The 230,686-nt window shown below is 47.8% G+C and carries 211 protein-coding genes, 7 tRNA genes and 1 riboswitch (1 of these 219 cut by a window edge); of the genes, 143 read left to right on the top strand and 75 right to left on the bottom strand.

Annotation, left to right across the window (positions count from 1 at the left end; all coding sequences use genetic code 11):
- On the top strand, nucleotides 1-241 hold the 3' end of the coding sequence (locus ACN081_RS01090) for a metal ABC transporter ATP-binding protein (protein ID WP_419106680.1). Its footprint begins 488 nt before the window's first position; the window shows 241 of its 729 coding nt (coding positions 489-729); its start codon lies beyond the left edge, outside the window; the stop codon is at nucleotides 239-241.
- A 70-nt stretch (nucleotides 242-311) separates the two neighbouring features.
- Nucleotides 312-1,169: a metal ABC transporter permease gene (locus tag ACN081_RS01085; protein ID WP_419106679.1), complete on the top strand. Its 858-nt coding sequence runs from the start codon at nucleotides 312-314 to the stop codon at nucleotides 1,167-1,169.
- Here ACN081_RS01085 and ACN081_RS01080 read toward each other — a convergent pair.
- Entirely contained in the window at nucleotides 1,120-1,815 is a 696-nt protein-coding gene (locus tag ACN081_RS01080) for a metal-dependent transcriptional regulator (protein ID WP_419106678.1), read from the bottom strand. The two genes, ACN081_RS01085 and ACN081_RS01080, sit on opposite strands and share 50 nt — an antisense overlap.
- A gap of 129 nt (nucleotides 1,816-1,944) precedes the next feature.
- Between ACN081_RS01080 and ACN081_RS01075 the strand changes: the two genes are divergently transcribed.
- On the top strand, nucleotides 1,945-2,796 hold the full coding sequence (locus ACN081_RS01075; protein WP_419106677.1) for an HAD family hydrolase: 852 nt from the start codon (nucleotides 1,945-1,947) through the stop codon (nucleotides 2,794-2,796).
- Nucleotides 2,797-2,806: 10 nt separating this feature from the next.
- A complete protein-coding gene (locus ACN081_RS01070; RefSeq protein ID WP_419106676.1) occupies nucleotides 2,807-3,166 on the top strand; it encodes a thiol-disulfide oxidoreductase DCC family protein in 360 nt (119 codons plus the stop codon).
- 5 nt (nucleotides 3,167-3,171) lie between these two features.
- Here ACN081_RS01070 and ACN081_RS01065 read toward each other — a convergent pair whose 3' ends face one another.
- Both ACN081_RS01065 and ACN081_RS01060 read right to left on the bottom strand, forming a co-directional pair.
- Nucleotides 3,172-3,795: a recombinase RecJ gene (locus ACN081_RS01065; protein WP_419106675.1), complete on the bottom strand. Its 624-nt coding sequence runs from the start codon at nucleotides 3,793-3,795 to the stop codon at nucleotides 3,172-3,174.
- A 41-nt stretch (nucleotides 3,796-3,836) separates the two neighbouring features.
- Nucleotides 3,837-4,487 (bottom strand): hypothetical protein, encoded by a 651-nt coding sequence (locus ACN081_RS01060; RefSeq protein WP_419106674.1) that lies wholly within the window; start codon nucleotides 4,485-4,487, stop codon nucleotides 3,837-3,839.
- Nucleotides 4,488-5,201: 714 nt separating this feature from the next.
- Here ACN081_RS01060 and ACN081_RS01055 point away from each other — a divergent pair.
- Nucleotides 5,202-6,347: a CAP domain-containing protein gene (locus tag ACN081_RS01055; protein ID WP_419106673.1), complete on the top strand. Its 1,146-nt coding sequence runs from the start codon at nucleotides 5,202-5,204 to the stop codon at nucleotides 6,345-6,347.
- A gap of 85 nt (nucleotides 6,348-6,432) precedes the next feature.
- Here ACN081_RS01055 and dacB read toward each other — a convergent pair whose 3' ends face one another.
- Nucleotides 6,433-7,821 carry a D-alanyl-D-alanine carboxypeptidase/D-alanyl-D-alanine-endopeptidase gene (gene dacB, locus ACN081_RS01050; protein WP_419106672.1) on the bottom strand — a complete coding sequence of 463 codons (1,389 nt, stop codon included), beginning with the start codon at nucleotides 7,819-7,821 and terminating at the stop codon, nucleotides 6,433-6,435.
- 182 nt (nucleotides 7,822-8,003) lie between these two features.
- Here dacB and ACN081_RS01045 point away from each other — a divergent pair, with 182 nt between their 5' ends.
- From ACN081_RS01045 to ACN081_RS00960, 18 genes are all read left to right on the top strand, one after another.
- Nucleotides 8,004-8,480: an inorganic diphosphatase gene (locus ACN081_RS01045; RefSeq protein ID WP_419101111.1), complete on the top strand. Its 477-nt coding sequence runs from the start codon at nucleotides 8,004-8,006 to the stop codon at nucleotides 8,478-8,480.
- A gap of 282 nt (nucleotides 8,481-8,762) precedes the next feature.
- Nucleotides 8,763-9,881, top strand: coding sequence for a zinc-dependent metalloprotease (locus tag ACN081_RS01040; RefSeq protein ID WP_419106671.1), 1,119 nt, complete (start codon nucleotides 8,763-8,765; stop codon nucleotides 9,879-9,881).
- A 3-nt stretch (nucleotides 9,882-9,884) separates the two neighbouring features.
- Nucleotides 9,885-11,060, top strand: a complete 1,176-nt coding sequence (gene tilS, locus ACN081_RS01035; RefSeq protein WP_419106670.1) for a tRNA lysidine(34) synthetase TilS — start codon at nucleotides 9,885-9,887, stop codon at nucleotides 11,058-11,060.
- Between the two features lie 130 nt (nucleotides 11,061-11,190).
- Nucleotides 11,191-11,742: a hypoxanthine phosphoribosyltransferase gene (hpt, locus tag ACN081_RS01030; protein ID WP_419103153.1), complete on the top strand. Its 552-nt coding sequence runs from the start codon at nucleotides 11,191-11,193 to the stop codon at nucleotides 11,740-11,742.
- 218 nt (nucleotides 11,743-11,960) lie between these two features.
- A complete protein-coding gene (gene ftsH, locus ACN081_RS01025) occupies nucleotides 11,961-14,090 on the top strand; it encodes an ATP-dependent zinc metalloprotease FtsH (protein WP_419103152.1) in 2,130 nt (709 codons plus the stop codon).
- Nucleotides 14,090-14,662, top strand: coding sequence for a GTP cyclohydrolase I FolE (gene folE, locus ACN081_RS01020; protein ID WP_419103151.1), 573 nt, complete (start codon nucleotides 14,090-14,092; stop codon nucleotides 14,660-14,662). Before ftsH ends, folE begins: the two co-directional genes overlap by 1 nt.
- Nucleotides 14,663-14,824: 162 nt before the next feature.
- Nucleotides 14,825-15,697, top strand: coding sequence for a dihydropteroate synthase (folP, locus tag ACN081_RS01015; protein ID WP_419106669.1), 873 nt, complete (start codon nucleotides 14,825-14,827; stop codon nucleotides 15,695-15,697).
- Between the two features lie 240 nt (nucleotides 15,698-15,937).
- Nucleotides 15,938-16,351, top strand: coding sequence for a dihydroneopterin aldolase (gene folB / locus ACN081_RS01010; protein WP_419103149.1), 414 nt, complete (start codon nucleotides 15,938-15,940; stop codon nucleotides 16,349-16,351).
- A complete protein-coding gene (gene folK / locus ACN081_RS01005) occupies nucleotides 16,348-16,854 on the top strand; it encodes a 2-amino-4-hydroxy-6-hydroxymethyldihydropteridine diphosphokinase (RefSeq protein WP_419106668.1) in 507 nt (168 codons plus the stop codon). Before folB ends, folK begins: the two co-directional genes overlap by 4 nt.
- The gene (locus tag ACN081_RS01000; RefSeq protein WP_419106667.1) at nucleotides 16,851-17,378 is read left to right on the top strand and encodes a DUF3180 domain-containing protein; all 528 of its coding nucleotides are present in this window, start codon (nucleotides 16,851-16,853) and stop codon (nucleotides 17,376-17,378) included. The genes folK and ACN081_RS01000 overlap by 4 nt, the downstream gene beginning before the upstream one ends.
- Nucleotides 17,379-17,463: 85 nt before the next feature.
- The gene (locus tag ACN081_RS00995; RefSeq protein WP_419103146.1) at nucleotides 17,464-17,985 is read left to right on the top strand and encodes a PH domain-containing protein; all 522 of its coding nucleotides are present in this window, start codon (nucleotides 17,464-17,466) and stop codon (nucleotides 17,983-17,985) included.
- 2 nt (nucleotides 17,986-17,987) lie between these two features.
- Entirely contained in the window at nucleotides 17,988-19,565 is a 1,578-nt protein-coding gene (locus tag ACN081_RS00990; protein ID WP_419106666.1) for a PH domain-containing protein, read from the top strand.
- Between the two features lie 50 nt (nucleotides 19,566-19,615).
- Nucleotides 19,616-20,509, top strand: a complete 894-nt coding sequence (locus tag ACN081_RS00985; RefSeq protein ID WP_419106665.1) for a Rossmann-like and DUF2520 domain-containing protein — start codon at nucleotides 19,616-19,618, stop codon at nucleotides 20,507-20,509.
- 36 nt (nucleotides 20,510-20,545) lie between these two features.
- The gene (gene panC / locus ACN081_RS00980) at nucleotides 20,546-21,466 is read left to right on the top strand and encodes a pantoate--beta-alanine ligase (protein WP_419103143.1); all 921 of its coding nucleotides are present in this window, start codon (nucleotides 20,546-20,548) and stop codon (nucleotides 21,464-21,466) included.
- Between the two features lie 71 nt (nucleotides 21,467-21,537).
- Nucleotides 21,538-23,025, top strand: coding sequence for a lysine--tRNA ligase (gene lysS, locus ACN081_RS00975; RefSeq protein WP_419106779.1), 1,488 nt, complete (start codon nucleotides 21,538-21,540; stop codon nucleotides 23,023-23,025).
- 100 nt (nucleotides 23,026-23,125) lie between these two features.
- The gene (locus ACN081_RS00970) at nucleotides 23,126-23,338 is read left to right on the top strand and encodes a hypothetical protein (RefSeq protein ID WP_419103219.1); all 213 of its coding nucleotides are present in this window, start codon (nucleotides 23,126-23,128) and stop codon (nucleotides 23,336-23,338) included.
- A 175-nt stretch (nucleotides 23,339-23,513) separates the two neighbouring features.
- Nucleotides 23,514-23,873 carry a histone-like nucleoid-structuring protein Lsr2 gene (locus tag ACN081_RS00965; RefSeq protein WP_419103142.1) on the top strand — a complete coding sequence of 120 codons (360 nt, stop codon included), beginning with the start codon at nucleotides 23,514-23,516 and terminating at the stop codon, nucleotides 23,871-23,873.
- A gap of 459 nt (nucleotides 23,874-24,332) precedes the next feature.
- On the top strand, nucleotides 24,333-26,900 hold the full coding sequence (locus tag ACN081_RS00960; RefSeq protein WP_419103141.1) for an ATP-dependent Clp protease ATP-binding subunit: 2,568 nt from the start codon (nucleotides 24,333-24,335) through the stop codon (nucleotides 26,898-26,900).
- Between the two features lie 204 nt (nucleotides 26,901-27,104).
- On the opposite strand, the gene ACN081_RS00955 is transcribed toward ACN081_RS00960, so the two are convergent.
- Nucleotides 27,105-28,061, bottom strand: coding sequence for an A/G-specific adenine glycosylase (locus tag ACN081_RS00955; protein ID WP_419106664.1), 957 nt, complete (start codon nucleotides 28,059-28,061; stop codon nucleotides 27,105-27,107).
- 78 nt (nucleotides 28,062-28,139) lie between these two features.
- Here ACN081_RS00955 and ACN081_RS00950 point away from each other — a divergent pair, with 78 nt between their 5' ends.
- Nucleotides 28,140-29,018 carry a hypothetical protein gene (locus tag ACN081_RS00950; protein ID WP_419106663.1) on the top strand — a complete coding sequence of 293 codons (879 nt, stop codon included), beginning with the start codon at nucleotides 28,140-28,142 and terminating at the stop codon, nucleotides 29,016-29,018.
- Nucleotides 29,019-29,105: 87 nt separating this feature from the next.
- Here ACN081_RS00950 and disA read toward each other — a convergent pair whose 3' ends face one another.
- Genes disA through ACN081_RS00935 form a run of 3 tightly spaced genes read right to left on the bottom strand, consistent with a single transcriptional unit; the run spans nucleotide 29,106 to nucleotide 33,006 of the window.
- Nucleotides 29,106-30,182 (bottom strand): DNA integrity scanning diadenylate cyclase DisA, encoded by a 1,077-nt coding sequence (gene disA / locus ACN081_RS00945; protein WP_419103138.1) that lies wholly within the window; start codon nucleotides 30,180-30,182, stop codon nucleotides 29,106-29,108.
- 37 nt (nucleotides 30,183-30,219) lie between these two features.
- The gene (radA, locus tag ACN081_RS00940; RefSeq protein WP_419106662.1) at nucleotides 30,220-31,632 is read right to left on the bottom strand and encodes a DNA repair protein RadA; all 1,413 of its coding nucleotides are present in this window, start codon (nucleotides 31,630-31,632) and stop codon (nucleotides 30,220-30,222) included.
- 48 nt (nucleotides 31,633-31,680) lie between these two features.
- Nucleotides 31,681-33,006: an FUSC family protein gene (locus ACN081_RS00935; protein ID WP_419106661.1), complete on the bottom strand. Its 1,326-nt coding sequence runs from the start codon at nucleotides 33,004-33,006 to the stop codon at nucleotides 31,681-31,683.
- A 207-nt stretch (nucleotides 33,007-33,213) separates the two neighbouring features.
- On the opposite strand from ACN081_RS00935, the gene pstS reads away from it, so the two are divergent.
- The 4 genes from pstS to pstB are packed head-to-tail and all read left to right on the top strand — an operon-like array spanning nucleotide 33,214 to nucleotide 37,324.
- Entirely contained in the window at nucleotides 33,214-34,326 is a 1,113-nt protein-coding gene (gene pstS, locus ACN081_RS00930) for a phosphate ABC transporter substrate-binding protein PstS (RefSeq protein ID WP_419106660.1), read from the top strand.
- A gap of 39 nt (nucleotides 34,327-34,365) precedes the next feature.
- Nucleotides 34,366-35,397, top strand: a complete 1,032-nt coding sequence (gene pstC / locus ACN081_RS00925) for a phosphate ABC transporter permease subunit PstC (RefSeq protein WP_419103134.1) — start codon at nucleotides 34,366-34,368, stop codon at nucleotides 35,395-35,397.
- A 3-nt stretch (nucleotides 35,398-35,400) separates the two neighbouring features.
- Nucleotides 35,401-36,504, top strand: coding sequence for a phosphate ABC transporter permease PstA (gene pstA, locus ACN081_RS00920; RefSeq protein WP_419106659.1), 1,104 nt, complete (start codon nucleotides 35,401-35,403; stop codon nucleotides 36,502-36,504).
- Nucleotides 36,505-36,544: 40 nt separating this feature from the next.
- Complete coding sequence (gene pstB, locus ACN081_RS00915) at nucleotides 36,545-37,324, top strand: phosphate ABC transporter ATP-binding protein PstB (RefSeq protein WP_419103132.1); 780 nt, start codon at nucleotides 36,545-36,547, stop codon at nucleotides 37,322-37,324.
- 116 nt (nucleotides 37,325-37,440) lie between these two features.
- Here the strand turns inward: pstB and ACN081_RS00910 are convergent, their stop codons facing one another.
- From ACN081_RS00910 to ACN081_RS00900, 3 genes are all read right to left on the bottom strand, one after another.
- Nucleotides 37,441-38,454, bottom strand: coding sequence for an inorganic phosphate transporter (locus tag ACN081_RS00910; protein ID WP_419103131.1), 1,014 nt, complete (start codon nucleotides 38,452-38,454; stop codon nucleotides 37,441-37,443).
- Nucleotides 38,455-38,457: 3 nt separating this feature from the next.
- Nucleotides 38,458-39,078, bottom strand: coding sequence for a DUF47 family protein (locus ACN081_RS00905; protein ID WP_419103130.1), 621 nt, complete (start codon nucleotides 39,076-39,078; stop codon nucleotides 38,458-38,460).
- A gap of 263 nt (nucleotides 39,079-39,341) precedes the next feature.
- Complete coding sequence (locus ACN081_RS00900; protein WP_419106658.1) at nucleotides 39,342-40,061, bottom strand: histone acetyltransferase; 720 nt, start codon at nucleotides 40,059-40,061, stop codon at nucleotides 39,342-39,344.
- A 144-nt stretch (nucleotides 40,062-40,205) separates the two neighbouring features.
- Here ACN081_RS00900 and ACN081_RS00895 point away from each other — a divergent pair.
- A tRNA-Lys gene (locus tag ACN081_RS00895) sits at nucleotides 40,206-40,278 on the top strand.
- 92 nt (nucleotides 40,279-40,370) lie between these two features.
- Nucleotides 40,371-40,865 carry a GNAT family N-acetyltransferase gene (locus tag ACN081_RS00890; RefSeq protein ID WP_419106657.1) on the top strand — a complete coding sequence of 165 codons (495 nt, stop codon included), beginning with the start codon at nucleotides 40,371-40,373 and terminating at the stop codon, nucleotides 40,863-40,865.
- Nucleotides 40,866-40,966: 101 nt separating this feature from the next.
- On the opposite strand, the gene ACN081_RS00885 is transcribed toward ACN081_RS00890, so the two are convergent.
- The 6 genes from ACN081_RS00885 to ACN081_RS00860 form a co-directional block, all read right to left on the bottom strand.
- Nucleotides 40,967-43,039, bottom strand: a complete 2,073-nt coding sequence (locus tag ACN081_RS00885; protein ID WP_419106656.1) for a glucose PTS transporter subunit IIA — start codon at nucleotides 43,037-43,039, stop codon at nucleotides 40,967-40,969.
- A 433-nt stretch (nucleotides 43,040-43,472) separates the two neighbouring features.
- Nucleotides 43,473-45,968 (bottom strand): HAD-IC family P-type ATPase, encoded by a 2,496-nt coding sequence (locus ACN081_RS00880; RefSeq protein ID WP_419106655.1) that lies wholly within the window; start codon nucleotides 45,966-45,968, stop codon nucleotides 43,473-43,475.
- 144 nt (nucleotides 45,969-46,112) lie between these two features.
- Nucleotides 46,113-46,883: a heme ABC transporter ATP-binding protein gene (locus ACN081_RS00875; RefSeq protein WP_419103125.1), complete on the bottom strand. Its 771-nt coding sequence runs from the start codon at nucleotides 46,881-46,883 to the stop codon at nucleotides 46,113-46,115.
- 1 nt (nucleotide 46,884) lies between these two features.
- A complete protein-coding gene (locus ACN081_RS00870) occupies nucleotides 46,885-47,871 on the bottom strand; it encodes a FecCD family ABC transporter permease (protein WP_419106654.1) in 987 nt (328 codons plus the stop codon).
- 50 nt (nucleotides 47,872-47,921) lie between these two features.
- Nucleotides 47,922-49,106, bottom strand: coding sequence for a heme/hemin ABC transporter substrate-binding protein (locus ACN081_RS00865; RefSeq protein ID WP_419106653.1), 1,185 nt, complete (start codon nucleotides 49,104-49,106; stop codon nucleotides 47,922-47,924).
- A 104-nt stretch (nucleotides 49,107-49,210) separates the two neighbouring features.
- Nucleotides 49,211-51,496, bottom strand: coding sequence for an HtaA domain-containing protein (locus ACN081_RS00860; RefSeq protein ID WP_419106652.1), 2,286 nt, complete (start codon nucleotides 51,494-51,496; stop codon nucleotides 49,211-49,213).
- A gap of 197 nt (nucleotides 51,497-51,693) precedes the next feature.
- Here ACN081_RS00860 and ACN081_RS00855 point away from each other — a divergent pair, with 197 nt between their 5' ends.
- Nucleotides 51,694-52,353 (top strand): heme oxygenase (biliverdin-producing), encoded by a 660-nt coding sequence (locus tag ACN081_RS00855; protein ID WP_419106651.1) that lies wholly within the window; start codon nucleotides 51,694-51,696, stop codon nucleotides 52,351-52,353.
- A 71-nt stretch (nucleotides 52,354-52,424) separates the two neighbouring features.
- On the opposite strand, the gene ACN081_RS00850 is transcribed toward ACN081_RS00855, so the two are convergent.
- Complete coding sequence (locus ACN081_RS00850; protein ID WP_419106650.1) at nucleotides 52,425-53,090, bottom strand: VTT domain-containing protein; 666 nt, start codon at nucleotides 53,088-53,090, stop codon at nucleotides 52,425-52,427.
- A gap of 150 nt (nucleotides 53,091-53,240) precedes the next feature.
- On the opposite strand from ACN081_RS00850, the gene ACN081_RS00845 reads away from it, so the two are divergent.
- The 10 genes from ACN081_RS00845 to ACN081_RS00800 all read left to right on the top strand — a co-directional run bounded on the left by ACN081_RS00845 (nucleotide 53,241) and on the right by ACN081_RS00800 (nucleotide 64,350).
- Nucleotides 53,241-55,436: a RecQ family ATP-dependent DNA helicase gene (locus ACN081_RS00845; protein ID WP_419106649.1), complete on the top strand. Its 2,196-nt coding sequence runs from the start codon at nucleotides 53,241-53,243 to the stop codon at nucleotides 55,434-55,436.
- A gap of 25 nt (nucleotides 55,437-55,461) precedes the next feature.
- Nucleotides 55,462-55,983 (top strand): tRNA adenosine(34) deaminase TadA, encoded by a 522-nt coding sequence (tadA, locus tag ACN081_RS00840; protein ID WP_419103118.1) that lies wholly within the window; start codon nucleotides 55,462-55,464, stop codon nucleotides 55,981-55,983.
- Between the two features lie 149 nt (nucleotides 55,984-56,132).
- The gene (locus tag ACN081_RS00835) at nucleotides 56,133-56,933 is read left to right on the top strand and encodes a multidrug ABC transporter ATPase (protein WP_419106648.1); all 801 of its coding nucleotides are present in this window, start codon (nucleotides 56,133-56,135) and stop codon (nucleotides 56,931-56,933) included.
- Nucleotides 56,934-59,702 (top strand): YhgE/Pip family protein, encoded by a 2,769-nt coding sequence (locus tag ACN081_RS00830; protein ID WP_419106647.1) that lies wholly within the window; start codon nucleotides 56,934-56,936, stop codon nucleotides 59,700-59,702.
- A gap of 5 nt (nucleotides 59,703-59,707) precedes the next feature.
- Nucleotides 59,708-60,361, top strand: a complete 654-nt coding sequence (locus ACN081_RS00825) for a TetR/AcrR family transcriptional regulator (protein WP_419103115.1) — start codon at nucleotides 59,708-59,710, stop codon at nucleotides 60,359-60,361.
- A gap of 88 nt (nucleotides 60,362-60,449) precedes the next feature.
- Nucleotides 60,450-60,537 (top strand) — tRNA-Ser (locus tag ACN081_RS00820).
- Nucleotides 60,538-60,689: 152 nt separating this feature from the next.
- A complete protein-coding gene (gene upp / locus ACN081_RS00815) occupies nucleotides 60,690-61,328 on the top strand; it encodes a uracil phosphoribosyltransferase (RefSeq protein ID WP_419103114.1) in 639 nt (212 codons plus the stop codon).
- Between the two features lie 817 nt (nucleotides 61,329-62,145).
- Complete coding sequence (locus tag ACN081_RS00810; RefSeq protein ID WP_419103113.1) at nucleotides 62,146-62,922, top strand: winged helix-turn-helix domain-containing protein; 777 nt, start codon at nucleotides 62,146-62,148, stop codon at nucleotides 62,920-62,922.
- Between the two features lie 87 nt (nucleotides 62,923-63,009).
- Nucleotides 63,010-63,798: an alpha/beta fold hydrolase gene (locus ACN081_RS00805; protein ID WP_419106646.1), complete on the top strand. Its 789-nt coding sequence runs from the start codon at nucleotides 63,010-63,012 to the stop codon at nucleotides 63,796-63,798.
- Between the two features lie 21 nt (nucleotides 63,799-63,819).
- Nucleotides 63,820-64,350, top strand: coding sequence for a SixA phosphatase family protein (locus ACN081_RS00800; protein WP_419106645.1), 531 nt, complete (start codon nucleotides 63,820-63,822; stop codon nucleotides 64,348-64,350).
- A gap of 64 nt (nucleotides 64,351-64,414) precedes the next feature.
- On the opposite strand, the gene ACN081_RS00795 is transcribed toward ACN081_RS00800, so the two are convergent.
- A tRNA-Ser gene (locus tag ACN081_RS00795) sits at nucleotides 64,415-64,506 on the bottom strand.
- 168 nt (nucleotides 64,507-64,674) lie between these two features.
- Nucleotides 64,675-64,765 (bottom strand) — tRNA-Ser (locus tag ACN081_RS00790).
- Between the two features lie 221 nt (nucleotides 64,766-64,986).
- On the opposite strand from ACN081_RS00790, the gene ACN081_RS00785 reads away from it, so the two are divergent.
- The 3 genes from ACN081_RS00785 (at nucleotide 64,987) to ACN081_RS00775 (ending at nucleotide 68,055) form a co-directional block, all read left to right on the top strand.
- Nucleotides 64,987-65,505, top strand: coding sequence for a dehydrogenase (locus tag ACN081_RS00785; RefSeq protein ID WP_419101064.1), 519 nt, complete (start codon nucleotides 64,987-64,989; stop codon nucleotides 65,503-65,505).
- A gap of 49 nt (nucleotides 65,506-65,554) precedes the next feature.
- Nucleotides 65,555-66,805 carry a chloride channel protein gene (locus ACN081_RS00780; protein WP_419106644.1) on the top strand — a complete coding sequence of 417 codons (1,251 nt, stop codon included), beginning with the start codon at nucleotides 65,555-65,557 and terminating at the stop codon, nucleotides 66,803-66,805.
- A gap of 110 nt (nucleotides 66,806-66,915) precedes the next feature.
- Nucleotides 66,916-68,055 carry an acyltransferase family protein gene (locus ACN081_RS00775; protein WP_419103108.1) on the top strand — a complete coding sequence of 380 codons (1,140 nt, stop codon included), beginning with the start codon at nucleotides 66,916-66,918 and terminating at the stop codon, nucleotides 68,053-68,055.
- An 88-nt stretch (nucleotides 68,056-68,143) separates the two neighbouring features.
- On the opposite strand, the gene ACN081_RS00770 is transcribed toward ACN081_RS00775, so the two are convergent.
- Nucleotides 68,144-69,682, bottom strand: a complete 1,539-nt coding sequence (locus ACN081_RS00770; RefSeq protein WP_419103107.1) for an MDR family MFS transporter — start codon at nucleotides 69,680-69,682, stop codon at nucleotides 68,144-68,146.
- Nucleotides 69,683-69,926: 244 nt separating this feature from the next.
- On the opposite strand from ACN081_RS00770, the gene ACN081_RS00765 reads away from it, so the two are divergent.
- Nucleotides 69,927-70,778 (top strand): HpcH/HpaI aldolase/citrate lyase family protein, encoded by an 852-nt coding sequence (locus tag ACN081_RS00765; protein WP_419106643.1) that lies wholly within the window; start codon nucleotides 69,927-69,929, stop codon nucleotides 70,776-70,778.
- Nucleotides 70,779-70,786: 8 nt separating this feature from the next.
- On the opposite strand, the gene ACN081_RS00760 is transcribed toward ACN081_RS00765, so the two are convergent.
- Both ACN081_RS00760 and ACN081_RS00755 read right to left on the bottom strand, forming a co-directional pair.
- Nucleotides 70,787-71,020 carry a hypothetical protein gene (locus tag ACN081_RS00760; protein WP_419103105.1) on the bottom strand — a complete coding sequence of 78 codons (234 nt, stop codon included), beginning with the start codon at nucleotides 71,018-71,020 and terminating at the stop codon, nucleotides 70,787-70,789.
- 238 nt (nucleotides 71,021-71,258) lie between these two features.
- A tRNA-Thr gene (locus ACN081_RS00755) sits at nucleotides 71,259-71,330 on the bottom strand.
- Nucleotides 71,331-71,491: 161 nt separating this feature from the next.
- Here ACN081_RS00755 and ACN081_RS00750 point away from each other — a divergent pair.
- From ACN081_RS00750 to ACN081_RS00735, 4 genes are all read left to right on the top strand, one after another.
- Nucleotides 71,492-72,178 (top strand): DsbA family protein, encoded by a 687-nt coding sequence (locus tag ACN081_RS00750; protein WP_419106642.1) that lies wholly within the window; start codon nucleotides 71,492-71,494, stop codon nucleotides 72,176-72,178.
- Between the two features lie 26 nt (nucleotides 72,179-72,204).
- Nucleotides 72,205-73,041: a nitrilase-related carbon-nitrogen hydrolase gene (locus ACN081_RS00745; RefSeq protein WP_419106641.1), complete on the top strand. Its 837-nt coding sequence runs from the start codon at nucleotides 72,205-72,207 to the stop codon at nucleotides 73,039-73,041.
- 90 nt (nucleotides 73,042-73,131) lie between these two features.
- Complete coding sequence (locus ACN081_RS00740) at nucleotides 73,132-74,070, top strand: cation diffusion facilitator family transporter (RefSeq protein WP_419106640.1); 939 nt, start codon at nucleotides 73,132-73,134, stop codon at nucleotides 74,068-74,070.
- A 9-nt stretch (nucleotides 74,071-74,079) separates the two neighbouring features.
- Nucleotides 74,080-74,871: a spermidine synthase gene (locus ACN081_RS00735; RefSeq protein WP_419106639.1), complete on the top strand. Its 792-nt coding sequence runs from the start codon at nucleotides 74,080-74,082 to the stop codon at nucleotides 74,869-74,871.
- Here the strand turns inward: ACN081_RS00735 and ACN081_RS00730 are convergent.
- On the bottom strand, nucleotides 74,866-75,789 hold the full coding sequence (locus tag ACN081_RS00730) for an EamA family transporter (RefSeq protein ID WP_419106638.1): 924 nt from the start codon (nucleotides 75,787-75,789) through the stop codon (nucleotides 74,866-74,868). The two genes, ACN081_RS00735 and ACN081_RS00730, sit on opposite strands and share 6 nt — an antisense overlap.
- Nucleotides 75,790-76,045: 256 nt before the next feature.
- On the opposite strand from ACN081_RS00730, the gene ACN081_RS00725 reads away from it, so the two are divergent.
- Nucleotides 76,046-76,846 carry a di- and tripeptidase gene (locus ACN081_RS00725; RefSeq protein ID WP_419103099.1) on the top strand — a complete coding sequence of 267 codons (801 nt, stop codon included), beginning with the start codon at nucleotides 76,046-76,048 and terminating at the stop codon, nucleotides 76,844-76,846.
- Nucleotides 76,847-76,939: 93 nt separating this feature from the next.
- On the opposite strand, the gene purB is transcribed toward ACN081_RS00725, so the two are convergent.
- Nucleotides 76,940-78,379 carry an adenylosuccinate lyase gene (purB, locus tag ACN081_RS00720; protein ID WP_419106637.1) on the bottom strand — a complete coding sequence of 480 codons (1,440 nt, stop codon included), beginning with the start codon at nucleotides 78,377-78,379 and terminating at the stop codon, nucleotides 76,940-76,942.
- A gap of 250 nt (nucleotides 78,380-78,629) precedes the next feature.
- On the opposite strand from purB, the gene ACN081_RS00715 reads away from it, so the two are divergent.
- The 6 genes from ACN081_RS00715 to ACN081_RS00690 all read left to right on the top strand — a co-directional run bounded on the left by ACN081_RS00715 (nucleotide 78,630) and on the right by ACN081_RS00690 (nucleotide 86,029).
- Nucleotides 78,630-79,154 (top strand): hypothetical protein, encoded by a 525-nt coding sequence (locus ACN081_RS00715; protein WP_419102728.1) that lies wholly within the window; start codon nucleotides 78,630-78,632, stop codon nucleotides 79,152-79,154.
- Between the two features lie 57 nt (nucleotides 79,155-79,211).
- Nucleotides 79,212-80,972, top strand: coding sequence for a hypothetical protein (locus ACN081_RS00710; protein WP_419106636.1), 1,761 nt, complete (start codon nucleotides 79,212-79,214; stop codon nucleotides 80,970-80,972).
- 87 nt (nucleotides 80,973-81,059) lie between these two features.
- Nucleotides 81,060-82,220 (top strand): histidinol-phosphate transaminase, encoded by a 1,161-nt coding sequence (locus ACN081_RS00705; RefSeq protein ID WP_419106635.1) that lies wholly within the window; start codon nucleotides 81,060-81,062, stop codon nucleotides 82,218-82,220.
- Between the two features lie 185 nt (nucleotides 82,221-82,405).
- Nucleotides 82,406-83,527, top strand: a complete 1,122-nt coding sequence (locus tag ACN081_RS00700) for a thiamine pyrophosphate-dependent enzyme (RefSeq protein ID WP_419102725.1) — start codon at nucleotides 82,406-82,408, stop codon at nucleotides 83,525-83,527.
- Between the two features lie 4 nt (nucleotides 83,528-83,531).
- On the top strand, nucleotides 83,532-84,512 hold the full coding sequence (locus ACN081_RS00695; protein WP_419106634.1) for an alpha-ketoacid dehydrogenase subunit beta: 981 nt from the start codon (nucleotides 83,532-83,534) through the stop codon (nucleotides 84,510-84,512).
- 32 nt (nucleotides 84,513-84,544) lie between these two features.
- On the top strand, nucleotides 84,545-86,029 hold the full coding sequence (locus ACN081_RS00690) for a dihydrolipoamide acetyltransferase family protein (protein ID WP_419102723.1): 1,485 nt from the start codon (nucleotides 84,545-84,547) through the stop codon (nucleotides 86,027-86,029).
- A 554-nt stretch (nucleotides 86,030-86,583) separates the two neighbouring features.
- Here ACN081_RS00690 and ACN081_RS00685 read toward each other — a convergent pair.
- The 5 genes from ACN081_RS00685 to ACN081_RS00665 form a co-directional block, all read right to left on the bottom strand.
- Nucleotides 86,584-87,657, bottom strand: coding sequence for a hypothetical protein (locus ACN081_RS00685; RefSeq protein WP_419102722.1), 1,074 nt, complete (start codon nucleotides 87,655-87,657; stop codon nucleotides 86,584-86,586).
- Nucleotides 87,650-88,987: an ATP-binding protein gene (locus ACN081_RS00680; protein ID WP_419102721.1), complete on the bottom strand. Its 1,338-nt coding sequence runs from the start codon at nucleotides 88,985-88,987 to the stop codon at nucleotides 87,650-87,652. Before ACN081_RS00680 ends, ACN081_RS00685 begins: the two co-directional genes overlap by 8 nt.
- An 80-nt stretch (nucleotides 88,988-89,067) precedes the next feature.
- Nucleotides 89,068-89,781: a LuxR C-terminal-related transcriptional regulator gene (locus ACN081_RS00675; RefSeq protein WP_419101045.1), complete on the bottom strand. Its 714-nt coding sequence runs from the start codon at nucleotides 89,779-89,781 to the stop codon at nucleotides 89,068-89,070.
- A gap of 206 nt (nucleotides 89,782-89,987) precedes the next feature.
- Nucleotides 89,988-90,944 (bottom strand): hypothetical protein, encoded by a 957-nt coding sequence (locus ACN081_RS00670; RefSeq protein ID WP_419106633.1) that lies wholly within the window; start codon nucleotides 90,942-90,944, stop codon nucleotides 89,988-89,990.
- Nucleotides 90,945-91,006: 62 nt separating this feature from the next.
- Nucleotides 91,007-91,150, bottom strand: a complete 144-nt coding sequence (locus ACN081_RS00665; protein ID WP_419102719.1) for a hypothetical protein — start codon at nucleotides 91,148-91,150, stop codon at nucleotides 91,007-91,009.
- Between the two features lie 137 nt (nucleotides 91,151-91,287).
- Here ACN081_RS00665 and ACN081_RS00660 point away from each other — a divergent pair, with 137 nt between their 5' ends.
- The 4 genes from ACN081_RS00660 (at nucleotide 91,288) to ACN081_RS00645 (ending at nucleotide 95,991) form a co-directional block, all read left to right on the top strand.
- Complete coding sequence (locus tag ACN081_RS00660) at nucleotides 91,288-93,006, top strand: long-chain-fatty-acid--CoA ligase (protein WP_419102718.1); 1,719 nt, start codon at nucleotides 91,288-91,290, stop codon at nucleotides 93,004-93,006.
- Between the two features lie 224 nt (nucleotides 93,007-93,230).
- Nucleotides 93,231-94,097 (top strand): MetQ/NlpA family ABC transporter substrate-binding protein, encoded by an 867-nt coding sequence (locus ACN081_RS00655; protein ID WP_419106632.1) that lies wholly within the window; start codon nucleotides 93,231-93,233, stop codon nucleotides 94,095-94,097.
- Between the two features lie 133 nt (nucleotides 94,098-94,230).
- Nucleotides 94,231-95,280, top strand: coding sequence for a methionine ABC transporter ATP-binding protein (locus ACN081_RS00650; protein WP_419102716.1), 1,050 nt, complete (start codon nucleotides 94,231-94,233; stop codon nucleotides 95,278-95,280).
- Between the two features lie 3 nt (nucleotides 95,281-95,283).
- Nucleotides 95,284-95,991: a methionine ABC transporter permease gene (locus tag ACN081_RS00645; protein ID WP_419106631.1), complete on the top strand. Its 708-nt coding sequence runs from the start codon at nucleotides 95,284-95,286 to the stop codon at nucleotides 95,989-95,991.
- A gap of 78 nt (nucleotides 95,992-96,069) precedes the next feature.
- On the opposite strand, the gene ACN081_RS00640 is transcribed toward ACN081_RS00645, so the two are convergent.
- The gene (locus ACN081_RS00640; protein ID WP_419102714.1) at nucleotides 96,070-96,786 is read right to left on the bottom strand and encodes a hypothetical protein; all 717 of its coding nucleotides are present in this window, start codon (nucleotides 96,784-96,786) and stop codon (nucleotides 96,070-96,072) included.
- On the bottom strand, nucleotides 96,764-97,489 hold the full coding sequence (locus tag ACN081_RS00635; protein ID WP_419106630.1) for an HAD family hydrolase: 726 nt from the start codon (nucleotides 97,487-97,489) through the stop codon (nucleotides 96,764-96,766). Before ACN081_RS00635 ends, ACN081_RS00640 begins: the two co-directional genes overlap by 23 nt.
- Nucleotides 97,490-97,600: 111 nt before the next feature.
- Here ACN081_RS00635 and ACN081_RS00630 point away from each other — a divergent pair, with 111 nt between their 5' ends.
- The 9 genes from ACN081_RS00630 (at nucleotide 97,601) to ACN081_RS00590 (ending at nucleotide 106,962) form a co-directional block, all read left to right on the top strand.
- Complete coding sequence (locus ACN081_RS00630) at nucleotides 97,601-98,191, top strand: histidine phosphatase family protein (RefSeq protein WP_419106629.1); 591 nt, start codon at nucleotides 97,601-97,603, stop codon at nucleotides 98,189-98,191.
- Between the two features lie 32 nt (nucleotides 98,192-98,223).
- Nucleotides 98,224-98,820, top strand: coding sequence for a histidine phosphatase family protein (locus ACN081_RS00625; RefSeq protein ID WP_419102711.1), 597 nt, complete (start codon nucleotides 98,224-98,226; stop codon nucleotides 98,818-98,820).
- Nucleotides 98,821-98,842: 22 nt separating this feature from the next.
- Nucleotides 98,843-99,298, top strand: a complete 456-nt coding sequence (locus ACN081_RS00620; RefSeq protein WP_419102710.1) for a VanZ family protein — start codon at nucleotides 98,843-98,845, stop codon at nucleotides 99,296-99,298.
- A gap of 131 nt (nucleotides 99,299-99,429) precedes the next feature.
- Nucleotides 99,430-100,221, top strand: a complete 792-nt coding sequence (locus ACN081_RS00615) for a DeoR/GlpR family DNA-binding transcription regulator (protein ID WP_419102709.1) — start codon at nucleotides 99,430-99,432, stop codon at nucleotides 100,219-100,221.
- Nucleotides 100,218-101,180 carry a 1-phosphofructokinase family hexose kinase gene (locus tag ACN081_RS00610; RefSeq protein ID WP_419102708.1) on the top strand — a complete coding sequence of 321 codons (963 nt, stop codon included), beginning with the start codon at nucleotides 100,218-100,220 and terminating at the stop codon, nucleotides 101,178-101,180. Before ACN081_RS00615 ends, ACN081_RS00610 begins: the two co-directional genes overlap by 4 nt.
- Nucleotides 101,181-101,396: 216 nt before the next feature.
- On the top strand, nucleotides 101,397-103,097 hold the full coding sequence (gene ptsP / locus ACN081_RS00605) for a phosphoenolpyruvate--protein phosphotransferase (protein WP_419106628.1): 1,701 nt from the start codon (nucleotides 101,397-101,399) through the stop codon (nucleotides 103,095-103,097).
- Nucleotides 103,098-103,202: 105 nt separating this feature from the next.
- Nucleotides 103,203-103,481 carry an HPr family phosphocarrier protein gene (locus tag ACN081_RS00600; protein WP_419101031.1) on the top strand — a complete coding sequence of 93 codons (279 nt, stop codon included), beginning with the start codon at nucleotides 103,203-103,205 and terminating at the stop codon, nucleotides 103,479-103,481.
- Between the two features lie 219 nt (nucleotides 103,482-103,700).
- Nucleotides 103,701-104,801, top strand: a complete 1,101-nt coding sequence (locus ACN081_RS00595; RefSeq protein ID WP_419102706.1) for a lipid II:glycine glycyltransferase FemX — start codon at nucleotides 103,701-103,703, stop codon at nucleotides 104,799-104,801.
- A 106-nt stretch (nucleotides 104,802-104,907) separates the two neighbouring features.
- Entirely contained in the window at nucleotides 104,908-106,962 is a 2,055-nt protein-coding gene (locus tag ACN081_RS00590; RefSeq protein WP_419102705.1) for a threonine/serine exporter family protein, read from the top strand.
- 9 nt (nucleotides 106,963-106,971) lie between these two features.
- On the opposite strand, the gene ACN081_RS00585 is transcribed toward ACN081_RS00590, so the two are convergent.
- Nucleotides 106,972-107,670: a uracil-DNA glycosylase gene (locus ACN081_RS00585; RefSeq protein WP_419106627.1), complete on the bottom strand. Its 699-nt coding sequence runs from the start codon at nucleotides 107,668-107,670 to the stop codon at nucleotides 106,972-106,974.
- A 122-nt stretch (nucleotides 107,671-107,792) separates the two neighbouring features.
- Here ACN081_RS00585 and ACN081_RS00580 point away from each other — a divergent pair, with 122 nt between their 5' ends.
- The 5 genes from ACN081_RS00580 (at nucleotide 107,793) to rlmC (ending at nucleotide 112,852) form a co-directional block, all read left to right on the top strand.
- Nucleotides 107,793-108,059, top strand: a complete 267-nt coding sequence (locus tag ACN081_RS00580; protein WP_419102703.1) for a DUF3263 domain-containing protein — start codon at nucleotides 107,793-107,795, stop codon at nucleotides 108,057-108,059.
- 117 nt (nucleotides 108,060-108,176) lie between these two features.
- Nucleotides 108,177-108,725 carry a LytR C-terminal domain-containing protein gene (locus tag ACN081_RS00575; protein WP_419102702.1) on the top strand — a complete coding sequence of 183 codons (549 nt, stop codon included), beginning with the start codon at nucleotides 108,177-108,179 and terminating at the stop codon, nucleotides 108,723-108,725.
- A gap of 265 nt (nucleotides 108,726-108,990) precedes the next feature.
- Nucleotides 108,991-110,613 (top strand): chaperonin GroEL, encoded by a 1,623-nt coding sequence (gene groL / locus ACN081_RS00570; RefSeq protein ID WP_419101025.1) that lies wholly within the window; start codon nucleotides 108,991-108,993, stop codon nucleotides 110,611-110,613.
- A 192-nt stretch (nucleotides 110,614-110,805) separates the two neighbouring features.
- Nucleotides 110,806-111,615 carry an oxidoreductase gene (locus ACN081_RS00565; RefSeq protein ID WP_419102701.1) on the top strand — a complete coding sequence of 270 codons (810 nt, stop codon included), beginning with the start codon at nucleotides 110,806-110,808 and terminating at the stop codon, nucleotides 111,613-111,615.
- A 61-nt stretch (nucleotides 111,616-111,676) separates the two neighbouring features.
- Nucleotides 111,677-112,852 (top strand): 23S rRNA (uracil(747)-C(5))-methyltransferase RlmC, encoded by a 1,176-nt coding sequence (gene rlmC, locus ACN081_RS00560; protein ID WP_419106626.1) that lies wholly within the window; start codon nucleotides 111,677-111,679, stop codon nucleotides 112,850-112,852.
- Here rlmC and ACN081_RS00555 read toward each other — a convergent pair.
- Nucleotides 112,825-113,442 carry a GNAT family N-acetyltransferase gene (locus ACN081_RS00555; RefSeq protein WP_419106625.1) on the bottom strand — a complete coding sequence of 206 codons (618 nt, stop codon included), beginning with the start codon at nucleotides 113,440-113,442 and terminating at the stop codon, nucleotides 112,825-112,827. The genes rlmC and ACN081_RS00555 overlap by 28 nt on opposite strands.
- A 147-nt stretch (nucleotides 113,443-113,589) precedes the next feature.
- On the opposite strand from ACN081_RS00555, the gene ACN081_RS00550 reads away from it, so the two are divergent.
- The 4 genes from ACN081_RS00550 (at nucleotide 113,590) to ACN081_RS00535 (ending at nucleotide 117,048) form a co-directional block, all read left to right on the top strand.
- Nucleotides 113,590-114,186 (top strand): TetR/AcrR family transcriptional regulator, encoded by a 597-nt coding sequence (locus tag ACN081_RS00550; protein WP_419102697.1) that lies wholly within the window; start codon nucleotides 113,590-113,592, stop codon nucleotides 114,184-114,186.
- Nucleotides 114,187-114,476: 290 nt separating this feature from the next.
- The gene (locus ACN081_RS00545; RefSeq protein WP_419106624.1) at nucleotides 114,477-115,115 is read left to right on the top strand and encodes an isochorismatase family protein; all 639 of its coding nucleotides are present in this window, start codon (nucleotides 114,477-114,479) and stop codon (nucleotides 115,113-115,115) included.
- A gap of 5 nt (nucleotides 115,116-115,120) precedes the next feature.
- Nucleotides 115,121-115,897: an SDR family oxidoreductase gene (locus ACN081_RS00540; RefSeq protein WP_419106623.1), complete on the top strand. Its 777-nt coding sequence runs from the start codon at nucleotides 115,121-115,123 to the stop codon at nucleotides 115,895-115,897.
- A gap of 71 nt (nucleotides 115,898-115,968) precedes the next feature.
- Complete coding sequence (locus tag ACN081_RS00535; protein WP_419106622.1) at nucleotides 115,969-117,048, top strand: isochorismate synthase; 1,080 nt, start codon at nucleotides 115,969-115,971, stop codon at nucleotides 117,046-117,048.
- A gap of 18 nt (nucleotides 117,049-117,066) precedes the next feature.
- Here ACN081_RS00535 and ACN081_RS00530 read toward each other — a convergent pair whose 3' ends face one another.
- Nucleotides 117,067-117,891, bottom strand: a complete 825-nt coding sequence (locus tag ACN081_RS00530) for a 4'-phosphopantetheinyl transferase family protein (RefSeq protein ID WP_419102693.1) — start codon at nucleotides 117,889-117,891, stop codon at nucleotides 117,067-117,069.
- 111 nt (nucleotides 117,892-118,002) lie between these two features.
- Between ACN081_RS00530 and ACN081_RS00525 the strand changes: the two genes are divergently transcribed.
- Complete coding sequence (locus ACN081_RS00525) at nucleotides 118,003-118,929, top strand: RNase H family protein (protein ID WP_419106621.1); 927 nt, start codon at nucleotides 118,003-118,005, stop codon at nucleotides 118,927-118,929.
- Nucleotides 118,930-119,021: 92 nt separating this feature from the next.
- Here ACN081_RS00525 and ACN081_RS00520 read toward each other — a convergent pair whose 3' ends face one another.
- From ACN081_RS00520 to ACN081_RS00505, 4 genes are all read right to left on the bottom strand, one after another.
- Nucleotides 119,022-119,312 (bottom strand): WXG100 family type VII secretion target, encoded by a 291-nt coding sequence (locus ACN081_RS00520; protein WP_419102691.1) that lies wholly within the window; start codon nucleotides 119,310-119,312, stop codon nucleotides 119,022-119,024.
- A 162-nt stretch (nucleotides 119,313-119,474) separates the two neighbouring features.
- Nucleotides 119,475-120,950 (bottom strand): ATP-binding protein, encoded by a 1,476-nt coding sequence (locus ACN081_RS00515; protein WP_419106620.1) that lies wholly within the window; start codon nucleotides 120,948-120,950, stop codon nucleotides 119,475-119,477.
- 12 nt (nucleotides 120,951-120,962) lie between these two features.
- Entirely contained in the window at nucleotides 120,963-121,667 is a 705-nt protein-coding gene (locus tag ACN081_RS00510) for a response regulator transcription factor (RefSeq protein ID WP_419102689.1), read from the bottom strand.
- A gap of 66 nt (nucleotides 121,668-121,733) precedes the next feature.
- Nucleotides 121,734-121,988 (bottom strand): hypothetical protein, encoded by a 255-nt coding sequence (locus ACN081_RS00505; RefSeq protein WP_419102688.1) that lies wholly within the window; start codon nucleotides 121,986-121,988, stop codon nucleotides 121,734-121,736.
- A gap of 61 nt (nucleotides 121,989-122,049) precedes the next feature.
- Here ACN081_RS00505 and ACN081_RS00500 point away from each other — a divergent pair, with 61 nt between their 5' ends.
- Together ACN081_RS00500 and ACN081_RS00495 are read left to right on the top strand one after the other, a co-directional pair.
- A complete protein-coding gene (locus ACN081_RS00500) occupies nucleotides 122,050-122,586 on the top strand; it encodes a DUF3027 domain-containing protein (protein WP_419102687.1) in 537 nt (178 codons plus the stop codon).
- Nucleotides 122,587-122,747: 161 nt separating this feature from the next.
- Nucleotides 122,748-124,031: an MFS transporter gene (locus ACN081_RS00495; RefSeq protein WP_419102832.1), complete on the top strand. Its 1,284-nt coding sequence runs from the start codon at nucleotides 122,748-122,750 to the stop codon at nucleotides 124,029-124,031.
- Between the two features lie 116 nt (nucleotides 124,032-124,147).
- On the opposite strand, the gene serC is transcribed toward ACN081_RS00495, so the two are convergent.
- Entirely contained in the window at nucleotides 124,148-125,248 is a 1,101-nt protein-coding gene (gene serC / locus ACN081_RS00490) for a phosphoserine transaminase (protein WP_419106778.1), read from the bottom strand.
- Between the two features lie 342 nt (nucleotides 125,249-125,590).
- Here serC and ACN081_RS00485 point away from each other — a divergent pair, with 342 nt between their 5' ends.
- The 10 genes from ACN081_RS00485 to ACN081_RS00440 all read left to right on the top strand — a co-directional run bounded on the left by ACN081_RS00485 (nucleotide 125,591) and on the right by ACN081_RS00440 (nucleotide 136,748).
- Complete coding sequence (locus tag ACN081_RS00485; RefSeq protein WP_419102686.1) at nucleotides 125,591-126,283, top strand: metal-dependent transcriptional regulator; 693 nt, start codon at nucleotides 125,591-125,593, stop codon at nucleotides 126,281-126,283.
- Nucleotides 126,284-126,884: 601 nt separating this feature from the next.
- Nucleotides 126,885-127,042: riboswitch (cyclic di-AMP (ydaO/yuaA leader) on the top strand.
- A gap of 3 nt (nucleotides 127,043-127,045) precedes the next feature.
- Nucleotides 127,046-127,783 (top strand): C40 family peptidase, encoded by a 738-nt coding sequence (locus ACN081_RS00480; RefSeq protein WP_419106619.1) that lies wholly within the window; start codon nucleotides 127,046-127,048, stop codon nucleotides 127,781-127,783.
- Nucleotides 127,784-127,989: 206 nt separating this feature from the next.
- On the top strand, nucleotides 127,990-128,214 hold the full coding sequence (locus ACN081_RS00475) for a hypothetical protein (protein WP_419102684.1): 225 nt from the start codon (nucleotides 127,990-127,992) through the stop codon (nucleotides 128,212-128,214).
- Nucleotides 128,215-128,274: 60 nt separating this feature from the next.
- A tRNA-Arg gene (locus ACN081_RS00470) sits at nucleotides 128,275-128,347 on the top strand.
- Between the two features lie 155 nt (nucleotides 128,348-128,502).
- Nucleotides 128,503-131,085, top strand: coding sequence for a DNA helicase PcrA (pcrA, locus tag ACN081_RS00465; protein ID WP_419106618.1), 2,583 nt, complete (start codon nucleotides 128,503-128,505; stop codon nucleotides 131,083-131,085).
- Nucleotides 131,086-131,199: 114 nt separating this feature from the next.
- Nucleotides 131,200-131,817 carry a hypothetical protein gene (locus ACN081_RS00460; protein ID WP_419101007.1) on the top strand — a complete coding sequence of 206 codons (618 nt, stop codon included), beginning with the start codon at nucleotides 131,200-131,202 and terminating at the stop codon, nucleotides 131,815-131,817.
- A 203-nt stretch (nucleotides 131,818-132,020) separates the two neighbouring features.
- Nucleotides 132,021-133,205 carry an ADP-forming succinate--CoA ligase subunit beta gene (gene sucC / locus ACN081_RS00455; RefSeq protein WP_419102682.1) on the top strand — a complete coding sequence of 395 codons (1,185 nt, stop codon included), beginning with the start codon at nucleotides 132,021-132,023 and terminating at the stop codon, nucleotides 133,203-133,205.
- 14 nt (nucleotides 133,206-133,219) lie between these two features.
- The gene (sucD, locus tag ACN081_RS00450) at nucleotides 133,220-134,137 is read left to right on the top strand and encodes a succinate--CoA ligase subunit alpha (RefSeq protein ID WP_419106617.1); all 918 of its coding nucleotides are present in this window, start codon (nucleotides 133,220-133,222) and stop codon (nucleotides 134,135-134,137) included.
- Nucleotides 134,138-134,428: 291 nt separating this feature from the next.
- A complete protein-coding gene (locus ACN081_RS00445) occupies nucleotides 134,429-135,688 on the top strand; it encodes a dicarboxylate/amino acid:cation symporter (RefSeq protein WP_419106616.1) in 1,260 nt (419 codons plus the stop codon).
- Nucleotides 135,689-135,815: 127 nt separating this feature from the next.
- Nucleotides 135,816-136,748, top strand: coding sequence for a DUF389 domain-containing protein (locus ACN081_RS00440; RefSeq protein WP_419106615.1), 933 nt, complete (start codon nucleotides 135,816-135,818; stop codon nucleotides 136,746-136,748).
- Between the two features lie 28 nt (nucleotides 136,749-136,776).
- Here the strand turns inward: ACN081_RS00440 and ACN081_RS00435 are convergent, their stop codons facing one another.
- The 3 genes from ACN081_RS00435 to ACN081_RS00425 form a co-directional block, all read right to left on the bottom strand.
- Entirely contained in the window at nucleotides 136,777-137,880 is a 1,104-nt protein-coding gene (locus ACN081_RS00435) for a VIT1/CCC1 transporter family protein (protein WP_419106614.1), read from the bottom strand.
- A gap of 96 nt (nucleotides 137,881-137,976) precedes the next feature.
- A complete protein-coding gene (locus ACN081_RS00430) occupies nucleotides 137,977-138,480 on the bottom strand; it encodes a Dps family protein (protein ID WP_419101001.1) in 504 nt (167 codons plus the stop codon).
- 114 nt (nucleotides 138,481-138,594) lie between these two features.
- Nucleotides 138,595-139,260 (bottom strand): HAD family hydrolase, encoded by a 666-nt coding sequence (locus ACN081_RS00425; protein ID WP_419106613.1) that lies wholly within the window; start codon nucleotides 139,258-139,260, stop codon nucleotides 138,595-138,597.
- An 85-nt stretch (nucleotides 139,261-139,345) separates the two neighbouring features.
- Here ACN081_RS00425 and ACN081_RS00420 point away from each other — a divergent pair, with 85 nt between their 5' ends.
- From ACN081_RS00420 to ACN081_RS00405, 4 genes are all read left to right on the top strand, one after another.
- Complete coding sequence (locus tag ACN081_RS00420) at nucleotides 139,346-139,912, top strand: hypothetical protein (protein ID WP_419106612.1); 567 nt, start codon at nucleotides 139,346-139,348, stop codon at nucleotides 139,910-139,912.
- Nucleotides 139,913-140,065: 153 nt separating this feature from the next.
- On the top strand, nucleotides 140,066-142,654 hold the full coding sequence (gene clpB, locus ACN081_RS00415) for an ATP-dependent chaperone ClpB (protein WP_419106611.1): 2,589 nt from the start codon (nucleotides 140,066-140,068) through the stop codon (nucleotides 142,652-142,654).
- A 176-nt stretch (nucleotides 142,655-142,830) separates the two neighbouring features.
- The gene (locus tag ACN081_RS00410; protein WP_419106777.1) at nucleotides 142,831-143,766 is read left to right on the top strand and encodes a Sir2 family NAD-dependent protein deacetylase; all 936 of its coding nucleotides are present in this window, start codon (nucleotides 142,831-142,833) and stop codon (nucleotides 143,764-143,766) included.
- A gap of 270 nt (nucleotides 143,767-144,036) precedes the next feature.
- The gene (locus ACN081_RS00405) at nucleotides 144,037-144,246 is read left to right on the top strand and encodes a DUF3073 domain-containing protein (protein ID WP_419100997.1); all 210 of its coding nucleotides are present in this window, start codon (nucleotides 144,037-144,039) and stop codon (nucleotides 144,244-144,246) included.
- Between the two features lie 180 nt (nucleotides 144,247-144,426).
- On the opposite strand, the gene purM is transcribed toward ACN081_RS00405, so the two are convergent.
- From purM to ACN081_RS00380, 5 genes are all read right to left on the bottom strand, one after another.
- The gene (purM, locus tag ACN081_RS00400; RefSeq protein ID WP_419106610.1) at nucleotides 144,427-145,569 is read right to left on the bottom strand and encodes a phosphoribosylformylglycinamidine cyclo-ligase; all 1,143 of its coding nucleotides are present in this window, start codon (nucleotides 145,567-145,569) and stop codon (nucleotides 144,427-144,429) included.
- The gene (gene purF / locus ACN081_RS00395; protein ID WP_419102829.1) at nucleotides 145,559-147,286 is read right to left on the bottom strand and encodes an amidophosphoribosyltransferase; all 1,728 of its coding nucleotides are present in this window, start codon (nucleotides 147,284-147,286) and stop codon (nucleotides 145,559-145,561) included. The genes purM and purF overlap by 11 nt, the downstream gene beginning before the upstream one ends.
- A gap of 150 nt (nucleotides 147,287-147,436) precedes the next feature.
- Entirely contained in the window at nucleotides 147,437-147,751 is a 315-nt protein-coding gene (locus ACN081_RS00390) for a hypothetical protein (RefSeq protein ID WP_419102672.1), read from the bottom strand.
- Nucleotides 147,752-147,853: 102 nt separating this feature from the next.
- On the bottom strand, nucleotides 147,854-148,246 hold the full coding sequence (locus ACN081_RS00385) for a sterol carrier family protein (protein WP_419106609.1): 393 nt from the start codon (nucleotides 148,244-148,246) through the stop codon (nucleotides 147,854-147,856).
- Nucleotides 148,247-148,255: 9 nt separating this feature from the next.
- Nucleotides 148,256-149,254, bottom strand: coding sequence for an asparaginase (locus ACN081_RS00380; protein WP_419106608.1), 999 nt, complete (start codon nucleotides 149,252-149,254; stop codon nucleotides 148,256-148,258).
- A gap of 246 nt (nucleotides 149,255-149,500) precedes the next feature.
- Between ACN081_RS00380 and purD the strand changes: the two genes are divergently transcribed.
- Complete coding sequence (purD, locus tag ACN081_RS00375; protein ID WP_419106607.1) at nucleotides 149,501-150,784, top strand: phosphoribosylamine--glycine ligase; 1,284 nt, start codon at nucleotides 149,501-149,503, stop codon at nucleotides 150,782-150,784.
- Nucleotides 150,785-150,862: 78 nt separating this feature from the next.
- Nucleotides 150,863-151,795 (top strand): phosphoribosylaminoimidazolesuccinocarboxamide synthase, encoded by a 933-nt coding sequence (locus tag ACN081_RS00370; protein WP_419106606.1) that lies wholly within the window; start codon nucleotides 150,863-150,865, stop codon nucleotides 151,793-151,795.
- Nucleotides 151,796-151,904: 109 nt separating this feature from the next.
- Here ACN081_RS00370 and ACN081_RS00365 read toward each other — a convergent pair whose 3' ends face one another.
- Both ACN081_RS00365 and ACN081_RS00360 read right to left on the bottom strand, forming a co-directional pair.
- The gene (locus tag ACN081_RS00365; RefSeq protein WP_419102667.1) at nucleotides 151,905-152,663 is read right to left on the bottom strand and encodes a FadR/GntR family transcriptional regulator; all 759 of its coding nucleotides are present in this window, start codon (nucleotides 152,661-152,663) and stop codon (nucleotides 151,905-151,907) included.
- A gap of 111 nt (nucleotides 152,664-152,774) precedes the next feature.
- Nucleotides 152,775-154,460 (bottom strand): L-lactate permease, encoded by a 1,686-nt coding sequence (locus ACN081_RS00360; RefSeq protein WP_419102666.1) that lies wholly within the window; start codon nucleotides 154,458-154,460, stop codon nucleotides 152,775-152,777.
- Between the two features lie 487 nt (nucleotides 154,461-154,947).
- Between ACN081_RS00360 and ACN081_RS00355 the strand changes: the two genes are divergently transcribed.
- Genes ACN081_RS00355 through ACN081_RS00345 form a run of 3 tightly spaced genes read left to right on the top strand, consistent with a single transcriptional unit; the run spans nucleotide 154,948 to nucleotide 158,026 of the window.
- Complete coding sequence (locus ACN081_RS00355; protein WP_419102665.1) at nucleotides 154,948-155,748, top strand: (Fe-S)-binding protein; 801 nt, start codon at nucleotides 154,948-154,950, stop codon at nucleotides 155,746-155,748.
- 2 nt (nucleotides 155,749-155,750) lie between these two features.
- On the top strand, nucleotides 155,751-157,385 hold the full coding sequence (locus ACN081_RS00350) for a LutB/LldF family L-lactate oxidation iron-sulfur protein (protein ID WP_419102664.1): 1,635 nt from the start codon (nucleotides 155,751-155,753) through the stop codon (nucleotides 157,383-157,385).
- On the top strand, nucleotides 157,385-158,026 hold the full coding sequence (locus tag ACN081_RS00345) for a LutC/YkgG family protein (RefSeq protein WP_419100986.1): 642 nt from the start codon (nucleotides 157,385-157,387) through the stop codon (nucleotides 158,024-158,026). Before ACN081_RS00350 ends, ACN081_RS00345 begins: the two co-directional genes overlap by 1 nt.
- Before the next feature lie 89 nt (nucleotides 158,027-158,115).
- Here ACN081_RS00345 and ACN081_RS00340 read toward each other — a convergent pair whose 3' ends face one another.
- The gene (locus tag ACN081_RS00340) at nucleotides 158,116-159,504 is read right to left on the bottom strand and encodes a cation:proton antiporter (RefSeq protein WP_419102663.1); all 1,389 of its coding nucleotides are present in this window, start codon (nucleotides 159,502-159,504) and stop codon (nucleotides 158,116-158,118) included.
- A 233-nt stretch (nucleotides 159,505-159,737) separates the two neighbouring features.
- Here ACN081_RS00340 and ACN081_RS00335 point away from each other — a divergent pair, with 233 nt between their 5' ends.
- Nucleotides 159,738-161,885, top strand: a complete 2,148-nt coding sequence (locus ACN081_RS00335) for an MMPL family transporter (protein ID WP_419106605.1) — start codon at nucleotides 159,738-159,740, stop codon at nucleotides 161,883-161,885.
- A 150-nt stretch (nucleotides 161,886-162,035) separates the two neighbouring features.
- Here ACN081_RS00335 and ACN081_RS00330 read toward each other — a convergent pair.
- The 3 genes from ACN081_RS00330 to ACN081_RS00320 form a co-directional block, all read right to left on the bottom strand.
- Nucleotides 162,036-162,109 (bottom strand) — tRNA-Pro (locus ACN081_RS00330).
- A 102-nt stretch (nucleotides 162,110-162,211) separates the two neighbouring features.
- Nucleotides 162,212-163,162, bottom strand: coding sequence for a metallophosphoesterase (locus tag ACN081_RS00325; protein ID WP_419102661.1), 951 nt, complete (start codon nucleotides 163,160-163,162; stop codon nucleotides 162,212-162,214).
- Nucleotides 163,163-163,215: 53 nt separating this feature from the next.
- On the bottom strand, nucleotides 163,216-165,354 hold the full coding sequence (locus tag ACN081_RS00320) for a transglycosylase domain-containing protein (RefSeq protein WP_419102660.1): 2,139 nt from the start codon (nucleotides 165,352-165,354) through the stop codon (nucleotides 163,216-163,218).
- A gap of 208 nt (nucleotides 165,355-165,562) precedes the next feature.
- Here ACN081_RS00320 and ACN081_RS00315 point away from each other — a divergent pair, with 208 nt between their 5' ends.
- From ACN081_RS00315 to ACN081_RS00305, 3 genes are all read left to right on the top strand, one after another.
- A complete protein-coding gene (locus ACN081_RS00315) occupies nucleotides 165,563-165,766 on the top strand; it encodes a hypothetical protein (protein ID WP_419102659.1) in 204 nt (67 codons plus the stop codon).
- An 83-nt stretch (nucleotides 165,767-165,849) separates the two neighbouring features.
- Nucleotides 165,850-166,338 carry a RidA family protein gene (locus tag ACN081_RS00310; RefSeq protein WP_419106604.1) on the top strand — a complete coding sequence of 163 codons (489 nt, stop codon included), beginning with the start codon at nucleotides 165,850-165,852 and terminating at the stop codon, nucleotides 166,336-166,338.
- Nucleotides 166,331-167,314 carry an NUDIX hydrolase gene (locus ACN081_RS00305; RefSeq protein WP_419106603.1) on the top strand — a complete coding sequence of 328 codons (984 nt, stop codon included), beginning with the start codon at nucleotides 166,331-166,333 and terminating at the stop codon, nucleotides 167,312-167,314. The genes ACN081_RS00310 and ACN081_RS00305 overlap by 8 nt, the downstream gene beginning before the upstream one ends.
- A 119-nt stretch (nucleotides 167,315-167,433) precedes the next feature.
- On the opposite strand, the gene ACN081_RS00300 is transcribed toward ACN081_RS00305, so the two are convergent.
- The gene (locus ACN081_RS00300) at nucleotides 167,434-168,111 is read right to left on the bottom strand and encodes a Crp/Fnr family transcriptional regulator (protein WP_419100979.1); all 678 of its coding nucleotides are present in this window, start codon (nucleotides 168,109-168,111) and stop codon (nucleotides 167,434-167,436) included.
- 326 nt (nucleotides 168,112-168,437) lie between these two features.
- Between ACN081_RS00300 and ACN081_RS00295 the strand changes: the two genes are divergently transcribed.
- Nucleotides 168,438-169,694, top strand: a complete 1,257-nt coding sequence (locus ACN081_RS00295) for a MarP family serine protease (protein WP_419106602.1) — start codon at nucleotides 168,438-168,440, stop codon at nucleotides 169,692-169,694.
- Nucleotides 169,695-169,732: 38 nt separating this feature from the next.
- On the opposite strand, the gene aroQ is transcribed toward ACN081_RS00295, so the two are convergent.
- On the bottom strand, nucleotides 169,733-170,188 hold the full coding sequence (gene aroQ / locus ACN081_RS00290) for a type II 3-dehydroquinate dehydratase (RefSeq protein ID WP_419106601.1): 456 nt from the start codon (nucleotides 170,186-170,188) through the stop codon (nucleotides 169,733-169,735).
- Nucleotides 170,189-170,325: 137 nt separating this feature from the next.
- Here aroQ and nth point away from each other — a divergent pair, with 137 nt between their 5' ends.
- The 9 genes from nth to ACN081_RS00245 all read left to right on the top strand — a co-directional run bounded on the left by nth (nucleotide 170,326) and on the right by ACN081_RS00245 (nucleotide 176,759).
- Entirely contained in the window at nucleotides 170,326-171,216 is an 891-nt protein-coding gene (gene nth, locus ACN081_RS00285; RefSeq protein WP_419106600.1) for an endonuclease III, read from the top strand.
- 309 nt (nucleotides 171,217-171,525) lie between these two features.
- On the top strand, nucleotides 171,526-172,758 hold the full coding sequence (locus tag ACN081_RS00280) for a TadA family conjugal transfer-associated ATPase (protein ID WP_419106599.1): 1,233 nt from the start codon (nucleotides 171,526-171,528) through the stop codon (nucleotides 172,756-172,758).
- Nucleotides 172,743-173,471, top strand: coding sequence for a type II secretion system F family protein (locus ACN081_RS00275; protein ID WP_419106598.1), 729 nt, complete (start codon nucleotides 172,743-172,745; stop codon nucleotides 173,469-173,471). Before ACN081_RS00280 ends, ACN081_RS00275 begins: the two co-directional genes overlap by 16 nt.
- Nucleotides 173,450-174,007, top strand: a complete 558-nt coding sequence (locus ACN081_RS00270; RefSeq protein ID WP_419106597.1) for a type II secretion system F family protein — start codon at nucleotides 173,450-173,452, stop codon at nucleotides 174,005-174,007. The genes ACN081_RS00275 and ACN081_RS00270 overlap by 22 nt, the downstream gene beginning before the upstream one ends.
- A 42-nt stretch (nucleotides 174,008-174,049) precedes the next feature.
- Nucleotides 174,050-174,310, top strand: a complete 261-nt coding sequence (locus ACN081_RS00265) for a DUF4244 domain-containing protein (protein WP_419102650.1) — start codon at nucleotides 174,050-174,052, stop codon at nucleotides 174,308-174,310.
- A gap of 116 nt (nucleotides 174,311-174,426) precedes the next feature.
- Nucleotides 174,427-174,786 carry a TadE/TadG family type IV pilus assembly protein gene (locus ACN081_RS00260; protein ID WP_419102649.1) on the top strand — a complete coding sequence of 120 codons (360 nt, stop codon included), beginning with the start codon at nucleotides 174,427-174,429 and terminating at the stop codon, nucleotides 174,784-174,786.
- A complete protein-coding gene (locus ACN081_RS00255; RefSeq protein ID WP_419106596.1) occupies nucleotides 174,783-175,208 on the top strand; it encodes an Rv3654c family TadE-like protein in 426 nt (141 codons plus the stop codon). The genes ACN081_RS00260 and ACN081_RS00255 overlap by 4 nt, the downstream gene beginning before the upstream one ends.
- A gap of 65 nt (nucleotides 175,209-175,273) precedes the next feature.
- Entirely contained in the window at nucleotides 175,274-176,152 is an 879-nt protein-coding gene (locus ACN081_RS00250; protein ID WP_419102647.1) for a rhodanese-related sulfurtransferase, read from the top strand.
- Between the two features lie 109 nt (nucleotides 176,153-176,261).
- Nucleotides 176,262-176,759, top strand: a complete 498-nt coding sequence (locus ACN081_RS00245; protein ID WP_419106595.1) for a GyrI-like domain-containing protein — start codon at nucleotides 176,262-176,264, stop codon at nucleotides 176,757-176,759.
- 117 nt (nucleotides 176,760-176,876) lie between these two features.
- Here the strand turns inward: ACN081_RS00245 and ACN081_RS00240 are convergent, their stop codons facing one another.
- A complete protein-coding gene (locus ACN081_RS00240) occupies nucleotides 176,877-177,026 on the bottom strand; it encodes a hypothetical protein (protein WP_419102645.1) in 150 nt (49 codons plus the stop codon).
- Nucleotides 177,027-177,347: 321 nt separating this feature from the next.
- Here ACN081_RS00240 and ACN081_RS00235 point away from each other — a divergent pair, with 321 nt between their 5' ends.
- From ACN081_RS00235 to proC, 5 genes are all read left to right on the top strand, one after another.
- Nucleotides 177,348-178,967, top strand: coding sequence for a DUF7059 domain-containing protein (locus ACN081_RS00235; RefSeq protein WP_419106594.1), 1,620 nt, complete (start codon nucleotides 177,348-177,350; stop codon nucleotides 178,965-178,967).
- 9 nt (nucleotides 178,968-178,976) lie between these two features.
- Nucleotides 178,977-179,408, top strand: a complete 432-nt coding sequence (locus tag ACN081_RS00230; RefSeq protein WP_419106593.1) for a pyridoxamine 5'-phosphate oxidase family protein — start codon at nucleotides 178,977-178,979, stop codon at nucleotides 179,406-179,408.
- Nucleotides 179,409-179,539: 131 nt separating this feature from the next.
- Nucleotides 179,540-182,371, top strand: a complete 2,832-nt coding sequence (gene topA, locus ACN081_RS00225) for a type I DNA topoisomerase (protein WP_419106592.1) — start codon at nucleotides 179,540-179,542, stop codon at nucleotides 182,369-182,371.
- A 47-nt stretch (nucleotides 182,372-182,418) separates the two neighbouring features.
- Complete coding sequence (locus ACN081_RS00220; RefSeq protein WP_419106591.1) at nucleotides 182,419-183,219, top strand: sugar phosphate isomerase/epimerase family protein; 801 nt, start codon at nucleotides 182,419-182,421, stop codon at nucleotides 183,217-183,219.
- 157 nt (nucleotides 183,220-183,376) lie between these two features.
- Entirely contained in the window at nucleotides 183,377-184,222 is an 846-nt protein-coding gene (gene proC, locus ACN081_RS00215; RefSeq protein ID WP_419106590.1) for a pyrroline-5-carboxylate reductase, read from the top strand.
- 241 nt (nucleotides 184,223-184,463) lie between these two features.
- On the opposite strand, the gene ACN081_RS00210 is transcribed toward proC, so the two are convergent.
- Nucleotides 184,464-184,760, bottom strand: a complete 297-nt coding sequence (locus tag ACN081_RS00210; protein WP_419106589.1) for a hypothetical protein — start codon at nucleotides 184,758-184,760, stop codon at nucleotides 184,464-184,466.
- 20 nt (nucleotides 184,761-184,780) lie between these two features.
- Between ACN081_RS00210 and ACN081_RS00205 the strand changes: the two genes are divergently transcribed.
- Entirely contained in the window at nucleotides 184,781-185,059 is a 279-nt protein-coding gene (locus tag ACN081_RS00205; protein WP_419102638.1) for a hypothetical protein, read from the top strand.
- 305 nt (nucleotides 185,060-185,364) lie between these two features.
- On the opposite strand, the gene ACN081_RS00200 is transcribed toward ACN081_RS00205, so the two are convergent.
- Both ACN081_RS00200 and ACN081_RS00195 read right to left on the bottom strand, forming a co-directional pair.
- The gene (locus ACN081_RS00200; RefSeq protein WP_419102637.1) at nucleotides 185,365-186,033 is read right to left on the bottom strand and encodes a potassium channel family protein; all 669 of its coding nucleotides are present in this window, start codon (nucleotides 186,031-186,033) and stop codon (nucleotides 185,365-185,367) included.
- Nucleotides 186,026-187,381, bottom strand: a complete 1,356-nt coding sequence (locus ACN081_RS00195; protein WP_419102828.1) for a TrkH family potassium uptake protein — start codon at nucleotides 187,379-187,381, stop codon at nucleotides 186,026-186,028. The genes ACN081_RS00200 and ACN081_RS00195 overlap by 8 nt, the downstream gene beginning before the upstream one ends.
- A gap of 363 nt (nucleotides 187,382-187,744) precedes the next feature.
- On the opposite strand from ACN081_RS00195, the gene ACN081_RS00190 reads away from it, so the two are divergent.
- The 9 genes from ACN081_RS00190 (at nucleotide 187,745) to ccsB (ending at nucleotide 196,325) form a co-directional block, all read left to right on the top strand.
- Nucleotides 187,745-188,659, top strand: a complete 915-nt coding sequence (locus ACN081_RS00190; protein WP_419106588.1) for an ArsR/SmtB family transcription factor — start codon at nucleotides 187,745-187,747, stop codon at nucleotides 188,657-188,659.
- 33 nt (nucleotides 188,660-188,692) lie between these two features.
- Nucleotides 188,693-190,624 carry a FadR/GntR family transcriptional regulator gene (locus ACN081_RS00185; RefSeq protein WP_419106587.1) on the top strand — a complete coding sequence of 644 codons (1,932 nt, stop codon included), beginning with the start codon at nucleotides 188,693-188,695 and terminating at the stop codon, nucleotides 190,622-190,624.
- 290 nt (nucleotides 190,625-190,914) lie between these two features.
- Nucleotides 190,915-191,013: a 30S ribosomal protein bS22 gene (locus tag ACN081_RS00180; RefSeq protein WP_005504750.1), complete on the top strand. Its 99-nt coding sequence runs from the start codon at nucleotides 190,915-190,917 to the stop codon at nucleotides 191,011-191,013.
- A gap of 100 nt (nucleotides 191,014-191,113) precedes the next feature.
- The gene (locus ACN081_RS00175; protein ID WP_419106586.1) at nucleotides 191,114-191,401 is read left to right on the top strand and encodes a glutaredoxin family protein; all 288 of its coding nucleotides are present in this window, start codon (nucleotides 191,114-191,116) and stop codon (nucleotides 191,399-191,401) included.
- A 79-nt stretch (nucleotides 191,402-191,480) separates the two neighbouring features.
- Nucleotides 191,481-192,161, top strand: a complete 681-nt coding sequence (locus ACN081_RS00170) for a histidine phosphatase family protein (protein ID WP_419106585.1) — start codon at nucleotides 191,481-191,483, stop codon at nucleotides 192,159-192,161.
- Between the two features lie 65 nt (nucleotides 192,162-192,226).
- Complete coding sequence (locus ACN081_RS00165) at nucleotides 192,227-192,841, top strand: TlpA family protein disulfide reductase (RefSeq protein ID WP_419106584.1); 615 nt, start codon at nucleotides 192,227-192,229, stop codon at nucleotides 192,839-192,841.
- On the top strand, nucleotides 192,838-193,590 hold the full coding sequence (locus ACN081_RS00160; protein WP_419102826.1) for a cytochrome c biogenesis CcdA family protein: 753 nt from the start codon (nucleotides 192,838-192,840) through the stop codon (nucleotides 193,588-193,590). Before ACN081_RS00165 ends, ACN081_RS00160 begins: the two co-directional genes overlap by 4 nt.
- A 15-nt stretch (nucleotides 193,591-193,605) precedes the next feature.
- Entirely contained in the window at nucleotides 193,606-195,213 is a 1,608-nt protein-coding gene (resB, locus tag ACN081_RS00155; protein ID WP_419106583.1) for a cytochrome c biogenesis protein ResB, read from the top strand.
- Between the two features lie 41 nt (nucleotides 195,214-195,254).
- Complete coding sequence (gene ccsB / locus ACN081_RS00150) at nucleotides 195,255-196,325, top strand: c-type cytochrome biogenesis protein CcsB (RefSeq protein ID WP_419106582.1); 1,071 nt, start codon at nucleotides 195,255-195,257, stop codon at nucleotides 196,323-196,325.
- 95 nt (nucleotides 196,326-196,420) lie between these two features.
- On the opposite strand, the gene ACN081_RS00145 is transcribed toward ccsB, so the two are convergent.
- Nucleotides 196,421-196,783: a PLD nuclease N-terminal domain-containing protein gene (locus tag ACN081_RS00145; RefSeq protein WP_419102630.1), complete on the bottom strand. Its 363-nt coding sequence runs from the start codon at nucleotides 196,781-196,783 to the stop codon at nucleotides 196,421-196,423.
- A 193-nt stretch (nucleotides 196,784-196,976) separates the two neighbouring features.
- Here ACN081_RS00145 and ACN081_RS00140 point away from each other — a divergent pair, with 193 nt between their 5' ends.
- Nucleotides 196,977-197,264, top strand: a complete 288-nt coding sequence (locus ACN081_RS00140; RefSeq protein WP_419106581.1) for a DUF4229 domain-containing protein — start codon at nucleotides 196,977-196,979, stop codon at nucleotides 197,262-197,264.
- Between the two features lie 20 nt (nucleotides 197,265-197,284).
- On the opposite strand, the gene ACN081_RS00135 is transcribed toward ACN081_RS00140, so the two are convergent.
- The 6 genes from ACN081_RS00135 to gluQRS all read right to left on the bottom strand — a co-directional run bounded on the left by ACN081_RS00135 (nucleotide 197,285) and on the right by gluQRS (nucleotide 204,353).
- Nucleotides 197,285-198,202: a 1,4-dihydroxy-2-naphthoate polyprenyltransferase gene (locus ACN081_RS00135; protein WP_419102628.1), complete on the bottom strand. Its 918-nt coding sequence runs from the start codon at nucleotides 198,200-198,202 to the stop codon at nucleotides 197,285-197,287.
- Nucleotides 198,203-198,321: 119 nt separating this feature from the next.
- Nucleotides 198,322-199,521, bottom strand: coding sequence for an AMP-binding protein (locus ACN081_RS00130; RefSeq protein WP_419106580.1), 1,200 nt, complete (start codon nucleotides 199,519-199,521; stop codon nucleotides 198,322-198,324).
- Between the two features lie 104 nt (nucleotides 199,522-199,625).
- Entirely contained in the window at nucleotides 199,626-200,579 is a 954-nt protein-coding gene (locus ACN081_RS00125) for a 1,4-dihydroxy-2-naphthoyl-CoA synthase (RefSeq protein ID WP_419102626.1), read from the bottom strand.
- A 116-nt stretch (nucleotides 200,580-200,695) separates the two neighbouring features.
- The gene (putP, locus tag ACN081_RS00120; RefSeq protein ID WP_419106579.1) at nucleotides 200,696-202,183 is read right to left on the bottom strand and encodes a sodium/proline symporter PutP; all 1,488 of its coding nucleotides are present in this window, start codon (nucleotides 202,181-202,183) and stop codon (nucleotides 200,696-200,698) included.
- Between the two features lie 215 nt (nucleotides 202,184-202,398).
- Complete coding sequence (locus tag ACN081_RS00115; RefSeq protein ID WP_419102624.1) at nucleotides 202,399-203,379, bottom strand: EamA family transporter; 981 nt, start codon at nucleotides 203,377-203,379, stop codon at nucleotides 202,399-202,401.
- 5 nt (nucleotides 203,380-203,384) lie between these two features.
- Nucleotides 203,385-204,353 (bottom strand): tRNA glutamyl-Q(34) synthetase GluQRS, encoded by a 969-nt coding sequence (gluQRS, locus tag ACN081_RS00110; protein WP_419102623.1) that lies wholly within the window; start codon nucleotides 204,351-204,353, stop codon nucleotides 203,385-203,387.
- A 132-nt stretch (nucleotides 204,354-204,485) separates the two neighbouring features.
- On the opposite strand from gluQRS, the gene ACN081_RS00105 reads away from it, so the two are divergent.
- Nucleotides 204,486-205,400, top strand: coding sequence for an MBL fold metallo-hydrolase (locus ACN081_RS00105; protein ID WP_419102622.1), 915 nt, complete (start codon nucleotides 204,486-204,488; stop codon nucleotides 205,398-205,400).
- A gap of 69 nt (nucleotides 205,401-205,469) precedes the next feature.
- Here the strand turns inward: ACN081_RS00105 and ACN081_RS00100 are convergent, their stop codons facing one another.
- A complete protein-coding gene (locus tag ACN081_RS00100) occupies nucleotides 205,470-206,552 on the bottom strand; it encodes a phosphatase PAP2 family protein (protein WP_419106578.1) in 1,083 nt (360 codons plus the stop codon).
- A gap of 210 nt (nucleotides 206,553-206,762) precedes the next feature.
- On the opposite strand from ACN081_RS00100, the gene ACN081_RS00095 reads away from it, so the two are divergent.
- The 4 genes from ACN081_RS00095 to ACN081_RS00080 all read left to right on the top strand — a co-directional run bounded on the left by ACN081_RS00095 (nucleotide 206,763) and on the right by ACN081_RS00080 (nucleotide 210,699).
- Nucleotides 206,763-207,791, top strand: a complete 1,029-nt coding sequence (locus tag ACN081_RS00095; RefSeq protein ID WP_419106577.1) for an o-succinylbenzoate synthase — start codon at nucleotides 206,763-206,765, stop codon at nucleotides 207,789-207,791.
- A 447-nt stretch (nucleotides 207,792-208,238) separates the two neighbouring features.
- Complete coding sequence (locus ACN081_RS00090) at nucleotides 208,239-208,406, top strand: hypothetical protein (protein WP_419102619.1); 168 nt, start codon at nucleotides 208,239-208,241, stop codon at nucleotides 208,404-208,406.
- Between the two features lie 188 nt (nucleotides 208,407-208,594).
- A complete protein-coding gene (gene menD, locus ACN081_RS00085; RefSeq protein WP_419106576.1) occupies nucleotides 208,595-210,370 on the top strand; it encodes a 2-succinyl-5-enolpyruvyl-6-hydroxy-3-cyclohexene-1-carboxylic-acid synthase in 1,776 nt (591 codons plus the stop codon).
- Entirely contained in the window at nucleotides 210,325-210,699 is a 375-nt protein-coding gene (locus tag ACN081_RS00080) for a cupin domain-containing protein (protein WP_419102617.1), read from the top strand. Before menD ends, ACN081_RS00080 begins: the two co-directional genes overlap by 46 nt.
- Nucleotides 210,700-210,725: 26 nt before the next feature.
- On the opposite strand, the gene ACN081_RS00075 is transcribed toward ACN081_RS00080, so the two are convergent.
- The 3 genes from ACN081_RS00075 to ACN081_RS00065 form a co-directional block, all read right to left on the bottom strand.
- Nucleotides 210,726-211,496: an amino acid ABC transporter ATP-binding protein gene (locus ACN081_RS00075; protein ID WP_419102616.1), complete on the bottom strand. Its 771-nt coding sequence runs from the start codon at nucleotides 211,494-211,496 to the stop codon at nucleotides 210,726-210,728.
- A gap of 19 nt (nucleotides 211,497-211,515) precedes the next feature.
- A complete protein-coding gene (locus ACN081_RS00070; protein WP_419102615.1) occupies nucleotides 211,516-212,310 on the bottom strand; it encodes an amino acid ABC transporter permease in 795 nt (264 codons plus the stop codon).
- Between the two features lie 77 nt (nucleotides 212,311-212,387).
- Entirely contained in the window at nucleotides 212,388-213,173 is a 786-nt protein-coding gene (locus ACN081_RS00065; RefSeq protein WP_419106575.1) for a transporter substrate-binding domain-containing protein, read from the bottom strand.
- A gap of 187 nt (nucleotides 213,174-213,360) precedes the next feature.
- Between ACN081_RS00065 and ACN081_RS00060 the strand changes: the two genes are divergently transcribed.
- The 4 genes from ACN081_RS00060 to ACN081_RS00045 all read left to right on the top strand — a co-directional run bounded on the left by ACN081_RS00060 (nucleotide 213,361) and on the right by ACN081_RS00045 (nucleotide 217,173).
- Complete coding sequence (locus ACN081_RS00060; RefSeq protein ID WP_419102613.1) at nucleotides 213,361-214,113, top strand: demethylmenaquinone methyltransferase; 753 nt, start codon at nucleotides 213,361-213,363, stop codon at nucleotides 214,111-214,113.
- A 78-nt stretch (nucleotides 214,114-214,191) separates the two neighbouring features.
- Nucleotides 214,192-215,229 (top strand): polyprenyl synthetase family protein, encoded by a 1,038-nt coding sequence (locus tag ACN081_RS00055; RefSeq protein ID WP_419102825.1) that lies wholly within the window; start codon nucleotides 214,192-214,194, stop codon nucleotides 215,227-215,229.
- A 231-nt stretch (nucleotides 215,230-215,460) separates the two neighbouring features.
- Nucleotides 215,461-217,053 carry a sodium-dependent transporter gene (locus ACN081_RS00050; RefSeq protein ID WP_419106776.1) on the top strand — a complete coding sequence of 531 codons (1,593 nt, stop codon included), beginning with the start codon at nucleotides 215,461-215,463 and terminating at the stop codon, nucleotides 217,051-217,053.
- Between the two features lie 3 nt (nucleotides 217,054-217,056).
- Nucleotides 217,057-217,173, top strand: a complete 117-nt coding sequence (locus ACN081_RS00045; RefSeq protein ID WP_419102612.1) for a methionine/alanine import family NSS transporter small subunit — start codon at nucleotides 217,057-217,059, stop codon at nucleotides 217,171-217,173.
- 115 nt (nucleotides 217,174-217,288) lie between these two features.
- Here the strand turns inward: ACN081_RS00045 and rarD are convergent, their stop codons facing one another.
- Nucleotides 217,289-218,242 carry an EamA family transporter RarD gene (gene rarD / locus ACN081_RS00040; RefSeq protein WP_419102611.1) on the bottom strand — a complete coding sequence of 318 codons (954 nt, stop codon included), beginning with the start codon at nucleotides 218,240-218,242 and terminating at the stop codon, nucleotides 217,289-217,291.
- A 102-nt stretch (nucleotides 218,243-218,344) separates the two neighbouring features.
- The gene (locus ACN081_RS00035; protein ID WP_419102610.1) at nucleotides 218,345-219,607 is read right to left on the bottom strand and encodes a DUF6882 domain-containing protein; all 1,263 of its coding nucleotides are present in this window, start codon (nucleotides 219,605-219,607) and stop codon (nucleotides 218,345-218,347) included.
- Nucleotides 219,608-219,980: 373 nt separating this feature from the next.
- On the opposite strand from ACN081_RS00035, the gene ACN081_RS00030 reads away from it, so the two are divergent.
- Nucleotides 219,981-221,306 (top strand): SseB family protein, encoded by a 1,326-nt coding sequence (locus ACN081_RS00030; RefSeq protein WP_419106574.1) that lies wholly within the window; start codon nucleotides 219,981-219,983, stop codon nucleotides 221,304-221,306.
- 85 nt (nucleotides 221,307-221,391) lie between these two features.
- Nucleotides 221,392-223,869, top strand: coding sequence for an MMPL family transporter (locus ACN081_RS00025; protein ID WP_419106573.1), 2,478 nt, complete (start codon nucleotides 221,392-221,394; stop codon nucleotides 223,867-223,869).
- Nucleotides 223,870-224,088: 219 nt separating this feature from the next.
- Here the strand turns inward: ACN081_RS00025 and ACN081_RS00020 are convergent, their stop codons facing one another.
- The gene (locus ACN081_RS00020; RefSeq protein ID WP_419102607.1) at nucleotides 224,089-225,552 is read right to left on the bottom strand and encodes a catalase; all 1,464 of its coding nucleotides are present in this window, start codon (nucleotides 225,550-225,552) and stop codon (nucleotides 224,089-224,091) included.
- Nucleotides 225,553-225,629: 77 nt separating this feature from the next.
- On the bottom strand, nucleotides 225,630-226,139 hold the full coding sequence (locus ACN081_RS00015; RefSeq protein ID WP_419102606.1) for a Fur family transcriptional regulator: 510 nt from the start codon (nucleotides 226,137-226,139) through the stop codon (nucleotides 225,630-225,632).
- 822 nt (nucleotides 226,140-226,961) lie between these two features.
- On the opposite strand from ACN081_RS00015, the gene ACN081_RS00010 reads away from it, so the two are divergent.
- Both ACN081_RS00010 and htpX read left to right on the top strand, forming a co-directional pair.
- Nucleotides 226,962-229,610, top strand: coding sequence for a sigma-70 family RNA polymerase sigma factor (locus ACN081_RS00010; RefSeq protein ID WP_419106572.1), 2,649 nt, complete (start codon nucleotides 226,962-226,964; stop codon nucleotides 229,608-229,610).
- 128 nt (nucleotides 229,611-229,738) lie between these two features.
- Nucleotides 229,739-230,629: a zinc metalloprotease HtpX gene (htpX, locus tag ACN081_RS00005; protein WP_419102604.1), complete on the top strand. Its 891-nt coding sequence runs from the start codon at nucleotides 229,739-229,741 to the stop codon at nucleotides 230,627-230,629.
- Nucleotides 230,630-230,686: the final 57 nt, after the last annotated feature.

The following is a 230,686-nucleotide window of genomic DNA, read 5'->3' as shown; positions in this document are numbered from 1 at the left end:
CGAACCCTTTGCAGGGGTCGATAAGCGTTCTGAAAAGATGATTGTTAGTCTCCTCAATGAGTTAGCACAAGATGGGGCAACTATCCTCGTTTCTACCCACGACTTAAGCTCTTTGAGCCAGTTAGCAACCGAAGCAATTCTGTTGCGACGCACAGTGCTTGCTCATGCTGATGTCGAAACAGTTCTCCGCCCCGAAAACCTCATGAAGGTTTTTGGTACGGACGTTCTATCACCCCAGTAACTTTTCTTTTCCCCCTCATAAACCAGCCCGCATTAACTAACCAACAATGCGGACAGAAAGCGAAACTGTCATGCTTGATTTTCTTCTTTCCCCGCTTAGCCTAGGGCTGATGCAGCGCGCTTTTGCTGTAACTATCGTTGCAGCACTAGTCTGCTCAGTGCTTTCTTGTTGGTTGGTTCTTGTGGGTTGGTCTTTGATGGGGGACGCTATATCTCATGCTGTGCTACCTGGTGTTGTCTTTGCCTATATTCTTCAAATTCCTTTTGCGATTGGTGCACTTGTCACAGCATTAGTGGCGGTGATGCTCATCGGGGCTGTCGGTTCTCATCGAAAGATTCGTCAAGACTCTGCCATGGGTATTGTCTTCACGACACTCTTCGCTTTAGGTATTGTGATGGTTTCTGTAACACCTTCACACATTGACCTGAACGAAATCATCTACGGTAACGTTCTTGGTGTTAGTGTCGCTGCTCTTACTCAGGTGTGTGTGCTAGCTGCTCTTGTCACAGGCGTTTTACTTTACAAACGTAAAGATCTTACTCTCTACGCTTTTGATCCTTCATACGCTGCCGCTATTGGTCTATCTACTCGCTTGTTATCGGGTATTTTGTTGTTTTCGCTGGCGTTAACATCTGTTGTTGCGTTGCAAGTTGTTGGTGTTATTTTGGTGGTTGCAATGCTGATTATTCCAGGTTCTACCGCACGTCTTTTGACAAATAAATTCACAACAATGCTGTGCTACTCAGTGACTTTTGCATTAGTCGGCTCTATTAGCGGACTATACATTAGTTACTATATTGATATTTCTCCTGGTGGGGCAGTGGTGCTTACTCAAGGAGTCATGTTTGCGGTAGTCTTCATCTCAGAGCGTATCTATACTAAGATTCGCACTCAATCACAAAAATCTTCTTCCCTTGCTCAGAGTTAAGTTCAATACTTTTTGCTGAACCTTCATGGCGAACTTGTATATCTTCTAGGTTCCTGCTGCTACGTACAAGAATAGTCTTTCCTGGAACGAGTTGGTGTTGAATAAAAAAGCTGAGAATATTGGCATCTTTATCACTAACACGTTCTATTCTGAGGCGCTGTGGATCTTGGCAGCAATGTTCTAGAAGATAGTCTGTGAGGGTGCTCTGTTCTGGGTTATCTACCGTACCGTCTTCGGCAGGGATAGGATCTCCGTGAGGGTCACGGGTGGGATGTCCTAGTAGTGCATCGATGCGTTCAATCATGATATCTGAGACAGCATGTTCTAACACCTCTGCTTCATCATGAACTTTGTCAATAGGGTAGTTGAGAACCTGCACAAGAAACGTCTCTAAAAGGCGGTGTCGACGAACCATCGACACCGCATATTTTTTCCCTAGCTCTGTTAGCTCAATTGGAGCATATGGGCGATACGAAATGAGACCAGCATTCGCCAACCTTCTGAGCGCGTCAGAAACACTCGAAGGCCGATTACCTGTTTTTTGTGCAAGTAATGTTGTCGTTGCGACGTGCTGAGACCACTCCGATATTCCCCAGATTTCTTTAAGATAGTTTTGGGTGCTTTCAGATAAATCAGAAAGAGACATAGGAATATACTAACAGGAGAGAATACTCGCTAATACTCCAGTATGATGGGTAGCCTATTGAGCGGGTAGAGTCTTTGAACGACCGCTATTTTTACCTTGAACCCACCATAAGAAAAGACACCTGAAACTATGATGGAAAAACTACGAGTCCACCCGCCTGTCTCAAGTAGCTGGGTTCTTGAACCGAATACCCGCTACTTGATTGCCATAGACATTGACGGGACTCTGGTGCATCACGACGGGACCTTAAGCGATGCCGTTAAAAAAGCTGTTCAAGATGTTATCTCAGCTGGTCATGCCGTAATTATCGCGACGGGGCGTTCTCGTCAAGCAGCACTTCCCGTTGCACAACAGCTTGGTATCGCCGAAGGATATATGGTGACCTCTAACGGTGCGGTTACGCTCGAGCTCTCTGACAAAAATGGCGGCTACCACGTCATTGATAGTGTGGCATTTAACCCACAGCGCGCATTGAGCTTATTACAGGAGAAACTTCCTTATGCTCAGATGGCGTTGGAGACCATCTCTGGCGATATTTATGCAACAGACGATTTTGAAGACGGATCTTTTGGCGCATCATCGATTCCTGTAACAAAAACAGATCTTCTCGAACATCGTGAAGCCACCCGTGTTGTTGTCTTCGCCGAAGACGTCGACCCTCAAGACTTTAAAAAGGCCATCTATGCCGCAGGACTTCACGGAGTGAACTATGCAGTGGGATGGACCGCATGGTTAGATATCGCTGCACACGGTGTGTCAAAAGCATCATCTTTAGAACAACTACGACGTACCCTCGGCATTGATCCCGCCTATACGGTTGCTATTGGCGATGGGCATAACGATAAAGAGATGTTACGTTGGGCAGCTCGTGGAGTTGCCATGGGACAAGCCCCTGAGGAAGTGATTGCTGTTGCGGATGAGGTCACTACTAGTGTCTATGATGATGGCGTAGCACGTACTTTAGCGACGCTTCTTTCTTAGGCGATACTGTATGAGACTTTATTATGACCCCGATTGCGGTATTTGCACTCAAGCAGGCCATTGGCTTGCTCAGCAAGAGGTAGGTGCTGACATTCTTCCGGCCTGGAGCGATGAGGAGTTTTCTTCGAAGGTTGACCCTCAACGTTTTTCTCGAGCTATTCCCCTTGTGACAGATGACGGACATACCGTTTATGGTGTGGTTGCGGTAGGTCTTGTTCTGAAGACGAGTCAGCACCGTTCTTTGCGAGTTTTAGGGCGTTGCTTGTTGTCTTCTATGGGGCGTTTGCCTGCTGAAAAAGTGTACGCTCTCATCGCAGAGAATCGCTGGCGTCTTCCCGGATCTACCTGTTCTTTGCCACGACGTTCGTAAGAGTTCTAATGCTTTGGCGTCAGCCGATGGATAGAGCTGAGGAGCTCTTGAAGTACTGGTAACGCTGCTTCCTGCTCATGCCATTGTGCTCTAACTAGTGTTTTACTGACTGCTTGTGAACTGATACCGAGGGCTTGTGCTACTGCCTTTTGCTGCCCTCGCACACCTGGGATGAGTAAGGATATGACGCGGTTTTCGGCTTCTGAGCGTTCTGAGCAGACTCGATAAAGCAATCGTGCAATACCTGTGGCATGTTGTGAAAGTTTTTGGTCGTTACCAAGTACCACAACGTATTTTGAGGGTGCTCCGGTGGGTGCTTGTTCTACGGCAAGACGTGAGTAGCTGATAGCGTCTCCGGAACATTCTGGTGTGCCGATAGCGCCGAGAGCCATCGCAAATCGTGGGACGCGTAGCCCTCCCACCCCAATACCAATCCAGTACCCGTTGTAGAGGGACCCGAGTAGGAACGCTCGTGTTGCATGTTCTGGGTGATCGAACGCGCCTTGTACTTCGTCGGGGTAGGTTTTGGTGAATGGGACGAACGGTTCTAGAGCGTTGAGTTTTTCGCAGAGCTCTTCGAGGGGAAGAGCTTTTGCGCCTTTGCGGCGAATAAAGGTCAAAACATACACGAGTTAAGTATGCCAGTCTTTGCGCTTAAAAGAGGCGTAGCTTACTCCCAGAAAAAGGAGTCGTAGTGTTTTCCTTGGAGGGTGAGTTCGTCTTCGAGGATATTTCTACAGGTAATGGGTAGTGCTATGCACTGGTATTGTGCGTCATCGCCGAGATAGCCTGTGGCGTATTCGAAATGTTCTCTTATGGGTGCGATGTCTTTGCATAGTTGCAGTATGTGTTGGAGCGTTTTTGCTGAACTGAAAATCCAGAATGAGTTTTCGTCTGTGAGTTGGAAGAGGGCGAGTTGGTGGTTTGGCAGTGTGGGTCCTTTCAGATGTATCCAGCCTCCGAGGGCCCCCGGCCCGTCAGGTGGACAGATGGGGTCATATTCCCATGATGGTGCGTTGTTGAGCCATGGGGGCGTGGTGGGGTAGTAGAGGGTTCTCTCTGGATGTGTGGGCCAATGGGTTTGCAGAAGGAGCCCTTCTGTGATTGTCTCCCAGAAATTTTGGCTGGTCAGGGGTGTGGCGAGTGAGCTGATGAGTTCTTCTGATGCGTGTTGCCCCCAGTATGTTGTTGTGGTGGGTGTTTGGGTGGAGTGTATGAGTTCTTTAATGGTTGCTAGCTGTGCTGATTTTCCAAGGATTATGGTGAGGTTTTCTTGGTGAAATAGGTATGGGGTGTGTTCTTGGAACTCTTCTGAACTCATGGTGTCTTTCGTGCTATGAGGGTGCCTGTTCGTGGACGAGCTTGTGGTCTTGTTGTACTGATTTTAGCGGTCGTGGTTTGTGCTGTGGGGGTAGTGCCAAAACCTGTGTATTCGTCAGTGGGTGCAGGGAATTGTGTCGTTGCGTGGCAAAAATATTGTTGTTTTAAAGGTCGGTAAATAGGCGGTAAATGCTTAGGTAACAACGTCTTGTGGGAATGAGCTTGTCATGTCAAAGTCAAATTTTTAGGTGAGATATTAATAAAATACATATTTTTCATTTAATTGCTTTTATGTCGATTAAGAATGCAATGGTACGGATGAATATATCTAATGTTCGAATAAATAATCGAATATATCTCATATTCTGAATTGATTTTCGAAAAGCTGTGAATAGTGGTGAACGAAACGCCAAGAAAGCGCATCTAATTATCGAACAAAACCTGTGAATTTCTCTCAAATGTGCCCCTCGTTAGCCATAATGGCAAACTAAGCCATCTGTGTATTTGTGCAAGAAAACGCATATATAGCACAGATTTTTAATTGAAATATAGAGACGCTAAGCAGTGTTCGAATCCTGTGAATTATCGAAAATATGGACACAAAAATCACAAAAAACCATAAAATATCCATAGAATTTGATAACGATTCTATAAAGTTGTGTACGCACATTGTCCGTTATTACAGCATTCCAAAAGATCGCCATCGGAGAAAGACATGTCAAATACAGAACTCAGTTCTCTCAAGAGTCTTCTTCCTAACCGACGCCAGGTAGGAAAAATTGCTCTTGCGGGACTCGGCGCAACAGCGCTAGGTAGCACCGCTGCCCAAGCCGCTTATAGCGATATTCGACGAGTAAGTACCGCATACCGAAATGCAGATGCGCAGCGCTTACTCAACCTCATCAACCAATATCGCGCACAATACGGGCTCCAACCCCTGCAACATTCAGCAACCGTTGCATCCGTGATGGACATAGAAGCTCGGCGCCAATTTATTCAGGGCTACTTCTCGCATGGCACCCAATTCATGTACAACCCCAAAGTGCGCGGATACAGCTTTGTGCGCGAAGTCATCGCACTATCCTACAACGGGGATATCAGCCAACTTCTAGCATTCTGGAAGAGCTCACCGCCGCACCGCGCCGCAATTCTTGCTCCACAAGCAAACACCTGCGGAATCGGACTATGCTACGGTAACGGACGCGGACTCCCTTGGCGAGTCCTCGGAAACGTCGGAATCTACCGCTACGAACGTGGACGTGGACCATCAGACATTCAACCCACTATCGCTGGCGGAAGCCGTATCGCAACACAATCCACACAGCCAACCTACGCCATCAAAGGCGGAATCGGTGCAAGCTACCATAACGGCGGCGGCGAAGCTCGATTCGGCGTCCCCATCATGAACGAAAAAGGTGGACTCGTCGAAGGGGGCATTTACCAGAACTACAGTAAAAACGGCAACATCTCCCAATTCCTTTGGACCGCAGACACCGGCGCGTACCCAGTGCACTTTGAAGGTGATATTGGTCGGTACTGGGCACGACACGGTGAAGAAAATGTCCTAGGATACCCCCTCATGTACGAAACAGGCGGGCTCATCGGTGGTGGCGCATACCAGCGATTCAAACGAGGAAATCGCGTCACCAAAATTATGTGGCACCCACGCTACGGCGCGCACCCCATCCTCGAATACGGTGCAATCTCCGCAGAATGGAGCCGCAATGACTACGAACGCGGATACGGATACCCCATCACCGGAGAATATCGCCACGGTATTGAAGTGCACCAGCGTTTCAGCAAAGGCTACACCATCGCCTGGCATTCACGCACAGGACGTGTGCGCTCCTTCAAAAGCTAAGACACGGTACAAAACTTCATCCATATAAAGCTTTGGGTGTGAACCAATATTGGTTCACACCCAAAGCTTGATGTGTTTAATGCACCTAACGCTGGACTAAAACAGCTACCGCACGATCCAATGTTTCTTTAGCCCCACCAATATCGTTGATGTCATTAGTGATAAACGAATACACCAAAGTTTTATCGGAAGCAGAACGTGCATAACCCGATAAAGAAATCACAGAATACAAAGTTCCAGTCTTCGCACGCGCATATCCCTGTGCCTGCCTTGTATCAGCAGCACCAAAACGTGAAGCTAACGTACCCGAACCACCAGCAACCGGAAAACCGTCTAACGCCAATGTTGTGTGAGAAGACGAGTCAGCAATAGCTTCAAGTACCTGAACAATCATCTTATTGGTGACTTTGTTATCACCCGAAAGACCACAAATATCTACCGGATGAAACCCCGTCGTATCAATACCATTTTGTTCTAACGTCTCTTGAATTGAGGTACGTGCTTGCTCAAAGGAGCCTTCACGGCCTAAAGAAACCGCAAGATTACGTCCTAAAGTCTCTGCCAACATGTTATCTGAATGTTGCATCATATACGCTGCCTGCTCAGCAACCGTTGCCGAACTCACCTGAGCAAGAACCTCTGAATGTTCTGGTGCGTTTGTTTCCTCCCCCATAGAGAAACTTAGATTTTTCTGCGCACCTAACTCGTTGAGTAAAGACACAAAATAACGGTGTACTTCCTGTCCTGCTTGTGCCGGTCGGGAGCGAGAAGCCTTCCCCTGAGCATCAGGAGAATAATGAGAGTAGAACGCAATAGGGCTGACTGCAGAGACCTCCCCAGCATCAATATCTCCTTGCGCCCACGCCGGATTAACCGAAGGCCCCTGATAGATAGACGTATCAAGATTGACACGATAATGAGAAGACCCCTGTGATAGCCCCTGAATTACTTTCTGAGCAAGCGTCCTTAAACCTGCATGACCTACAACATCGTCAGGGCGCGATAAACCAGTTCCTAAAAGAGTGTCTCCGCCCGCTACAAGAGTCAATACATGGTCTTGACGACGGACACTTGTTTCATAACGTGCGGTCGGATCAACCCGCTGAAGAAGAGCATAATCGACAAGAATTTTCAGGTTAGATGCTGGAACCCTCTGCTGTTCAGCACCACGCTGATAGAGCACTTCACCCGAATCTTTATCAATCACTAATCCCGTCACGTTCCCGTCAGGTAAAGAGTCTAAAATCTGGTCAAGAGTTTGCGTAAGAGTCGCTGTTTGAGAGCTTACTGAAGAATGAACAGCAGAAGGAATCTGAACAGGCTGAGGGCTAACATACGAAGACGTTGCACCATCAGCTAAAGTATGGGCTGACTGTACGTGAGGAATTGCCCACGCCCCAACACTTAGCGTTGCAACACCTAAAACGCTAGGTAATATCCATTGACGTTTCTTTGATGTCTCTGACGAAGACATAGATTCCTCACCATTCATATATTCTCCCAACACTATTCACCAGCAAAAGTCACGAACGTTAGACTATAAGAGAATAGCCGTAAAAACTCAGGTATATCTCATGTCTAGGTTAGACTGTACACCGATATGCTAAACGTATCTGCAACAGGTACGCCCCAACTCACAACATATAAGGAGACCTCATGGAACTTGACGTCACCCTCGAAATCAATCGCGGTTCACGCGTAAAGTACGAAATCGATCACGAAACCGGACGTCTACGCCTTGACCGTGTTCTATTCACCTCAATGCAGTACCCCACCGCATACGGATACTTTGATAACACCCTTGGTGAAGACGGCGACCCACTGGACGCAATGGTCATCCTCGACGTTGACGTTATCCCCGGAGTTGTTGTTGAAGCTCGCCCCATCGCAGTCTTCAATATGACTGACGAAGCTGGCGGAGATGCAAAAGTTCTCTGCGTTCCTGCCGATAAACGCTATGACCACATCCAAGAACTTGAAGACGTTTCTGAACAGCTCAAAGCAGAAATTCAGCACTTCTTCGAACGCTACAAAGACCTCGAATCCGGTAAATGGGTTAAAGGTGAAGGCTGGGAAGGCCGCGAAGCTGCAGAAAAAATGGTTCAGGAAGCTATCGACCGCCACAACGCATAAATTCATGCGTTAGAGGTTAAGCACTTCTAACCAAAACCTATAAGGTGTCATGGGCAAGAACATGTATCTTGTCCATGACACCTCTTTATTTATAGACGATATAAAACGAGTAAAACTTTTCTAAGGTTCGCCTCTATTGCCAGAGATAAGCCGCCTTATGGAAAGAACTACAGCAAGCAGATACCTTGAACAATCAACATCTTTCTGAAACGTGCAACGTGTGTTGAGTGAAGAACTAAAGGATAAGAAAGATGAGAAAACTGTGGTATAGAGTAAAGAACAATGACTCAAAAAAATACTCTTTCTCACCTTGTAGCTTGGGATACAGCAGCCCAAGTTGCTGCTCAGCTTGTACCTGCTGGACCTCAAAAAACAGTTCAAGAGATGACTCGTGCTGTAGAAAGTATCCGTTATGCGGCTTTAATGTCAGTGGAGCACGTACACCGTATCACTCAACTTGAGGTAGCTCACCAGCTCACAGATTCACAAGTTCTCGTTGTAGACCGCCCCACATGGTCTAAAGCAAACACACAAGCATTCTCAACCATGCTTAACACCGAACCGTCTTCACGTCTAGCACAGAAGATGAAGAAACTAACAAAAACCCAAAAAACATTAGTCAGCTATGCAACAGCAACTGAAGTTGGTGCCGTGCTCGCTTATCTTTCCACACGAGTACTAGGACAATACGAACCATACGCTGCCCGCGCCGGGTACGGGGCATCGGGTGGACGGCTCATGCTCGTAGCCCCCAATATCCTTGCACTAGAGGAAGAACTTCACCTCGATCCCGAAGATTTTAGACTATGGGTCTGTTTGCACGAACAAACACACCGTGTGCAGTTTGCCGCTGCGCCGTGGCTTGATGAGTATATCCTTCAACTCGTGCACCGCCTATCTTCAGATTTAGGGTCGAACACTGAAGAGCTCTTTGGTCGTGTTATCCATACAGCGAAAACTTCCTTGGGTCACTCTACTTCTTCTCAATCAGAGGCAAATTCTTTGGCTCTTAACGATTCTGCCCATAAGACGCTTTCTGAGGTGACTGCTGTGATGAGTCTTCTTGAAGGTCACGCTAACGTTGTCATGGACTCTATTGACGCATCAGTAGTTCCTAGTATCAAAACTATTCGCCAACGGTTTAACCGTCGCAGCCAAACACACACCTTCTTCCACAAAATAGTGCAAAAACTCTTTGGCATGGAACGAAAACTTCAACAATATAAAGACGGACAAAAATTCGTTCAATACATTGTGGACGCTCAGGGCATGGACCGTTTCAACATGATGTGGGAACGCCCTGAGAATCTTCCTACTGAACAAGAAATACATCACCCCCAGCAGTGGATTGATAGGATGTTAGCGTCAACGGAACGCGTCATCCCTTGGGCAGGAGAATAACTCATGCAAAACGGACGACGAGGACGTTTACATCCGGCAGTAGGACGCGCACGCACCCTTCTTGAACAAAACATCAATCATTTTTTGGGACAAACACTTATTCACGCTTCAGGTAAAGCGCGTCCACAAGAGAATCCTCCACTTTTTTTGGTGGGTTGTTCTGGTGGCCCTGATTCTTTGGCGTTAGCGTCATTGGCAGCCCACTTTGTACGTCGTGGTGAGATACGTATCGGTGCAATAATTGTTGATCATCAGCTTCAAACAGGCTCTGACGAAGTCGCTGCACAGGCTGCACAAACATGCCGTGATATGGGATTGTCTCCGGTGCTTGTACGTTCTGTTACTGTTGACGCTGACCATGAGGGACCTGAAATGGCGGCACGTATTGCGCGATATGCGGCGTTTGAAGATGCCGTTAAAGAAACTGGTGCACAAGGAATTATGCTTGCACATACGTTAGACGATCAGGCAGAGACAGTGCTTCTTGGTTTAGCGCGAGGGTCGGGTACAAAATCTTTAGGCGGGATGAGTCCGGTGCGTGTTCACCATGGTGTGAATTATCTCCGTCCTCTGCTGAATTTACGTCGGTATGAAGTCGAACAAATTTGTGTTGCTGAGGGTTTAGACCCGTGGTATGACCCTACGAACCTCGACCAGAGCCTTATGAGAGCGAAGGTCCGTCATAGTATTCTTCCTTTTTTGGAAGAGCATTTAGGTGGTTCTGTTGCTCTCTCATTGGCCCGTACTGCTGCTATTAGTGGCCCTGACGCACAGTATCTTGAAGAAGAAGCTGAGAGAGTTTTTGCTCGGGTACAGCTTGAACTCTCGGCGGTAGGTGGAGTTGAATCTTTGAATCTTCCTGCCGGCACTCCCTCGCAGAATGTCATGGTGATTAACCGTTATGCGTTGAGTCAAGAACATCCAGCGTTACAGCATCGAGTATTATCTTTGGCTGTTCGTTCTTTGGGCGGAGAAAATCCAAGTTTTGAACGTTTACAAGCATTAGGAGAACTCTTGTGCGGTCACACTATTGCTGGCCCTATACAGCTGGCAGGTAAGGTGAGTGCTTACCGTCGCCGTCCACCTGCGAAAGTTACAGTGGAACTTCGTTCATCTGCAGAGAAAAAAGAGATTCTTTTGAAAGAAACTGGGGTTATTGTTTTACTCACCACCGTGTAAGCTCCATACTTAAAGAACGAATACCGAGAAAAACATGTTTAGGTGCCGGTTTGCTTTAGCGCAGCTATCTGCTAGACGGTACACTAATTTTCTACAGCCCCCATATCAATCACAAAGGATTAGAGGAATCGTGAAGGCAGAAGACGTACAGGACGATATCAAACACGTTCTTTTCACCAAAGAAGATATTGACGCAAAGATTAAAGAACTCGCTGCACAGATTGATAAAGATTACGCAGGTAAAGAAGTTCTTCTGGTAGGTGTTCTCAAAGGTGCAATTATGGTGGTTGCAGACCTCTCACGAGCATTGAGCACCCATTACACCATGGACTGGATGGCTGTTTCTTCTTATGGTTCTGGAACAAAGTCTTCTGGTGTTGTTCGTATTCTCAAAGACCTTGACACCGACTTGACTGGACGTGATGTTCTGATTGTCGAAGACATTATTGATTCTGGGCTTACTCTTGCGTGGCTTCAACAGAATCTCATTTCTCGTGGTGCAAACTCCGTTGAAATCTGTGCTCTTCTGCGTAAACCAACATGCGTTAAAACTGATGTTCAGTGCAAATATGTTGGTTGGGATATCGACCCTGAATTTGTGATTGGTTACGGTTTAGACTTTGCAGAACGCTACCGTAACTTGGACTGTATTGCGACTTTAGCTCCGCACGTCTATTCCTAAATACACCTAAGAATCTCCTCTTGTACGGTGCGAACGAGATAAAAATAGTACGCTCGCTCGCACCGTAAAATTTTAGCCTTGAGGGGAACGCACCTGACTGAACGGGAACTTAACAGGTTTCACCTGTACATTAATGTGCAGAATAACCTCTGCCCCTATAGTGGTTGCCTCGTGCTTCTACTAGACGGGTAGTCACCCATATTTGGAGGATTACCGCATTGGCGCAAAAAACCAATAAGAACCCAGAAGAAGATAAAGGGTTCTTCAGCAAGTTCATCTCAGGACCATGGTTCTGGGTGGTGCTCGCTTTAGCCATCTTCGCGACTTTTTCGATTACCTCGATGTTTAACGGTTCAAACCGTGTCGATACGAATGTCGGCTTAGAGTTATTGAAGAACGATAAAGCTGTGAGCGCGAAAATCTATGATGGCGATCAGCGCGTAGATTTAGAGCTTAAAGACGACTATTCCACTCCTAAGGGGCAGAATCTCGGAAAGAATGTCACATTCTATTTCGTAAATGCTCGCGCTGGTGATGTGGTTCAGGCTGTGGATAATGGAAAACTGAAGAGTTACACCGATCAGCCTGTACAGAATAACTGGTTTACTTCGTTACTGACATTCTTTGCACCTTTTGTTCTGATTGCTTTATTGTTCTGGTTCTTGATGTCTCGAGTCAGTTCTGGCGGCTCTCAGATTATGAATTTCTCGAAGTCTCGTGCAAAGAAATTCAATAAAGACAACCCGACCGTACGGTTCTCTGATGTTGCCGGTGTTGATGAAGCTCTCGCGGAGCTTGAAGAAGTGCGTGAGTTCCTTGCTGAACCAGAGAAATTTACTCGTCTTGGCGCAAAAATTCCTAAGGGCGTTCTCTTGTATGGCCCTCCCGGTACCGGTAAGACTCTTCTTGCGAAAGCTGTTGCTGGGGAAGCTGGAGTTCCGTTCTACTCTATTTCTGGTTCTGACTTTGTGGAGATGTTCGTGGGCGTGGGTGCTTCTCGTGTGCGAGACCTCTTCAAAGAGGCTAAGAACCATAAATCTGCCATCATTTTCGTTGACGAAATTGACGCTGTAGGTCGCCAACGCGGTGTCGGTATGGGTGGCGGTAACGATGAGCGTGAGCAGACTCTAAACCAGCTTCTTGTTGAGATGGATGGTTTTGACGGAACCTCAAATATCATTGTGATTGCTGCAACGAACCGACCTGATGTGTTAGACCCTGCTTTGTTGCGTCCGGGCCGTTTTGACCGTCAAGTTGGAGTGGATGCTCCTGACTTGAAGGGTCGTCAGCGTATTCTCGAGGTGCACGCGGCGGGTAAGCCTATTGACCGCCGTGTAGAGCTGTCTTCTGTGGCGAAACGAACCCCTGGGTTTACCGGCGCCGACCTCGCAAATGTCATGAATGAGGCTGCCTTGTTGACAGCTCGTGATGGTGGAAACGTGATTGATGAGCGTGCCATTGATGAGGCTATTGATCGTGTGATGGCTGGGCCTCAGCGATCTTCTCGCATTATGAAAGAACATGAACGAAAAGTTACCGCTTATCATGAAGGCGGACACGCCTTGGTTGCGGCTGCTTTGCGTAATTCTTCTCCAGTAACAAAGATTACGATTCTTCCTCGTGGGCGTGCGTTGGGCTACACCATGGTGATGCCTGAGGACGACAAATATTCGACAACTCGCCATGAGCTACTTGATCAGATGGCTTACGCCATGGGCGGACGTGCAGCAGAAGAAGTTGTCTTCCACGATCCTTCGACCGGTGCTTCGAATGATATTCAAAAAGCTACTGAAACAGCTCGTAAGATGGTTACCGAGTACGGCATGAGCTCACGTATCGGTTCTGTTCGTCTTGCTGCTCGTGAGTCTGATCCGTTCCTTGGCGGTGGTGCTGGTGGAGGCAATAACTTCTCGGATGAACTTGCTTATGTGGTAGACCAAGAAGTTGCTGCTTTGCTTGAGAACGCTCATGATGAGGCCTTTGAGATTCTGACCGAGAACCGAGATGTTTTGGATCGTCTTGCCTATGCTCTTCTTGAGAAAGAAACTCTTCTTGAGAAAGAGATTGCAGAGATTTTCAAGGATGTTCGTAAACGTCCTGAGCGTTCACATTGGTACTCTAAAACAACTCGTGAACCTTCTTCTTTGCCCCCAGTAAAGGCTCCTAGCGAGGTGGACGGTTCTTCAGAAGATTCGCAAGAGAATGAGCCTATTGTTCAACAGCCTGTGATTGATACGGATTCTTCTCCGGTTCAGAAGCCTGTGACAGATGTAGACCCCGCTCCTGGTATGGGCAATGATAACGGTGCTCAAGGCCCAGATGAAAGTCCTTGGGGTGGTGCACGCTAATGGCAGTGGATCAGCCTCGTATTGAAGCAGCTGTTCGCGAGATCCTATTAGCGATTGGGGAAGACCCCGATCGTGAGGGTCTTGTCGACACCCCTGCTCGAGTGGGGCGTGCCTATGCAGAGATGTTCTCTGGTTTGCACGATGAACCCGGCCATATTCTGGGGACGACTTTTGATATTGACCATAAAGAACTAGTGCTTGTGAAGGATATTCCGTTTTATTCTACGTGTGAGCATCATCTTGTACCGTTTTTCGGTCAGGCACATGTGGGCTATATTCCGGGGGATTCTGGGCAAGTGACGGGTCTTTCAAAGTTGGCTCGTACCGTGGACTTATTCGCTAAACGTCCGCAGGTACAAGAGCGTATGACAACGGAAATTGTAGATGCTATTGAAAAGTATCTACGTCCTGCTGGTGCGATTGTTGTTGTGGAAGCTGAACATATGTGTATGGCAATGCGCGGGGTTCGTAAACCGGGTGCTAAGACGGTGACGAGTGCTGTGCGCGGTCAATTACGTGCTGAGGCAACTCGTGCTGAGGCAATGAGCTTGATTAATAGTTCTCGCTCGTAGTTCCGGAAGTTTGTGAAGAATCTTCTGCCGATGCAAGGGTGAGGGCACCTACGAAAATATCGTAGGTGCCCTCACCCTTATGCGGTGTGTACTTGTGCGTATTCTTGTGGTGTCTGTATGTTTTAGTTGCTATCGATAAATTTTTAGAAAGTGGGCGTTGTGGTGTCTTCTGTGTTTTCTTCTTCTGGTACTCATGTGATGGGTATTCTGAATGTCACTCCTGATTCTTTTTCGGATGGTGGTGAACACTATACGTTGCAAGAAGCAGTAGACCATGCATACCGTATGGTTGAAGATGGCGCCACGATTATTGATATTGGTGGTGAATCAACTCGACCTGGTTCTACTCGTATTTCAAGTGTTGAGGAACAGGGTCGTATTTTGCCTGTTCTTGAGAAATTACGTGATATTCCTGCTTTTTTGAGTATCGATACGCTTAATCCCGATACGGCTCGTGTTGCGGTTGAAGCTGGTGCAGACATTATTAATGATGTTTCGGGAATGAATCTTTCGGAGCAGATGATTGATACGGTTGCGTCACTGGATGTTCCTTATATTTTGACTCATGCTCGTGGTACTTCTGCGACGATGAATGATTGTGCCAGCTATGAGGATGTTGTTGATGAAGTGTTTTTTGAGCTTCGTTCTTTGCGTGATCGTCTTCTTTCTGGGGGAGTGGCGTCGAAGAATATCATTCTTGATCCTGGTTTAGGTTTCGCAAAAGTTGGTATGCAAGATTGGCAGTTGTGTGCGTCGATGACACGTTTTCGAGAGCTGGGGCATCCGCTATTGATTGCTGGATCTCGTAAGCGCTTTCTAGGGCGTTTATTGGAGGTTGAAGATTGTCAGCGTGCTGAACGCCTGGGTGTTGAGCCTCGGGGTCGTGCTGTTGATGAGCGTGATGCGGCGACGGCAGCGCTGAGTGTTATTGCTGCGTTAAATGGTGCGTGGGGTGTGCGGGTTCATGATGTTCGCTCTAGCGCTGATGCTCTTGCTGTTGTTCAACAAGTGAGAGCGTATTCTTCGGAAATGTGATGTTTTTGTATGGATGAAGCGACATGAGGTGTTTTTGACCTAAAAACATGTGTGAGCTTAACCTCTATTCCAAGCGCATTTAGTTCGTTTTTTAACTTTAAAACCTTGCAATGGTGCGGAAGAGGGGGTTCGTTGACATGTTGACGGGGTTCAATGTGGCGACAAACAACACTAAGTATGCTCAGGAACAGTGGATAATAGGAGACGGTAATACCCCATACTGCCGAACAAAGGAACATTGTGACGGAGTACCGCACTATTACAGAACAAGCTGTGCCCTCTGCGTATCGTACCGCAGACCGTATCACCCTCAATGGTGTTGGGTGCGTTGGGTATCACGGCGTTCTCGATAGTGAGAGGCAAACTGGTCAGCCGTTCTTTGTGGATATTACGATGTTCACCGATTTCTCACGAGCTGTTGCTGACGATGACGTTACGCAGACAGCAAATTATGCTGAAGTCGCTGAAACTATTCGTGATGTGGTGATGGGAGAGCCTGTCGATTTGATTGAGACATTGGCGGAAAAAATTGCGCAAGAAGTGTTAGAACATTTCCCTCTTCTTGCCGTTGAGATAACCGTGCATAAACCGAAAGCTCCTATTGAAGTGACTTTTTCGGATGTATCGGTGACGATTTTCAGGGAGAAAAAATGAGTGTAACTGCCATCCTCGCTCTTGGTTCAAATATGGGAGATAGAGAAGAAACCCTCATTAGGGGGATTGCAGACTTGTGTAGTCATCCGCAGATTTCTGTACAGAACATTTCTCCGGTTGCTGTGACTGCTGCAGTGGGCGGGCCTGACGGACAGCCTGATTTTTTGAATCTAGTGATTCAGATTGAGACGGATTTACGTCCTTTTGAATTGTTGGAGTATACGCAGAGCGTAGAAACGAAACATCATCGTACACGCGAGGTTCATTGGGGTCCTCGTACTCTAGATATCGACATTATCGAATACGGCAATATTCAGATGACTCAGACCGATTTGACGATTCCTCACCCTCGAGCTGCTGAGCGTGCATTTGTTCTAGAACCGTGGCTTCGTATGGACCCTTCTGCCGAGCTACAAGGTGTGCCGGTTGCTGAGTTGGCGCAAAAAGCTGAAGATCGTGATGGTATCCGCGAAATTCGTGAAGCACCGGTGGTTTGTGCATGACGTCTTTACGTCTGAGAGTATTACTCAGTGTTTTTCTTGGTGCTTTTATGGTTGGCGCCTTAGCTAATACGCTGAGCGTGCGTTGGGGTGGCGCAGAGCTGATGCTTTCACCTTCGAGTCTTCTCGTTTCAGTGATAATTTGTGCCCCCTTGATGTGGTTGGGTGTTCAGGTATCACGTTTTCGTCAGCGAGACCGGCGGGTTGATGCTGGGCGAATGAACCCTCTTTTGGCAGCTCGTACTGTTGTGCTGGCTCAATCTAGCGCCTATACGGGTGTGATGATTGCTGGCTGGCATAGCGCATTGCTTTCGTACCAGTTGTATATGTTCACTCTTCGTGCCGCATGGCCTCCGCTGGTAACGTCGATTGTTGATGTTCTTGCCGGTGCGCTTTTATGTGGTGTCGGTGTTTGGGTGGAGCATCTGTGTAAAATACCACCTTCTGATTCTGACGATCATGCCCCTAAAGACGAGCACATTCTTGAGCGTGATAGCCGTGGATATGCACGTCAGGATGATATTTAATAACTATTTTGAAGGTTGAGATGCAGGTTACTTTTCGATAGTGTGTAGTTAAAATTATGGGCACTAGAAAATGAGGTACCATCTCATGACTCAACAGAACTCAACAATAGGAGATATTGAGCAGCGGCCGTGGATACGAGTATCACCCTCCTATGTGAAGATTGTCCTTATCAATAGGGCCATCTTCCTGCTGGTCATCATGAGTGTCGCAGGTCTTGTCTGGATGTTTCGTGAAGACGAGTTCTTCTCCTCGGGCCTCAAACTTCCTATTATTCTGGGAGTCCTAGGCGTTCTCTTCCTCGGACAACTGACATACCTTCTGCTGGCGCCTCGCTACGTCAAATCTATTGGGTATCACCTTGATGAACGCCATCTCGTTATCACCCGAGGAATCTTGATGCGAAAAGTCATCTCTGTTCCTTATGGGCGTTTGCAATACGTAGACGTTACCTCTGGTCTCGTGTCAGGAATCTTTAAACTCGCTTCTCTAGAGCTTCATACAGCTTCTGTTGGAACAGAGGCAAAAATCCCGGGGCTTCCTCAACCTGAAGCTGAAAAAATACGAGAGATTCTGACTCAAGACGGCGTAGAACAGATGGTGAAGTAACGATGAGCGAAACACCACAAGAACATAATTTTTCTCTTGGGCATGAGGATGCCAAGAACAACACACATGATGAACCTCAAAATAGCGAACAAGTACCAGATGAAGAACTTCATTGGAAACGTGCCCACCCGCTGAGCCCTCTTGCCTCAAGCTGGTTTATTCTTGCGTGGATCGTATGGATTACCGGTAAAGAACTCTTCGAATCGGGGTTTTTAGAGTCAGATACTTCTTTGCTTGAGTCTCTACGAGACTTTTTAACGTTCATTACTTCAACCCCTAAAATTTTTGTTCCGGCACTGTTATCTGTGGTTATTTATTATGGGGTAACGTATCTTGGCTGGTTCTTTACATGCTTTGCTGTTGGAGAAAAATTCTTTCACCTTAAAACGGGGGTTCTCGTTAAAAAGAACCGTAAAGCAAATATCAACAAAATTCAGTCCATCGATATTACGTCCCCATTCCTCGCTCGTCTTTTTGGTCTATCAGAAATGACAGTTGACGTAGCGGACGGAGACGGTAGTGCTCTTTCGATTAAATTCCTCAAACACCAACATGCTCAACAATTACGTTCGACTTTGCTCCAAAGAATAACGGACGTTAAGCAGTCTCAGCATGCTGCGCCCACACGAGAAGAATCAGAAGACGTACCTACCGTAATGCTCTCGGAAGAAGAGAAACTGCAACAATTTTTACAGCAGGAGAATCTCCCAACGCCTACGGCAGTTGAGGATTCTTCAGAACAAGAGCTTCTAAGAGTTCCGCCCAAGCGTCTTGTCGCGTCATTATTGTTGGACGTGAAAGTGCTATTCCAGCTTTTGCTTTTTCTCATTTTCATAGTGGTTACTTTGCGAGAAGTGGGTGTAGGCTTCTTCTCAAGTATTACGTCCATCATCATTTTGTTTGGTTTTGCGAGCTCTCTATTTAACACTTTTGCCCGCCGCTATAATTTCCGTATTGCAGATACTCCTGAAGGTCTTAAAATTCGTTATGGACTATTCGATACCGTGACCCAGAGCGTACCCGTATCAAGAATCCAAGGGCTACAGATTAATCAGAGCGTTCTCTGGCGATCTTTGAACTGGTACAAAGTCGTAATCAACGTCGCCGGCTACGGCATCAAAGACATGATGAACGATAAAAAAATTACGGAAGAATTAGTTGTTCTTGCAACAGGTGAAGAACTCGAAAAAATCTTAGACATGGTTCTCCCCGTCCATGAGGAACGGGTAACAGGCCGATGGCTTCTCTACGCTCATGGAACTCGAGGTACTGAGGCTGGTTTTCGTCCTCGTGTAGCAAAACTCCGGTGGCTACGTCCACTATCGTACCGCCGTGCAGGGTTTACCCTCACCGATAAATATTTCATCCTTCGTGACGGTGTCTTGTACTACAAGCTTTCCATCATCCCCTACCAGTTTATCCAATCTGTTGATGTGCGCTCTTCACCTTTAGAACGACATTACGGGGCACGCACAGTTAACATTTGGACTATTGTGGGCCCTATTTCCGCCACAAATAAGAACATTCATGCCGAAGATGCCCAAAGAATTGTGCAAACTCATCGTGACGTCTACCGATAAGTGTGCATAAGGGCAGAATCTAAGGAAACAACTAGGGTAAGCTGTTACCCGTGAGTTTTACACAACCAGCCCGCATGAAAATTGGTGTGATATCTGCCGGTAAGGTAGGTGCCGTCCTCGGTGCCGCCCTACGGGCCGCTCAACATACCATCGTCGGGGTACACGCCATCTCAGAGGCTTCTCGCGAACGTGCTGAGATGCTACTACCTGGCGTTCCTCTTCGCAGCATCCCCGATATTGTGCAAGAAGCTGAAGTCGTATTACTTGCTGTACCTGATGATACTATTACTTCCGTTGTTGAAGGAATAGCGCATACTGTCGGTTGGAAAAACGGACAAATCGTTTTTCATACCTCCGGTATGCACGGCATTTCGGTTCTTGAACCAGCTGCCGCACAAGGTGCAATTTGTTTAGCAATTCACCCGGCCATGACCTTCACTGGGTTATCTCTGGACCTAGCGCGTTTACAAGATACTTGTTGCGCCGTAACTGGGCCGGCACCATTTCTACCTATTGCTCAGGCACTAAGCGTTGAGATGGGTGCTGAACCGGTAACTATTGCAGAAACAGACCGTGGACTGTACCACGCGGCATTGGCACATGTGGCAAACCACCTTGTGACCATTACTGGACAATCACTACAAATTCTCGAATCTATTGGGGTTCCCCAACCTGCACACTATTTACGTCCGCTCCTTCAAGCAGCGTTAGATAACGTGTTATCTTCTGGCGAAAATACGCTCACAGGACCAGTAGCTCGAGCCGATATCCAGACGGTACACACACACGCACAAGAACTTAGCCAGTATGCACAAGAAGAGAACTCTGAAGATATCTCAATAGCGTACATAGCGTTAGCTCAAGCCACCGCGCAGAGAGCTCACGCGCGAGGCGCATTGAGTGATGAACAGCTTGAACGCGTCCTAGACGCCTTACAACGCTAACGTTTTAGTGCACATGATGAAAGGATCTTTCACCCCGTGACGAGTAGTCCAATAATTATTCGTTCTGTTGATGAACTTCGCCAAAGCGTCAGTTCAGCACTTGAACGAGCCCAAGAACAAGCTCACCAGCAGGCAACAGAAGAACAACCCGCAACACCCGTAACATTGGGTTATGTGGCAACCATGGGCGCATTACATGAAGGACACGCCACGCTCATCCGTCGCGCTCGCGAACAAAATGATGTTGTTGTGGTCTCAGTCTTTGTCAATCCTTTACAGTTTGGCCCTGGTGAAGACTACGAGAAATATCCACGCACCCTTGAATCAGATGTTCAAGTTGCTCAAGAAGCTGGTGCCGATATTGTTTTTGCCCCAGATAACGACCAAATGTATCCTTCTGGCACCCCTTTGATTACGGTGTCTTCAGGGAAGCTCGGAAATCTTTTTGAAGGTAAGACACGTCCTGGGCATTTTGATGGTGCTTTGACGGTTGTCAATAAGTTCTTTAACATTCTTAAATCTGGTGCTCGTCATCATGTTGTCAACGCATATTTTGGTCGTAAAGACGCACAACAGGTGTCGTTGATTCAGCGTATGGTTCAGGATTTTAACCACGATATTGTGATTAAGCCGGTGCCTATTGTGCGTGCTGATGACGGTTTAGCTCTTTCTTCTCGCAATCAATATTTGAGTGCTGAAGATCGTGAGCGTGCGCTGGTGTTATCGCGTACATTAGCGATGCTTCGAGAACAGCAGATTACTCGTGGGCTCACTGAAGATGATATTAGCGCTGCTCGCGAACGCATTGACGCTGTTGAAGGTGTGCGCTTAGATTATCTTGAAGTAATTGATTCAGAAACCTTTGAGCCTCCGGCAGCTGATTCATCAAAGGTCTTGGCTCTCGTGGCAGCCTATGTGGGGCAGACTCGTCTCATTGACAACATGGAATTAAACTAATTTTTCCGCTATATATTCAAAGACGTTAGGTTTTTTACGTGACTAATCATCAGAAGGGCGTTTCTTCAGAAATGCCAGTTATTGCAGATATGTCTGAACAGATGCAGATTCGTTTGGGCAAACGTGCAGATATCCTTGCTTCAGGACGTGAAGCATACCCCGTGGGTGTGCCTGTAACGACCACTATTGAGGCTATCCGCGAAAAATACGACGGTGTGCTTAACGCTGAGGATACTACCGGCGATATTGTGGGTATTGCTGGGCGTGTCGTGTTTGTGCGTAATACCGGTAAGCTGTGCTTTGCAAGTTTACAGCAGGGTAACGGTACTCGTATTCAAGCGATGATTTCTCTTGCCGGTGTAGGCGAAGAAGCCCTTGCTGATTGGAAGGCTTTAGTTGATCTTGGCGATCATGTTTTTGTTCATGGTGAAGTGATTTCTTCTCGTCGCGGTGAACTTTCTGTGATGGCTGATTCTTGGCAGATGGCTTCTAAGGCGTTACGCCCTATGCCCACGTTGCATAAGGAACTGAATGATGAGACTCGTGTCCGTCAGCGTTACCTCGATTTGATGGTTCGTGATGAGGCTCGTGAGCTTGTGATTAAGCGTGCAAAAATTACTCAAACTATTCGTGATGTTCTAAACGGGCACGGCTATATTGAGGTTGAGACTCCTATCTTGCAGCTGATTCATGGTGGTGCTGCGGCGCGTCCGTTTGGTACACACCTGAACGCGTTTGACCAAGATATGACGTTGCGTATCGCTACCGAGCTTTTCTTAAAACGTGCGCAGGTTGGCGGTATTGAGCGCGTATATGAGATCGGGCGCGTTTTCCGTAATGAGGGTGTCGATTCTACTCACAGCCCAGAGTTCACAACGTTAGAATGCTACGAAGCGTATGCTGATCAGTTTGTGATGGCTGAGCGTATGCGTGAGATTATTTTGGCTTGTGCTGAGGCTGTAGGCATTTACCAGATTGAAACTGATAAAGGCACTATTGACTTAAGCGGTGAATGGAAGTGGGTTGCAGTCTATCCTGGTCTGTCTGAGGCTGTTGGGGTAGAGGTTACTCCGGAGACTCCCGCTCAGGTACTTCGCGATATTGCTCAGAAGCACGATATCTCCGTAGACCCTCAGTGGGATGCTGAAAAACTTGTGGTGGAGCTCTTTGGTGAAATTGTTGAACCGACGTTGCTCAATCCTACTTTTGTGTATGATTATCCGCCGTCGGCTCAGCCCTTGGCTCGTCCTCACCGTGATAAGCCGGGTCTGATTGAGGCTTGGGACTTGATTATTGGTGGCATGGAACGTGGCACTGCTTTCTCGGAGCTTATTGATCCGGTGATTCAGCGTGAGCGTTTGACGGAGCAATCTCTTCTTGCTGCTGGTGGAGATGATGAAGCGATGCAGTTAGATGAAGATTTCTTGCGTGCTCTTGAGTATGGTGCTCCTCCAATGGGCGGTATTGGTCTTGGTGTGGATCGTCTGATCATGCTCTTTACGAATGTTGGTATTCGAGACACTATTTTGTTCCCGTTGATGAAGCCAGAAGCTGATTAAATTTGTGTGAAAGCGTTGCCTGCAGGAGTTCCTGTGGGCAACGTTTTTGTATAAGCACGTTATTCTAGAGAAAAGTTTTCATGAGGAAATGAGTTCGGTGATGGATTATCTTATTGCGATTATGCCTTCTTTAGGGGCGGGTATTGTTCTCTTTTTTATTTTGCGTTGGATTACTCGTGCTGATAGGACGGAGCGAGCTACTGCACGTGGGATTGAAGAAGACGCAAAGCAGTGGTATGAGAATGTGAAGAGTTCAAAGGGTACTCGTGATCCTTTTGGTTCAGAGCAGTCAAAAGATACTGAGGTTAAATAAAAATAGTGTTTTTTCACTATTTATTTTTACCTTATTCGTATTTATTGCTATTCTTCTAAGGGATATATAGTATATAAATATATATGGATTCTGTTTCTTAGAATGAGAAGAATAATTCTTTCTTTGTTCTAAGTGGTGTCCTTTGCTACGGTTTAGATAACTCAGGAGAAACGTAATGGCTCAAAAGGTAAAGATTATTCTTGAAGATGACCTCGACGGCGGTCCCGCAGAAGAGACTGTGCGTTTTGGTCTTGATGGTGGCCAGTACGAAATTGACTTGTCTAGCGCAAATGCTGCTCGTTTGCGTGATGCTGTGCGTCCTTTTGCTGCAAAGGCGCGTCGTGTGCAAGGTTCGCGCACTCCTGGTCGTCCTGCGGGTTCACGTTCTGTTTCTGCGCCCAAGCGTAATCCTGAAACTGCTGCTATCCGTCAATGGGCTAAAGATAACGGTTATGAGGTTTCTGACCGTGGTCGTATCCATCAGGATATTCAGGATAAATATTATGCCCAGCAGAAGACTAAGGGTGATTTCTAAGAACCTGCTATCTTTTATCTGATTTTAAAGAGTTTGGGGCTTTCCGTGTGGAAAGCCCCAAACTCTTTAAGGCGTTTATATATTTCTTGAGAAATGTATAAAGTTCTTCTTTACTATATTCTTAGTCCACACTTTAGGGGATATGTATCTATTGATATATCAGCATATTTCCCAGTGCTGTATTTTATAAGCTTTCTTATCTTAATAGTTTTTAAAGAAACTAAATTCTTCTGAATGTTGTCAACGCCATTCATTTTCTTTTTTAACAAAAATAGTAAGTCTGCCCATAAATAACTTACCAACACCGAACGTGGTAAGTGAACACCTCAAACAGGGTCTAAAGACTCCTAAGAGGGGGCGTTTAACTACTTATCTTTTCACCGCATGCGAACAGCCCCCAGAAAGAACAAAAATACGCGTAATGTTTTGCATAACGTAAGATTTTGTGAGGAGTGTTCAATGTTTGAACGATTTACCGACCGTGCTCGGCGCGTAGTGGTTCTAGCGCAAGAAGAAGCGCGCATGCTAAACCACAACTATATCGGCACCGAACACATCCTATTGGGTCTCATCCACGAGGGTGAAGGTATCGCCGCTCGTGCACTAGAATCCTTAGGAGTAAACCTCTCGAGTGTTCGAGAGCAAGTTCAAGACATCATCGGCCCCGGTGCTCAAGCACCATCAGGCCATATTCCTTTTACCCCGCGGGCAAAGAAAGTTCTAGAACTTTCGATGCGTGAAGCTATCCAACTCAACCACGGCTATATCGGCACCGAACATATTCTCTTAGGGCTCGTACGCGCCGATGAGGGTGTTGCAAATCAGGTTCTCACCAAGCTCGGTGTAGACGGTGCTAAAGTTCGTCAAACCGTCACCGACTTGATCGCAGGATACTCCGGAAACAACGAAGGCAAAGAAACTGCCGGTGTTGGTGCTGGAAACTCCAAAGAAGGCGCGCCTGCTGGTTCTGCCATCCTCGACCAATTCGGACGCAATCTCACTGCCGCAGCCCGCGAAGGCAAAATGGATCCGGTCATCGGCAGACACCGCGAGATGGAACGCGTCATGCAGATTCTCTCGCGCCGCACCAAGAACAACCCCGTGCTCATCGGTGAACCAGGCGTTGGTAAAACTGCCGTCGTCGAAGGGCTCGCTCAAGCAATTGTGCACGGAGACGTTCCCGAAACACTCAAAGATAAGCACCTCTACTCACTCGACCTCGGCTCACTCGTCGCTGGCTCACGCTATCGCGGAGACTTCGAAGAACGGCTTAAAAAAGTTCTCAAAGAAATTCGCACCCGTGGCGACATCATCCTCTTCATCGACGAAATCCACACCCTCGTTGGTGCTGGTGCAGCAGAAGGCGCCATCGACGCAGCCTCAATCCTTAAGCCCATGCTTGCTCGCGGCGAACTGCAAACTATCGGCGCAACCACCTTGGATGAGTACCGTAAACACATCGAAAAAGATGCGGCCTTAGAACGTCGCTTCCAACCTATTCAGGTCGATGAACCTTCACAAGCTCTGGCTATTGAAATTCTCAAAGGTGTGCGCGACAAGTATGAAGCGTACCACCGCGTGACCATCTCAGATGAAGCCATCGAATCAGCGGTAAATCTGTCTGCACGGTACATCTCTGACCGTTTCCTCCCCGATAAGGCAGTAGACCTCATCGACGAAGCGGGCGCACGTCTACGTATCAAACGCATGACAGCACCACCTGAAATCAAAGATCTCGAAGAACGTATCGCCCAGCTTAAAACAGAAAAAGAAGCTGCTATTGCTGCTTCTGAATTTGAAGAGGCAGCAGAAATTCGCGACCGCGAACAACAACTCATCGAGAAAAAAGATGAGGCAGAGAAGAAGTGGCGCGAAGGCGGAGACGAATTCGGTGAAGTCACTCCTGACGTGATTTCTGAAGTTCTTGCCTACGCAACGGGTGTTCCGGTCTACAAAATCACCGAAGAAGAGACCAGCCGTCTACTCACCATGGAAGATGAACTCCACAAACGAGTTGTCGGACAAAAGAACGCTATTAAAGCTCTTTCTCGTTCTATTCGTCGAACTCGTGCTGGACTCAAAGACCCCAACCGTCCTGGTGGCTCTTTCATTTTTGCTGGACCTACCGGCGTTGGTAAAACCGAGCTTGCTAAAGCGCTTGCTGAGTTCCTCTTTGGTGATGAATCTGCCCTCATTACCTTGGACATGTCAGAGTACCAAGAGAAGCACACCGTTTCTCGTCTCTTCGGCGCACCTCCCGGATATGTGGGCTTTGAAGAAGGCGGACAGCTCACCGAGAAAGTACGACGCAAACCCTTCTCCGTCGTACTCTTTGACGAGGTAGAAAAAGCTCACGCCGACCTCTTCAACTCACTTCTACAAATCCTTGAAGATGGACGTCTCACCGACTCTCAAGGACGTGTCGTCGACTTCAAAAACACCGTCATCATCATGACCACTAACCTTGGTTCTCGTGATATGGCACGTAAAGTACCTGTCGGTTTCCAAAGCGTTGGAGACGTTGAAGGTGACTACGAGCGGATGCAAGCACGCGTGATGGAAAGCCTCAAAGAGCATTTCCGTCCAGAATTCTTGAACCGTGTTGATGATATCGTCGTCTTCCCGCAGCTTTCTGAGACTGAAATCTTGCAGATTGTGGACCTGTTCACTGGTCGTTTAGCTCAGCGTCTTGCGGAGCAGGATATGAGCATTGAACTCACAAACTCTGCCAAGATTCTGATGGCAACAAAGGGATATGATCCTGCGATGGGTGCACGCCCACTCCGCCGTGAAATGCAACGAAACATTGAAGATGTTCTATCCGAAAAGATTCTTTTTGGAGAGATCAAACCGGGAGAAAAAATCACGGTCGATACGGTGGGCGAAGGAGACCTCGCAAAATTTGTGTTCTCTTCCGTCACGATGAGCGAATTATCTGAGGACTCAGTAGACTTCTCCGCCCACGAGGCAGAAGAAGAAGCTGAAGAAATCGTTGAGCACGCTCAAAGCTCCGAAACAGAAGAGTAAAGGCATTCTTGGGAGCACCTCAACTCTCAAGAAACTTATAGAGGTCGTCAATGACTAGTAAACCTCCCTCCCCCCCCCCGTGTGGGGGAGGGAGGTTTTTAGTTCCCGCCCTTGCATCTATTTTCGGCTATGCGCTCACGCAACGACTCGCATCGGTTTAGTTCCCGTCCCCTGAACATTCCAGTAGAGAAAACACCTCACTCTTTAAAGGCTCAAACCCGATGAAGTTCTTTGAGCTAACCCGTCATGAACTAGCGTAGATAAACACCGCTCTTTCTGCTCAAAAGGACTATTGAGCTGATGTAAATGCGTTAGCTCCTCAGAAATATCTGGGCGATGATTTACCGTATGAGCGTCGAAAAACATTTCTGGTGGCACAGGTGTGAGAGCCTGACGCAAAACCGCCATAATAGCACCTCGAAGCTGACGGTCTGTGCCGTGCCAAGACTGCCCTTTAGGGGTGTAATCTGCTGGAGGTTTTCCTTCACGAACCCACGCACAATGCTCCTGTACCGGACATGCCTGACATTGTGGGGTACGTGCAGTGCAGATAAGAGCACCAAGCTCCATTGTTGCCGCATTCCATTGGACAGAATCTTCTAAAGACTCTGGCATGAGTGACTGCGCTAATCGAGTTTGTGCTGCTGTAAGAGATTTACCCGGTAAGGCTTTCGCCAAAATAAGTCTGCTATGAACTCGTCGAATATTAGTGTCGATAACTGTTGCTCTGCCACCAAAGGCAAAAACACTAATAGCAGCAGCTGTATATGAGCCAACACCGGGTAGCGCCACTAACTCCTCATAACTTTGAGGGACGATACCAGAATGTTTTTCAACAATCGTCTTTGCTGCCTCATGAAGACGAAGAGCACGCCGAGGATACCCAAGTCGTCCCCATGCCCTAAGAATAGTTGCAGAATCTTCTGCTGCAAGAGAAGCCGGCGTACTCCACCGTTCAAGCCAATATTCCCAGACCGGTAACACACGTTTGACGGGGGTTTGTTGGAGCATGAACTCACTGACCATCACCTCCCACCCCGTGCGTGTAGGGGCACGCCACGGAAGGTCTCTTTGGTTCTTCTCAAACCACGAAATAACGTTTTGGTGGATGACGGCGAGTTCTTGTGCCGATGGTGATGAATGAAAATGCTCAGAAGCCACAAGAACACCATAAAGGATTTAACATATCCATAGCCAATAGGGGCAGAAAACTAGCACAATACACGCTATTCTAGATATATGTCTCAAAATGGTTTCGAAGATCCACACGGCGACGAGCCTACACAGCAGGTGTACATCCGACGTCGTATTTTTGCACTCTTAGCACTTCTTCTCGTGCTGATCCTTCTTATCTGGGGTTTTGTGTCTATTGTGAGAGCGCTCAGCGGCTCATCTAAGAACACAGACGCTTCTGCTTCACAAGCAACAGCGTCCAGCTCTTCAGCTGCTCCTTTTAGCGATTTTACAGACCGAGCTTCAGCGTCTGCCCACGCCGACAATAAAGACGGCGACAAAGATAATAAAGATAAAGACGAAGCAGATAATTCTGCTTCTGCGCAGGCTTCAGATAATGCTCAAGAGCAGAAAAAAGAAGACGATGCACAAGCTAGCGTATCTGCAGAAGCCGCAGAGACTGCTGCAGCTGAACCAACTCAGGAACAGCGCACTGAAGATGCAACTGCATCCGAGACTGCTAATGCTGAACCTACCGAAGAGCAAAGCCCTGCCGTAGTATCAGCTTGCTCCGCAGCAGACATGGCTGTTTCCTTAACCGTTGATAAGAATTCTTACGGTGCCGGTCAGTTCCCTGCTATGGCAGTTACTTACACCAACACAGCCGGAACTCCTTGTGCTGTTGGAGGTAATGCCGGAACCGTCGATGTCAACATCATCTCTGGTCCAGCTCAGGTATACAACTACGCACAGTGCAACGCTGCTGCAGCTGACCCAGCAGAAATCGCTGCTGGTGCAACCGATACTAAGGTGATTACTTGGGACCGTTCCCTAAACGTCCTCGGTTGTGGCACTAAACGCACCATTCAGCCTGGACACTACTGGGCTACTGCAAGCGTAAACGGCGTACATTCCAAGCCTGTTCGTATCATCGTCACCGGCTAGTACCATAAACTTAACGTTGAGCGCCGACAGTGTTTTCTACACTGTCGGCGCTCAACCTTTAACGCTGAAAAATAATACGCCGTATTTTTATCTGAACTGTTCAAGCAAAGATGCCTCTGCCATCCGTGAAAGAGACTCACGAATCACACGAGCACGCTGCTCACCGATACCATCAACAGCACGCAAATCATCGAGACTAGCAGACATCAACCCCTGCAAACCATCAAATTGTTCAACAATACGAGACGCAACTGCCCCTGGCATAGACTTAATACCCGATAACAGACGATACCCACGCGGATACAACGGCACATCTAAATTCTGTCCATCTAAACCGATAGCGTCTGCAATCATCGAAAAATCAACAAGTTCTCTATCATCAAGAGAATATAAACCGCTAAGAGCCACATCGACCTGTTCACTATGAGGGGTGCCTTCTGCCGGCAAATAATCACGAAGAATCACTCGAGCATCGGGAGTATCTGGACGGGTCAACTCCTCTAATTGCAACGCAATGAGACGACCACTAACCCCAAGCTCCAACACATAAAACCCTACTTCAGTGCAAATACGACGAACCATCTCCATCCGTTGCAAAGTAGCCGCAACATCACGAACCGTAACACTCGACTCAATCTCAAAAGAAGACAACGACTGAAGAACTTGCTCTAAACGCTTCGTATAAGACTCCAACGTCTGAATCGCTTGATTAGCTCGGCTCATTAACACCTGAGAATCTTCCACCGTATAACGGATACCATCCACATATACCGAAATAAGAGACATGGACGCGCTCACCGAAATCACTGGAAAACCCGTCTGCACCGCAACACGCTCAGCAGTACGATGACGCGTACCAGACTCCTGCGTCGGAATACTAGGGTCAGGTAAAAGTTGAACACCAGCATGAATGAGCTGCGTCGCCTCACGGTCACAAATAATGGCGCCGTCCATCTTTGCAAGCTCTCGAATCCGAGTTGCAGAGAACTCTGTATGAATCGCAAAACCACCAGAAGATATTTGAGATACCGTCTTATCATTGCCGAGCACAATGAGAGCGCCGGTTCGACCACGAAGGATTCTCTCTAACCCTTCACGCAACTCGGTGCCAGGAGCAATACGAGCAATAGTTTTAAGAAGACGTTCACTGTAGACAGACTGCACAAAACCATCTTATGCCAGTAACAACATAAACCTTAAATTAGGAGGTTTTAGAGGACTTCTCAGCAGGGAACAACAACGTTAAAGCCTCATTCAAAGAAATAACCTCACGAACGCTCACACCAGCAGGAACCTCACCCACACCCGCAGGAGAAGCCGGCACAATAACATGAGTAAAACCTAGGCGCGCAACTTCAGCAATACGCTGACGAATACCAGGAACAGGGCGAACCTCACCAGCAAGCCCGACCTCCCCAAAAACAGCAAGCTTACGCGGCAGAGGCTGATCTTGCGCAGCCGATGCTAACGCCATCACCGCCGCTAAATCAGATGCTGGCTCAGCAATTTTTGCGCCACCAACGGTCGAAATATAACAATCTAAAGAACCCACATGAAACCCTGCACGCTTCTGAAGCACAGCCAAAAGCATGGCAATACGAGAATGATCAAGACCAGAAGTTGTCCGTCTTGGCTGGGCAGTAGAAGACTGATCTAATAGCGCCTGAATTTCCGCTAACAAGGGGCGACGCCCCTCCATCGTTACCGTAACGCACGTACCAGATACAGGGTGCGCTGTCCTCGACACAAAAAGCCCCGACGGATCAGTTACAGGCGCAATCCCGTCCTCATGCATATCAAAACAACCCACCTCATCGGTTGGGCCAAAACGATTTTTAACAGCACGCAAAAGACGAATCTGCGAATGTTTATCACCTTCACACTGGCACACGACATCAACTAAATGCTCTAAAAGACGTGGGCCAGCTATCGTGCCCTCTTTCGTCACATGACCCACAAGAAGAGTGCACATATTTCGAGACTTTGCTGCAGCAATCAACGAAGCAGCAACCTCACGCACCTGAGTCACACCACCGGCACTTCCCTCTACTTGAGTAGAAGCAAGAGTCTGCACCGAATCAACAATCAAGAGCGCCGGATTCACCTGCTCAACATGAGCCAAAGCTACACTCAAATCCGTCTCAGCGGTCAAAAACAGCGTATCTGCCACCGCACCAATACGATCAGCACGCAATTTCACCTGAGCCGCTGACTCCTCACCGGTAATATACAACACCCGATGCGACGCATCAGCACCTGTACCACGAGCAAAACGAGCCGCAATATCAAGTAACAACGTGGACTTACCGACACCTGGCTCACCAGCCATCAAAATGACCGCGCCCGGGACAAGACCACCACCAAGCACCCGATCAAACTCAGGATTACTCGTCGGCATATACTGAGCAACCGTAGAATCAACCGACCCAATAGGACGAGCCGGCTGAGCTACCGCAGAAGCAGGAGCAGTCTTAGCAACAGCAGCACCATGAATTTCTTCTACCGTTCCCCATAGCTGACACTGACCACAACGCCCCACCCACTTAGCGGTCGTCCAACCACACTCAGCACAACGATACGTATTCGCAGAACGAGAAGACTTACGAGCACTCATTAACGACCCTCCACACTAAAACTCAAGATACAGCCTACCAACATGGCACTACTGATCCCCTCTGAGCTGAGAACGCAACACAATATTCAACGTACGAGTATCATCAGGGCACAAACCACGACCACCAGTAGAAGAATCCTCAGACTGCTCAAGAGCCTGATCTAAAAGTTCACGCTGCTTTTGCGGATCTTGAGGAATTGCCGGAATCTGCTGAGTACGTGGCGCATGCTCCGTCATCGAAACTGTCAACGGCACCAAACACTGAACCGCCTCATCATGAGACTTCCCCGTAGCCTCCAACAAATCAACCACAAGAGGGCGAACCATCAACACCAAAGACTCCGCCTCCAACGTACGAACACCCATCAGCACAGGGTCAAGCTGCTGAGCAATACGCACTAAATGACGTTCCGTCTGAGCTTTAAGATCCGAACGAATATGGTCCTCACGATGAGAAACCGCCTCACCTAACAAGGTCACCGCAACACTCAACTTAGAAAGCACCGTCGTCAAAGAAATAATGGCACTTTCAGAGAGCTGCACATGAGCCAACGTAGAAGCCATACGCCGGTTCAACACACGAGTATTACGAATCGCCAAATCAACAGCATTCAACGTAGAAGCTAACTCCAACAACTCACTTCGATGGCTACGGCCCAACCACGATAACTGAGCCATACCCTTAGCCGTTACCACCTCGCCATCTGCTGTCGCATACAGCGGCTGTAAATTACGGGCACTGGCCAACGCCATCCACGCAGCCTTAGAATCATAGGCCTCCATCGCAGCAGCAGATTCCTTGAGCACATCACTATAAGCTGCCAATAACTTCTGAGAATTCCAACGAGGAGACACCCGAGGATCCTTCGGGAAAAGGAACATCATCAAAAACGCAAAAGCACCACCCACGATAGCGTCAAGACTCCTCAAAAAAGGACCCTCAACCGTGGGCGTCATCAAAACTACCAGACAGGACTGCAAACCCATCTGAATCGTAAAAATAATGCCATCGTCAAGAAAACGTGCCACCAAAATAGAAATCAGAAGAATTACTGCAGCCTGCCAAATGCCACGACCCAGAAGCAACATCAACGCATCACCAATAATGACACCCAACGTCACACCAATAGTTACTTCTAACATCCTCCGCGCATGAGTAGCACCACGCACATACCCCAACGAAACAATAGCCGCCGTAGCAGCAAAAATTGGTTCACTATGCCCAAGAACATGCTGAGCAAAAATATATGCACCGATACCAGAAGCAACAATCTGAAGAGACTGAAAAAAGCCCTCACGAACCCTTCTCATGCCAGTCATAAACCAGTCACAAAAACTCTGTACAAGACGCGACCACGCGTGTGAAACTTCCATGCTCTCTAGTGTAGGCGCTCAACACAAAGAACAAGAAAATAGCACAGAGTTAAGGAACCGTTCACGTAAGCGTTTATTATGAGCAACTTTCCACTCCTAGAGTTGCACCTGTATGGGACAACTACCGACACCCCATTCAACGGTCTACCCATACACCTGAGATAGAGAATATCTCAGATTTTCTTCACATACGGAAAAGGACAATTCGTGAAAGCAAAAGCTCTTGCAAGCGCAGGCTCCCTAGCCCTTATCGGACTATTCGCTCTTTCTGCTTGCGGATCTGATAATGCAGTCAAAACAACCACCAACGACTCATCCTCCGATACCCAAAGCAACATCAGTGGAACCCTCACCGGTATCGGCGCATCCTCACAGCAGGCAGCAATTACCGCATGGGAAAGTGGCTTCGCAACAGAACACAGCGGCGCAAACGTACAATACTCTCCTGACGGCTCCGGTGCAGGACGCAAAGCATTCCTTGCAGGAGCAGCAAACTTCGCCGGCTCTGACGCCCATCTGTCCAAAGAAGAATACGAAGCATCCAAAGCTGTCTGCGGTGCAGACGGCGGCATCGACATCCCCGTATACATCTCACCTATCGCTATCGCCTTCAACGTACCCGGCGTCAAAGAACTCAAACTCGACGGCGAAACCATCGCAAAAATCTTCAAAGGCGACATCACCAAATGGAACGATACTGCCATCGCTTCCCAAAATAACGGTGTCGAACTTCCTGACACCACCATCACCGTCGTCCACCGCTCTGACGACTCAGGCACCACCAAAAACTTCACCGAATACCTCGAAGCTGCCTCAAACGGTGCATGGGGCAAAGAAGCTGACGGTAACTGGCCTTCCGAATATGCCGGTGAAGCAAATAAAGGCACCTCCGGTGTCGTCTCCACCACCGTAGCAACAGAAGGCGCCATCACCTACGCCGACGCATCAGCCATCGGAAGCCTCGGAACAGTATCCGTCAAAACCGGTGAAGATTACGTCAAACTCTCCCCAGAATCTGCCGCTAAAACGGTAGAAATCTCTGAACGAGTTGGCTCCATGAACGAACACGACATGTCCATCGACATCAACCGTACACCCAACGAAAGCGGCGCATACCCCATCGTGCTCGTCTCATACCACATTGTCTGCTCCACCTATAAAGACCAGAACACCGTAGACCTCGTCAAAGCATACGAAAGCTACGTCGTATCTGAAAAAGGACAGCAAGACGCTGCTAACGCCGCATCTTCAGCGCCGCTCACACCAGTACTACGCGAAGAAGCACAAAAAGCAGTCGATTCCATCACCGTCGCGAAATAAATATCAGCAACGAACGCAGAACCGAGATAGAGCGCATTCATGACTACCCAAATACGGTCCACACTTCCAGGGCCAACAGAATCACACTATTCTGAAAAGCCAGACAACGAGACAAACCGTCCTCAAGGTTCACGCCCCACCAACGGCGCAACACTCAACCCGTTCTCACAGGCAACACATGCAGGTAGCCCAGCCACCGACAAGATTTTCTCCGGAATTTCACTCGGTGCAGGAATCCTCATTCTCGCTGTTCTTGCGTCCGTTGCTATATTCCTCATCATCCAAGCAGCCCCAGTTTTCTCTGCCCCAGCAGCAGAACTCACCGAAGGCAGCTTCTGGTCTTATATCTACCCGCTAGCAGTTGGAACGCTTATTGCCTCCGCCATAGCGCTACTTCTGGCAACACCCATGGGAATCGGTATCGCCCTCTACATCTCCCACTACGCACCAAAGAAAATTGCGAAACCGGTCAGCTACCTTATCGACCTGCTCACCGCAATCCCCTCCGTCATCTTTGGTGCATGGGGAGCTATGGTGCTCGCACCACAAGTCGTACCCATCTACGACTGGCTCGGAACACACATGGGATGGTTACCCATCTTCGCAGGGAACACCTCACAAACAGGTAAAACCATCCTCACCGCAGGAGTCGTCCTCGGTATCATGATTCTGCCCATCATCACCTCCATGTGCCGTGAACTTTTCATCCAAACCCCCAAACTGCAACAAGAAGCAGCGCTAGGGTTAGGCGCAACACGCTGGGAAATGATTCGTATGACGGTCCTTCCCTTTGCACGAACCGGAATTATCTCCTCCGTCATGCTGGCACTAGGACGCGCACTCGGCGAAACCATGGCCGTCACCCTCGTACTCTCTGGAGGGCCACTCACCGCCTCCATTATCTCCTCCGGAAACCAAACCTTCGCCTCAGAAATTGCGTTGAACTTCCCTGAAGCTTATGGCTTACGCATGTCAGAACTCATTGCTGCCGGTTTGGTGCTCTTCGTCATCACCCTCATCGTCAATATCGCAGCACGACTTATCGTCAGCCGCTACCGCAAGAAGGCATAACTCATGAGTATCGCATTATCATCATCTGACTATTTTGGAGTTCGACGAGCACCACGTTGGATGCCTCTCGCAGTAGCTGCCCTAGCGGTAACCTTCGGAGCGGCGCTCGCTTCGGTTGTTGGGTTTTCGTGGGTTAGCTGGGGTCTCTTTTCCGCAGTAACTTTCATCATTGCTGCTCCGATAGTGACGGGAATGGTTGAAGGGCGACGCCGTGGAGTGGATTCTTTAGCACGGTTCCTAGTTCTTGGAGCTTTTATCGGTGCTCTTATCCCACTGACCTCGGTGATTTGGGTTGTTCTTTCTAAAGGTCTGCCTCACTTATCGGTTGATTTGTTGAGCACCTCGATGAAGGGCGTAACAGGTGTTCACGATAACGCTGCATTAAGCGGTGAAGGCGCCGTCCTCGGCGGTATCTACCATGCGGTAGTAGGAACATTAGAGATTACTCTCCTTGCAACAGTGATGTCGGTTCCTGTCGGTCTGCTCACTGCCATCTATCTTGTGGAATACGCCAAAGGTGGTGTCCTTGCGAAAGCAATTACTTTCTTCGTCGATGTGATGACTGGTATCCCATCAATTGTGGCTGGTCTTTTTGCGGCATCATTCTTCGCCTTCGCAACAGCTAACCCCTCTGAAAGAACAGGTTTTGTTGCGGCTGTAGCCTTATCAGTTCTGATGGTTCCTACCGTGGTCCGTAACGCAGAAGAGATGCTCCGTATTGTTCCTAACGAATTACGTGAAGCTGCATATGCGCTAGGCGTTCGTAAATGGCGCACCATTATGAAAGTTGTTATTCCCACTGCCATTTCTGGTATCGCCTCTGGTGTGACTCTTGCAATTGCGCGCGTCATTGGTGAGACTGCCCCGATTCTTGTAACTGCAGGGTTTGTCACCTCCATCAACTGGAATGCTTTTGGTGGGTGGATGGCAACATTGCCAACATACATCTACTACCAGTTGATGACACCAACTAGCCCAACCGCTGCTGCCGTTTCTGAAGGTCGAGCGTGGTCAGCTGCTCTTGTACTTATCGTCATTGTCATGGTGTTGAACCTAGCTGCTCGACTGGTGGCAAAGGTTTTTGCCCCGAAGACAAGCCGCTCATAATACTTTTTCTCTCCCACTCGCAATAGTTAAGGAAACTCTTTTGTCTCAGCGAATCGATGTTGAAAACCTCAACGTATACTACGGTGATTTTCTTGCTGTAGAAGATGTCAATATGACGATTGAACCGCGTTCGGTCACTGCTTTTATTGGGCCTTCTGGTTGCGGTAAGTCAACGTTCTTACGTACGTTGAACCGTATGCACGAAGTTATTGCCGGCGCTCGCGTTACCGGAAGTATTCGCCTTGATGGGCATGATCTGTATGGTAAGGGAGTTGATCCTGTAGCAGTTCGTGCGAAGATTGGTATGGTTTTCCAGCGTCCTAATCCGTTCCCGACGATGTCTATCCGCGAGAACGTTCTTGCTGGGGTGAAGCTCAATAATCGTAAGATTTCTAAGAGTGATGCGGATGAGCTAGTAGAGACTTCTTTGAAAGGTGCAAACTTGTGGAATGAAGTCAAAGATCGTCTTGATAAGCCAGGCGGTGATCTTTCTGGCGGCCAGCAGCAACGTTTATGCATTGCTCGTTCTATCGCCGTCAAACCTGAAGTTATTTTGATGGACGAACCTTGTTCTGCGTTAGACCCTATCTCTACTTTGGCGGTAGAAGATTTGATTAATGAACTGAAAGAAGACTATACCGTGGTGATTGTGACCCACAATATGCACCAAGCCTCACGTATTTCAGATAAGACCGCATTCTTCAATATTGCTGGCACTGGTAAGCCTGGAAAACTGATTGAGTACGGTGATACTCGAGAGATCTTTAGCCGACCGAAAGAGCAGGCAACGGAAGATTATATTCTTGGCCGTTTCGGATAAGACCGAAGTTCTGCGGGTAGAAGATGAGGGGTGTAACGCGTGTATGCGTTACACCCCTCATCGTATATGTGATGCAGTACGAGTGTGCATGAATAATTCATGAAAAGATTCTGAGGCTATTTGAGAGCTGGGGAGAGTAGCAGAAAGAATAATGAGGCGATACAGAACGCCGCTGGTACTGTTGCCACCCACGTCAAAATAACCTTGAGCGCGATAGGAAGACGTACAGAAGAGAACCTTTGATTGATGCCTGCGCCGAGCACGGAGGCGGAGGCAAAATGAGATGAAGATACGGGTGTGTGCAGAAAAGCTTGAGATAAGAAGAGAGCTATTGCTGTTGTTCCCTGTGCAACTGCACCACGGAATGGGTCGATTTGAACCATTTTATGTGCAAAGGTGTGCCCGATACGCCATCCGCCCACGAGGGTTCCTGCTGCGAGGGTTAGCGCGAAGAAGAGAATGGCCACGATAACCCATAACGGGGTGAGCGATATATCTGCGCATAGACACATTAATAAGAAGAACAATAATGCTCGTTGTCCTACTTGAATCCCGTGTATGAGAGAAATAGCTGAGTTTGACATGGACATTGCGTGGCGTGAGACCTTATGGACTGCGCGCGGATATGCCTTAGACGTCAGACGCGATAGAGGGAAAACTGTTGCCCACGAGAGGAAAAATACTAAGGCGGGGAGCACCAGAAACGGAACAAGAATGAAGCTTTTAAAAGACTCTGTGAGCGGGTTAACGGTCGCAATATTTGATTCATTCGCCGCCCAGACTGCGCCAATGAGTCCGCCAAAAAGAGCGTGGGTGGATGAGGAGGGCATCCTAAGCCAAAAGGTGATGAGGCCCCATACTATTTGAGCGAAGAAAGCTGTGAGGAGGATGGCTAAACCTACATTGTTAAGCGGTACCTTCACCCATTGTGAGTGATGGTTTGTGAGGATGGCTGTACCAGCGAGGACTCCTAAGAAGTTAAGGCAGGCGCCGACAAGTAACGCTATTCTTGGTGTGAGTGCGCGGGTTCGTACGGGGACGGCGGCGGCGTTGGGTGCATCATGGAATCCCGTGACGAAAAGATAGCCGGTGAGTCCTAAAAATGCGAGGATAAACAGGATGATGCTCACTATTTATGATTCCTGTACCACGATGCGACCAATTTGTGCGGAGACTGCTCTCATGGAATCAGATACAGCTTTGAGTTCTGTAATGAATTGGAAGTGCTTCATATAATGTTGGCTGTTATTTTGGTCGACAAGTTCGGCACTGTAGATTTCTGCTGTGCGTGTTGCTTGGCGTGAGATGCGTAGCATGTCAATCCAGTATTCGTCGAGTCCTTTGAGGTCTTCGAGTTTTGGGATAACAGCTGTTGTTAGGACGGCTTCTCGTTGGATGAGGTCGAGCATCGTGGTCAGATGTGAGGGGAATCTTTCAATACGGTGTAGTGAAAGTACATGTGCGGCACTGGTGAGGCGTTCTACCGCTGTCATCAGGTGGTTTGCTAGCGTGTAGAGGTCTTCTCGAGGTAGGGGAGCAGCGAAAGAGCTGCGTACGAGTGTCATAGTGGTAAAGAATAGGTCTTGTGCTTGTGCTTCTTGTGTGAACATCTCATCGAGGATATTAGAGGTGTCAGCTTGTTCTATAGAGCCCACGAGCTCTGAGAGCATATCTGCTGAGTTGATGACTTTTCGTGAGAGTTCTGCCAGAGATTTTAGAGAAGAGTTTTCAGAGAGGAATAAGTAGTCAAACACGGCTTTCCTTCGGGTGGTTCCCCGCAAACTTATGATGTGTGTAGTGGTGATGCAGGCAGATGAGCCGTTCTGGGGAAGTGTTTTAGGCGATGTCAGGCTGGGAGCGCCTCTCGGCGGAAGGCCGCTCGTAGCGGCTATATTTTTGGAGCCCGGGGCTACCTATTAGCAGCCTGACATCTATATCTAGTTTCTTCTCTTTTCATGAGGATGTCAAACGGTCGGTTACTCATGGTGCCGTATGTGAAGACAGCTGTTCGAAGTGTTTATTCGAGTGTTCCTGCACGCCATAAACGTGCTGCTTGTTCGAGTTCTTGGGAGATTGTGAGGAGTTGTTGAGTTTTGGCGTGTAGTTGTTCTGCTCTTCTGCGTGCTTCTGTCTGTACTTCTGCGCTGGGGCGTAGCTGATATTGCAGTGTTGTCTGATGTGGGGGAGTCGGTGAGTTCTTTCCCGAGACGATGGTGTGCGCGGTAGCTCGTTGTCCTGTTGCGATAACAGCGCAGAATGCGGCGAAACGTTCTAAGGCTATGTCGAAATCTCCGGTGTAGGCTCCTGTGAGAATGGTGTTGGTGGTTTCTGCGACTTCTTGTTCGGTGGGTGGGTCCGCTACACCTGCGATGAGGGAGGAACGCCAATTTTGTTCCATTCCGCGAGCATAGTAGTGCGCGATTTGTGTTGTATATGTGTGGACGGTGTCTCTAATGAGGTAGATTCTCCAGAGTGCGCCAGGTAAAGAGAGAGCAGGCGCTTGTGACCACATTTCGGCGAGTGTTTCTAAGCCGAAGGTGTCGGTGAAGTGGACAAGTTTTTGGGTAATGTTTGGGTCGGTATTTTTTCTTCCTTGTTGTAATAGTGCATGCGCTGAGAAGTGTGCTGCCTGTGCGGTTGTTTGAGGGTCTGAACCACCAGGGTAACGGTCGAAGACCTCAGTGGAGAATGTGACGGGGCGGTGGTGTGTTCTGCTGGGTCGAGGGTTTTGGGGCATAGGGATATTCTAGGTTTTTTAGTGTTGAGGGTGAGAGGGTTTAAATGTGCTCCTTATCGCGTTAAAAATATTCTCTGTGGAGTTTTTACTTTTTCGATAATTGCTGTATAGTAGTACCTGCTGAGTTCGTTTGAGCTTGGTGGAGCGCCTTTAGCTCAGTTGGTAGAGCATCGGACTTTTAATCCGTGGGTCGTGGGTTCGAGCCCCACAGGGCGCACCGCAAAAACCCCGTTCTGGTATATATTCCAGAGCGGGGTTTTCGTTTATGTTCACGCAATGTTCACAATGATAGAGCCTAAGGTGGTTACGATGATCGAACAACAAAAACAACCAGATTTTACGGTTAAATCTTTCGACGAACTAACCCTTCGCGAACTTCACGGAATCTATTGCACCAGAGCAGAAGTTTTTACCCGCGGGCAAAAAATTACTGAACCAGACCCAGACGAAACAGATACTAACTGTATACACATGTTCCATCAGGACGCTGACGGAACAATCTTGGCATATATCCGCATGTTCGATTGTGGCAAATACGTCGACGAATCACATGAACTAATGCCTGGGGCTTGGACAATCGGAAGAGTCGCAGTGCACGAGAAAGCTCGAGGAATGGGACTTGGACGCACCATCCTTGAAACCGGTATTCGTTGGATTAAAGAAAATACATCAGCTGATCGTATTGAGCTAACAGCACAGTCTTATCTGAAAGATACGTTATATCGAGAGTTCGAAGAATACGGTGAAGAATTTATGGAAGCTGGTATTCCACACGTGCATAAAGTTTTACCTCTGCACCCATAAAAATATGTTCCCCTCATCAATAAAGGCTGGGTGTCTTACCAAAAATCTTTGGTAAGACACCCAGCCTTTTATATCAGCACTTTGAGAAAAGGAAGAATCCCTTATTTAGCGGTGATAGAGAGCAACTTGCTTGAGGTGTTTACGTCGCCAGTTACGCCTGCAACGTCTTCGTACTTGACGGTGTTAGTGACAAGAACGGGGGTGACGAGGGAGTAGCCAGCTTTTTCAATGACGGAGCGGTCAAAGGTAAGAAGTTCTTGACCAGCTTCGACGCGGTCGCCCTTAGCAACGAGAACATTGAAGCCTTCGCCGTTGAGGTTGACGGTGTCGATACCGACGTGAATGAGAAGTTCTACACCGTTATCGAGTTTGAGGCCGATAGCGTGGCGAGAAGCGGGGATTGCGGCAACTTTGCCTGCAGCAGGAGCAACAACAGAGTTTCCGCTAGGAACAACTGCTGCACCCTTACCGAGCTGACCAGCTGCGAAGATGGGGTCTGGAACCTCAGACAACGCGATAGCTTCGCCTTCAAGAGGGGAAGAAATCTCTACTGCTTCACCGGATGCCCAAGGAAGGTTTTCCTGAACAGCGGAAGTAGCAGCCTGAGCCTTATCTGCAACAGCACCAGCAGCGGCACCGGCAGCGCCTGCAGCAGCACCAGCGGTAGCAGCTACTTTCTCAGCTACTTTGCCGGCAGCAGGAGTCTTGGACTCGTAGCCGAATGCGAGAACACCAGCCATCGCACCGAAGAACGCAATGGAAAGACCGATGACGTAGTAGCCAGCAGGCTGCATCGCAGGGATAGAGAGCAAGGAGGTGAATGCGAATGCGTAGGACTTAACACCCAATGCGGAGATGGTAGCACCACCGATAACAGCAGGTACCAAGATGAGAGGAATAACGCGCTTGTAGCGAAGTACAACACCGTAGAGTGAAGGCTCAGAGATACCGCCGAGCAAACCGGAAGCAGCTGCACCAACAGCGGTCTGGCGGAGTTCTTTGTTTTGCTTAGCACGGATAGCAACACCGGTTACGAGACCGAATACTGCGAAGTTGTACGCACCCATAGGGGACTGGATGAAGTCGGTACCGATGGTCTGAAGGTTGTTGATCATGACCGCGTTCAAAGGCCAGTGTAGGCCAAGAGGAACCATAAAGAGGTAGAGACCTGCGATGAGACCGCCAACAAGCCAAGGAGCAACTTCGTTAACGCCACCGATGACGTCAGAGATAGCCAATGCGAACTTGATACCGAAAGGACCAACGAGGAATGCGGTAACGGGAACAAGAATCATGACCGAAATCATTGGTACAAATACCATGTGAAGCATGGTAGGAATAACGCGCTTGAGGAATCGCTCAAGTGGAGCAAGCAAAGCAGCTGCGAACAACGGCGGGAAGATCTGTCCGGTGTAGTTCATGACGTACAAAGGAAGATCTAGACCGAGGAAAGGAACGTTGACAACGCCATCAACTGCGATGTTGTTGAAGCCCTGGAAAACGCCGGTCATCAATGCTGCAGGGATAGCTGCACCAACCCACATGTTTGCGCCAAGACGCTTAGCAGCGGTAGCACCAATCATGATAGGCATGAACTGCAAAACAGAAAGTGATGCTGCAAGCATGAGGAACCAGAAAGGATAAGCACGACGCCACTCATCGAGCATGGCTGCTGCAACTTCTGGATCAGAGAGACGAGGGCCGTTAACGATGTCGATGTTTACGGTTTCGCCGGTGAGGTCAACGTACTGACCGAAGTAGCCAATCTGCTGCATGAATACGATGAGGGTTAGAATCATCGAGGTACCAAGCAGTGCCCAAAGAACTGGGCGGAATGAGTCAGATAGAACGTCGAATACGCGGGTGAGGACGCTAGCGTTCTTCTCGCCTTCAGCGGAAGAATTGCCGGAGCTTTCCCCAACAGTGTTCATGCCGGGGAGTTTGAGCATGTCGTTGTAAACAGCTTCAACCTTGTCGCCAAGAACAACTTGGGTCTGTCCGGACTGTTCGATGATGGAAAGAACACCGGGGATTTTTTCAATCATTTCGGTGTTGATTGCTGCACGTGACTTAGGGGTAACGCGCAGACGGGTTGCACAGTGAGTGAAGTGCGAGATATTTTCTGGGCCGCCAAGACCTTCGAGGATTTTGGCACCCATCTCGGAGTTGTTCACTGGTACTCCTTCTGGATTGGTGTGTGCGGAAAGTCCTGAGAAAACATAAAAGACCCGAGCTACACCTCACCGAGTTTCCAAAGCAATACTTTGGAAGGTAGTTCTCTGCTGTGAGAGCTACCGTAATATAACCGGTGGTCCAACAAATAATGCATCTAAAAATGATGATGTTGAACAATGTAACTCAGGTCTTGCCTGCTATCTCAGTAACAATCCTGTGATGGTATGAGTAAACGCTTGAAGAAGCGCTTTCGGCAGTAACTTTACACCCTCTGAGCGTTTTCTTGCAATACCCGCAGAAAATAACAGCTATCTACATAAAACGTGATTGACAAGTATATATTTCGATTGAGGAATATCTCTAAGGGAAATATCTTAAAAAACTTGTCTAAAACGACCATCCTTCTTACAGCAAAACTGATTCTTAGAAACGCTATGAGAGACGAGCCGCACGTTCTGCTTCAACAGCTTGAGGGTGATAACGACGCAACCAACGCTGATGGAAACGCAGGTTCACTTCCACAAGAACAATGCCAAGAACACCAAGAACAACAGACCACAGATGTAACTCTGCCGGAGGCATCATAAACTGATGATATTCATGTAAGAGAGGAACATGAATTGCTGCAACCATACCAAGATAGAGCAACCCAACCATCGCTAAACGATATGAGCGCAACGGACGTATAACGGTTGTCACGTTATAAATACCAATCATGGTCAACGTGATAAAAGTAGCCGTCTGAATCTGCTCTTCAACAACAGCGCTACCCAAAGAACGACCTAAGAAATTAACGCTAACAAGCATCGTTGTAATAATCACCGCGGTAGGAATCGCATAATGCAATGCACGGTTCAAGAACCCCGAAACATATTTACGAGTATTAGGGAACATCGTAATAAAGAACGCTGGGCCACCAACAATCAACAAATCAGCTGTTGAATACTGACGTGGTAAGAAGGGGAACTTCCAACACAAAATACCCAAGGTGATACCCAATAAAATCGCAAACGCTGTCTTTGAAAGGAATAGATTCGTCACACGCTCAATATTGGCGATAATCTTTCGACCCTCATCCAACACCGACGGTAACCGGTCAAAACGTCCATCCAAAAGAACCAAACGAGAAACAGCTTTCGTCGCTGGAGCAGCATTTCCCATGGCGATACCTAAATCAGCATGCTTGAGAGCTAACGCATCATTAATACCGTCACCGGTCATTGCAACAGTCTTACCATGCTCTTGCAACGCAAGAACCATATTCTTCTTCTGCTGAGGATTTACACGACCAAAAACAGCATGGTTCAACACGGCTTCAGTAAGTTCAGGGCCTTGATCAGGTAATAAGGACGTATCAATAGCACCAGCAGAAACATCCATACCAGCAGTCTTTGCTGCTGCCGCAACAGTCTGCGGATTATCACCAGAAAGAACTTTCAAATCAATTCCCTGTGACCGGAAATATGCTAGTGTCTCAGGTGCTTCTTTACGAACTTGCTCGCGGAACGTTACAAAACAAAGTGGCTTCAAAGCAGTGGGAATACGAGGTACCACCTCACCCTTTGCATCGCGTTCTAACGACGAAGCATGGGCAAGTACCATCGTCCGTAATCCACTAGAAGCAAGTTGCTGAGCACTCTCTCTTTCTGCAGAGCCGCCCTCTAAGAGAGCTTCAGGGGCGCCTAATACCCACGCTCCAGTATCAAACTCCACTGCAGAAAACCGTAGTGCAGACGAAAATGCAATAACACCGCGTACGGGGCTTGACGGAACAACACGGAAACCGTCAGCTAAAGCTGCTGCCGTAGGGTTAGCGTTTTCATCAGCACCAAACCACGCAAGCGCCTGTTGCCCCGCCTCTGACAGGGCAGAAGAAGAGTCGTCCTGTGATGTTTGAACAGATAACGGCAGGAGCTCATTAAAACGTACGCCGCCTTCAGTGAGAGTTCCTGTCTTATCAAAACACACCACGTCAACACGAGCGAGTACTTCAACGGCAGGTTGTTCTTGGATCAGAACATCATCTTGAGCAAGCTTGACTGCAGCAGTTGCAAAAGAAATCGTTGTCATCAGGGCTAACCCCTGAGGAATCATAGAAGCAATAGAAGACACCGCAACGATAATGGCGTCTTGCCAGACATTATGCTCAAAAGCATAACGCCAACCACCAGCAGCTACCATCTGCCCGTTAAGAACAATTGCAATGATCGGCACTAACGCATAAGTAATCCACCGAACTACGCGTTCCATTCCGGCACGAAGCTCAGAATGAATAACGCTAAACTTTCGAGCCTCTTGAGCTAACTTCGCTGCGTGAGATGACGTACCTGCTGCATAAATACGGACACGGCCAGTTCCACCAACAACAGAAGAAGCTGACAAAACCTTGTCATTAGGACGTTTAGCAACTGGATCGTTTTCTCCAGTGAGCATGGACTCATCAACATCTAATCCGTCAGAACTTAACACTAACGCGTCAGCAGGGACCTGATCACCGCGTTTGAGCAATACAACATCATCGACAACAAGTTGTTCCATGGGAAGCTGAACAACAGAGCCCGAACGAATGACACTCACCGGATCACGACGCAATAATGCAATCTGATCAAGTTTACGTTTGGCAGAGAACTCTTGAATAAAACCAACAACAACGTTGGCAATCGCTGCTAAAAGAAATAAGGTGTCAAGCCAACGTCCTAAAGCAATAACAACTGCACCGCATAGACCTAAAACAAGATTAAAAAGGGTAAATAAGTGAGTGCGAATAATCGTCAAAGTGCTACGAGAAGAGGACTGATCTTGGTGGTTCGTCATGCCAGCACGAACACGCTGTTCAACCTGAACCTCATTGAGCCCATTCTTCATAAGATCCTCAGACGAGGGCGTACTTAACGTGGAATCAGTTGATACCGAACCAGTATTTTTCACGAAATAAACCCCATTATGATGATGAATAAAATATATGACCTATACAGCCTAAGACGACTCTATATCAGAGTAACCACAGAAGTGGCAGAATACCTCATCCCTAGGAGGTATATATCCTAAGAAAAATGATGGAAGAACCTTTATCTAGGATTCATGCCGTTCTGGAAGAATCAGAAGCCTACCATTTGAAGGATGACGCAACACCTCAATAGGGTGACCATAAACCTCGCTGAGCCTTTGAGAGGTACACACCTGCTCAGGAGACCCTTGAGCAATAACTTTGCCACGATTTAACAGCACAATAGAATCGGCGTACGCTCCAGCAACATCTAAATCATGCAACACCACCACAACAGTAGCGCCTTGCTGAGCAAAAGCACGAGCATTTTTAAGAGTCTGCTCTTGATGCAAAATATCTAATGCTGCTGTCGGCTCATCGAGCAAAATGAGTTCAGTACTTTGAGCAAAAATACGTGCTAGATGAGCACGGCCCGACTCACCACCGGAGAGCGTCATAATATCGCGTAGCGCCATATGCTCAACTTCAGTGATGCGCATACATCGTTGGATAATATCTTCGTCTTCTTGAGCAGCAGATGTGCCCTTCCACGGTGTACGCCCCATCGCAACGACTTCTTCTACTGAATACGGAAAAGATACTTCCGTTTTTTGGAGAAGAACAGCGCGTTTTTGAGCCAGTTCACGCGCCGACAATGACGATAAAGAAATACCGTTAAATTCTACGTGCCCAGAACTGAGCGAAACATCGGCACAAATTGCTGAAAGAAGTGTCGATTTACCAGCACCATTAGGTCCAATGAGAGCAACCACCTCACCGGCATGAGCCTTAAAAGAAACCTCTGAAAGGATGTCTTTTGCCCCGATAGAGACCGAAACATTATGAACATTGAGCACGCTATACACGTCCTTTTTTGATGGTTCTCCGTAACAGGAGGAAGAACGTTGGGGCACCAACAAGGGCTGTAAAAATACCAATAGGTAAATCTGCAAAAGCAACAAGAGTACGCGCTGCTAAATCTGAAGAAGCAATCAGCAACGCCCCTCCTAAAGCAGATGCTGGAAGAAGCAAAATATTTGAGGGCCCTAAAAGTAGACGTAACACATGGGGGACAATCAGCCCGACAAAAGCAATAATCCCCGCATAAGCTACCGCAACACCCGTTAGAAGGGCTGTTGCAATAACAGCAATGATACGAAGCCTTTCAACATGGACTCCTGCGTGTTGAGCAGCTCTTTCTCCTAAAGCTAATAGGTTGAGCTCAGCAGCAATATATGCACAAATAACAAGGCCTATCACAATAATAGGAAAAGCTGTATAGACTGCTTTCCATGTTGCTCCGTTGAGTGAGCCCATCTGCCAAAAAACAATCTGGTCACGAGAAGCATCGTCCGCGATAAAAATCATTAAAGCAATCAGAGCATTTGCAACTGCCGTAATTGCGACACCGGCAAGAATCATCGAAAGAGCTTCAGCTTTACCGTGTGAGCGAGAAAAAATATATACCAAAGCTGTGGTGATTAGAGCCGCGCAAAACGCAAAAACTGGAACAGTAAAAATTCCAAGGAACGTCCACCCAAAGACGATAGCTGTGCATGCTCCAACGGCTGCTCCTGCAGAAATTCCAATAACGCCTGGTTCTGCTAGTGGGTTGCCAAAAATTGATTGCATGACAGCACCAGAAACACCCAGAGCAGCACCCACAAGCACTCCAAGAAGGATGCGGGGAAAACGAATATTCCATAGCGTGGCATCTGAGAGCTGTAAGGTGTCTAAGTCTACAAAGAATCGTCGATAGATAGAAGAAAATACTTCAGTAACAGGTATCTGATATTGGCCAAGAGCGGCAGATGATAACAAGACCAATATCAGTAGTACTGACATTATGGTGAAGGTGAGAGCAACTTTTTTTTGCTGAATCCAACTGGTGAACACTAGGAGGTTTTCGCTTCCTGTGCAGGAATATAAATTGCTTGAGCTAAGGAAAGTAATACGGCTGGAGTATTAGGTCCGAAGGAGAGCACCTGACCGTCGTTCATATCAATAATGCGATGGTTTTTACCAGCAGCTGTTTCACTGACACCAGGACGAGCTAAAAATCCTTCATATCCTCCGGTTGATTCTAATCCGCCAGTCATGGTGAGAATCAAATCGGGGTTGAGTTTAACGAGGGCTTCAGATGTTGCAGGAGTTGTTCCTTGTGCGCCCCCTTCAGAGGCTGCATCAATACCGGAAACTGAGGTAATGAGATCGTCAGCTCCAGAACCTTGACCGAGAACGAAGAAGACTCCCGCTGTACCACGTACGTATAGGAACGCCATGGATACTTTTTGTGACTCTTCCTTGGGCGCTACACGCGCAATAGATTCTTGGACGAGAGATAGCTCAGTGCTGACTCGCTTATTGAGACGTTCTCCAGATTCAGGAACGCCTAATGCGTGCGCAACGGCAGTAATTTGTTCACTGATGGTATGTAAAGAACGTTTAGGGTCAAAATGTACGACGGTTAGTCCAGCACTACGTAGCTGTTCTGTAATTTCTAGAGGGCCATTTGTGGTGTCCATCAGAATTACATCAGGATGTAAAGCAATAATAGCTTCGGCGTTGAGGTCATGGCCGTTTTGCGTAACGACTGGAAGCTGTGCCAACGATGGTTCTGTTGTTGAGGTAACGCGACCGACTAGATGGTCAGCTAAACCTAGTCCTTGCACTGTCTCGGCAAGGGTTCCGTACAGGTCAAGGGCTAGAATTCTGTCAACTTTTTCTACGGTGACTTCTGTGCCTTGATGGTCGGTGACTGTTACAGGCAGTTGGGGTTGCTGTGGGTTTTCAAGAGGAAGTACCGCTCCAACGCTTTGTGCTGTTGCAGTACCAGTTAGTTCCTTGGGGTTTTTTGATGCGTGTTCTTCGAGGTATTTTGTTCCTTGTTCTAGCTCCGATAGATGTTCAGATTCTGCCTGAGCTGACGAGTCAGATGATGGCGATGATGAACTTTGCTGAGAGTTATTGAGTGTTCCTACCCCACAACCAGTGAGAAGGAATAGGAGAGGAAGCAAACACAGTACGATAACAGCGCGGAATGGGTTAGAGAGGGAAGCAGAGGATATGGTTGGGCGCATGGAAACTCCAAAATTGTGGTTTTAAAAAAGCTGTTCGGGTAGACAACGGATGGGTAATCTACCCGAACAGCTTGATTGAAGCTATCGACGATAGCGTTGTGAGGTTATGCTGTGCGTCGGCGACGAGCTGTGATAAGAAGCATTGCACCAAGGGCTAGCATTCCTCCACCAGCAATGAGGAATGGAACAGTTTGGGAAGTTCCGGTGTATGCGAGTTGTTCAGCTGTGCATCCTGCTCCACGGTATGCAGTTCGGGTGACTGTTGTGGGCTGACCTGTGACGCTCTTTGTTTCGGGTGTAAGAGTTCCGGAGAAAGAGATGGGGTCAAGTGTTTCGCCGGCGTTATAGTAACCTGCGAAGGATTTTGCTCCAGCTTCGGTGAGTACTGCTGGAGCAGAAACAACAGAAATCTTCTGCTCGTTCATTGACATCTTTGAAAGGTCAAGACTAGCAAAAGCGACGATTCCGTAGTCAACGTTTTTGCCTTCCATGGAGTTTGCGTTGACGTGTGCGTAGAGAGTTCCGCGTTTTCCGTTGATTTCTACACGAAGGTTAGAAAGCGTTGTGTTGAGAACTCCGTCATGTCCGTGGAAGTTAATGGAGCCGTTGAAGGATATGGTGCCTTTTGCTCCTTCAATATTTCCTGTTCCGTTGGACCAGGTAAATGCACCAGAATTGTAGGTAACTCCGTCAAGGTTCCATCCGCCGTGAGCAATTCCTCCGGCAACGTAATTGCGGAATGATGTGCGAAGTCCCCAGTCAAGAACACCTGCTGAGATGATGTTCTTTCCTGTACTTTCCTGAGTGGTTTTACCAGGTACTGTTTCGGTGATTTGCACTGGAACACAGGTTGCTGCTGAAGCAGAAGAAGGGTTGCGTGATACGTGTGTATGAGAGTTGCCCTTGGGTGTGGTGGTTTCAGGAGTAGCTGTATTCCCTTGTTGGGTTGGATGTTCAGAAGAGTCTTGAGAATGTGAACTTTGTTTTTCTTCTTCTTCTTCTTCTTCTGTATCCTGCTTAGTTGGGTGATTTTCTGCACGGTCGTAGGAGAGCGTGTTGTCTGTAGCCTCACCCAATTGAGCTTGAAGGTTTAGGGGTGCCATCTCTGTGCCAGCTTGGTAGAATCCGCCAAAGGCTTGTGCTCCTGCTGTACTGAGTGAGACTGGCGCGTTGGTGAGTGAGACGATATTTTTCTCTATTTTTAGAGAGCTGATATCGATGTTTCCAAGGTGCACGGCACGTGCAGATGTGGTTGATCCGTCCATTGACTTGGTGCTCATGTCTGCAACAAGGTATCCGGATCCTTCGCGTATCTGAATTTGTAAGTTGGAGATAGTGATATCGAGTTTTCCGTGGTGTCCTGTGAATCGTAGGACACCGTCAAAAGCGAATACGCCGGTTTTTTCTTGGGGGTTGAATCCAGACTTTGCTTCGTTAACTTTGGTGAAGGCGAAAACATTTTGGTTGTTTTCAACGTCGGTGAGGGATATTTCTCCCTGCGCGACACCTTCGGTGATGTAGTGAATAAAGGATTCTTTAACGCCCCACGTGGCTTGAGCTGATTCGACACTTTGTAGGGAATCGTGAGTCGGTTCAGCAGGCTTGGTCGGCTCAACAGGCTGAGTCGGTTCAGCAGGCTCGGTCGGCTCAACAGGCTCGGTCGGCTCAACAGGCTCGGTCGGCTCAACAGGCTCGGTCGGCTCAACAGGCTCGGTCGGCTCAACAGGCTCGGTCGGCTCAACAGGCTCTGGCGCAATCTGTGCACTGATAGTCAGAGGGTCAAGTTCTGTGCCAGCCTTATAGAAATTCGCAAAGAGTTTCGCTCCATCTTCGGTGAGCGTTGCATTAGCGTTTGTGAAGGTGAGGGTGTTGTCTTTGAAAGATGGCTGTGTCAAGACAACGTTTGCAAAGTTGACGTTTTCTAGGTCTGTGATATTTCCAGCCATGTCTTTAGAGGTTCCTGAAACTTTGATGGTTCCGGTTCCATCAGCGTTAAAGATGAGCTGGAAGTCTTTGAGTGAGATGTCAAGTACACCGTGGTGTCCAGTGTAATGAAGAGCACCTCCAAAATTTATGTGTCCGGTTTTTGTGCTTAAGGAGTATTCTCCTTGGCCCTGTTCCCACGTGATGATTTGTTGGTCGTTGAGGGAAGCTCCATCGCTTGCTTCGATGTTTCCTGCGGCAATAGGTCCGGTGACATATTTATGGAAAGATTCTTTGACGCCCCACGTCATTGTGGAGTTTTCAAGAGTCTTTTGGGTTTGTATATGCTCGCTTGCTGCAGGTGGTGTTTCGACTGCTTGGGTTGCGGGGAGTGTGCTGAAACTGGAAAGGCCAATTGCTGCGGTCGCCAAGAAAGCGTAGGAGCGCTTTGTGCGTTGTGTCGGCATGATATTCCTCTGAAAGGTATGGCTATTTAGGGATGACGCTATTAGGCTACAACAATGTACGCTAATTGCATACATGTTTAGTTACCCTAACCTTATCATCTGTTGTGAAGCGCGTGCTTGCATAAAACGAATTTTAATGACATTATGTCAGTAAGTTATTTAGTGACATCGTGTCACTAAAATGTCAGGAGTACACCATGAACGCCACTGCAACAATAGAAATCCCCGCCGAAAAATTTTCAGCACGACTCAAACGCGAAAGCGAAGAACTGCACTCAACAGCAGAACACTCGGGATTCATGACAAAACTCATGAAGGGCGAACTATCTGAAAAAAGCTACCTGCGTTTACTCAACCAATATGTGTACCTGTACGAAGCCCTCGAAAAAGTTGCCCAAGGCTACCGAGAAGCCGGCAACAAAATGCTTGAACCCTTCAACCAGCCAGAACTAGCACGCGCCGAACGTATTCGCGCTGACATCAAAGCACTTGGACAAGAAGACATCGACCCAGCTCTGCCTGCAACAACTAAATACGCTCAGCGTATCCTCGACAGCGCGCAATCACCCGAGCGTTTCCTCTCCCATCACTACCTACGTTACCTAGGTGACCTATCTGGCGGACAAGCAGTAGCGGTCTTGATGGGACGTCACTACGGTATTAGCTCAGAAGCCTTGAGCATGTATCGCTTCGACGAGCTACCCAAGCCTAAAATTTTCAAAGATTCATACCGCACTCTCCTTGATAACGCACCTCTGAGCGAAGAAGAACGTCAAAACGTCGTTGACGAAACACTCCGTGGCTTCCAATACAACGCAGAACTTTTCAGCGAACTAATGGAACAAGAATCTCACTAATCTCGTCTCATACAGTAAAAGGTGGATATCTCCAACACCGGAGATATCCACCTTTTACTGTATAACTACTGTTATTTGAAAGAGCGATGAGCCTTACGACGTTCCCGAAGATATTCCACACCGACAGGAAGAACAGAGGCAACCACAATTACAATAACGATAGCCTCAACATTGTCTCGGATAAAAGGAATACCGCCTAAAAGTACACCAGCAAAGACAAGAGTAAAGACCCACGTAATCGCACCGGTAATATTCCACTTCGCAAAATCACGATAACGATATTTCGCAATACCCGCAGCCAAGGGAACGAACGTGCGCACAATAGGAACAAAACGTGCAAGAACTAGAGCCTTGCCACCATATTTCTCAAAGAAGCTCTCTGCGGCGTGAAGATTCTTCGTATTGAGCACTTTTGCATCAGCACTAAAGAACCTACGCCCAAAGCGATGCCCCAAATAATAACCAACTTGATCACCGGCAACAGCAGCAATACACAAGCAAAGAATCATCACCCAAAGGTTCAAACCTAGCTGAACGTGAATGAGACCAAGGGTGAAAAGAAGAGAATCACCAGGAAGAAAAGGGAACAATACGCCAGATTCAATGAATACAATCAACGTCACCACAGCCAAAGCCCAGGGACCAGCTTGCTCAAGAATCTTCTCAATGTCTATACCTAATACCGCGACAGGCATCTGCACCATGTCAAAAATATCTGCCAGAAGAAGATGGCTCATAAAAAACTTTCCTGTTGATAACGGTCTAATGAAAGTAAACTCCTGCCGATTCTACTAGGTAAAAGCCCCGTACATGCTGAGAACATAAGATTATCTACATCTCTCTCCAGAGACTTCTTTGCCAGTGAAAGATTCCGTAGACTACAAGATATGTCGAATTACTCGCAGATACATCACGATGAGTTATACACCGAAGCAACAAAACTTCTCAGAAAACTCACAGGAAAAAATGACGCTGCCTTCCACCGCGGACAATACGAAGCAATCGAAGCCCTCGTGCAACACCGCCGTAAAGCTCTCGTCATTGAACGTACAGGATGGGGAAAATCTGCAGTATATTTCATCGCATCATTACTGATGCGCAAACGCGGGGGAGGGCCTGCTCTCATCATCTCTCCACTACTTGCACTCATGCGAGACCAAGTACAAGCGGCCGCCCGAGCTGGAGTCAAAGCCGCCACTATCAACTCCTCAAACATCACCGAATGGGACGAAATACGGCAACAACTCCAGCAACAAACATTAGATGTGCTCCTCATCGGCCCAGAACGCCTCAACAACCCAGATTTCTATGAACATTGGCTACCAGAACTTGTCGATTCTCTTGGATTACTCGTCATTGATGAAGCACATTGCATCTCAGATTGGGGGCATGACTTCCGTCCCGATTATCGCCGCATCCGCGAAGTTATCGCTCAGCTAAAGCCCAATACCCCCATTCTGGCAACAACAGCAACCGCAAACCAACGAGTCATTGAAGACATTGCAGAACAGCTTAACTACTCTGGCAACACCCTAAAAAACTCTTCTGAACAGAACTCCGATATTTTCATTCTGCGTGGACCGCTCTCTCGTGACTCTCTACGACTTGGTGTGCTCCACCTCAAAGAATCTACAGAACGTATTGCATGGCTTGTTGAACACCTCAAAACATTGACTGGTTCAGGGATTATCTACACCCTTACCGTATCTGCTGCAGAAGATATCGCGCATATCCTCAGAAATGCCGGATACGCGGTGCAATCATATAGCGGACAGATGTCTGTCGAAGAACGCATTGAAGCAGAAGAAGCTTTACGACACAACACGATAAAAGCACTCGTGGCAACGAGTGCTTTGGGCATGGGCTTTGACAAACCAGATATGGGATTTGTGATTCATTGCGGTGCCCCATCGAGTCTCATTGCCTACTACCAACAAGTTGGCCGTGCCGGACGTGGCACCGATAATGCAGACGTCTTATTACTACCTGGTGCAGAAGACCAAGATATTTGGGAATATTTCGCTACCGCGTCAATGCCTACAGAAGAAAACACTTCTATTGTTTTGAATGTGCTAGAAAAAGCTCGAGAACAAGGTCAGACGTTAACACTAAGCGCACTAGAGACTGTCGTTGATATTCGTCGCAGCAATCTAGAACTTCTTCTAAAAGTGCTTGCTGTAGAGGGTGCTGTACGTCGTGTGTCTAACCGGTGGGTAGCAACTGGGGCGCCGTGGACTTATGACGCTGAAAGATACAGAAAAGTAGCGCAAACACGTCAGCACGAGCAAGAAGCAATGCTCTCCTATATCAGTACGTCTTCATGCCGAATGGTATACATGGCTCAGCAACTGGACGATACTACAGCTACGAAATGTGGACGGTGTGATAACTGTGCAGGTTCTTGGTATCCCCAACAGATTAGTTCGTATGCTCATGAAACAACCCGCAATAGTCTCCAAGAAGCAGGTGTTCGTATTGAACCTCGTCGTATGTGGCCCAGTGGACTTAAGAAACTTCTTGAACAAAAGATAGGCACTGGGAAAGACTCTGAAATTCCTTCTCGCGCAAAGATTGCTGAAGAAGAACGTGCCTGCCAAGGGAGAGCTTTAGCGAGGCTAACTGATATTGGGTGGGGTAATGTTCTGCGAGAAATTTTCAAAGAAGACGCTGAAGATGTTGAAGTGTCGTCGGAGCTAGGTCAGGCCTGTGTCAAAGTGTTGTCCCAGTGGGACTGGCAGAATCGCCCGAATGTTGTCATCGGGGTGCCTTCTGAACATCATCCGCGTTTGGCTTTTTCTCTTGCTCGTGGTCTTGCTCAGACGGGACGCCTTCACGATTTAGGTGATATTCAGTTAGTACAACCAACGTCTTATGCGCAGGGGAACTCTGTGTTCCGTTGTGCGGGGGTTTGGGATGCCTATGCGATTCCTGAACCTATGAGAGTGTTTTTACAAACGCATCACCCTTCAGTACTTCTGGTGTCTGATAGCGTGAACTCTAGATGGAGTACAACTGTTATTGCTCGGCAATTACGTCGGGCTGGGGCACACAGTGTGTATCCTTTTGCTTTGGCTATTTCCTAGATAAAAATGGTTTTGAGTAGTTTATATGTGTAACACAGAATATGTTCATGCACGTCGTATTCACCGGAAAGAACACCAAGAATGGATGCATGAGGCACTATCCTTAGCTCAGTGTGCTTTAGATAGTTCAGATGTGCCTATTGGTGCTCTCGTTATCGCTTCGGACGGAACCATTATTGGTCGCGGATACAACCAGCGTGAAAAAAACCAAGACCCTACCGCTCATGCTGAAATCATTGCTCTACGTGAAGCTGCCGAACAGCGTGGACAGTGGCGTTTAGAAGACTGCACGTTAGTCGTGACCATTGAACCGTGCATTATGTGTGCTGGCGCAATTTTGTTGAGCAGAATATCAACTGTTGTTCTTGGTGCGTGGGAAGAGAAGACAGGGGCGGCAGGGAGCTTATATGACGTTCTGCGTGATAGAAGATACCCACATTCTGTCGAAGTGTACTCTGGTGTTTTAGAAGAAGAATGCGCATCTCTTATGAAAACTTTTTTTGAAAAGAAACGCTCAGAAAGTCACGGTCCATTTGGTCGTTTTTGAAGTTCTTCACGACTGGTGTTCATGAAAGTTACCCCTAGCGTTGAGCGCTCGGTGTGATATTTCTGCCAGCAGTTGGTTGAAAATCTCACACCAAAAGACCAAAACTGACCGACGAGTTCAAGTTATGATTTTCTCACAGAGAAGAATACGTGGCTCATAAGGGGAAGAATATGCTCATCGTTGATAATATCTGGGCAAAAGGACGGCATAACGCCCTCTTCGGACGCACCAGCTTCACCCTCAACCGCGGAGAAGTCATCATCATTCAAGCAGATAGCCAACTCGAAAGAACCGCGCTATCACTGACACTAACAGGTCGCATGAAACCCTCCGGCGGAACGATTCTTTGGACAGACCCTCAAAAGCCTTCCCGAGAAGAATCCAGCATGAAAAAGCTTCGTCGTCGTTCAGAACTGATCGACTCTCCGAACATCAACGAACCAGAAAACCATATGAGAGTTCGTGATTACGTATCAGAAATGCTGAGCTACACCATGGGACCTTTTACTCGACCACGCTCTGGGAAATGGCTGAAAGAACACGGACTGGAAGACCTCGATAACCTCTGGAATGAACAAGTAACCGGAGAGCAAAATATTCGCCTTATGACCACTCTTGCCGCCAATTATCAGCACGCAGACTTACTCGTTTTTGATACTCCCTCACGGCATCTTAACCACACACGCATGTGGCTACCATACCTTCTACAACTAGCTGAAAACGAAGAGCGCCCCCGTGCCGTCGTTGCTGTTGTCCCTCATATTTCCTCCACCTGGGACGGCAAACAGGCCGTGGTAGGAAGCGCACACGATGAACTCCTCAACGAAGAAAACGTGAAAACACACGAAGAACAAGATTCACGCCCAAAAACAAACTCCTCGAACGAAGAAAAAGAATACGACCTTCCCCAAGAAAACCCTGACACAGCAACGGAGAGTGAACAACGATAAATGAGCATTCTAAGAGTTACTCTCGCTGAACTAAAACGTCTCACAGCAGGACTACTCCCTAAACTAGTTCTGCTGGCAATGGCTTGTATCCCCCTGCTGTACGGCGGAATATATCTATACGCAAACTGGGACCCTTATGACTCTGTAGACGATGTTCCCGGAGCCCTCGTGATGTTAGATGCCGGTGCAACCACCCAAGACGGCGAAACCATAAACATCGGAGAAGATGTCGAAAAAACTCTGCTGGAGAAAGCAAACTTTTCGTGGCACAAAGTATCCACCAGAGAGCAAGCTGTTCATGATGTCACCCACGGAGTATATGAGTTTGCGCTCGTTATCCCTCAAGACTTCTCTCAAAAACTTCAATCCGCTGGGTCTTTTGTACCCGACGAAAACGGCAAAACTCCTGATATTGACCCCCAATCTGCGGGGATTGAAGTCATTACTAATGATGCAAACAACTATATTCTGACAAATATTGTGGCAAAAGCTGGAACAGCTGTTCGCGACTCTGTGGCATCGGAAGTCGGCGATAAAACAGCGAATGCCTTACTCGCAAGTTTCACTACCATTCACTCAAACCTGCACGAAGCTAGCGATGGGGCAAGCCAACTAGACCAAGGAACTATCACACTCAGCGATGCTGTTGGACAACTTAAAGATGGAACAACACGGCTCAACGACGGCTCAACACAGCTCAATGACGGCACGCTACAACTTAAAGATGGTTCGTCTCAGCTTCTTCACGGACAAGAAAAACTAGCGGACGGATCTGCCAAACTTGCCCAGGGTGCCCATCAACTCTCAGACGGAACACAAGACGCTCAGAACGGGGCTTCTCGTTTAGCCGATGGTGCAAACACACTTAACACTCACCTCGAATCAGCGGCTGAAGGTGCACAAAAACTTGCAACAGGTGCCTTAAAACTCGATGGTGGAGCGCAACAACTGGCTCAGGGCACTCAAACGCTCTCAGATGGTGCTCAACAGCTAGACCAAGGCACTATACGCCTCAACGACGGTGCCCAAAAATTAGCAAACGGTACTGAAACGCTCTCTACGGGGGCGCAAAAACTTGCAGACGGTATAACAGCTATCGACGAAGGCGCCGCCCGTTTAGCTGAGGGAAACACAACCTTAGACAAAACTCTGGCAAATTCCCCACTACCTGAGCTAGCCTCGGGGCTTAACGCCATGTGCCAGGATCCTACCTCAGAAGAGCAAGTAGCTCACTACGCTCACCAGCTGACAGATGACGTGACAGCACAACTTCACCAGAATATTGAACGGCGTTTGCAAGCTCTTGTTCAAGAGGGAACTCTGACTCCAGAACAAGCACAGCAGATGCTTGAACTTTTAGGTTCAGAAGAAAATAAGGCGGTTTTGACAGACCTTAACACTGCCGTCTTACAAGGTATATCTTCTCAAATGACAGAATTTTCTTCTCTATGTGAGAATGGAACGTCAACGGTTGGTGAACATATCAATACATTACTTTCTTCTACTCATGAGTTGTCTCAAGGTGCTCAAAAGCTTGCAGGCGCTACAACACAAGCTAAAACTGGTGCTGTTTCACTAGCTGACGGTGCAAAAAAGAGCTTCCAAGGTGCTCAACAGGTAGCTGATGGTACTCAAAAAGTTTCTGAGAATATGCACCAACTATCTTTGGGTGCTCAGAAACTTCATCATGGTGCTCAAGACCTGGTCACAGGTAGTTCTCAATTGAGTCAAGGAACTATGACACTCGCTGATGGTACACACCAGCTTTCTGATGGTTCACAAAAATTATCTGATGGTGCTGAGCAGCTTGCTCATGGAACGTATCGCCTATCTTCGGGGGCGGGGGAGCTTGCTCAGGGCGCTGAACAGCTTGCTGATGGTGAGCAACAAGCACTTTCTGGGCAGTATTCTCTCAACGACGGAATTGACCGTGTTCATTCTGGTGCTCAAAAACTCCAACATGGCGCCTCAAAACTAGATCAGGGTGCTGGGGAGATTCATTCGGGAACTCAAAAGCTTCAAGATGGTGCCGGAGAACTCTCTGAAGGACTAGAGGAGGGAACGAACAAAGTCCCTTCACTGAATGAGGAAGATCAACGTCGTATTGCGAATGTGATGTCTCATCCTGTCAAGCTTAAAGAGACCTCCTTGGCCTCTGGTAGTACCTATGGTGAAGGCATGGGGCCGTTCTTTATTGTGTTGGCATTATGGATTGGTGCTTTGATGCTGGTTCAGACTTTGCGTCCAGAGAACACTCGAGCATTAGCGTCTTCTGCTCCGACGTTGCGTATTGCTATTGGCAGTTGGGGGCCTTTTGCTGTTCTTGGCGTATTGCAAACTCTTTTGTTGTTCTTGGCGGTACATTTTGGTCTTGGTTTCAAGATGGAGCATCCATGGCTTTTGTTGCTGTTCTTAACGTTTGTTTCTTGTGTTTATACCGCTGTGATTTATGGTTTTGTGGCGTTGCTATCTGCACCTGGTAAGTTGTTGGCGCTTGTGGTGCTTATTGTACAGTTGGTTACTGCTGGCGGTATGATGCCCTATGAAACGTTACCTATGTCTATTCGTTGGTTACATTCGTTCCTTCCGATGGGGTATGCTCTCAGCGGTACGCGCCGTCTAGCCTATGGAATTGATTATGGTGCGATTACAGGTGATGTACTTGTTCTCGCCGCATGGGGTGTTTTCGGTTTATTCTTAGGTTTTATTGGAACTTATAAGAATCGCACATGGAATTTGAAGAAACTTAATCCGGAGATTGCAGTTTAATGTCGGTGTCTCATACGCAAGATGAATCTGTCTCAGATTTTCAGTATCCTACCCCTGCGGTTGCTGCGGTAACGCGTCGTCCGGGGCGTACTAACCGTACACAGTTTAAGCTTTTTCAGGCGGCGCTAGAGATTATGAGCCAAAAGGGTGCTGAAGCGACGACGGTTGAAGAAGTAGCGCTTAAAGCTGGAGTCTCTAAAGGAACTGTTTATTATAATTTTGGTTCTAAAAAGACGATGATTGAGCAGCTCCTTCAATATGGTGCGCAACTTTTGAAGACTCGAGTGCAACAAGGCTCTCAGAAGTCTGACCCTCGTGAGGCGATGAGGGCTGGTATTAAGGAAGCTTTTGAATATTTGGCTGAGCACCCAGGGTTTGCCCGTTTGTGGATTACTGAAATTTGGCGTAGTAAAGAGCCTTGGTCTGAAGCGATTGTGAAGACTCGTCAGGATCTGGTGAGTGAATTAGAGAATATGGTGAGAGCGATTGGGACTCGTTATCCTGTGGATCATGCTCAAGACCCAGAAGCTGTCTCTATTTCTATTTTTGGGTCTATCTTTATGCTTGCGATGGACCGTGAGATTCATGCTGCCGAGCGTACCTCTGAGGACGCTACTCGTGCTGTGATGTTGACGGTTGATTCGTATATCGCGCATTAGAGCACTTTGGGCAGGGAGTTGCTTGAGATGAACTTTTCTGCTCAAAAGTTGAGAATGTTCGGTGTTAACGGGTAAACTTGCCACAGTTGGTGACGTGTCCGAGCGGCCGAAGGTGCAACACTCGAAATGTTGTGTACGGTAACCCCGTACCGAGGGTTCAAATCCCTCCGTCACCGCGTTGGAGAGCCTTTCTATACTGTAGTCCAGTGTAGAAAGGCTCTTTTTTTGATGTTTGTTTTCTGGGGTGTTGGTGATTATCTTTTTCACAGCCTGTGTTTTTCTGTGAGACAGCGGTACAGTTTTTGGCTGAAAATGGTAGCTTGAGAGTATGCGTTTAACCATTCTTGACCACCCTTTGGTCTCACATAAAATTTCTGTTCTTCGTGATAAGAACACCCCTTCTCCTATTTTCCGTCAGCTTGTTGAAGAGATTGTGACGCTTTTGGCGTATGAGGCGACTCGTACTATTCGTACTGAGGAGCGTGAAATCGTCACTCCTGTCACCTCTACGACAGGTAAGGTTTTGACTAAACCGCGCCCGTTGGTTGTTCCTATTTTGCGTGCTGGTTTGGGCATGTTAGAGGGTATGACTCGTTTGATTCCTACTGCTGAGGTTGGTTTCTTGGGTATGGCTCGTAATGAGCAGACTCTGGATATCGTGACTTATGCGGAGCGTTTGCCTGAAGATTTATCGGGACGTCAGGTGTATGTTCTTGATCCTATGCTTGCAACGGGTGGAACCTTGATTGAGTCTATTAAGTTTTTGCGTGCTCGCGGTGCGGAGCAGATTACGTGCTTGTGCATTATTGGTGCTCCCGAGGGTATTGCTGCTTTGCGTGATGGTATTGACGGGTTTGAGAACGTTGATTTGTTCTTGGCTGCTGAAGATGAGTGTCTCAACGATAAGGCGTATATTGTTCCTGGTCTTGGTGATGCTGGTGACCGTCTGTACGGTCTTGCTCAGTAGTCAGATATTGGACGGTCTGGCGTTTCGCTATTAAAAAATTTTTGACCTTTTAAATGGGGGTATAAGAGCTTCTTCTCTTATACCCCCATTTGCATACAAAATGCATAAATCATGTTGTTTAATATTTTGTGTAGTGCTTGAGTGTAATTTTTTGTGAGATTATTTTGGGTTGCTGGGGGTGGTGTTTAGAGGCTCTTTTCTACACGCTTGGGATAAATGTGGGAAAGTGTTGGCATGAAGGAGTGCTCCCCACTTTGTGGATGAGTTTTGGTGTTGTTGTGTTGGGATCACTCGGTGTTGGTGTGGTTTAGTGTGCCTATTTAGTACGTGTGCTTTGTTGTGAATCTTGGAAGAATGCGATGGTGGTGGGAGCTTTTTGTGAGGTGTGTGGTCTTGTGTGGTTTAGGCTGGGTGAGTTTGGGACTGGTTCTTGGTCTTGGTGCTAGTAGGGATGAAAAAGGAGAAAAGTTGAGGTTAGTCTTGACAAATCGCTAGTGCTACATGGTGTTGTTGGTTGGTGTATATCGGACAAAAGTGTATGCCTTGAAAGTACAGGTTGTTTATGTATAAAAAATAATAGTTACGTATTTTTATGTACCAAAATATGAGAAAAAGAGAACCTGTATAGACAGCATTTTTTGAGATAATTCCCTCAACTGTCCAAAAAACAGAGGAATGTTACTTGATTTATCGACGAAATCATACAACGATAAAACGGTAAAGCGATCAAGAGCTTCATGTGTGGAAAAGCAGAAGATCCTGCACAAACCACCCAGATATACGCTCTTATCCCACCACAAGAAGACAGGTAAGAAGAATGTCCGGAGCACCTGGATACGTCCACATCTCTCAGCGGAACAGAGTATCAACTCAACGCACTGCGTCGAACCTATCTCAGGGACGTCACATGCCCAAACACCCCGCTAGCCTGCGTCCTATGACAACACATCATATTGACACCCCACCCGCAAAACTCAACCACCCCGAGAGTGAAGCACGTGGCTTTGTCATCTATGTCGGGCTCTCTGAAGAAACAGCAGCATCAAACGGGACATCACTTGTGCGTATCGTACAAGAACTACGCGACTATACCCGCGGTATCGTCCCAGAAGCTGACTCCTACGCGGCCGTCGCGCTAGCTCCATCCGGAGCAGAAGGAACAGACCTTGAAGTCGTGCGCAACGCCCTAGGTGACCCCACCGCTGTACACCACCAGCCCGAGCCTTTCTCATCTACACAATACTCATCCCAAGAACACAAACCTGCTCACTCCGTTGGTGTTCTTATCGACCTATCGCGTCGAGAAGTCTTTCTAGACGGTGAAGTCCTTAACCTCACCTACAAAGAATTTGAACTCTTGAACTACCTCGTTGAAAACGGTGCACGCACCGTCGGACGCGAAGAACTCCTCGCAAGCCTATGGCGAGATGCCGAGGAAACACCTAATGAACGAACTATTGACGTCCATATTCGTCGCCTACGTTCAAAATTGGGGCGTCTTGCCAACACCGTACGTACGGTACGAGGGCAAGGGTACAGATTCTACGAGCACCCCGAAGTCGTTGTATGGGCAGCTCCCGAATACTCCATCTAAAAGCTAACGCATAGCAATAAACCCGTGTAGGCGTCTAGAAAATAGGCGCCTATACGGGTTTAAAGAGAAACACGAAAAACAAAAACTATGGCTGACACACCAACTCTTTCAATAACGTCTCTAGGAACAGGCCCAAAAACTATTGTCTTTCTGCATGGACTCATGGGACGTGGCAAAAATTTCACCGCAATTGCAAAGAACCTCGAACAAGACTTTACAATTCTGCTCATCGACCTTCCTAATCACGGAAACTCTCCATGGACAGAATCCTTCGACTATAACAACATGGCAGATAGCGTCGCACAAGCTATCTGCGCATACCACGGCGAACCCGCCCCCGTTGTTGATGTCGTTGGACATTCCATGGGAGGAAAGGTCGCAATGCTCTTAGCGTTAAGACATCCAGAACTCGTGCGAAAGCTCGTAGTCTTAGATATCGCCCCTTCAGTATCTACCGGAAACTTTACCCATCTGCTGGGCTCTCTTCTGAAACTTCCTATCGAGGAATTCTCGACGAGAGCCGAAGCCCATAGAATGCTAACACCAGCAGTGCCAGACTCTAGCGTGCGAGGATTCTTACTTCAAAACCTCATTCGCACAGAAGAAGGATTCTCTTGGCAACCGAACTTACAAATGCTCTTTGAAAACCTGCCGAAAATTATGGGATGGCAAAACCCCAACCTTTCCTTCAACCGACCGGTGCTATGGATTGCAGGAGGGCGCTCCCTATATGTCACGTCAAAAGATACCCCTGTTATGAGGAGCCTCTTCCCACGCGTGCAAAAAGTTGTGTTTAAAAATGCTGGACACTGGGTGCACGCAGACCAGCCGGAAGAGACCGTGTACGCCCTCAAAAAGTTTCTAGCTCAAAGCTAGAGACCGGCTAAGATGGTGCTTATGGCTGAAGAACTTTCACAAAGACCAGATGACACACGAACCTTGATTATCATGCGTCATGCTGAAGCTGACTGGGGCATGGACGATTTCAACCGCCCCCTCACCTCTCGCGGGCACCTTCAAGCCCGAACCGCGGGCGAATGGCTGCACCATACAGGAACTCTTCCCGAAATGATCGTTTCTTCTGCTGCGTTGCGCACTCGGCAGACAACAACATGGGTATGTGAAGCTCTCGGAGAAAAAGCCCCAACAGCCTCCCTCGACGAGAGGCTCTATAACGCTCCAGCTCGTATGCTACGTCAGTGCATTGAGAATACCCCCGATTCTGTTCGCTCAATGATGTTAGTTGCTCACTTGCCGGGCGTACAAGATGCAGCAATGGATTTAATGAGCTCAACATCTGACTACGAATCACTCATGGATATTTCTTATGGTTTTCCACCCTCTTCGATTGCGGTCTTTGAGGTGGATACTTCTTGGTCTGAACTATTAGATCACGATGCGCGACTAGTTTCTTTTAGAACTTTCTAAGTTTTGAGGAGAACATAAAAATCCCTGGGCACTTTTACCTGAAAGCGCCCAGGGATTTTTTATGTGGCGGAGACGGGGGGATTTGAACCCCCGGTCGAGTTTAACCCCGACCCTTCATTAGCAGTGAAGTCCATTCGGCCGCTCTGGCACGTCTCCAACACCGTATCGTGTTTAGCCCGTCAACATCTGACTCAACCGCAATACAGCATTCACCATACTAGCTGTTTTGTGGGGTGTGGTCAAATAATTCTGTTGTCAGAGTCAGCCGTTCTTCAAACCAAAAGAAAAACCGCGTCTCTCACTCATGAGAAACGCGGTTTTACGTGGCGGATGGTAAGGGATTTGAACCCTTGAGACGGGGTTACCGCCTACTGGTTTTCAAGACCAGCTCCTTCGGCCGCTCGGACAACCATCCGTAGAAGAATCTACCAGAGAACTCATGAGAATACAAAACAGTGCGGCGACAATGTGTCAGAAAACATAAAATATTAGATGAATAATAAATACACCTTCGTCAAAACCTGCCCCTCTCTAGGTGATTTTTCAATTTTCTTAACGTAGTGTTGCGTTTGACATAGTGTCAGCAAATTAATTTAGGGTAACCTAAGAAAAGGAAGTAGATGAAAGGGGGAGAACGTGAGCCTCAAAGACTTCTTACAAGGGCGCCGTAACGACGCAGAACTCGGCCAAGGAATCTGGAGACGCGCACACGACCGCTTCAACCGTGGAATCGACAGATTCCACCAAATCCTCGAAAAACTACCAGACGACGGAACCCTCGAACTCGTCGTTCCAGAAGCAAACGCCCTCGCAGACCTACTACCACGCGTACGAACAATCGCAGCCCGCGCCCAACAACTAGCGCCCAGCAACAGCACCGACATCCCCGCATCACCCAGTGGCATCTACTCAGAACTTCACCGGTGCCTCTCACGAGCCGGAAACTCCGTCGCACTATGCGCAGAGGCCCTTGCCATGGTACGTTGCGCCGGAAGCTGCGAATTCCAATGCAACCGACAAGAAATCGTCATGCGACGTGTAGAAACAGTGCGAGAACACATTGAACGTGCAGAAGAACTCCTGCAACAAGCACACTACGAAACAACACAACGACACAACGAATACGCACAACAAAAAATTAGTGCATCCGCCTAAACACTGCCAGTACTCATCAAAGACCCCATAAACGTCTAAACTAAAAACGATGAGCAACACCCCACAACACCCCACCAACCCACGGCGCAAATACATACTCCTCACCCTTGCCGCCCTCACCGTTGCTCTTAGCGCCGGAATCATCGGCGTGCTCCTGACCGAATTCCTCCACCTCATCGAAAACCTCATCAGCAAAACTCAACAGGTGCCCCACCGAACACCTATAATGATGGCAACCGCCGGCGCCATCAGCGGAATCTGCTGGTGGAAACTACGCCAAAAAAACCTACCTAGCACCCAAGACATCATCACCACACGCGCGCAACACTACCCCTTCACCAGAACAACCATTGACGCCTTCACACAAGTATTCCTCGTCGGCGCAGGCGCATCCATCGGCAGAGAAGCCGCCCCTCGACAACTTGCAGCAACCATCGCCCACCGCCTCTACCACCCACAACACTTCACCCCAGAAGAACGCAACTTTCTCACTGCCGCCGCCTGCGGTGCAGCACTCGGGGCAGTCTACAACACCCCATACGCTGGAGCCGCTTACACCATCAGCATCGTTTCCCCCACCAAAAAATGGAGCAAAATCCTCGCCGCTCTAACGATTAGTTACCTTGCAGTCCTCATCCCTAGAGCCATCTACGGTGCCGCACCCTACTACCAACTACCAACATACAAACTCGAATATTCCAGCTGGATATGGGTGATTGGAGCCATCCTTATCGGCGCAATACTTGGCACAACCTTTCGTATCATTAGCCAAAACATCATCCAAAAAATACGCAAAGAACGCCCCCGCCACTGGTGGAAACTACCTGCACAACTATGCTCACTCATGCTCCTCACCGCAGTCATCGCCACCTACCAGCCAAATATTCTAGGAAACGGTGTCCTCATCATTGAACAAGGACTCCACCACAACATCACCCTCAGCAGTTTCCTCATCCTCGCCATTACCAAACCACTACTCACACTTCTGAGCCTACGAGCTGGTGCCGCTGGAGGAACTCTCACACCCGCGTTAGCTACTGGCGCAAGCATCGGTGCCTATATCGCGCTCGCATCCAGAACACCCGAACAACTACCGGTCTTCATGCTCCTTGGAGCAGCAGCATTATTATCTGCTAGCGAGGCCTCCGCACTTTTTGGGGCACTATTTACCATAGAACTCACCCACGCACCGATAGAGTTATGGGCGCCGCTCCTCATGTGCTCTATCGGCGCTGAATACCTCGGAAAAATACTCAACCGGCACATACAACACAACACGTGGCTCAACCCGCCACATTAGTAGCCATTAATGTGGCTACAGAGTAGAGAAGAAAAACCTCTGAGCTATGGTTTCATGGATACGGTACGACAAATAACACCGCCTTCATCGACCCAAACTTAAAGGAAACAATGAACCGCTACGCCCACATCGACGCTATGAGAGCTTTTGCCGTCCTACTCGTCGTATTCTCCCATGCAGGCCTAAGCTTTGTACCCGGCGGTTCTGGGGTTACCATTTTCTTCGTCATCTCTGGCTTCATCATCACATTCTTACTTCTGAGAGAACGAGAACAAACCGGAGGATTTGACGTCAACGGATTCTACATGCGACGTCTCATCAAAATCTTCCCACCTATGCTCCTAGCGTTAATTATCCCCACACTGATTTATATGAGCCTTGGCGGAAAAATCGATATCATCGACTTCCTCGGACAAATATTCTTCTTCTTCAACTGGCGTTACCTAGACTCACAGGTAACAGTTCTACCCGGTTCTGTTGTGACCTGGAGCCTATCTATTGAAGAACAGTTCTACCTTGTCTTTGCACTCATCTGGCTCTTCGCCGTGAAAAGCAAACACTATAAAAAAATTGTGGCAGGCATTGCCTCAACCGCTATCGTCTACTCCATCTGCTCCCGCATATATTTAAGCCTTCACCACGCCACCGGTGACCGTATCTACTTTGGTACAGGAACTCGAGTTGAGGCCATCGCACTAGGAACGCTAGTTGCACTATGGTTCTTTACCTACCGCAATACTCCAGCAGTTCAAGGTCGCCCTGTTGTCGGCACTCGATTCCGAAATACGCGAAGAATCCGTGACGGTAGAACTGTTCCTCTCATGGGGCGTAACACAATCGTGATTCTTGCCGTGCTTCTATATCTTGTGTCTCTGCTCATTCGCGATGAGTTCTTCCGCCAAACAATTCGCTACACCATTCAAGCTATTGCCGCAGCCATGATGATTCTATGGGGGCAAGTTGCTATTCGTGAAAAACTTGGTGATCAGCTCATGCACATCTTACGGTGGAAAGGGCTACAACTCTTAGGGTTAGCAAGCTACAGCATCTACATCTCTCACGACGTTCTTTACCATTTTCTTGAGCCACACCTTGGAATGCTTCCCCGTCCAGTCTTAGTGTTAACACTCGTAGCAAGCGGTCTAACTCTTGGCATCCTGATGTATAGGTGCATTGAAGTTCCCGCGTTACGGTATAAAGATCGGCATTTTGCGTCCGTACACGCAAAAGCTAGACAGCAAAGCTCATAAGAGAAAAATCTACAGCTAAGAATATTTGCCAAGAAAAATGGGCAGAACCTTCCCTTGCGAAGATTCTGCCCATTAACATCTCTAACCCTTATTTTTGTAAAGGTACCTGTCGGATGAAAAAGCTGAGAACAAAGCTCAACAATACCGCTGGTATAGAGAACAAGAAAATAGGAGGCATCGCCGTAGAAAATGCTTCAGCAATGAGCTGTTGAGCAGTCTCCGGCAAAGACGCCAAAACTTGTGGAGTAAGCGAACTGAGCTGTTGAGCGTTGAGAGACTGCGCTGCCATCTGAACAGAATGTTGTTGTGTAAAGGCCGTGAGATTACCAATAAATAAAGACCCTGAAACAGCAATTCCTAGAGAAGCCCCTAACTGTCGGATAAATGTTGTTGTAGAAGTTCCTGCCCCGATATCACGTGGAGGAACACTATTTTGAACAACCAGCAGAGTATTCTGCAAGGTAAAACCGATACCAACACAAATCACGACCATCAACACCGATAACCACAGGTACGATGTGTGCTGGTCGATAACGCTAAACCCAAGAAGTCCCAGAATAATCAAAGCTGGCCCAGCAACAAGATACAACTTATAGTTTCCTGTAGCAGAAATTAGACGACCTGAAATAACTGTGGCGGCAACTTGAGCAAAAGTCATAGGAAGAATCATCAGACCAGCAACAGTTGCAGAAACACCCCACACCATTTGGAAAAATGTCGGAAGGTACGCGCCCACGCTCATCATCGCAGCAGAGACACCGACTCCCATGAAAACGCAAACCCACACATTAGGGTCTTTGAGAATACCTAAAGGAATCAACGGTTCTTTAACGCGTAACTCCACCGCAATAAAGAGAGCAACACTGACTACCGCTAAGGCGATGAGAGCCATGATTTGTGGAGACCCCCAAGGGTACACGGTTCCGCCCCAGCTCGACACCAGAATAAGCGATGATGAACCAAGAACCATCAGAATAATACCGAGATAGTCGATACGTGGCGGCGTAGCGTGTTTTGGTGTACCAAGATGCAAAAACTTGAGGATAAAGAACAACGCAAGAGCACCTAATGGAAGATTCACGTAGAAGACCCAACGCCAGCTCAGCGCATCAGTTAGGAAACCACCTAATAAAGGACCGGCAACAGACGCAATACCAAAAGCTGCCCCAATAAGGCCCATATAGCGTCCACGGTCACGTGGCGCTAACACATCGGCAAGAATAGCTGTTGCACCTGTAAAAATGCCGCCACCACCAATGCCTTGAACAGCGCGGAAAAGAATAAGCTGCCACATAGACCCTGCCACACCACAGAGTACTGAACCGACGAGAAAAACCACTGCCGAAAATAGAAAGAGAGTTTTTCGTCCGTAAAGGTCACCTAACTTACCGTAAATGGGTAAGGTAATGGTCGAAGAAATCATATATGCCGTGATAACCCACGAAATATGCTCTAATCCGTTTAAATCACCAACAATAGTGGGCAATGCGGTAGCAACAATGGTCTGATCTAGCGCAGCTAAAAGAACCGTTAACAACAGTCCAATAAGAATCATGCGTAGCTCACGAGAACCGGGAACAAGCCACGAAGAACTACCGTGTATATCAGGTGATGCAGGTGAAGGCACTAAAACTCCTAAGTATTCAGAGGCCGAGGCTACGACCTATTCACTCTACTCCGAGGTTCTATAAAACACCTTATGATGTAAGGAATCTTAAATGTGATGTTTTAACTATTTTTAGAGGATATGACAAGGGTTATTGATTTTCGATAAAGCTGCTCTCAGACCGTCATAGTTCTAGGAGTCTTGAGGACTATATCTATACACTGGAGATGAACAATATTATCGGCTCATTAGGAGTACAGTTCTCATGCCACATTTTCACCGCAATGAACGTGCTGCATCGTTACCTGCTCGTCTTTCTCGCAGCTGGTTACTTGTTTCGGCAGCTTCTTCTGAAGAATATATTGCGAACGCTCTAGAGTCAGAATCAGATTCCATCCTCATCGACCTTGAAGATGGCACGCCTGAAAATCTCAAAGACGAATCTCGTGAAAAAATTGTTGAACTGCTCAATGGTGAAGTTAGCACTTGGGTCAGAATCAATGGGATGAGAACAGAACATTGGAAAAAAGATGTTCAAGCGCTCAGCAACGTTAAGGGGTTGCGAGGAGTCATGCTGGCAGAAACCGAGCACCCTGATGAAGTGACTCGAACTGCGATGATGATGCCAGCTGGTACACCGGTTATTGCATTGGTTGAGTCTGCTTTAGGTATGGTGAACGTGGTAGATATTGCGCGAGCACCGGGGACGTTCCGTCTAGCCTTCGGAGTGGGTGATTTTCGTCGAGACACAGGCGTTTCGGATGACCCTATCGCCTTATCATATGCGCGTTCTCAACTTGTTTTAGCGTCGCGTGTTGGTGGTTTGCCTGGGCCTATTGATGGGCCTTCATTAGGTAAACACGGTGGTTCGTTGATGAGTGATTGTGCGGTAACATCGAGTCACGGCATGACTGGAAAATTGTTGCTTGATCCTCAGCAGGCAGAAACTATTAATATTGCGCTTGCTCCCAGTGAAGAAGAAATTCAATGGGCACGCGAAATGTTAGCCGAATCAACAAATGGTGCAGTTCCTAAGGATGGTTCATATCTTCCACGTTTGGCTCGTGCACGTAAAGTCTCTGAACTGGCGAAAACTTACGGATTGTGGCGTAACTAGTGTTTCGGTTAGTCTGCAGTGTGCCGGTCGTCTGAGTATCCGAGGAGGTACGCAAAAGAGACGGCTGTAGTAATTGTGAGGATTACTGCGCCTGTAAGAGATGAGTCCGTGGGGAAGAGAGACCGGTAGAAGAACCAGAAACCTGCTGATGGTATGAGTAAGACGATGAGGAGCAGGATAAAACCGCGCGAATAACGGAACCCTGTTCGGTGTCGATCAAATGTGAAATGCTCCCGTTGCATGAGAGAGTTTTCCTCCAAAATGAGAAAATTTTAAAAGCGAGTGTACTAATACAATAACGCTTTATAGTTGCTGTATCTAGAGGTACACAAAGCAAACATATATTTTCTTAGGAAAGCATTAAAGAGTGGTCCAAGAGCCCTGCTAGATACATCTTAATGAACAGTTCAATGAAAAGAGAAAAACCCGTTAACTGAAACAGCGCCTTTACCATGACGATGGCAAAAGCGCTGAATCTTGAGCCCCCAGTCGGATTTGAACCGACGACCTTTTCTTTACGAGGGAAATGCTCTACCCCTGAGCTATGGAGGCCTAGTCCACCCTAAAGCGAACGAAAAACACTGTACCAGAACACCTGTTCTTACGCCAGTTCACAGCAAATATTTTGTGTCTCATGACGGTGCGTGCTCAAGAAACACCAACACACTATGGTTTTCTAGTAATAGCACCATCATAGAATCGGAGAAACAACTATGAACATAAATACCCCTTACACCCGACGTACCCTCCTTGGCGCCAGCACTCTTACTGCTGCAACACTTCTACTGACCGCCTGTGGTTCAGATACCTCTACCGCATCTTACAGCAACACCAAAGCCGTAGATACGGGCGTACGAGACGATAACGGATACCACCTCAACACCGTTCTCAACGACAAACCAACCGTCACACTCTTCACCGACTACCAGTGCCCCTACTGCAAAAAAGCTGACCCCGCCTACCTTGAAGCAGCAGGAGAGCTTGACGGTATCCTCAACGTCACCGTTCAAAACTTTCCACTACCTATGCACCGTTTCGCCATCTCTGCAGCACGCGCAATGATTTGTGCACAAAACCAGAAGAAATATATCCCTTTCTCCGAAAAGGTCTTTTCTGAACAAAAGACGTGGGGCGAATCTGAGAATGAAGAAGCCGCCTACCAAAAATTTGCTGACTACGCCAAAGAACTAGACTTTGACATGGCTCAGTTCAAAACTGACTATTCTGCTACCGGAACAGAAGACATCATCAAAGCGTCCTTTGAACAAGGCAAAAAATTTGGAGTACGCGGAACACCAAGCTTTGTGCTAAATGGAAAAGTCCTTGAAGACGTCAACTCCTCAACCAGTGCAGCCGATATGGTCAAAGAATTTAAAAAAGCGGCTGGAATCTCTGAATAACACAGAACCTGATAATAGAACGCACCATGAAAATAGCTTTAGCTCAGATACGTTCAACACCGAACGTCTTTGAAAACCTCACAATAGTTCGAGACTACGCTGAACAAGCTCAACAACAAGGTGCCCAGTTGGTGGTCTTCCCCGAAGCAACAATGTTTCCCTTTGGGGAAGACCTCTACACCCAAACTCATCGTCACTACCACCAATGGGAACAAACTCTAAGCGAATTTGCTCAAGACATCGGTATCCACATTATTGCTGGCGGATTTGCACCTGAACCCTCTGAAGCTCACCGTGTTTACAATCAACTGAGTTGCGCATTTTCCCTAGACAAAATAGACAAGGCAGCTGAATCTGAAAAACTGCAATATTATCGAAAAATACACGTATACGATGCCCTAGGATACCGTGAATCTGCACATATCATTGCCGGTAAAGAGCCAGCTCTCATCACTATCGATGGGGTCTGTCTCGGGTTAAGCACCTGCTATGACGTACGTTTCCCCGAGCTCTACCAGCATTTGGCAGCGGCCGGCGCACAATGTATGGTCATTTCTGCATCATGGGCAGGTGGACCACATAAACGCGAACAATGGCAGACACTGACCAGCGCTCGTGCCCTCGATACCGGCTCATATGTTATTGCTGTAGACCAAGCATTATCACCGACACCGAACTCCGGCATACCTTCCGGCATCGGCTATTCTCGTGCCATAGCACCTTATGGAGAAATCCTTTGTGAACTAGGTGAAGTTTCCGCCTTAGCTATCGTAGATATTGACCTGACACAGGTGGAGCGCACTCGAGAGAGCCTTCCCCTGCTCCAACAACGCCAGCTCAAAACGGTTTCTACAACGGTGTGATATGAGGCCTTTTTCTCCAGCGCATCTGCTCGCCACTTGCCCCAAGTGGTAGCATATTTTTCCTAAGACTATCGGCGGAGAACTATCTTTATGGGCGAACACTCACACCATTCTCATCAGGGACATCAGCACTCTCATTCTTCGACAAACCCTCGTAAACTTTTAGCCGTTGCCGCTATCGCATGGGGTCTTTGTGCCGCTCAGCTTTTTGGTTCTTTTCTCACCGGCTCTTTGGCTCTTCTTTTGGACACCGTACACGTACTAACTGATGCATTAGGTGTGACGGTTGCTCTGATTGCTTCACGGCTTGCTCTACGGCCTTCCACACACCGTCGCACGTGGGGTTGGAAACGTGTTGAAGTTATTTCTGCAATGTTCCAAGCCTCGATTCTGTTGGGGGTTGGCGCCTTCGTCATTGTTGAAGCGGTACACCGGTTTTTCGCTCCAGAACCTATAGCGAGCACTGAAGTACTAATTTTTGGTGTTATTGGTCTTGTTGGAAACCTCGTGATGATTGCTATTTTGGTTGGTGGTGATCATCAGAACTTTAATATGCGGGCTGCTTTCTTAGAGGTTATTAATGACGCTCTGGGGTCTGTTGCTGTTATTGTGTCGGCGGTGGTAATGAACACAACTAGGTGGTACGGTGCAGATGCTGTTGTTGCCTTATGTATCGGGGTGTTGATTGTTCCTCGAACGCTGTTGCTTCTTCGTGATACGCTTGATGTTCTTTTGGAATCGACTCCTCGTAATCTTAACCTTCAAGAGTTACAAAAACATTTAGAATCTCAAGAGCATGTTGTTGCGGTGCATGATTTGCATGTTTCTCAGATTTCTTCTGATTTACCGGTTTTGACGGCGCATATTATTTTAGAGGACGAATGTTTTACCTCGGGGCATAGTGTTGAAATTTTGCGTCATTTACAGGACTGTGTAGCCGAACATTTTGATGTTAGTATCGAACATTCTACTTTTCAGTTAGAGCCAGAATCTTTTGGTTCTGGCCAACATTATCGAAATCTGCCTTAAGGACTCTTGGTGGCTCATCCTTCTCTTCGCCTGTCAACGTCGGGGCTTATGGCTCGTATTATTCCTGATGAGATGAATCAAGGCTCATATATTTTGTGTCTTGGGTCTGCAGAACAGTCTCACGTTAATATGCTGTCGCCAGAGACTATTTTTTATGAGTATCTTCGTCGTATTGGCAATGTGATTGATGCGCTTGCTGTTGCGGGGGAGCCATTGCGTATTGCCCATTTGGGTGCTGGTGCGTTGACTCTTGTGCGTTATGTTCAAGCGACTCGTCCGGGTTCTATTCAGGTTGCTGTTGATATTGAACGAGAATTGGTTGAATTTGTGACGGCTCATCTTCCATTACCGTTGGGTACACAATGTCAGTCTGTTGTTGCTGATGCTCGTGAGGTATTAGGTGATATACCACGGCTATTAGATAGCCCAGCAGGTGTAGACGCTATAGTGCTCGATATTTTTTCGGGGTGGGATGCTCCTGAACACCTTCGACAGAGGGAATTTTATGAATTAGCTCAACGTGCTTTGAGTGATGATGGGGTTCTTTTAGTTAATGTTGGTGATGATCCTGGTTTGAGTTTCTTTGCTTCTCAAGCTCAACATATGTTAGAGGTCTTTGAGCATGTGTGGTGTTTGTGTGAACGTTCGATGTTGACAGGGAAACAGGCCGGAAACCTGATTTTAGTGGGTAGCCGTCATGTTTTAGATGAGTCGATGAGAACATTTTTAGAGGGTGTAGGGCCTCACCCCGGTGTTGTTTTAGATACGTGGCAGGTTGCTGATTTTGTGAAGAGCCTATGAGGTTTTTCTTCTTTTGCGGAGGGCGACGTTTGCCCCGACAACTTTTGAGCGGGAGCTGATGGTGATGCCGATACTTGCGATGACAAGCAAAATAATTGCGGCCCAACGGTAAAGTCCCGTATGTTGTGCAAGTAGTATCCAGCCGGCGATAGCGGCAATAGCTGGTTCTAAACTGAGCAGGATGCTAAAAGTGTTTTGGGGTATTCTGCGAAGAGCTGCAAACTCAAAGGTTGCTGGGACTAGTGACGAGAATAGTGCGGTTGCTAAAGCAAAGAGTAGAAGTTTGATATCGCTAAAGACGATGGTGGCACCGGCTGCCCCTAACGGTAATAATGTGAGTGCTGCGATAAAGAGCCCTACAGCTAGGCCTGAAGCCCCTTGGATGACGGAACCTAAACGGGTGCTCGTGATAACGTAGGCTGCCCAGAAACCACCGGCTATTAGAGCATAAAGAACACCTAATAGGTCGATATTTGAAGAGTCGTTGAGGGCGTCTACCCCGAGGATGATGAGGCCTATTGCGGCAAGGAGCGCCCACAGGAAATCGATGAGTCGTCGGGAGAGGGCGATAGCTAAGATGAGCGGACCCACAAATTCAATTGCGACAGCTAATCCGAGGGGAATGCGGGCTATTGCCTGATAGAAGAACCCGTTCATGAGGCCTAATGAGATGCCGAAGAGGATGGTAGCTTTCCACTGGTGTGTGTTCCATACTCTGAGGTTGGGGCGTATAAAGGCTAAAACGATGAGTGAGGCGAAGCCTAGACGCAAGAGGCTCACACCCCATGCTCCGATGTGGGGGAAGAGGTGAACGGCGAAGGCTGAGCCGAATTGTAGTGAGAAGCAGGAACCTAAGACGAGCCATACTCCAACGGTGTGTGCAGAGGGGCGTATCGTACGTAGCGGTAATGTAGACAAATTTACTTTCTTTTCGGCAGGTGGTAGTTGGGGAGGTCGTTGTTGCTGTTATGGGGTGTAACAGCAGAATAGTTATTTTAGCGTTAAGTTTTCGGTTCAGAAGAACCTTGTAATTACAAAAAATATATGGGCTGACAGGGTGTTGATGCGGTTTTTGAGCAGAATAAAACATTCTGGGGTGTCGTTCAGATGACTGCTAGGGTCTAATAGGCGTTTTTAAGCTGAAAAATAGTAGCTAAGGTGGTTTACTAAAAACATGTTTGATTCTATGAAGAACCCTTTTGATACTGACGGTAAACCAAAACCGGCGTTGACGAAAAGTCTTGATACTATTTTGAGGATTCAACGTCCTTTAGTGGTGTCGATGGTGATGCGAATTCGTGAACGTCATCCTGAAGAGTCACCGGCTCAGATTGCAAAACGCCTGGAGACTATTTATCTACGTGATATCACCATCGGTGGTGGTGCTGTAGGTGCTTCAGCTTTTATTCCCGGTGTGGGAACTGCAACCTCCGTGGGGCTATCAGCTCTAGCGGTAGGAGGCTATCTTGAACGTACCGCCTTGTACGTACAAGCGTTAGCGGAACTTCACGGCGTACACGTTGAAAACCCTGAAGCTGCACGCGCTATGGTCATGGGCATCATGCTAGGTGATGATGGCGCTGTTCTCATGAGTACTTTGATGTCGCAAACCGGTAAAGCCGCCGGTATCTCTAATAAGTGGGGGCTCATGATGGGTAAAGAATCTACTAAGTTCTTCAGCGTAGAACGCACTATCCGCAATATGTTTGTGAAACGGTTCTTGACCCGTCAATCAGGTGCTCTTTTGGGGCGCGCCTTACCTTTTGGTATTGGTGCTGTTGTTGGCGGCGGAGCTAACTTGGCGTTAGGACGTAAAGTCGTTGAAGCAGCTCATGAAGCGTTTGGTGAGGCTCCACCGATGTTCCCTGCTTCGCTCTCTTTTGCAGAGCGAGCACCACGTTTTGAAGATTCTGTTCAGGCTCAACAACAGGCGCAGAAAGATTCTTCAATCATTCAGGGAGAAATTGCAGAATAATTCTCGGGTAGGTCGTATCGCTTCATAGATATAGCTGAGGGTTGCACACCTCATAACGAGGTGTGCAACCCTCAGCCGTTGATACCATTATTTTTAGTTGCTACGGTTCATAAACTGTACGAGGTCGGGCGCAATACCGGTGTACAGTGCGGGGGTGAGCTGGGATAGGCGTTTCTGGGCCTGCGCACTTAACCCTAATGAGGCAACAAATTCTTGGAGGCGTTGAGCGTCAACACGTTGTCCGCGGGTGAGCTCTTTGAGGCGTTCATACGGATTCTCCATTCCTTCAACACCCGCGATTGCTTCGGCACGCATGACCATTTGGATGGCCTCAGCAAGCACCTCCCAGTTCTGGTCAAGGTCTTGAGCCATCACATCATCGGCAACATCTAGACGTTTGAGTCCTTTGACGACGTTAGACATTGCTAGAACAGAATGGCCAAAGGCAATACCGATATTACGTTGTGAGGATGAGTCAGTGAGGTCTCGTTGCCAGCGTGATTGAATCAATGTGGCGCTGAGCGTGCCAAGAAGCGCATTCGCAATTTCAAGGTTCGCTTCAGCATTTTCAAAGCGAATGGGATTGACCTTATGCGGCATAGTTGAAGAACCTGTTGCTCCGGCAACAGGAATCTGACGGAAGAAACCGATAGAGATATAGTTCCAGATATCGGTGCAGAGGTTGTGTAGCACCTGATTGAACCGTGACATGGCATGGTATAGCTCTGCTTGCCAATCATGGTTTTCAATTTGGGTCGTGAGCGGGTTCCAGCTTAGCCCTAATGAAGTGACAAACTCTTCGGAGATTTTAAGCCACGAAGCGTTAGGTGCAGCAACGACATGTGCAGAGAAAGTACCTGTTGCACCGTTGATTTTGCCGAGAAACTGCACTTCTTTGACGGCGTTAAGATGGCGGTTAAGACGGTAGGCGAAGACTGCTAATTCTTTACCTACGGTACTTGGTGTCGCTGGCTGTCCATGGGTTCGGCTCAACATGGGAGTATGAGCGGAATCTTCTGCCATGGTGCGAAGTTGTGTGATGAGTTCTTCAGCTTGTGGAATCCATACGTGGTGTACGGCGTCTTTAATACCTAGAGCGTAGGAAAGGTTATTGATGTCTTCTGAGGTACACCCAAAATGTACGAGCGGAGTTAGATGTTCTAACCCGATAGCTGCTAAGCGGCGACCAATAAAATATTCCACTGCTTTAACATCGTGGACGGTCGTTGCTTCAATTTCCGCTAGTTCGTTAATATCCTCAGGAGAGAACTCGGTGACAATGCTACGCAATGCGAGCTCTTGTTCTTCGGTGAGGGGTGAAAGCCCCGGAAGCACACTCTTTTTGCAGAGGTAGATGAACCACTCTATTTCGACGTGGATACGGTCACGGTTAAGAGCCGCTTCTGAGAGGTAATCGACGAGAGGCTCTGTTACCGCCTTATAACGGCCATCCAGTGGGCCTAACGCGATAGCTGAGCCAGTGAGGCTACGTCGTCCATTGGGTAGAGTCATGCAAAGATCAGGTTGAGACATACTTCTATTCTGTCATGTGATATGCCGGTTGTGGTTGAGATAACTCAGAAAAGCTTAAAAGCTCAGGCGCTATTGCGTCATACTCAAGAAACTTTGTACCTCATACCTGTGGAAAATACGATACGATGCACCCTTTCCTCAAGATTATCCACAATTCTTCCCCTCAACGTCTTCTGCTCTAACCATTCATCTAACGTATCTCTAGAACAACTACACCGGAGAACAGCCTGTTTGAGGAAACCACCCACCTATGGAAGAACAACACCTTTTATTTCTTGCACAACAACAAGGCTTCGGCACATCCAGAAGTACCCCTATCGCTGAAGGACTCTCTCAGCTTGCCCATCACATACGAGAACAAACACAAGAACTTGCACAACGACTCAACGAACAAGAAGAGAAACAACGACAGATTCAACGCACCCTCCACCTGAAAACACAGATGGAATGGGACTCTCTCGCATCTAAAAACTTTTACCGGCTCATCGAAGAGGAAGAACACTCACAACAGTATCTAGAACATCAACTTCATGAAAAACGTCAAAACCTCATCCAAGCTGGTGAAGAATTAGCACAACAAGCAGAACATCTCAGTGCCCTAGTAACTACTGCCGGTATCGCAGTAGATCACGCCATCATCCAAGCACACCGGTACAGTGACGCTGCAACGGTAGGTGCTGAAATCCTCTACACACAGAGCGTTAGAAACACTCAATCAGCTTTAGAATCTCTCCTTCACCACCCATTGATGAATTTCCTGCCTACCTACTCGTAGAAAGCCCCCATCATGACGTCTTCTCTTATAAGGTTGAAAGAATCTCACACTACAGTGATGAGAAATATCAGAGAAGGGCACACCACCCTTCTGCGAGTAGATACGACAAGCCTTCAAGAATACTCAACACACCTACGCCGCACGCACGAAATAAATCAACAGGTTGCGCAAGAACTGAGCATCATATCTGCTGATGTGATGAAGCTACTTGCCCTACATCCTCAAGGTTTTTCTCTGGGCACAGAAATCCTAGAACTATCTCAGTGCAGCACACAGCGCGCCAGCGAACAGCTAGACCTTACCGTTCGTCTCGAACAAACAAGTATCGCCTACGAACAAGCTGATTACATTGCTACGGAGCTTTTACGCACCTGCCAAACCCAACTACCGGCAGCCATGTATTGGATGGGCTCACTCTTTAGCTCAGGCGGTCCACTTGCTCAGGCAACAACGCTGATGCCCGTTGCTGGTCCAATCACGAGTTTCTTAGGACAACGAATTTTCTTCGGTATGGGGTATTGGGGAGACTACCTATATAACGGTGAAGAATACGCAAACCGTCGTCGAGCAGAAAAAATGAAGCTTTACGGTATCAGCTCCCTCAGCAGAACTGCCACAGAATATGTTGAAGATAAACTCCACCGTGGAGGATACCTTCGAGCACTCAACATCTCAGGAATACAAACATACAAATCAGCTGATTCTGCAACCTTCGAACACATAGAACAGCAACTTGTTATTCCTCAAAGCCCCGCTGATTATGCACATAATTTTGAGACAATATCCTCTGGCGTCAACACCATCGACGAACTCCAACACCAACAAGGAATCAACGTCGAATACGACGGTGTTTTCCTCCAACATATTTATGATTCGTCCGAACAGCTCTCAGGTGTTATCGCCTACGTCCCTGGAACAGATACTGACGGCATCACCCTACACGGGGCACCTATCGGAATTGCTAGTAACCTCAGCTCCGTCACCGACTCACCAGAGACACCAATGGAAGAAAGTTCTGCCGGACTACAACTACTAGACACCGCCCTAGAACAAGCAAACCTACCAGCAGATACACCCATCTACTTAGCCGGGTTCAGCCAAGGCGGAGCCATTGCCGCAGTTGCATCAACACATCAACAATTCCGCAAAAAACATAATGTGCAAGGAGTCTACTTGCAAGGTGCCCCCATTGGCTCCCTCCCCTTAGCTACAGATATTCCCATACACGTTCTTACCGACCAAAACGACGGCGTTACGTCCCTCCAAGGCACCTCCCTGAACACCACACGTACCCCAAATATCTCAACATTAGAAACCCATTACAGAGAAACTCCTACCGGTACTCAAGAGACCAAAGAACGTGCCCAAAAAATTCGAGAAGCAACACAACTATGGGGGAACCACCCCGTATGGCAAGGAAGCACCTCATATTTTGCTGGAATGATAAGCCGCCATGCCCCCACCGAACACGGATACCGCCAATACCGTATCAGCACAGAAAACTACCCACTAGCACACCAACCCCTGCCCATGATGAAAAACTTTTCACGAAACCAGCATAAAACCAAGCTATCTGTCGTTGCCGGCTCCACCCTTCCACGAAACCTTAGCAAATCAGCAGTACTTGCCCACGACCTACGAACAGGAATCCATGTGGGAGCACATTTTGCCTCATCTATCGCACAGAATCTCCCTGGAGAAGCCGGAAAAGTTGCAAACACCTCCCAAAAAATAGAAGACATCAGCAACGACTATCTCACACCAGAAGAAAACCCCTTCAACGAACACTGGTATGACTACCAGCCTGCAAAAAGATAAGAAAACCTACTCTCTCTACCTCATACCCTCGCAAAGGAACCAAGCTCAAGGTGTAAAAGAAAAACAGAAAGAACTACACTCGAAACTATGAATAATCCTTCTTGCGATCACCAACCACAACTGCCCACCCCGCGAGCAGTATTCTCCCAACTGCCTCAATACTCTGCTGGTAAAGCTCCACAACCGGTACCGGGACTTGAACAATATAAACTTTCTTCTAACGAGAACCCACTCGGCCCCGTACCAGAAGTGGCGCATATCCTTGAGAACTTCACTCAAGTTCACCGATACCCTGATCCTCTCTGTGCCTCATTACGTCATGCGCTCGCAGAAGAACACGGTATATCTGCCGAAGACATCGTGACTGGCGCTGGCAGTCTCGGTGCGCTAAACCAGATTCTTGCAACGTTTGCTGGAACATCTGCTGACGGTAGTGCAGATGAAGTCATCTATGCGTGGCGTTCTTTTGAGGCATACCCTATTTGTGTTGGGTTAGCTGGTGCGAAGAGCGTTAAAGTTCCTCTGACTGCTGAGGGGGCACATGATTTAGAGGCGATGGTCGAAGCTATTACCGATAAAACTCGCGTCATCCTCGTCTGCACACCGAACAACCCTACTGGGCCATCTGTTACAGAACATCAGCTCCGTTCCTTCTTAGATCGGGTACCTTCACATATCGTTGTGGTCATCGACGAAGCCTACTTTGAGTTCTGTGAGGCCTCGCCGGTTATGGCGGGAGAAGAACCTCCGGTCAACGGGCTATCGGTTTATCCTGATTATCCAAACGTTATTATTTTGCGGACATTCTCAAAAGCTCAAGGACTTGCCGGTTTACGCGTCGGATACTCCATTTCTCATCCTCAGCTAACACAGTATTTGAGAGTTGCAGCAACACCTTTTGCGGTAACAAATATTGCTGAACAAGCTGCAATTGCCTCTATTGAACACCGTGATGTGGTGATGCAAAGAGTCCGTCATCTTGTTGCTGAACGTGAACGTGTTGTGCGGGCATTACAAGAACTAGGATGGTGGATTCCTACGACTCGAGCTAATTTTGTGTGGCTTAATCTTGGTGAAAATACTGCAGATTTTACGCAAAGAGCTGAATTACATGCTCTTTCGGTGCGTGCTTTCGCTCAAGAAGGGGTTCGTGTCTCTATCGGAGAGGACGAAGCAAACGATCGTTTCATTGCGCTCTGCCAATCTGTCGAATATGCACCTCAGTGCCCAGAAGGGACGCACTTTTAAGCTTCTTTAAGGAGGGGTAAAAAGTGTTGGGTGGGAGCGCTCTGAACACCCAAGAAAATGCTTATTTGTACTGGTGAGACCGCTTTAATAAGGACACGCAGAACATCAAGTATTCAGAGTATTCTCACCAAAGAGGAATAGGGTGTAAGGAGGTAACACCCACTAATCTGTACGAAGGCGGAACGATGGTAGAACGTCACCATAGTACGAGCAATATTCCACCGTTAATCCAATTGATGGATGACTCAGCTCAGCTAAGCCCACATGAAGTGTTCAGCGAGTATGTCAAAGACATCGGAGTAGAACAGTTCCAAGAGTTCTACCGTCAAATGGTGATTGTTCGTCGTTTTGACGATGAAGCGACCGCGTTACAACGCCAAGGTCAGCTATCCCTCTGGGTCCCTAGTCGAGGACAAGAAGCCGCCCAAGTCGCATCGGGGTTTGCTCTAAGTCCTGAAGATTATGTGGTCCCCTCCTATAGAGAACACGCATTAGCCTTTTCTCGAGGTGTACCTCTTGAACAGTTAATGCCCTTTTTCCGTGGTTCTGGAACCTGCGGTTGGGATATTAAAAAACACCGTTTTCACCCCTACACTGTTGTGCTCGCAGCGCAAGTTCCTCAGGCGGTCGGTTATGCAATGAGTATGAAACGAGCGTGCTCATCAGGAGAGTATTCTTCTCAACCAGCAGTTGCCGTATATTTTGGTGATGGCTCCTCTACTGAAGGTGACGTTCATGAATCAATGGTTTTTGCAGCCTCCTATGACGCTCCCGTATTATTCTTCGTGCAAAATAACCGTTGGGCTATATCGGTTCCTTTTGAAACGCAATCGCGTGTACCAATAGCAACACGAGCTCAAGGGTATGGTTTTGAGGGGCTACGCGTAGACGGTAACGATGTATTAGCTGTTGTGGCAGCAACTCGTTACGCTCTCGAAAAAATTCGGTCAGGAGAAGGCCCCGTCTTGATTGAGGCAGAGACCTACCGTTTAGGTGCGCATACAACAGCTGACGACCCCACAAAATACCGTGAAGAACAAGAACTCCAAGAATATTCAGCCTTAGACCCGCTCCTACGTCTAGAAAAATATCTACGAGACCATTATGCGGTGAGCGACTCTTTCTTCGAACAGGTACGCCATGAGGCTGCGCAGATAGCTCAACAAGTACGAGAATATACGCTCAACTCTGAACCAGAAGACTTTGAGAAAAACTTCGATAACGTCTATGCACAACCGCATACACAAACAGAAGCAGATAGAGCGTTCTACCGCGAATACTTAGAAGGCTTTGAGGACGAGGACTAACAATATGACTTACGAAAATTTAGCGTTATCTAAAGCGATTACTCGTGCCTTATCCGATGAGATGTCAGCCTGTGAAGACGTAATCGTCTTAGGTGAAGATGTTGGAAAACTTGGGGGAGTGTTCCGTGTCACCGATGGTCTTTATCAAGAATTTGGGCCACAACGGGTATTAGATACACCCTTGGGAGAATCTGGAATTATCGGTACTTCTATTGGTATGGCCATGAGCGGGTTACGTCCTGTGCCAGAGATTCAATTTGATGGTTTTGTTTTTCCTGCGTTTAACCAGATAACAACTCAGCTTGCTAAGATCCGTACTCGCTCTACTGGTCAGTTGAGTGCCCCTGTGACTATTCGTTTACCCTATGGTGGTGCAGTGGGTGCTATCGAACATCATTCAGAATCTCCAGAAGCCTATTTTGCTCATACACCAGGGTTACGTGTTGTGGTCCCATCCTCTTCACACGATGCCTACTGGATGCTGCGAAAAAGTATTCAACATCCTGATCCCGTAATCTTTATGGAACCTAAACGCCGTTATTGGCTCAAAGGTGATGTTGAATTTTCTGCAGATGATTATGACCCGTTTCAAGCAGCGGTAGTTCGCGAAGGCACAGACCTGACGCTCGTTACTTATGGTGCTCTTGTTCCAGTTGCTTTAGCCGCAGCTGAAGCAGCCGTAGAAGATGGGCATGATATTGAAGTTATTGACCTACGTTCTATTTCTCCACTGGATATTGGTACTGTGGCAGATTCTGTGAACAAGACGGGGCGTGCTGTTATTGTCCAAGAAGCTAGCACCTTTGTGTCAGTATCTTCAGAATTGAGTGCTGCTGTGACGGAACAATGCTTTTATTCGTTGGAAGCACCTGTGCTACGTGTGGGTGGTTTTCATATGCCGTATCCAGTGCCGAGAGCTGAAGAAGAATTTTTGCCCGGTATTGACCGTATTCTTGACGCTATTGACCGTTCATTCTCGTATTAGAACCATCTCCCTCAGACGAAAGGACACGAACTATGTCTCAGGTATTTAGACTTCCCGATGTGGGAGAGGGCCTTACTGAAGCAGAGATTCTTCTATGGAAAGTTTCCTGTGGAGATACTGTTGCGATTAATGATGTGTTGGTCGAAGTAGAAACCGCTAAATCGGTGGTGGAACTTTCATCCCCTTATGCGGGTGTGGTTCAGGAGTTGCACGCTCAGGAGGGGCAAACTCTTGAGGTTGGTGCTGCGTTGGCTACTATCTCGTCTTCCGAAAAGGATTCTGAGTCTACGGGGCAGAACTCTCACGAAGCTGCTGAAGACAATAACGCTCAGGGCAGTTCAGTCCAGGGTACTTTGGTTGGTTCGGGGCCTAAAGCTGACCATATCAAGCGTCGTGCTCGTAAACGCCGTGTAGCAGATGGGGTGAAACATCAGTCTGCGTTATCTACTCAGCTTCAAGTATCTGATGATTCGGTTCAGGAAGATTCTCACGAACGACGTTTTTCGAGGGCGTCGTTGAGCGCCTTGACAGAAAAAGCGAGTGCTTTGTGGGAAGAAGGGCTTAAACGTCTTCCTGTGTCAGAGAAGGAACCGGTTGCTCATCAGCCGGTGGGTTCTATTCCTCGTCCGCAAATGTTGGCAAAACCTCCGGTGCGTAAAGCTGCACAGGATATGGGGGTTAACCTTGCGGATGTTGTTCCTACTGGAAATCATGGTCAGGTGACTAAGAGTGATTTATTAAATTATGTGGCTCATCTGCGTGAAAAAGATTCGACAACGGAGCAAGTTTTCCCTGAGTCTTTTTGGATACCGCAGGGCTCTGGTGGCGACCGTATTGAACGCATTAAAGTACGTGGCGTTCGTAAAGCTACTGCGAAGGCTATGGTGAAGTCTGCCTTTACGTCACCTCATGTTTCTATTTTTGTGGATGTAGATGCTACTCGCACCATGGAGTTCGTCAAACGTCTTAAAACCTCAGAGCAGTTTGCAGGGGTTAAAGTGACGCCCCTGCTAATTTTAGCGAAGGCTGTCATTTGGGCAGCGGCTCGAAACCCTCAGGTGAATGCGACGTGGACTGATCAAGAGATTCTTATTAAGCATTTTATGAATCTAGGGATTGCTGCAGCGACTCCTCGTGGTTTGATGGTTCCTAATATTAAGGATGCTCAGGAGCTTTCATTGAAAGAGCTTGCCGTAGCACTCCATGAGTTAACGGTTCGTGCACGTGAGGGTAAGACTCAGCCGAGTGAGATGGCTCAGGGGACGATGACCATCACAAATATTGGTGCTTTAGGTATTGATACAGGAACTCCGATTATTAATCCGGGAGAAGTTGCCATTATTGCTTTTGGCACGATTAAGCAAAAGCCGTGGGTGGTTGATGGTGAGGTGATTCCTCGTTGGGTGACGACTCTTGGCGGGTCTTTTGATCATCGTGTGGTTGATGGTGATTTATCTGCTCGTTTTATGGCGGATGTTGCTGCCATCTTGGAAGAGCCAGCTTTGCTCTTGGAATAGTCAGAGGTCGATATTTTTAACATTTAGGGAGAGTTTCTTCTCAACGTAAGGCCCGCAGGTACGAGAACCTGCGGGCCTTACGTCAAGGCGGTGTATTACCAGCCTTATATTCTGGATTCTCTGCGGTACTCATGATGAGTGCGAACTACCCAGAATGACAAGTGTTCTTATATGAGTTGTTGAGATGTTCTCCCCCAAGAACTGTCTCAACTTTTTGAAAGATTCTTCAATCTTCGTTGATAAGAACCTGGTGTTACACCTTGTATGTTGAATATTTTCTGGGTCCGTCCCCCAACATTCCCAGAGAATTTTAGATACTGGTACCTCCCGACGAGGTTGCCACTTCTCTCAACATAAAAATAATTATTGCAAAAAGTCTGAGAAATGTATGTCCCTAAACTTGTTTACTTTACAGTGCAGATAAGCCTACAAAATATGCTCTTGACGTTGTTCACTCTACGTTGAGAAAAGATATCGTATGTTATTTCACCATACAGGTCTCAAAAACCACTCAAATGAAATCTTTTGAGAAGAATAATTCGAAGAAAAAATTATTAGAACCGAATCACTTCGCCGGTTCCTTGCATAATCTCAATAGCTGAGGGGCTTTCGTCATCTTCGTGATTGCCATCATGAACAATCATGACAGCAACCTTGTCGCTGGCAGGGAAAGCGCGGATAGTAATAGTTCCGCCCGTTGCATTGTTCAATAAATCAATTGCACATTCTGTTAAAGAGGTTTCAACAGCTTCTGGAAGTGAACAGCCTCGTTCATCGAGAATGTCGACTTTGGCTCCTCGACGCCGAGCTTTTAGAGCAGCATTAAGGATAGGGCGGTTGGCAATATACCGACCGCGAATGGTATCTCTCAGCTGTGCCTCGGTAAAACGAAAGTCATCAATTTCTTCAGCAGTGATGGGTGCATCGTTATAGGCGATACGATGCAACATCTCTTCGGTTAACGTACGTACTTCTTGGACTCGTTGAGCCGCAATATTACTGATATTTTGTTCTTGAGCGTTATTAGATTGCAAACGCTTAATCATCCGTATCGTCTTACGGACGGCAACGTCAAAAGTAGAAATGTGTTGGCGGAAGATGAACGCTGCCCACAATAAAAATATGGGAATAAAGAACTCTGCCAGAATGGTGAGAGTTGAGGTAAAAATATTTTGATGCCATTTGACGACCAATAAAGCCGAGACAATATAGAGCGTTATAGCAGTACGTGTGCAATCTCGAAGCACTAGAATAACGCACGTAATCAGAGTGACAGAAACTGGCCAGAGTAACCAGAAAGGCCGTAGGTTATGCGGCAAGTCGTTAAGTGCTAATTGTACGATAAGCATCGAAACGAATGTGATGATGGGCATAAGAACCAGTGGGAGTTTGATGCTCTTCTGCGTAGGGAAGAGTAACAAAATCATGTTCAATACGATGCAGGCGATAAGAGGTATGTCATTGCCGAGGGGAATAGCCTCTAATGATAGATGCCATGTAAGGTATCCCAGAAAGAGGAGTACAAAAATTGCTAGTGAGATGATACGGAAGAGTGACGTACTATAGTACTTTTTAAAATTGGTAGTACCATAGTATTTTTTGCTGAAAAGGTTGTAGATATTATTCATCTACATCACTTGGCCATTGAATCGTGACGGTCGTACCCCTATGGTGTGCTGACTCAATAGTGGTGCTTCCTCCCACTTCTTCCATCGAACGAATCATTGATACTCGCACCCCGAGGCGGCGTATATCAAGATTTTTGAGGTTAAAACCTTGTCCTTTATCGCTGACTGTGCAGTAAATATAGGCCCTTTCCTTGGCGCCACGGGTTTTAGAATTTTTAGGTCGGCGTAGCTCTGTGCGAATACTAATAAATGTTGTTCGAGTTCCAGAATGTCGTGCACTATTAGAGACGGCTTCGGTAACTGCATGGGTAAAAGCGCGTGCTGCTTGGTTTGTGATAGTACTGTTAGGATTCGCTCGAGGGAATGTCTGCCGTTTTTCGGGGACGAAACGTAAACGAGCATTCCACGGATACACGCCAGTTGCAATTTGTTCTGTGAGCTCTTGGAACGTAATAGAGTTTTCTGGGTCAGTTTTATAGGATTCTTCTTCCAGAACTCTAATTGCTCGACGGGCGAGGGTACGCGTTCTATCTGCTACTGGGCCAGCCATTCGACTCGCGTCGAGTAGAGCCGCCATCACATTATCGTGGACGAGCTTATCGAATTCTTGGAGACCTTTTGACTGATCTTTTGATTGGTTGAGCAGAAGTCTCAAAGAGACTGCATCAGAATATACATAGTCTACTCGGCGTGCAAACTCTTTGATATATGAGAAAAATACGCCAAGGATAAGTGCCATAATAGTGAAAGTGACGGTTCGTCCGAGGGCTTCGTCCAACTGAAATTCGCCTGTTGCTCGATAGGAGGCAAAGATGAGCCCTCCAAATAGCGCTATTGAGAGACCTACGACGTTATAGATAACAGTTCGGATATTCCCTAGGCAGATCGGTGTAATCAGCCCATAAAGACCAAGAAAGCGGCACCATGGCATGAGCGCAGTATTTGTTTCGGAGGTGACCGCTAATGGCCATGTCAGGTATGCAGCATAAGCAATCAATAACGCTGGTACAAGCGCTATATTCGGTGACTCATCTTTGCGTACTCCTAAATACATCAGAAGTGCAGCGTGCAACAGTATGACGAAGGCAAAGATAATATGCCAAAATGCGAAGTCAATAATATGGTGGCTAGGTATTGCAAGACCTTGCACCAGTAAAGCTACTGTTAACGCCGCAAAAAATACTTCAAAAGTATATGTAGTTGCGATGTCGTAGTTAGCTCCGGATTTTTGCCGCTGTGACGCTTCCCCAGAGAATAAGGCCCGGAGTGAAAAACCTTGTTGCAGGGAACGTGAAAGGTCTTTTGTAGCTCCAGTTCTGAGTTGATTCAACCTATTTCCTATAGTGGGGGCTACGACGTCTATTAGTGCAGAGAACAGTATAACAGTTATACGTTGTGCTGTTCACCCGGTTAGAAGTAACGTTCTGCGCTACTAATATCTTCCATCGTATCGACGAGCCCGTCTTCAATAGCGCGGATTCTGAGGTCAATCTTTGTGGGTGCAGGGCGACCTACTCGCGCATATTTCTCACGAATGCGGTCGATATTAGTTTTGACTGCAGACTGTTTGATGCCCATGCGTCGAGCTACTTGTACCTGAGCGAATCCTGATGCATAGAGGCGCAGAGTTTCTTGCTCTCGAGGAGAAAGGTTCGCGCGTGAGAACTCGTGGTCTCCGTCGATAGCAGCAGCGAGTTCTTTCGTAACAACAGCTTTACCATCTGCAATATTTTTTGCTTCAGCTAGTGCATGTTCTAGAGGCTCAGATTTGCGAACGAGTCCAAGCGCCCCAGATTTAAGCGCTTCACGAATGAGCGCGGGGTTCTCTCCGATAGAGAAAATGAGGACTTTGACTCCGGCTTGACGCAATAATTCCACATTTTCGCTAGGACGTGAACGGTCCTGGAGGGACAAGTCTAAGAGTACGACATCGCAGTCTCGTTTGATTTTTCCAAGGTCTGCAGTGCTGGGGTTGCGGGGGTTGCGCCCTAACGCCACTAATAAGTCATTGACAGTAGGGGAAGCTGCTACAAGCTCAACTGCTTCCGCTTTTTCTGCCACCGCACGCATGCCTTCGCGTACGACTTCATGGTCGTCGACAATTGCTACTCGTGTAAGAGTCATTTTTTCCCCGTTAGATACTATGGTTCCCTGCCAACTCACGCAATGGCGTGGAATATGGATTCAGTTCACCTCAATGATCATTAAAATATATGAATTATTTTATGGTCTTGTGTGCCAAAACTAGGTTTGGCTAGACGTAGTAATATCTTACAACTTTAGTTAATAAGACGCGCTAAATTTTATACTTCACAAGCATAATAAAAATTTTAATCTCTTATGTTACGTTGTTGTTCACGAATCACCCGTTTGCTGTATCCCAGCCCGAAGAAAGAGCCTATCAACGAACCGATAAAAATACAGGCCGTAGACCCAACACATAACAAGAACCCATACGAAAAATTCTCTGCAAGTAATAATGTCAATGTCGGAACATGTAGTGGTTGAGACAGTACCGGAATAAAAGAGACAATAACCGTTGCAACGACGAAAAGACCGTGCCAAAGCATAATGCCCAAAGACTGTTTAAACGGGCTAACTCGAGTAAGACGCGTTGCCGTATAACCAGCAAAACCAAAAGCAAAACTATAGAGCAAAGCGGTGCTCACAACCCATAATTGAATATGACTCATGGTGCTTTCAGAAGCGGTTAGCATCGCGCGAATTGCATTTGTGTGCTCTGAACCATATGAGGACGTTACTCCAAAACGCTCTCCTGCGATGGATACCGCAACATCATAGAAGTTAAGAAGAAAACCAAAAATAGTGTAACCAACAATCCAGCCCAAAAAACACGGCAGTAATTGCATCTGCATTAGGCGTTCCGGCATACCTGTCTTCGGGTGAATACCATGACGTTCTTGAGGTCGAGAACCCAAAGATTCTGAAGATCTCATGTGGGAAGAAGCTGGCTGACGTTGATGGCTCAACGGAATAGTCGGAGCTTTCTCCACATAATTTTCGTATCCTTGTTGATGGTAATTTTCGGGGCCACCGCTCATCACCTGAGTGGGAGCATCAGAGGAAGAATAACTCATTCCCTGCGGGTTATGAGTGCTAAAAGGGCGAGTCGGCGCATCGTCATAAGAGAACACCTCGGTAGGGGCGTCCTCATAGGTGTTGGGGTATTTTTCGTTGTATGAGGGGATGACGCGAGTAGCATCTTCACGTTCCGAATAAGGAACCTGACCTGTGGGGTGGTTGCGTGAACTGCGATGTGTGCTCATATCTTACGCCTTGGAGCTTGTTGGAAATGGGTGTGTTGTTAAAATCTAAGGTTCATATAGTTTTAGCTGTTAAAGAACGCTGTGATTGCAATGATGACGACCCCGATGAGGATAGCAATAGCCCCACCAATCAACATTCTTTTGGTGATATGACGGATGAGCTCGCTGAATTCTTCTTCGGTAATAGGTGGAAGTTTTTTAGCCATATAGCTAAGTATGTCAGTGAACCGCAATAAATGGTACAAAGACTATCCGAGGAAAGAAAGATGAGGTATCTCTCTTCACTGTTACTACCCTCATAGAGTTGCGCTTCTACCATGGTTTTCGTGGCACAATCGTAGGTATGCAAAAAGCTGATAACACTGCTCAAAATGATTTTCCGTTAGCTCATCGTCCCTGGTATAAGAACTATTGTCCTGGCGTATCTCGCGACTTAGATCTTCCTGATACTTCTCTGAGTCACCTAATGGAAAAAGCAGTGCGTGAGGTTCCTCAAAAGGTTGCTCTGCAATTTTTTGGGGCTACAACAACTTATGCAGAATTAGGTGAACAGATTCGTTGTGTTGCGGAGGGGCTTCGCCTTGCCGGCGTGAACCAAGGAGACAGAGTCGCTCTCATTCTTCCAAACTGCCCCCAACATATCGTTGCTTTTTATGCGGTCATGCGTTTAGGCGCTGTCGTGGTAGAACACAACCCGTTGTATACTTCTGCGGAGCTGCGCCACATGTTCGAAGACCATCGGGCAAAAGTGGCTATTGTGTGGGATAAAGCAGCAGCTAATGTGACTGATCTTCCATCTGATGTGCGCCCTCACCTCATTTATTCAGTGAACATGGTAGAAGCGATGCCTCTGCACATGAGAGCTGCACTCAAACTTCCAGTGAAGACTGCTCGTGCTTCGCGCGCAAAACTTACAGCGCCAGCTCGTGGCACAACACCGTGGAAAACACTCCTTAAAAATTCTCCTATTGACCCTTCACATCACCGTCCTACCGCCGATGACTTAGCACTTTTGCTGTACACTTCAGGAACTACTGGGCAGCCCAAAGGCGTTATGCTCACTCATCGTAACTGTGAAGCAAACGCGCGCATGGGGGAAGAATGGATTCAACCAGGGGATGATGAAGTCATCTACTCGGTACTTCCCCTCTTCCATGCCTATGGGATGACTCTTGGTCTGACCATTGCGGTAGTATGTCAGGCTCGTTTGGTTATTTTTCCAACGGTTGACATTGATTTGATTCTCAAAGCAATGAAGAAAGTTATGCCAACTATTCTTCCTGCTGTTCCTCCGGTCTATCGCCGTTTGCTTGATCGCGCCAAAGAACAAAACTTCTCCTTAGAGGGAATTCGTTACGCCGTATCTGGTGCGATGAACCTACCAAAAGAACTTGTTGCTGAATGGGAAGAACAATCCGGAGGATACCTTATTGAGGGGTACGGGCTAACAGAATGTGCTCCTTTGGTAACGTGCAATGCCCTCAACGATACGCGCAGAGCAGGATCTATCGGTGTGCCATTCCCTGGTGTGGATGTTCGCGTCGTAGACCCAGAAACATTAGAGGATGTTGCCCTCGGTGAAGAAGGGGAACTGTGGGTGAGAGGCCCGCAACGTTTTCGCGGGTATTGGAAGCGTGAAGAAGCGACCATGAAAGCCATTACTTCTGACGGGTGGTTGCGTACCGGAGATATTGTGACTTTTGATGAAGACTATTACTTGTACGTAGTAGACCGCATTAAAGAAGTCATTATTACGGGAGGCTTTAACGTTTCACCGACTGAAGTTGAGGTCGCTTTACGTCAGCATGATTCGGTTCAAGACGCTGCTGTTGTCGGTCTACCTCAAGCTGGTGGCGGTGAGATGGTTGTTGCCGCAGTAGTTCCGACGGACGGCTATGCCGTAGAGGAAAATGAGCTACGTGAACATTGCTATGGTCTGGTGACTCGCTATAAAGTGCCACGCAGAATCTTTGAAGTTGATGATTTGCCACGTTCAATGCTGGGTAAGACCTTGCGTCGTGAAGTGCGCAAGAAGTTGCAGGAAAAATACGGAGAACAGTAATATTACGTTTTATGACATTGTTGCGCTTCTTTTCGTTAAAACCACAAAAAACGACCTCGTAACGTAACGAGTTCGCACCCACCGCCTGACCATGTTTGAATGATAACTACCTCCTCTCCAAACGAGGAAGGACACCACTTGATTAGCGGTAGAGCTACCAGAAGGTTCTGCTCAAAAAGTGGTTGCACACCAAATACACATCAACAACAGAAAGATTCATAGCCGTGAAGAAATTTGTTGCCACTTTGGCTCTCCTACCGCTAGCTTTCGGGCTCTCTGCATGCGGTTCAACTCAAACCTCAGCAGAAGACAATAAAATCACCATCGGCGTTGTCGGCGCAGACCCCGTCAACGAAAAACTCAAAGAAGTAGCTGCCGATAAAGGCATCGACATCGAATACAAAGAGTTCACCGACTACACCCAGCCCAACCCCGCACTACACAACGGTGACATCGACCTCAACTGGTTCCAACACATCGCGTACCTCTCAAACTATAACGTTGAAGCAAATGACAACCTCCAAATTGTCGGACCCACCGTTATCTACCCCATGGCTCTCTTCTCTAAGAAGCACACCTCTGTAGCCGACATTCCTCAGGGCGCAGAAATTGCTATCCCTAACGACACCGTTAACGAAGCTCGAGCACTACTTCTTCTCAAGAAGAACAACCTCGTCACCTTCACCGGAAATGACATAAAAAGCCCCTCCGTTGACGACATCGACACTGCACAGTCAAAGGTTAAAGTTACCCCTGTTGACGCCGCGCAAACAGTGCTCTCCCTCGAATCTGTTGACGCATCAGTCATCAACAACGACTTCATCCGCGACGCAAAGCTCAACCCCAAAGACGCTTTAGCTCAAGATGACCCAGCCGATGACTCCGCGAAGCCCTACGTCAACCTTTTTGTTGCTCAAGCAGATGACGCTGACAACGAAAAATACAAAGAAATTGTTGAGCTCTTCCACACCCCAGAAGTTCAGGCTGTCGTTCAAGAAGACACTGAAGGAACTGCCGTAGAAGTAACCACCGACGTCAAAGACCTTCGTGAAGCACTCAAGAAAGCAGAAGACGAGAAACGTCAAAGCTAATCTTCCTCACATAAGTAAAGCGGTAGCTGATTTTTATGGCAGTCTTAAGAACTTACCAAGATTGCAATATCAGTTACCGCTTTGCCTTGTATAGAGCACAGCTAGAGATGAACACCAGCCCGAAAGCATCAGTATGAGTACCGCAGTACAGCAGGAGAACCCTACACCCATGGTTGTTCTCGACGGCGTATCAAAACAATTTACCGTCGGAAAGAACACCGTTACCGCCGTCAATAACGTTTCACTAGAGATTATGCGCGGAGAAATCTTCGCTATCATCGGATACTCCGGCGCCGGAAAATCAACCCTTGTCCGGCTTATCAACGGATTAGAAACCGTCACCTCTGGAACCCTCAGCGTTGACGGATTCACCATCTCTGGGAAAAAAGAATCTGAAATTCGTGTTGCTCGACATAACATCGGCATGATTTTCCAACAATTTAACCTGATGAACTCCCGAACGGTTGCAGCAAACGTCGAATTTCCCCTCAAAATTGCTGGATGGGATAAAGCAAAACGCCGTGAGAGAGTCGAACAAATGCTGGAATTTGTGGGACTCAGCGACAAAGCGAAAAACTACCCCGACCAACTTTCTGGCGGGCAAAAACAGCGTGTAGGCATTGCGCGTGCGCTCGCAACATCACCCTCTCTCTTATTAGCAGATGAATCAACCTCTGCACTAGATCCAGAGACCACCCACGAAGTACTTGCTCTTCTCAAAAAAGTTAATGAAGAACTCGGTATCACCGTCGTTGTCATCACACACGAGATGGACGTCGTCTCAACTATTGCAGATCGCGTTGCTGTCATGGAAAAAGGTGCCGTTGTAGAACTCGGTAACGTCTATGACGTTTTCTCAAACCCCCGCACAGATGTCGCTCGACGTTTCGTCGCCACCACCGTCAAACAAACCCCACGTGGCAATTACGCTAAAAAACTATGCAAACAACATCGCGGATACCTTATTAATATCGAAATCACTGAAGGAAACTACGGTATCGGTAAGGTTCTTTCGAACCTCAGCGCACGCGGTGTGCAATTTAACTTTGTTCAAGGTGGCATGGAAACCCTACAAGGTAAAAGCTACGGAAATCTAACCCTCGAACTCATCGGGGACGTTACAAGTATTGACGCGGTTGTTGCAGAACTCGCTACCGTCACTGCTGTAAGAGAGGTTCGCTAAAATATGAGCACTTTGACATCTGCTAGTGGCACCCTGCTTGCCGCCAACGACGTGGACTGGGAGAAATTCCTCCCACAAAAACTCTTTCCCGCCTTGTTCGATACCATCTACATGGTCTCTATTACGATGATTATCGCTGGTTTTGTAGGGCTGGTCATTGGTGCCTTACTCTACACCACACGACAAGGGAATATTCTGGCAAATCGACCAGTCAATATCTTATTGAACGTCATCGTTAATATTGTTCGCCCTATCCCTTTTATCGTCCTTCTTGCGGCGTTAGGACCATTGACCTCCGTGGTCGTAGGGACTCGTCTTGGCGTCAACGCTGCAATTTTCTCGATGTGCTTTGCCGCATCATTCGCCATTGCTCGTATCGTTGAACAAAACATGGTTTCTATCGACCCTGGTGTGATTGAAGCGGCTCGTGCGATGGGCGCATCCAAGATGCGTATTCTTTTCACCGTCATGGTGCCAGAAGCACTTGGCCCTCTCATCCTTGGATACACCTTCTTAGTCATCGGTGTGGTTGATATGTCTGCAATGGCTGGTTACATCGGTGGTGGCGGTCTTGGTAAAGTCGCTTTGGTCGACGGTTACCAGCGTTTCAACGATGCAATTACTTGGGCAGTCGTTGCCATTATTATCATTTTGGTTCAGCTCATTCAGCTTGTCGGTAACACGTTAGCTCGTAAAGTGATGCGCCGATAAGGTTTGTTAAAGAGAAGGGGTGGGGTGAAACTCTTAGAGAGTTTCACCCCACCCCTTTTACCGTGTTCAGTATTTTTGTTATCGTCCACTAATCCATGATGAATCGTAGAAATCTTCATCGTCATGGCGTTTTTTATCTTTTGCAAGATCTTGAGCTAGACGTTGTTGCGCGTAATCGGTGGGGCGAATAATGCTTTCATCATCGTCGACAGGGGTATAAACCGATAAGAAGTTAATACCGTAGATAAGTGCTGCAACCAGAAGAAAGAGCAATGAAAGCTCATTCCATAGGACAACGTGGCTTCGAGTAAGAGCAATCTCTTCATGCTCAAAAATCTTCGGAATGATGCTCATACTTGCTATGGCGCACAGCACCCCAAGAACTGCTAGAACATGGGCGATACGAAACCACCGTTTATGGCGTCGATGAATGTTCAACGTACGATAGCCGTCGCCAAGGAGCCTGATATAACGGCGTCTTGCCATCATCAAAATAGTGGTACCAACACCGAAGATGATGATTCCAGCAACTGTGACCACCAAATGTGAGCTGATAAGACCCAATGTGCTGCTTAACAACCCAATGAGAATGACCGTGAAGCTCAGCCCCGAGACCATTCGCATTTTTGCGTTGAGCAGTCTTTGCTCTGATACAACGGTGTCGGTATCTTCTGGTGCTTGAGGCATCTCCCAGAACTCGCGGTAATACTCGAGTTCTTCTTCATCCATCTGGTCAAAACGAAGACCGTACTTCCCGTTGTTCTCCGAATGGTTAGAGGTTGGGGTGGTGCTCACGGTATAGCTCTATCCATCGCTTAATTTGGGTGAGGAACTTTTCGTCACGGAAGCTATCGAAATGCCCCTGAGCTGCTGGAGCATGCTCAATATCTTGGGTGTACACCATGGTAACGGTTCCAGCTGTTTGAGCCGCACGTGTTCCCGTTGCAGAATCTTCAAAGGTGAGGGTGTCTGCAGGGTTTCCGCCGAGGCGACGGATAGCTTCTAAATACATATCGGGTGCTGGTTTAGGTTGAGCAACCGCATCTGAACCAACCCATGTTTGAAGGTACTGGCTATATTGGTGGTGATTGACTTTGTAGGTCAATAATTCTTGACTGCTATTGGAAGCTACCGCAACCGGCATGACTTCAGCTAGTAATGCCATGACTTCTCGAGCTCCTGGTATGAGCTGAACTCCATCACGAATCACATCGTGTTCTACACTCATCAAGTGGTGCAGAATTTTCTGGTAGTGTTCTTCTGCTGCTGTTTCGGTGGCGTCGTTGGGTAGTGTCTTATCTGCGAGGGTGCGGGCAACCGCGGGAGCTGCTGCCCCGACTAATTGCCGTTCAATATCGGGAGTTAGCTCTGTTCCGTACTCTTTGAAAATTTGTTTTTGGACGGCATTCCAGCTGCGTTCAGAATCGATGAGTATTCCATCACAATCGAAGACGGCACACGTAGGAAACCATGCGGGGTCAACAGAATGAGTAAACATAGCTTCATTGTTTCATATTCATGAAGTTGGTGGAAGATACACCAAGAACTGTGCCTTATCTCTATACTTCAAACTCTTCGCTTCGTCTAAGAGTTTGAGATAATAAGAGGCATGGGTTCTTTATCTTCTGATTTTTCTGCTCGCATGGTATTGATTCGTCACGGGCAAACAGCGTGGAATGTTGAGCGCCGTTTTCAAGGCCGTAGCGATATTCCGTTGAATGATACAGGCCGAGGGCAGGCCCAAGAAGCCGCTCAAAATCTCACTGACTACCAGCAACAGATACGTGAACACACTCCTGAGTTTACTTGGGAACTAATCGTCACTTCTCCGCTTTCGCGCGCTTATGAGACAGGAAAAATCATTGGTGAGCATCTAAACCTAGATATTTCTGGTACGCATGAAGGACTTCAAGAACGCTCCTTCGGTGCTGCTGAAGGACTCGTCGCAACGGACTATCATTGGCGTGATATTCAAGAGCAATTCTCCGATGTTGAACCTCTCTCTGAGATGATTCAGCGCGGTATCAATGCTCTTAAAGAGATCGTCGCTGAGCACCCTAACTGCCATATTATTGTGGTGGCTCATGGTCTATGGATTGCTCAAATTATGACAGCGTTGACTGGTGAAGAACACAGTATCCCCGAGAATGCGTCGGTGACTGAACTTCCACTTCACATCCTTGAGTCTTATCAAGGCTAGAATTGTTCCCACTAACATTTGAAGGAAAATATATGCCTGATGTAGAGCCTCTTCTGACGGGTTCTTTGCTAATGATTCGTCATGGGCAAACAGACTGGAATAAAAAAGGCCTTATGCAAGGCTCTACTGATATTGAGTTGAACGAGGTAGGACGTGAACAAGCTCTCTATACTGCTCAGAAACTAGCTCAGGAGGGCATTCGTTGTGATGTGATAGTGTCTTCTCCTTTGTCTCGGGCGTTTGAGACAGCTCAAATTGTTGGCAACTATTTGGGTGTGGAGGTTTCGAGAACGTATGAGGGCCTCGTTGAACGTCATTATGGAGAAGCTGAAGGGCAAGACATTTCTTTGGAAGCTCGACGAGAACCAGATGCCTTTTATCAAGGAGTCGAATCAGAACGTTCAGTGTACGTTCGCGGTATCAAAACTTTACGTCAGATTGTCTCAGACTATCCTGGACAACATATTATTGCGGTCTCTCACGGCTCATTGATTCGTCGTGTGCTCAGTGCTTCTCGAGGAGAAGAATGGAAAGAAGCCGTACCTAATGCTCAGGCTCTGGAGATTCCTCTTGCTGGCTTATTCCGTTGGGCGGAAGAGAATGAGCCTCTTCTGGTGGGTAAACCATAGGATATTTGAGTACGAGGTTTTGATGTTTGTTCCATCTGCACAGCGGCTGTTATACCGTGCAGCTCAGCTAAGTTTTGGGCTATATCTTCTGGCGTTGGGTTTTATCGTCCTTTGGCCAAGACATATTGATGATAATAGCGGTGGTTTATGGCTGGCTGAGTTCTTAGCGCACTCGCATGAGGCGGGATGGTTGCCGTCTTGGTTTACGTATTCGACCGTGGAATGGTTGAGTAACGTTATTTTATTTGTGCCAGGAGGCTTTCTAGGTACTTTACTCATTCGGCGACGATACCGTTCTTACGTGCCGCTTGTGGGTTTTTTGGTAACGTGTACGATTGAGTGTATTCAGTTGTTTTTACCACAGCGTACAAGTTCTTTTTTAGATATTCTTGCTAATACTTTAGGAGCTTGCCTCGGTTGGGTCTTTGCGGTGGTAACGTTGAAGTATTCCTCGTATCGGTTGCGTCGTAGGGCTTAACTCGGGTGAGAGAATAACAACACATATTATTGTGTGGGTTCGTCTCTTATTACATTGACGAAACAACATAAACCCACATAAAATCAAATTCACAAGGCTTATTCATTTCCACAATACAAGGTGATTTTCTTATGTTCGCTGAAGAACGCCGCGCTGAAATCGCGAAGCTCGTTGCCACCGCGCGTCGAGTCAATGGCGCAGAACTAGCGCGCCGTTATGAAGTCACAATGGAAACAGTTCGCCGAGACTTAGCAGCCCTCGAAGCTGAGGGACGCCTACGACGAGTCCACGGCGGTGCTGTTACCGTAGAACAATCTACCTCCGTAGAATCTTCTATCGCATCTCGACAGAGAGAAAATAATCCAGAAAAAAATCGTATTGCACGCAAAGCATACGAACTCCTTCAAGAATCCGATGCCGGAGCTATCGTTCTTGACGCTGGAACAACGATACAGATTCTCGCTGATTGTATCGCCGCAGAAGACTTCAGCCTCAAATCTGGGGCAGACCGCCTCATCATCACACATGCTTTACACATTGCCGTCAAGCTAGCTGAAGCTGACGGCATCATCCTCGACCTCATTGGCGGACAACTCCGAAAAATGACGTGGGCAGCTATCGGCTCACGCACTGCAGAACACTTTGCCTCCATTCGCCCCGATATTGCGTTTATCGGAGTCAACGGACTCGACGCAGACTTCGGACTCAGCACCCCCGGAATTAACGAAGGAACCGTTAAAACCGCGATTGTGAAATCTGCCCGTCGAGTGGTACTCCTCTGCGACTCAGCAAAGTTCGGACGAGAATCACTAGTACGTTTTGCGGGGCTCGAAGACATCGACGTCCTCATCACCGATAAAGCTCCAGACGGTGATTTAGCTGCCGCACTTGAAGAATCCAATGTAGAGGTACTGATCGCATGATCATCACATTAACTGCTAACCCAAGTATGGACCGTACCGTAGAACTGCCCGGAGTCCTCCAACGAGGGGCAGTCATACGAGCTGAACACGCTGTAGACGACCCCGGCGGAAAAGGCGTCAACATCGCCCGCGCCCTCAAAGTATCTGGCTTCGACACCGTCGCGATACTTCCCGGTGACGACGAAGACGCCGTCCTAGGATGCCTACGCGAAGAAGACGTCAGCTTCACCAACATGCCCATCGGCGCGCCCATACGCTCAAATATCACCATCGTTGAACCAGACGGAACCACCACCAAAATCAATGCTCCCGGTGAACCTCTCAACGACGTGGCACAACAACAACTCACACGTCTCCTGATTAAAGAGACTCACGACGCCTCATGGTTAGTTCTTGCAGGCTCCCTACCCTCGGGTGTTCCCAGCGACTACTATGCAGTAGTCGGTCGCGCTATTCGTGAGGCTCAAGGAGAAAAAGCCCCACTCATCGCGGTCGATACATCCGGTACCGCCCTACGTGACGCCGTCACCGGACAGGACGGCATGCCAAACCTCATCAAACCTAACGCCCAAGAGCTGGCTGAACTCGTCGGTACACCAGAGGCATGGGAAGACCTCGAAAAAGATGCTGAACTGACCGCACGTACAGCTAAAGAGCTAGTCGACCGTGGCATCGACACCGTCCTCGCCACCCTCGGCAGCAACGGCGCTGTTCTCGTCACACGAGAAGGCGCATGGCACGCCATACACGAACCTGTAAAAGTCCGCAGCACCGTCGGAGCAGGGGATTGCGCTCTTGCCGGCTATCTAATCGCCCACGAACTCGGCAAAACCCCCGTGGAATGTTTAGTACAAGCTGTAGCTCAAGGCTCAGCTGCTGCAGCACTACCAGGTACTCAAGTTTCGACCGTAGCAGAAACTCGCACCGACGCCGTGAGCGTTCGAGAGATAACCCTCTAGTTTCTCTATGGCCTGAAGTAGTGACTTCTTGAAACCATAAAACTATGTTTCAAGAAGCCAATATCATTTCTGATAAGGGAGGAGCGCTCGCCTGCTCTAGATGATGTCTACACAACTATAAACAAAAAGGGAATCTTGTCTAAGGCGTAAGCATTGCTCAACGTACACGCAAGATATAGCGATATTTTCGATACATAAGGAATAGAGGAACTCTCCATGACTACTACCTATAAAGGCGTTGGCGTTTACGCCGGTCGCGTTATTGGTCCGGTACTTCAGATGCCAGACCCCATCAAAGAACCTAAAGCAGGCTTGCCGCTAGCCGAAGGCGAAACTGCAGAACACGCCGCTGAGCGTATTCAGCAAGCAGCTCAGGCGGTCAAAGCTGATCTTCTAGAGCGTGCCGAAAACGCAGGACGAGACGGAAAAGCCGTCCTCAAATCTACTTCTCAGATGGCAACTGACCGCGCACTCCTTAAAGGCGCTATTAAAAAGGTAGAGGCACAAGGCCTAGCCCCCGAACGTGCTATCTGGGAAGCTGCTAGTGACTTTGCACGGCAGATGGAATCACTTGGCGGTTACATGGCAGAACGCGTTACCGACATTCATGACGTGCGTGCTCGTATCGTGGCAGAACTGACCGGACAGCAAGCACCAGGCGTACCTAAATCAAATGAGCCCTTCATTTTGGCTGCTGTAGATCTTGCTCCTGCTGACACCGCAACTCTTGACCCCTCTCAAGTTATCGCATTGATTACTTCTGACGGTGGACCTCAAGCACACACCGCAATTTTGGCGCGTGGGCTTGGTCTTCCTGCTGTTGTTGCTGCTAAGGGTGTTACCGAAATTCCTAACGGAACCAAGGTATATATCGATTCCAACGAAGGCATTATCGAGACTAGCCCTACTGCTGAACACGAAGAAGCAGCTGCTAAATATGCAAATCGTAAGCCTCTACCTGACTTCACCGGCAAGGGTGAACTATCCGACGGAACCCACGTTCCCCTCTACGCTAACGTTGGTGACGGAAAATCTGCAGAGAAGGCTGCTAGCAAACAGGCTGAGGGCGTTGGACTGCTCCGCACCGAATTTGGCTTCCTCGGTAACGACACCGAACCAAGTGAAGAGACTCAGGCAGAGACCTACAAATCAGTATTTGATGCTTTTCCCGGTCAACACATTGTTGTTCGTACCCTTGACGCAGGTGCAGATAAGCCCCTTCCCTTCTTGAACGTTACAGAAGAAGAAAACCCTGCCTTGGGTGTACGCGGATTCCGCACCGATAACGCTGTTCCCGGTGTTCTAGAGCGCCAGCTTAAAGCTATTAAGCGTGCCTCTGACGCTACTGAAGCTGACATCTGGGTGATGGCGCCGATGATTTCAACGACCTCTGAAGCTCGTAAGTTCAAGAATATGTTGGACAAAGCCGGCCTCAAAACTAAAGGTGTCATGGTAGAGACCCCAGCTGCAGCCGTAAATGCTGAAGCTATTTTGGGTGAAGTTGATTTCATCTCCATCGGAACCAACGACCTCACCCAATACACCATGGCAGCAGACCGTCTTTTGGGCGACCTTGCTCACTTGAACAACCCATGGCAGCCTGCAGTCTTGAAAATGATTAAGCTCACTGTTGAAGGTGCACGTAAAGCATCAGAAACCCACGGCGTCAAAAAATATGTTTCGGTGTGTGGTGAAGCAGCATCAGATCCTGCCTTAGCTGTTGTTCTCGTTGGACTTGGTGTAGACACCTTGTCCATGAATGCTGGTGCTATGGCAGCTGTTGCAGCAGTTCTTCGCTCCGTTACTAAAGAACAAGCGGCAGAAATTGCGGCTGACGCTTTGGCGCAGATTTCTTCTGCAGAAGCTAAAAACGCAGCACGTAAGAAACTCCCTGTTCTTGAAGAACTCGGTCTCTAAAAACAAACCGACATAGGCTGGTTTGGTAGTGCAAAACCTATCCAATCTGTCCTAGACTCGATAGTGGGATAACTTTTCCCACACTCTTATCTCAAGGAGAAAATCATGGCAGAACGTATCGCCACCATCGCAAGCCGTGTTGGCCTGCACGCACGCCCAGCAGCTATCTTCGCAGAAGCAGCTGGCGACCTTCCCGTAGAGGTAACCATCGCCGCTGAAGGCGAGCCAGCAGATGAGGCTATGGACGCAGCTTCCATCTTGTCTTTGATGTCTCTTGGCGCAAAGCACGGCGACCGCGTTGTTCTTCGCGCAGAAGGCGAAGGCGCCGAGGAAGCTCTCGAATCTCTTGTAAAGATTCTTGAGACTGACCACGACGCTGAGTAGTCTTTAAACAATTTGTCGATGCCCCGTCTTGTATGCAATGTATGAGGCGGGGCATCGTCATGACATTACGTTCTACGCTAAGCACCTATTTCTCAGAAAATGCTTCCTGTCACATCAAGTCAGGCTGTATTCCGGTGGCGTAGGTCGTTACACTTAGAGTTTGATACAAACAAGAACAAGTGCAAGAAAAACCTTGCACCGATGTGGAAGTTGAGGCCCTTGCGAGAATTTACAGCGCGTTTTGCCACTGCAGAAGAAATAGCGACATGGGATGAGCACGTTATTGCTAACCCCAATGGCGGAAACCTCTTGCAGTCAGCATCATTTGCATCAGTAAAAGCTAAGCACGGCTGGAAACCTCTATACCTCGTATATGAAGGTACAACAGAGGTCGAAGGTGCTGAAACTTCACTGACCAGCTATAACCTTATTCTTGAAAAAAGTGTGCCTGCACTTGGAAAAGTCTGGTACATGATTAAAGGCCCAGACGTCTACAGCGTAGAAGATGTCCCTGCCATTCTTGAAGCAAGTAAGCGTTTCGTAGAAGAGAATAAACTTGGCGTATTCCTGATTAAAGTTGAGCCAGATATTCTCGCTGATGAACAGACCAACGCTGTTCTCTCAAAAGCTGGTTTGGTTAAGTCATGGAATATTCAGCCTAACGATTCTACTGCCATTCTTGATACTGACAAGAGCGAAGAAGACGTTCTCAAATCTCTTCACTCTCGAGGGCGTAACGCCGTTCGTCGTTCTGCCCGTGAAGGTTGCGAAGTGGAACGTGTTGAGCTGACTGATGAAAATATGCGCACCATGTATGCGCTCATGGACACTGTCGGACAAGGCTCAGCAAATGTCCACCTCCGGTCATACGAGTATTACCGTGACTTCTGGACAACTTTTGAAAAAGCTGGTCAAGGACGCCTCTACTTCACCTATGAAGACGGCGAACCCTCCGTTGGTGCTTACGTGATTCGTTATGGCGATAAAGGAACTTATAAAGATGGTGGTTCTAAGCCTCGTCGTAAACAATATGGCGACTCACATCAAGTACAGTGGACTGCCTTGACAGACCTCATGAAGGAATACCAGATTAAGAGCTATGATTTCTGCGGTACTCCGCCTAAAGATCAGCTCAAAAATAAAGAACACCATCACTACGGTTTAGGTCTTTTTAAGACATCCTTTACAAAAACCGTCATTGACTATGTTGGTGTCTGGGATTATGTTCTTTCTCCGGCAAAATACACCATATGGAATCGTCTTGCTGAGAAGGTTATGCGTGGTCTCTGGGTCCGTAAAACAGGGCAACCTTTCTACTAAACCGTAGGATAAGCCCAGCTACGTATTGTATTTTTGTGTAACGAGAACACATCAGCACAATAAGACGTGATGGCAAATCTTTTGACGCAATTCGGCGGAGGTGGCAATGTCTTTTAGCACTCATTCGGATGAGCAGCTACAACAAAAGGCATACCCCTCCGCCGCTGCCTTTGACCAAGCAACGCCAGAACAACCGAGCTCGCAAGCGTTCGGTGCAACAGTCTCGCTTCCTCGAGCTGGAACATCGCAACCTGAAACGAAAACCCCTACCAAAATGCCGGGCAATATGCCTGCTATTTCATTGGACCGGGTACAAGATACTGCTCTTCGTCAGGCATTAGAGAATAAACAAGTTGAGCAGACACCTTTTAGCCCGAACATATCGGCTGTTGCTCCTGCTCCGGTTGAGAATCTTGCCCCCAACAGCCCATTTGGGGATGCCTCTACGGGCATTCAACCTGATCAGCATGCGGTGTCTTCTGCTTCTAGCCCCTTTGAACCGTTACGGACACTAGAGCAAGAACCTATTGCTCCGCTAACTAGTGGTATTCCTCTTGTGTCCACGCAACAATCAGCGGTTTCTGCTACGGGGATGCAACAAGGTAGTTACCCTTCTGTATCGCCTGCAACAACGTCTATCCCTAAAGTCGAACCTAAAAATACTAGGGGAGGTTGGGTTTCTTCTTCTTTACGTTCTTTTGTTCGCGCAGACCCTTCTTTGACCGCACCTATTCGTGGTTTGGGGCGTATTGCTCAACGCCAGTTTTCATTATCGACCCGACGTGATCGTGAGAAGCTTGTACAAGAGAAAGAACAAGCACGAGACGTACTGAACTTTACATTACGTCTTGCTGAAACGATGTTTCACTATGGTGCTGACGCCATGGATGTGGATTCTGCTATTGTTGCTGTTTGCTCCGCGTATGGGCTTGAAGACGTTGAAGTGGATATTACCAATCAGTCAGTGATTATCAACTATGTTTCTGACGTTGACGGTCATGTAGAAATCCTTGATTCACGACGTCGTACTCTCAAAGAAGAACGTTTCAGTCATACTGTGGTGCGCGTGGTACGTTCCACCTCTGATAATTATGCTTCTTTGGCTGATATATACCGTCTGATTCATAAGATTACCCACCGCGGTATTGACCGTGAAGAAGCTGAAAAAACATTAAATGCGATTAACGCTCAAAAGAAACCATACTCACCGATGGTGGTGTGGTTAGCAAATATTATTGCTGCTGGAACACTTACCATGGGCATTGGTGGTAGCGGTTATGCTGCGGCGTTATCTGCAATGGTATGGGTCATCGTTCATTTTATTACTCGAATCATGAACAAAATGGGGATGCCTAGCTTCTTCAATATGGCTGCTTGTGCTGCAGTGATTACCTTTGTCGCGATTTACGCTACAGATGACGGCTCAATCCTGCATAGTATTGGGTTGAACGTCTCTGGTCCTCACATTGTTGCTGCCGGACTCATCATGCTTTTACCGACCTTTAGGTTAGTGTCGGCGGTGCAAGACGCGATTAACGGTTTTCCGGTCACTGCTGCGGGTCGTTTTGTGTCTACAGGTATGTCTTTTTTGGGGCTTGTTGTGGGACTCGCTAGCGGTGTGACCGTATTGTCGATTACAACGGCAACAACTATTGACGTATCGCAGTCGGTTTTTGCGAAACCAACTATCGTCGATAACATCTTCTGGATGACAGTCGCTACCCTTGCTATTGCTATTACAACTCATGCACGGTTGAAAACATTGTGGTGGATTGCGCTAGTAACTTTAAGCGGGCTGAGCACTTACCACGTGTACACCTTTTTCTTGGGAGAAGGTGCAGGGCGCGGTAATACGGCGGTAGCAGCTTTCGTTATTGGTATGGTTAGCACATATTTGGCATACCGTCTGCACGCCCCACAAGCCATATTTGCGATTCCGTCTCTAACATTCCTCCTACCTGGTTTGTCATTATTCCGAGGTATGTACTCTTTTACGGTAGAGACCGACACCCTCAACTCAATGCCCGGCGTTATCACCGCTGCGGCAATTATTGTTGCGATGGCTTCAGGCGTTGCGTTGGGGCATTACCTCATGCAGTGGCTGATTCAACGTTTTGGGCGTGAACGAGAAGACCTCTCCACAACCGTCTTTGATCGTTAGCCTAACGTTTTAGGGTGCTATAGGTATTGACGACGGAAGTCGCCAGTCAATAGGCTCTGCTCCTTGTTGAACTAGCAATTCGTTTGCTTTTGAGAAGGGTCGTGATCCAAAGAATCCGCGTGATGCCGATAAAGGTGATGGGTGTGCTGATTCGATACAGGGGTAGGGTGAGATAAGAGTTTTCGTATTTCGTGCATCTCGTCCCCACAGTATGGCGACAAGCGGCTGTTTTCGTTGGATGAGAGCTTCAATTGCGCAGCTGGTGATATTTTCCCACCCTCTATTTCTATGAGATCCGGCTTCTCCTGCACCAACAGAAAGTACACGGTTGAGAAGAAGTACTCCTTGCTGTGTCCACGCGCTGAGGTCGCCATGTTCTGGCGGGGTAATGTTCATATCGGAGGATAGTTCACGATAAATATTTTGAAGTGAACGTGGGATAGGGCGCACTTGCGGGTGTACAGAGAAGGACAGCCCCATCGCATGCCCGATGGTGGGGTAGGGGTCTTGCCCAATGATAAGAACTTTAACTTGTGCTAGCGGTTCTTGGAAGGCTCGGAAGATGTGCTGTGAGGGCGGTAGCGTGCGTCGTCCAGCTTGGTGCTCTTGCCGTAGAAAATCACCCATGGCACGGATATTGTGTTCTACTGGGGCTAGGGCTTCAGCCCAGTCTGGAGACATAATTTCTTTAAGGGGTAAAGCGGGCATGAGATTCCGTTCTCACCGTTTGAATGGTTGCTATGCGTCACCATATGTGTATTTTTAGGCAGAACACATAAGATACAATAGGGCTTTTTATCATACCGTTTTAAGGAAGGTCGGGGAGTGATATGCACGAAGATACTTCTGAGTTGGACGCTCCTCAGCACACTATCGATACGGGGTTAACAGAACAAGAAGAAAAGATGATTGCTTTAGAGAAGCAACGTTGGCGTTATCCTGGGACGAAAGAACGAGTGATTCGAGAACGTTTGGGATTAAATCCAACAGCGTATTATCAGATTCTTAACGAACTGATAGATTCTCCTCGTGTCATTGCTCAGGAACCAGCGTTGATGCGTCGGTTAAGGGAACAACGCGACAATTCTAAGCCCTGAATTTTCGGTGTCTTGAGCTCTTTATGATGATAGTCCACGGAAAATAAAAGGGTTTTTAGGTTGTAGCCTGTGTACTCTAGATGGAAGAACTATTGCTTGTAGCTATCGGAGATTAATGTGAACTCGTATCCTCATGATGAATTCGACGACGTACCTGAAAATTCAAAACGTCGTGGTGCTTATCGTGGTGAGCCTCTAGGTAATGCTCATGCTACGAGGCAGACTCTTCTGATTGTTGTTGCTGGTGCGCTTGCGCTTCTGGTGGGTGCAGTCATGTTTGTGGTTCAGCCACGCACTCTTTCTCCGGTGGCTTCTGAAACAGGCTCTGCGAGTGCTACTGCTTCAGAAAGCGCTGTGACTCCAACTTATGCTCCTACTGATCCTGCTGATATTAAGGTTGAGGTTTATAACTCTTCGGCCTATACGGGTGCTGCTTCAGAACTGACTCAGCGTGTGGAGGCTTTAGGCTATCCTGTGCCTGTGACAGAGAATTGGAAGGATACGCCTGTGTATGTTTCGACAGTGTTTTATTCTGCCGGTTATGAGCAGCAGGCTAATACTTTGGCTGATGCGTTAGGTATTGGTTATATTCAAGAGCGTTCTTCTGGTTCTTCCCCGTTGTATGTTGTTCTTGCCTCTGATTATCTTCCTGCCGTTGCCCCGTAATCTGTGCGCTATGGGCGATTAAGTGTGTTTGTTCTTTCAAGAGGTTTGCGCTCTGTGCTTTGAGGTGTCAAAATTGTTGTTAGCACTCAAAGTCTCCGACTGCTAAATCCTAGTGCTAGATTCGCGGTAGGTAGCTTTGAGAATATCTACTTTCATCTTGTGAGATGTCTTTATAAGTTGTGAAGAACATGGCTTATAGAACATCGTCCGTCGCGGGCACAACTGAGAGAAAAATACTTTCTTAGTCCAGGAGGGATTAAGCATAATGGCAAAGCTCATTGCTTTTGAAGAAGAGGCACGTCGTGGCCTTGAAAAGGGTCTGAATACCCTAGCAGATGCTGTGAAGGTTACTCTCGGACCTCGTGGTCGTAACGTTGTTTTGGAAAAGTCTTGGGGTGCTCCCACGATTACCAATGATGGCGTTTCTATCGCTAAAGAAATCGAACTCGAAGATCCATACGAGAAGATTGGCGCAGAGCTGGTCAAAGAAGTTGCTAAAAAGACCGATGACGTTGCTGGTGACGGTACCACTACTGCAACTGTTCTTGCTCAGGCACTTGTTCGTGAAGGCCTCCGCAACGTTGCTGCTGGTGCAGATCCTCTCAGCCTCAAGCGCGGTATTGAGAAAGCTGTTGAAGCGGTTACCGCTGAACTTCTTTCTTCTGCTAAAGAAGTTGAGACTGAAGAAGAAATCGCTGCAACCGCATCTATCTCTGCTGGCGACACCGAAATTGGTAAGCTCATTGCAGAAGCTATGGAAAAGGTCGGCAAAGAAGGTGTCATCACTGTTGAAGAGTCCAATACTTTTGGTCTAGAGCTTGAGCTCACCGAAGGTATGCGCTTTGATAAAGGATTCCTCTCCGGATACTTCGTCACTGACCCAGACCGTCAAGAAGCAGTCCTTGAGGATCCTTATATTCTCATTGTGAACTCCAAGATCTCTAATGTGAAAGATCTTGTACCTGTTCTTGAGAAGGTTATGCAGGCTGGTAAGCCACTTCTTATCATCGCAGAAGATGTTGAGGGCGAAGCTCTTGCACTACTGGTTTTGAACAAGATGCGTGGTTCTATCAAGTCTGTTGCTGTCAAAGCTCCTGGCTTTGGTGACCGTCGTAAAGCTCAGATGGCAGATATCGCTATCTTGACTGGTGGACAGGTTATTACCGAGGAAGTCGGTTTGTCGTTGGACCAAGCAACTATTGACCTTCTTGGCTCTGCACGTAAGGTTGTTGTTACTAAGGACGAGACCACCATCATTGAAGGTGCTGGCGACGCAGCTGCTATTGAAGGTCGCGTAGCTCAGATTCGTGGCGAGATTGCTAACTCCGATTCTGATTATGACCGTGAGAAGCTTCAGGAGCGCTTGGCTAAACTTGCCGGTGGCGTTGCTGTTCTCAAGGCTGGTGCTGCAACTGAGGTTGAACTCAAAGAACGTAAGCACCGCATTGAAGATGCTGTTCGTAACGCAAAGGCAGCTGTTGAAGAAGGCATTGTCGCCGGTGGTGGCGTTGCTTTGATTCAGGCTGGTACTAAAGCCTTCGAGAAGCTTGAACTCACCGGTGATGAGGCAACTGGCGCAAATATCGTCAAGGTTGCTATCGACGCACCGTTGAAGCAGATTGCGACCAACGCTGGTCTAGAACCCGGTGTTGTTGTTGATAAGGTTCGCGGTTTGCCTGCTGGTACCGGTTTGAACGCTGCAACCGGTGAGTACGAAGACCTGATGGCTGCTGGTATCAACGACCCTGTTAAGGTGACTCGTTCTGCGTTGCAGAACGCTGCTTCTATCGCTGGTCTCTTCTTGACCACTGAGGCTGTTGTTGCTAACAAGCCTGAACCTGCTGGTGCTGCACCTGCTATGGATCCTGGTATGGGCGGCATGATGTAATTTTTTCAACGATACGTTGAAAATTTTCTGTGGGGCGGTGCTCCGATACTTTACTGGTATCGGGGCACCGTCTTTTAGCATGAGAAAGGGAAAACCCCTCAGACGTTGTGGCTGGTTTCTTCCTCTTAGAGAAGGAAAAAGTGGGAATTAAAGAGTATTCTGAACGTACGATGGATTGATGAAGGAAGAACAATGAGTGCAGTCATCATTATTACAGGTGCTTCTAGCGGAATCGGATATGACGCGGCAGTGAGCTTAGCTCAGCAAGGGCATCGCGTGTACGCTGTGGCTCGGCGGGTTCAGCTGATGGAGCCGCTGAAACAATACGGTGTGACGCCACTATATGCTGATGTGACGGATGAAGAAACTATCAAGAAAGTGGTGGATTTCGTCCTAGCTGAAGCGGGCCGTATTGACGTGCTCATCAATAATGCCGGCTATGGGATGTACGGTGCGATTGAAGATGTCTCTTTAGCCGAGGCTCGACACCAATTTGATGTTAACGTTTTTGGGCTGGCTGCTTTTACTCGTGCTGTTCTTCCTGCGATGCGTGAAGCAAAGCGCGGAAGAATTATTAATGTGTCTTCTATTGCTGGACGTTTAACCACTTCATTTGGTGGTTGGTATCACGCCACAAAATATGCTTTAGAAGGGCTCAGTGATAGCTTGCGTATGGAGCTTGAACCCTTGGGCATTGAGGTGGTGCTCATTGAGCCTGGTGCTATTGCTAGTCAGTGGAGTGATGTGGCAATAGAGAATTTGGAGAGGGTTGCTGAGGGTGGAGCCTATGAGAATTCTGCTCGGGCGACTGCAGAGCGGATGCGTCAGCTTTATGCTCGGTGGGCTTCTGATCCTCAGGTGATTACTCGTGCGTTGGTACAAGCTGTCTCGGCTTCTCGTCCGAAGACTCGTTATGTTGCTGGTTTTGGGGCGCGTCCTCTTCTTTTGGCTCATTCTGTGTTGCCTAGCCGGTTGTGGGATAAACTCGCTCGCGGGAAATAACGTGATGAGGTAAAGCTCGTATCTGAGTAAACGGTCAGGACTCCGGTAGGATAGTTGAGCTATGCAATGCCACTATTTTGATACTCACCAATGTTTTTCGTGCACTGAACTGGATGTTCCTTACCCAAAACAACTTTCCGCTAAAGAACGTCATATGCGTGAACTAGCGGCAGGATACCCACAGATTAAGTGGCTCGACGCTGTTCTCAGTCAACAGAAAAACTTTCGAAACAAAGCAAAAATAGTGGTTTCTGGAACCAGCTATCACCCCGTACTCGGTATCGTTGATGGTTCTTCTGGGCAAGGGACTGACCTGAGCCAATGTCCTCTTTACGAGCCTGCTTTGTTAAAAGCTATGCCGGTTCTTAAAGAATTTATTACTCGGGCTCAGCTGACTCCCTACCACATTAAAACGCGTAAAGGAGAGCTCAAAAATATTCTCATGACAGCGTCTTCTTCGGGGGAGTTGATGGTGCGTTGCGTTCTGCGTTCTAAAAAGTTAATTGTTCCTATCAAACGTTCTTTACCGTGGCTTCAAGAACGTTTACCGCAGCTTCGGGTTTTTTCTGTCAATCTTTTACGCGAACCGATTGCACGAGTTGAAGGTGAGGAAGAAATTATTCTTAGCTCTGCCCAGACTCTTGCAATGACGGCGAACGATATCACCTTACATTTACGACCGCAGAGCTTCTTCCAAACGAATTCTTCTGTTGCTGCAGCTTTATACCGTCAAGGACAAGAATGGGTTTCTGAGCGTAACCCAGCAAGTCTATGGGATCTTTATTGTGGTGTGGGTGGGTTTGCTATACACGCAGCACAAGTGATGTCGTCAGATGCTCGTGTGACCGGTATCGAGATTAGTGCTGAAGCTATTGAGAGCGCTCATCGTACGGTGGCAGATATGGGTCTTAACAATACTCATTTTGAGGCAATGGACGCTACAGCCTTTGCCCTTGAGAGCCAGAAACGTGGGTTCTCTTTACCTGAGATGTTGGTGGTGAACCCTCCTCGTCGCGGTATCGGGGCGGTTCTTTGTCAGTGGATAGAACAATCTGGTATTGATACGGTGCTGTACTCTAGCTGTAATGCAAAGACGTTAATAAAAGATTTGCAGAATATGCCTTCTTATCAGCCAGTGCAAGGCAGGGTGCTAGATATGTTTGCTCATACTCAGCATTATGAGGTGATGGTTCTGTTACGTCGTCAAGATTATTCTTCTGAATCGTCGAGTGGATAGCATAGCTGAAAAGTTTTTGTAGGTGCGGTGGGGAGTACGAGCCGGTGAAAGAACTGGGTGAGTTGCCGATAACTGAGTGTTGTGAACCCTACCTTGTTGAAGAAAGTGTGGGCTTCGATATCGTCCTCTGGCACTTCTAAGGTGAGTGAGGTTTTTCCTTCTTCATGTGCGAATTCTTGAATCTTTTCCAAAAGTTCGGTAGCTACCCCTTGGCGTCGGTGATTGCGGTCGACAAGGAGTATTTCTACTCGTGCGGTGTACTCATCAATCTCTATTTTGCGTGAACGGTATATTCGTAGTGCTATCCAAAAGAGAAGGCTTTTGAAGTATGAAAATTCTTTGCGAATAGAAGCGTAGGGGATGTCTAAGGCGTGAGGATATTCTGATGTCTCGACAACAGCAAATCCAACAATTTTGCCATTTCGACGAACACTAAATGATTGTTCGGGGTTAAACCTGCGGATAATGAGGTGTATAGCTCTTTGTTGCTCTTCTGGTGTGCTGGATGGCCGGCGTACGAAATGATGGTATTTGTCGCTAATGAGCTGAGCAACAGCTTGTCTATCTGCTTTATTGAGCGATTCAATCATATGTTCTTACCGTTTCGACATGGTGACCTACGTAAAAACCCTACGTGGGGTGTGAGAAAATCCGCAATGACCAACGAGGTCTTATTATGTAGGATAGTAGACAATACGCCGTATAGTGTTTACCAAATAGGATTTGGAGATATTAAAATGAAAAAAGTTCAACGAGCTGACCGTCGAGTACGCAAAACTCAATCAGCGTTATACCTTGCCCTAGCGGATTTATTGCAACACAAGAAGCTCAGCTCCATCACTGTTAGCGAGCTAGCAGAGAAAGCTGATATTCATCGCGCAACTTTCTACTCGCACTATTCTGATATATCAGAACTCTACTCACAAATTCAAGAAAGTGCACTAGCAGAGCTCAGCAGTATTCTAGATCCAGACCCTGTTAACGGTAAAAATATGAATAGCCGTGAAGTGTTTGGTGCGTTCATGCAATTTGTGCAAGGTAATAAAGAAGTCTGCCGCATGCTCCTCACCCAACGTGGCGCTGGAAGCTTCTTTGAGGTGCTAAGCAATAGATTAGAACGTGAATATATTGATATCTTCTGGAGCTCTCTAAAAGGTGTTGTTCCAGCTCAACAGCTCTCTCTCTTTGCAAACTATCACTTGCAAGGATGCTTGGCGGTATTTACCATGTGGGCACAGCAAGGATACGAGACTCCTGCCGAGATTATTACCTCAACCCTTGCCACTATTGATACACATTACGATAAGTTGCTCAATGAGCTAGCTCAACAATAAGAATAACTTTCTTGCGATTCTTTGGACTTTGTTTTCTTAGCCTGAGGTGAGCACCCAACGTGGGTGTTGCGATAAAAATTCACAACAACTTACGGCGTATCGGTTGTTGTGGGTGCATGGTGCAGACATGAGATTATAGCTGCCTGCCTTGAACCGTACATGTAGTGATAAAGCATGTAAAGAACCATAAATTAGGTTTACTGTATTGAAAACATAGGTAAACCTAAATAGCATGTAGAGGGGTTTTCTCCGCCCCTCACACTCTTGGCAGGAAAAGGACGGTACATACAATGTCTCTCAAAACAATACCAACCTATACGTATAGGTATACCCCGTATGAAAAACGTGCCACATGGGAACTTAACCCACATCAAGCCGCGTTGCTCGTCCACGATATGCAGAACTATTTTGTCTCCATCTTTGAAGACGAAAATAAAGGACAAATTCAACAGGCTATTCACAACACCTCTGCCCTCATCAACGCTGCACGAGATAGCGGAATCCCTGTCTACTACACGGCACAGCCACCACGCCAACATCCCGATGATAGAGCACTACTGACTGACATCTGGGGCGAAGGGCTACAAGAAGACGCTGACGCAGAAATTATTCCCGCACTAGCGCCTACCCAACAAGACACCGTCCTCACCAAATGGCGTTACTCAGCCTTCGCAAAAAGCACCTTCGAAGAAGACCTCAAACTCAGTGGCAGAAACCAACTAATCATCACCGGAGTCTACGCACACATCGGTTGTATGACTACCGCTCTTGACGCATTTATGCGCGACATACAAGTATTCTTCACCGCTGATGCCCTTGCTGATTTCAGCCAAAAAGAACACGAACTTGCCTGCGACTATGTTGCTCAACGATGCGGTATCGTCACCTCAACCCAAGACATTCTGACAGCATTATCTCGTCAGGACTAACCACCATGAATACCACAACACCACTTGTCATTGTTACCGGCGCCTGCGGTGGCATCGGCGCAGCCGTCACCCAACACCTTCTGACAGAAGGCTACGCCGTTCTTGCCTGCGACACACAAGAACAAATACTCTCAAACACACAACACCCCACTGAAAAATGTGAATACTACCCTTTAGACGTTACCGACGAAACCTGTGTACAACATCTAGGAGATTACCTTCGTCAACGTCACCAGCCAGTACAAGGACTCATTAACTGCGCTGGGATTGTTCATGCTGCTCCTCTTCTCGAAACGACCCTAGAACAATGGCGCACCGTCCATGCCGTCAACGCTGACGGGGTATTCTTAGTCACTCGAGAAGTTGCCCAATACATGATAGAACAACAACCACAAGACCCGACAAACAGTCGAGGTATCGTCACTATCAGCTCAAACGCTGCAAACGTACCACGCGCCGAATTTGGAGCCTACGGAGCGTCAAAAGCTGCCGCAACACGAGTCACAACAAGTTTTGGGTTGCAACTTGCCCCACACGGAATCCGCGCAAATGTTCTATGCCCAGGAACAACACGCACTCCCATGGTCACCGACTCATGGAACGGCGAAGACCTCAGCCAAACACCCATTAAAGGATCATTAGAAAACTACCGTTTAGGAATACCCCTAGGACGTATCGCAGAACCAGAAGACATCGCAGAAGTCGCAACATTCCTTCTAAGCCCACGCGCTAAACACGTCACCATGCAAAGCCTTACCGTTGATGGTGGGGCAACCTTCTAAAACCTTGATCGGGGAATCAACGCTTCCTCATGCTAACCGTCCCCGTCTCGATAGAAAGAACACCATAACCCATGCCCACAAACGAGTACCCTGCCTTTCAATTCACCTATGGAGACACTTGCCTCAGAGCACTCGGACAGCTAGAACCAGTTAACGAAAAAGACGCTCTCAAACGTGCTCAAGAACGCGGAACTGGCGTTATCGGAGTCATCCCATTTGACCCTCAAGAACCTGCACTTCTATACGTTCCCGAAACGATTGAACGAACACCTGCCCCAACAGTTCAAGAAAAAACCTGCCCCAACCCAACGCGTATTGAGGGTATCGACAACCCCGAATACCGCCAGAATGTTGGGAGAGCTGTCGAAAAAATGAACAACGGAGAACTCGACAAAGTGGTGCTCTCCCGCCTTCTTCATGTCTACTACGAAGAAGACCGCCCAACATTAGAGAATATTTACCATAACCTATGGGCACAACAACCACGCGCCTATGTGTTCTCGATGAAACTCTCCGACCAAAGCTACTTAATGGGAGCCTCCCCAGAACTTGTATTTGGCGTCGAAGACGGAGTCTTTACCACCTTCCCTCTCGCCGGAAGCTCACCCCGCACAGCTCCCATCGGGAGCACCGAAGACGCACAAATCGGTGAAGCACTCATGCGCTCAGCTAAAGACCGTGCAGAGCACGCTACCGTTGTTGCCGATATCAAAAGATGCCTATCGCCAGTGACCGAAGAACTTCATGTTCCGGCAACTCCACAACTGATTAACACTCCGCAACTATGGCATTTGGCCACAAAAATTACAGGACGTCTCAAAGATGGTATGAGCGCTTTAGACGGCGCTCGAGCTATCCACCCGACTCCTGCAATTTGTGGCTACCCAACACATACGGCACGTCAGGTTATCCGCGAATTAGAAAGCTTCGAAAGAGGATTCTTCGGCGGTCTTGTAGGCTGGATGGACCCCTCTGGAGACGGACAATGGGCGCTCGTTTTGCGATGTGCTCAGGTTGAACCTGAGCACATCACATTATTTGCAGGAGCTGGACTCGTCAAAGCCTCAACCCCAGATAGTGAACACCGTGAGACGGGAACTAAGCTCGGTTCCTTTGGACAGGCCTTGAATATCAAGACCGTATCTTCATAGTGTGAGCCGGCAACAGACTTATAGCGTTTTGACACGTTGTGGGGATAACGGAATACTTTGCTTGATGTCGTAGGGCTTGGTAACGGGGTGTGCCTTGACTGTACGGTCTTGGTTTGTCGCTACGGCTATGACAAATTCACCTTGCACAAACCAGTGCAGATAAAACTGTTGTTGGTACCCCTCAATGTTGAGAGTTCCCGTCGCCTTATAGCCAGAGATATCGAGTAGGTTTTGGGGCGGGTCGAGAAGTTTCACCTGAACTTTTTGGGGGCCTGCTACAAGTCCGTGTCCGGTAGCTTTGAGGACGGCTTCTTTAGCTGTCCACAGTAACAACCTTAATAATGTTCGGTTCTCTTCTGGGCATTCGGCGATGATAGTTTTTTCTTCTTCGGTGAGAGTGACTTTGTCGTATCCGTCGAGGAGATTTCCGCGCATTCTTTCAATATCGATGCCGAGTAATTGAGCCTGTGGATCTTGACTGTCTTCTGCAAAATATGCGCCGGCAACCATTCCGTGGCTTCGTGACATATTGAAGTTAATACCAGAAATCCGCGGTTTTCCATGTGTTGCTTTTGGATCACACAGTTGGCATGTCCTATCGACAGGAATATGAGCGGCGTGGGTGGGGCGAATATCTAATGCGCATGCGGCGATACACCGCATGAGGGTTTGTTGCGCGGCGTAATTGAGTGCATCCTCAGGGTTACGATACTGGGCTGCTTTCGTCTGTTCGGCGATACCAACATAGGACAACCATGTGATGCCGTGTCCTGAGCGAAGAATCGCTGACGGCAACATATATAGATGAACAGATTGTCGATCTGTCTGTGGGTATGCGCTCATACAGGCTATTCTAGATGTTTTTATGTTTGAACACCGGTAGCACCAGAAACACATAAGAGCGGATAAGCTAGGGTGTGAAGAATCTACGTCCTTGAGGAAGGTCTTGTTGAAATGACACAAGAGATTATTGCCGCAACAGATGGGTCAGCATTAATGAATCCTGGACCGGCTGGATGGGCGTGGTATATCGACCCCGATAACTGGTCAGCAGGTGGATGGGAGCACGCAACAAATAATCAGGGTGAATTACGGGCGGTACTCGAACTCTTTGAAGCCACTGCGCACCTTCCTGAACGTAAACTTATAGTTCTTTGTGATTCTCAGTACACCATTAACGCGGTGACTAAATGGTTGCCAGGGTGGAAGAAAAAAGGGTGGAAGAAAGCAGACGGTAAACCCGTTCAGAATCAAGAGCTCATTCAAGCGCTTGACCAAGCAATGCAAGGGCGGGACTACGAATTTGTGTGGGTTAAAGGGCACTCTGGGCAAGATATGAATGAGGCTGCAGATACTCGAGCTAGAGATGCTGCCCTGTCGTTTCAACAAGGAACACCGACACCTGCTGGACCGGGCTTCAACCTTGACTTGCCCTCAGCAGATGAAAAGACTCCTCTGCCACAAGAAAAAAAGAAGGCTACCTCTGCCCTTCACGGTCAAGAAAGAGAAACCTTAAACATTGAGGATGCTCTTGAACTCGTTAAGGGCTATGAACAGACCCTGTATCAGCCTCACTATTATGAGCAGGAACAGTATTTAGAAAAAGTATTGGGTGAAAACTTCTGGTGGGTGACATATCAGGGGATACACACACAACGTTCACTCGCCGTGGAATATCGTACACGTGCTTTTTATGCGCAAGACGAACCAACTTTTATCAGCTGTGAGATGCTGGGCGATTCTGTGATTCGTCTTTTGTCTCGTGTAAGGACTCGCCACGTTCTGGTTATACGTACCAGCTTATGGACTCAAGATACTACGAGTGAGTTAGGGTGGGTGTTATCTTCACGGCAAGATACCGTGTGCCCTCAAGAACCCTAAAATTCTGGGGAAATACCTTAAGCTTTATCACGATTAAGTTAGGGCAGGAACACTACAGCCTAGAGCTGGTAGCGTTCCTGCCCCTGCGCTTACTATCCGAGGAACATGGCAGCGTTTGCTGATTCTGTATCAGCATAATTAACACCTGCACGTGAGAGCGCCTCATTAATGTGAGCAATAGACTGCTCTACTTGTTGTTGTGTTGCCCTCCACTGAGCAAGCACACCTTGAAAGTTGAGTGAAGCAGCACCAGTCCAAGAACCTTCTAAATCTTGTAAGGAACTGGTGAGCCCATTAACTTCTGCGATAATCGAATCAATTTGTGCGCGTGCCGTGGCGCTTTTCTGGCTAATCATCTCTGCGTCAACAAGGAACTGTGCCATGATGTCTCCTAAAAATGTTCTATAACGAAGTAGAAGAACGTATCTTCTGACTTTTACATTAGGGAGATAGACGTCATCTCAGTAGCTCATTAGGAAAATTGTGGATAAACAGGTGCTATTAACGCGGTATGAGCTAATAATCCACAGACGCAGATGTGAAATTTATGTTTCACGCGAAACGCCATCTCCAGTGTAGCTGGGAAAGCGTAATCTGAAGGTTGCCCCTCCGCCAGTAGTTTCTAAGACCTCAACCTGTCCTTCATGCTGGGCAACGATACCGGCAACAATAGCCAGACCAAGCCCCGTGCCTCCCGTTTCGCGAGTGCGCGAAGTATCAGCACGATAGAACCGTTCAAAAACTCTCTGGCGGTCTTCACCGTGGATACCTGGTCCGTGGTCTCGAACCTCAATCTGAGAGAATTGCTGACCGTCTTCCGTGCTGACTGTTCCGACTGCTATCTCAAGAGGTGAGCCCTGAGGAGTGTAGCGAATAGCGTTAGTCATTAGATTTGCAATGACTTGTCGCAAGCGAGAATCATCTCCATACACATAAGCACTTTCAGGGGTAGTGTGTTCTGATAGCCCAACCACTTGAACGGTTCTATCTGGAGACGTGGCAAAAGCGTCATGGGATGCGTCTTGAGCTAAATCAAGAAGATCAATAATGCGATTCTCTAACTCGCGACGCTCATCGATACGAGCCAGGGTGAGCAAATCCTCAATCAATTGCCCCATACGTTTCGACTCTGCTTCAATACGACTCATGGCGTTTGCTACAGCTTCTTCACTTTGTAAAGCACCTTGGCGATATAGCTCAGAATACCCGCGAATAGAGACGAGAGGAGTTCTTAACTCATGAGAAGCATCGCCCACAAAACGACGCATCTTCACTTCGGAGTTTTTCTGCACCTCAAAGGCTTTTTCGATATGGCTCAACATAGTGTTGAGAGAGGCTGAAAGATGACCAATTTCAGTGTATGGGTTGTATTTTTCCATACGCTGTGAAAGGTCACCTGCCGCGATACGTGCGGCTGTTTTTTCAACTCGAGCTAGTGGCTCAAATGCTCTTGTTACCATGACCCAGCTCATAGCGACTGAGGCAAAGAGCGTTGCTACACCAAAAGTGAGCGTCAAAATAGCAACTAGTGCAACCACCGCATGCGTTTGTCTCAATGGTGTAGCAATAATGACAGAATAATCAAGGTCCCCATAATCAATGGGGAGAATACGCCACTCAGCTTTACCGTTAACAGATTTAACGGTGATTCCTTTATGAGAAAAACGGGACACCTTCTCATGCGTCCAGCCCGAAAGATCTGGTGTCGAACTTTGAATGGATGATGCTCCCACCAAAGACGAGAGCACTATTCCTTGGTCATCTAAAAGATACGCTTGATACCGAAGAAGAGAACTCGTGCTGGGTTGATGAGGTCCTTCTGTGAGATAACTTGTGAGAGTTTGAGCGTTTGAACTCATCTCCTCATCAAGTTGTTCTATCATTTGCCCACGTAGAGCAGATATAGCAACCAACGAGGTTACTGAAATTGCTAGGGCTAAGAGCAAGCTAGTTAAAAGAACCAACTGGGTACGCAAAGAGAGCGCGCCCAGTTGTCCTATTTTTTGACGAATCTTAGTCACAATAACTCACGTTTATTTTGCGGTGCGTAAGAGATACCCAACGCCGCGTTTGGTATGAATCATTGGTGGCTGATCTGGAATATTATCAATCTTCCTACGTAGGTAGGAGATATAAGACTCTACGATAGAAGCGTCCCCGTTGAAGTCATATTCCCAAACGTGGTCAAGAATTTGAGCTTTGGACAGCACGCGGTTTGGGTTGAGCATTAAATAGCGTAGTAGTTTGAATTCTGTGGGGGAGAGGTCAATCTCTCGGTCTCCTCGAAATACTTCGTGTGCATCATCGTCGAGGATGAGATCTCCGACGCGTAGACGGGAGTCGTCTATTTCTCCTTGATGTGTTCGGCGTAATACCGCACGGATACGTGCAACGACTTCGTCAAGGCTAAAAGGCTTCGTGACGTAGTCGTCTCCACCTACTGTTAACCCAGCGACTTTGTCTTCGGTGGAGTCTTTAGCAGTGAGGAAGAGAACGGGGAAGAGCCTTCCTGCTGCACGGAGTTTGCGAGTGACGGTGAATCCATCAAGGTCGGGCATCATCACGTCAAGGACCGCTAAATCAGGGTTTTCACTCTCTGCTTTTTCGAGTGCTTCACGACCGTTAGATGCAGTGACAACCTCGAAGCCGGCGAACCTGAGTGAGGTTGCAAGTAATTCAAGGATGTTTGGTTCATCGTCAACGACGAGTAATTTTGCTTCAGGTTGATTTGTGTTCACGGTCTTATTCTCACTCTTAAAGCTGGGAGTCTGCTGAAAGACAGATATATATAAGCTGACTCTTTGCTAAGACTTTGAATGTCCTCTTTGCGCTTTACGCCCCACCATAGCCACCACAAGAGACATCACCAAACTCAAAAACCCCACCGGCAACAGCACCATCGCACCCCACGTCAAAACATGAGGAGCCTCACCTCTAAGCCATATGAGAAATAACATTACAACGCCGCTTAACACCCCAAGAACAGTGCATAGAGCACCACAAAAACTCAAAATAGAAACCGCCAATGAAGACGACATTACGGGAGAACTCTCAGTCATATACATACCGTATCAACCAAACACCGAGCAAAGTTTCTCATTTCACGCTTTAATAGAAGGTATGTCCCAACAGATAAAGAACGATACAATCCCCGCGGAGCCATCCACCTCAGAAGAGCATAGCTCCGCCCTATCTGAACACCCTCACGATGACAGCAACGCACACCCTCCTGCAACCACCCAGACTGCAGAACCAACACTAGGTGCACCCACTAAACGACGTCGAACTAGCAAAGTCGATACCGTTCTTGCTCAAGCAAAAGATATTGCGCTCGCCGGAATCCAAGAGATTACCTCCGCAGAAAACATCGGTATCGTTCACCACCTACGTGGAGAAGAAGAACGCCTCACCACACACCTCTTTGAATGCACGATGTCCGGATACCGAGGCTGGTTCTGGTTTGCGACACTTTCTCGAACACCGCGTTCTAAAATCGCCACCGTATGCGAAGTAGGACTTATCCCCGGAGACGATGCACTCCTCGCCCCAGCATGGGTTCCTTGGTCTGAGCGCATGAGCGCCATTGAAGAAGAAAACGCCGAAAACGCCGACCTCGAAGACACCACCGAAACTGAAGACCTCAACGACGCACAATAACCACACACATCTAAGGACTGATTTCTACGAGTAAGAGAACTCCACACGCCGAAACTCTCCCGCAGGAGAAAACCTCCTCACCCCCTGCAACAACGCTCACAACTGAACGCAACGGGCCCCAACCGGTACATGGCAAATCTCCTACTTTCCGTTCTTTATGGATTTTTAACTATCGACTGTGGTTTATCGGAGCATTCCTTTCCAACATCGGAACATGGATGCAACATACTGCTCAAGACTGGCTGATTTTTAACGAACTCTCTAATAACGATTCCACTCGACTCGGAATCGTCATGTCTTTACAATTTGGCCCTCAACTCTTCTTAGCACCTTATGCCGGAGTCCTTGCAGATAGGCTAGACCGCCGAAAACTGCTCTACACGACACAAAGCGCAATGGGCATTCTCTCCCTCATACTAGGATTCTTAGTGATGAGCGGGCACATCCAAATTTGGCACGTTTACGCATTAGCCCTCGTCGCTGGAATCATCGTCTCTCTCGAAGTTCCTGCCCGCCAAACCTTTGTTTCTGAGCTCGTTCACGATAACGACTTGCCTAACGCTGTAGCCCTCAACTCCACATCCTTTAATTCTGCACGTCTTATCGGCCCAGCATGTGCCGGTATTCTTGTTGTTCTTTTGGGTACTGGGCCAGTCTTTTTCATCAACGCTGCAACATTCCTCATCATGCTTGCTGCAATCTCGTTGATTCGAACTCGAGAGCTTCGCCCCACTCCTCGGGCGGATCGTTCAACCGGACGTATCCGCGACGGCGTCGCATACGTCAGAAAACGCCCCGATATTTTGGCAGTGATGGTAGCAGTTTTTCTGGTGGGAACCTTCGGGCTTAACTCCGCAATGAACATCGCGGCAATGGCAACAACAGAGTTTGATAAAGGTGCTGGAGAATTCGGCTTTCTTAACTCCACTATGGCCATCGGCTCTGTCATTGGAACTCTCCTCGCCGCACGGCGAGAACGTCCTCGCCTGCGCTTTATTTTTGGGGCTTCAGCAGCCTTTGGGCTGTCTGCCTTATGCGCGGCTCTTTCTCCTAACCTGCTGTTCTTTTCCATAACACTTATACCCATGGGCCTTTGCGCCTTGACGATTATTACTTCAGCGAATGCATACGTTCAGGTCACGACTGAACCACAGATGCGTGGACGAGTCATGAGTTTATATATCGCAGTTTTCTTAGGCGGCACGCCCGTCGGGGCACCTCTTGTTGGCCTCGTCAACGACCATTGGGGTGCGCGTTGGGGTCTTGGTATTGCAGCATTATCAGGTATTCTGGCAGGTCTTATTGGGCTGCTATGGTACTACCGTTCAGAAAAACTCAAACTCGTCTTTGACCGCTCTCGAAAAACGAAGTTTGTTTTCAAACGTACCGAAGAAGAACCTCTTGACCCTGTGACAACAGCTCTAGAAATTCAGCAGCCACGATAATTTATCGATGCTTTCCTCTCTAAATTTTGGGGCGCTGTCTGAACATCAGACAGCGCCCCAAAAAGACCTATATCAAGGTTCAAAATACTTTTTAAGAACCTTTACATTATGAACGGTTACGCACTCTTTTGAGCAACAACGTAATCAATGCATTCTAAGAGCGCTGAAACATCTTCTGGATCAATCGCCGCGAAAGTTGCAATACGTAGCTGATTTCGTCCAAGTTTACGGTATGGCTCAGTATCCACAACACCGTTACGACGAAGTGCTTGCGCAACATACGAAGCATCAACCTGCTCTGAAAAATCGATAGTGCAAATCACTTGAGAGCGTTCTGCAGGGTTCTGCACAAAAGGTTCTGCAAAGGAAGAATTTTCTGCCCATTGATAAACTCTCTGCGAAGAGTCTGCGGTACGTCCAGCAGCAAAGGACAAGCCACCGTTGTTATTAATCCAACGAATCTGCTCCGCTAACATCACCAAAGTCGTCAGTGCAGGGGTGTTATAGGTCTGGTTTTTTCGAGAGTTCTCGATTGCCGTGACAAGATTCAACGAATCAGGTATCCAGCGTCCAGACTGAGCAATTTCATATGCGCGATGAATAGCTGCTGGAGAGAAGAAGGCTACCCACAATCCTCCATCAGAAGCAAAGTTCTTTTGAGGGGAGAAGTAATAGACATCTGTTTGAGATAAATCAACGTCAATACCGCCAGCGGCACTTGTTGCGTCAATAACAACCAATGCCTCTGAGCTGATACCCTCGGGGCGAATAACTGGTGCTACGACGCCTGTAGAAGTCTCGTTATGAGGCCACGCATACACATCGACGCCTTGTTCCGCTTGAGCAGATGGACAACTACCAGCAGGCACCTCAATAATGGAAGATTCTTCTAGAAAAGGAGCTTTTGTGGTTGCCTGCGCAAATTTAGAACCAAACTCTCCAAAACTTAGATGTTGAGCTTTATGTTTGACGAGCCCAAAAGTTGCCGCATCCCAAAAAGCTGTTGCCCCACCGTTACCGAGCACGACTTCGTAGCCTTCTGGCGCGTTGAACATGTGAGATAAGCCCTGTCGAATTTCTTCAACAAGATTTTTAACTGGTGCTTGTCGGTGTGATGTTCCAAGAAGTGGAAGCTCAGCTGCACGGGTGAGAGCTGAAATTTGCTCACGGCGTACTTTTGAAGGGCCTGCCCCAAAACGTCCGTCCTGAGGAAGCATATCGACTGGGATAGAAGGAAACTGTGTCACTGATTCTCCAAATCATGGTGAACTCACCGTATACGTACTGACACCGGTTTTAACGTCCGGTTATGTTCTATTGTGCCTTGCTTGAAGAAAAGAGAGTGTTTCATTCTCTGAAAAGGAATAATATTTTCTGAGGTCTTGAGCGTTACTTTCTATGGCATGTTCATTGTGTGGTGAGCACAGCGAAAATTTATAGATTTGTCATATTCATGAAGGGTTGTATCCCCTGTTCGCCCTACAACGTGAAGTGCATATATACTCAGGTTAAGAGTTATTTGCTCACTGGTTTGGCGCCAGAGAAGGGAGTTAGGACATATGACTGACCTAATTGATACTACTGAGATGTATCTACGGACTATTCTTGAACTAGAAGAAGAGGGCATCGTCCCTATGCGCGCTCGTATTGCAGAGCGTTTAGAACACTCTGGCCCAACCGTTTCGCAGACTGTTGCTCGCATCGAGAAACATGGTCTTGTCGAGGTTTCTTCTGACCGCTCTTTGAAATTAACAGAGCAGGGTCGTAAAAAGGCTGTGGAAGTGATGCGTAAACATCGTCTTGCAGAGCGTTTGTTAGCCGATATCATCGGCTTAGACATTGCGTATATCCATGAGGAAGCTTGCCGTTGGGAACACGTAATGAGTGAGCGTGTTGAACGTCGCTTAGTTGAGCTCCTCAATAATCCAAAATTTTCTCCGTATGGAAATGCTATTCCTGGTCTTGAAGAGCTGGGAGCGAAGAGCGAAAATAACGATGAACGCACTGTCTCTATGAGTATTGCGGCTAAAGATTCTCGTGTAGAAGATCGTTTCACGATTTCTCGTTTCCCCGAGTTTATTCAAACTGACGTTGAATTGATGAGTCGTCTAGGGGATGCGGGCATTATTTATGGTGCTACGGTTTCTATCGCATCTGCACCACAAGGGGCTGTTATTGTCCGTGCTGATGGTGAGGATCAGGAAGTGACACTTTCTGCGGATGTTGCTGAAGCGATTATCGTCAAGCGGTAGATATCTTTTGGAGAACGCTGAGCACCTTTTGATACAAGGCAGGATACTGATGAGTGGTTGAACTTCTTATCGGTAAGAGCCTCCTTGGATTTGTCCGAATATGTGGAAGCTTTTTATCTGGTTGAGGTGGGGTACTCCTGTGGAGGGTACCCCACCTCAACTTTTTAATGCTTCTCTATGGCTCTTGTTGCTGTTGGCAGGTAGCTTGTTGAGCCTTTATTTTTTGGTGCTGACGATGCTTCGAGGGGTCTATCTGGGGCAAAAGTCACGAAAAGGACACGGGTGTGAGACATACCTCGTATATTTTTTTAATCATTTCGTGACCTTTTTAATGTTGGTTCTCCTGTGTTGCATAAACCCTTAAAGCCTTTGTTTGCACTAGAAAATAGGTTTTTAGAGCAAGAAAAGAAAAAATACCACATGATTTACCGTGGCTTTAATGTGTTTTTGTGGGCTCGCCTCGTGAGACAAAAACATGTTTTCGTAACCAAAACGTGACATTTGAGTTGAAGGTGTAGTAGTGTTTTCAACGTGCCAATCACTGGTCGGAGAGGCACCCTCAGAACAGATCGCCTAGTTCTGCCACTGTTCACACTGAGGTAACGAAAACATCATGACATGCTTGGCAGAAGCGGGGGACCCATCCTTTTGGGTTCTTAGATGAAGAGCCCTAGGGGTGAAGTTACTGGAATATCAGTAACCGAGTGAACCTTCTACTCGAACCCGACAGCTTACCTCGTGAGGCAATGGAGGAAAATAAACATGGCTAACACTGCACGCCACATGGCACCAAAGAAATCTAACATCGCACGCAACGCAGGTATCGCTGTTGTTGCTGGTGCCGCTCTAGCAGGCTCTATTGCACCTGCTAACGCATTCGGTGTAGCAAACACCGTTGCTCCTGTTGATTACTCAGCAACCCTTACTACTTACACCACTCCTGAAGTTTCTTACGAGAACATCACCACTTGGGGCGCTACCGTTGAAAGCACTCCTGCGCCAGCTGTAGAAGCTGCACCTGCTCCAGCACCTGCACCCGTTGCAGCGCCAGCTCCAGCCGCTGCACCAGCACCTGCACCTGCTCCAGCACCTGCACCTGCTCCAGCACCTCGTCTTGCTGTACAGTCTTCTGCAACTAATGTTGCAGGCGTACGCGCTCAGGTTCTTGCTTCTGCATACGATGGAATCGGCGGTGCATACATCTGGGGTGGACGCTCCTACAAAGCTTGGGACTGCTCCGGCTTCGTATCTAACGTTTACGCACGTGCAGGCATCAACTTGACCCCTTACACCTACGCAATGGTTGGTCAGCTTGTTCCTACTGCTTACCCACAGCCAGGCGACATCGTCTTCACTAACGGCTTCGCACACGTGGGTATCTACGTCGGTAACGGTCAGATGATTTCCGCTCTCAACCCGTCTCAGGGTACTCAGCTCACCGCTGTTGACGGTGGCGGACTCATGCCTGTCTCCGGCTACTACACCTACGCAGGCCTCTAAAAATTACATATTCATGCTAGTGAGGGGAACAGTTATAATGTTCCCCTCCTACATGAATATTATGAGTTCACCTCTGGTCATCTACTGGGTGAACAATTCATAACTTTTCCTGATCTAGGAAATCTCACCGAATATTTTATTCGGGTGATGCGACCCTCGTACGACCAGCAGGGGTCGCATTTCTATATCCACGCTAAGATAGGACTATGTCTACTCAGTTTGAAAGCCCCAGCAACGGTTCTGACCAAGAATTTACCTACATGGCAGTTGGAATGATTGCCGGAGGAGTCCCCGGTGTTCTCATTGGTCTACTCATGGCGCTGAGCCTTGGCAACGCTGCCATGTGGGTTTCTATCACCGGCGGTATCGGCATCGTCATCGGTCTAGTCGTCGCTCAGATGATTTTCCGTAAGAAGAAAAAGAACCTGTAGTTCACCTAAGAATTTGTTGGTATAGTGTGTCCCTTAGCAGGAATAATTAAATAAAGTTTGGCCCTCGTAGCTCAGGGGATAGAGCACCGCTCTCCTAAAGCGGGTGTCGATGGTTCGAATCCATTCGAGGGCACAAAGAAACTTCTCTACGGATGAAGTATTGACACACCATGTGCGTGAATGAGCTCAGCTCAAGGCGGTTTATTGAATCTTTAACGGATATTCGCAACATCATAAGAATCTACCTATTTTCATCGAACACGTGTACGAGATAGACTGGTTCACACGATGGAATACTTATTTGATGATGAGAGCCTAACTCCTGGCACGAAGAAACACACCAAAAAACATGCTGCTCCAGCTCCGCACCTAGAGGAGCCTGTCATCTTTACATACGAAGAACCCATCTTCGACGAGCCCCTCTGGGAACCGACTGAAGAACCTACTCCTAACCTTGACGTACCTCAAGATATTGCAGAGTTAGATTTCCTGCCACCGTCCTACCAAAGTGGTGGATACGGTGTTGAAACCTCTCATCGTAAACCTGCCCCAGGGCATCACCGAGCCCATCATCTTCTAGAAGGTCTTAACAAACAACAACATGAAGCTGTTATCCATCAAGGGAAACCGCTTCTGATTGTTGCCGGTGCTGGCTCAGGAAAAACTCGTGTCTTGACTCATCGCATTGCCTACTTGCTGGCAACGGGCCGAGCCTATGAAAGTGAAATTCTTGCGATCACCTTCACCAACAAAGCCGCCGCCGAAATGCGTGAGAGAATTATCGAACTTGTCGGAGAATCTGCGCGCCGTATGTGGATTTCTACGTTCCACAGCTTCTGTGTGAGAGTCTTACGTAAAGAAGCATCCCACCTAGATATGAAGACGACGTTCTCTATCTATGATTCTGCAGACTCGCTGAGACTCATCACCACTTTAGCTAAAAACTATGCAATAGATACTCAAAAAATAGCGCCTAAAGCGATTGCCTCACGGATTAGTCAACTAAAAAATGAGCTCATCACAGCTTATGATTTTCAAACGACGATGAACCCCGCGAACCCCTTTGACCGGGCAGTTTCACAAGTCTATAACGGGTACACACAGCGACTCCAAGCAGCTCACGCCCTAGACTTCGACGACCTCATCTCAAAGACCGTGCATCTTCTACGAACAGTTCCAGAAGTCGCTCAATACTATCGAACACGTTTCAAACATATTTTGGTGGACGAGTACCAAGATACTAACCACGCACAATACGCTCTCGTACGAGAACTCGTCGGCAAAAACGAAGCAGAACTCACCGTCGTCGGTGACTCTGACCAGTCCATCTACGCGTTTCGTGGAGCCGATATTCGCAATATTATCGATTTCGAACAAGACTATCCCTCCGCTCGAACCATCATGCTTGAACAGAACTACCGTTCAACACAGAATATCCTCTCGGCAGCTAACGCCGTTATCGAAAAAAATAAAGACCGACGCCCCAAAAAACTTTGGACAGCCTCTGGAGAAGGCGAAAAAATTGTTGGATATGTTGCCGAAAATGAGCATGGTGAAGGGCGATATATTGCAGCTGAGATTGATCGTCTTTACGAATCACACGGGATACGTCCCGGAGACGTCGCAATTTTCTACCGAACCAATGCGCAATCTCGTATCTTAGAAGAAGCCCTGATGAGAGAAGGCTTGCCCTATCGAGTCGTTGGCGGTACACGCTTCTACGAACGCAAAGAAATTAAAGACGTTCTAAGCTACCTAAGAATTATGGTCAACGCTGATGACGATGTGAACACTCGCCGTATTCTCAACGTCCCTAAACGTGGTATTGGCGCAAAGAGTGAAGGCCTCGTGGCTGATTATGCACTCCGTCAAAATTGCTCCTTCATGCAAGCTCTCACCCAATGCTCAGAAATATCAGGACTCGGTGCAGCTGCACAGAAAAAAATTGCCTCTTTTGTACAACTCATCCAAGACCTCTCAACGCTTGTTCAATCCTCCTCTCCAGCAAACTGCTTAGAAGCTGTACTAGAACAAAGCGGATACTTACAATCACTACGAGAATCCCAAGACATCCAAGACGAATCCCGTGTTGAGAACCTCTCCGCGTTAGTTGAAGCAGTCCAAGACTTCGAACACGATAACCCCGAGGCATCTCTGGCGGATTTCCTCGAACACGTTGCTCTCGTAGCAGATGCTGACCAAATACCGGCCGCCCCAGAAAACACAGACGAACAGGCCGCAAGTGCCCAAAAAATTGCTGAAGAAGTAGCACAAGCACGCGCGCAAGGAGTCATTACGTTGATGACTTTGCACACTGCTAAAGGCCTAGAATTTCCGGTGGTGTTCTTGACTGGAATGGAATACGGAATCTTTCCACACCAGCGGGCGATGACCGATGAAGGAGAAATGAGCGAAGAACGCCGACTAGCGTACGTCGGTCTGACACGAGCGCGGCAGAAACTGTATATTACACGCGCGCAGAGTCGTTCGCTTTGGGGTCAAAGTCAGATGAACCCTCCCTCTCCTTTTATTGAAGAGATTCCTGAAGACCTTATTGAATGGGCTCGAAAAGGCTTCAACGCCGTGTCTACCACCTCCTCTCACCCTCGCACGGAAGCTCTTGGAACAGGGCTTCACAAGAGCTCGGGTACTGGACTTCGTGAAGCGGCTCGTCACGTCAACGTCTCTCGTGTTCAGCCGCGTAAAGAAATACCTCAACTAACCGTTGGGGAAGAGGTTTTGCACCAAAGTTTTGGTCAAGGAAAAGTTGTTGCCTTAGAAGGAAGCGGAGATAAAACCGTTGCAAAGGTGCGTTTTGGTTCAGAAGAAAAACGCCTCCTCTTGCGCTATGCGCCGTTAAAGAAACTTTAGGTAATTTATTAGCTGTGTGCATAATCTTCGGTGCGATTGTTGGTTTGACGATACGCCGTGAAGAATACCGATAAAATAGGGGTGAGTTTTCACCGTCATTGTGGAGGATTACTGATGCCTGAACGAGATACTGTGCCTTCTGTTGCTTCTGAATTCACCGAAGCAATGAATGCTGTAAGCGATACGAGCGTGCAGGTTCGAGAAATTTCGTCGTTAACATTGGTACGTATTCAAGTTGCACCAGACTCTGTTGCTGCGGCACGCATGTCTCAGGTGCTTGGCATCGACTTTCCTCGTCATCGCGGTGAAGTTACGGGGGATTCTCAAGCACGAGAGATCCTTTACGGTACACGACAAATTGTGGCGGCTCTGTGGGTTCATGAGGATACCTTCCTCATCGCTACTCACGTAGACCCCATAAAATTGGGGCGTGCCCTAGATCGTGCCCTCGGCTCAGAACCGGGGCTTGTCCTCGACGTATCTGCCAATAGAACTGTTATTGAGCTATCTGGTGAAGAAGCTCCTGAAGTGCTTGCCCGCTGTGTCACTTTTGAAGATGACGCTACACCAGAACTATTTGATATTGGTATGGGGTGGCGTTGTAACGTGGGCGAAGCTGAACTCATGTTGTGGCGTATAGACCGTTTTGAATATCTGATGGTTCCACGTTCTTCTACAACAGCACCATTCTTAGTGACGTTACTTGACACTATTGAAAAAGTTAAGAATTGATTATCTACTAGTCAAAGCCAAGGTTTTAAGAAGAAAATAGGGGTTCTTGTCGCATAGACCTGCATCTATTCCTCCTTTGAGCTAAAGTGTCTTGAAGAAGATATTGTGCTCTACCTCTCTTTAGTGGGGTAGAAACAATATCCAAGAAGAAAGAACGCTGGCATGCATCACTGCCAGCACTACTTCAACGAAGAAGGAATCTAGTGGATCTGTTTGAATACCAGGCACGCGACATGTTTGAAAAGCACGGAGTGCCCGTGCTTGAAGGCATCGTCGCGACAACACCTGAAGAAGCAAAAGCAGCAGCCGAAAAAATTGGCGGAGTAACCGTCGTCAAAGCACAGGTAAAAGTTGGCGGGCGCGGCAAAGCCGGTGGCGTCAAAGTTGCAAAAACCCCAGAAGAAGCATACACCCACGCCCAAAACATCCTCGGGATGGATATTAAAGGTCACCGCGTTGAACGCGTCATGATTGCGCAAGGGGCACAAATCGCAGAAGAATACTATTTCTCTCTTCTCCTTGACCGCGCCAATAGAACATACCTCGCGATGTGCTCCGTTGAAGGCGGTATGGAAATTGAGCAGCTAGCGAAAGAACGCCCCGAGGCGCTTGCTAAAGTTGAGGTCAACCCCACAACTGGTCTCGACCTAGACACCGCACACAACATTGTTAAAACTGCTGGATTCTCCCAAGAGCTACAAACCCCTGTCGCAGAAGTGTTGACTCAACTTGGCGCTGTCTTTGAAAAAGAAGATGCAACTCTCGTTGAAGTAAACCCACTGGTAAGAACCGAAGACGGAAAAATTCTAGCTCTCGACGGAAAAGTTTCTCTTGACGATAACGCAGAGTTCCGCCAACCAGAACACCAAGGGTTAGCCGACAAAACCGCAGAAAATCCCCTTGAAGCAGAAGCTAAAAAACACGACCTCAACTACGTTAAACTCGACGGCGAAGTCGGCGTTATCGGTAATGGTGCTGGTCTTGTGATGTCGACTTTGGACGTAGTGGCATATGCTGGCGAACAATACGGAAATGTCAAACCTGCAAACTTCTTAGACATCGGTGGCGGTGCATCAGCTGAAGTAATGGCAGCTGGACTAGATATCATTCTCGGTGATGAACAAGTTTCATCTGTCTTCGTCAACGTCTTTGGCGGTATCACCTCTTGTGACGCTGTGGCTGAGGGTATTGTACGTGCTTTGGAAATTCTTGGCGATTCTGCGACTAAGCCTTTAGTCGTACGTCTTGATGGAAATAACGTTGAAGCAGGACGACGTATCCTCGCAGAAGCTAACCACCCTCTTGTGTATCAAGAAGAAACCATGGACTCCGGCGCAGCTCGTGCCGCAGAACTTGCCTACGCATCATCTCAAACACAGAACTCTTAGAAGGTACATAAGACATGTCTATCTTTTTGAACAAAGACTCAAAAGTCATCGTTCAGGGTATCACCGGCGCTGAAGGGTCGAAACATACCGCTCGTATGCTTGCTGCTGGTACTCATATTGTCGGTGGCGTTAACGCCCGCAAAGCAGGAAGCACCGTTTCGCATCAGAACGCACAGGGCGAAAATATTGAACTAACAGTATTTGGCACTGTTGCTGAAGCTATGGAAAAAACGGGCGCAGACGTATCCGTAATTTTTGTTCCTCCAGCTTTTTCTAAAGACGCAGTCATTGAAGCTATTGACGCAAAAATGCCGTTAGTTGTGGTTATTACTGAAGGTATTCCGGTGCAGGATGCTGCAGAATTCTGGGCACATGCGAAGAACTCTGTTGATGGAAACGGCAAGATGGTGACTCGAATCATTGGACCAAACTGCCCCGGTATTATCACCCCTGAAGAATCTTTGGTGGGTATTACTCCCGCAAACATCACCGGAAAAGGAAAAATCGGTCTTGTATCAAAGTCCGGTACTTTGACATACCAGATGATGTTTGAGCTACGTGACATTGGGTTCACAACCTGTATCGGTATTGGCGGTGACCCCATCATCGGTACAACACATATCGATGCGTTAGAAGCCTTTGAAACTGACCCTGAGACTGAAGCAATCGTGATGATTGGTGAAATTGGCGGTGACGCTGAAGAACGCGCTGCAGAGTTCATCAAAGAACACGTCACAAAACCTGTCGTAGGTTATGTTGCAGGTTTCACCGCTCCAGAAGGTAAAACAATGGGCCATGCTGGAGCTATTGTCTCTGGTTCTTCTGGAACAGCGCAAGCTAAGAAAGAAGCTCTTGAAGCCGCGGGCGTCAAAGTGGGTAAAACCCCGTCTGAGGCTGCTGAGCTGATGCGTGAGATTTTTGCTCAGTCATAAAAATGGTAAGAGTCTTAGGGGAAGTAGAAATATCCCTATAGAATTTCACTTCCCGTCTTGAACCAAAACCCCTAGCGTATATTCATCGATAAGGTGCGTGTGCTCTAGGGGTTTTGTGATGTGGAGGAATTGTGGGGAGGGATGAAGATTACGGAGATTTTACGCGGTGTACCCCATAATCTTCGTTAGTTGAACCACAGAACTGGTGAATATGCAGTGTGTTGTCTGGAAGCTGTACGAACTAGTGGGAAGATTTTGGAGACAATACTCGTCTTAAACTGAATGAAGCTTATGTCTCTGCTCAAAAAATATGGAATCTTACCTTGGGTTATTCTTGCAATAGTCTTTGGTCTGATTTTTGGCCAATTACTTCCTGAAGAAATTTCTCGGATTTTTTATACGTATAACGATATTTTTTCTCAATTTTTATCGTTCTCTATTCCTCTGATTATTATTGGACTTGTTGTTCCTGCTATCGGTGATTTGGGTCGAGGCGCGGGAAAATGGCTAGGTTTAACCGCTGCCTTGGCATATTCTTCTACTTTGTTTGCCGGTTTCTTGACGGTTGTTGTTGCTTTGTTGGTGTACCCCAAACTTATCGATACCTCCACCTTTAGCAACGTTACTGCTACTGAAGAAACGCTATCTGCGGCTTCTGGTTACTTCACTATTCAGATGCCTCCACCGTTTGGTGTCATGACGGCTCTCATCCTTGCGTTTGTTATTGGTATCGGGCTTTCTATTGTTCCTCGTGGAGTGTTGCGCCGTGGTTTTCTAGAATTTAGAGAAATTATTAACGCTCTGATTATGCGCGTTATTATTCCACTTTTGCCATTACACATTTTTGGTATTTTCTTGAACTTGAGTGCTTCTGGTGAAGCTGCTCAAGTCATCTCAACCTTGGCAGTTGTTGTTGTGCTGGTACTTCTTCTTGAAGTTGTTATTTTAGGTACCCAATACGGTATTGCCGGAGCTATTTCTGGTAAAAACCCTTTGACCGCTGTATGGACGATGAAAGACGCGTATTTGACAGCGTTAGGTACGTCTTCTTCTGCGGCGACGATTCCGGTGACGCTTCGTCAGACGCTTAAAAACGGTGTTCGTCATCCTATTGCAAACTTCGTTATTCCTTTGTGCGCCACAATTCACCTCGCTGGTTCTACTTCAAAGATTACAGCTTTTGCTATTGCTATTGCTTTCACTCAGCATATTGATGTGACTACGGGCCAGTGGATTGGTTTTGTGTGCATGCTCGGTATTGTGATGGTTGCAGCGCCGGGTGTGCCCGGTGGCGCTATTATGGCAGCTGTTGGCATTTTGCAGTCTATGCTTGGTTTCAATGATCAACAGGTTGCTTTGATGATTGCAACGTATATTGCTCTTGATTCTTTTGGAACAGCAACTAACGTGACTGGTGATGGTGCTATTGCGTTGATTATGAACCGTATTCTTGGTTCAAAGCTTGATGAGCGTGAATCCCGTGTTGCCCCTAACCAAGAATATGTTCCGTTTGATCCAGACGCATATATTGAGGAAGTCAAACACGACTAGTTCTTTTGTGAACATTATTGTGCGATAGTGTGAAACGCCCTTGTGCTGACCATATATTTTATATAGTGGGCACAGGGGCGTTGCGCTATCCGCAGAGAGGTGCCTTCACGAAAAGTAGGTGGAATATATGGGAATAATGCAATTACGTGTTGATGTTTCTCCCCGTATGAGTACAGAAGTCTTTCGGCGGCTTCATGCGATTGCTGAGGTATCTCAGCTGAGGGTTCGTTCTGGAGCGGTTCAAGATGATGCTCAAGATGTGATTGAATGGTGTATTTCAGAAGAGGCTTTGGAGAACTGTTTAGAGTTGCTTTCTGAATATTCGGATGTGAGTATTCAAGAGATTCGCCCTGTTGGCATTCAGGATTCTTCGATGCTGACTCGGCATGAACGGAATACTTTAATGTGGGCTAATCAGCTCGCACAAGCCCAGAATTCAAGTTTTTTTAGCCTCACCTATGGGGTATTTATTGTTGTTGCTGTGATTCTTGCTGCGATTGCTGTTTTGACGGATTCCGCTATTTTGGTGGTGGGTGCGATGGTTGTTGGCCCTGACTTTGCTCCGGTGGCTGCTTTGTGTACAGGGGTCGCTTTTAAGGAACGTTCTTTAATTGTGCGGAGTTTGTGCACTTTATGGGGCGGATATTTATTAGCAACTGTAGTGGTTACGTTGTTAGCGTGTATTGCTCTTTATCTGGGGCTTTTTACACCATTGGATGTGTTAGGGGCACGGCCTCAGACCGGTTTTATTTGGCGTCCTAATATTTGGTCTTTTTTGGTTGCGGTTCTTGCTGGTGCAGTGGGTGTTTGGGCTTTAGACACCCACCAATCTAGTGCGCTTATTGGTGTCTTTATTTCGGTGACGACGATTCCAGCGGTGGGGAATCTTGCCTTAGGAATTGCTATTGGTTCTTCCGAAGAGATGGTGGGCTCTGCTGCTCAACTGGTAATTAATGTTTTAGGAATGTGTGTTGCTGGAATTGTGATGCTTTTGATTCAGCGAGCATTATGGAGAGCTAATGTGCAGTCGCTCAAAGACTCTGGAGCGCTTAGCTCATAAGGTGGGTATCGTTTTGGTGGGGGGGTGATTAGGCGACTCCGGTGCCAAATAGTAGGCCTAATATGTAGGTGATGGTTGCAGCAGATAGTCCGATGGCGATTTGTCGTAGTCCTCTTTTGAGGGGGGAAGCACCTGAGAGTAGTCCGACAATTCCTCCCGTAATGCCTAAGGCTGTGGATACGAGAAGTAACGATAGGAAGACTGCGAATGTTCCGGATGCTCCGAAGACGTAGGGGAGTATGGGGATGAGTGCACCAGAGGCGAAGAATGAGAAGGATGCTGCTGCCGCTCCAATATCTGTGCCGAGGGCTGTGGTGTGTGATTCTGTTGATGGGGTATTGCTGTTTTCTTGGTAGGACAATGATGGGTCACAGTCGCAAGAGAATTGTCCGAAGCGTTCTTGTGCTCGGTGCGTTGCGGCTTCTTCGCTCATTCCTCGTGCTTTATAGATGAGTTTGAGTTCATTTTGGTTGATATCGAGTTGGTCTGCGACGCTGAGGGTGATTTGGGTGGGGTTTGAGGCGTCGAGTAATTCTCGTTGAGATCTGACGGAGACGAATTCTCCTGCTGCCATGGATAGGGCTCCGGCTAGTAGTCCTGCAATGCCGGAGAGGAGAATAAACTCTGAGCTGGCTCCACTGGCTCCAATTCCCATGATGAGGGCGACGTTAGAGACGAGTCCGTCGTTAGCTCCAAAGACAGCTGCACGAAAATTACCTGATAGTTTTTCACGTCCGGCGGTAGATAATGCTCGGACTATTTCTTCATGTACAGCTTCATCTGCTGCCATGGCTTCGGTTGCGTGGGGGTCGTGGGCGTAGGGGGAGCGTTGTTCTGCACGTTGAGCTAGTGCGAGGACGAAGACGGTTCCGCAGTGTTTTGCTAAGAATTCGAGGATATGCGCACTAATAGAGGGGCGTGGTGTGGGTTCTGCATGTGCTCCTAGGAGCTGTCTCCAATGGTTTTGGTGACGTTGTTCTGCGGTGGCGACTTCGTGGAGGATTTCAGCTTCGGTGCCTTGTGATCGTTGTGCTAAGGACGCGTAGATTTTTGCTTCAGATATTTCTTCAGCGAGGTATCGTCTCCAGCGTTTGATCTCTTGGGGTGTTGGTTCGTGCTGTTCTTGCTCCATGGTTTTTACCTTATAACGAGAGACCGGCTGTACACCATAAGTTTTTATGGTGTACAGCCGGTTGTTAGGTTTCTCTCTAGAGAGGTGCTTTAGACCTTAGACGAGGTTGCCTTCGCCGTCTTCGAGGTGTGCTCGTACGAACCACTGGAATTTTTCGAGTTCTGCGGTCTGAGAGATGAGCAAATCTTCGGTGACGGGGTCGATGTCTGCGACCTTTGCGATGGCTACGCGGTGGTCTTCAATGATGCGGGTGTATACCTCGTTGAGTGCGCGGAGGTGATCAAGTGCCTTAGCGCGGCCGAGGGGGTATTCTTCCCAGGTGCGCTGTTCGGTGAGGTCTCCGGCTAGTCCGTTAGGTGCTACTCCGAGAGTTGCCATGCGTTCTGCAATGTCATCTGCGTAGGTGCGTACGAGGGATACCTGTGGGTCAATCATTTCGTGAACGCCGATGAAAGATGGTCCGACAACGTTCCAGTGAGCGTGTTTGAGTACGAGTTGGAGGTCGTTCATTGCGTGGAGGCGCATCTGGAGGAGTTCTCCGACCTGATGTCCTGAGTTTTCGGTGATTCCTGGTACGGTAAATGATGCAGTGTTTGCCATTGTTGTTGCCTTCCTGTGTATTTGTGATGTTCTGTGAAGTGTTGGATAAATGTGGGATTTCCAACGCTTCGTTATTACGAATATATCAAGAATAGAAGGCTCTTGCAAGCCTTATTATGAATTACTCAAAATAAGGATGTCCTTAAGAGATAGGTTAGTATGGCTAACCTTAGTCGTCCCTTTGGTTTCAATAACATCTATCTCACCTGGGACAATAATAACTTTCATGCCTGCAGATAGTGCGCTTTGAACACCTGAAGGAGAGTCTTCCACCGCCACGCAACGCTGAGGATTAACGCCGAGTTGCTTTGCGGCCTGTAGATAAGGCTCAGGGTGTGGCTTTGGGTTGGTAACTTGTTGATCACCAATAATTACTGAAAAAGTTTCGGGGGATAAGCTGGCAGTATGCTCTGCTACTTGAGTGATGGCATTGGTGACAATGCCAACGGGAATGTTCGCCTTGCGAAGTTCTTGAAGAACCTCTGGTATTCCAGGAATTAAAGAAATGGCATGAGTCTCTAAAATTGTTTCAGCCTGCTTCTGAAGCTCTGCTTTCATCTCTTGAAGCTCTAGAGGTACGCCGTTTTCTTGTAATCGAATCAAAGAAGCGTCAATAGATTTTCCTAAGCAATCGGCGGTATCTTGTGCCGTCCAAAAAGCGTGATGTTCTTGTGCTATTGCTTGCTTGGCTTGTTCCCAGATGGGTTCGGTGTCTACAAGCGTCCCATCGTGGTCAAAGAAAACAGCTTCGGGTGGTGTTAGATATTGTGTATCGCTCATACGTTTACTCTATCGGAGGTTGCCTTGAAGTGTGTTGCACCATGAGTTGTTCGTCTTTGAGGGCTGTGTGTTTTAACATGGAATAGTGACTATAACACCCTCCAATGAGAATACTTTGATAAGGCATCAGAGCGTTTTTGGGCGTCTCGTATATAGGCTCTCTGTGCCTGGTGCTTTCTTGAGCGCCTTATGGGTTAGCTTTGGGAGAATCCTTTTTGGTGCGCAAGGCGAACTGACGTGGATTTTTGCTATAAGTATCACCCCTAGTCTTTTGGTTATTCTGCTGTGCGGGTGTTATTGGGGTTATCGTGACGCTTGTAGGTATTCAAATGGGCGTTCCTTGCCTGTGTCTTTAGCTTATATGCATTGCCTTACGTGGTTTTGGGCTTTTGCCTTTGGGGTGTTGTGTCCTGATCGGCGTGATGGGAAAACAATCTCTGCGCTCTCTCAAATATTTGGCGAACACTACGTTGGATTGGCTGCTGGTTTTGGTAACACTGCTGGAATCCTGACTTTTGTGAGTGCCTTCGCAGTCTTTTTTCTTGCGCTGAATTATTGCCGGCGTTCTGCGAAACTGAGTGCGGGTATTACCGAAGAAGATGAAGAGCGGATGGCTCGCGAGTCTAGCGACTATGAGTTTCTTGAATCATAGTCTTTTGTATCTGTAAATATTTTTAAAACGTTTTTTCTGGGAAGTATTGCATAAACTAAGTTGAGCGTTATAGACTCAAGTTAGTTGAATCGGGCATCGTTAATGGAGTGCTCGGACACCATAAAACAGCACACGACACAGAAAGGACACTATATGAACATGCAATTAACAAGCGCATCAGAAGAACTGCTCAACCAAGCAAATAGCTACGCTCAAACTCTCAAAAACCCATCAATAGAGCCAGAACATCTACTAAAAGCGATGCTAGATACTCGCCAGAGCCTCGCCGCAGCAACACTTAAAGTTGCAGGGGTAAACCTCGACGAACTATCTGAAAAAGTCTCCGCACAGATTAAAACTCTTCCCACAACTTCTGGAGCAACAGTTGCAAAACCCCAAATAAGCCAAGACGTTCTCCACGCACTAGAAAATGCCCAAACGCAAGCGCAAAAACTTGGAGATAGCTATATCTCTACAGAAATCATCTTGCTAGGAATCGCTCAGGGACAAAACGCCGCAGCCACACTCCTAAAAAATAACGGAGCTACAGCACAAACCATTGAAGGAATCATCCCCAACATACGAGGAGGTAAAAAAGTGGATACTCCAAACCCCGAAGGAACTTTTCAAGCTCTTGAAAAGTACGGAACAGACCTCACAGCCATAGCACGAAGCGGAAAACTCGACCCCGTCATCGGACGCGACAGCGAAATACGACGAGTCGTACAAGTACTCTCACGACGCACTAAAAATAACCCCGTACTCATCGGTGAACCTGGCGTCGGAAAAACCGCAGTCGTTGAAGGACTTGCACAACGCATGGTCTCAGGAGACGTCCCCGAATCTTTACGCGGAAAGACACTCATCTCCCTCGACCTAGGATCCATGGTCGCAGGAGCAAAATATCGTGGAGAATTTGAAGAACGACTCAAAGCAGTTCTTGACGAAATCAAAAACTCCCAAGGCCAAATCATCACTTTCATCGACGAAATACATACTGTCGTCGGCGCCGGAGCATCTGAAGGGTCCATGGACGCCGGAAACATGCTCAAACCTATGCTTGCTCGCGGAGAACTTCGACTCATCGGTGCAACCACCCTAGACGAGTACCGCCAGAACATCGAAAAAGACGCTGCCTTAGAACGCCGATTCCAGCAAGTATACGTAGGCGAACCCAGCGTCGAAGACACCATCGGTATCTTGCGCGGACTCAAAGAACGCTACGAAGCACACCACAAAGTAGCCATCGCAGACTCCGCACTCGTTGCCGCCGCAAACCTCTCGCAACGCTATATCCCATCACGCCAATTACCAGATAAGGCCATCGACCTCATCGACGAAGCCGCATCACGGTTACGTATGGAAATTGACTCAGCTCCAGAAGAGATTGACGCTTTACGCAGAGCCGTAGACCGTATGACCATGGAAGAACTTGCCCTAGCCAAAGAAAAAGACGAGGCCTCCAAAGAACGCCTCGAAGCGCTACGAGCTGATATGGCAGATAAGCAAGAAGAACTCCGCGAACTCAATATGCGCTGGGAAGCAGAGAAAGCCGGTCTGAACCGCGTCGGAGACATCAAAAATAGCATCGACGAGCTACGCTCCCGTGCCGAAGTCGCCCAACGTGAAGGAAACTTGGCCGAAGCATCACGCCTTCTTTACGGGGAAATTCCTGCCCTCGAAAAAGAACTAACTGATGCTCAACAAGCAGAAGACCGAGTCCGCGAAGAATCTATGATTTCAGAAGAAGTCACAGCAGAAGACATCGCCGAAGTCATCAGCGCATGGACAGGTATCCCCGCAGGGAAAATGCTCCAAGGCGAAAGCGAAAAACTACTCAACATGGAAAGCGAACTCGGCAAACGCCTCATCGGACAACACCAAGCCGTTCAAGCTGTTGCTGACGCGGTACGCCGTTCACGTGCTGGTATTAGCGACCCTGACCGCCCCATCGGTTCGTTCCTTTTCTTAGGCCCAACCGGTGTAGGTAAAACAGAGCTCGCCAAATCACTTGCACAATTCCAATTTGACGACGAACGCGCGCTGATTCGCATCGACATGTCTGAATACGCTGAAAAGCATGCTGTATCACGACTAGTCGGAGCTCCTCCCGGATACGTCGGATACGAAGAAGGCGGACAACTCACCGAAGCAGTACGCCGTCGCCCGTACTCTGTTGTACTGCTCGATGAGGTAGAGAAAGCTCATCCAGAAGTGTTCGACATCCTCCTTCAAGTTCTCGACGATGGACGTCTAACAGACGGACAAGGCCGCACCGTGGACTTCCGAAACGTTATCCTCATCTTGACCTCAAACTTGGGATCTCAATTCTTAATTGACTCAACGCAAAGTCAAGAAGACCGAAGCAAAGCTGTCATGAACGTCGTCAACGCTTCTTTCAAACCTGAGTTCCTCAACCGGTTGGATAACATCATCATGTTCGACCCACTGAGTGAAGAAGACCTCGGAAAGATCGTGCTACTACAAATACAATCAATGGCACACCGCCTAGAAGATAAGCGTATCAGCCTCGACGTGAGCGAAAACGCCATCCAATGGTTAGGCACCAACGGATACGACCCCGCCTACGGCGCCCGACCACTTCGCCGCCTCGTTCAAACAGAGCTCGGAAACCGCTTAGCTCAGGGCATACTTGCCGGCGATATCCACGAAGGAGACACCGTCCATGTGGATGTTACCGACCAAGAGCCAAAGACTCTGCACCTAGAATCCATCCGATAAAAACCCCTTAGGTGCCCCTTTCGATGATGTTGCCACCCCCGCAAGGGGTGGCAACACGTCGTTAAAACCCCACGACAAGAAGAACGAGAACACTCTCACGGCAACGAATACTACCCTGCACCAGAGCTATCCTCGATAATAAGAGAGTGAACTTTGAATCCTCCTCCCGCTCTTCGATGTACAGTTCCAACATTGAGCTCACCAACCACCCCGAAATTGCTCGCGCACATCAATCAGCACTACGCTCCATCGCACGTATCGTTGAAAACGAAATTCCCGCCCACGACACTCAATACGCCCGTGAAGGAATTGAGCATCTATTACACGAAGGACAAGTCCTCGTTCTCACCGGAGCCGGTGTTTCCACAGCCTCAGGAATCCCCGACTACCGCGGAGAAAGCGGCTCTTTGAAAAACCACCGCCCGATGACATACCAAGAATTCCGCTACGATGACGAAGCACGTCAACGATACTGGGCCCGCTCCTACGTAGGCTGGCGCAAAATGCGACGAGCTGAACCTAACGCAGCACACTACCTACTCACAAAACTTGAAGAGCGCTCGCAACTGGCAGGTATTATCACTCAAAACGTTGATGGATTACACCGGCGTGCAGGATCACGGAACGTTCTCGCTCTTCACGGTGACTTAGAGTACGTCGTATGCCTTATCTGCCACAAACGTGAACATCGTGCCGAGTTAGACCTCCGCATTGAGGAGAAAAATTACGGGTACCTAGAACGTCTCGAAGATCAGAACCTCCAAGTGAACCCTGACGGCGATGTGTCACTGAGCGATGAACTTATTTCTGACTTTCAGATGGTTGGCTGTGTGAACTGCCAACAGACTTTCCTCAAACCTGATGTTGTATATTTTGGCGAGAACGTGCCTGCCCAACGAAAAGCACAAGCTTGGCAGATGTACCGTGATTGCCGTTCTGTACTTGTTGTGGGCAGTTCACTAGCAGTGATGAGCGGATATAAATTTGCTCTTGAAGCCCGTAAAGACCAGAAGCCTTTAGGAATTATTAATGGTGGGCCGACACGCGCCGATCGCAAAGCAACGTATATGTGGCGTAGTGACGTGGCTGCTGCTCTCGCTCAACTGATGTGACCGTGAAGAACCCCCATTGTGGTACAGAAGAATCGTAACGATATGTAATCTGGAAAACATTTTTTGAGATTCTCTAGAGAGAAATGGTGTCCTTTCACGGTTTTAAGAGTAAATATCGTCACTAATTTCCTCTCAAAGGGATACGAATTAAGCACAGCTAATAAAAAACATGTACCCTTAAGCAGGAAAGACTGTAAGAGGATTCCGGGGCTACCTGTGTGCTTACACACTTGGCCCACCGGACACGATGGATAAAGAGGGGGTCACGCCATGGGGCGCGGCCGTCAAAAGGCTAAAGCAACACGGCAGGCTCGGGAGATGAAATACTACAGCCCCGAGACCGATTACTCTGCGCTCGAACGCGAGCTCAGTGGTGCCAAAAATAACTCATCCAGAAAGTCATCCGGTCATCAATATGATGAGGACGACTACTCAGAATACCTCGACAAGTATTCTGACGATTATGTTGATGAAGACTAATCTTCTCGATTAGTCATTTTGAGACAATAAAAAAGTAGTGTGCCCCTCGGGGTACACTACTTTTTTATACGCAAACGCACCTAAAACATCTTGGTGAATGGTACTACTCAGCTACACAATAAAGCTCTTCTTCTCCCCTTATAAGACGAGAAGAAGAGCTTTACTCTTCACCCTGTTGAGCTAAAGATACGTCTTCGACAAAAGAGCAGCGCCACCATCGACACCCTTAGCTCCTTGAATATAATTCTCGCACGATGAGTAAGAGCCGTCATCCTTACGAACCTCACCTAAAATCCAAGAACTTATGCCTTGTTCTGAGGCAGAAAAAACAACCTCATCAGCAACCTGAGATGAAACAACCGCAACCATGCCCACACCCATATTGAGGGTTCTTTCCATATCTGCCAGAGGGACCGAACCAAGACGTTCAACCAAACGGAAAATTGCGGGAACCTCCCACGTAGAACGATCGACTAGCCCAATCAATCCTTGCGGTAATACGCGTGCCAGATTAGCGGCTAAACCGCCACCTGTTACATGAGAAAAAGCGCGAATACCCTGACCCGTACGACCGTCTTCACCATTGACAGGGAACTTCTCTAAGAGCTCTAAACATGCTGCGGTGTAGATACGCGTCGGTTCGAGCAATTCTTCACCGAGAGTCCGTCCCAACTCTGGAATATGGCTTTCTAGGGTGAACTCAGAATGCTCTACTACTTTACGTACTAGAGAATAACCATTCGAATGAATTCCTGAAGACGCCATGGCGATAAGAACATCTCCATCCTGAACACGGTCTGGGCCAAGTAATTCATCTGACTCAACAATGCCTGTAGCGGCTCCTGCCACATCGTATTCATGTTCGCCTAACAGACCAGGATGCTCAGCTGTTTCACCACCTACAAGGGCGGTTTTTGCCAGAGCACACCCCTCAGCAATGCCGCGAACAATATCTGCAATACGCTCAGGAACAACCTTACCCGTTGCAATATAATCAGTCATGAACAGAGGTTTAGCGCCGGTGACAACAATATCGTCGACCACCATACCCACAAGATCATGGCCAATCGTATGGTGAATATCTAAAGCCTGAGCAATAGCAACTTTGGTGCCAACACCATCTGTTGAGGTTGCAAGATACGGTGTGCGATAGTCTTTCAACACGCTGAGGTCGAAAAGACCTGCAAAACCACCGACACCCCCTACCACTGCAGAACTATGAGTAGCTTTAACCGCGTCTTTCATCAGTTCAACAGCACGGTCGCCAGCTTCAACATCTACACCAGCAGAAGCATACGTTATCTGTGAAGAATCAGTGGTCATGGGGGTCTTCCTTTGTCGTTTGTGGATAAATCGTATCTTCGGGCAAGATAAGAGACTCTAATTCCGAATCTGGACCAGGCTCACAGCGTGACGCACACCCACCCACCACGGGGCCTGCTGCTGTAGATGCTGAGCCTTGGCGAGTATGAATGGAATATGCCTGAGCCCGTTCAGGCTTTTGAGGTACCGGACGTTCTGCCGTCACCTCGGCAATAGAACTGGATAATGGTCCGCTAGCACCTGCAACGGTGTCTTGGGCGTCAAAGAGATTTTTTCCAATACGTTCTGGAATTTCAATAGGGTACTTACCCGTAAAACAAGCCGTGCATAGATTTTTACGTTGCTGTTGAGTTGCTGCAATCATGCCATCTTCTGAGATATACCCTAAAGAATCAGCACCCAAAGATTTTCCAATTTCTTCAACGCTCATCGTATTAGCAACGAGCTCAGCACGAGAGGCAAAATCAATACCGTAGAAACAAGGCCATTTGACGGGAGGAGAAGAAATACGGACATGAACCTCTGCCGCACCAGCTTCTTTGAGCATACGTACCAGTGCACGCTGAGTATTACCTCGCACAATAGAATCATCAACAACGATGAGTCGTTTACCCTCAACCACCGAACGTAGCGGATTGAGTTTAAGTCGAATACCTAACTGGCGAATAGTCTGTGATGGCTGGATAAAGGTACGCCCAACATAAGCATTTTTGACCAAACCATTACCAAAAGGAATACCGGATTCTTCAGCATAACCAATCGCTGCGGGAACTCCCGACTCCGGTGTAGGCATCACTAAATCTGCTTCAACACGATGCTCACGTGCTAACTGCCGACCCATCTCTACCCGTGACTCATATACTGAACGAGCATTAATCGTGGTATCTGGCCTCGCTAGATAGACATACTCAAAAACACAACCAGCAGGCTCTGCAGGGGCAAATTGTTCTGATTGAACGCCCTGTTCTGTGATGGTCAGAAACTCTCCAGGGGAAACTTCGCGAACAAAAGCTGCACCGACAATGTCTAGTGCAGCTGTCTCTGAAGCGACGACCCAACCGTCATGATGAAGTTTTCCTAGAACAAGAGGACGCACACCCTGCGGGTCACGAGCCACATAAAGGGTGTTCTCGTCCATAAAGACAAGGCAGAATGCGCCCTTAAGCGTGGGTAATAATTCTAATGCGGCTTCTTTGAGAGAAGGGTGCTGATGTTTCGCAAGAAGAGCTGTGACGAGAGCTGTATCTGTAGTATTTCCTTGTGCTAATTCGCCACGTTCGGGTGTCTCACCACTATTTTTTTCTAAAACTCTGTCGTAGAGTTCGGCAGAGTTCGTGATATTTCCGTTGTGTGCTAAAGCAAGAGTACCGTGTGGCGTTGCACCAAGGGTAGGTTGTGCATTGGCCCAATGTGAGGCTCCAGTCGTGGAATAACGACAATGGCCAATAGCCATATGCCCTCGCATAGAGTTGAGGGTGTGCTCATCAAAGACTTGGGATACCAGCCCCATATCTTTATAGACGTTAATTCGTTTTCCATCGCTAGTAGCAATACCAGCAGATTCTTGGCCTCTATGTTGTAGCGCATATAAGCCGTAGTAGGTGAGTTTTGCTACGTCTTCTCCTGGAGCCCAGACGCCAAAGACTCCGCATTCATCTTTAGGGCCGTGGTCAATAGGGTCGAGATCGTGGGTCAGTTTACCGTCGGGACGAACCAATGTTGCCATCTTTTCGAAGGTCGGGGCCGAACAAAATAGTGACCTAACCATCTAAGGTGTGTGACGTGCACCAAAGAAGCTAAGACGGTATTAGTTTAGCCTATAGACATCCACTTTCTAGAAAAAATTGAGTATATGTTCGTTTAAGAACTACTCTTCATCGGTTGCAACAGCACGAACAACCTCGGCACGACGAGCCGTAAACCTATCAATCATAAGAGCAATCGTCAAAAAAATAGCAGTACAAACGCCCATAGAACACACGGCAAGAACACCAAAAACAGAAGACCGCGTGTGCTCATCACTACCACCAACAAAAAACGTTAATACGGCGGCAACCATCAAACCAACAACGACACCAGTGACTCCAAAAGCAATCAAAGAAGGCGCACGACGCACCTGAACAAGACGCTCCTGCGGGCGTTGAGAAGAAGAACCTTGAGAATGTGGGGTAGAAGTACTCATCAAACCTATTCTATTCTGGCACGATACAAAAACAGAAAATATGACCCTATTACTCTAAGAGGAAAACCCCAAGAACCTCGTCAAAGTCCAAGAAACAAAACCTTAAACTCCCTGAAACAACGGCAAAACATCCTGCAAATTAGCACGTACACCAGAAGCATTCAGCTGAGTCTTACTCTCTTCCCAATCCCGAACACCGCAGGCTAAAGCACACCAAAGATAAGGACTCATCTCAATAACATTAGGCGGAGTCCCACGAGTATGACGAGGACCCTCAATACATTGCGTCACACCAAAAGGTGGAACCCTCACCTCAACAGAATTACCCGGCACTCTGTGCGCTAATTCCTCTAACAAAAAACGAACTGCCCCAGCCCTCACACTACGCGGTAGCTGGTCAAAAGTGCTCTCCGGTGCTGAAGATTCAAAAACCCGAAAAATATCAGAGATATACGCTGTTCCCTGTTCTAAAGAAATCTTACGACGGGCGCTCATCTGCTACGACTAAACCTCCTGCTGTAACGCTGCACCCGGTTCAACAGCTCCAACAACAGTATCAGCGCCCATAATAGGCGAAGTGCACTGCTCTATACCCTGCGCTCGCTGCTGAGCAGTAATGAGTCCAGCTTGTTCTAGAATACTCAACGCAATAACAACTAAAGCACGGTGTGAACCGTCAAGAATCTTAATGCATAGCGATGAACCATCGCGTAAACCAATAGCTAAAACCCCTTCTGCTCCACCTTTGACAACGGCATCTAAAAGGCCGGACAATCGAGTATAAGGAGTATCTATGCCCTGAAGATACTCAGGGTAATCCACCATGGCGGTAGCTACTGTGGCAACACGAGCATCAGCATGAATATTTTCGATGCCTGACCCGAGCAAAGAATATCCTCGAGCAAGGGCACGTAAAGATAGCGCAGGTAACGGCGCCCCACAACCGTCAACACCTACTGTAGAGATATCCTCTTGGGTGCATTGACGAATAGTTTCGATAACACGCTGTTGTAGCGGATGTTCTGGATCAAGATAACGATCAACATCCCACCCATTTTTAACACACGCCCATAAAAAGGCACTATGTTTTCCTGAACAGTTAAACGCTAAACGCTGAGCCCCTTTACCAGCCTGAATGAGAGCGTTCAAACTTGGCTGATCTGAAGGAAGTACTGAAGGGCATTGGAGTGCACTATCATCAAGCTCTGCTTCGCTGAGGATAGACTGGGCAACCTTCATATGCTCAAAAGAACCCGTATGGGACCCCGAGGCAAGAGCAATCTGAGTTCCTTGCAACTCAGCACCAGCATTCATCGACGCAATCGTTTGAAACGGTTTGAGCGCAGAGCGCGGAAAAATTGGGGTATCAATATCACCATAAGAAATACGGGGAGAGCCATCTGCGTTGAGCAAAACAGCAGAACCTAAATGACGGGATTCAACGAACCCGCTACGGCGAACGACTGCAAGTTCTACGGCGTCTTGAGCATGAAATGTCTGCATACCCTCCAGTATTGCATAATTCGTAGACTCAATGACGATCAGCTAACACCCGAGGAGACTGCCGCTAAAAAATAACAGAAACGCCCACAAGATAGGAAAGACCAAAAGAATCATTATATGCTGAGTAAAGGCTGAGAAAAAGTTTTCTGTTTTAATGTCAAGACATAAAACCTCAATACACTGTAATTCCAGAAAATTAGAGAGATTCTGAGACTAAACGATGAACTTTTCGCGTAGCCTTAGAGAATGAAGGTTTTGGTACTTGGCCCAGGCGGGCGTGAACATGCAATCATCCGCGCACTTCAAAAAGACCCACAAGTTACTCAGGTGCATAGCGCCCCTGGAAACGCTGGAATTGCGCAAGAAATCCCTACCTACCCAATTGATGCACAAAACCCCACAGAGGTTATTGCACTAGCACAACAACTCGATATCGACCTCGTCGTCATCGGACCAGAAGCACCACTCGTTGCCGGCGTCGCAAATGCGCTACGCCAACAGAACATCCCCGTATTCGGGCCAGACCAAGAAGCCGCCGCCCTCGAAGGTTCAAAAGCTTTCGCTAAAGAAATCATGGCAGAGGCACAAGTTCCCACCGCGCTGGCAAAAATTGCGCACACCATGGACGAAGCCATCGAAGCAATAGACTCCTTCGGCGCCCCCTACGTCGTCAAAGATGATGGACTTGCTGCCGGAAAAGGCGTAGTGGTCACCTCACACCGCGAAGAAGCCCTCGCCCATGCACAAGCCTGTTTTAATGCTGGCTCACATATTGTCGTTGAAGAATACCTTGACGGACCTGAAGTCTCACTCTTCGTCATCTCTGACGGTGAACGATGCATCCCCCTAGAACCAGCACAAGACTTCAAACGTATCTTTGACCAAGACCGTGGCGCTAACACCGGCGGTATGGGCGCCTATAGCCCACTCCCATGGCTTCCCAAAAACTTTGTTCAGACCGTGATGGAACGTGTAGCACAACCAACAATCACCCACATGAAACATCGTGGAACACCTTTCGTCGGCGTGCTGTATTGCGGTTTAGTTATTACTTCTCGCGGTATTCGCGTCATCGAATTCAACGCCCGTTTTGGTGACCCTGAAACACAAGCTGTCCTTGCTCGGTTGAAAACACCGCTAGGGCAGCTTCTTTATTCAGCAGCATGTTCACGTCTTGATGAAGACACCACACTATCGTGGGACCCACGCTACGCCGTCGACGTCGTTATGGCAGCCGAAAACTACCCAGAAACACCCCGCAAAGGTGACATCATTAGGGGATTAGACGACCTTAAAGGCAAAGACGACAGCTACGTTATTCATGCGGGCACCACCCAAAAAGGTAAGGACATTTTGACCTCCGGAGGTCGAGTTCTTGCCGTCGTTGGGTTGGGCGATGATCTCAACCAAGCACGCGAACGAGCCTATGAAGGTGTTCAGCGTATTTCTTGGGAAGGTGCCCAATACCGTCAAGACATTGCACTAGCTGCCTCACAACAGCAGATTACCGTCCCAGAACAATACTCATAGTTATCGATATGCTCCTCACAACCTGATGAGCACACATATTTACCCCTACTTTGACTCGTTACAACCTATAGGAGCGTTATGAACTGGAAAGAGGAACACCTTGAGATTCCAGGGTGGAGACACGTATATGCTGGCAAAGTTCGAGACTTATATGTCCCAGCTGAAGGACACGATGAAGTTTTTGGGCTATCGATAAAAGACGATGCCGAACAGCGTGCTGGCTCTGTTCTTGTTGTTGCCTCCGACCGTGTGAGCGCTTTTGACCAGGTGATTCCCACGGTGATTCCCGATAAGGGAAAAATTCTGACGCAACTTTCTTTGTGGTGGTTTAACCAGCTCACCGAGGTACCTCACCATGTTCTTTCAACCGATGTACCTGAGGTGGTTGCTGGTCGAGCTATGATTTGTAAATCTCTCAATATGTTTCCGGTAGAGTGCATTGCCCGCGGGTATCTCACTGGTTCTGGCCTTAAAACGTATCAAGAGACAGGATCTATCGGCGACACGATGTTACCTGAAGGGCTCGTAGACGGTTCCGTTCTGAATCCTCCTATTTTTACCCCCACCGGTAAAGCCGAAATCGGCGAACACGATGAACTGATTACTCGTCAAGAATTACACGAAGAAATCGGTGCGCCCATGGCAGATCGACTCGAGGAACTGACCCTGTCAATATATTCTCGTGCAGAAGAAATCGCTCGAGATCGTGGAATTATCATTGCTGATACAAAGCTTGAATTTGGTTTAGATTCTTATCGGGGAGCTGTCACTCTCGGAGACGAAATACTCACCCCAGATTCCTCTCGCTTCTGGGATGCGGAAAAATATCAGCCAGGACAAAACCAACCTAGTTTTGACAAACAATTTATTCGAGACTGGCTTACCTCTGATGCTTCAGGATGGAACGGTCAGGGTGCTGTTCCGGCGTTACCTGAGGACATTGTCGAAAAAACTCGTGAACGTTACATCGAAGCATATGAGCGTCTCACACAAACAACATTTACCGTGTAACGTTGAAGCTATACACTCAATCTAATATTGAGAAATAAAAAAACATATAGACGCTGGCTATCACCGAGGGAGATGATAGCCAGCGTCTATATGTTTTTATTCTGCTCATTTATGAGGGGAGTACCCCGTCACGGATTTTCTCGTGGTATTCACGATGTTTTTGAGCTTCATCGGAGAGCGCATAGAACCATGTAATATGTTCCGCTACGCTTTGCTGGGCTGTGTCTGGGTCTTGAGCAAGGATAGAATCATAAATTTTTCGATGCTGTCTCTGAAGCTCTTTTTTGACGTTCTTCCAATCTTGCAAATATGGGACGGCTTCTTCGACGTACCCTACCGTTGCCAGATGAAGCGAATCAATAACAGTTTCTAGAGCAAGATTTTCACTGAGCGTAGAAATCTCATAGTGGAAACGGGTGTCGCAAAAATGAAAACGCTCATCACTAATATTTTCAAAATCCATCTCGTCAAGATAACTTTTGGCTCGCTGTAAGGCGTGTGAACGTTTGACAGTATCTTCTCCAACTGCTGCGATACGTGCCGCATGGCCTTCTAAAAGAATGCGTGTTGTGACCACATCTGAAACAGGAAGTGTTTTGGTTGCAATATGCATCCGGATCGCCCAGCTTAACGCATCAGAAGGCTCTGACACGACGATAGCTCCAGATTTTGGGCCTGAACCGGACTGTGAGCGGATAAGACCTACAGCACCAAGAACTTGTAAGCCTTCACGTACGGAAGCACGAGAAATACCGTATTGTTCGGCTAATGCTCGTTCTCCGGGGAGTCTATCTCCTACGCGTAGTTGGCCACGACGAAGTTTTGTTTCTACAGAGTCGATGAGAACGCTAAAGGTTCTTTCTTTCACAGTTCCTCTTTGGTACGGCGGAATGATATAAAACGGTGGCGGCACCTCAGCCGAAGTTGAGATACCGCCACCGTAAGTAACACCTTTAGGTGAGAAAACCTTGGGCGTATCTTAGTGGTGAATTTCAATCAGGAAGTGCAAAATGTTGGTTTGCAAGAAGACCAAAGTACAGACGGTCACCAACATGGCGATAGACCATGGGAGAACAGTCTTGAAGATTTCGGACTCTTTACCTTCCATATCCACAGAAGTTGCTGCAATAGCCAAAGACTGTGGGGAAATCATCTTGCCAACAACACCACCGGTGGTGTTTGCTGCCAACAAGAGCTCTGGGGTTACACCAGTAACACCCTGCTGTGCGAGGTTGTTCGCAGCAGCAACCTGTAGCTTGGAGAAGAGTGCGTTTGCGGAGGTGTCAGAACCAGTAACAGCAGTTCCAATCCAACCGAGCGAAGGCGCGAGGAATGCGTAGATTGGTCCAAGTCCTGCAACGAATGCACCCATTGCAACGGTCTGACCGGAGAAGTTCATAACGTACGCTAGGGCCAAAACAGCAACGATGGTCAATGCGGAGAAACGCATACGGTATGCGGTAACACCGATTTCTTTGACAACATCACCGAAGTTGAGAGCGTAACGGTTATTTTCGTTGAAGACCATGTACAAGACAGCAACGATAAGACCTGCAAAGAGCAAGAAGCTACCGGGGTTGTTCAACCATGCGAAGGAGTATGCGGACTTGACGTGTTCACCAGCTTCATTAACAAGGCGATCTTCAAGCAAAGGCATCTTGACGACGAGGTTGGTGCTCTTGAGCCAAGTAACAACGGGGGTCGCTAGGTTCGCAATACCGAAGACGAGAACAACAACGGCGTAAGGCATGAGTGCCATCCATACGCGCATACCGGTGAGTTCGGATTTTGCGTTTTCTTCTAGCGGAGGTAGTCCGTAGCGCTCGCGAACACCTGCGATGCCGCGAGGCTTCCATACACGCAAGAATGCAACTGCTACACCGAGGGAAACGATACATGCAACAACGTCGGTGAGCTGGTAGACGAAGTATGTTGCGGTGAGCCACTGTGCAACACCGAAGGAGAAGCCAATAACAACTGCAGGAACCCAAGCATCTTTAACGCCCTTAATGCCGTCAAGGATGAAGAGAAGGATAAGTGGGACGAAGAATGCGAGGAAGGGTGCTTGGTGACCAACGATTGCACCGATAACGGTTGCATCTTTGCCGCCTACTTCACCTGCGGTGGTGATGGGGATAGCTACAGCGCCGAATGCTACGGGAGCGGTGTTTGCAATAAGTACGGTGACAGCTGCTTTGAGCGGTTTAACACCTAGTGCAAGAATCATTGTTGCGGTAATAGCAACGGGAGCGCCGAAGCCTGCAAGTGCTTCGAGTAGGCCACCGAAGCAGAACGCGATGAGGATAGCCTGGATACGTAGGTCGCCTCCACCGATAGCGTCGAAGGTGCGACGGAGATCTTCGAAACGGCCAGAGAGGACGGTAATCTGGTAGAACCAGATTGCCATGAGGATAACCCAGACGATGGGGAATGCGCCGTAGAGTCCGCCACGAAGTGCTGACATTGCGGCGAGGTCGGCGGGCATGCCGAATCCGATAACTGCGACGATGATAGCAACGACGAGGGATGTCAGGCCGGCAATGTGTGCGCGGGCTTTAACACCGAGAAGCATGATGAAGAACGCGAGAAGCGGTAGACATGCTACGAGTGCTGAGAGTCCCAGGCTGCCACCGACTGCGTCGGTTTGTGCAAACCAAGTATTCATAGCTCTCCTTTAAGGAACTAAGAAAACCGCTAGTAAGCGGTTTGACGTGTGATGTAAAAATGTGTGGTCTGACCACTAGAATGTTATAACCCTACATGAGGCGTATCACCATTGCAAAACTATTGTGACCTCAACCCCTTTTCGTGTTTTTGAGGGTTTGTGTGTATTTATGTGGGAAGCGCCTGTGTCTTGCAAAAATAATGAGCTTTTACATCGGGAAAAGTGGGAAACTCCGCGAAAAACGCCCCAACACCCCGCAAAAATGCACCCTTTCATGTGGTGAGACATTGTTGGTGCAATGTGAAAAGCATGCACAAAAGAGGTATTTAGTCATAAAAAAATGCGCTAATCAAAATGGTTCGAGGTACTAAAACTCGTGTTAAATGAAAGATAAGAATATACACGCGCTATCTCTTTCAAACTCAAGGGTTCTATTTTGGGTGCGAACCACGAATGAGTCCGTAGCGCACCATCTAAGGAGAAAGCTATGCGAATTGCACTATTCTCAACATGCCTCGTCGACGGCATGTACCCACGCACGGCGCAGGCTACCGTGGAAATCTTAGAACGTTTAGGGCACGAAGTTGTCTATCCCCAAGGGCAGACTTGCTGTTCACAAATGCACGTCAACTCCGGATATTTCGATGACGCATATCCAGTTGTTAAAGCACACGTCAACGCTTTCGACTCATGGGACTTCGACGTAGCAGTCGCCCCCTCCGGATCATGTGTTGCCTCCCTTGGGCACCAACAGCCCATGATTGCTCGCCGAGCAGGAGACGAAGAACTAGCTCAACGCGCAGAAACTATCGCTGCCCGCACCTTTGAACTATCCTCGCTACTTATCGACGTTCTCGGCATCACTAACGCTGCCGAACAACTCAACTCATACTTCCCAGAGCACGTCACCTACCACAACTCTTGCCACGGCATGCGCTTACTCAAACTCGGCACCCGTCAAGCCGACCTCTTACGCACCGTTGGTGGAATCGAATACACCGAAATTGAAGGACTCGACCAATGCTGCGGCTTCGGTGGAACCTTCTCATTCAAAAATGCCGACACCTCAGGGGCTATGGTTTCTGACAAGGCAGACAATATCGAAAAAACTGGTGCAAGTATCTGCACCGGTGGCGACGTATCATGCCTAATGAACATCGGTGGTGCACTTAGCCGAAAAGGCTCACCTGTCAAAACCGTACACTTCGCCGAGATTCTTGCATCCACTAAAGAAAACCCGCTGAAAGTCTCTGGCCCCGTAGAACTAGCAGCCGCAGGAGGTAAATAATTATGACAGCAGTATCACTTGGAATGCCTCGTGTGTATCACGGTGAAGGAAACATCTTCGAGTTCGAAGAATTCCCAAAATACGCGGCAAAAGAACTTACCAACGAACAGCTTCGCGCAAACCTCGGATTTGCAACCCACAAAATCCGTAATAAACGTGCCGACGTCATCAACGAATTGCCAGACTGGCAAGACCTCCGCACCGCCGGCTCCATGATTAAACAACGTGTTCTTGCAAACCTGCCAGAATACCTAGAAATGTTCGAAAAGAACTTCACCGCAGCCGGCGGACACGTTCACTGGGCACGCAACGCCAGCGAAGCAAACCAAATTGCTTATGACCTCATCAAAGCCGAAGGCGTAGACGAAATCATCAAGATTAAATCTATGGCAACTGCAGAGATGGGCCTCAATGAATTTCTTGAAGAAAAAGGCATCAACGCCATCGAAACTGACTTGGCAGAAGAAATCGTGCAGCTGGCAGAAGACCGCCCCTCACATATTCTTGTTCCAGCAATTCACTTCAACCGAACCCAAATTCGTGACATCTTCAAACGAAAAATTGAAGGCGTCAAAGTGGACCTCTCGGATAACCCCGCAGAACTGGCAGAAGCATCACGTATCCGCCTTCGCGACAAGTTCTTGAACACTAAAGTTGCAGTATCTGGCGCAAACTTCGGTATCGCCGATACCGGAACCCTCACTATCGTTGAATCTGAAGGTAACGGACGTATGTGCCTGACCCTTCCCGATACCCTCATCACCTTCATGGGTATCGAAAAAATTCTTCCCACCTTCAGCGACTACGAAGTGTTCTTACAACTCTTGCCACGTTCCTCAACCGGTGAGCGCATGAACCCCTACACCTCCATGTGGACCGGTGTAACACCCGGTGACGGACCCCAAAACATGCACGTCATCCTCATCGATAACGGACGAACCGCCGTCCTCAACGATGAAGTAGGCCGTCAAGCACTACACTGCATCCGTTGCTCGGCATGTATGAACGTTTGCCCCGTTTACGAACGCGCAGGCGGACACGCATACGGCTCAACCTACCCCGGCCCTATCGGTGCAATCCTCTCACCACAGCTTGGTGGTATCGAGAACGAATACAACTCTTCACTACCGTTTGCATCTTCCCTCTGCGGAGCATGCTACGAAGCCTGCCCCGTCAAGATTAACATTCCTGACGTACTCGTTCACCTACGCGGTAAAGCCGTCGACTTCGAAAAAGCACAAGGTGATTTCAAGGGTGGCAAGAAGCATCCTCACCCACAGATGGACGCTATGATGTTTGGCGCTAAAGTACTCTTTAGCTCCGGCAAATTGATGTCTTTGGCTGAAAAGGGTCTGCCCATGTCCCGTATTATCACCGGACGAGACCACAAGATTTCTAAACTTCCCGGTCTTGTCGGCGGATGGACAAAATACCGTGACATCCCAGAGCCTCCCAAACAATCCTTCCGCAACTGGTGGAAGAAAGAACGCGGCGTTGCTGCTGAACGTGTGGGCGGAGAACGCGTAGACATTCAAGCGCTCATAGAGGCTAACCGTGGCAAGGTCGAAGAAGTAAAAGCTAATGCGCGAGCAGCAGGAGAAGCTCAGGCTGCGCGCCACGCAAAGGAGAGCGAATAATGAGCACCGCTAAAGAAGATATCCTCGCCCGTATTCGTGCCTCACTTTCAGATAACCCCCAGCCAGCTGAGCCAATCCGCAACTATCGTCGAGTCAGTGAACTGAGCAAAGAAGACACCATCGAAATGCTCGTTGACCGTCTCATCGACTATAAAGCGAATGTTTACCACGAAACAGAAGAGAGCATCGTTGACCGTATCGACCAGCTTCTAGAAAAAGCTTCCCGTTACGTGGTGCCTACCGGTATCAACACGAACTGGCTTCCCGAAGATACCGCCACTCGTTCTCGCGTTTTCGACGCTGGTAACATTCAAAAAGCGGGGACGCTCTCGCTCAAAGAGCTTGACCGTATCGACGCAGTGGTGACTAACTCTACTGTTTCATGTGCAGAAACAGGAACCATCTTCTTGAACACGAATCCTGATGAAGGACGACGAGCTATTACACTCGTTCCCGACCACCATATTTGTGTTGTTAAAGAGGACACCATCGTAGAACTCATTCCAGAAGCTATCGCACGAGTTTCCTATAAACGTCCTATTACGATGATTTCTGGACCTTCAGCAACCTCAGATATTGAGTTGATTCGTGTTGAGGGTGTGCACGGTCCACGAACTCTGGACGTTATTATCCTCAAATAATTGAGGTGAAATACTAACTCATTAAACGTATTGGGTGGTTCTCCACAATCTTGTGGGGAACCACCCAATACGTTTAATCCCAAAAAAGCTTAGGACTCTACAGGTTTCTTCGTCGGATCAATACCACGACCATCAGGCCCCTGAGAAATTACCGGCAACGAACTGGTCGATAATTGTGAAGACTGATGACGTTGACGCTTCTTCTCGGTAATTTTATCTTTCGTCGTTTTCTCTTCGATAACAGCGTCTTTATCACGGAAAATTGCGTCTAGACCAGAGGCCAAGAGCGGGAAAATGAGAATCGTCAAAGCTCCACCGCCGACTAATAGTGAAGCCGCTGATTCTGTGATGAGCTCATGAGAAAGTGCCACTTCAGTTACCGCAACAATCATGGGCAAACCAGCGGCAGCATATAAACCAAGTTGAACCTTCTCATTGAGCGTTTGTAGCCCCGAACCGGTGTCGAAGAATCGTTCAGCAAGGAACACCGGTAGGCCACGAAGAATAAGTAACGCCAACACAAAGAGGATTAGAGCTACCGGAGATTTCGCGATGCTCTTAAGATCAATTCCCATGCCAGAGCAAATGAAGAAGAGCGGAATTAAGAAGCTGAAGCCGAGAACATCGAGACGTTCAGAAAAGGGCTCAAATGCGTACTCTGGGGTGAGCGAGCGCAAAATAATACCGGCAGCGAAGGCGCCTAAGACAACGTCAAGGTTAAAGACCGCTGCAAACATCATGAGAGTTGAAAGAATCAACATCGCAAGACGTAGCATTGTCTGGGTTGTTTGGTTTGCTCCGGCAGCCATGGTGCGCCCTAGCCCAGGGATATGGGCAAAAGCACGGCGAGGTAGAATTGCTGTAATAAGAGCAATGAGTAAGAACCCAAGAAGAATGAGGACAGCGAAACCTTTAGAATGAGTCGATAACAAAATTGACATCGCAAAAACTGGCATGACTTCACCTAATGCGCCGTGCACCATAATAGCGTCGCCGAGTTTTGTACCAGTTTTCCCGTTGGCTCGGACCATGGGCAAAATCGTGCCAAGAGCGGTAGAACTCATGGCAATTGCAAACACCGCAATATGGTCGAGCCCGTTGCGGAATTCAGAGAAAAAGTTTGCAGATGCTAAGAGCGCAAGAGTAAAACACACCGCCCAAGTGCCTAAAGCAAAGCCTCCTTGACGAGAGTGCATCGCTTTTGTATTGACTTCATAACCTGCGATGAGGAATAGGATTCCGAGCCCAAGTTCTTTGATGAGTTCAACACCGTTATCGGTGTCTGCCAGATGCAAAACGTTAGGTCCGATGATTGCTCCGAGCAAAAGGAGAATCACGACGTCAGGAATTTTCTTCTTGGTTAGAGCAGAAAGAAGAGGAGACAGCATTGCCACAAGTGCAATCCAAAAAATGGAGATGTATGCATTTGCCGTTTCACTGCTGGCATTGGCAATAATCAGGTGTTCAACTGAACCCATACGCGCTATTCCTTAGCAAATAAAATGTGTACATGACTTTTCTTTATAAGTCTGACATAGTGAGAATCTAAAGGTGGGAATGATGTTGATGAAAGGATAGTCTGTAAGGAACCCCACGAAATATATAGAGATGCATCATAATATGCTACACGCTGCTATTTCTCATGTGTTTCTCAGGTGAGTATATTAAAATTTTTACATAGATATTTTGTCCTCTGTTTAAGATTGAGTGTATGTCCCCTAAACATTTTTCTTCGGCTCAAGCAACCACTCCATGGTGGAAACTAGTGCTCACAGGAACGCTAGTAGTCTTCTGGGCGGCCCTGACAATTATTGGAGGTTCGCTTTTTGGAAAAATCTCTGATCTTGCCATCAACGCACCTCAACCGATACTCGCGTCATCGGTCGAATCATCACGTGTTGCTCAAGAGAAGAACGAATTTTATGCTCAGGACTACACCTCCGCAGTTATTGTTTTTTCCTCAGACCAGCCATTTCAAAATATTGACTATGCCTATCTAGAAGGAATACCTCAATATCTACGCGACCAAGGGCTAGATATCAAAAATGTGCGCTCTTTGGAATATTCAAAAGACCAAGAATCCGCAAAAATTACTATTCCAATCGCAAAAGATCAAAACCTCCGAAAAAGTATCCATAAGATACAAGGAGCTATTGCGAACCCACCCGGAAATATCCAAGGGTATGTTACTGGACCGGCCGCCTTTACCGTAGACCTCTCTGACTCCTTAGAGTCCATGAATATTACTTTCATGATGTACGCGGTCGCCGTCGTACTCATCTTATTAGCGGTTATTTTCCGCTCATTCTTAGTGTCTTTAATGGTGATGATTAGCACCGTAGCAGCCCTTTGTGCTTCTTTGCTAACGCTATGGATTCTTGCTGAACACGGAGTCATCTATATCCAAGCACCCACCCAAGGCACTCTACTAGTTCTCGTCTTTACCGCCTCCATGACGTACTCACTCCTTTATGTGTGGCGGTATCGTGAAGAGCTCAAACAACATCGTTCATTATCGCGCGCTGCACAGCATGCGTTCTCTCGTACATGGCGACCTATCCTCATCTCTGGGGGCACATCTGCTATTGCGTTGTTATGCCTCGCGTTCTCCCAAATACAAGCAACAAAAGCTCTCGGCATTACGGGCAGTATCGGTATGCTCTTTGCGACGCTTGCCTCATTGAGCTTTCTTCAAGCGATACTTGCTTTACTCACCCGATTCTCACTCTTACCCGCAAGAACACCACAACGTCCAGAACTTATGGGTAGAGCCCAAAGCCTACGAGAAAAACTTATCCAACAGGTACACCACAAACCTCGTAAAACATGGTTGGCAGTTGCTCTACCTGTCCTCATTCTTTCAACCTTAGCCATTAGCTTCCCTTCGATGGGAACCGCCGAGAACCAGAAAGTTACGGGAACCTCGCAAGCGCGTATTGGGCAAGAAATCTATCAAAACCATTTTGATGCGCCCATGATACCGTTGGCTCAAGTTATCGTCTCAGAAAAAGACCTCAAAAAAACTGTAGAAACTCTCACAACTGTCCAAGGGGTAGAGCGTGTTACTTCTCCCTCTCGCACCTCAGCAACAGGGCAGATTGTCTTAGCAGAAGACGGAAAAGTCAAAGAACATATCTCTTCAGAGCAAACACCTTACGTCTCGCATAAGAAGGTTTTCCTCAACGTCTACCTACAGTATTTTTCGGGTACGCCAGAGGCCTTCACGAGCGTCAAAGAAATACGTCAAAAACTCCGTAACAATATCGACAGTACCGCAATGGTCGGCGGAGAAATCGCCAAAGAACTTGACGTAAAAATGAGTGCACAACAAGATAAACAGATCATCATTCCACTCATGCTCGCCGTCATGTTCCTTGTGCTTTTTATCAGCTTGAGAGCCATTATTCCTGCTCTATTGATGATTGTTATTACTGCAGTATCTTATGCAGCGAGCCTAGGACTATCTTCACCACTGTGCCAGTTTCTATGGTCAGGAGCTGGAGCTGACCCCAACGTGAGCCTTTATGGGTTCATTGTGATGATGGTTCTTTCTCTCAGTTATAGTGTTTTCTTCTTCACCCGAGTTCAAGAGGAAAACGCTCACCACGGTTGGGACGAAGGTACCCGAAACGCACTAAGAATGATGATTCCCGTCTTGCTTTCAAGCGGTGCGATACTTCTTTCCGTATTCATCTATCTTCTTGCTATTTCGCTAACGTTCTTAGCCCAGCTAGCGTGTATTCTCACCTGCGCAGTAATCCTTCAAGTGCTTTTAATTCATATGGTGTTGCTTCCAGCTAGCTACGTTGAGTTAGGGGAGAAGCTATGGTGGCCCGCAAAAACCCTAGATGTGGAATAATGCAGCGCTGAAACTCCAATAAATACCCTAAAACCCAAAAAATGCCATGGGGGATATGTTTTAGGCTCTCAGAAGAATCTGAGAGCCTAAAACATATATTGACCGCATATCATCACCATAAAGATTATTAAATCTTAGTGAATCACAAAGTCGGGATGACAGGATTTGAACCTGCGACCTCGTCGTCCCGAACGACGCGCGCTACCAAGCTGCGCCACATCCCGATTGCTCTTAGGTATAGCCCCTAAGCAACTGTTCAATGATAGCTGATAGAAGATACCAGAGCAACAAGAGACAACATGAATAACCTTGCCATAGTTATACAGCTATGAACGGGCCGTGAGTGTCACAAGAACCGCCTCAGGGGGGCAAAAAAGCCGAACCGGAGCAAAACGAGAAGTTCCAAGACCAGCCGAAACATGAACCGGAACATCATCTTCTAGGCTCACACCTTTAGCGCGAGACGGCGGTAAATCACAATTTGACACAAGAGCATGCCCTCCTGGAAGACAAATCTGCCCACCATGGGTATGTCCCGCAAAAATGGCTTGAGCCCCATCCTCAACAAATCTCTTGAGCGTCCGTAAATACGGTGCATGGCATACCCCCAAACGTACGGAGGGAGAATCATCAGAAGAAAAAGCACTAGGGGAGAAACCCGGGTGCTCATCATAACCAATATGAGGGTCGTCTACGCCCGAAAACTCTAGACGTAGCTTCTCAAAGTTCATCACATCAAAACGATTGATGAGACCAACCCAGCCGCGGCGTTCAAAAGCCTCATGCATCTGCTCTGTCGGAAGTTTAACGCGAGCATCATCAATGCCTTCATCTGCGGTGCTTTGCTTCCACAAATAGCGTGCAGGGTTTTTCATTATCGGCGCATAATAGCAATTAGAGCCGGGTACAAACACACCTGGAAAATCAAAAAGAGGATCAAGAGCTTCTAAAAGACTGGGCAACCCTTCAAGATGAGAAAGATTATCTCCGGTGTTAATAACTAAATCAGGTTTTAACTCGGCCAAAGAATGCATGAAACGAATCTTTTTCTGTTGGCCCGGAATCATGTGCATATCTGATATATGCAAAATCTTAAAATCTTGAGCGCCTTCAGGTAAGACAGGGAGCTGTTCGTGACGAATCGTAAAATGGTTAAGCTCATAAAAGTGGGCATAAGCCACTGTGGCGGCCCCTGCCAACGCTCCAGCAGCCGTTACTCGTGCAAGAGAACGGGCTACAGAACGGGAAGAAACCGCCACGGTGTTGGTAGTTACCATCAAACAGGAAACTCCTTAAACGTTTTATCTGTAAGAAACAACAGCAAGCACATTTACTGCTGAGTTCCTAACATCTCATTGGGAGGAAGCGGGAACTTATCAGTGTTATAGTTCTTAGCTTGCTCCTTCATAAAGGTCTGCCACTGAGCACCAGCATATGTTGCACCATCGACATACTTCAGACGCTTACCGTTAATGGAGAGCCCGTTGAGAGAGCGAGAACCACTATTCAAAGAACCAACCCATGAAGCAGTAGAAAGGCCACGCGTGTAACCAATCATCCATGTCTGACGAGAATAGTCTGTTGTACCAGTTTTCGCTGCCGAAGCATCTGGCAAACCAATACCACGCTGATAACCAGAGCCACTGACCAAAACCTGCTTGAGAACATAGCTCACGCCATTAGCTACTTCTTTACTAATAGCTTGATGACACTTCTTATCGTAGGTTTTAATCTTTTCGCCAGAACGATCCTTAACAGTGCTAATCGCGCGGGGAGCACAATAGACACCATCATTTGCGAAGGTGGCGTAAGCTGAGGCCATCGTCAAAGGAGAAACCTGAGATGAACCACCAATCAAAGAAGCCAAGAAGCGAGGGTTGAAGGCGACCTCTCCACCGCTCTTGCCTACTTTAGGGGTCAAGATTTTAAGAGATTTAGCCATCTCCTGAACACCGCAGAGGTCTTCTTTAGACGCCATGCTGTACAAGAAGGAGTTAATGGAGTTCTTGATACCAAAAGCAATAGTGCCCCAGCGTTGGAAGCCTTCTTCTGCGTTAGCAAAGCTAAAACCATCTGGTGTATCTGCATAGTGGAAGACTCCACCTTCAAGGCATGAAGCACGCCAAGGGAAAGAATTCGGATAATTCAACGCTGTACCGTCAATGGTTGCGTTAATACCTTTTCCTTCTTTGAGCCATTCAGCAAGAACAACCGGTTTGAACGTTGAACCGGGCTGGAACCCAGGAGTTCCACCATCTTGATAATCAACGTTGTAGTTATACAGCGAAGCTGAGAAGTCATCGGCTGTGCCGTATCGAGAGTTCTGAGCCATCGCAACCACATTGCCGTTAGAAGGCTCTACCGATACTAAAGCAGCATTAACATCATCGAAGTTATTGGTAGATGGCTGAGTCTGTTCGACTGCTGCTTTGGCGTCCTTCTGTGCGCTTACGCTCATGGTAGAGATAATGGTGTAACCGGCGCGGTAGAGGTTCTTCTGACGATCTTCAGGGGTAGCACCATATGCTTCATCCTGATAAATCTTTGCGGTGACGTAATCACAGAAGAATGCTGCATCTCCTGCAGTAATACAGCCTGTTTTAGATGTGTGAATATCAAGATCAAGTTCAGAACTGACCGCAAGATTGAACTGGTCTTCAGTAATTTTTTTATCTCGCAACATCGTACCTAAGACGGTATTACGACGCTCTTTAGCGAGTTCAGGGTTTACATCGGGACGGTAGAGGTTTGGAGACTGCACCATACCAGCGAGAAGTGCTGACTGCTGCAAGTTAAGGTCTTTAGCCTTAATACCCCAGTAGTAGTAAGCAGCTGCCTCAACACCGTAGTTCGTGCCACCGAGGTTCACAATGTTCAAATATCCGTCAAGGATTTCGTCCTTAGACTTATTCTGCTCCATAGAGATTGCAAGCTTAATCTCTTTAATTTTATCAATATAGCCCTTATTCGAGCCTAAGGTACTTGCCTCTTCACCGCGGTACTCTGCCTGCTCAATGAGAAGGTTATTGACATACTGCTGGGTAAGAGTCGACGCACCCTGACGGTTATTTGGGCGAATCAAGTTATTGATAAAAGCACGAGCCATACCTAGAGGTGAAACTGCACCATGCTCATAGAAATCGCGATCTTCAACTGAGACAATCGCATCTTTCATATACTTTGAAATCTGATCTAGCGGAACATCACGACGACGCTGCGACTCAAAGCTAGCAAGTTTCGTCTTACCGTCAGAAGCGTAGAGAGTTGACGCCTTAAAACGGGATCCCTCAGAGAGATCGTCAGGAAGACCTTTAAACCAAGAAATAGAAGATGTTGCAGCAATGCCCATACCAACGGTAGGGGGAATGAGGATACCTGCTGCGACAAAACCAGCGATAACACTCAGCGCAATAAACTGAATAAAATCGCTCGGAGTACGTTTTTTCCGAACATTCTTCGATGAAGCCATTCCCACAGTCTACAAGCAGAACCTGAAAAATAGGTGTCTAGATGGGCACATAACGATAAAGATTTTAGGTTTGCCAGCATTATATTTCACACATTTAGAGCCTCAAAGCTCAACAGAACACTACGAAAAACACGGTTATCTACAGTAATTTGTGCTTCTCTGAGCATAAAACTTTTCAATTAGGCTCATAACTATTAGGCTGGGGGCTATGGATAAATGGGAATACGCTACAGTACCCCTGATGATTCACGCTACCAAGCAGATCCTCGATAGTTGGGGACAAGACGGTTGGGAACTGGTAACAGTCCTTCCCTCAACCGCACCTGCTGGAGCTGCACCTCAGGGAAATATGGTTGCTCCAACAGCGGGCAACCCCATCGCATACTTCAAACGTAAAGTTGCGTCATCATAAAAAATAGTTAACATAGACCGGATTCATAACCTTCAGGGTATGAAGCCGGTCTTTGTTCAGCTAAAAACAGAGAAGGACGCCCGATGAGCGAAAAAATTTCTATTGAATCTCGTATCGAACAGCTAGGTTACACCCTGCCCACCACACCTCAACCGGTTGCAGCCTATGTTCCCGCTGTTATGAGCGGCAATTACGTATACACTTCTGGGCAATTGCCCTTTGTTAACGGTGAGCTTTTACACCGTGGGAAGCTTTCTTCCCACAGCACTGGCGAAGGACACCTCACCCTAGAACAAGCTCAAGAATGTGCACGTATCGCTGCTTTGAACGCATTGTCTGCTGTCCACTCTGTTCTAGGGGACCTCAACCGCATCAAACGTATCGTTAAAGTTGTCGGTTTTGTTGCCTCCGCCCCAGAATTTACCCAGCAACCTCAAGTTATTAACGGAGCTTCTGAGCTACTGCACGACATTTTAGGCGAACAAGGGGTTCATGCACGCTCTGCTGTGGGCGTTGCTGTCTTACCACTTGATGCACCCGTGGAAGTTGAACTCATCGTAGAATATGTCTAATCAAACACTGTATACAGGGGCGCTAAAAGTCGTTCGTGAACGTACCACCGAGACCCCCAATATCTCTCGATCTCCTGAGAGGCTTTTTAAGCTCCCTGACGAATACGCATCAGCAGCTCAGGCATGGTTAGACGACCGTCAACATACCCCATGCCAACCTAAAACTGCTGCTTCTGTGGTCTTTGTCCGAGATGGAAAAGAAGGCCTTGAAACAATTCTGACACTTCGCTCAGAACACTCTCCATTAGGTGATTTAGCATTCCCTGGAGGGCTATGTATCCCTAGTGATCAAGATCCTCTTGCCTGGATTGGACCAGACATTAAAACGTGGTCTACCGCTTTCAAACAAGAAGACCCTGTAGCGACCCAAGCTGCAGTTGTTGGTGCGATTAGAGAATCTTTTGAAGAAACAGGAATGCTTCTTGCCGGACGCGATGAACTAAGTACTGTTGAGACATCCTCTGAAGCACTAGATTTGATGTCTGCGCGTGAAGCTATCTCTCAATGCGACCAAAGTTTTGCTGATTACCTCACAAAACGAGGCCTGACCTTAAGAACAGACCTCTTGCGTCCGATCGCACGTTGGCAGTCCCCAGATTTTCGTCATAAACGCTATGACACCCATTATTTTGCTAGCGTTGCACCGGTTGGACAACACCCCAAACTTCTTGCCTCAAAAGGGCTATGGGGTGACTGGGTGAACGTACGTGAGCTTCTTGAACACCAAGAAACGACAGTATTGGGCGATACTATCGGACATGAACGCACTCGAGGAAAAACTCTACAACAGCTCATTGTTCCAGCCACGCTGTGTATTCTCGAAGATCTTGCAGCAGTTAATACCTCAGTAGCGTACCTTGCAAAAAAACGGGAGGTACTTCCTAAAAAAGCTGAAGTGGTCGAACAAGACGGAGAATATTTCCTCAAATATACGCTGCCTCAAAAACCAAAGAACAGACAAAAATGCTCTTTGTAGGCAACTAGAGGAAACTGAGTTTTAAACCTCTAAGCTAGATTCTAAAAATATGGGGTGGTAGAGAAAAATTTTTCTCTACCACCCCATAAACGTATCCTCAAAAAATATTTAGAATCTTTTTAGCGGGAACGATTACGTAGACGCTGAAGATCCAAGATAACAACAGCGCGAGCCTCAAGGCGAATCCAACCGCGAGAGACGAACTCCGCAAGAGCCTTATTGACGGTTTCGCGAGATGCGCCAACAAGCTGAGCCAATTCTTCCTGAGTCAGCTCGTGAGCAACCAGAATACCGTCGGTTGCAGGGCGACCGAAACGGTCAGCCAAATCAAGTAGAGCCTTTGCTACACGACCGGGAACGTCAGAGAAGACAAGATCAGCAAGGTTTTCGTTGGTGCGGCGTAAACGACGAGCCAACGCCTGAAGAACCTGCACCGAAATCTGAGGTGATTTTTCCATGGCCTTACGCAAAGATTCATGCTTGACCCCAGCAAGGCGAGTTTCAGAGACAGCGGTTGCGCTGGTGGAACGTGGTGAAGGATCAAAGAGTGCCATCTCACCGAAAATTTCACCAGGACCCATAATTGCTACAAGATTTTCGCGACCATCTGTAGCGGTACGTCCAAGTTTAATCTTTCCGGAAATGATGAAGTATAGCTGATCGCCCTGATCACCCTCGTAGAACAGGGTGGCTCCGCGGGAGAGATCAACTTCAGTGATGTCTTCAGTGAGTGCTGCAAAAGCTTGGTCGTCGAGTGAGGCAAATAAAGGTGCCCGACGTAGAACCTCGATATCCATTTTTCTCCTCAAGAATTGAGATAATTTTTTACAAGCCACCCATTCTTAGGGTTTGCCGACTGACAAGTATAACGCTCGAACCACTCAGTGCCATAAAATGGTGTGACATAATCAATAATGAGACTACCGTAAAAACTCTCAATGTACAGCTCAAACCCACCAAGAGATTTCTTAATAGATACTAAAAGATACTCAATAAAACGGTAAAAATAGAGTGAAACACATCCGTATCGCCAGATATCCAGTACCGTTAAAACCTCAACAATAATGAGTGAGTATTTCAAGCGAATACCTATAAAACCACGTCTGACAAGGTGCGTTATATTATGGATTTGACGATTCTAGATATCGGTCTGCTAGGGCTGCTGCTGTTGAGTATGATTTCAGGTGCACGACGTGGATTCATTGGCATCCTCATCAACCTTATTGCAACATTTATCGCATTACTGTGTGCCTTTGCTTTCGGATTCCCCTGGATACGTCAAAATCTGCCTCAACAACTGCACGAACTAGGATATATTCTCGCGCTGATACTCTTCCTCCTCGCCGGAAAACTCACCGGTTCTATACTGACAACACTCCTAAGAACACTCTTTGGGCTGAGCGTTCTACGCCCTATCAACAGAATTCTCGGGGCAATAGGCAACGCCGTTGTCTACCTATTCCTCCTTTTGACTGTTGTTCTCATGATGCTCCCGCTTGGCATTCCCAGCATCACACAGAACATGAATAACTCAAAAGTCATCACATATTTATTGGAACACACACCAGAACCGGTCAAAGAAAGTATTTACACCCTACAAGACCGATTCACCCGCACCTTATACAAAACCACCGGCATAGACAGCTCTGAGACAGCGCAAGGCTCTACCCCAAACATGCCAGAAATCTTGGGGCAAGCCCTTCCGGGGTTACTTCCAACAGCAATACCCACAGAACTTCCCACCACTGAACAGCTGAGTGAAACGATCCAAGACGCAGGAATCTCTGTCGTAAAAATTCATGGATATTCCCCTCGCTGTGGGTACACCTCAGAAGGTAGCGGGTTCGTCTCATCCAACGGGTACGTTCTCACCAACGCACACGTTGTACAAGGAGCAGGACAAATTCTGCTCGAAAAACGAGACGGATACAGCGTGAGCGGAACACCTATTTACTACAACCACGAAGAAGACATCGCCGTTCTCTACGCGCCAGCACTCAACCTTAGGGGAATCCCCCTCGGGGAAAATGCAACACCTGGAACGGCTCTTGCCGTCTTAGGCTATCCTGGCGGTGGGCCTTATACGATAACTCCAGCAAGTGTGAGAGCACTTGGAAATATCCAAAATATCGAAGCAGAAACTCAAGAACTATCTCGTGTGAAGTACCTCTATCAAATCAATGCAGATATTGTTCGCGGTAACTCTGGAGGTCCCCTCATCGCTGAGAATGGAGAAGCTGTGGGGATGGTCTTTGCTCGTTCTGTCGCCGGAGACAAAATAGGCTACGCAATTCCAGCCACAACCATCAAAGAGGCCTTAGCAAATATTCCTGAAACGCCTCAAGCTGTACTGACCGGCACATGCCGAGTACACCACTAAGATAAGGGGCACACCACAGGCATCTGAAACCTAATATTTTATGATGCGGTATCTTCACCTAAATCATGTGCAAGAAAATCTAAGGCAAGCAGATACCCATAAGCACCAGCTCCAGCAAAAACAGCTGTTGCCTGAAGTGATACAAAAGAATGATGCCGAAATTGTTCACGACGATGAATATTCGATAGATGGACTTCTACCACCGGAATATCCACAGCCTCAAGCGCATCATGTAAAGCGACCGACGTATGAGTATACGCCGCGGGATTAATAATGATTCCAGCAGCCTCAGCGCGTGCACGTTGCACCTGATCTACTAAAACACCTTCATGATTCGTCTGTAAAAACTCAAGTGCAAAGCCATATTCTTGTGCACGTTGCCGCAGAGAGAGTTCAACGTCTTTCAACGTGCTCGTCCCATAGACCTCCGGTTTACGCTGTCCTAAAAGATTAAGATTAGGGCCGTTGAGAACAAAAATACGTTGCTGAGTCATAACACCATTCTACGAGAGCAACTGGAGAATCAGAACAATACTTCTAAAACTATAGGTTGAGGTGATTTACCTCGTAAAAAGATTGAACACCGCAAACACGTAAAAACTCCATAGAAGAGAACAGGTAGGCTAAAAAGGTGAAAGAGCAGGCAGATAACACCCCATTAACAGAGCAAGAACAAGAACTTCTGCACATTCGTTCAGTGTCCGTCCTTGAAGCAGAAAAAGCGGCGCGTCGTCGCTCACGTACTCAAGAAAGTGAGCTGGGGAAAAAACGTCGTGTCCGAAAAATCAAACGTATCCTTGACGACACCTACCCCTATGCTGTGGCAGAGCTAGATTTCACCAACCCGTTTGAACTATTAATCGCTACTGTCCTTTCTGCACAAACGACAGACGTACGAGTTAACAGCGTTACCCCCACACTCTTTGCCACATATCCTGATGCATTAGCTTTGGCACAAGCTTCTTTAGCTGAGATTGAGAACATCGTACAGCCTTTGGGATTCTATCGTTCTAAAGCCTCAGCTATCGTACGGTTAGCTCAAGAATTGCTGGAACGTTACGACGGAGAAGTGCCCCATACTATCGAAGAACTTGTTACCTTACCTGGAGTCGGCCGTAAAACTGCTTTCGTCGTCATGGGTAATGCCTTTGGAATGCCCGGGCTGACAGTAGATACTCACTTTGGTCGTTTAGCGCGTCGTTTTGGAATGACTGAAGCAACAGACCCTGAACGTGTAGAAAAAGATGTTGCAGCGCTCTTTGAACCAAAAGACTGGACAATGCTTTCTCATCGAATGATTTATCACGGCAGAAGAATCTGCCATTCACGTAAACCTGCCTGTGGGGTATGCCCCGTAGCGGACCTTTGCCCTAGCTATGGTGAAGGAGAAACTGACGAAGCCCAAGCAACTAAACTGCTCAAATATGAGTTTGCTACAGGGCGGGAACGTTTGCATCTAGCTTTTCTTCAAGGTGCAACACGTCAAGAGCTACGGGCACGAGGATGGACTCTAAGCGCATAGCGCCTTATCCTCTCAACTTTTGTTATACAAGGTGTAAAAACAAGTCCCAAAATATCACTGAGAACGGCCCTGCCATCATAGTGGGGCCGTTCTGCTGTTTAAAACGCATAAATGTATGACTATTATGCCTAAACTCTAGAAATTTCTCACCCTATAGTTGTGGAGAACTCCTAACCAGCTCAAAACTCTTCTCTTACGGTACTGCTCTATCCACAGATTGTGCTCTGATACTACTTTTCTTGCTCCACAACGAGAAGACTCAATGTATCAACAGCAACGAATATCAAGGTCAAGGAGGATAGTGCACCCGTGAAAACCCCACCACACCAGCACGAAATGATGCTCCTCAAAAAGTTCCGACCAGAACAGCACACTACAACGGAACGGCTAGACACCTCACCCATATTCTCTGACCTAGAAACCACTTCAGAACACGACATCTTCCATCTAGGAAAACTCGAGCCCCTACTCTATGAAAAAGGCTTGAGCGATATTTACGTCAATGGACCGCAAGAAGTATGGATCGAAAAGTCAGGAACTCTCCAACGCACCACTATTACCTTTGACGGCGAAGAAGAAATACGAGCCTTGGCAACACGACTAATCGTAGCCGGTGGAGGACGACTTGATGAAAGCAACCTCAGCACCGATATTACGAATCCACGAGGACATCGTATCCACGCGGTACTACCACCGCTATGTGAACGAGGCACACTCCTTTCTATACGTGTGCAACCATCTCAACGGTTCTCACTGGCAGAACTAGAAACGCAAGGAATGTTAGACCCCCAACTTACAAATATCTTGCGTTATATTCTTTCTCTCCGCGCTAACTTCTTAATTAGCGGTGGCACAGGAAGCGGAAAAACAACACTGCTCAACGCTATGCTCTCAGAATGTCAGGAGCATGAACGTCTCATTATTATTGAGGACTCAACAGAGCTACGTCCCACCCACCCACATGTCATCTCTTTGCAAACACGACAACATAACAGCGAAAACAAAGGGGAAGTCACTCTCAGCACTCTTATTCGTCATGCTTTAAGGATGCGTCCTAGCCGACTCGTCGTCGGAGAATGCCGTGGTGCAGAACTCATTGACATGCTCACCGCAATGAACACCGGACACACCGGAGCGGGCGGAACACTTCACGCAAATTCTGCCCAAGCCGTTCCGGCACGTCTTATGGCTATGGGTGCCATGGGAAATTTGCACGAAAACGCTGTATGCCTACAAGCCGATACCGCAATCGACTACATCATTCATCTGAGCCGTCGGGGACAACAAAGGATTTTGAGCAACATCTCAACCCTCGTTTTTACTCATGGGAAACTTCAAACACGCTCGCTATATACAGCGCCTTCTGAAGGTACAAATTCTTGCGAAATGTGGTCTGAAGAAGGACACATCTTCCTTGAACAATATGCCAGCTGGCGTGACCAAACTGTTCAAGACACTGCACAAGATATCACTACCGAGCAAGGCAACGCCCAAATAGATACCTTAACCGTTCAAAGGAACCCTCTATGCTGCAACAGTTGAAAAATATGGTTCCTCAACGTCGGAAAAACTATCTTTTAGAAAGCACCACACCCAGCGTTCAAGAACAAGAACTATGGCCAGATATGACGTGGCGTATGAGTTCTTTACTTCGAGCGGGGTTACGCCTACCGAACATTCTCAAGACAGTGCACCAGCACATTGAGAACTTATTGAGTGAACATCCGCTCCATACTCAAACGCACATTCTCTTTTCACGGCGAGAGCAACGAGCCTATTACCTTGCCTTAGAAGATGCTATACGTCTCTTACAACGGATGTACCAAGCAGCATATACAGGGGCTCCGATGGTAACTGTTCTTAAAGACCTATCTCTTGCACGTTCTTATTCTTATCAGCGGTGTTTAGAGCTAATTTCGTGTTGGTATATCGCAGAAAAAACAGGTGCTCCTATTGCTCAAGCTATCGAGAGGTTAGCGCGTTTTTATGAACGTGAAATAGACCTGGATCAGTCACGACGTTCAGCGATGGCTGCACCACAAACAACAGGAACAATTCTCTCGTGGCTTCCTGCCCTCGGTTTAACGTTGGGCGCGTTGATGGGTGCCAAACCTATAGAGATCCTCACCCAAACATGGGGAGGGGTTCTGCTAAGTCTGATGGGGTTATGGCTAGCTTTAGCTGGACGCCTATGGACTTCTAAACTCATTGCTCAAGCGCAGAAAGGTCAACCATGTTCCTCAAAAACCCACTAAGAAACAAGTCCCCAACTGCTAAACCTTGCTCAAAGGCTACACCTCCAACAGATAGCTCACTGATAACTTCAACCTCTCAAGAAGATCGCACCATACCAGATGCTTTAGTCATTGATTTATGCACGGTGATGTTAGAAGCCGGTCTAGGGCTTCATCAAGTACTTGAGTATATTGCTCAACTCTATGATGAAGTGCTTCGACAAGAAGACAGTGCGCATGAGATACAACAGGTTATCCAACAGCTTTATCGAGGTTATGCGTGGTCTTATAGCTGGCAGAACGTACCGAATAGAGCACCTTTTACTGTCCTCGAACAAAGCTTGGGTTTTCTTGCTGCAACAGGTGCCCCCAGTGCACAGATTCTTCAAGTGGTATCAGACAGGTTGCGTCGTCAAGAATACCGTTATGCGGAGCAACAAGCTCAAAAACTAGGTGTACGGCTCGTTCTTCCCTTGGGGCTATGCTCTTTACCTTCCTTCATCTGTTTAGGGGTGATTCCTTTATTGATTTCTTTAATCCCGTCCTTGGGCTTTTAGCCTGTTCCTTTTTCAACCGTTATCTATATCAAGGAGAACACTATGTTTACACCAGAACCGAACTCTACCCCTACCTCTGAACGACATCCATCATCCACCATGCAGACAAGAGAGCGAAAAGTAACGGACTCTGTAGACCTTCTTCACGATGGTGAGGCAGGGGCCACTACCGCAGAATATGGCATTGTCATGTTAGCTGCGGTGGGTTTCGCCGGTTTGCTCGTTGCCATTTTGAAATCTGATGAAGTGCGAAATCTACTCTTAGGTATTGTTCAGAGCGCATTATCTACCGGAATGTCTTAAGACAAAACAAGTGGCTTCGTAGACAAGAAAAATACTTGTCTACGAGCCGACGTCGCTTTGATAAACACAACACCAGATACCGTGAATATCTATTCGCAAGAGAACGAGGAATCCCCGTGAAAACTCATCAAACAGATGAAGGTGCTATAACCGCTGAATTTGCAGTAGCGCTACCTGCTGTCATTTTTGTCCTCGCATTTGTTTTAGGGGCTTCCTCGTTTGGTGTAAGTCAAATGCAGTTAGAAGATTGTGCACGTGTTGCTTTGCGGGCTGTCGTACGAGGGCAAGACCGTGATGATATTCTTCGGGTTGCTCAACAGAATGCCCCTGATGCTTCAGTTCGGATAGAACAACAGGGAAATAACTACACGGTGTATGTGAGTCGTCCAGCCCCTGGCATATTCGGTGAAATAACAGGGTGGACGCTCGAATCGAGAGTGCAAGGAACAGCAGAAAAAAGTGTTGGGTCATCATGATGACTCAACGAGATGATTGCTTATATGAGGCAGAACGAGATCTCGCCAAAGAACGCTCTGATAGAGGTTCAGGGACGGTTCTTGTGGTGGGCATCATCTGTGTTTTGCTCATCATGTTTGCTGGTGTTGCAGGTGTCGCCTCTATCTATCACAGTAAATACCGTGCAATGCGTGCAGCAGACCTTTCAGCCCTTGCCGCTGCAGATACTTTGCGAGGTTTACGGGCTGGGGAACCATGCAATATTGCAGAACGTGTAGGACAGGCGCAGGGTGCGACATGGGTCCATTGCGTGATCGTTGAGCACCAACCCGGTTCAGTTGATATTCGGGTGCGAGTGCCAGTAAATGGAGCATTCTCGTGGCTTCATGAGGTAGAAGCGACTAGTCGTGCAGGTTCGCCAGAGGTGTCGAAAAACCTATAAATTGCTCATACTTTTTGTTCGTTCAGTTACAACACCCCAGCCCTGTGAGTGTCTAAAATGAAGATGTGGCTCAAGAACGAATTATTTTATATTACTGCTTCGCACCAGTGGGTGACCCTACTGCCGTGATGCTATGGCAACGTGCACTTTGCGAGAAACTTGGTCTTACTGGCCGTATTCTCATCTCTAAGCACGGTATTAACGGTACTCTCGGTGGCGATATTAACGCTCTCAAACAGTACGGAAAAACAACCCGCCAATACCCCGGCTTTGGCAAGCTCGAACTTAAATGGTCTGATGGGTCTGCTTCTGATTTCCCTCGTCTATCGGTTAAAGCTCGAGACGAAATTGTTGCTTTCGGCGCGCCTGACGAACTTGTCGTTGACGAGAACGGCGTTGTCGGTGGAGGCGTTCATCTTAAACCTGAAGAAGTCAATCAGCTGGTTGAAGAGCGCGGAGACGAAGTAGTGTTCTTTGACGGACGCAACGCTTTCGAAGCTAAAATCGGTAAATTTAAAAATGCGGTTGTTCCTGACGTACGAACAACGCACGACTTTATCCGTGAAATTGAATCTGGTAAATACGATGACCTCAAAGATAAACCAGTAGTCACCTACTGCACTGGTGGTATTCGTTGTGAGATTCTTTCAGCCCTCATGAAAAACCGTGGGTTTAAAGAGATTTACCAGATTGATGGTGGCATCGTCCGCTATGGAGAAAAATACGGAGACTCTGGTCTATGGGAAGGGTCCATGTATATTTTCGATAAGCGTATGCACGTTGAATTTTCGCCAGATACTGTCACCATCGGAGAATGTGAACATTGTGGTGCACCTTCTAACACCTTTGAAAACCTCGATGTTGAAGGTAAACGCGATCTTGTTCTCTTATGTGCGGATTGTTCTGCGAAAGCCCTAGGAAAAACAGCTCTAGTAGACGCATAATTCACGGAGAATATAGATTCCTTAAGGTGTTCTTAGCCTAGAAATTCTTTGGCTTTGAACACCTTTTGGTTATGGTAGGCGTTTGAGGCAGAGAACTAAGGATAGAAATATGACAGATCCGTCGCTCATTGAATACAACACTTTTCTTGTTGCTGGAATCAATGTTCCGTTAACGCCTGAGACTAATACTCGGCAGCTTTGGCAGCAGCTAAACGACCATCTTGGGGTGGAAAAACGTAGCTCTTTAGAGAAATCGCAACGTGTTGGTGTGATAATGCCTGACGCTGAGGATACGGGGCTTACATATACTGCCGGCTATATCGTACGTAGTATTGCTGAGGTTTCTGCTCTCGGTCTTACTGGTGTGATTGTTCCTAGCTCGATGTATGCTACGGTTCTTATCAACGGGGCAGAGCAGAACACCATAGACGAGGGGTTTGATGTTCTTGCTTCACTGTTTATTCCTTCTAAAGCCTTGACCCCAACGGGTGTTCGTCTCGAAGTGTATGGGCCTGGTGATGTAGATTCTTCTGATTATCGAATGTACGTGTGGGCGGGTGTAACGGGAATAAACGCTACCCCGGCGGCGACGTTATCTACACGGTGACGTGTGAGAACGCTAAGAACTAGCGACATAAGAAAGTCCCAGTAGGGAGCTATCACCTGTGTGAGTAGGTCCTACTGGGACTTCTGTTCTTGATGGCACACGTGCCGTCCAAGGTGTTTAGGCTTCTTCAGCCTTACGAAGATCTTCTTGCAGCTTAGCGATAATCTCTTTAACGACTTCTGGCGAGAAACCTGTGCCAGCGTCGAGCTTTGCCTGCCAGTCTGCAATAGATTTCTTGATATTTTCTACATTCTGTGCATCTGCCATACCGATAGTGTACGTTAAACCACAACTATTCTTTAGTGTCAGAATACTAATATTGAAAAAAATTTCTTAATATTTTTCTGACTAGGTGTTTTGTTAATAATTCTTTACGTCTTCCGTGTCTCATAAGGTATTAAAGTTATGGAACAAAGATATTAAAAAATTAATGATGATATATCTCCTAGTCGAAAAGTGATATATCCATTTTGCAGTAAAGAGACAACCTTAAAAAATAAAACTTTTTGTTCTTTTCTTCACGAAACCACCTAACCACAGACACACAAAACACACCGAACCTTAAGATATGCCAGAATGATGAACGTGATGACCGAAAATTTTTCCCAAACAACGAACGCACCCCACAGCCATGACCTCAACGCATTAGAATCCTTGGCTCAAAGACTAGACCAAACACGCTACTACAACGACGCAATCACAGAACTTCTAGGCCTAGCCGCAACAGAAGCCATAACGCGTGAACAAATCGTTCCCGGAAAAATTCGTATTGAACACATTCTTCGCGACCAACAATCCACCGCAGAAGAACAAGCTCTGGCATACCTTATTGGGTTCTTTATGCTAGGACGCCAATGCACCGAAACAGAACTCAACCAAGCACTAGGGGAGAACGCCCTACCCCTGCTGAAAACTCTCAACCTCATTGAAGAAGCAACGCCCCAACAATACCGCGCTCTTTTCGACCTCAGGCCGCACGGCGCAGATGACGGTACCGAACTTTGGGTCAGCTCCGACGTGCGAGCATATCAGCGTTCCGGCGCCCTGCGTAAAGACCACGTCCTAGGTATCGGGCAAGCCTCTTTAACGCTGGCTCAAATCACCGAACGCACCCCCATCAAACGTGCCCTAGACCTTGGTGCCGGATGCGGTATCCAAACCTTCCATCTGCTCTCTCACGCAGAACACGTCACAGCTACTGACATCTCCGAACGAGCCTTAGCCTTCACCCGCTTCAACATCCTGCTCAACGCTAAAGAACTCAATGTTGACCGACATAACTTGCACAACAGAGTCAGCCTCTACAAAGGCTCACTCACCGAACCCGTACAAGGGCAAAAATTCGACCTCGTGGTCTCTAACCCGCCTTTTGTTATTACGCCGCGCACAGCAGAAGAAAAACCAGAAGACCAATTCACCTACCGTGACGGTGGTCTTGCCGGAGACCAACTCGTCCAAACCCTGTTGAATGAGCTCCCCGCAATCCTCGCCCCGAATGGGCGAGCTCAAATGCTTGCTAACTGGGAAATTTGGGAAGACTCTCAACAATGGGATAGCAGAGTACGCCAATGGGTCAACAACGAACTTGATGTATGGTGCATCCAACGAGAAACCCTCAGCCCAGAACAATACGCAGAGACTTGGCTCAAAGACGCCAGCGAACAACGCGACCTGCAACACTATGAACAAGCCTACAAGAACTACCTCCTTGACTTCGCGCAACGACAAGTCACAGCCATTGGGCTTGGTATGTTATGGCTTCGAAAACCAGCGCCCTCCACCCCAACGCACCAACCATTACAACGCTACGAAGAAATCACCTACCCCATACAACAACCTCTTGCCCCCTTCATCACTGAAGCAATAGAACTCTACGACCAGTTAAACCAACTCACCTCAGAAGAACTCCTACACGCTCATTTAGAAGTTGCACAAGACGTTACAGAAGAAAGACACGCCCGACCCGGAGCAGAACACCCAGGAGTGATTTTGCTACGTGAAGGAGCAGGGCTCCGTCGAACAATCCTCGAATCAACCGAACTCGCTGGCTTCGTCTCTGCCTGCGATGGAGAACTGAGCGTCCAACAAATACTCGGTGCGCTCGCCGTGCTACTAGAGTGGGAAGATGGCACCCCACGAGAAAAACTTATCCAGCATATTCGTGAACTGATTGAAAAAGGATTCCTCCGGTTCACCTCAGCAGATTAGATTGGCGACATGGCAGAACAAACGAACCCTCCACAACTTCTGACCACTCTTGAAGAAGAGATGTGCTGGAAGCTCATCAACTCTCACAATATCGGTCGGCTCTCCCTACAAGTAGGGCACCGTATTGATATCTTCACCGTAAAATACGTGGTCGAACGGGGACACATCTTTTTTCAGGCGCGTGCAGAAGAGACCTTCTCATCTATCGTGGTCAGCAGACAAGTTGCCTTTGAAGTAGGGGAAGTACACCAAGATATCGTGAAATCAGTCATCATCCACGGAACCGCACAATGGTACCCTTACGATATTGACCTCACCGCCGAACATAAAGCTCAATCTTCCCTCGCAGACCCACGTATTATGAACTGGGTGGAGGTCATCCCCGAAGAGATTTCTGGACGACAAATGAGCATCGTGCCGCTTGATGCAATGAACAGATAACTACTTCAAAAACTTTTGAAAAGGTGCTGACTCGTGAACAATGTCAGATAATCTGCGCTATTGTTATGCTGAGTCATCATTGACATCGAACATCATCTCAAGAACTTACGACACACAGGTCAAGGAGCAAAGTGCCAACCAAGGCTCAAAATACAGCAGAACATGGTAAATCCCTGCTCATTGTAGAATCACCCTCTAAGGTGAAGACCATTAGCGGTTACTTGGGAAGCGCCTATGAGGTGGAATCCTCCATGGGGCATATCCGAGACCTCCCTCAACCATCTGAACTTCCTGAAAAACTCAAAAAAACTTCAGTGGGTAAGTTTGCTGTAGACCTCGAAGACCACTTTGAACCGTACTACGTTATCAACGCCGATAAAAAGAAAAAAGTTGCTGAGCTTAAAAACAAGCTTCGAGACTCTGACGCGCTCTATCTCGCAACCGACGGTGACCGCGAAGGAGAAGCTATCGCATGGCACCTACTACAAGTTCTTAAACCCACTGTTCCTGTCTACCGTCTCACCTTCCCTGAAATTACAAAAGAAGCCGTTAACCGCGCATTTGACGAAATTCGTGACATCGACAATAACCTTGTAGACGCTCAAGAAACACGACGAGTACTCGACCGTCTCTACGGTTACGAAATTTCACCAGTGCTCTGGCGCAAAGTCTCACCAGGGCTATCCGCTGGACGTGTTCAATCCGTAGCAACTCGACTTGTGGTCGAACGCGAGCGCGAACGTATGGCGTTCTGTTCTGCTAACTATTGGGACCTAAGCGGAACGTTCCATACCTCAGCTGAAGAAACATTCTCCGCAAAACTGGTTTCAGTCGACGGTGCCCGCGTTGCCACCGGTAAAGACTTCAACGACGACGGCTCATTAAAACCTGCGGTAGCGACGAAAGTGGCACACCTTGATAAGCAGAAAGCCCGTTCTCTTGCCGAGCAACTTGACGGCTCTGCTTTTAGCGTTCGAAGTTTAGAGACTAAACCGTACACGCGTCGTCCTGCTGCACCTTTTACCACCTCAACCTTGCAACAAGAAGCAGCCCGTAAACTGCGTTTTTCTTCTCGCTCGACGATGCAGGTAGCTCAGCGTCTTTACGAAAACGGCTATATCACCTACATGCGTACCGACTCTGTTGCTCTTTCAACACAGGCTATTTCTGCTGCTCGTGCTCAAGCGACAGAACTCTATGGCTCTGAGTATGTTCCTTCAAAGCCTCGCGTGTACGCCTCTAAATCAAAGAATGCTCAGGAAGCTCACGAAGCGATTCGTCCTGCCGGTGATTCTTTCCGCACACCGGCAGAAGTTCAAGGTTCACTAAGCCAAGATGAGTTCCGCTTATATGAGCTCATCTGGAAGCGTACAGTGGCTTCTCAAATGGCTGACGTTAAGGGCTCTACTGCTTCAGTTCGTATTTCTGCTACTTCTCGTGATGGACATAAAGTAGAGTTCGGTGCCTCCGGTACAGTCATTACGTTCCGTGGTTTCTTAGCCGCCTATGAAGAAGGGCAAGACGCTTCACGTAACGCTGAAGATACTGCCTCAGCTAAAGAAGATAAGCGTCTACCTCAATTGGCTGAAGGAGATGCGCTAACAGCTCAAGATGTTACAGCTCTTAGCCACGATACTTCTGCTCCTCCTCGTTATACGGAGGCTTCTCTTGTCAAGGCTATGGACGAGCTAGGTATCGGACGTCCTTCAACCTATGCTGCTGTTATCTCAACAATTATTGACCGAGGTTATGTAGAGAACCGTAGTGGTTCTTTGGTTCCTTCGTGGACAGCTTTTAGCGTGGTGCGTCTGCTAGAAGAACATTTCAGTAAATATGTGGACTATGAGTTCACCGCTCAGATGGAAGAAGACCTTGACGGTATTTCTCGTGGTGAGCAACAGCGCGCTACATGGCTTGAACAGTTCTATTTTGGTGGTGGCGATAAACGCGGGTTGAAACCTATTGTCGATAACCTTGGTGATATCGACGCCCGTGCCATTAACTCTATTGAAGTTTCTGATGGCGTTAACGTTCGCGTGGGACGTTATGGGCCGTATCTCGAGACTGAGCCAACCGTTAACGAAGAAACCGGTGAACTTTCAGATCCTATTCGTGCAAATATTCCGAGAGATCTTGCTCCAGATGAGCTTACGGCTGAAAAAGTTAAAGAGCTCCTCGAACAGGGCAAATCTGACGGTCGTGAACTGGGTGTAGACCCCGAGACGGGGCGTACCATCGTTGCTCGTGACGGTCGTTTTGGCCCGTACGTTACCGAGTTGATTCCTCAGATGTCTGAGGAAGAAATCCAGGCGTGGATGGATGCTCAGCCGGTGGAATATTATAAGAATGGTCGCCCGAAGCCTAAGAAGAAACCAAAACCAGAGAAGCCTCGTACAGCCTCTTTGTTCTCTTCAATGTCTTTGGCAACAGTGACTTTAGAGCAGGCTTTGCAGCTGATGAGTCTTCCTCGCCTGCTTGGGCAGGATGCTGAGGGCGAAGATATCACGGTGCAGAACGGTCGTTTTGGCCCGTATCTGAAGAAGGGGAGCGACTCTCGTTCTATTGGCTCTGAGGAAGAAATTTTTACGATTACTCTTGAGCAGGCGTTAGAGATTTATTCGCAACCTAAACAGCGTGGTCGTGCGGCGGCGAAGCCTCCTTTGGCGGAGCTGGGTGTTGACCCTGTTTCTGAGAAGAAAATTGTGATTAAAGATGGTCGTTTTGGTCCTTATATCACTGACGGGGTAACAAACATTACTGTTCCTCGTGGGGACACGATTGAGTCCATCACTCATGAGCGCGCGGTTGAGCTATTAGCTCAAAAACGTGCCAAGGGGCCCGTACAGCGTAAGCGTTCTACGACAAAAAAGACTGCTACGAAGAAGAGCACCACAAAGAAAACTACAGCGAAGAAGAGCACCACAAAGAAAGCTAGTACGACGAAGAAAACTTCTGAGTCCTAGCCAAGGAGTATCTTTGTAAGCCCCTCTGATGCAAAGGATCACCTACGATGGCAGATAACAGAGCCCCTCATATAGGTATCGCATTGTCTACGTCCTGTCTTTTCCCGCTGGGGGTGCCTGAAACGTTTTCTACTGCCGCAGATTTGGGGTATGACAGCATTGAGGTGATGGTGACCGGAAATGCTATCTCTCAAGAGCCGGATGATCTTCGTGATCTTATTCAGAAATATCAGATTCCGATATCTGCTATTCATGCTCCCACTTTGTTGTTGACTCAACAAGTGTGGGGGCGTGCTTGGAACAAAATGCAGATGGCCGCAAAAATGACGAAAGCCGTTGGAGCTGATGTCATCGTTGCCCACCCTCCATTTCGGTGGCAGCGTCTGTACGCTAAAAATTTTGTTCACGGTGTTCGTGAAATATCTGAGCAAGAGAACGTGAAAATTGCTGTAGAAAATATGTATCCGTGGAGTGCCGGTGGTGCATCTGTGCAGATGTATTCCCCAGGGTGGGATCCAACAGAGTTTGACTATCAGTGGATGACATGGGATTTTTCGCATGCTGCAGCTGCTGGGGTTGATTCGTTAGAGTACGTCAAAAAGATTGGAAATCGTCTAGGGCACGTGCATTTGACCGATGGTAGCGGCACAAAAGTTCTTGACGAACATCTACGCCCTGGATATGGCACTCAACCGGTAGCGCAAACTCTCGAGTATTTAGCTCAACAGCAGTGGAACGGTGTGGTGTGCGCAGAAGTGTCTACTCGTGGCGCTCGCGGAGCTGTTGAACGTGATGAGTGGTTGTATGAGACGCTGCAATTTGCTCGTCGCCATTTGGGTCTTGAGTGAACGTTTGAGGCTTGTGAACGGTTCTTGGGTGCGTCTTATCGTGAAATATCGGTGTGAGGGCACTGTTCTTGTGGCTTTGCTCGGCTAAGCTGTGTGGTAGTTACGTCATAAATCATCGTGGCGTGAGAGTCTTTGACACTACCTAAAGGAGTACCTGATGAGTGCAATAGTCACTTTTTGTGGAACAGGGTCGATGAATGGTGCTATAGCTTCTGGACTGATTGCCGCTGGTTATGATTCTTCATCTGTACGAGCAACCGTATATTCGCAACACAGTGCACAGCGTCTTTCGTCAGCATGGGGAATAGAGGGTTCTGAGGGGATTAAAGTTTTTTCGGTTGCTGAAGATCCTCAGGCTAATCTTCGGGCTGTTACCGGAGCTCAGGTAGTCGTTCTTGGTGTGAAGCCGTATGCGATATTAGATATGGCGCGTGAGATTGCTCCTGCTTTAGAGCCTGATACTTTGGTGATTTCTGTGGCTGCGGGGGTGTCTTTAGAAGCGTTATCTGATGTGTTGCCTGCTGGGCAGCCGGTGATTCGTTGTATGCCTAATACGCCATCTCAAGTGGGCTGTGGGGTGCTTGCGGTCTCTTGTGGTGCTTCTGTCTCTGAATCGCAACGTGAGCTTGCTCTGAAGATTCTAGGTACTGTAGGGAAAGTTTTTGAGGTCGCTGAGGATCAGATGGATGCGGTGACTGCTGTATCTGGTTCTGGCCCCGCTTATTTTTTCTTATTAGCCGAGATGATGATGAAAGCTGGCATCAAGTTAGGTCTTGATGCTGAGCTAGCTGAACAGCTAGCGGTGCAGACTGCTCGTGGTGCTGGTGAACTTCTGGGCGCACAAGGGAATCCTGTGGCTTTACGCCGTGCGGTAACGAGCCCCGGCGGTACGACGGAGCAGGCTATTGAGAGTTTTTGTCAGAATGGGCTGGAAGAAATGACTGAGCAGGCGATGCGTGCTTGTGCTCAGAAATCTGCTCAGATGACTCGTGATTATTCGTAGAAGAGTCAAACAACGTTGTGCGGTCAAAGAAAACGCGTATTACCTGTTGATAACAAGTTGTTTTGAGGGCGTTGTGAATCTTTTCGGTCTTAAGAAGAACGTTGACACGTTAGCAGAATAGCTAGATGAAGCTAAGTGTGCGCTAACAAGAACACCAACATGAGTGCTTTGACCTTTTGACGAGTCGATGATTTGCAACAGTTATATATTTGGGTATCGAGAGGGCTTTTTGAACCAGCCTTTATAGATTCCCTTGCGTTGCAAGGAATAATAGCGAGATAACTGCAGTCGATGAGCTGGCTATGAATACACTCAAAACTATATTGGTTGTTGTTTTCTTATCCCATTGGGCAGCTAGATAGCACAGGCCTAGACCTGTGCCCATCATGAGTCCGGAGATGACTGCAATGATGGGTAGGCCTGTTTTAACGGATGGTACAAAAAGGAATAGTCCGTTGAAGGAAAGAATGATAGATAGGCTCAATATTCTGACGCGTTGTGTATCAAAACGGCAGATAGCGTTGTATAGGTTCCTCATGGTGACCTCTAAGTTGTGGATTGTCTGAACGTAATATCTATCAGCGCCACGTACCGCCGATAGCAAGAATTATTCCAGTTACGACTTTGCTCATGGGTGGGAGGGGTAAAGCACCTAGCTATAGCGTACTAGATATTTGCAATACCTCTTTCTTTTGTGCTTTTTCTGTAATCGTTCATGACGAAAGATATCTTGAACAGGTTGCTTCACTTTATTCTGATGATGGCGTTGGTGTCGTTGCGCCGGATATCAGAAAATGTGGTGAGCTGAAAAACTTAACAGAAAAACGCCGGCTGTAGGGAATCAGCCGGCGTTTTCCAGAACACCAATATCTTAGAGATATTAGTATTATCAGCACGCTCATTTAGCTGGTGGTTTAGGGGGGACCACCTTATTGCTAAATGCGCAAGCTGTTTTGAACGGGTTCGCAATCCGTCCAGTAATCACTCGCACCTTTAGAGGTGACACTATCATAAGCATGTTTCCTTAAATATGCCAACCTCAACCCGCAAAAATGTGACGATTGCTAAATAAAATGTCTTTTAGCTATAGAACATTTAAATAAAACTCCTAGTAAGAGCGTAAAAAATGCTATTTTTGCGAGTTAAGGGCGCGCTGCAAAGCGCTCAATAAGATCTACTTGCCCCGAAACAATCAGGAGATCTCTGGACGTCACTTTTGTGTCGGGCGTTGCATACGTGAAATCTTCACCCGGGGACTTCACTCCAACAATCGTGACACCATATTTTCCACGTACATCAGATTCTGCCAAGGTAAATCCTTGAGTCTCCTTCGGCGGATACATTTTAACAATCGCGAAATCGTCATCAAATTCGATGTAATCCAAAAGACGACCAGATACGAGGTGCGCTGCACGTCGACCCGCGTCAGCCTCGGGAAACACTACATTGTGGGCACCGATACGAGAGAGAATCTTTCCGTGTGCAGGGGTAATAGCCTTAGCCCAGATACGTTCAATCCCTAAATCAACAAGATTAGCGGTAATCAACACAGACGCTTCAACAGAGGTACCCACCCCAACAACAGCTGACGTAAAGTCCCCAGCTCCAAGCTGTCGCAGAGCGTCAATATCTGTAGCGTCAGCTTCAACGACGTGAGTGAGCAGACCCGCCCATTTTTGAACTTTGACGGCATCTTTTTCTACCGCCAAAACTTCTTTATTCTGACGTCGTAGCTGGGCGGCGGTAGAGGCACCAAAACGCCCTAACCCAATTACTAATACGGGTGCATTATGAACGGTGCGTTTAGCCAATGATCGGTCTTTCTTCTGGATATTTATAGAGTCGACGGCGAGAGCGCAAAGCTAAGCCGGTTGCCACAGTAATAATACCTATGCGCCCAATAAACATCAGGACAGAGAGCACATAGATACCAGCGGGAGGAAGCCTTGCTGAAAGCCCGACAGAGAGCCCGCAGGTTGCATACGCAGAAATTACTTCAAAAATTACCATATCGAGAGGCTCATCCGTAAGAAACACAATAATGGAGGTGCCTAAGAAAACAATAATGAAGCTCATCATAATCACAGAAATGGCGATACGAAGCACCGAATCAGGAATGGTGCGGTTGAAGGCAATGACAAATTGGTCACCTCGAGCCTCTGCAAGAACTGCCAGAATTACCACGGTAATTGTTGTAATTTTGATGCCACCAGCGGTAGAAGCGGGGCCTCCACCAATAAACATCAACGCGTCACTAATGAGCAATGTAATCGGGTTCGTGTCGCTCATCTCTACGAGGTTAAACCCGCCAGAACGTGTCATAACTGAAGCAAATACAGCGTTGATAATCTTCCCGCCTAGAGACATCTCGCCGATGGTCTTATCGTTAGACCATTCGAAGAAGCCCCACAATAAAGCGCCGATAAAAAATAATGCGACGGTACCAATGATGGTCAACTTGGTGGTGAGGTTCCATCGGCTAAAAGCTAGAGGATTCTGTTGCATAATCAAAATAACGGGGAACCCTAGAGAGCCAATAAAAACCCCTATGCAAATGGGAATGAGAATCCATAAATCGTGAGAATACGGGACAAGACCTTGAGAATGTGCGGTAAAACCGGCATTGTTGAACGCTGAGACAGAATAAAAAATACTATGCCAGATACTGTTCTTAACGGACTCTCCGAGCAGAATAAAACGTGGTAAAAGAATGAGCGCGATAGTTGCCTCAATAGAAATTGAGGTCACTGCTACGGTGCGTAATACGGAGCCGAGTTCTCCGAGCTTTCCGATATTCATTGCTTCTTGGGCAATCAGTTTAGAACGCAAACCAAGTTTTTTGCCGACGGCCATGGCGAGTAGAGAGGTCATAGTTAATGTTCCTAGACCGCCAATTTGGAAGGCTAGAAGAATCATTAACTGACCGAAAAAAGACCATTGATCAGCGGTGGATACTGTGGTGAGTCCCGTGACCGTCACCGCAGATGTGGCGGTAAAAATTGCGTGGTGGATAGCCACCCCATGACCGTCTTGAGAAGAAATAGGCAATGCAAGCATCGCACTAAAAAATGCGATAACTAACGCGAAGGCAAGAATTGCTACGCGAGAAGGAGAGGTGCCGATGAGGGCATCAACGAGGTCACGGAAACGAATGAGCATCGCCGATAAAGTATGTGCACCCTCTGTCTCTTTGGGGTGTGCAGGTGTTGGTTCTCGCAACGCCGCTCTCTTTCTTCGGATGAAGGGACTATATGTAGCTTAGTCGCAATGTTTTCTCACAGGAGGATTATCCTTGTGATATAGGCTAAGAACCTGCAAATCAGTAGGTGCTTTTCTTGCTGAGCTTGAGAACCTCGAAGGGTGAAAACGCGAGTAGAAATATGCTAATAACACTGGTCAAAGCCTATATTTATAGGGTGGAATACATGGTTTTAAGCTCAAAATATGCTGAATCCTGCTGAGAATTACTACTCTCTTAGTGTCGATACATTCGCCCACAGGTATATATGTCATGATGTATGTATGATTGATGACGTTTTTGCTGTAATTGCAGACCCTACCCGTCGTCAGATCCTACGAGTTCTTGCCGCAGGCAAACGCCCAGTTGGGGATCTGGTAGACGAGCTAGGCGTGAGTCAACCTACGGTCTCTAAACACCTCAAAGTTCTAAGAAATGCTGGACTCGTTGATACCCAAGCAGTAGGGCAGAAACGTTTTTACTCTCTCACCCCAGAACCTCTCGAAAATGTTCTGGAATGGATTAGCAGCCTCAACCAATGCCACACCCAAACACTGAACATTCTGACCCCTTGGAATAAAACAACAGACAAAGAGCAAACCGATGAGGTCTCAAACACTGTTGAACTGGCGCAAACAGCTACAAATAATAGTGAGCATACGGATCAACAATCTGACCCTGAACCAGTAGCCTCAGCTGGTGAAAAGGCTCCCGTTGAGAGAATAGAACAAGATTTAGCGTCCTCTGACGTATCACACGAACAGCAAACACCCGATGAAGAGTGCACACCTGATATTTTTGAATTCGGTGAACCTGGAGACCCCCGACAACGGGTACGCACATCAGAATCTCATAGCGCTATTAGTTTTACTCCGTTGATGCCTTTTGTGCCACGTCCGTTAGAGTCCGAGTCTGAGACGCCCAACGAATCAGACCACGACGAAACACAAGATTTCTCCACGGAGGATTCCTCTTCTAATACGTTAGAAGAAACCCCAGAAGAACAACCTGTAGTTCAGAAGCAACAAGAACCAGAAAAAATCGCAGAATCTGCTGAAATAGACAATTCTCAGATGGAGGTTCTCCCAGCGCTTCCTACTGCAGCTGAGATTTCTTCAGAAACGCAGAATAACTCCGCACAGGACTCGCGCGGATTATTTGCGACCCTGACCCGTTGGGGTCGTCGCCGTCCTCACTAGAATCACTATTGAAAGAATACGTAGAAGCTATCCATGTCTGTGTACCAGAAAATTCTTAACTGGCTTGAAACAGAGCTTTTTGAAGGAAGACTGCACCTTGGGCAAAGCTTGCCCGACGATAGAAAACTTGCTGATATTATCCGAGCAAGTCACTCAAGTACCCGTGAAGCACTCAAATACCTTGAGACAATGGGAGTTTTGAGACTCTATGAGGGGAAACGGAAAACTATCATTGCTCACCTCGTCAGTGAACCGGCAGCCTCTGTCACCCCAGCCCTACGTCTACATATGGCAAGTTCACGTTACCCTGTTCGTGATCTCATCCAAACACGTATTGTGCTTGAAACGTTCTCTATCGAAAACGCAGACCCAGCAAACCCTGCCATGGACGAGCTCGAACGCATCCTTGAAAAGATGCAATACGAAGGAACCACCCCTCACGCTTTCCACCAGCTAGAAGTAGATTTTCATATTGCGCTCACAAAGCTCTCTGGTAACCAGCTCATAACAGGGCTTATGACGGCTCTGAGAACTTCGCTTACGGACTATCTACTCTCGATTATGGGACGTGTCCCTCTCTGGAGCGCGACAGCAACTCGACTACGCGCAGAATACCGTGCACTACTTGAAGCTATCCGATACCGTGACACAACGCTAGCGAAACAACTACTCATCGCCAATATTGAACGCCAATACACTGAGGCAAGTCTTGACCTCAATGAAGAAACCGCTGTTGCTCATGAATTACCAGGAACAGTGGTAGCAATGGAACCTATCGAAATTGATGATGACGACCTGATTCCCGACCACTGGGAAGAAGCTATCGCACCTTCGCTCATCGAAGCTCTTGAAAATGTTGGCACTACACCGGCAACTACTGCCGAAACAACGAGTCCACAGGGGGATACTGCCTCAGAGAATCTTGAGAGCGAACCTTCCCCTGAACAGCCGAAAGTTCAAAGGTGGACTCTTGCACAAGAGTACGCTAAAGAACAACGCAAAGATGAGGTTTCTGCCGAAGAACAAGAACTGGGAACTTCAGCTGAAGAGAACATCTCAATAAGTACCGGTGAAGAAAACAGCTCAGAGACTTCTGCGCAAGAAGAAACTCCCTCCCACCGCAAAACATCTGAAACAGATAACACCTCAACCGCTGAACAAAGCTCTGAGCATTCTTCTGTCGCTGCTGTATCAGAGGAGAAAAAATCTGTTGTCCAGAATGAGGCTCAACCACCTGTTCACAATGTTTTGCGTGCTCCAACAGCAGGACGTACACGTAAAGTACGAGGGACAGTAAGCGTTCCTGTCCACGCGACGGTTATCAAACCTATTTATCGCACTCCACACGGAGAACCCCCTGTCAAAGTGCGCAAAAATGGTGATACATCGTGGACCCAACCATCATCAGATACCCTGCGAGCAAAGCCATCAGCACGAAAAGTTGTGCCAGGATCACACCCTCGCATCGAAGAACCGCAAGAGCCAGCGCTAGAGACTCCAACATCTTCTGCAACAGAGAAGAAAGGAAACTTTATTGGGCGTTGGCTAGGTTTTGGGGTGCGTCCTGAACAAGGTCAATCTGCTGTCGAACACAACACGACAGAAGAACCCCAAAACACTACAGAACAACATTCTCACCAGCAGGGCACAGAGAACGAACCCGAAGAAAATACAGAATCTTTATCCTCCGATTCTGAAGCTCAGGTGTTAGCACCTGAAGGGTACGAACTAGCCTTTGAAGACGCCAAAGAACCTCAGATTATTGATGAGACCCCACGTCTTTCGCGAAAAGAGCAGCGTGCCTTAGAAGAAGAACATCTCGAAGAGGACTACCCTTCTACTTCTGAAAGATCCACTGTCGAAGAACTTCAAGAATCTGATGTTTCATCTGAAGAACCTGAAGTGAGTACTAAGGTCTACACCATCAACAAAAAAATTCAAAAGAAAAAGAAGAAGAAACGATAGCTTTCTCATCATCACCTAAAATCTGAGGTCTACATCTCATTCTTGAAGATGTAGACCCAGATTTTAGCTTTTTATCCGAGAAAATGTTCATGAATCTCGTTCAGAATGCGGAAAATTTCGAGAATGCTTGTACTCTATACAGAGAGCGTTTTCTTCCGTTCAGGCATTTTTATGCCTGAATTGGTCTTTAAGAAGCGTTTATACCGGTATAAACCGCGCCCGGATAGCTAACATCTCATATCTACGATGGGTAGAGATGCCGGGTATCGAATGTAAGTGAGGTGAATCCTATGGGTTCAGTTATCAAAAAGCGTCGTAAGCGCATGTCCAAGAAGAAGCACCGCAAGTTGCTTCGTAAGACCCGCCACCAGCGTCGCAATAAGAAGTAAGTTCTTATGAGCTTTATGTGCCTCGTCCTCAACTGCTAACAGTAGGGCGAGGCACTGTTTTTTAACAACCGCCAACCCCGCTCACAAACAAGAAACACCTATGCACGAACAACACCCCTCAACAACACCCATTGAGGTGACCTTATTGACCAAACCTGGTTGTCACCTCTGCGATAAAGCACGTCAGGTAGTCCACGACGTCACCACAGGTCTCGGGCTCACCTTCACCGAAATTAACATTGAGAACTCTCCAGAGCTCAAAGCCCGCCACGCCATTGAAATTCCCGTAGTGCTTGTCGACGGAGACGTGAAAGACTTCTGGCAAATCAATCCACGACGCCTAGAGAAAATACTGCACCAAAAAATCTCCACAAAACATCAACACTAAGAGACAACTCACCACTTGTTCTGACAATTCACAGGTTACAGAATTGGGAATGAGACAAACTATTTGAGAGACTAGAACAATGAGCTCACTTCAGGTTAAAGTCCATCTTATGCGCCACGGGGAAGTAGAAAATCCTCAACGTATCGTCTACGGACGTCTACCCAACTACCATCTGAGTCAACGAGGACGCCAAATGGTCCGTTTGAGCGCCGAAGAATTCGCGCAGCGTGCTCATAACGGCGCAAATATTGTCTACCTTGCCTGCTCACCACTGACACGCACTCAAGAATCGGCAGAACCCATCACTGAACTGCTCGGATTAGAAGCACATCACGATCCACGTGTGATTGAAGCAGAAAACTATTTTGAAGGGCTACACGTCAACGCCCAAGAACTGCTCACGCACCCAAAACATTGGGCGAAGCTCTACAATCCGCTACGCCCCTCATGGGGAGAACCCTACCGAGAACAAGTCAAACGTATGGCACAAGCTGTACGCCAAACCGCTCAACACGCCTATGACATCGGGGGAGAGAACGCCGAAGCTATTATCGTCTCTCACCAACTTCCTATCTGGCTCGTCAGACGTAGCATCGAAGGGAAAACACTCCCTCATGACCCTCGAACCAGAGAATGCAACCTCGCCTCCATCACAACCTGCACCTTTAGCGACTTAGACGGTAAAGAACGCCCTCACATCAGCTACAGCGAACCTGCCGCAGCGCTCTACAACGGCGTCATACAGTTGCCTGGAACATAACACAGAAAATTTACCTGAACAGTTTTTGCGAATCCCCAGACATTGAGCACACTCGAAAGAACATCATGCTAAACCCTCACCAGAAAACACCGGAACAGCGACTTTCACGCCGTCACCTGCTCAGCTTCGGAGCGGCCGCCGGTGTACTAACACTGAACGCATGCTCATCGTCTGATTCTCTTTCTGCACAAGCAGACGCAGGAGACTCAAAAGGATATATTGCAGGGGATGGCTCTGTGACCGAATTTCCGCCAGAAAAACGAACCGAACCCGTCCACTTCACCGGAACACTCTATGACGGCACCGAAATTACGGCAGAATCCTTAAGAGGAAAACCCATCCTACTTAACTTCTGGTATGCAGGTTGCGCTCCCTGCCGAGCAGAAGCACCCGCTTTGGTTAAACTTCACAAAAAATTTGCTGACAAAGTACATTTTTACGGTGTGAACGTTCGAGATGAAAAAGCAACAGCAGAAGCCTTTGAACGCCGGTTCTCCGTCGAATACCCCAGCTTTGAAGACTCAACAGGAAAAGTGCTCTACGAACTCTCACAAGTTGTCCCCGCACAAGCCGTCCCCACCACCCTCATCATAGACGCCCAAGGCCGTGTCACCTCACGTGTACTAGGACAAATTGACGAATCTATCGTGAGAACACTTCTTGAGGACGCCCAAAAATAGTGAACACTTTCGGAGAAATTATTATCGACGGGTCACTATGGTTAGCCATACCCCTAGCCGTCCTCGCTGGTCTGGTGTCCTTTGCCTCACCCTGCGTCCTACCCCTCGTACCGGGCTACATCGGGTACATGACAGGGCTGTCTGGAAACACCAAAAACATCAACACCAGATACGCCCTAGGGGCAGTGGCTCTCTTTATCCTCGGCTTCTCAACCGTCTTCATTCTTTTAAGCGTTGTCTTCGCACAATTAGGAGCAGCCCCATGGCTTCGAGGGCAACGCTGGGTTGAAATACTTCTCGGAACTTTCGTCATTCTTCTCGGACTAGTTTTCTGGGGCAAAATCCCTTGGCTACAAAGAGAACGCAAACTTGTTCACTCTAAAGCACCCTCAGGCCTTTGGGGAGCACCCCTTCTGGGGCTAACCTTCGGGTTAGGGTGGGCACCCTGTATTGGACCAACCTTTGCTGCCGTACAAACATTGGTCTACCTTGACGGCGCAAATACGGCAAAAGCAATAACACTCACTTTTGCCTATTGCTTAGGTCTAGGCATCCCATTCTTCATCGTCGCATTAGGTATTCTCCGTGGAACACAACGCCTACGCTGGCTTAAACAACACCATCGACGTATCCAACAATGCGGAGCCGTACTACTCATCCTGATCGGAGCGCTCATGATTACTGGAGTATGGAATTCCATGATTTCTTGGATACAAGCCACACTACCTACCTACGAATTACCAATCTAAAACTAAGGGCACACTATGGGAGAACAAACAACATCTCAAGCACCCGCTCTTGGCGTCTGGGGAATGACAAAATGGGCGTGGACGCAACTTACAAAAATGAACACCGCACTATTTCTACTTCTTCTATTAGCAGTAGCAGCGGTTCCTGGGTCGCTCTTCCCACAACGAATACAAGACCCCGTTAAAGTCAACGACTACATCGAAAATCACCCCACGTGGGGACCTATCGCAGATAAAATCCAGCTATTTGACGTCTTCAGCTCCGCATGGTTCTCAGCAATATACCTCTTGCTGTTTATCTCTCTCATTGGATGTGTACTACCACGCGCCAAAAAACACTACCAGATGTGGCGCAAACCTCCAGTACGCACACCCAAGAACCTCGCACGACTCCCCATTCACCGCACACTAGAAATACCAGCTTCCCTCGAAGAACTCAGCGCACAAGAAGCCATCGATGATGCTGCCCGTATCCTCTCCCGCCGCGGATACAGAGTAGAAACCCACGTTGAAGATCAAGGACGCTACTCCGTCGCAGCAGAACGCGGGTATCTACGCGAAGTCGGAAACATTCTTTTCCACCTATCCATGATTGGTATCCTCATCGGCATCGCCATTGGTTCCCTACTGGGATACAGAGGACAAAAAATCTTGGTTGAAGGCGATACCTTTGTCAACTCTCTCATTAGTTACGATTCTTTTACCCCCGGTACAAACTACAACCCAGACTGGCTCACCCCATACTCTTTAACACTTGAAAACTTTGAGGTTCAATACGACAGACAACGCGAATCTGCCAGCTACGGTTCTGACATTGGTTATGAAGCAACCTTCAAAGTCAACGACCACTCTGGAGAACAACGAAACGAAACGCTCAAAGTCAACGAACCACTATCCATCGACGGAAACAGCATCAACCTTGCCGGCAACGGTTACGCACCCGTTATCAAAGTAACCAATCCCGACGGAACCATCGCTTTTGAAGGCCCTGTCGTAGGACTCACCACCGACCCTAAATACAACTCATCCATCGTACTTAAAGTTCCTGATGCACACCCCGACCAACTAGGTTTTGTTGGAATGTTCCTACCCACCGGAGGATACAACAGTGCTGGAGTTCCTGTATCACTCGACGCTGGACCATATAACCCTACGCTCGTACTACAGTCTTACTACGGTGATTTAGGATTAGACGAAGGCGTCCCACAAAACGTATATATTCTCGATACTTCCAAACTCACCGAGATGAACTCGATGGCTCAACAAAACGGCATCATCCTCACCGCTACTCACACCGAAGAAAATCTGCCAGATGGACGAGGAAAAATCAGTTTTGAGGGGTATAAGCGTTATATTGGTGTAGACATTCACTATGACCCTGGAAAAGGTATTGTTTTCTGGTCATTTATTCTAGCCTTCACCGGACTGATTATCTCGTTATTCGTCCCTAGACGTCGTGTCTGGGTACGTGCTTATCGAGACGGACAGAACCTCACCGTAGAATATGCTCTACTAGCACGAGGAGAAGACCCACGACTCCTACCGGAAGCTGATAAGCTCACAGAAGCTTTTGCTCGCTGTTGGGAACTAGAATTTAGTGAAGCAGAAGACACCGAAGCATAAAACACTTCACCCCCCCCCATACCTGAAGGAAGAACTAGCAGATGATTAACGCATCCCTCGCCCAATGGAGCGAGCTGTTCATGTACATCTCAGCAATTATCTACATGATAGCGTTTATCCTATTCACCGCAGATGTTGCCTCTCACTCACGCACTGTCCGACAACTAGAACAACAGGACAACGCCACTGATCAACCCCTCGAGGCTGCCACAACAGCGCACAAACGCACGTCCTATATTGACAGCAGCGAGAAAGGTACTGGCGCTCGCGGGCTTGTCTATAAGCGCGCTGCAGAACGCAAACTTGAAGGTAAAGTTGCGGATAGCTCAATGCGTTGGGGTGCTGATACGAGCCCTCGTCGTGCCGCTCGTATCGCAGTTGCCATCATGATTATCGGTGCGTTAGTTCATGCTATTGGTGTGGTGACTCGTGGTATTGCTGCTCACCGTGTTCCGTGGGGAAACATGTATGAGTTCTGTACAACTGGTGCGTTAGTTGTTTCTACCGTCTTTTTGATTCTTCTGATTTTCCGTGACGTACGTTTTGTGGGAATGTTGGTTTCGGGTCTTGCCCTTATTATGATGTGTGCGGCAACGATTGCATTCCCTACTCCTGTTGGACACCTCAAACCTGCCTTGCAGTCGTATTGGCTTGTTATTCACGTTTCTATTGCTGTTCTTGCTTCAGGTATTTTTACAATTACCTTTGCAATGGCTATTCTTCAGCTTCTGCAGTCTCGTCGTGAAAAAGAAATTATTGCTGGTCAGAAACCTTCAATGCCGTTTATGACGATGGTTCCTTCGTCTCAGACACTAGAGAATTTTGCGTTCCGTCTTAACACCGTTGGTTTTGTGATGTGGACGTTTACTCTGGCAGCTGGCGCTATTTGGGCGCAGAAAGCGTGGAGCCGTTATTGGGGCTGGGACGTGAAAGAAGTATGGACCTTCGTGATCTGGGTTGTCTATGCCGCCTATTTGCACGCTCGAGCAACACGCGGCTGGTCTGGTGCACCTTCTGCATGGCTCTCTATCGTGGGCTATCTATGCATCATCTTTAACTTTACAGTAGTTAATATTTTCTTCTCTGGTTTGCACAGCTACTCGGGACTATAACCGGTAACACCGTATAAGGTGTGATGAGTGTTTAAAAAGCTGTTGGGTTACCACTACTTACTTTTAGTGGTAACCCAACAGCCTTTTAACGTGCATTATGAGGACGTGGAGTCGTGAGAGCCCTCGTCGGGGTTTTCATCGTCAGCGTCTTGTATGGGGGTGGGGTTAGCCTTACCGTCTTTTTCTCTCATCTGACGTTTGGTACGTGCTTCAAGATATTTGAGGAACTCCTCATCATTATCGGGAGCGTTGGAAGAAACTTGTGAAGCGGCGTGTTTTCCAAAGAACAACCATAATAAGGCTCCAGCAAGCGGGAAGATAAGAATAGCTAAAAACCATACTGGTTTTGGGAAGACTTTAACCCGATGATTTTCCGTACGGATGCAATCTATTAAGGAATAGATGATGATGCCAAGCAGTAGGGCGATAGAGCCGATAATCATTATTGCGCGAACCATAGATATTAGTGTTCCATGGATAGCTGAACAATATCTACTTTATGGGGTGTGATTTTCTGGAAGAAGAAGATACCCTCAACCAGCTATCTTCTCTCAAGGAATTCTTCCTTAAACATTGCTACTTGTACTCCTGAGAGCTATCGAGGGTTTGGTACTGATCGAACAGCCAGAAAAGTTCGTTAGACTAGTGTCTATGAACCTGCTCAAATATACTCTTCTCCGTCTTGCCCTCGTTTTTAGTATTAGCCTGATTTGTGTTTGGGCACTTAAAATTGCGGTGCTACTCTCTATTATTTTTGCGCTTCTTATGTCTTTATCGTTGTCGTATCTGTTCTTCCCGAAGCTTCGTGAAGCCGCAGGGGTCGAGGTTGCACAACTGTGGAGGAAACTCTTTCCAACAAAGAACATTAAACATGAAGATACTCTCGTTGAAGATGAGTATGTAGAGAAGATGAAAAAATCACAGGGGCTAGATTTTTAGTCTCGTATGATGCCCTCATATTAGAAACCGGTAAAGGTGGGTGCTTCTACGGTGAATATATCGAGGGTTCCTAAATAAGCAGCAAGTACCAGAAGCAGGCTATATGCAAGAGTAACGAGCCCAGCTTGTTTGAGTACAGGGATGAGCTCTTTGCCGTGAGTCGGAGCTAGTACCACAAAACATGAGTGAAGTACCGGCCCGATGAGAATAAAAACCAGCATGTACCAAGGGTTTTCTGGTACGAGTATGAGAGTAATAGCTAGGGCACAGAGCATCTCAAGAACATAGATTCTGCGCGACCACTTCTGCCCAAAACGTACAGCTAGAGTATATTTTCCGCTTTCTTTATCGGTTGGGATATCGCGGATATTATTGGCCATCAATAATGCGCAAGAGAATAATCCAATAGATATTGCGCTCACCCAGCCGGTAGTACTTAAATGGGCGCTTTGGGTAAAGAGCGTACCAACTGTAGCAACAAGACCAAAATAGATAAAAACGTAGAGGTCTCCTAACCCCATATACCCATAGGGGCGTTTACCTCCGGTATATCCCCATGCTGCAAAGACAGCTGATGCTCCAATAGCTAAAAACCACCATTGTTGCGCGAGGAATACAAGGTAGAATCCAGCAATCATAGATAACGCAAAACAACTAAAAGCCGCGTATTTAACATGGCTCGGTTTCGCTACACCTGAACCTACCAGACGTAATGGTCCAACTCTTATCTCATCTGTTCCTTTGATACCATCTGAATAATCATTGGCATAGTTGACGCCTACTTGGAGAAAAAAGGCGACAAGAAAAGCAAGAAAAGCTCTGAACGGGTCAAACTTTCCTAATTCAAACGCTGCAACTGAACCGGCAATAATGGGTGCCACAGCTAGCGGCAAGGTGCGTAGACGCGCCCCCTCAATCCATTGAGCCGGAGTAGCCACGTATTATTCCTTTCTTGCGGTACAACATCTAGTGGTGCTAAAGCACCTCTCATTCTCTCATACTGAACGAAACAGGAGTTGTTCTTCTGCAATCCTTGGTGAAGAAAAAGTTATTGACCTTATTCTTCACGCAATAGGTCATATAGGGCGCCTCTATCCGGCTTGCCCGTAGGAAGTAATGGCAAACTATTGATGACACGAAGATATTTAGGACGCTGTGCAGGTTCTAGATTCTGGCATAACTGCTGCAATTGGGGAGATAATCGTGCCGGTGATTCTTCAGGGGCGTAAACGACGCACCCTACTGCTTGCCCCCATCGTCGGTGAGGAACTGGAAAAACAAAAGCAGAAACGACCGCAGGATGAGATTCTAAACATTGTGCAATAGGTGCGGGCGAAATTTTTACTCCACCGCTAATGATGATGTCATCGGCTCGACCGTGAACCTCTAAAAACCCTTGTGATAAAGAGCCAATGTCGTCGGTGCGGTACCATCGTGTTCCGTTGTTATCGCACCAAAAATGTTGCGCGGTACGCTGTGGTTGGTCAAGATACCCGTGTGCAATATGTTTGCCGCCTAACCAGATTCTGCCTACCGTATCTTCTGGATGCTGTGTTTCGATACGAAGCTGAGTTGATGACAGAGCACGACCGTTATAGACGCAACCGCCCGCTGTTTCTGCACTTCCATAGGTGGTGAATATCTTAAGCTGATACTTTTGCGCTTGTTCACGTAACGCGATAGAAGCTGGTGCGCCGCCTAGAAGAATACCGCAGAACCCTTGTAAGAGTTCAAGGAGCTCTGGAAACCGTTGTACATCATCAAGAAGCTGTTGTAACTGGGTTGGTACAAGTGACACCATCTTTTTCTCGGCTGTCATTGAGCGTGCACTGTTCAGAAAATCTTCACTGCTAAATCGTGTGTTGTATCTGATGGAATTGGTTACGATGGGGGAGGTTCCATTGAGGACGGAGCGAACGAGTACCTGTGCTCCGGCAATGTAGTGCACGGGCAAACATAACAACCATTGTGAATACTGGCTACCGGTTGCTTCAGCTGTTGCTTGAGCAGAATGTAATAAGGCTGCACGACTGAGCATCGTGGTTTTAGGTGTTCCTGTGGAGCCTGATGTGCCCACTAAAAGCGCAATATCTTCTGGATTCTGAGGTTCTATGCTGAAGAATTTTTCAAAGAACTGGATGATATCTGCTGGTGAATGTGCTTGTGGACGCTGTGCATCTAAATGTAGAGATTGTGAGATATCGGGGTGCGGCAGATAAAACGGTTTTAAACGTGACGGGTCAAAACGGTTGGTCATAGGGTGTTCTCTACAATGCTTTCTACGCGTGTTGATATAAGAAGACCTCAACGGAGGCTCTGCCCCTCACAGAGCAGTGACAGAGCCTCCATTGAGGTATCAGATTAGAAGTAGTAAGGGTACTCTTCCCATCGTGGTTCACGCTTTTCTAGGAATGCATCTCGTCCTTCTACCGCTTCGTCGGTCATATAGGCTAGGCGGGTAGCTTCTCCTGCGAAGACTTGTTGTCCGAGCAGACCGTCGTCGGGAAGGTTGAACGCAAACTTGAGCATACGAATAGCTTGGGGGGATTGTCGAGCAATATGCGCTGCATATTCTAGCCCTTTACGTTCTAGCTCTTGGTGGGGTACAACTTCATTGACTGCACCCATCTCGTACATTCTTTGAGCGTTGTATTCTCGTGCGAGGAAGAAAATTTCACGAGCATTTTTTTGTCCGATTTGACGTGCGAGTAGAGCCGAACCATAGCCGGCGTCGAACGATCCGACGGTAGCGTCAGTCTGTTTGAACTTACCGTATTCTTCGGATGCGATGGTGAGGTCTGCAACGACGTGGAGGGAATGTCCTCCGCCGGCAGCCCACCCTGAGACGAGGGCAATAACCACTTTGGGCATGGTGCGGATGAGTCGTTGAACTTCGAGGATGTGGAGTCGTCCTGCGCGTGCTGGGTCGATACTTTCTGCGGTGTCGCCATCGGCGTAATGGTAGCCGTCACGTCCGCGGATACGTTGGTCACCGCCGGAGCAGAATGCCCAACCGCCGTCTTTGGAGGAGGGGCCATTTCCGGTTAGGAGTACCGTTCCGACGCTAGAAGTCATGCGAGCGTGGTCGAGTGCGCGGTAAAGTTCATCAACGGTGTGTGGGCGAAAAGCGTTGCGTACTTCTGGCCGGTTGAACGCGATACGTACGGCGGGGAGGTCTTTGATGTAGTTGCCGTTGTCGTCACGGAGTACTTGTCGATGGTAGGTGATGTCAGTGCAATCTTCGAAGCCTTCGACGGTGCGCCATTGTTGAGGGTCAAAAATATCAGATACGGTTTCGGGCAGTGTATAGGTCATGGGTTTAGTCTACCGTTGCGTTCTGTATCTTGGCTGGAAGATGAAGGACAAAGAACAGCTCAGGCGGATACCACTGGTGTTTAGTGGTACCCGCCTGAGCTGTATGGTGAGAAGTTTTAGTTCTTTGCTGCTAATGCTGCGGCGTCAAACTCTTGTTCAATCTCTGGGTTGGGTGAGTATGTTGCGTAGGAGATGACTACCGCAAATACGAGGTTAACGATGAAACCTGGAGCAATTTCGTAGAAAGTGCTGGAGAGAGCTTCGTTGTTTCCCCAAATAAACACGGTGATAGTTCCTGCGATGAGTCCGGCAATAGCTCCCCAGTTGGTGAGTTTTTTCCAGAAGAGAGACAGTAAGACGATGGGGCCGAAGGCTGCACCGAATCCTGCCCATGCGAAGGATACTAGTTCGAGGATGGAGCTATTGGGGTTCCACGCGAGTATTGCTGCAATGATAGAGACAACGAGTACACCCATGCGTCCGAGCCATAGTCCTTTTGCTGCTTCGAGTGGTTTTTGTGTGACGACTCCGTAGAGGTCTTCGGCAAGGGCTGAAGAGCAGACAACGAGCTGTGAGGAGAGGGTTGACATGATTGCGGCGAGTACTGCTGCAAGAATGAAACCTGAGACGAAAGAAGGTAGCAGTATCTGTGACATATCGAGGAATACAGATTCTGCGTTTTTGGCGTCGGTGAGTGCTGCATCAGGGTGTTTTGCAAAGTATGCGATACCGATAAGTCCTGATGAGCAGGCTCCGATGACGGTGAGAACCATCCAGCCGATGCCGATACGTCGTCCTGCGATTGCGTCTTTCGGGGTGCGTAGTGCCATGAAGCGCACGATAATGTGTGGCTGCCCAAAGTATCCTAGACCCCATGCTGATGCGGAGAGGATTCCGATGAAAGATGTTCCTGCGAAGAGTGAAAGTGCGGTGGGGTTGACCGCTGAAATGGTTTCGTATGCTCCGCTAGGACCGCCTACATAGAATAGTGCCAAGATAGGCATGAGGATGAGCGCACCTAGCATGAGGAATCCTTGAACCATGTCGGTGTAGGATGCGCCGAGGAATCCACCAAAGAGTGTGTAGAGGACGGTAATTCCTGCGATGAGCAGCATGCCGATATGGAAGTCTAGCCCGAAGGATGAAGCGAAGAACTTTCCGCCTGCTACCATGCCGGAGGATGCGTAGAAGGTGAAGAAGATGAGGATGATGAGGGATGAGATGATACGTAGGAGTTTGGTGTTGTCTCGTAGTCTGTTGTGGAAGAAGACTGGTACGGTAACGGAGTTTCGAGAGATTTCGGTGTAGCTACGTAGTCGTGGTGCGACAACTTTCCAGTTGATCCATGCGCCGATGGTTAGTCCGATGGCAATCCATGCTTCTGCTAGTCCTGCGACGTATAGTGCGCCGGGTAGACCCATGAGGAGCCATCCTGACATGTCGGATGCACCTGCGGAGAGTGCGGCGGTGGTAGGGGAGAGGGATCTGCCGCCGAGGACGTAATCATCGAGGTTGTTGTTTTTAGTTTTTGCCCAGAGCCCGATGGCTATCATGCCGGCGAAGTAGATGACCAGCGCGGCAATCTGGAATGTAGTGTTGCTCATTGAGGAGCCCCCTAGAGAATTGGGTATGTGATGTACGTAATAATAGCGGTAGACCTGAGTGGTTAACAGTTCACCTGTAGGTGTTCGGGTCAAATTTACTGTTAAGAATAACCGAATAGAACATTTAAGAAAAACTTATTTTTAGTATATGAGAAAACGCGCTGACCCCTTGCCAAAAGTCAGCGCGTTGACCCTACTCTTCGAACAACCTAGACCTATTTGAGGTCTTTACTAATCACTGGCAACTGCTGAGTACGAGTAGAAACCACCACATCAAGTATCGCAGTATTAGCCGAAATCCTAATAGCTGACTTATTCGTCTGCCAGACCAATAACGCACCAGAACACGCAATTAAGACGATGCCAACATACGCCCAAATAGACAGTACCTGACCCAAAAGAAGCGTCCCAATAATTGCGCCATTCACCGGATCCAAACTAAACAACACACCAATAACCGCCGGTGAGGTAATACGACCAGCAATTGCATCAAAGGAATACGTTACGACAACGCCAAGGAAGCCAACCATGACCAATAAGAACCAGCCATTGAGATCTACTCGTGAAAATGACGGAGCAGACCACGGAGTCAATAACAACGCTGAGAAACAAATAGATAGAGATAAGCCTTTGAGCCCACTTACCGCAGGAGAACCTTTAGTGCCAAGATGAGCAGATAAGAACGTGTACCCACCCATGCACGTTGCACTCATCACCGCAAAAAGATAGCCAATAAGATGGCTACTTTCAAAAGTAGGCCCAGCAATAAGCGCAACACCAATTAATGCACCTAGAGAGATGAAACTATCTCGAACACGTTTAACACCTAAAAGGGAAATAGCAAAAGCGCCTAGATATTCGACGGTTACTGCAATTCCTAATGGAATATAGCTAACCGCCATATAAAAACTTCCGGTCATGAGCGAAACAACAAGACCGTATAACAACACTTGTGGCCAGTCAGAAGCTTTAAGCGCAAATGGGTTAGGGCGAACAATCAAAAAGAGAATGACTGCCGCAACCGCCATACGCATTCCCGTGACCGCAATGGGTGTGAAATGCTGGAAAAGGTCTGAAGCGAAAGCGGTAGACACTTGCAGACTGATTGAGCCGAGCATCACGAGAGCTAGAGCAGCAGTTCCGCGGTGCTCAGAGGGAATTTTTGCTGCTAGGGCATCTACGGTGAACTTAGCCAATACCACTATCCTTTCACAAACGGGTCAATAACAACCCAGGGCTGCTGACGTATCAGCTGGGGGGAAAATACTGTGAGCATCTCTGAAGCATTCTTTGGCAAAAGACCACCATGCTGAGGGTCTAACCGCGGAAGCGGAATAGAAGAAGCAATGAGTCGTCCAATCTCATCGATGCTCACACCTTGGTGATATAACTCTGAGACAGTAACAGCGCCATCTCGTTTTGCAAGGCGCTGACCGGCACTATTGAGCGCTAAAGGAACGTGTGCGTACTGCACAGGAGAATATCCTAAAAGCTGCGCAAGATACGCCTGTCGTGGGGCTGAAGGAAGTAAATCATCACCTCGAACAACCTGCGTTACCCCTTGAAAATCGTCGTCAATTACTACCGCTAGGTTATATGCAATAGTTCCATCGTTGCGCACTAAGACAAAATCATCAACTACACCTGTGTATTCTCCGTAAAAAAAGTCATGAACCGTATATTGAGAGCATTGAGAACGTAACCTCAATGCGGGGGTACGCACCTCTCGTCGGGCAGCACGCTCATCATCTGAGATGGAGCGACATGTTCCGGGGTAAGCCCCTGGGGCAGCATGCGGAGCAGTGGTTGCTTGCTGAATTTCTTTACGAGTACAAAAACACTCATAGACCAGATGCTGTTCTTTAAGCTTTTCAACCGCTTGAAGATATGCCTCTTGGCGTGTGGACTGGTAAAGCACCTCACCGGTATAGGTAATACCCAATTGAGCAAGGTCGTGTAGCTGTCGTTGAGCAGCTCCTTCACGAACACGATCAAGGTCTTCGACACGCATGACCATATCTCCGCCTTGGCTATGAGCCATAAGCCACGCTAAAAGAGCGGTTCGCAAGTTCCCTAAATGTAAATCTCCAGAGGGGGAAGGAGCGTACCGTCCGCGTATAGGGGGCGTTGATGTTGTACCTGTTGAAGGAAAATTGCCGAAGTCTATCACGGTCTATATCGTATCTGTCTTATGAACAATTGGGGGCAAAGCCTCATAAAATGCTGTGAGATGTATTGCGACATGGCATTTTATCGGTATAGAACACAGCATATATAGCATATTGCAAGTACCGTAGAACACATGGCACGTACAAATGAAATATCAGATGGTGTGTACCTTATCAGCACGGATAATTACCGTCTGAACTCGGGTCTCATCGTCGGTGCGGAAAAAGCTATGCTCATCGATACGGGAGCAGGCCCCCGTCAGGGAGCAGAGATTCTGCGTGCTGTTCGACGCATTACCGAACTTCCTCTGACGATTGTGAGCACACACGCTCATTTTGACCGTTTTATGGGAAACGCTGTTTTTGAGGCTGATGGTGCACAAGATTTTTGGGCGCACCCTCGAGCTGCACGAGCTATTGAACTTTATGGCAATCTACAGCGTTCATATGTTGAAGTTCTTGAACCAGAGATGGCTCATCAAGAAGGACCTAATACGCATCTTGTGGTTCCTCAACGACTCTTACCGGGAGACGGAACCCGCGCTTCATTTACTCGAGTTGAGTTAGGTGATCGTGCAGTAACACTCTTCTATTTGGGACTGGCACATACTGATTCGGACGTGTTGGTCGGTGTAGATGACGTTCTCTTCACCGGAGACGTCGTAGAACAAGGTTCTGACCCCGCTTTTGACGACTCTTACCCGCAACTATGGGTATCGACTCTGCGTCATTTAGCTGAGCTTGATAGATATCGAGTATTTGTTCCCGGCCATGGTATCCCCGTAGAACGTACCTTTATTGTTCGTATGGCAGATACCATGCAAGATGCAATTGACCGTATTAAAGGTTCTGCCTTAAATACGAGTGCTGGCGTGGCTACTGCCGCAATGTACCAGCTACCGTATTCTGGCGGGGCAACTCGTATTCTTCTTGACCGTATGAAGTGGTTAGAAAACCAAGAAGATAAAGGTCGAGGTTTGAGCCAAGTGACTTTTGATGACCACCCAAGTGGTCTAACCGGACCTATTACGACCGGTCGTAGCTTATAGTCCTTGAGCATATAGCTCAAATAGGTGGGGTGGTACAGAACTCTAATGTTCTGTACCACCCCACCTATTTTAGTAAGTCCAGACTTTAGTGTAATAGGGTGAGCGTACTTTATTCTGCGGTCTTAAAAGTGCAACAAGCCATGAAGTGCTAAAAGAGATGACGGTGAGAATCATGCAGGTTGCGGCACTGAGAGCACAGCCGGGAAATGGCGAATAGATCGTGATAGCGTAGAGCGCCAAAGAACAGAACCCGAGGAAAAACCCGGCAATATTTAATAAGGGGATAAGAATGAGCCCACTACGTTGAGTGTTGCTCATATCAAGTTCTTCGGAACGGACAAAACGTAGAATTGCTAGACCAATCACCGTCCAGAGGGATACCAAGAGCACCGCTGTGATGACGTCTGCTGGTCGATGCCAACCGTTGACGATGGTAGAAAATCCTGTGGCTGTTGTGAGGATTGCAGAGATTAAAGCCACGAGCGGACGAAGTTTTTTAGGCGCCGCTAAGAAAAGGGCAGAACCCGCGGCTGCCGCAACGGTGGTATGCCCTGACGGGGCAGAGTTGAGGACCGCTTCTTGGATGCCATAATCCGGTTTGGTGATGAGATGGTATTTGAGTAGATATGCTGAGATATAGGAACAGATGGCAATGCTAAGACCTATCAGCGAAGGTACAAAACGATGTTTCCAGATAATGACGAAGAATAGCCCGATGACAGCGCTGATTGCGGCAACGGTTGGAATGAAGTTAAGTATTCTTTCGGTAGGTTGCTGGTAATCGGTGAGTTGGTAGGAAAACTCTGTAAAAGAAATTTCGTCTAAGCGTTGGCCAATTCTGGTTTTGATGAAGAAGTAAAAAAATCCAATGAGTGCACTACCTAGAAGAATGAATACAAAAAGATGTTGCACCATTGCCCAGAATGTGGGGCGTGTGCGCCGTAGGTTGCTGGGTGTGAGTTCTCTGAGTGCTGATGTGTTGAGGGCGGGGGATTGTTCTTTGGAGTGCTGTGGTACTGGGGTGGTTGGTAGAACCTGAGTTATCTGATCGCCATGATGCGGTTGGCGGGGCTGTTCTTCTCTGTGCATAAGAGTGCGTGAACTGCCTTTCTGCTGGTCTACGGTGTGGTCAAGGTATTTGAGAACCACCATTATTGTTGCAGAAAGTTTTGAAGTTTTCCTGACAAAATGGTGTGCGTTTCATAAAGCCTGTTCCTAGGTGAGGGTTTATCGGAATACTTGGTGGTCGATGGGGCATCTGATGGCAGGCCTTGGTGCTTGTACGAGTTAGATTATGGTTGTCGGCGATTAGCTATGATGGGGGATACGGAACTGTTGTCTTTGGTATAAGAAGTGAGCTTTATGGAACCCTCTTTATCGTCTTTATGGAAGATGGATACGTTGCCACAACTTTCGGAGGTGCTTGCTCATAGTGTTGTGGTGCAGATACCGATGCGGGTGAAGTTTAGAGGTGTTCATTTCCGTCAGACAATGTTGTTTGAGGGGGAGTCTGGCTGGGGTGAGTTTGCACCATTTGTGGAGTACCCACCAGAGGAATCTGCGCATTGGTTGGCTTCGGCTTTAGAGTCTGCGTGGTTAGGTTTTCCTGAGCCGATACGTTCTGTTATTCCGGTCAATTCGACTCTTCCTGCGGTGGATGCTGAGCAGGTTCCTAGTGTTCTGGAACGTTATCAGGGTGATATTCGTGAGGTCAAAATCAAGGTTGCGGAGCGAGGGCAGAGCTTAGCTGAGGACATTGCACGAGTTAGTGCTGTACACCGGTATGCTCCTGATGCGCGTTTAAAAGTTGACGCTAACGGTGGTTGGACCCTTGAGGAAGCGTTTGAGGCAATACAACGTCTTGAAGAGTTTGAGCTGTTGTATGTGGAACAGCCTGTTGCGTCGGTGGATGAGTTGGTGCTTCTACGTGATCGTTTGAAGGCAGCTGGTATTAGTGCGCTCATCGCTGCTGATGAGTCGGTGCGTAAGGCACAGGATCCTTTGTATGTAGCGGAGCGTGGCGCTGCTGATGTTTTGATTCTTAAGGCGGCTCCTTTGGGCGGCGTGCGACGTGCCCTCAATATTTGTGAGCAGGCTGGGTTGCCTGTGGTGGTCTCTTCGGCTTTAGAAAGTTCTGTGGGGATTCGTTCTGGCGTTGCGTTGGCGGCTTCTTTGCCGGAGCTTCCTTTTGGTTGTGGGTTGGGGACAGTGTCTTTAATGTCTGCTGATGTTACGCGGGATTCATTATGTGCTCGTGACGGGATAATTCCTGTGCGTGATGTTGAGGTGGACGAGAGACTCGTTTCTTCTGTGCTGGTGGATGATGATACCCGTCGTTGGTGGCATGAGAGAGTTCGTGCTTGTTATCGGGTGATAGAGGAACGTTTGTGACCCAATGGCGTCTTATATGACAATGATGTGAATAAAGTCACCATATTTTTTGGGTGTTTATTTTGATGATGTATAAAAGATAAAAAATCCTTGTTTTTAATAGCTACAGTATTTTATTTATCTGTCTGATATTTTTCGTCAAGGTGTCTTGATGTTGATGTTTTAGCTCTAATCTGAAAGATGTGAATGCTCAAGATGGCAGGTGAAGGCTTTTTGTTTTCTTTAAGATTGCAACAAAATCTTATAAATGGGGGACAAAAACAGTCTCATATTTGCAAAATCTGACACTTTTGTCCCCATAGAGGTCTACAGGTGGGGGCATAATTGTGTTACTGTGGTTTTCGCAAGATAAATGCTTCACGGCAAAGAGGTCTTGGACGCATTCGAAGTTGGATGCCCCCAAATACCAGCGCCAATGCGTCAACCACGATATTAGAGGTAAAGAAAATGTTTCTATTACAGTCTTCCCCTAAAACCATAAAATCACACTCAGTAAGCACCAAACTCGTCAAGAATTTCAAACAGATTTTCATGACCCCTGAACTCACTGAAGAAGAACGCTGGGACCTCTATTATGACTACTCTGCGGTAACAGCCAAAACTGCCTCTTCATAAGGCAATAATGGCAACATTATCACGAGCACTTTAATGCATGATGAGGGGTGCTTTATTAAAGTAAAGGAACTTTAATAAAGCACCCCTCATGTAGATTAAAAACCTTTCTACGCATCAATCACTCCACAATATTCTCCATAAAAACTCAACTTTTCGCGCACTCTCACTAGAGACAGTAGAATAGCAACGTGACTTCAGCTGACGACAATGCTCCCATCCCAGAATCGCTTATCAGCGCAATTTCTGTTCTCGACTCGCTCGTTCGCGCTGGCATGGAACATATCGTACTCTGCCCAGGCTCACGTAGCGCTCCCCTTGCCTATGCTATTGCTGCCCTCGAACAAGAGAACATTCTGCGTGCCCATATCCGCCTTGACGAACGAAGCGCCAGCTTCCTCGCGTTAGGAATAGCGAAAGCAACACAACGCCCAGTCGGTATCGTCACAACATCAGGAACGGCAGTAGGAGAACTGCTCCCTGCAATGATGGAAGCTTTCCATAGCGGAATTCCTCTCCTCGCGTTAACAGCAGACAGGCCTCAACAGCTGCGTGGTACTGGCGCTAACCAAACCACCTACCAGCCCGGTATTTTTACCTCATTTGTACGAGCACAAGCAGACCTCACCTCATATCCAGAGTCGCCGGCGGGAGAACAAACTCAACAATTCTCAGAAGTTCTTGCCGTGCTCAGTGGACGAGACCCAGAAAATTGGAATCACTCCTCTAACACCCCTATCGGGCCGGCGCATATCAACCTTTGCTTTGATACTCCGCTGACTCCACCTGCCGGTAGTGCGCCACTTTTGACTCAATGGGCTAACAGCCTCAAAAAACGTCAAGAATATATCTCTATCCCGCGCAACGACACCACCCTAGAATCTTTCCTGTCAGAAGATTATCGACCACACAACTCCTATAAAACAGTTGTGATTGCAGGAGACGGGGCTGGCCCTATTGCTGAACAATTTGCGAGAAAGCTTTCCTTGCCTCTGCTGGCTGAACCATCTTCACAAGCCCGCTATGGCGAAACAGCTATTGAGGCATACCCGAAGGTCCTTGAAAGCTCATTAAGTGAAGAAATAGAACGCGTCGTTCTCTTCGGGCACCCGACTCTGACCCGTCAAATCGCTGCGTTGCTTCATCGTCAAGACGTTCAACGGGCCGTATATATGAACGAGCCTGTTAGCTGGTGTGAACCCAAAAAACGTGATGAGACAATCTGCACAACCTTGATGGAGCTAGCAGAGTTCTCAGGGTACGGTGTCGGGCAAACCGTTCATAGCTCTCAAAGTTGGCTGTATCGGTGGAAAGAATCTGGCAGAGAGTTTCGTCAGCGACTCATAAAAGACCTTGAAAGCTACCGCCATACCGGAGAATCTGACCAACGGCTAAGCGGAATGTCTTTAGCACTCGAAGCGTGGGAAAATGCTCTCGAACATCATGAAATCCTTGTTTGTGGTTCTTCAAATATTATTCGTGACCTCGACCTTATTGCACCGAGTAAGTCGCACGCACCCCGCGTGTACGCCTCTCGTGGATTAGCTGGAATTGACGGAATGGTCGCTACTGCAAGCGGTATTTCTCTGGGTGGGTACGGGAGAGATACCGAGTATTCGTCCTCTGAATCTGCTGACCCCGTGCGCCTTATCTGCGGAGATTTAACCTATCTCTATGACGCGTCCTCTTTAAACATCGGCCCACACGAGCTAACTCCTCGGCTGCATATTGACGTTCTTGACGATTGTGGGGGCGGTATTTTCGCAACCCTTGAACACGGAACGCTTGCGCAAGATTCTGCGTATGCTCACACCGTAGAACGATTCTTTAGAACACCTCATCGTGTTCGACTCGAAGACCTCGCTCATGCTTATCAACTTCCCGAAGGAATGAGCGTCACTATCCATCATGTGGAGGACTCATGGCAGGAACACATCAAGGGCAAGCCCTCTTCTTCAACGGACTAACAGAATTACTGCAACCGTCAGAACATAAGGGGAGAGCGCAAAAAATTGTGGATGCCCAAGGTGCTAGTGTGACGCTTCTTGAGCTAGCACCGGGACAACGTTGGAAAGAACACCACAGCGTTCACCCTATTATTGTGCAAGTACTCAAAGGGCACGTACGCTTTACTGTTCGTGGGCAGACCCGCACATTATCTCCCGGGCAGGTGATCCATCTGACGGATCACCTTCTTCACCAAGTAGATGCCGATACTTCAGCAACAGTGATGGTCATTATGCTGACCGGCGAGAACCCTGACCCAAAAGTTCAGGTTCCCGCCGAACAGCTATAAGATTCAGCAGCGGCTCTTTCTTATCGTTATTGAGGGCGAGCCTGCGTCGGGTGAAGAACACGAGATAAGAAGTCTTGGGTTCTCTCTTGCTGTGGAGCGCCAATAACCTGTGAGGCTGGGCCTTCTTCGACGACTACACCTTGATCCATAAAGATGACGCGGTCCGCAACATCTCGTGCAAAGTCCATCTCGTGGGTTACGACCATCATCGTCATACCTTCTTCAGCAAGTTCTCGCATGATGGTGAGTACTTCGCCGACGGTTTCGGGGTCCAAAGCTGAGGTGGGTTCGTCAAAGAGTATGAGCTGAGGGTTCATCGAGAGGGCCCTAGCAATAGCGACTCGTTGCTGTTGCCCACCGGATAATTGCTCGGGGTATCGCTGTGCTTTATCTGCCAGACCAACTTTTTCAAGGTTTTTAAGTGCGATGTCCTTGGCCTGTTGTTTGTCTCGTTTAAGAACTTTTTGCTGTGCAACAGTACAATTTTCAAGGACTGTCAGATGAGGGAAAAGGTTGAATTGCTGAAAAACCATGCCAACTGTTTGTCGTAGTGCGTTGATATCAACGTCTGGACTCAAGACGTTGTGCCCAGCAACAACGATGGTTCCTTGTTCAGGAGTTTCGAGAAGGTTAACGCATCGTAATAGCGTTGATTTACCAGAGCCTGAAGGGCCAATGAGGCAGAGAACTTCTCCGGGGTGAACCTCAAGGTTGATGCCTTTGAGGACTTCTACAGCGCCATAGGATTTGTGCAGGTCAGAGATATGAACTGATGATGCGGGGTGTTGGGTCGTCATAGTAATCTTTCGATACGAGTTAGCGTCGTGTTGTGGTGTTGAAACGAGATTCAAAATAGCGTGCAAGGAAACCTAAAGGAATAGTAATCAATAGGTAGCAGAATCCTGCGACCACGAGAGGGGTAAGTCCCGCGTTTGCTGCAGAGAGACCTTCACGCCCAAATTTTGCTAATTCGTATTCTGAGATAGACATGCCAAGGAGATAAACCAGCGAAGAGTCTTTAGTTAGGAGGATGATTTCGTTTGTTAACGGGGGCAGTACGATGCGGAAGGCTTGGGGGATGATAATGGTGACCATTGCACGGGGGTGGGACATTCCAAGAGAGCGTGCTGCTTCGTATTGTCCGCTGGGCACTGCTTGTAGCCCTGCTCTGAGTACTTCACCAATGTATGCTGCAGAAACAATTCCTAATGCCAACATGATGGTGATATAGCTGTTAAACCTTACGTGGAATGCGAGGGGAATGCCGTACCCGAAGGCGAGGAATACTAATAGTGCTGGTATACCGCGGAAAAGTTCAATATAAATTGATGCTATCCAACGGTAAGGAGCGATAGATGATATTTTCATCAGTGCTAAAACGATACCTAGTGATAGCCCTAAGCTAAACCCTAGCGCCGTATAAATAATAGTATTTTTGAGCGCCACGGTGATGACCGACGGAAATTGTTCTGCGATAACAGTTGGGTTGAAAACTTGTTTGTAGAGGGTATGCCAGTCTGCTAAGGCAATGAGCACTAAAACGATGATTGCTAGTGCTGCATATTGAGCGTATCTGCTATAGGTTTGTTTTTGACGTAAGGTCAATGCCATGGAATGTCCTTTATTCCCCGTGCGTTAGAGAGTGAGGTGCCTGAGAGCACCGCTTAGAATATGGTGTGGTTCGCGGGCTACTTTTGGGTGGAGACTCCGAGCCATTTTTCTTGAAGTTTGGCTAGTTCACCGTTGTCTTTGAGAGTGGTGATAACATCATTTGCTTCGTCGAGAAGTTTTTGGTTGTCGGTGGCGACCGCTGCAGCAATTTCTTCGTGAGTGTTAATTTCTTCTGCGACTTTTAGAGAGTTGTCTGAAGTGAGTGCTTGAGAAATGACGGAGATATTGGCAATGACAGCTTGTGCCTGACCTGTTTGTAGAGCTTGAATCATCAACGCTGCGTCTTCATATTGGACGGTGTCTGCTTGATGTTTGTTTGCATATTCTTCTCCAGATGTTGCTTGTTGTACTGCAACTTTTTGGCCTTTGAGGTCACCGGAGTTGGTGATTGTCGAATCTTTGGGGACGAGAATACCGAGGTTGTCGTTGAGGTATGGTTCGGTGAAGCTCATTTTGGTGGCTCGTTCTTCGGTTTTGGTAATGCCGGAGATGGCGATATCGCATTGTCCGGAAGAGAGTGCTACGCCTGAGTCAAGCCCTTCAAATCCAGTGTTAGAGATGTTGAGTTTGAGTTTGAGCTTGTCGGCAATGGCTTGTGCAATATCCATATCGTATCCAACAATTTTTCCGTCTTGTTCGAACTCGAAGGGTTTATAGGGGCTGTTGGTGCATACCGTGAGTTCACCGCTGGTAACGAGTTTTGGGTCACCTTCTGCGGTGGTTGAGTGTGTGGATTGGCATCCGGTGAGTGTTAGGGCGGTGAGTGCGAGGATGGTGGCTGTGGTGGAGAGTGTCTTTTTCATGGTGTGTTCCTTGAGGCAAGCTGTTGTCGGTTGACGCGTTATGCATGGTGTGTGCTCAACGGTGTTAAACATCCTAACGCAAAATTATGCATAGTAGTGTAAAAACATGCAATAGTGGGGAATGTGTCGAGACTAACGCAACAGCAAGGTTTTTTCAGTCCTTTAGCAAGAACATACGAGTGCCGAGATGAGCTTTCAACGAAACCATGAAACAATAGCAGATGTGAACCGAGCAGACCTTGATAAAAAAACAGCAGATATTGCCGCAATGTTCGATGGCGTTGCCGACCGCTACGACCTCATGAACGGCATCGCATCCCTAGGTCAACACATCTACTGGCGAAAACAAACAGTCGCTGCACTCAACGTTGCACCAGGACAAAAAATACTCGATATCGCAGCAGGTACCGGCACCTCCTCCGAGCCTCTCGCTGACCGTGGAGCAGAAGTCATCGCAGCAGACCTCTCAGAAGGAATGCTTGCCGTAGGACGTCGCCGTCGACCCGACATCTGCTTTATGCAAGCAGACGTCACTCAACTACCCTTCGATGACGAATCATTCGACGCTGTCACCATGTCATACGGATTACGCAACGTCGCCCAATATCAGCGGGCACTACAAGAGCTCTACCGAGTCACCAAGCCCGGCGGCAGAATCGTCCTCCTCGAATTCTCAACACCCACATGGAAACCCTTCCGAACCATCTACCAAAAATACATTATGCGAGCCATTCCACCGGTTGCACGAGTCATCTCTTCTAACCCCGAATCTTATGTTTATCTCGCAGAATCTATATTGGCGTGGCCTACACAAGACGAACTTGCACAAGAATTTATAACAGCCGGATGGGAAAACGTAAAGTACCGCAATCTCAGCGGTGGCATCGTAGCTATACACCGTGGTTTTAAACCCGGTCGAGGCTTTACTATTGAGAAATAACACCCCGTGAGAAAAAAGAGACTACCTACCGTGACAGACCAAAATAAGTCCCCCGAGACGAACACCTGCGAGCCTAGCATGGTAAACGACCTGTTCAACGACATCGCCTACAGCCTCCCCAAAGGCTTCGACATCATCGCCCAAGATGAGCACCTCGGACCTCAAATTCTCGAATCCCTCAACGACATTGAACAACGCCTCTCTAAAGCCGTAACACAAACTTCCCGTATCGCAGACGTTACCTCACGACACCTCCTCAACGCTGGCGGAAAACGTATCAGACCCCTACTGACACTCTTGGCAGCTGCCGCCGGTGGTGGAATCAACGACAAAGTCCTTGACGCCGCAGTCGTCGTTGAACTCACACATCTTGCAACCCTCTATCACGACGACGTCATGGACGACGCCCCCAAACGTCGCGGAGTAGATACTGCACAAAATATCTGGGGTAACTCCGTAGCAATCCTTACCGGAGACCTCATCTTCTCTCGTGCCTCTCTGATTGTCAGTGATCTTGGCGCTCGCCCCATGGCTGTTCAATCTCAAACCTTTGAGCGTCTTGTCCTTGGGCAACTCTTTGAAACTCTTGGCCCAGAACCAGATGAAGATATCCTCAGTCACTACATCAAAGTCATTGAAGGTAAAACAGGGTCTCTCATTGCTGCAGCTGGTTCATATGGCGGTATTCTCTCTGAAGCCCCAGAATCCACTATTCAGGTTCTTGCACGATACGGAGAACTCGTTGGTGTTGCTTTCCAGCTAGCTGACGACGTGCTCGATATTACTGGCGAAGGTAAAAAGTCTGGTAAAACTCCAGGAACAGATTTACGAGAAGGTGTTCCCACTTTACCGACCATTTTGCTTGAGCAAGAAGCTGAACGTGAAGACCGCTCTGCACAAGAGGTCCTTGAGATGATTCGTGGGGATCTTTCCAGTGATGAAGCCTTAGCACAGGCGGTGCAAGCATTATCTGCCCACCCTGTTACGGCACGAGCGTGGAGCATTGCATGCCAATGGGCTGATGATGCAGTAGATGCGCTCAAACCCTTGCCTGATTCAACAGCAAAAGAAGCGCTCATCTCCTTCGCTCACGCTGTTGTTCGCCGTGATTCTTAGGCGATTTATGAGTCCTCAAAGTTAAGACTCCTCTCATCTGAGTATGAGGGGAGTCTTTGCTGTGCACACCCTCTGTTTATCTCAAATAATGAGAAATGCTGTAGATTGTCGTTATTTTGACAATAAATCTGGCATTGTAAAGAGTAAATTTTTTACGCAAGTGCGTCATATAAGGCAACCTGACGTAAAACACACATGCACACATTGACACAACGACTTGAGGATTACTCCATGGGAGCAACCGCAAAGGCACCAAAGAAACGCGAAAGTTTCTCTAGCCGAAAAGTATTTATCTTCGCCGCTATCGGCTCAGCAGTTGGACTGGGCAATATCTGGCGTTTTCCCTACGTCGCCTATGACCACGGCGGCGGCGCATTTATGATTCCATACCTCGTAGCACTACTGACCGCGGGGCTTCCTTTCCTCTTCTTCGACTACTCCATCGGACACCGCGGACGCGCATCCTCCCCACTTGCTTTCCGCCGTCTCAACCGTAAAACCGAATTCATCGGTTGGTGGCATATGGGTATCAACTTCATCATCGCCATCTACTATGCAGCCATCCTTGCATGGTCTTTGCGGTACATGCTCTTCTCTCTCAACAGTAGCTGGGGAGAAGACCCCGCCTCATTCTTCACCGGAGAATTCCTTCATGTAGGAGACCCCGCCCTATCCTTTGATTTCGTTCCAGGAATCCTCATTCCTCTAGCACTCATTTGGGCCGTACTACTTATCGTGATGTCCCTCGGCGTTCAAAAAGGAGTCGGAGCTGCAAACGTTCTCTTTATTCCGCTACTGATTATCATGTTCGTTGTGCTTGTCGGATACTCCCTCACCCTTGAAGGAGCTTTCCAAGGACTTAACGCACTGTTCACCCCTAACTGGGCAGCATTAGCTGACCCTCAGGTGTGGGTCGCCGCTTACGGACAGATTTTCTTCTCGCTCTCTGTCGGCTTCGGCATCATGATTACCTACTCTTCTTACCTCAAACCTAAAGCTGATCTCACCGGCTCTGGTGCTGTTGTGGGATTCTCAAACTCTGGCTTTGAGCTTCTTGCCGGCATCGGCGTCTTCGCAGCATTAGGTTTCATGGCAAACGCTGCAGGAACCGCCGTATCTGAAGTAGCAACCTCCGGTATTGGGCTTGCCTTCATCGCATTCCCCACCATCATCTCTCAAGCCCCTGGTGGAACCGTTATCGGACTGCTCTTCTTCGGATCACTTCTTTTTGCCGGTTTCACCTCCATGATTTCCATCGTGGAAGTTATTGTTGCTGGTGTCCAAGATAAATTTGGAATGGCTCGACGTAACGCGACCGCACTGGTCATCGTTCCTCTCGCACTCATCTCCACAGTCTTCATGTCCACGACCTCAGCCCTGTACGTACTAGACATCCTCGACAACTTCGTCAACACTTTCGGTATTCTTGCTGCAGGTCTTGTCGCTATCATCACCGTTGCCTACTTCGTACGTGGCCTACCCACCTTACGCGATCACCTCAACCAACACGGTTCCATCAAAGTGGGTGGACTCTGGATGGCACTACTAGCAGTTATCACTCCACTAGTGCTGGGGTACACCTTGATTACTACCGTTATCAAGCTCATCAACACTCCCTACGAGGGCTACCCCGACTCACTCTTAATCCCGTTCGGATGGGCAATGTCTATTTTGCTCGTGGTCATTGCTGTCGTTATCTCTCGTCTGCCATGGTCAAATAGCTCACGTGCTGCCCTACAACCACCAGCTCAGCCTGTCAGCGGTGGCGAGGTCATGACCGAATACATCGACCCCACTCGTACTAACGCACAGAAAGAGGCCTAACCAATGGAAACTAGTGCCGTTATGATGATGACAATCTCAATCCTCATGATTTGGGGAGGTCTCGCTGCTGCCGCAGTCAACCTCTCTCGTCATCCTGAGGAGGAAGAAGACAGCATCTAAAAGCCGTCTTATCTCAACACACTCTTAAAATGGTTTGGGGTGGGCTCTCATCTGAGAGCCCACCCCAAACCATTATGACGAGCAGAACATACGAAAAACTTATTCTTCCAATAACTTATACAGCTTTAAGAACCGCACGCCTTCTCACCCGTGAAGACCGAATTGCATCAGCAGTAAAGAGTGCAACCGCGATCCACACCAAAATAAAACCAATCCAACGCTCTGCCGTAAGTTGTTCACCAAAAACTAAAATTGCGAGGAAGAACTGAATAGTAGGAGTCATATACTGAATGATTCCTACAAGGCTCAACGGCAGTTTTGATGCAGCATCGGCAAAGAGTAAAAGTGGCAGAGTCGTCAAAATACCTGAGGCTGCAAGAATCCAAAAATGAGCAGTACCCTCCGACAATAACGTCAAATGATGTTGTTGCCACAGAACATATAACACCACAATAGCTACCGGAGCTAACGCTAACGTCTCAACAGTAAACGCAGCAATCGGCGGTACCTTGCCACCTAACTTATTTTTAACAAGACCATAGAACGCAAAAGTAAAAGCAAGACCCAACCCTAGCCACGGAATCTGCCCATAAAGTACACTCATGACCAGCACTGCAATCGCCGCGATACCGACCGCAACCCATTGAAGTACACGCAACCTCTCCTGTAAGAAGAACACCCCTAAAAGAACGTTAACCAGCGGATTAATAAAATACCCGAGAGAGGCATCAAGAGTATGCCCTGTCGTCGTAGCAATAACATAAAATAACCAGTTCGCACCGATCAGTAGAGCGGCTGCAGAGAGCACAAGAAGGGTTTTGGGACGGCTAAGAACCTGCCAAAATTTCTGATACCCGTGCGGTATAAAACATAGAATGACAGCACAGAACAACAACGAGAAAAGAACACGAATCGAAACAATCTCATAAGGAGTCGCAGGTAGCGTCAACGCGAAATAGAGCGGAAAGGTGCCCCAGATTAGGTATGCACCAATTGCTGAGACGAGGCCAGAACGAGTCCGTGAAGAATGAGAAGCAGTCGAAGTCTGCTGCGTCGAAAAAGAAGACATAAAGGGTACGTATTTCTATAAAATAGGTGAATAGAAAAAGAGGGGAAAAAGCGCCCCCGACTCATCACGATGAGCCGGGGGTGCTTATACAGAAGACAAAGACTATAGTCCGAAGAAGCGAGAGAAGAAACCTTTCTTCTCTTGCTGTTCTTTACGTCGTGGACGACGTGCCTCTTCGTGCTGTTCTTCTTCAAGATCTGGAGCAGAACCTGCAACACGGAACGCACTTGGACGTTCTTCTTGCTCTGATGTATCAGCATCATCAACAGGTTCTGTTGCCACAGGACGTTCTTCTTCTGTGTCGCTGATAATTTCTTCGTCTGCAATTGCAGAAGTTGTAATGCGACCAGGCTGAGCATCCTCTTGAGGATCTTGATCGTAAGGCTTCTCGGCATGAGGGTAAACACGATCGGTGGTGACGACGCCTTCAACCTCTTCGATTGTTTCTTCAACTGTCTGTTCAGAAGACTCCTCAAGGGTCTGAGGTAGTTCATGCTCTTGAACAGTCTGTGCCAACTGGTCTTGAGCCTCGCGTTCTGCTTGCTCTTGAGCAGCTTTCTGCTCTGCTTCACGGGCAGCAAGCTGTGCAGCAGCCTCGGAAGCGGCAATACGCTCAACTTCTTGGCGTTCTGCTGCAGCCTGTTCACGTAACGCAATTGCTTGAGCTGCGCAACGGTTAAGCTCTGCAGAATCGACAACTGGCTCAGCTGCTTCAATACCTGAGATTTTTTGGCCGTCAAACCAGAGACGAAGTGCACCGTCAGTGGTCGTGATAACAGCGGTTGCCTCAGTGTCCCAAGCAATATGAGCGCCGCGTAGACGAGCATAGGAGTCTACGGCACGCTGATGGTTAACAGCAGTATTGGTCTGGAGGGCTTGAGCCATGACTCGTCCCATACGATTAATCGTTGGAGCCTCAAGCTCTAAGGCGTCACCGTCGAGAAGAATCCACGCTTTAACACCTGCACCAGCAGTAACAGGGTAATGAGCGTAGATGCCGGTGAGGGCTTTAGCGGCAAGAGTCACCTGGCGTGCAATACCCTCAGTGAGTGGAAGTTCATCTGTGGTCAGCTCACCTATAGAGTGCTGCGCTCCCGACTCTCTTGTCTGAATAGCTGCCGAAACTACAGAATCGGGGAAATGTCCCAGTTCTTGCCATGACCAAATCCAAGAACCGCGGTTTTCTGATTCAGTTCCTAAAAGATATGGTGTGAGTTTGACCGAGCTATCAGACTGGAGGGTGAAAGACGGAGCTGAAAAGTCCACAGACCACTCAGATCCGCCACTGAGCTCGGCTAGGCGTGCCTGGTATTCGGTGGAAATAAAGATTGATTCGTCAATCAAATCCTGCAGTGTTTTAGTCATGTGCTTAAGGCTAGCAAAAATTGTGTCTACTGAACCCCTATTTTTGGTATTTATCTCTGCAAGAACCAGTGTTTTCATCATTTTTAGAAAGAGAAACACAATTATGAAGAATATCTGACATATATGGATAAACACCTACGGGGTGTCACCACCACCGCCCCATACTGAAAGAGTACGCAAGAACACTCCATTATGAGGGGAATTGTCCCCATTTTAAAAATCTTATGAAGACTCAACAATGAGTAGATTCCGTCAAAAAGAGAAAAACTACTCAAAACATTGCTTTAATAAATGAGATAGAGAAACTTTAAAGGCAAGGAATACGAACTTCCCCTATCGGTATCACCTGCGCACTGAGCAAGAAAGACCACCTATGACGAACACACCTCGTTTTCGCAGAGAAGAACGCCCTGCGAAAGTTCAAGAAGCTCTCACCCGTATTGGTAGTTGGCTTCTGAACACGGTTAAAACCGAACCAGGGTGGAACGAACTTGTTTTTGACATTAAACCGTTAAGCGGAACCATCTTTGCTCGTATTACCGAAACGCGTGATGAACAAGATTACGTTGGCAGTGTTGGGCCCATTAAAGAAGATTCCATCGTCATTCCTGAGATTGAAAACCTGCAACACGCTGCCTACGATGAACACGAAGGTACATGGTTTACTGCCACCGTTATTGTGACTGCAGAGAACTGGCCCGAACCTGACTATCAGATAGGGGCAGCCTATAATCGTCAAGATGAGCCTCAAGACTGGGAGGGGGAGGGGCGCATGTCTCGCCAAGACGTGCGATATCACCTCGAGCACTTCCCTCGGCATGCAAGCCAGATTCCACAATGGGCACAATTGCGCTTATCAGGGCGACTTAAAAGAGACCACGAACCCAATACGGACTCTTGTGAGGTTCCTAACCCTTACCTGAGCGAAGCTCTGTCTCAAGCTCGAGGCAAAGAACGCAGTGACGCGACGGTAGTTAACGTGTTAAGAGCTTCTTTAGGTGGGGACTTCCTTCTAGATATTAGTGATTCAACTTTCGTTCCTGCTGGCTCCCAAAAAATAGGCCCACGTTCAACGATTCGTTATCGTGTGCTTCGCCTTGCCAACGATATGCGTGCCCTATGCCTTTATTCCAGCTCCGAATATGTCAAGGAATTTCATGCGCGCTTTACAGAATCATCTTCTGAACCAGAGATTCTTCGCGAGCACGCGTTCAAGGTATATCTTGACTTTTTAGCTGATAAAACCTGTGATGTGGTTGTGATTGACCCAGGCACTGAACACGAAACATTTATTGAGAAACCGCAGGTTGCGTGGGTGTTGAGCACTCCACATAATATCCACGTTAAAAGTGCTTTATTAGATGGTGATATGCAACGTCTACTAGCGGCGCTCACGGCACCCAGCTCCGTGCTGTTGATGGGTGTTAGAGCAGGAGAAGAGGCTCCTCTCTTCGTTCCTGTTCCTGAAGGGCAAGAACCTCAGACGATGTTGGTATTTACCTCGGCTGCAGAGGTGGCTTCAGTTGACCCTCAATTACAGGTGCGTTCTGCTCCTGCCATGGAGGTTCTCGAGTTTGCTCAATCTTTGGGTGCTGATGGTGTTCGTATTAACGCGTTGAGTCCGTCAGCTACGTTGCCGATGGCTCAGATTCAAGAGTTGCTCGAGATTGTACGTTCGGCTCAACATATCAGTAATTAGCGCGTGATACCGCTCTTTTGGGGACAAAGCATATACCATCATGCTAGGTCAAAAAATGACAATTAAAAACTATTAGGGGCGGTTCGTGGAGAGTATACTAAGGTGGCTAGGCATAACATGTTTTCGTCACTCAAAACTCGTCGTCATTGTTTGGGCGCTCATCTTAGGCGTCGCCGGTATTTTTGCGGCAACTTTCTCTCAAGGTGCTCAAAGTAACTATGCTATTCCCGGTGCCACATTCGAAAAAGTTAACGAAAAACTTCACCATGCAATACCAGAAGCTGGCACTAGCTCTGCTTCTATTGTGCTTTCTCGACGCGACGGCAAACCCATTGATTACCAAGAACGTCAGAAGATTCGCCAACTATCTCTTGAAATAGCAGATCTCCCCGAAGTCGCTTCAATCTCAGACCCCTTCGAACAGCAAGAACGTTTAGACGATGGCGCTGAGCTGCTAGCACAAGGCACACAACAGCTCACACACGCTAAAGAAGAGCTCGCACAAGGACAGCAAGCCCTCGCTGGGGCGCTTTCACAGCTTCCTGACTCATCACCCGAATGGGTGACACAAAACGCCCCTGAGCTTGCTCAACAGCAGCAACAGCTAGAACAAAGCCGTGACCGTATCAAAACGGAAGAACAAAAACTTGCTGAAGCTCAACGAGAACTCAACCTTGCCAACGGCGAACGAGTTCTCTCCAAAGAGGGCAATATTGCACTTATCACCCTCACCTTTACCGAAGACGTCCAAGCGCTCTCTAGCGAACAACGTCAAAAAATCTTCGACATCTTCAACACCCTAGAAAACTATGGAATTGACGTCGACTACAGCAACGAACTAGCCCAAGATGTCTCTGGGGTCTTTGGCGCCTCAGAAACTATCGGTCTTATCGTCGCAGCCATTGTTCTACTAGCCACTTTAGCGTCTGTGATTGCTGCTGGTCTTCCTGTGCTAATTGCGCTAGTAGGTTGTGGTGTTGGAGTGCTACTAGTCTTTGCTAGCACGCTCATCATTCCCATGACCTCAACAGACCCAGTTCTCGCGTTAATGCTTGGGCTAGGTGTTGGTATCGACTATGCATTGTTGATCATTCATCGACATCGAGAATTCCTCACCGAAGGAAACACACTCATCATTTCAGCTGTTAAAGCTAATATGACTGCTGGGCATTCCGTCGTATTTGCTGGTGCAACGAATATCGTTGCTCTATCTGCGTTGAGCCTGACAGGTATCCCTTTCTTGAGCATTATGGGGCTAGCTGGCGCCTTTACCGTAGGCGTTACCGTACTGGTAGCAATTACTCTTACCCCAGCGTTATTGGCTCTTGTCGGTATGCGTATTCTCTCTACACAACAACAAAAGACCTTAGGGCAGGGGCAGCCCCAACACACTAAAGAAGAAAAGCTTGTGAAAGCTGAGCGCGGATGGGGCGCATTCGTGACTCGACATCCTGTTATGATGACCGTCTTATCATTGACTCTGCTTGGACTAGCAATTATCCCTATGGGAACGCTACGCCTTGGGCTACCGGACGGCTCATATCAGAGTCAAGATAGCACCGCATACCGAAGCTACGAAAAAATTGCTGACACTTTTGGAGCTGGTGCAAATGGCAGAATCTATGCTGTGGCAACAACGCCTGTAGGCACAGATGCGGCCGGTGCTCATGCTATTGGCGTTGACGTTGCCGAACATCTCAAAATATCTGGTATTCGCTCCGCGGCAGTATCAGCCATTAGCAAAGACTCTTCAGTTGTCGTAGTGGCGTTGACTCCTGAAACTGGCCCTGCCGATGAACAAACAGTCTCAACAGTTCATCAGCTACATAAGGATTTACCACAGGTAGAGAACCTGACTCGAACACAAATCGGTTTAAGCGGGCAGACCGTTGCCAATATCGAAATATCTGATCGTATTTCTCAGGCAGTACCCCTATACCTGACGGTTGTCTTGCTATTGTGTCTACTCATTATGACGGTAGTGTTCAAATCCTTACTCATACCGCTAATGGCAACCGTCGGATTTTTAATGTCTACCTTGGCTGCTTTTGGCGCCGTCGTATTGGTATATCAATGGGGATGGCTGGGAACACTCTTTGGTGTCACTCATGCTGGACCAATTCTTGCCTTTTTACCGATTCTTCTGGTGGGCGTACTTTTTGGTCTCTCGGTGGACTACCAAATTTTTATTGTCTCAGGAATGAGAGACGCTTATCGTGAGGGCTTCACCGCTCGTGAAGCTGTCAAAGTTGGTTATACTCAAGGCGGCAAAGTTGTTACGGCTTGCGGAGTCATTATGATTTCTGTGTTCGCAGGTTTCGTATTCTCTCACCTGACGGTTGTTCGTCCTATCGGTTTTGCTCTAGCTATTGGCGTGGCAATGGATGCATTCTTGGTACGCACAACCTTCATCCCCGCAACAATGCATCTGCTGGGTGAAAAAGCATGGTGGCTACCAGCACCTCTCAAGAAGGTTCTGGGAACGGCAGAAGTTACGTCACAGAGCTTTGAGAATCTCGACGAATACGTACGAGAAAATAAACCTCGACATCTCAAGAGCTAGATTACCGGAAGAAGTTTAGCCTGCCGATAGATTGTGTCAACGACAAGGCCCTTGGCTCTTACTGCAAGCTCAATCGTCTTGGTTGCGAAAACAAAAACGACCATCTAGCGTCAACAAGAACTACCAAAACTACAAGTTAAACTAAGGAGTGGCTGTCACAAGAATCATCTTGTAACAGCCACTCCTTTTACCCTAAACGGTTAGGGCGAGTACACGAGCTTAGCTCATCTGAGCAATCGCTTCACGAACGCGTGCTCCAAGTTCTTCATGAACAGAGTCCCAGTACTTCAACGCACGCTCGCGAATATCGTCATTGCGAACTGCGCCAACGTGTCCAGCGATGTTAGAAACGAGACGTGCACGTTCTTCATCGTTCATGGTTACAGCGTACAAAGAGCGTGCCTGACCGAAATCATCGTCTTCTGCGTGCAAGGATGCTGCTGCACGAACAAGCTCACCGTCTGCTTCCCAAGAGCCTTCGCCTGCACGTTCAGCATCAGCGTGAGGGCCACCTAGGCTGTTTGGTGCGTAGGTAGGTACTGATGGGTCGTTGAAGCTGTAACGCATGGTTCCGTCTTGAGAATAGTTGTTGACGGGTGCCGCCTTTGCAGAGTTAACAGGTAGCTGAGCAAAGTTGGTGCCAACACGGTAACGGTGCGCATCTGGGTAAGAGAAGATACGTCCGAGCAACATTTTGTCGGGAGATGCTGCGATACCGGGAACGAAGTTTGAGGGGGAGAATGCAGCCTGCTCAATTTCAGCGAAGAAATTCTGCGGGTTGCGGTTGAGAGTAAGAGTACCAACCTTAATCAGTGGGTAATCAGAGTGTGGCCACACCTTGGTCAAGTCGAAGGGGTTGAAGCGGTAGTTTTTAGCATCTTCATAAGGCATGATCTGAACATGCAAAGTCCATGATGGGAATTCTCCGCGGTCAATGGATTCGAAGAGGTCACGACGGTGGTAGTCAGCGTCTTTACCTGCGAGTTCTTCTGCTTCTTGAGCAGTAAGGAAGTCATTGCCTTGGTTGGTCTTGAAGTGGTACTTCACCCAGAAGCGCTCGCCTTCAGCGTTAATCCACTGGAAGGTATGGGAGCCGAACCCGTCCATGTGGCGTAGGGTCTTGGGGATACCGCGGTCGCCCATCAACCATGTGACTTGGTGTGCTGATTCAGTGCGAAGTGACCAGAAATCCCACTGCATGTCGTTGTCACGTAGACCGGTTTGGGGTAGACGCTTCTGAGAGTGAATGAAGTCTGGGAACTTGATAGCGTCGCGGATGAAGAAGATGGGGGTGTTGTTGCCGACGATGTCGTAGTTACCCTCAGTGGTGTAGAACTTAACGGCAAAACCGCGGGGGTCGCGCCAGGTATCAGGTGAACCTTGTTCTCCTGCAACCGTGGAGAAGCGTACGAGGGTTTCGGTTTCTACGCCGGGTTGGAAGAGTGCTGCGCGGGTGTATGCGGAGACGTCTTCAGTTGTTTTGAAAACACCGTATGCGCCGGTTCCTTTAGCGTGGACAACACGTTCGGGTACGCGCTCGCGGTTGAATTGTGCGAGCTTTTCTACGGTGTATGCATCGTGAAGAACGATAGGACCGTTGTTACCTACGGTGAGGGAGTTGTTGTCGGAGGCAACGGGTGTGCCTGTGGTTGTGGTGGTAAAAGTTCCGATAGTTTCGGTCATGACTTTTCTTCCTTTATTTTTGTGAGGTGTTGAGAGGGCCGTATGTGGGGAAGGCCCTCTCTGTTCCTGTTGTGTGATTAGTGTGTGTGAAGTTCTGCTGCTTGGCGTTGTTGTTCTTGTGCCATGGAGCGTTCTTGCTCTGTTTGGCAGTCTTGGCAGATTCCTTGGTAGAGGACGTCTGCTGAGATTAACGCCATCCCGTGGTGGTCACTGGGTGTGAGGCACGGGGAAGCACCTATTGCGCAATCAACATCTTGAACTTTTCCGCATCGGATGCAGAAGGCGTGGTGGTGATTGTCTGCAGTACGTGTTTCGTAGAGTGCAGGTGTTCCAGGCGGTTCGAATTTGCGGAGCATGTTGATACTGACGAGGTCTGCAAGGATGACGTATACAGACTGGACAGTGATAGTCGGTAGCTCTTCTCGGACGGCTGCAACAATATCTTCTGCGGTAGCATGCGGGTGCTTATGTGCTGCTACGAGTACCGCTAGGCGTTGCTTTGTGACGCGACGGCCTTTGGTGCGTAGCGTTGCTGTCCATGCTTGTGTGAGTGACTCTCTGTCGAGGGTCTGCATGGTGTGATGCATAAGGTCACCTTTCATGGTCCACCTGAGTGTTTATTCTGACTATTTCATAATAGCAGATATGACTTACTCATAATAGCAGAATGTGAAAAAAGTTTTCCAACGCGAAGTTTTCCGCTGAAAACAAGAAAATCTAAAAAACTTTTTTCTCTATTACACCTAGTCACAAGCACTATTTTAGTGGGGCAGAATTTTTTTGGAAAGTTTTTTATTTTTTCGCGTCACGATTTGCCCCTCAATCGCTCTTAATAAGTGACGGCGTAAAAACCGTTGAATCAGCAAAGAACGATGTTCGGGTCGCAGCAGACACAGAGTCTGTACGCACCGGCGGTTACGAATCGATTCAGAGTGGAATAACTTAGGGAAGCCACTTGCTAAAACTTTGCTGAAAACAGTAAAGGCGCTGCACGCAAGCTAGAGTCTTTGCACAAGAAAAGGGCTGCAATGTCGGAATATCTTTAGGGAACCGAGATTGTTTATCACATAACAAATAGTAGGTATCTGCATGGTAGGGCATGTAGTTTAGGGAATACCTACTCATATGGTGAGAGAACTATGAAAAGTTCTCCCGCCAACACTGTAAAGACCACCGGCAAGTTTGGGCGTCATAGTAGGGAATGATGCGCTTGCCGGTGGTTGTGTTACTTAGGCTGTATTTGCCGTAATATTTAGGTATAATCTAGGTACTTTATCTAAAATGGAAACTTCACATACGGTTTATTTTCCCCCAGCTAAATGCCTTAAGTACTGGTGGAAAAAAGCCATCGTTTTCAGCGCAACAAGATTTGGCGTGTCTGCGCTGCACTGAAATGCAGGAAACTGAACATGCAAAAGCAACATACTTTTAGCACCCCAGAAGAAACTGACGAGTTTCTTCTATCGCTCGTTCGCGATGGAGATATTGAGGCCTATAGCAAGCTCTATAGTCGTTACAACTCCATGGCGAAAGCTATTGCTTTTAAACATACTTCAGACTCTCACCGTGTAGACGACATTGTCTCTGAGAGCTTTGTGCGAATCCTGCACGCACTTGAAAATGGAAAAGGCCCCCGCACCTATATGGGAGGCTATCTTGCCACAACCATCGCCCACTTAGCAGGCGAATATGGGTTATTGTCTCAACGCGAAGTGCCTAGCGAAGAAGAACACCTTGAAGCAATGGGCACCCTTGATGAAACCGTTGTTAAACTACACGAATCAGACGACGTAATTTCTGCTTTTACCTCGTTGCCTGAACGATGGCAGACCGTCTTATGGCTTACTGAGATTGAGGCAAAAAAACCTCAAGAAATTGCTTCTGCCATGAACCTCTCCCCGAACGCTGTTTCGGCGCTATCCCTCCGCGCTAAAAATAGCCTTAAAGAAGGCTTCCTTCGCGCACATCAAAACACTCCTAAAACGGCGGACTGCAAACGTTTTTCAAGTCATATCAGCTCATACGTTTTAGGCTCATTAACACAAAAACGTAGTGACGCCTTACGCGGACACCTTGAAGCGTGCTCTCACTGTACTGGTGAATACCTCTCCCTTGTCGATGTCAGCAAATCGATGCGTAGTTGGGTTTTCCCTGTTCTTGCCGGTCTTTCTGTCTGGGGTACAGACGGGCTCGCAATCATTGCGCCAACCTTCACCGCTGCCGCTGGCGGTACTGCCGCTGGTGCAGGACTTATGGGCTCCTCAGCTGCGGCAGCTAGTGGCAGCGGAGCTTCTGGCGCTGGAACTCTCAATTTTCTCTCTCCCAAGACATGGGGGACTAAAGGTCAAGCTGCGGCAGGTGTTGCTGCCGCGACAGTAGCAACAGTTGCTGTCGCTGGAGGTTTCCTTGCTTCGACTCAACAAGCCTCTATCGAATCTCAACGGCCGGTTGTTAGCGCTGAAGGTATCACTTCTGCCCCCGCACAAGCACCTGTACCTGATGTTTCTGAACCTCAAGAAAAACCTGCAAAACCAGCAGAACAGCCTCAATCTTCTGCTTCTAAAGAAGAAAAACCACAGCCTGCTACAGAGCAACCAAAACCTGCATCAAAAACTACGGCTCCTACGTCGGAACCTTCTACATCTAACGCAAGTGTGCCTGAAGTCGCTCCAGCATCGCCAGCTACTGAAAAATCTTCACCTGTTAAAGCTGTTGCAAAGGCCCCGCGTGTTGTTGATGTTCCACCCCTTGAACCTGTTGTCACTGAAGCTCCTGTAACACAGCCTGCTTCTTCTACAAAGGTGCCAGCACCTCCGGTTGTTCAACAGACAAAGGTTGAAGAGCCGAAAACTTCACCTCAAGTTATTACTACTAGCACTCAAGAACCTGCGAGCATCAATGCTGTGAAGACAGCGGATGTTGCTCAGCCTGTTGCTGCGCAGGGAGACTCTGAACCTGGAGTTGTACCCGTGATTGAGGGGGAGCATAGCGCGAAGGTCGCTGATCCTGAGCCTACAGATTCCCATGAGCCTGATGGCTCGGGGACTGTTGCTGGTAATAGTGAATGGGCTACTCGATCCGCTAAAATTGACGACACCTCTGAGCCTGTTATTCAGCCAGCTGAACCATCCGAACCAGCTGAACCGACTGAACCGTCAGAACCAACCGAACCGACTGAACCAGCTGAGCCAGCTGAGTCAAACGAACCGACTGAACCAGCAGAGCCAAACGAACCGACTGAACCAACTGAACTAGCAGAGCCAAACGAACCGACTGAACCAGTTGAGCCTGCTGAACCAACTGAACCGTCAGAACCGTCAGAACCAACCGAGCCAGTTGAGCCTGCTGAACCGACTGAACCTGCAGAACCGGCAGAGCCGGTTGAACCTGCCGAACCAGCAGAGCCAAACGAACCGACTGAACCGGCTGAACCAGCAGAGCCAAACGAACCAACCGAACCAGCTGAACCGGCTGAACCAGCAGAGCCAACCGAACCAGCTGAACCAGCTGAGCCAGCTGAACCAGCAGACCCTGGTGCATCCTATGAAGATGACGAAAGAAGCGGTGGAAGCGGCGACGGCTACTGGCGACCTGAAGCAGGTGATAACTTCTGGGACGGCAACGAAGACAACAACACCCCGACTCAACCAGATGACACCGTGCCGCCTCCGTATTACGGGCTCATTCCACAACCTATTAGCGAAGACGAAGACACTGGAACACCCGAAGAAAACCCTCAACCTGAAACAGGAGAACACGAAGGGGAAGACAGCATTGTTCCTGGATGGTACAAAACTGAGGCGTACCGTCAATGGAGTCGTAGCATTCCTTGGGATGACTTTGGGAGAACTGACATTCCAACAAACGTGCAATGCGTGTTGAACTACACCGTATTTGGCGACCCTGCAGAGAATATCTATACCGATATCGTGTGGATGCCATCTGCTGTGCTTAACTCCGAATACACCTATTACGTCCTCGCTGCGTTCTATAACGTCCGTGAGATTGAATCAATTTCTTGTCTCGATAACGCGACCAGCGTCGGTTCAAGAATCTAACTCTCCTAAGATGGCGGTGTTCTCTTGCGCTTGCAGGGAACACCGCCATCTTTTGAGAAAAAATCAATAAATTATTCAGGATTTCCATATATTCTTTGAAGAAAAGAAGACTACAAGGAATGAAGAATATGCATAGCCACCACAACGGACTCAAGACCTCTGTCCTCATGGGGTCAATGGTTGGGTTCCTGCTCTTTGTCGGTTATCTTCTCTCATCAATGATGAACAATAGTGCATTTATCTGGATATTCGCGCTGATGAGCGTCGGTAGCGTAATGTACACCTACTGGAACTCTGCCACTGTTGCTATTCGGTCGATGAATGCCTATCCTGTGACTCGTGAACAAGTCCCTGGGCTGTACAAAATTGTTGAAGAGCTCTCTGCAAAAGCAGGGCAACCTATGCCAGCTTTATATGTTGCCCCGACGATGACTCCTAACGCTTTTGCGACAGGACGCAACCCTCAGAACGCGGCAGTTTGTTGCACCGAAGGCATTTTGCAACTTTTAGATGAGAGAGAAATGCGCGGTGTCCTCGGACATGAATTAATGCACGTGTACAACCGCGATATTCTGACCAGCTCTGTCGCTGCAGCTATTGCTTCTGTTATTACGTCTATCGCTCAATATCTGGGTTTTGCCGGAATGTTTGGGGGAGGAAATCGCGAAGGACGCGGGCAGAACATGCTTGTAGCTTTACTTCTATCCTTCTTAGCTCCTATCGCTACTGGTGTGATTCAGATGGCTATTAGTCGCACTCGTGAATATGATGCTGATGAAGACGGCGCTCGACTTACTGGAGACCCTCTTGCGTTAGCTTCTGCTTTGCATAAATTAGAACATGGGGTGAGTCGATACCCGATGTCTGCTGAGAATCCTAAGGTAGTTAATACTGCGTCAATGATGATTGCTCAGCCTTTTAGAGGAGCTGATTTACAGCGACTTATGGCAACACACCCACCGATGAAAGATCGTATTGCTCGCCTTGAAGCGCAGGCTCGTAGTATGGGGCAACTATAAAATATTTGGTATAAAACCTCATAAAAAGAGTGGTGGGGGGGCAAAAATTGTGTTGGA

Source organism: Rothia sp. P13129, from assembly GCF_048512865.1.
Lineage (GTDB): Bacteria > Actinomycetota > Actinomycetes > Actinomycetales > Micrococcaceae > Rothia.
This window is presented reverse-complemented; position numbering and strand designations above follow the sequence as displayed.

Coding starts and splice junctions, on each gene's coding strand:
- ACN081_RS00715 (WP_419102728.1), top strand. CDS start 78,630: ATGGAAGAACAACACCTTTTATTTCTTGCACAACAACAAGGCTTCGGC.
- ACN081_RS00355 (WP_419102665.1), top strand. CDS start 154,948: ATGCGAATTGCACTATTCTCAACATGCCTCGTCGACGGCATGTACCCA.
- htpX (WP_419102604.1), top strand. CDS start 229,739: ATGCATAGCCACCACAACGGACTCAAGACCTCTGTCCTCATGGGGTCA.
- ACN081_RS00660 (WP_419102718.1), top strand. CDS start 91,288: ATGCAAAAAGCTGATAACACTGCTCAAAATGATTTTCCGTTAGCTCAT.
- ACN081_RS01070 (WP_419106676.1), top strand. CDS start 2,807: ATGAGACTTTATTATGACCCCGATTGCGGTATTTGCACTCAAGCAGGC.
- ACN081_RS00130 (WP_419106580.1), bottom strand. CDS start 199,521: ATGACCAACCGTTTTGACCCGTCACGTTTAAAACCGTTTTATCTGCCG.
- ACN081_RS00890 (WP_419106657.1), top strand. CDS start 40,371: ATGATCGAACAACAAAAACAACCAGATTTTACGGTTAAATCTTTCGAC.
- ACN081_RS00305 (WP_419106603.1), top strand. CDS start 166,331: ATGTCTAATCAAACACTGTATACAGGGGCGCTAAAAGTCGTTCGTGAA.
- ACN081_RS00555 (WP_419106625.1), bottom strand. CDS start 113,442: ATGATTGAATCGCTCAATAAAGCAGATAGACAAGCTGTTGCTCAGCTC.
- rlmC (WP_419106626.1), top strand. CDS start 111,677: ATGCAATGCCACTATTTTGATACTCACCAATGTTTTTCGTGCACTGAA.
- ACN081_RS01040 (WP_419106671.1), top strand. CDS start 8,763: ATGACTCAAAAAAATACTCTTTCTCACCTTGTAGCTTGGGATACAGCA.
- ACN081_RS00020 (WP_419102607.1), bottom strand. CDS start 225,552: ATGACCGAAACTATCGGAACTTTTACCACCACAACCACAGGCACACCC.
- ACN081_RS00520 (WP_419102691.1), bottom strand. CDS start 119,312: ATGGCACAGTTCCTTGTTGACGCAGAGATGATTAGCCAGAAAAGCGCC.
- ACN081_RS00235 (WP_419106594.1), top strand. CDS start 177,348: ATGACCGAAAATTTTTCCCAAACAACGAACGCACCCCACAGCCATGAC.
- ACN081_RS00675 (WP_419101045.1), bottom strand. CDS start 89,781: ATGACTCTTACACGAGTAGCAATTGTCGACGACCATGAAGTCGTACGC.
- ACN081_RS00195 (WP_419102828.1), bottom strand. CDS start 187,381: ATGCTCATTCGTTTCCGTGACCTCGTTGATGCCCTCATCGGCACCTCT.
- ACN081_RS00350 (WP_419102664.1), top strand. CDS start 155,751: ATGACAGCAGTATCACTTGGAATGCCTCGTGTGTATCACGGTGAAGGA.
- ACN081_RS00265 (WP_419102650.1), top strand. CDS start 174,050: ATGTTTACACCAGAACCGAACTCTACCCCTACCTCTGAACGACATCCA.
- ACN081_RS00320 (WP_419102660.1), bottom strand. CDS start 165,354: ATGGCTTCATCGAAGAATGTTCGGAAAAAACGTACTCCGAGCGATTTT.
- ACN081_RS00410 (WP_419106777.1), top strand. CDS start 142,831: ATGTACAGTTCCAACATTGAGCTCACCAACCACCCCGAAATTGCTCGC.
- ACN081_RS00440 (WP_419106615.1), top strand. CDS start 135,816: ATGGGAATAATGCAATTACGTGTTGATGTTTCTCCCCGTATGAGTACA.
- ACN081_RS00760 (WP_419103105.1), bottom strand. CDS start 71,020: ATGCAACGGGAGCATTTCACATTTGATCGACACCGAACAGGGTTCCGT.
- ACN081_RS00140 (WP_419106581.1), top strand. CDS start 196,977: ATGAACCTGCTCAAATATACTCTTCTCCGTCTTGCCCTCGTTTTTAGT.
- ACN081_RS00700 (WP_419102725.1), top strand. CDS start 82,406: ATGGTAGAACGTCACCATAGTACGAGCAATATTCCACCGTTAATCCAA.
- ACN081_RS00445 (WP_419106616.1), top strand. CDS start 134,429: ATGTCTCTGCTCAAAAAATATGGAATCTTACCTTGGGTTATTCTTGCA.
- ACN081_RS00935 (WP_419106661.1), bottom strand. CDS start 33,006: ATGGAAGTTTCACACGCGTGGTCGCGTCTTGTACAGAGTTTTTGTGAC.
- ACN081_RS00175 (WP_419106586.1), top strand. CDS start 191,114: ATGCACGAACAACACCCCTCAACAACACCCATTGAGGTGACCTTATTG.
- ACN081_RS00970 (WP_419103219.1), top strand. CDS start 23,126: ATGGATTATCTTATTGCGATTATGCCTTCTTTAGGGGCGGGTATTGTT.
- ACN081_RS00275 (WP_419106598.1), top strand. CDS start 172,743: ATGCTGCAACAGTTGAAAAATATGGTTCCTCAACGTCGGAAAAACTAT.
- ACN081_RS00500 (WP_419102687.1), top strand. CDS start 122,050: ATGTCCCAACAGATAAAGAACGATACAATCCCCGCGGAGCCATCCACC.
- ACN081_RS00990 (WP_419106666.1), top strand. CDS start 17,988: ATGAGCGAAACACCACAAGAACATAATTTTTCTCTTGGGCATGAGGAT.
- purB (WP_419106637.1), bottom strand. CDS start 78,379: ATGTCTCAACCTGATCTTTGCATGACTCTACCCAATGGACGACGTAGC.
- ACN081_RS01080 (WP_419106678.1), bottom strand. CDS start 1,815: ATGTCTCTTTCTGATTTATCTGAAAGCACCCAAAACTATCTTAAAGAA.
- ACN081_RS00850 (WP_419106650.1), bottom strand. CDS start 53,090: ATGAGCCATCTTCTTCTGGCAGATATTTTTGACATGGTGCAGATGCCT.
- ACN081_RS00690 (WP_419102723.1), top strand. CDS start 84,545: ATGTCTCAGGTATTTAGACTTCCCGATGTGGGAGAGGGCCTTACTGAA.
- pstA (WP_419106659.1), top strand. CDS start 35,401: ATGAGTATCGCATTATCATCATCTGACTATTTTGGAGTTCGACGAGCA.
- ACN081_RS00405 (WP_419100997.1), top strand. CDS start 144,037: ATGGGGCGCGGCCGTCAAAAGGCTAAAGCAACACGGCAGGCTCGGGAG.
- pstC (WP_419103134.1), top strand. CDS start 34,366: ATGACTACCCAAATACGGTCCACACTTCCAGGGCCAACAGAATCACAC.
- ACN081_RS00665 (WP_419102719.1), bottom strand. CDS start 91,150: ATGGCTAAAAAACTTCCACCTATTACCGAAGAAGAATTCAGCGAGCTC.
- ACN081_RS01075 (WP_419106677.1), top strand. CDS start 1,945: ATGATGGAAAAACTACGAGTCCACCCGCCTGTCTCAAGTAGCTGGGTT.
- ACN081_RS00105 (WP_419102622.1), top strand. CDS start 204,486: ATGGCACGTACAAATGAAATATCAGATGGTGTGTACCTTATCAGCACG.
- ACN081_RS00485 (WP_419102686.1), top strand. CDS start 125,591: ATGACTGACCTAATTGATACTACTGAGATGTATCTACGGACTATTCTT.
- ACN081_RS00750 (WP_419106642.1), top strand. CDS start 71,492: ATGAACATAAATACCCCTTACACCCGACGTACCCTCCTTGGCGCCAGC.
- ACN081_RS00865 (WP_419106653.1), bottom strand. CDS start 49,106: ATGCGCCCAACCATATCCTCTGCTTCCCTCTCTAACCCATTCCGCGCT.
- ACN081_RS00245 (WP_419106595.1), top strand. CDS start 176,262: ATGACAGATCCGTCGCTCATTGAATACAACACTTTTCTTGTTGCTGGA.
- ACN081_RS00800 (WP_419106645.1), top strand. CDS start 63,820: ATGGCTGAAGAACTTTCACAAAGACCAGATGACACACGAACCTTGATT.
- ACN081_RS00385 (WP_419106609.1), bottom strand. CDS start 148,246: ATGAGCGCCCGTCGTAAGATTTCTTTAGAACAGGGAACAGCGTATATC.
- clpB (WP_419106611.1), top strand. CDS start 140,066: ATGAACATGCAATTAACAAGCGCATCAGAAGAACTGCTCAACCAAGCA.
- upp (WP_419103114.1), top strand. CDS start 60,690: ATGCGTTTAACCATTCTTGACCACCCTTTGGTCTCACATAAAATTTCT.
- ACN081_RS00370 (WP_419106606.1), top strand. CDS start 150,863: ATGAACTGGAAAGAGGAACACCTTGAGATTCCAGGGTGGAGACACGTA.
- dacB (WP_419106672.1), bottom strand. CDS start 7,821: ATGTCTTCGTCAGAGACATCAAAGAAACGTCAATGGATATTACCTAGC.
- ACN081_RS00775 (WP_419103108.1), top strand. CDS start 66,916: ATGAACCGCTACGCCCACATCGACGCTATGAGAGCTTTTGCCGTCCTA.
- folK (WP_419106668.1), top strand. CDS start 16,348: ATGAGTGTAACTGCCATCCTCGCTCTTGGTTCAAATATGGGAGATAGA.
- folE (WP_419103151.1), top strand. CDS start 14,090: ATGGCAGTGGATCAGCCTCGTATTGAAGCAGCTGTTCGCGAGATCCTA.
- ACN081_RS00310 (WP_419106604.1), top strand. CDS start 165,850: ATGAGCGAAAAAATTTCTATTGAATCTCGTATCGAACAGCTAGGTTAC.
- ACN081_RS00435 (WP_419106614.1), bottom strand. CDS start 137,880: ATGGAGCAAGAACAGCACGAACCAACACCCCAAGAGATCAAACGCTGG.
- ACN081_RS00360 (WP_419102666.1), bottom strand. CDS start 154,460: ATGAATACTTGGTTTGCACAAACCGACGCAGTCGGTGGCAGCCTGGGA.
- ACN081_RS00950 (WP_419106663.1), top strand. CDS start 28,140: ATGTCTCAAAATGGTTTCGAAGATCCACACGGCGACGAGCCTACACAG.
- ACN081_RS00065 (WP_419106575.1), bottom strand. CDS start 213,173: ATGAAAAAGACACTCTCCACCACAGCCACCATCCTCGCACTCACCGCC.
- ACN081_RS00710 (WP_419106636.1), top strand. CDS start 79,212: ATGAGAAATATCAGAGAAGGGCACACCACCCTTCTGCGAGTAGATACG.
- ACN081_RS00580 (WP_419102703.1), top strand. CDS start 107,793: ATGCACGAAGATACTTCTGAGTTGGACGCTCCTCAGCACACTATCGAT.
- ACN081_RS00900 (WP_419106658.1), bottom strand. CDS start 40,061: ATGCCCCAAAACCCTCGACCCAGCAGAACACACCACCGCCCCGTCACA.
- groL (WP_419101025.1), top strand. CDS start 108,991: ATGGCAAAGCTCATTGCTTTTGAAGAAGAGGCACGTCGTGGCCTTGAA.
- ACN081_RS01060 (WP_419106674.1), bottom strand. CDS start 4,487: ATGAGTTCAGAAGAGTTCCAAGAACACACCCCATACCTATTTCACCAA.
- ACN081_RS00960 (WP_419103141.1), top strand. CDS start 24,333: ATGTTTGAACGATTTACCGACCGTGCTCGGCGCGTAGTGGTTCTAGCG.
- ACN081_RS00685 (WP_419102722.1), bottom strand. CDS start 87,657: ATGAATAATATCTACAACCTTTTCAGCAAAAAATACTATGGTACTACC.
- ACN081_RS00995 (WP_419103146.1), top strand. CDS start 17,464: ATGACTCAACAGAACTCAACAATAGGAGATATTGAGCAGCGGCCGTGG.
- ACN081_RS00740 (WP_419106640.1), top strand. CDS start 73,132: ATGGGCGAACACTCACACCATTCTCATCAGGGACATCAGCACTCTCAT.
- tadA (WP_419103118.1), top strand. CDS start 55,462: ATGTGTAACACAGAATATGTTCATGCACGTCGTATTCACCGGAAAGAA.
- ACN081_RS00860 (WP_419106652.1), bottom strand. CDS start 51,496: ATGCCGACACAACGCACAAAGCGCTCCTACGCTTTCTTGGCGACCGCA.
- ACN081_RS00050 (WP_419106776.1), top strand. CDS start 215,461: ATGGGAGCAACCGCAAAGGCACCAAAGAAACGCGAAAGTTTCTCTAGC.
- ACN081_RS00540 (WP_419106623.1), top strand. CDS start 115,121: ATGAATACCACAACACCACTTGTCATTGTTACCGGCGCCTGCGGTGGC.
- ACN081_RS00345 (WP_419100986.1), top strand. CDS start 157,385: ATGAGCACCGCTAAAGAAGATATCCTCGCCCGTATTCGTGCCTCACTT.
- aroQ (WP_419106601.1), bottom strand. CDS start 170,188: ATGACTCAGCAACGTATTTTTGTTCTCAACGGCCCTAATCTTAATCTT.
- ACN081_RS00645 (WP_419106631.1), top strand. CDS start 95,284: ATGAGCACTTTGACATCTGCTAGTGGCACCCTGCTTGCCGCCAACGAC.
- ACN081_RS00190 (WP_419106588.1), top strand. CDS start 187,745: ATGATTGATGACGTTTTTGCTGTAATTGCAGACCCTACCCGTCGTCAG.
- ACN081_RS00030 (WP_419106574.1), top strand. CDS start 219,981: ATGACGAACACACCTCGTTTTCGCAGAGAAGAACGCCCTGCGAAAGTT.
- ACN081_RS00425 (WP_419106613.1), bottom strand. CDS start 139,260: ATGAGCGATACACAATATCTAACACCACCCGAAGCTGTTTTCTTTGAC.
- ACN081_RS00380 (WP_419106608.1), bottom strand. CDS start 149,254: ATGCAGACATTTCATGCTCAAGACGCCGTAGAACTTGCAGTCGTTCGC.
- ACN081_RS00530 (WP_419102693.1), bottom strand. CDS start 117,891: ATGAGCGCATACCCACAGACAGATCGACAATCTGTTCATCTATATATG.
- ACN081_RS00765 (WP_419106643.1), top strand. CDS start 69,927: ATGCCACATTTTCACCGCAATGAACGTGCTGCATCGTTACCTGCTCGT.
- rarD (WP_419102611.1), bottom strand. CDS start 218,242: ATGTCTTCTTTTTCGACGCAGCAGACTTCGACTGCTTCTCATTCTTCA.
- ACN081_RS00185 (WP_419106587.1), top strand. CDS start 188,693: ATGTCTGTGTACCAGAAAATTCTTAACTGGCTTGAAACAGAGCTTTTT.
- ACN081_RS01055 (WP_419106673.1), top strand. CDS start 5,202: ATGTCAAATACAGAACTCAGTTCTCTCAAGAGTCTTCTTCCTAACCGA.
- ACN081_RS00615 (WP_419102709.1), top strand. CDS start 99,430: ATGTTCGCTGAAGAACGCCGCGCTGAAATCGCGAAGCTCGTTGCCACC.
- serC (WP_419106778.1), bottom strand. CDS start 125,248: ATGCTTCCTCAGGACGGACGTTTTGGGGCAGGCCCTTCAAAAGTACGC.
- ACN081_RS00170 (WP_419106585.1), top strand. CDS start 191,481: ATGAGCTCACTTCAGGTTAAAGTCCATCTTATGCGCCACGGGGAAGTA.
- ACN081_RS01085 (WP_419106679.1), top strand. CDS start 312: ATGCTTGATTTTCTTCTTTCCCCGCTTAGCCTAGGGCTGATGCAGCGC.
- ACN081_RS00390 (WP_419102672.1), bottom strand. CDS start 147,751: ATGAGTACTTCTACCCCACATTCTCAAGGTTCTTCTTCTCAACGCCCG.
- ACN081_RS00550 (WP_419102697.1), top strand. CDS start 113,590: ATGAAAAAAGTTCAACGAGCTGACCGTCGAGTACGCAAAACTCAATCA.
- ACN081_RS00830 (WP_419106647.1), top strand. CDS start 56,934: ATGAGCATTCTAAGAGTTACTCTCGCTGAACTAAAACGTCTCACAGCA.
- ACN081_RS00255 (WP_419106596.1), top strand. CDS start 174,783: ATGATGACTCAACGAGATGATTGCTTATATGAGGCAGAACGAGATCTC.
- ACN081_RS00210 (WP_419106589.1), bottom strand. CDS start 184,760: ATGAGGAACCTATACAACGCTATCTGCCGTTTTGATACACAACGCGTC.
- putP (WP_419106579.1), bottom strand. CDS start 202,183: ATGAGCAACACTACATTCCAGATTGCCGCGCTGGTCATCTACTTCGCC.
- ACN081_RS00340 (WP_419102663.1), bottom strand. CDS start 159,504: ATGGGTTCAGTTGAACACCTGATTATTGCCAATGCCAGCAGTGAAACG.
- ACN081_RS00745 (WP_419106641.1), top strand. CDS start 72,205: ATGAAAATAGCTTTAGCTCAGATACGTTCAACACCGAACGTCTTTGAA.
- ACN081_RS00610 (WP_419102708.1), top strand. CDS start 100,218: ATGATCATCACATTAACTGCTAACCCAAGTATGGACCGTACCGTAGAA.
- ACN081_RS00240 (WP_419102645.1), bottom strand. CDS start 177,026: ATGGCAGATGCACAGAATGTAGAAAATATCAAGAAATCTATTGCAGAC.
- ACN081_RS01000 (WP_419106667.1), top strand. CDS start 16,851: ATGACGTCTTTACGTCTGAGAGTATTACTCAGTGTTTTTCTTGGTGCT.
- ACN081_RS00965 (WP_419103142.1), top strand. CDS start 23,514: ATGGCTCAAAAGGTAAAGATTATTCTTGAAGATGACCTCGACGGCGGT.
- purD (WP_419106607.1), top strand. CDS start 149,501: ATGAAGGTTTTGGTACTTGGCCCAGGCGGGCGTGAACATGCAATCATC.
- ACN081_RS00535 (WP_419106622.1), top strand. CDS start 115,969: ATGCCCACAAACGAGTACCCTGCCTTTCAATTCACCTATGGAGACACT.
- ACN081_RS00300 (WP_419100979.1), bottom strand. CDS start 168,111: ATGGATATCGAGGTTCTACGTCGGGCACCTTTATTTGCCTCACTCGAC.
- pcrA (WP_419106618.1), top strand. CDS start 128,503: ATGGAATACTTATTTGATGATGAGAGCCTAACTCCTGGCACGAAGAAA.
- ACN081_RS00505 (WP_419102688.1), bottom strand. CDS start 121,988: ATGACTGAGAGTTCTCCCGTAATGTCGTCTTCATTGGCGGTTTCTATT.
- purM (WP_419106610.1), bottom strand. CDS start 145,569: ATGACCACTGATTCTTCACAGATAACGTATGCTTCTGCTGGTGTAGAT.
- ACN081_RS00855 (WP_419106651.1), top strand. CDS start 51,694: ATGAACGCCACTGCAACAATAGAAATCCCCGCCGAAAAATTTTCAGCA.
- ACN081_RS00585 (WP_419106627.1), bottom strand. CDS start 107,670: ATGCCCGCTTTACCCCTTAAAGAAATTATGTCTCCAGACTGGGCTGAA.
- ACN081_RS00430 (WP_419101001.1), bottom strand. CDS start 138,480: ATGGCAAACACTGCATCATTTACCGTACCAGGAATCACCGAAAACTCA.
- ACN081_RS00630 (WP_419106629.1), top strand. CDS start 97,601: ATGGGTTCTTTATCTTCTGATTTTTCTGCTCGCATGGTATTGATTCGT.
- ACN081_RS00725 (WP_419103099.1), top strand. CDS start 76,046: ATGTTTGATTCTATGAAGAACCCTTTTGATACTGACGGTAAACCAAAA.
- ACN081_RS00600 (WP_419101031.1), top strand. CDS start 103,203: ATGGCAGAACGTATCGCCACCATCGCAAGCCGTGTTGGCCTGCACGCA.
- ACN081_RS00055 (WP_419102825.1), top strand. CDS start 214,192: ATGGTAAACGACCTGTTCAACGACATCGCCTACAGCCTCCCCAAAGGC.
- ptsP (WP_419106628.1), top strand. CDS start 101,397: ATGACTACTACCTATAAAGGCGTTGGCGTTTACGCCGGTCGCGTTATT.
- lysS (WP_419106779.1), top strand. CDS start 21,538: ATGCCAGTTATTGCAGATATGTCTGAACAGATGCAGATTCGTTTGGGC.
- ACN081_RS00780 (WP_419106644.1), top strand. CDS start 65,555: ATGAGCAACACCCCACAACACCCCACCAACCCACGGCGCAAATACATA.
- ACN081_RS00125 (WP_419102626.1), bottom strand. CDS start 200,579: ATGACCTATACACTGCCCGAAACCGTATCTGATATTTTTGACCCTCAA.
- ACN081_RS00805 (WP_419106646.1), top strand. CDS start 63,010: ATGGCTGACACACCAACTCTTTCAATAACGTCTCTAGGAACAGGCCCA.
- sucD (WP_419106617.1), top strand. CDS start 133,220: ATGTCTATCTTTTTGAACAAAGACTCAAAAGTCATCGTTCAGGGTATC.
- ccsB (WP_419106582.1), top strand. CDS start 195,255: ATGATTAACGCATCCCTCGCCCAATGGAGCGAGCTGTTCATGTACATC.
- ACN081_RS00480 (WP_419106619.1), top strand. CDS start 127,046: ATGGCTAACACTGCACGCCACATGGCACCAAAGAAATCTAACATCGCA.
- ACN081_RS00095 (WP_419106577.1), top strand. CDS start 206,763: ATGGAACCCTCTTTATCGTCTTTATGGAAGATGGATACGTTGCCACAA.
- ACN081_RS00315 (WP_419102659.1), top strand. CDS start 165,563: ATGGATAAATGGGAATACGCTACAGTACCCCTGATGATTCACGCTACC.
- ACN081_RS01045 (WP_419101111.1), top strand. CDS start 8,004: ATGGAACTTGACGTCACCCTCGAAATCAATCGCGGTTCACGCGTAAAG.
- ACN081_RS00180 (WP_005504750.1), top strand. CDS start 190,915: ATGGGTTCAGTTATCAAAAAGCGTCGTAAGCGCATGTCCAAGAAGAAG.
- ACN081_RS00010 (WP_419106572.1), top strand. CDS start 226,962: ATGCAAAAGCAACATACTTTTAGCACCCCAGAAGAAACTGACGAGTTT.
- ACN081_RS00460 (WP_419101007.1), top strand. CDS start 131,200: ATGCCTGAACGAGATACTGTGCCTTCTGTTGCTTCTGAATTCACCGAA.
- ACN081_RS00165 (WP_419106584.1), top strand. CDS start 192,227: ATGCTAAACCCTCACCAGAAAACACCGGAACAGCGACTTTCACGCCGT.
- ACN081_RS00270 (WP_419106597.1), top strand. CDS start 173,450: ATGTTCCTCAAAAACCCACTAAGAAACAAGTCCCCAACTGCTAAACCT.
- ACN081_RS00545 (WP_419106624.1), top strand. CDS start 114,477: ATGTCTCTCAAAACAATACCAACCTATACGTATAGGTATACCCCGTAT.
- ACN081_RS00075 (WP_419102616.1), bottom strand. CDS start 211,496: ATGACGACCCAACACCCCGCATCATCAGTTCATATCTCTGACCTGCAC.
- ACN081_RS00060 (WP_419102613.1), top strand. CDS start 213,361: ATGAGCTTTCAACGAAACCATGAAACAATAGCAGATGTGAACCGAGCA.
- ACN081_RS00035 (WP_419102610.1), bottom strand. CDS start 219,607: ATGACTAAAACACTGCAGGATTTGATTGACGAATCAATCTTTATTTCC.
- radA (WP_419106662.1), bottom strand. CDS start 31,632: ATGAGTGCTCGTAAGTCTTCTCGTTCTGCGAATACGTATCGTTGTGCT.
- proC (WP_419106590.1), top strand. CDS start 183,377: ATGAGTGCAATAGTCACTTTTTGTGGAACAGGGTCGATGAATGGTGCT.
- ACN081_RS00635 (WP_419106630.1), bottom strand. CDS start 97,489: ATGTTTACTCATTCTGTTGACCCCGCATGGTTTCCTACGTGTGCCGTC.
- ACN081_RS00695 (WP_419106634.1), top strand. CDS start 83,532: ATGACTTACGAAAATTTAGCGTTATCTAAAGCGATTACTCGTGCCTTA.
- ACN081_RS00590 (WP_419102705.1), top strand. CDS start 104,908: ATGTCTTTTAGCACTCATTCGGATGAGCAGCTACAACAAAAGGCATAC.
- ACN081_RS00015 (WP_419102606.1), bottom strand. CDS start 226,139: ATGCATCACACCATGCAGACCCTCGACAGAGAGTCACTCACACAAGCA.
- ACN081_RS00810 (WP_419103113.1), top strand. CDS start 62,146: ATGTCCGGAGCACCTGGATACGTCCACATCTCTCAGCGGAACAGAGTA.
- resB (WP_419106583.1), top strand. CDS start 193,606: ATGGGAGAACAAACAACATCTCAAGCACCCGCTCTTGGCGTCTGGGGA.
- ACN081_RS00220 (WP_419106591.1), top strand. CDS start 182,419: ATGGCAGATAACAGAGCCCCTCATATAGGTATCGCATTGTCTACGTCC.
- ACN081_RS00335 (WP_419106605.1), top strand. CDS start 159,738: ATGTCCCCTAAACATTTTTCTTCGGCTCAAGCAACCACTCCATGGTGG.
- ACN081_RS00870 (WP_419106654.1), bottom strand. CDS start 47,871: ATGTCAGTACTACTGATATTGGTCTTGTTATCATCTGCCGCTCTTGGC.
- ACN081_RS00295 (WP_419106602.1), top strand. CDS start 168,438: ATGGATTTGACGATTCTAGATATCGGTCTGCTAGGGCTGCTGCTGTTG.
- ACN081_RS00650 (WP_419102716.1), top strand. CDS start 94,231: ATGAGTACCGCAGTACAGCAGGAGAACCCTACACCCATGGTTGTTCTC.
- ACN081_RS00145 (WP_419102630.1), bottom strand. CDS start 196,783: ATGGTTCGCGCAATAATGATTATCGGCTCTATCGCCCTACTGCTTGGC.
- ACN081_RS00845 (WP_419106649.1), top strand. CDS start 53,241: ATGTCGAATTACTCGCAGATACATCACGATGAGTTATACACCGAAGCA.
- ACN081_RS00090 (WP_419102619.1), top strand. CDS start 208,239: ATGTTTCTATTACAGTCTTCCCCTAAAACCATAAAATCACACTCAGTA.
- ACN081_RS00045 (WP_419102612.1), top strand. CDS start 217,057: ATGGAAACTAGTGCCGTTATGATGATGACAATCTCAATCCTCATGATT.
- ACN081_RS00100 (WP_419106578.1), bottom strand. CDS start 206,552: ATGGTGGTTCTCAAATACCTTGACCACACCGTAGACCAGCAGAAAGGC.
- ACN081_RS00230 (WP_419106593.1), top strand. CDS start 178,977: ATGGCAGAACAAACGAACCCTCCACAACTTCTGACCACTCTTGAAGAA.
- ACN081_RS00705 (WP_419106635.1), top strand. CDS start 81,060: ATGAATAATCCTTCTTGCGATCACCAACCACAACTGCCCACCCCGCGA.
- ACN081_RS00325 (WP_419102661.1), bottom strand. CDS start 163,162: ATGGTAACTACCAACACCGTGGCGGTTTCTTCCCGTTCTGTAGCCCGT.
- ACN081_RS00525 (WP_419106621.1), top strand. CDS start 118,003: ATGACACAAGAGATTATTGCCGCAACAGATGGGTCAGCATTAATGAAT.
- ACN081_RS00080 (WP_419102617.1), top strand. CDS start 210,325: ATGGCAGGAACACATCAAGGGCAAGCCCTCTTCTTCAACGGACTAACA.
- ACN081_RS00620 (WP_419102710.1), top strand. CDS start 98,843: ATGTTTGTTCCATCTGCACAGCGGCTGTTATACCGTGCAGCTCAGCTA.
- ACN081_RS00670 (WP_419106633.1), bottom strand. CDS start 90,944: ATGAGCACACATCGCAGTTCACGCAACCACCCCACAGGTCAGGTTCCT.
- tilS (WP_419106670.1), top strand. CDS start 9,885: ATGCAAAACGGACGACGAGGACGTTTACATCCGGCAGTAGGACGCGCA.
- ACN081_RS00070 (WP_419102615.1), bottom strand. CDS start 212,310: ATGGCATTGACCTTACGTCAAAAACAAACCTATAGCAGATACGCTCAA.
- ACN081_RS00565 (WP_419102701.1), top strand. CDS start 110,806: ATGAGTGCAGTCATCATTATTACAGGTGCTTCTAGCGGAATCGGATAT.
- ACN081_RS00625 (WP_419102711.1), top strand. CDS start 98,224: ATGCCTGATGTAGAGCCTCTTCTGACGGGTTCTTTGCTAATGATTCGT.
- ACN081_RS00475 (WP_419102684.1), top strand. CDS start 127,990: ATGTCTACTCAGTTTGAAAGCCCCAGCAACGGTTCTGACCAAGAATTT.